This is a genomic window from Streptomyces sp. NPDC020742 (genome assembly GCF_040641675.1).
GTDB lineage: Bacteria > Actinomycetota > Actinomycetes > Streptomycetales > Streptomycetaceae > Streptomyces.
In genome coordinates this window covers 114,173-344,858 of record NZ_JBFAEA010000001.1, presented here as the reverse complement: position 1 = coordinate 344,858, position 230,686 = coordinate 114,173, and the positions used below count along the sequence as shown (strand labels likewise).

General features: G+C 72.2%; 181 protein-coding genes, 5 tRNA genes and 2 pseudogenes (2 of these 188 cut by a window edge). 68 read left to right on the top strand and 120 right to left on the bottom strand.

What is annotated here, in order from left to right; genetic code table 11:
• Positions 1–230, top strand: partial view of a TetR family transcriptional regulator gene (locus tag AB0G84_RS01420; protein ID WP_361313820.1) — the 3' end only. It extends 352 nt beyond the left edge of the window; 230 of the gene's 582 nt are visible here — the last part of the coding sequence; its start codon lies off the left edge, out of view; it ends in the stop codon at positions 228–230.
• Positions 231–275: 45 nt separating this feature from the next.
• On the opposite strand, the gene AB0G84_RS01415 is transcribed toward AB0G84_RS01420, so the two are convergent.
• From AB0G84_RS01415 to AB0G84_RS01390, 6 genes are all read right to left on the bottom strand, one after another.
• Complete coding sequence (locus tag AB0G84_RS01415) at positions 276–1,511, bottom strand: serine hydrolase domain-containing protein (RefSeq protein ID WP_361313817.1); 1,236 nt, start codon at positions 1,509–1,511, stop codon at positions 276–278.
• Between the two features lie 301 nt (positions 1,512–1,812).
• Positions 1,813–2,202, bottom strand: coding sequence for a DUF1048 domain-containing protein (locus AB0G84_RS01410; RefSeq protein ID WP_361313814.1), 390 nt, complete (start codon positions 2,200–2,202; stop codon positions 1,813–1,815).
• A gap of 2 nt (positions 2,203–2,204) precedes the next feature.
• A complete protein-coding gene (locus tag AB0G84_RS01405; protein ID WP_361313812.1) occupies positions 2,205–2,534 on the bottom strand; it encodes a PadR family transcriptional regulator in 330 nt (109 codons plus the stop codon).
• 306 nt (positions 2,535–2,840) lie between these two features.
• Positions 2,841–3,749: a D-alanyl-D-alanine carboxypeptidase gene (locus AB0G84_RS01400; protein WP_361313809.1), complete on the bottom strand. Its 909-nt coding sequence runs from the start codon at positions 3,747–3,749 to the stop codon at positions 2,841–2,843.
• A gap of 213 nt (positions 3,750–3,962) precedes the next feature.
• Positions 3,963–4,601, bottom strand: coding sequence for a response regulator transcription factor (locus AB0G84_RS01395; RefSeq protein WP_361315042.1), 639 nt, complete (start codon positions 4,599–4,601; stop codon positions 3,963–3,965).
• Positions 4,602–4,627: 26 nt separating this feature from the next.
• The gene (locus tag AB0G84_RS01390; RefSeq protein WP_361313807.1) at positions 4,628–5,854 is read right to left on the bottom strand and encodes a sensor histidine kinase; all 1,227 of its coding nucleotides are present in this window, start codon (positions 5,852–5,854) and stop codon (positions 4,628–4,630) included.
• A 175-nt stretch (positions 5,855–6,029) separates the two neighbouring features.
• Here AB0G84_RS01390 and AB0G84_RS01385 point away from each other — a divergent pair, with 175 nt between their 5' ends.
• Positions 6,030–6,494, top strand: coding sequence for a hypothetical protein (locus tag AB0G84_RS01385; RefSeq protein ID WP_361313804.1), 465 nt, complete (start codon positions 6,030–6,032; stop codon positions 6,492–6,494).
• A gap of 516 nt (positions 6,495–7,010) precedes the next feature.
• Here the strand turns inward: AB0G84_RS01385 and AB0G84_RS01380 are convergent.
• Entirely contained in the window at positions 7,011–8,393 is a 1,383-nt protein-coding gene (locus tag AB0G84_RS01380; RefSeq protein ID WP_361313801.1) for a glycine--tRNA ligase, read from the bottom strand.
• 233 nt (positions 8,394–8,626) lie between these two features.
• On the opposite strand from AB0G84_RS01380, the gene AB0G84_RS01375 reads away from it, so the two are divergent.
• From AB0G84_RS01375 to AB0G84_RS01360, 4 genes are all read left to right on the top strand, one after another.
• The gene (locus AB0G84_RS01375) at positions 8,627–9,589 is read left to right on the top strand and encodes a metal ABC transporter substrate-binding protein (RefSeq protein ID WP_361313799.1); all 963 of its coding nucleotides are present in this window, start codon (positions 8,627–8,629) and stop codon (positions 9,587–9,589) included.
• A gap of 41 nt (positions 9,590–9,630) precedes the next feature.
• A complete protein-coding gene (locus tag AB0G84_RS01370; protein WP_361313796.1) occupies positions 9,631–10,410 on the top strand; it encodes a metal ABC transporter ATP-binding protein in 780 nt (259 codons plus the stop codon).
• Between the two features lie 13 nt (positions 10,411–10,423).
• The gene (locus tag AB0G84_RS01365) at positions 10,424–11,329 is read left to right on the top strand and encodes a metal ABC transporter permease (RefSeq protein ID WP_361313794.1); all 906 of its coding nucleotides are present in this window, start codon (positions 10,424–10,426) and stop codon (positions 11,327–11,329) included.
• Between the two features lie 164 nt (positions 11,330–11,493).
• Complete coding sequence (locus AB0G84_RS01360; RefSeq protein ID WP_361313791.1) at positions 11,494–11,925, top strand: transcriptional repressor; 432 nt, start codon at positions 11,494–11,496, stop codon at positions 11,923–11,925.
• Between the two features lie 85 nt (positions 11,926–12,010).
• Here AB0G84_RS01360 and AB0G84_RS01355 read toward each other — a convergent pair whose 3' ends face one another.
• From AB0G84_RS01355 to AB0G84_RS01345, 3 genes are all read right to left on the bottom strand, one after another.
• The gene (locus AB0G84_RS01355) at positions 12,011–12,829 is read right to left on the bottom strand and encodes an isoprenyl transferase (RefSeq protein ID WP_361313789.1); all 819 of its coding nucleotides are present in this window, start codon (positions 12,827–12,829) and stop codon (positions 12,011–12,013) included.
• Positions 12,830–12,911: 82 nt separating this feature from the next.
• Complete coding sequence (gene recO / locus AB0G84_RS01350) at positions 12,912–13,658, bottom strand: DNA repair protein RecO (protein ID WP_361313786.1); 747 nt, start codon at positions 13,656–13,658, stop codon at positions 12,912–12,914.
• Between the two features lie 84 nt (positions 13,659–13,742).
• Entirely contained in the window at positions 13,743–13,958 is a 216-nt protein-coding gene (locus AB0G84_RS01345; RefSeq protein ID WP_361313783.1) for a hypothetical protein, read from the bottom strand.
• 133 nt (positions 13,959–14,091) lie between these two features.
• Here AB0G84_RS01345 and AB0G84_RS01340 point away from each other — a divergent pair, with 133 nt between their 5' ends.
• The 8 genes from AB0G84_RS01340 (at position 14,092) to AB0G84_RS01305 (ending at position 20,827) form a co-directional block, all read left to right on the top strand.
• A complete protein-coding gene (locus AB0G84_RS01340; RefSeq protein WP_361313781.1) occupies positions 14,092–14,925 on the top strand; it encodes a helix-turn-helix transcriptional regulator in 834 nt (277 codons plus the stop codon).
• Entirely contained in the window at positions 14,907–15,197 is a 291-nt protein-coding gene (locus AB0G84_RS01335; RefSeq protein ID WP_361313778.1) for a DUF397 domain-containing protein, read from the top strand. The genes AB0G84_RS01340 and AB0G84_RS01335 overlap by 19 nt, the downstream gene beginning before the upstream one ends.
• A 242-nt stretch (positions 15,198–15,439) precedes the next feature.
• Positions 15,440–16,900 carry an ATP-binding protein gene (locus AB0G84_RS01330; RefSeq protein ID WP_361313775.1) on the top strand — a complete coding sequence of 487 codons (1,461 nt, stop codon included), beginning with the start codon at positions 15,440–15,442 and terminating at the stop codon, positions 16,898–16,900.
• Positions 16,897–17,325, top strand: coding sequence for a roadblock/LC7 domain-containing protein (locus AB0G84_RS01325; RefSeq protein WP_361313772.1), 429 nt, complete (start codon positions 16,897–16,899; stop codon positions 17,323–17,325). The genes AB0G84_RS01330 and AB0G84_RS01325 overlap by 4 nt, the downstream gene beginning before the upstream one ends.
• Positions 17,322–17,684 (top strand): DUF742 domain-containing protein, encoded by a 363-nt coding sequence (locus AB0G84_RS01320; protein WP_361313770.1) that lies wholly within the window; start codon positions 17,322–17,324, stop codon positions 17,682–17,684. The genes AB0G84_RS01325 and AB0G84_RS01320 overlap by 4 nt, the downstream gene beginning before the upstream one ends.
• Positions 17,685–17,709: 25 nt before the next feature.
• Positions 17,710–18,288: an ATP/GTP-binding protein gene (locus tag AB0G84_RS01315; RefSeq protein ID WP_361313767.1), complete on the top strand. Its 579-nt coding sequence runs from the start codon at positions 17,710–17,712 to the stop codon at positions 18,286–18,288.
• On the top strand, positions 18,285–19,676 hold the full coding sequence (locus AB0G84_RS01310; protein ID WP_361313765.1) for a cytochrome P450: 1,392 nt from the start codon (positions 18,285–18,287) through the stop codon (positions 19,674–19,676). The genes AB0G84_RS01315 and AB0G84_RS01310 overlap by 4 nt, the downstream gene beginning before the upstream one ends.
• Complete coding sequence (locus tag AB0G84_RS01305; RefSeq protein WP_361313762.1) at positions 19,592–20,827, top strand: cytochrome P450; 1,236 nt, start codon at positions 19,592–19,594, stop codon at positions 20,825–20,827. The genes AB0G84_RS01310 and AB0G84_RS01305 overlap by 85 nt, the downstream gene beginning before the upstream one ends.
• Before the next feature lie 211 nt (positions 20,828–21,038).
• On the opposite strand, the gene AB0G84_RS01300 is transcribed toward AB0G84_RS01305, so the two are convergent.
• The 3 genes from AB0G84_RS01300 to leuA all read right to left on the bottom strand — a co-directional run bounded on the left by AB0G84_RS01300 (position 21,039) and on the right by leuA (position 24,965).
• Positions 21,039–21,749: a TerB family tellurite resistance protein gene (locus AB0G84_RS01300; protein ID WP_361313759.1), complete on the bottom strand. Its 711-nt coding sequence runs from the start codon at positions 21,747–21,749 to the stop codon at positions 21,039–21,041.
• Positions 21,750–21,961: 212 nt separating this feature from the next.
• A complete protein-coding gene (locus AB0G84_RS01295) occupies positions 21,962–22,996 on the bottom strand; it encodes an SGNH/GDSL hydrolase family protein (protein ID WP_361313757.1) in 1,035 nt (344 codons plus the stop codon).
• Positions 22,997–23,186: 190 nt separating this feature from the next.
• Positions 23,187–24,965, bottom strand: a complete 1,779-nt coding sequence (gene leuA / locus AB0G84_RS01290) for a 2-isopropylmalate synthase (RefSeq protein ID WP_361313755.1) — start codon at positions 24,963–24,965, stop codon at positions 23,187–23,189.
• A gap of 328 nt (positions 24,966–25,293) precedes the next feature.
• Between leuA and AB0G84_RS01285 the strand changes: the two genes are divergently transcribed.
• Positions 25,294–26,385, top strand: coding sequence for a M4 family metallopeptidase (locus AB0G84_RS01285; RefSeq protein ID WP_361313752.1), 1,092 nt, complete (start codon positions 25,294–25,296; stop codon positions 26,383–26,385).
• Positions 26,386–26,535: 150 nt separating this feature from the next.
• Positions 26,536–26,802 (top strand): protealysin inhibitor emfourin, encoded by a 267-nt coding sequence (locus AB0G84_RS01280; RefSeq protein WP_361313750.1) that lies wholly within the window; start codon positions 26,536–26,538, stop codon positions 26,800–26,802.
• Between the two features lie 57 nt (positions 26,803–26,859).
• Here AB0G84_RS01280 and AB0G84_RS01275 read toward each other — a convergent pair whose 3' ends face one another.
• Positions 26,860–27,951: an FAD-dependent monooxygenase gene (locus tag AB0G84_RS01275; RefSeq protein ID WP_361313748.1), complete on the bottom strand. Its 1,092-nt coding sequence runs from the start codon at positions 27,949–27,951 to the stop codon at positions 26,860–26,862.
• A 96-nt stretch (positions 27,952–28,047) separates the two neighbouring features.
• Here AB0G84_RS01275 and AB0G84_RS01270 point away from each other — a divergent pair, with 96 nt between their 5' ends.
• The 3 genes from AB0G84_RS01270 (at position 28,048) to AB0G84_RS01260 (ending at position 31,387) form a co-directional block, all read left to right on the top strand.
• A complete protein-coding gene (locus AB0G84_RS01270; RefSeq protein ID WP_361313746.1) occupies positions 28,048–28,533 on the top strand; it encodes a helix-turn-helix domain-containing protein in 486 nt (161 codons plus the stop codon).
• 215 nt (positions 28,534–28,748) lie between these two features.
• A complete protein-coding gene (locus AB0G84_RS01265) occupies positions 28,749–30,140 on the top strand; it encodes a GH1 family beta-glucosidase (protein WP_361313743.1) in 1,392 nt (463 codons plus the stop codon).
• Positions 30,137–31,387 (top strand): MFS transporter, encoded by a 1,251-nt coding sequence (locus AB0G84_RS01260; protein ID WP_361313741.1) that lies wholly within the window; start codon positions 30,137–30,139, stop codon positions 31,385–31,387. The genes AB0G84_RS01265 and AB0G84_RS01260 overlap by 4 nt, the downstream gene beginning before the upstream one ends.
• A 31-nt stretch (positions 31,388–31,418) precedes the next feature.
• On the opposite strand, the gene era is transcribed toward AB0G84_RS01260, so the two are convergent.
• The 6 genes from era to AB0G84_RS01230 form a co-directional block, all read right to left on the bottom strand.
• Entirely contained in the window at positions 31,419–32,357 is a 939-nt protein-coding gene (era, locus tag AB0G84_RS01255) for a GTPase Era (protein ID WP_361313738.1), read from the bottom strand.
• 94 nt (positions 32,358–32,451) lie between these two features.
• A complete protein-coding gene (locus AB0G84_RS01250; protein ID WP_361313735.1) occupies positions 32,452–32,811 on the bottom strand; it encodes a cytidine deaminase in 360 nt (119 codons plus the stop codon).
• Between the two features lie 382 nt (positions 32,812–33,193).
• On the bottom strand, positions 33,194–34,519 hold the full coding sequence (locus tag AB0G84_RS01245) for a hemolysin family protein (protein WP_361313733.1): 1,326 nt from the start codon (positions 34,517–34,519) through the stop codon (positions 33,194–33,196).
• Positions 34,520–34,531: 12 nt separating this feature from the next.
• On the bottom strand, positions 34,532–35,029 hold the full coding sequence (ybeY, locus tag AB0G84_RS01240; RefSeq protein WP_361313730.1) for an rRNA maturation RNase YbeY: 498 nt from the start codon (positions 35,027–35,029) through the stop codon (positions 34,532–34,534).
• 43 nt (positions 35,030–35,072) lie between these two features.
• Positions 35,073–36,077, bottom strand: a complete 1,005-nt coding sequence (locus AB0G84_RS01235) for a PhoH family protein (protein ID WP_361313727.1) — start codon at positions 36,075–36,077, stop codon at positions 35,073–35,075.
• 186 nt (positions 36,078–36,263) lie between these two features.
• The gene (locus tag AB0G84_RS01230; RefSeq protein ID WP_361313725.1) at positions 36,264–37,409 is read right to left on the bottom strand and encodes a PfkB family carbohydrate kinase; all 1,146 of its coding nucleotides are present in this window, start codon (positions 37,407–37,409) and stop codon (positions 36,264–36,266) included.
• 66 nt (positions 37,410–37,475) lie between these two features.
• Here AB0G84_RS01230 and AB0G84_RS01225 point away from each other — a divergent pair, with 66 nt between their 5' ends.
• Positions 37,476–38,813, top strand: a complete 1,338-nt coding sequence (locus tag AB0G84_RS01225; RefSeq protein WP_361313723.1) for a 6-phospho-beta-glucosidase — start codon at positions 37,476–37,478, stop codon at positions 38,811–38,813.
• A 62-nt stretch (positions 38,814–38,875) separates the two neighbouring features.
• Here the strand turns inward: AB0G84_RS01225 and AB0G84_RS01220 are convergent, their stop codons facing one another.
• Together AB0G84_RS01220 and AB0G84_RS01215 are read right to left on the bottom strand one after the other, a co-directional pair.
• Complete coding sequence (locus AB0G84_RS01220) at positions 38,876–39,505, bottom strand: MBL fold metallo-hydrolase (protein WP_361313720.1); 630 nt, start codon at positions 39,503–39,505, stop codon at positions 38,876–38,878.
• Positions 39,505–40,590: an S-(hydroxymethyl)mycothiol dehydrogenase gene (locus AB0G84_RS01215; protein WP_361313718.1), complete on the bottom strand. Its 1,086-nt coding sequence runs from the start codon at positions 40,588–40,590 to the stop codon at positions 39,505–39,507. The genes AB0G84_RS01220 and AB0G84_RS01215 overlap by 1 nt, the downstream gene beginning before the upstream one ends.
• A gap of 328 nt (positions 40,591–40,918) precedes the next feature.
• Here AB0G84_RS01215 and AB0G84_RS01210 point away from each other — a divergent pair, with 328 nt between their 5' ends.
• Positions 40,919–41,734 carry an HAD family acid phosphatase gene (locus AB0G84_RS01210; RefSeq protein WP_361313715.1) on the top strand — a complete coding sequence of 272 codons (816 nt, stop codon included), beginning with the start codon at positions 40,919–40,921 and terminating at the stop codon, positions 41,732–41,734.
• A 42-nt stretch (positions 41,735–41,776) separates the two neighbouring features.
• On the opposite strand, the gene AB0G84_RS01205 is transcribed toward AB0G84_RS01210, so the two are convergent.
• Both AB0G84_RS01205 and AB0G84_RS01200 read right to left on the bottom strand, forming a co-directional pair.
• The gene (locus AB0G84_RS01205; RefSeq protein ID WP_361313713.1) at positions 41,777–42,682 is read right to left on the bottom strand and encodes a ribonuclease Z; all 906 of its coding nucleotides are present in this window, start codon (positions 42,680–42,682) and stop codon (positions 41,777–41,779) included.
• A gap of 18 nt (positions 42,683–42,700) precedes the next feature.
• Entirely contained in the window at positions 42,701–43,060 is a 360-nt protein-coding gene (locus tag AB0G84_RS01200) for a histidine triad nucleotide-binding protein (RefSeq protein ID WP_361315040.1), read from the bottom strand.
• A 212-nt stretch (positions 43,061–43,272) separates the two neighbouring features.
• Here AB0G84_RS01200 and AB0G84_RS01195 point away from each other — a divergent pair, with 212 nt between their 5' ends.
• Both AB0G84_RS01195 and AB0G84_RS01190 read left to right on the top strand, forming a co-directional pair.
• Positions 43,273–43,704 carry an OsmC family protein gene (locus AB0G84_RS01195; RefSeq protein WP_361313710.1) on the top strand — a complete coding sequence of 144 codons (432 nt, stop codon included), beginning with the start codon at positions 43,273–43,275 and terminating at the stop codon, positions 43,702–43,704.
• Between the two features lie 195 nt (positions 43,705–43,899).
• Complete coding sequence (locus AB0G84_RS01190) at positions 43,900–46,392, top strand: hypothetical protein (protein WP_361313707.1); 2,493 nt, start codon at positions 43,900–43,902, stop codon at positions 46,390–46,392.
• 68 nt (positions 46,393–46,460) lie between these two features.
• Here AB0G84_RS01190 and AB0G84_RS01185 read toward each other — a convergent pair whose 3' ends face one another.
• The 4 genes from AB0G84_RS01185 to hrcA all read right to left on the bottom strand — a co-directional run bounded on the left by AB0G84_RS01185 (position 46,461) and on the right by hrcA (position 50,621).
• Entirely contained in the window at positions 46,461–47,204 is a 744-nt protein-coding gene (locus tag AB0G84_RS01185; RefSeq protein WP_361313705.1) for a 16S rRNA (uracil(1498)-N(3))-methyltransferase, read from the bottom strand.
• Positions 47,201–48,289, bottom strand: coding sequence for a nitronate monooxygenase (locus tag AB0G84_RS01180; RefSeq protein WP_361313702.1), 1,089 nt, complete (start codon positions 48,287–48,289; stop codon positions 47,201–47,203). The genes AB0G84_RS01185 and AB0G84_RS01180 overlap by 4 nt, the downstream gene beginning before the upstream one ends.
• A gap of 178 nt (positions 48,290–48,467) precedes the next feature.
• Complete coding sequence (gene dnaJ, locus AB0G84_RS01175; RefSeq protein WP_361313699.1) at positions 48,468–49,604, bottom strand: molecular chaperone DnaJ; 1,137 nt, start codon at positions 49,602–49,604, stop codon at positions 48,468–48,470.
• The gene (gene hrcA / locus AB0G84_RS01170; protein ID WP_361313696.1) at positions 49,605–50,621 is read right to left on the bottom strand and encodes a heat-inducible transcriptional repressor HrcA; all 1,017 of its coding nucleotides are present in this window, start codon (positions 50,619–50,621) and stop codon (positions 49,605–49,607) included.
• A 194-nt stretch (positions 50,622–50,815) separates the two neighbouring features.
• Here hrcA and AB0G84_RS01165 point away from each other — a divergent pair, with 194 nt between their 5' ends.
• Positions 50,816–51,553: an MBL fold metallo-hydrolase gene (locus AB0G84_RS01165; protein ID WP_361313694.1), complete on the top strand. Its 738-nt coding sequence runs from the start codon at positions 50,816–50,818 to the stop codon at positions 51,551–51,553.
• A gap of 109 nt (positions 51,554–51,662) precedes the next feature.
• Complete coding sequence (locus AB0G84_RS01160) at positions 51,663–52,496, top strand: DUF3097 domain-containing protein (RefSeq protein WP_361313691.1); 834 nt, start codon at positions 51,663–51,665, stop codon at positions 52,494–52,496.
• Between the two features lie 157 nt (positions 52,497–52,653).
• Here AB0G84_RS01160 and hemW read toward each other — a convergent pair whose 3' ends face one another.
• The 4 genes from hemW to lepA form a co-directional block, all read right to left on the bottom strand.
• The gene (hemW, locus tag AB0G84_RS01155) at positions 52,654–53,886 is read right to left on the bottom strand and encodes a radical SAM family heme chaperone HemW (protein WP_361313688.1); all 1,233 of its coding nucleotides are present in this window, start codon (positions 53,884–53,886) and stop codon (positions 52,654–52,656) included.
• A 147-nt stretch (positions 53,887–54,033) separates the two neighbouring features.
• On the bottom strand, positions 54,034–56,076 hold the full coding sequence (locus tag AB0G84_RS01150; RefSeq protein ID WP_361313685.1) for an ATP-binding SpoIIE family protein phosphatase: 2,043 nt from the start codon (positions 56,074–56,076) through the stop codon (positions 54,034–54,036).
• Positions 56,077–56,427: 351 nt separating this feature from the next.
• Positions 56,428–58,317, bottom strand: coding sequence for an AMP-dependent synthetase/ligase (locus tag AB0G84_RS01145; protein ID WP_361313683.1), 1,890 nt, complete (start codon positions 58,315–58,317; stop codon positions 56,428–56,430).
• Between the two features lie 462 nt (positions 58,318–58,779).
• Positions 58,780–60,648, bottom strand: a complete 1,869-nt coding sequence (gene lepA, locus AB0G84_RS01140) for a translation elongation factor 4 (protein ID WP_361313681.1) — start codon at positions 60,646–60,648, stop codon at positions 58,780–58,782.
• 541 nt (positions 60,649–61,189) lie between these two features.
• Between lepA and rpsT the strand changes: the two genes are divergently transcribed.
• Positions 61,190–61,456: a 30S ribosomal protein S20 gene (gene rpsT, locus AB0G84_RS01135; RefSeq protein ID WP_030249540.1), complete on the top strand. Its 267-nt coding sequence runs from the start codon at positions 61,190–61,192 to the stop codon at positions 61,454–61,456.
• A 1,091-nt stretch (positions 61,457–62,547) separates the two neighbouring features.
• A complete protein-coding gene (locus AB0G84_RS01130) occupies positions 62,548–63,198 on the top strand; it encodes a hypothetical protein (RefSeq protein WP_361313679.1) in 651 nt (216 codons plus the stop codon).
• Positions 63,199–63,303: 105 nt separating this feature from the next.
• Here AB0G84_RS01130 and holA read toward each other — a convergent pair whose 3' ends face one another.
• Positions 63,304–64,287: a DNA polymerase III subunit delta gene (holA, locus tag AB0G84_RS01125; RefSeq protein ID WP_361313676.1), complete on the bottom strand. Its 984-nt coding sequence runs from the start codon at positions 64,285–64,287 to the stop codon at positions 63,304–63,306.
• 84 nt (positions 64,288–64,371) lie between these two features.
• On the opposite strand from holA, the gene AB0G84_RS01120 reads away from it, so the two are divergent.
• The gene (locus AB0G84_RS01120) at positions 64,372–64,644 is read left to right on the top strand and encodes a hypothetical protein (protein WP_361313674.1); all 273 of its coding nucleotides are present in this window, start codon (positions 64,372–64,374) and stop codon (positions 64,642–64,644) included.
• Between the two features lie 31 nt (positions 64,645–64,675).
• Here AB0G84_RS01120 and AB0G84_RS01115 read toward each other — a convergent pair whose 3' ends face one another.
• The 9 genes from AB0G84_RS01115 to AB0G84_RS01075 form a co-directional block, all read right to left on the bottom strand.
• Positions 64,676–65,452: an arylamine N-acetyltransferase gene (locus AB0G84_RS01115; protein ID WP_361313671.1), complete on the bottom strand. Its 777-nt coding sequence runs from the start codon at positions 65,450–65,452 to the stop codon at positions 64,676–64,678.
• Positions 65,452–65,937 (bottom strand): Rrf2 family transcriptional regulator, encoded by a 486-nt coding sequence (locus tag AB0G84_RS01110; protein ID WP_361313669.1) that lies wholly within the window; start codon positions 65,935–65,937, stop codon positions 65,452–65,454. The genes AB0G84_RS01115 and AB0G84_RS01110 overlap by 1 nt, the downstream gene beginning before the upstream one ends.
• A gap of 75 nt (positions 65,938–66,012) precedes the next feature.
• Positions 66,013–68,919 (bottom strand): ComEC/Rec2 family competence protein, encoded by a 2,907-nt coding sequence (locus tag AB0G84_RS01105; RefSeq protein WP_361315038.1) that lies wholly within the window; start codon positions 68,917–68,919, stop codon positions 66,013–66,015.
• Positions 68,920–69,419: 500 nt separating this feature from the next.
• Entirely contained in the window at positions 69,420–70,367 is a 948-nt protein-coding gene (locus AB0G84_RS01100; RefSeq protein ID WP_361313667.1) for a ComEA family DNA-binding protein, read from the bottom strand.
• Positions 70,368–70,653: 286 nt separating this feature from the next.
• Complete coding sequence (locus AB0G84_RS01095) at positions 70,654–71,517, bottom strand: DegV family protein (protein ID WP_361313664.1); 864 nt, start codon at positions 71,515–71,517, stop codon at positions 70,654–70,656.
• A gap of 304 nt (positions 71,518–71,821) precedes the next feature.
• The gene (locus AB0G84_RS01090) at positions 71,822–72,628 is read right to left on the bottom strand and encodes a hypothetical protein (RefSeq protein WP_361313661.1); all 807 of its coding nucleotides are present in this window, start codon (positions 72,626–72,628) and stop codon (positions 71,822–71,824) included.
• Positions 72,629–72,881: 253 nt separating this feature from the next.
• Positions 72,882–75,803, bottom strand: a complete 2,922-nt coding sequence (locus AB0G84_RS01085; RefSeq protein ID WP_361313658.1) for a class I tRNA ligase family protein — start codon at positions 75,801–75,803, stop codon at positions 72,882–72,884.
• Between the two features lie 347 nt (positions 75,804–76,150).
• Positions 76,151–78,109 carry a S53 family peptidase gene (locus AB0G84_RS01080; protein ID WP_361313655.1) on the bottom strand — a complete coding sequence of 653 codons (1,959 nt, stop codon included), beginning with the start codon at positions 78,107–78,109 and terminating at the stop codon, positions 76,151–76,153.
• Positions 78,110–78,473: 364 nt separating this feature from the next.
• Positions 78,474–78,546, bottom strand: a tRNA-Ala gene (locus tag AB0G84_RS01075).
• A gap of 196 nt (positions 78,547–78,742) precedes the next feature.
• Here AB0G84_RS01075 and AB0G84_RS01070 point away from each other — a divergent pair.
• Positions 78,743–80,062, top strand: coding sequence for a glycosyltransferase 87 family protein (locus tag AB0G84_RS01070; protein WP_361313652.1), 1,320 nt, complete (start codon positions 78,743–78,745; stop codon positions 80,060–80,062).
• Positions 80,063–80,295: 233 nt separating this feature from the next.
• Here the strand turns inward: AB0G84_RS01070 and AB0G84_RS01065 are convergent, their stop codons facing one another.
• The 9 genes from AB0G84_RS01065 to AB0G84_RS01025 all read right to left on the bottom strand — a co-directional run bounded on the left by AB0G84_RS01065 (position 80,296) and on the right by AB0G84_RS01025 (position 85,696).
• The gene (locus AB0G84_RS01065; RefSeq protein ID WP_030413843.1) at positions 80,296–80,529 is read right to left on the bottom strand and encodes a hypothetical protein; all 234 of its coding nucleotides are present in this window, start codon (positions 80,527–80,529) and stop codon (positions 80,296–80,298) included.
• A gap of 3 nt (positions 80,530–80,532) precedes the next feature.
• Positions 80,533–80,775 carry a hypothetical protein gene (locus tag AB0G84_RS01060; RefSeq protein WP_361313649.1) on the bottom strand — a complete coding sequence of 81 codons (243 nt, stop codon included), beginning with the start codon at positions 80,773–80,775 and terminating at the stop codon, positions 80,533–80,535.
• Positions 80,776–81,219: 444 nt separating this feature from the next.
• A tRNA-Ala gene (locus AB0G84_RS01055) sits at positions 81,220–81,292 on the bottom strand.
• A gap of 113 nt (positions 81,293–81,405) precedes the next feature.
• Entirely contained in the window at positions 81,406–82,059 is a 654-nt protein-coding gene (locus AB0G84_RS01050) for a histidine phosphatase family protein (protein WP_361315036.1), read from the bottom strand.
• Positions 82,056–82,487: a ribosome silencing factor gene (gene rsfS, locus AB0G84_RS01045; protein ID WP_361313647.1), complete on the bottom strand. Its 432-nt coding sequence runs from the start codon at positions 82,485–82,487 to the stop codon at positions 82,056–82,058. Before rsfS ends, AB0G84_RS01050 begins: the two co-directional genes overlap by 4 nt.
• Before the next feature lie 249 nt (positions 82,488–82,736).
• Positions 82,737–84,545, bottom strand: a complete 1,809-nt coding sequence (locus AB0G84_RS01040) for a LytR C-terminal domain-containing protein (protein ID WP_361313644.1) — start codon at positions 84,543–84,545, stop codon at positions 82,737–82,739.
• A 24-nt stretch (positions 84,546–84,569) separates the two neighbouring features.
• Positions 84,570–85,181, bottom strand: a complete 612-nt coding sequence (gene nadD, locus AB0G84_RS01035; RefSeq protein WP_361313642.1) for a nicotinate-nucleotide adenylyltransferase — start codon at positions 85,179–85,181, stop codon at positions 84,570–84,572.
• A 59-nt stretch (positions 85,182–85,240) separates the two neighbouring features.
• Positions 85,241–85,402 carry a hypothetical protein gene (locus AB0G84_RS01030; RefSeq protein WP_361313639.1) on the bottom strand — a complete coding sequence of 54 codons (162 nt, stop codon included), beginning with the start codon at positions 85,400–85,402 and terminating at the stop codon, positions 85,241–85,243.
• Between the two features lie 144 nt (positions 85,403–85,546).
• On the bottom strand, positions 85,547–85,696 hold the full coding sequence (locus tag AB0G84_RS01025; RefSeq protein WP_361313637.1) for a hypothetical protein: 150 nt from the start codon (positions 85,694–85,696) through the stop codon (positions 85,547–85,549).
• Positions 85,697–85,847: 151 nt separating this feature from the next.
• On the opposite strand from AB0G84_RS01025, the gene AB0G84_RS01020 reads away from it, so the two are divergent.
• Positions 85,848–86,939 carry a M48 family metallopeptidase gene (locus tag AB0G84_RS01020; protein ID WP_361313634.1) on the top strand — a complete coding sequence of 364 codons (1,092 nt, stop codon included), beginning with the start codon at positions 85,848–85,850 and terminating at the stop codon, positions 86,937–86,939.
• 33 nt (positions 86,940–86,972) lie between these two features.
• On the opposite strand, the gene AB0G84_RS01015 is transcribed toward AB0G84_RS01020, so the two are convergent.
• The 5 genes from AB0G84_RS01015 to proB all read right to left on the bottom strand — a co-directional run bounded on the left by AB0G84_RS01015 (position 86,973) and on the right by proB (position 92,201).
• On the bottom strand, positions 86,973–88,094 hold the full coding sequence (locus tag AB0G84_RS01015) for a hypothetical protein (RefSeq protein ID WP_361313631.1): 1,122 nt from the start codon (positions 88,092–88,094) through the stop codon (positions 86,973–86,975).
• Positions 88,095–88,201: 107 nt separating this feature from the next.
• On the bottom strand, positions 88,202–88,849 hold the full coding sequence (locus AB0G84_RS01010) for a hypothetical protein (protein WP_361313628.1): 648 nt from the start codon (positions 88,847–88,849) through the stop codon (positions 88,202–88,204).
• Between the two features lie 74 nt (positions 88,850–88,923).
• Positions 88,924–90,192 carry a glutamate-5-semialdehyde dehydrogenase gene (locus tag AB0G84_RS01005; RefSeq protein WP_361313626.1) on the bottom strand — a complete coding sequence of 423 codons (1,269 nt, stop codon included), beginning with the start codon at positions 90,190–90,192 and terminating at the stop codon, positions 88,924–88,926.
• 168 nt (positions 90,193–90,360) lie between these two features.
• Entirely contained in the window at positions 90,361–90,855 is a 495-nt protein-coding gene (locus AB0G84_RS01000; RefSeq protein WP_361313623.1) for a hypothetical protein, read from the bottom strand.
• A gap of 248 nt (positions 90,856–91,103) precedes the next feature.
• Positions 91,104–92,201 (bottom strand): glutamate 5-kinase, encoded by a 1,098-nt coding sequence (gene proB / locus AB0G84_RS00995; RefSeq protein ID WP_361313621.1) that lies wholly within the window; start codon positions 92,199–92,201, stop codon positions 91,104–91,106.
• Between the two features lie 555 nt (positions 92,202–92,756).
• On the opposite strand from proB, the gene AB0G84_RS00990 reads away from it, so the two are divergent.
• Complete coding sequence (locus AB0G84_RS00990; RefSeq protein ID WP_361313618.1) at positions 92,757–94,844, top strand: hypothetical protein; 2,088 nt, start codon at positions 92,757–92,759, stop codon at positions 94,842–94,844.
• Positions 94,845–94,950: 106 nt separating this feature from the next.
• On the opposite strand, the gene obgE is transcribed toward AB0G84_RS00990, so the two are convergent.
• The 8 genes from obgE to AB0G84_RS00950 form a co-directional block, all read right to left on the bottom strand.
• Positions 94,951–96,390 (bottom strand): GTPase ObgE, encoded by a 1,440-nt coding sequence (gene obgE / locus AB0G84_RS00985; protein WP_361313615.1) that lies wholly within the window; start codon positions 96,388–96,390, stop codon positions 94,951–94,953.
• A gap of 178 nt (positions 96,391–96,568) precedes the next feature.
• Positions 96,569–96,826, bottom strand: coding sequence for a 50S ribosomal protein L27 (gene rpmA / locus AB0G84_RS00980; protein WP_361313612.1), 258 nt, complete (start codon positions 96,824–96,826; stop codon positions 96,569–96,571).
• Positions 96,827–96,840: 14 nt separating this feature from the next.
• Positions 96,841–97,161 carry a 50S ribosomal protein L21 gene (gene rplU, locus AB0G84_RS00975; protein ID WP_361313609.1) on the bottom strand — a complete coding sequence of 107 codons (321 nt, stop codon included), beginning with the start codon at positions 97,159–97,161 and terminating at the stop codon, positions 96,841–96,843.
• 244 nt (positions 97,162–97,405) lie between these two features.
• Positions 97,406–101,245, bottom strand: a complete 3,840-nt coding sequence (locus tag AB0G84_RS00970) for an Rne/Rng family ribonuclease (protein ID WP_361313606.1) — start codon at positions 101,243–101,245, stop codon at positions 97,406–97,408.
• Positions 101,246–101,465: 220 nt separating this feature from the next.
• On the bottom strand, positions 101,466–102,266 hold the full coding sequence (locus tag AB0G84_RS00965) for a TIGR03936 family radical SAM-associated protein (protein WP_361313604.1): 801 nt from the start codon (positions 102,264–102,266) through the stop codon (positions 101,466–101,468).
• 291 nt (positions 102,267–102,557) lie between these two features.
• Entirely contained in the window at positions 102,558–103,121 is a 564-nt protein-coding gene (locus AB0G84_RS00960; protein WP_361313601.1) for a GNAT family N-acetyltransferase, read from the bottom strand.
• 80 nt (positions 103,122–103,201) lie between these two features.
• Complete coding sequence (locus tag AB0G84_RS00955; protein ID WP_361313598.1) at positions 103,202–105,127, bottom strand: TIGR03960 family B12-binding radical SAM protein; 1,926 nt, start codon at positions 105,125–105,127, stop codon at positions 103,202–103,204.
• Positions 105,128–105,249: 122 nt separating this feature from the next.
• Complete coding sequence (locus AB0G84_RS00950; protein WP_361313595.1) at positions 105,250–106,893, bottom strand: CYTH and CHAD domain-containing protein; 1,644 nt, start codon at positions 106,891–106,893, stop codon at positions 105,250–105,252.
• A 193-nt stretch (positions 106,894–107,086) separates the two neighbouring features.
• On the opposite strand from AB0G84_RS00950, the gene AB0G84_RS00945 reads away from it, so the two are divergent.
• Positions 107,087–107,572, top strand: coding sequence for an ATP-binding protein (locus AB0G84_RS00945; protein ID WP_361313593.1), 486 nt, complete (start codon positions 107,087–107,089; stop codon positions 107,570–107,572).
• 22 nt (positions 107,573–107,594) lie between these two features.
• Here AB0G84_RS00945 and AB0G84_RS00940 read toward each other — a convergent pair whose 3' ends face one another.
• The 9 genes from AB0G84_RS00940 to AB0G84_RS00900 form a co-directional block, all read right to left on the bottom strand.
• Positions 107,595–108,809, bottom strand: a complete 1,215-nt coding sequence (locus tag AB0G84_RS00940) for an FtsW/RodA/SpoVE family cell cycle protein (RefSeq protein WP_361313591.1) — start codon at positions 108,807–108,809, stop codon at positions 107,595–107,597.
• A complete protein-coding gene (mrdA, locus tag AB0G84_RS00935) occupies positions 108,806–110,950 on the bottom strand; it encodes a penicillin-binding protein 2 (RefSeq protein WP_361313589.1) in 2,145 nt (714 codons plus the stop codon). Before mrdA ends, AB0G84_RS00940 begins: the two co-directional genes overlap by 4 nt.
• Positions 110,947–111,660, bottom strand: coding sequence for a rod shape-determining protein MreD (gene mreD / locus AB0G84_RS00930; RefSeq protein ID WP_361313586.1), 714 nt, complete (start codon positions 111,658–111,660; stop codon positions 110,947–110,949). The genes mrdA and mreD overlap by 4 nt, the downstream gene beginning before the upstream one ends.
• Positions 111,661–111,663: 3 nt before the next feature.
• Positions 111,664–112,596, bottom strand: a complete 933-nt coding sequence (gene mreC / locus AB0G84_RS00925) for a rod shape-determining protein MreC (RefSeq protein ID WP_361313584.1) — start codon at positions 112,594–112,596, stop codon at positions 111,664–111,666.
• A gap of 290 nt (positions 112,597–112,886) precedes the next feature.
• On the bottom strand, positions 112,887–113,906 hold the full coding sequence (locus AB0G84_RS00920) for a rod shape-determining protein (protein ID WP_003985182.1): 1,020 nt from the start codon (positions 113,904–113,906) through the stop codon (positions 112,887–112,889).
• Positions 113,907–114,200: 294 nt separating this feature from the next.
• Positions 114,201–114,614 (bottom strand): nucleoside-diphosphate kinase, encoded by a 414-nt coding sequence (ndk, locus tag AB0G84_RS00915; RefSeq protein ID WP_361313581.1) that lies wholly within the window; start codon positions 114,612–114,614, stop codon positions 114,201–114,203.
• 99 nt (positions 114,615–114,713) lie between these two features.
• Positions 114,714–115,091: a DUF4233 domain-containing protein gene (locus tag AB0G84_RS00910; RefSeq protein ID WP_361313578.1), complete on the bottom strand. Its 378-nt coding sequence runs from the start codon at positions 115,089–115,091 to the stop codon at positions 114,714–114,716.
• A gap of 2 nt (positions 115,092–115,093) precedes the next feature.
• Positions 115,094–116,647: a folylpolyglutamate synthase/dihydrofolate synthase family protein gene (locus AB0G84_RS00905; protein ID WP_361313576.1), complete on the bottom strand. Its 1,554-nt coding sequence runs from the start codon at positions 116,645–116,647 to the stop codon at positions 115,094–115,096.
• A gap of 90 nt (positions 116,648–116,737) precedes the next feature.
• Positions 116,738–118,186: a penicillin-binding transpeptidase domain-containing protein gene (locus AB0G84_RS00900; RefSeq protein ID WP_361313573.1), complete on the bottom strand. Its 1,449-nt coding sequence runs from the start codon at positions 118,184–118,186 to the stop codon at positions 116,738–116,740.
• A gap of 309 nt (positions 118,187–118,495) precedes the next feature.
• Between AB0G84_RS00900 and AB0G84_RS00895 the strand changes: the two genes are divergently transcribed.
• Positions 118,496–119,674 carry a hypothetical protein gene (locus AB0G84_RS00895; protein ID WP_361315033.1) on the top strand — a complete coding sequence of 393 codons (1,179 nt, stop codon included), beginning with the start codon at positions 118,496–118,498 and terminating at the stop codon, positions 119,672–119,674.
• Here AB0G84_RS00895 and AB0G84_RS00890 read toward each other — a convergent pair.
• Entirely contained in the window at positions 119,640–122,261 is a 2,622-nt protein-coding gene (locus tag AB0G84_RS00890) for a valine--tRNA ligase (RefSeq protein WP_361313570.1), read from the bottom strand. The two genes, AB0G84_RS00895 and AB0G84_RS00890, sit on opposite strands and share 35 nt — an antisense overlap.
• Positions 122,262–122,422: 161 nt before the next feature.
• Here AB0G84_RS00890 and AB0G84_RS00885 point away from each other — a divergent pair, with 161 nt between their 5' ends.
• Positions 122,423–123,382, top strand: coding sequence for a hypothetical protein (locus tag AB0G84_RS00885; protein WP_361313567.1), 960 nt, complete (start codon positions 122,423–122,425; stop codon positions 123,380–123,382).
• A 114-nt stretch (positions 123,383–123,496) separates the two neighbouring features.
• Here AB0G84_RS00885 and clpX read toward each other — a convergent pair whose 3' ends face one another.
• From clpX to AB0G84_RS00860, 5 genes are all read right to left on the bottom strand, one after another.
• Positions 123,497–124,780 (bottom strand): ATP-dependent Clp protease ATP-binding subunit ClpX, encoded by a 1,284-nt coding sequence (clpX, locus tag AB0G84_RS00880; protein WP_361313564.1) that lies wholly within the window; start codon positions 124,778–124,780, stop codon positions 123,497–123,499.
• 172 nt (positions 124,781–124,952) lie between these two features.
• Complete coding sequence (locus tag AB0G84_RS00875) at positions 124,953–125,627, bottom strand: ATP-dependent Clp protease proteolytic subunit (RefSeq protein ID WP_361313562.1); 675 nt, start codon at positions 125,625–125,627, stop codon at positions 124,953–124,955.
• A 65-nt stretch (positions 125,628–125,692) separates the two neighbouring features.
• Positions 125,693–126,295, bottom strand: coding sequence for an ATP-dependent Clp protease proteolytic subunit (locus tag AB0G84_RS00870; protein ID WP_361315031.1), 603 nt, complete (start codon positions 126,293–126,295; stop codon positions 125,693–125,695).
• Between the two features lie 293 nt (positions 126,296–126,588).
• Positions 126,589–127,968: a trigger factor gene (gene tig / locus AB0G84_RS00865; RefSeq protein WP_361313560.1), complete on the bottom strand. Its 1,380-nt coding sequence runs from the start codon at positions 127,966–127,968 to the stop codon at positions 126,589–126,591.
• 270 nt (positions 127,969–128,238) lie between these two features.
• Positions 128,239–128,315 (bottom strand) — tRNA-Pro (locus tag AB0G84_RS00860).
• 180 nt (positions 128,316–128,495) lie between these two features.
• Here AB0G84_RS00860 and AB0G84_RS00855 point away from each other — a divergent pair.
• Positions 128,496–128,566 (top strand) — tRNA-Gly (locus AB0G84_RS00855).
• A gap of 232 nt (positions 128,567–128,798) precedes the next feature.
• Positions 128,799–129,170: an arsenate reductase family protein gene (locus AB0G84_RS00850; protein WP_361313557.1), complete on the top strand. Its 372-nt coding sequence runs from the start codon at positions 128,799–128,801 to the stop codon at positions 129,168–129,170.
• Between the two features lie 109 nt (positions 129,171–129,279).
• Here AB0G84_RS00850 and AB0G84_RS00845 read toward each other — a convergent pair whose 3' ends face one another.
• Entirely contained in the window at positions 129,280–129,474 is a 195-nt protein-coding gene (locus AB0G84_RS00845) for a hypothetical protein (protein ID WP_361313555.1), read from the bottom strand.
• Positions 129,475–130,163: 689 nt separating this feature from the next.
• On the opposite strand from AB0G84_RS00845, the gene AB0G84_RS00840 reads away from it, so the two are divergent.
• Positions 130,164–131,333 carry an acyltransferase family protein gene (locus AB0G84_RS00840; protein ID WP_361313553.1) on the top strand — a complete coding sequence of 390 codons (1,170 nt, stop codon included), beginning with the start codon at positions 130,164–130,166 and terminating at the stop codon, positions 131,331–131,333.
• Positions 131,334–131,484: 151 nt separating this feature from the next.
• Here the strand turns inward: AB0G84_RS00840 and AB0G84_RS00835 are convergent, their stop codons facing one another.
• Positions 131,485–132,630: a PP2C family protein-serine/threonine phosphatase gene (locus AB0G84_RS00835; protein ID WP_361313550.1), complete on the bottom strand. Its 1,146-nt coding sequence runs from the start codon at positions 132,628–132,630 to the stop codon at positions 131,485–131,487.
• A gap of 126 nt (positions 132,631–132,756) precedes the next feature.
• Between AB0G84_RS00835 and AB0G84_RS00830 the strand changes: the two genes are divergently transcribed.
• Complete coding sequence (locus AB0G84_RS00830) at positions 132,757–133,986, top strand: GNAT family N-acetyltransferase (RefSeq protein WP_361313547.1); 1,230 nt, start codon at positions 132,757–132,759, stop codon at positions 133,984–133,986.
• Positions 133,987–134,054: 68 nt separating this feature from the next.
• Here the strand turns inward: AB0G84_RS00830 and AB0G84_RS00825 are convergent, their stop codons facing one another.
• Together AB0G84_RS00825 and AB0G84_RS00820 are read right to left on the bottom strand one after the other, a co-directional pair.
• A complete protein-coding gene (locus AB0G84_RS00825) occupies positions 134,055–134,876 on the bottom strand; it encodes a DNA-formamidopyrimidine glycosylase family protein (protein ID WP_361313545.1) in 822 nt (273 codons plus the stop codon).
• Positions 134,877–134,950: 74 nt separating this feature from the next.
• Positions 134,951–135,436 carry a ribose-5-phosphate isomerase gene (locus tag AB0G84_RS00820; protein WP_361313542.1) on the bottom strand — a complete coding sequence of 162 codons (486 nt, stop codon included), beginning with the start codon at positions 135,434–135,436 and terminating at the stop codon, positions 134,951–134,953.
• 212 nt (positions 135,437–135,648) lie between these two features.
• Here AB0G84_RS00820 and AB0G84_RS00815 point away from each other — a divergent pair, with 212 nt between their 5' ends.
• Positions 135,649–137,169 carry an amino acid permease gene (locus AB0G84_RS00815; protein WP_361313540.1) on the top strand — a complete coding sequence of 507 codons (1,521 nt, stop codon included), beginning with the start codon at positions 135,649–135,651 and terminating at the stop codon, positions 137,167–137,169.
• Between the two features lie 76 nt (positions 137,170–137,245).
• On the opposite strand, the gene AB0G84_RS00810 is transcribed toward AB0G84_RS00815, so the two are convergent.
• Complete coding sequence (locus AB0G84_RS00810) at positions 137,246–137,845, bottom strand: biotin transporter BioY (protein WP_361313537.1); 600 nt, start codon at positions 137,843–137,845, stop codon at positions 137,246–137,248.
• A 335-nt stretch (positions 137,846–138,180) separates the two neighbouring features.
• On the opposite strand from AB0G84_RS00810, the gene AB0G84_RS00805 reads away from it, so the two are divergent.
• From AB0G84_RS00805 to AB0G84_RS00795, 3 genes are all read left to right on the top strand, one after another.
• The gene (locus AB0G84_RS00805) at positions 138,181–139,608 is read left to right on the top strand and encodes an amino acid permease (protein ID WP_361313534.1); all 1,428 of its coding nucleotides are present in this window, start codon (positions 138,181–138,183) and stop codon (positions 139,606–139,608) included.
• A 374-nt stretch (positions 139,609–139,982) separates the two neighbouring features.
• Entirely contained in the window at positions 139,983–141,425 is a 1,443-nt protein-coding gene (locus AB0G84_RS00800; RefSeq protein WP_361313531.1) for an amino acid permease, read from the top strand.
• Positions 141,426–141,602: 177 nt separating this feature from the next.
• Positions 141,603–142,244, top strand: coding sequence for a superoxide dismutase (locus AB0G84_RS00795; protein WP_361313528.1), 642 nt, complete (start codon positions 141,603–141,605; stop codon positions 142,242–142,244).
• A 124-nt stretch (positions 142,245–142,368) separates the two neighbouring features.
• Here the strand turns inward: AB0G84_RS00795 and AB0G84_RS00790 are convergent, their stop codons facing one another.
• A complete protein-coding gene (locus tag AB0G84_RS00790) occupies positions 142,369–143,013 on the bottom strand; it encodes a DsbA family protein (RefSeq protein WP_361313525.1) in 645 nt (214 codons plus the stop codon).
• Positions 143,014–143,146: 133 nt separating this feature from the next.
• Here AB0G84_RS00790 and pepN (AB0G84_RS00785) point away from each other — a divergent pair, with 133 nt between their 5' ends.
• Together pepN (AB0G84_RS00785) and AB0G84_RS00780 are read left to right on the top strand one after the other, a co-directional pair.
• Positions 143,147–145,735 (top strand): aminopeptidase N, encoded by a 2,589-nt coding sequence (pepN, locus tag AB0G84_RS00785; protein WP_361313522.1) that lies wholly within the window; start codon positions 143,147–143,149, stop codon positions 145,733–145,735.
• Between the two features lie 122 nt (positions 145,736–145,857).
• Positions 145,858–146,880, top strand: a complete 1,023-nt coding sequence (locus AB0G84_RS00780; RefSeq protein WP_361313519.1) for a hypothetical protein — start codon at positions 145,858–145,860, stop codon at positions 146,878–146,880.
• A 110-nt stretch (positions 146,881–146,990) separates the two neighbouring features.
• Here AB0G84_RS00780 and AB0G84_RS00775 read toward each other — a convergent pair whose 3' ends face one another.
• Together AB0G84_RS00775 and AB0G84_RS00770 are read right to left on the bottom strand one after the other, a co-directional pair.
• On the bottom strand, positions 146,991–147,335 hold the full coding sequence (locus tag AB0G84_RS00775; RefSeq protein WP_361313516.1) for a hypothetical protein: 345 nt from the start codon (positions 147,333–147,335) through the stop codon (positions 146,991–146,993).
• A gap of 46 nt (positions 147,336–147,381) precedes the next feature.
• The gene (locus AB0G84_RS00770; RefSeq protein ID WP_361313514.1) at positions 147,382–149,127 is read right to left on the bottom strand and encodes a TIGR03767 family metallophosphoesterase; all 1,746 of its coding nucleotides are present in this window, start codon (positions 149,125–149,127) and stop codon (positions 147,382–147,384) included.
• A gap of 384 nt (positions 149,128–149,511) precedes the next feature.
• Here AB0G84_RS00770 and AB0G84_RS00765 point away from each other — a divergent pair, with 384 nt between their 5' ends.
• The gene (locus tag AB0G84_RS00765; RefSeq protein WP_361313511.1) at positions 149,512–150,543 is read left to right on the top strand and encodes an aspartate-semialdehyde dehydrogenase; all 1,032 of its coding nucleotides are present in this window, start codon (positions 149,512–149,514) and stop codon (positions 150,541–150,543) included.
• Between the two features lie 224 nt (positions 150,544–150,767).
• Here AB0G84_RS00765 and AB0G84_RS00760 read toward each other — a convergent pair whose 3' ends face one another.
• Positions 150,768–151,307, bottom strand: a complete 540-nt coding sequence (locus AB0G84_RS00760) for a DUF1203 domain-containing protein (RefSeq protein ID WP_361315028.1) — start codon at positions 151,305–151,307, stop codon at positions 150,768–150,770.
• Between the two features lie 198 nt (positions 151,308–151,505).
• On the opposite strand from AB0G84_RS00760, the gene pepN (AB0G84_RS00755) reads away from it, so the two are divergent.
• Entirely contained in the window at positions 151,506–154,079 is a 2,574-nt protein-coding gene (gene pepN, locus AB0G84_RS00755; RefSeq protein WP_361313508.1) for an aminopeptidase N, read from the top strand.
• A 161-nt stretch (positions 154,080–154,240) separates the two neighbouring features.
• Here the strand turns inward: pepN (AB0G84_RS00755) and alc are convergent, their stop codons facing one another.
• The 6 genes from alc to AB0G84_RS00725 all read right to left on the bottom strand — a co-directional run bounded on the left by alc (position 154,241) and on the right by AB0G84_RS00725 (position 160,677).
• Complete coding sequence (alc, locus tag AB0G84_RS00750; protein ID WP_361313506.1) at positions 154,241–155,392, bottom strand: allantoicase; 1,152 nt, start codon at positions 155,390–155,392, stop codon at positions 154,241–154,243.
• Between the two features lie 129 nt (positions 155,393–155,521).
• Positions 155,522–156,496 (bottom strand): LysR family transcriptional regulator, encoded by a 975-nt coding sequence (locus AB0G84_RS00745; RefSeq protein WP_361313503.1) that lies wholly within the window; start codon positions 156,494–156,496, stop codon positions 155,522–155,524.
• 105 nt (positions 156,497–156,601) lie between these two features.
• On the bottom strand, positions 156,602–157,576 hold the full coding sequence (locus tag AB0G84_RS00740) for an acyl-ACP desaturase (RefSeq protein ID WP_361313500.1): 975 nt from the start codon (positions 157,574–157,576) through the stop codon (positions 156,602–156,604).
• A gap of 273 nt (positions 157,577–157,849) precedes the next feature.
• A complete protein-coding gene (locus tag AB0G84_RS00735) occupies positions 157,850–158,098 on the bottom strand; it encodes a hypothetical protein (protein WP_361313497.1) in 249 nt (82 codons plus the stop codon).
• A gap of 125 nt (positions 158,099–158,223) precedes the next feature.
• On the bottom strand, positions 158,224–160,401 hold the full coding sequence (gene malQ, locus AB0G84_RS00730; protein ID WP_361313494.1) for a 4-alpha-glucanotransferase: 2,178 nt from the start codon (positions 160,399–160,401) through the stop codon (positions 158,224–158,226).
• A gap of 6 nt (positions 160,402–160,407) precedes the next feature.
• The gene (locus AB0G84_RS00725) at positions 160,408–160,677 is read right to left on the bottom strand and encodes a hypothetical protein (RefSeq protein ID WP_361313491.1); all 270 of its coding nucleotides are present in this window, start codon (positions 160,675–160,677) and stop codon (positions 160,408–160,410) included.
• A 494-nt stretch (positions 160,678–161,171) separates the two neighbouring features.
• On the opposite strand from AB0G84_RS00725, the gene AB0G84_RS00720 reads away from it, so the two are divergent.
• Complete coding sequence (locus AB0G84_RS00720) at positions 161,172–164,282, top strand: beta-N-acetylglucosaminidase domain-containing protein (RefSeq protein WP_361315026.1); 3,111 nt, start codon at positions 161,172–161,174, stop codon at positions 164,280–164,282.
• A 142-nt stretch (positions 164,283–164,424) separates the two neighbouring features.
• On the opposite strand, the gene AB0G84_RS00715 is transcribed toward AB0G84_RS00720, so the two are convergent.
• A complete protein-coding gene (locus AB0G84_RS00715; protein WP_361313488.1) occupies positions 164,425–164,961 on the bottom strand; it encodes an HNH endonuclease in 537 nt (178 codons plus the stop codon).
• 290 nt (positions 164,962–165,251) lie between these two features.
• Here AB0G84_RS00715 and AB0G84_RS00710 point away from each other — a divergent pair, with 290 nt between their 5' ends.
• Entirely contained in the window at positions 165,252–166,343 is a 1,092-nt protein-coding gene (locus AB0G84_RS00710; protein WP_361313485.1) for a mechanosensitive ion channel family protein, read from the top strand.
• Between the two features lie 271 nt (positions 166,344–166,614).
• Here AB0G84_RS00710 and AB0G84_RS00705 read toward each other — a convergent pair whose 3' ends face one another.
• On the bottom strand, positions 166,615–167,073 hold the full coding sequence (locus AB0G84_RS00705) for an SUKH-3 domain-containing protein (protein ID WP_361313482.1): 459 nt from the start codon (positions 167,071–167,073) through the stop codon (positions 166,615–166,617).
• Between the two features lie 333 nt (positions 167,074–167,406).
• Between AB0G84_RS00705 and AB0G84_RS00700 the strand changes: the two genes are divergently transcribed.
• The 14 genes and pseudogenes from AB0G84_RS00700 (at position 167,407) to AB0G84_RS00635 (ending at position 190,335) form a co-directional block, all read left to right on the top strand.
• Positions 167,407–168,546, top strand: coding sequence for an ROK family transcriptional regulator (locus AB0G84_RS00700; RefSeq protein ID WP_361313479.1), 1,140 nt, complete (start codon positions 167,407–167,409; stop codon positions 168,544–168,546).
• 243 nt (positions 168,547–168,789) lie between these two features.
• Positions 168,790–168,968 (top strand): annotated as a pseudogene (locus AB0G84_RS00695) (carbohydrate ABC transporter permease); the annotation flags it as partial.
• Positions 168,969–168,974: 6 nt separating this feature from the next.
• Positions 168,975–170,267 (top strand): 6-phospho-beta-glucosidase, encoded by a 1,293-nt coding sequence (locus AB0G84_RS00690; protein WP_361313476.1) that lies wholly within the window; start codon positions 168,975–168,977, stop codon positions 170,265–170,267.
• The gene (locus AB0G84_RS00685) at positions 170,258–171,274 is read left to right on the top strand and encodes a BadF/BadG/BcrA/BcrD ATPase family protein (protein WP_361313473.1); all 1,017 of its coding nucleotides are present in this window, start codon (positions 170,258–170,260) and stop codon (positions 171,272–171,274) included. Before AB0G84_RS00690 ends, AB0G84_RS00685 begins: the two co-directional genes overlap by 10 nt.
• Positions 171,275–171,580: 306 nt before the next feature.
• Entirely contained in the window at positions 171,581–172,954 is a 1,374-nt protein-coding gene (locus tag AB0G84_RS00680; protein WP_361313471.1) for a hypothetical protein, read from the top strand.
• Between the two features lie 20 nt (positions 172,955–172,974).
• A complete protein-coding gene (locus AB0G84_RS00675; RefSeq protein ID WP_361313468.1) occupies positions 172,975–174,006 on the top strand; it encodes a glutamate ABC transporter substrate-binding protein in 1,032 nt (343 codons plus the stop codon).
• Positions 174,007–174,190: 184 nt separating this feature from the next.
• Positions 174,191–175,534 carry a hypothetical protein gene (locus AB0G84_RS00670; protein WP_361313466.1) on the top strand — a complete coding sequence of 448 codons (1,344 nt, stop codon included), beginning with the start codon at positions 174,191–174,193 and terminating at the stop codon, positions 175,532–175,534.
• Positions 175,531–178,122 carry a tetratricopeptide repeat protein gene (locus AB0G84_RS00665; protein ID WP_361313463.1) on the top strand — a complete coding sequence of 864 codons (2,592 nt, stop codon included), beginning with the start codon at positions 175,531–175,533 and terminating at the stop codon, positions 178,120–178,122. The genes AB0G84_RS00670 and AB0G84_RS00665 overlap by 4 nt, the downstream gene beginning before the upstream one ends.
• 1 nt (position 178,123) lies before the next feature.
• Positions 178,124–179,770: a PP2C family protein-serine/threonine phosphatase gene (locus AB0G84_RS00660; protein WP_361313460.1), complete on the top strand. Its 1,647-nt coding sequence runs from the start codon at positions 178,124–178,126 to the stop codon at positions 179,768–179,770.
• Between the two features lie 993 nt (positions 179,771–180,763).
• Complete coding sequence (locus tag AB0G84_RS00655; RefSeq protein ID WP_361313457.1) at positions 180,764–182,359, top strand: FHA domain-containing protein; 1,596 nt, start codon at positions 180,764–180,766, stop codon at positions 182,357–182,359.
• Positions 182,360–182,490: 131 nt separating this feature from the next.
• Positions 182,491–182,895: a globin gene (locus AB0G84_RS00650; RefSeq protein WP_361313454.1), complete on the top strand. Its 405-nt coding sequence runs from the start codon at positions 182,491–182,493 to the stop codon at positions 182,893–182,895.
• Positions 182,896–183,087: 192 nt separating this feature from the next.
• Entirely contained in the window at positions 183,088–186,498 is a 3,411-nt protein-coding gene (locus AB0G84_RS00645) for an ABC transporter permease (protein WP_361313452.1), read from the top strand.
• A 31-nt stretch (positions 186,499–186,529) separates the two neighbouring features.
• Positions 186,530–189,262 (top strand): FtsX-like permease family protein, encoded by a 2,733-nt coding sequence (locus AB0G84_RS00640; protein ID WP_361313449.1) that lies wholly within the window; start codon positions 186,530–186,532, stop codon positions 189,260–189,262.
• 38 nt (positions 189,263–189,300) lie between these two features.
• On the top strand, positions 189,301–190,335 hold the full coding sequence (locus tag AB0G84_RS00635) for an ABC transporter ATP-binding protein (protein WP_361313446.1): 1,035 nt from the start codon (positions 189,301–189,303) through the stop codon (positions 190,333–190,335).
• 116 nt (positions 190,336–190,451) lie between these two features.
• Here AB0G84_RS00635 and AB0G84_RS00630 read toward each other — a convergent pair whose 3' ends face one another.
• From AB0G84_RS00630 to AB0G84_RS00600, 7 genes and pseudogenes are all read right to left on the bottom strand, one after another.
• Positions 190,452–191,204: a hypothetical protein gene (locus AB0G84_RS00630; protein ID WP_361313443.1), complete on the bottom strand. Its 753-nt coding sequence runs from the start codon at positions 191,202–191,204 to the stop codon at positions 190,452–190,454.
• Complete coding sequence (locus AB0G84_RS00625; protein WP_361313441.1) at positions 191,201–191,635, bottom strand: thioesterase family protein; 435 nt, start codon at positions 191,633–191,635, stop codon at positions 191,201–191,203. Before AB0G84_RS00625 ends, AB0G84_RS00630 begins: the two co-directional genes overlap by 4 nt.
• A gap of 5 nt (positions 191,636–191,640) precedes the next feature.
• The gene (ettA, locus tag AB0G84_RS00620) at positions 191,641–193,305 is read right to left on the bottom strand and encodes an energy-dependent translational throttle protein EttA (protein ID WP_361313438.1); all 1,665 of its coding nucleotides are present in this window, start codon (positions 193,303–193,305) and stop codon (positions 191,641–191,643) included.
• Positions 193,306–193,668: 363 nt separating this feature from the next.
• Positions 193,669–195,066, bottom strand: a complete 1,398-nt coding sequence (locus AB0G84_RS00615; protein WP_361313435.1) for an LAETG motif-containing sortase-dependent surface protein — start codon at positions 195,064–195,066, stop codon at positions 193,669–193,671.
• 836 nt (positions 195,067–195,902) lie between these two features.
• Positions 195,903–196,274: pseudogene (locus tag AB0G84_RS00610) on the bottom strand (single-stranded DNA-binding protein); the annotation flags it as partial.
• 401 nt (positions 196,275–196,675) lie between these two features.
• Positions 196,676–198,508, bottom strand: coding sequence for a YfjP family GTPase (locus tag AB0G84_RS00605; protein WP_361315024.1), 1,833 nt, complete (start codon positions 198,506–198,508; stop codon positions 196,676–196,678).
• Positions 198,509–199,479: 971 nt separating this feature from the next.
• Complete coding sequence (locus tag AB0G84_RS00600) at positions 199,480–201,324, bottom strand: dynamin family protein (protein ID WP_361313432.1); 1,845 nt, start codon at positions 201,322–201,324, stop codon at positions 199,480–199,482.
• A gap of 302 nt (positions 201,325–201,626) precedes the next feature.
• Here AB0G84_RS00600 and AB0G84_RS00595 point away from each other — a divergent pair.
• Together AB0G84_RS00595 and AB0G84_RS00590 are read left to right on the top strand one after the other, a co-directional pair.
• Positions 201,627–201,699 (top strand) — tRNA-Arg (locus AB0G84_RS00595).
• 684 nt (positions 201,700–202,383) lie between these two features.
• Entirely contained in the window at positions 202,384–203,400 is a 1,017-nt protein-coding gene (locus tag AB0G84_RS00590; RefSeq protein ID WP_361313430.1) for a hypothetical protein, read from the top strand.
• A gap of 362 nt (positions 203,401–203,762) precedes the next feature.
• On the opposite strand, the gene AB0G84_RS00585 is transcribed toward AB0G84_RS00590, so the two are convergent.
• The 5 genes from AB0G84_RS00585 to AB0G84_RS00565 all read right to left on the bottom strand — a co-directional run bounded on the left by AB0G84_RS00585 (position 203,763) and on the right by AB0G84_RS00565 (position 208,719).
• A complete protein-coding gene (locus AB0G84_RS00585; RefSeq protein WP_361313427.1) occupies positions 203,763–204,941 on the bottom strand; it encodes an FAD-dependent oxidoreductase in 1,179 nt (392 codons plus the stop codon).
• Positions 204,938–205,135: a ferredoxin gene (locus AB0G84_RS00580; RefSeq protein WP_361313424.1), complete on the bottom strand. Its 198-nt coding sequence runs from the start codon at positions 205,133–205,135 to the stop codon at positions 204,938–204,940. The genes AB0G84_RS00585 and AB0G84_RS00580 overlap by 4 nt, the downstream gene beginning before the upstream one ends.
• 40 nt (positions 205,136–205,175) lie before the next feature.
• Positions 205,176–206,414 (bottom strand): cytochrome P450, encoded by a 1,239-nt coding sequence (locus AB0G84_RS00575; RefSeq protein WP_361313421.1) that lies wholly within the window; start codon positions 206,412–206,414, stop codon positions 205,176–205,178.
• A gap of 129 nt (positions 206,415–206,543) precedes the next feature.
• Complete coding sequence (locus AB0G84_RS00570) at positions 206,544–207,242, bottom strand: response regulator transcription factor (RefSeq protein WP_361313419.1); 699 nt, start codon at positions 207,240–207,242, stop codon at positions 206,544–206,546.
• 649 nt (positions 207,243–207,891) lie between these two features.
• A complete protein-coding gene (locus tag AB0G84_RS00565; protein WP_361313416.1) occupies positions 207,892–208,719 on the bottom strand; it encodes a hypothetical protein in 828 nt (275 codons plus the stop codon).
• A 332-nt stretch (positions 208,720–209,051) separates the two neighbouring features.
• On the opposite strand from AB0G84_RS00565, the gene tsaD reads away from it, so the two are divergent.
• On the top strand, positions 209,052–210,140 hold the full coding sequence (tsaD, locus tag AB0G84_RS00560; protein WP_361313413.1) for a tRNA (adenosine(37)-N6)-threonylcarbamoyltransferase complex transferase subunit TsaD: 1,089 nt from the start codon (positions 209,052–209,054) through the stop codon (positions 210,138–210,140).
• A 71-nt stretch (positions 210,141–210,211) separates the two neighbouring features.
• Positions 210,212–211,312: a hypothetical protein gene (locus tag AB0G84_RS00555; RefSeq protein WP_361313411.1), complete on the top strand. Its 1,101-nt coding sequence runs from the start codon at positions 210,212–210,214 to the stop codon at positions 211,310–211,312.
• Between the two features lie 60 nt (positions 211,313–211,372).
• Here the strand turns inward: AB0G84_RS00555 and AB0G84_RS00550 are convergent, their stop codons facing one another.
• Positions 211,373–212,632 carry an FAD-dependent monooxygenase gene (locus AB0G84_RS00550; protein WP_361313408.1) on the bottom strand — a complete coding sequence of 420 codons (1,260 nt, stop codon included), beginning with the start codon at positions 212,630–212,632 and terminating at the stop codon, positions 211,373–211,375.
• Positions 212,633–212,739: 107 nt separating this feature from the next.
• Between AB0G84_RS00550 and AB0G84_RS00545 the strand changes: the two genes are divergently transcribed.
• Positions 212,740–213,555 carry a TetR/AcrR family transcriptional regulator gene (locus tag AB0G84_RS00545; protein WP_361313405.1) on the top strand — a complete coding sequence of 272 codons (816 nt, stop codon included), beginning with the start codon at positions 212,740–212,742 and terminating at the stop codon, positions 213,553–213,555.
• Positions 213,556–213,596: 41 nt separating this feature from the next.
• Here the strand turns inward: AB0G84_RS00545 and AB0G84_RS00540 are convergent, their stop codons facing one another.
• From AB0G84_RS00540 to AB0G84_RS00530, 3 genes are all read right to left on the bottom strand, one after another.
• Positions 213,597–214,637, bottom strand: a complete 1,041-nt coding sequence (locus tag AB0G84_RS00540) for an alpha/beta hydrolase (protein ID WP_361313402.1) — start codon at positions 214,635–214,637, stop codon at positions 213,597–213,599.
• 179 nt (positions 214,638–214,816) lie between these two features.
• Positions 214,817–215,896 carry a rod shape-determining protein gene (locus AB0G84_RS00535; protein ID WP_361313399.1) on the bottom strand — a complete coding sequence of 360 codons (1,080 nt, stop codon included), beginning with the start codon at positions 215,894–215,896 and terminating at the stop codon, positions 214,817–214,819.
• A gap of 151 nt (positions 215,897–216,047) precedes the next feature.
• A complete protein-coding gene (locus AB0G84_RS00530; RefSeq protein ID WP_361313396.1) occupies positions 216,048–218,159 on the bottom strand; it encodes an FUSC family protein in 2,112 nt (703 codons plus the stop codon).
• 302 nt (positions 218,160–218,461) lie between these two features.
• On the opposite strand from AB0G84_RS00530, the gene AB0G84_RS00525 reads away from it, so the two are divergent.
• A complete protein-coding gene (locus AB0G84_RS00525) occupies positions 218,462–219,481 on the top strand; it encodes an alpha/beta hydrolase-fold protein (RefSeq protein ID WP_361313393.1) in 1,020 nt (339 codons plus the stop codon).
• A gap of 157 nt (positions 219,482–219,638) precedes the next feature.
• Here AB0G84_RS00525 and AB0G84_RS00520 read toward each other — a convergent pair whose 3' ends face one another.
• The 8 genes from AB0G84_RS00520 to AB0G84_RS00485 form a co-directional block, all read right to left on the bottom strand.
• Positions 219,639–220,499: an ABC transporter permease gene (locus AB0G84_RS00520; protein ID WP_361313390.1), complete on the bottom strand. Its 861-nt coding sequence runs from the start codon at positions 220,497–220,499 to the stop codon at positions 219,639–219,641.
• Positions 220,496–223,225, bottom strand: coding sequence for an alpha/beta fold hydrolase (locus AB0G84_RS00515; protein WP_361313387.1), 2,730 nt, complete (start codon positions 223,223–223,225; stop codon positions 220,496–220,498). The genes AB0G84_RS00520 and AB0G84_RS00515 overlap by 4 nt, the downstream gene beginning before the upstream one ends.
• A 129-nt stretch (positions 223,226–223,354) precedes the next feature.
• Complete coding sequence (locus AB0G84_RS00510) at positions 223,355–223,834, bottom strand: GNAT family N-acetyltransferase (RefSeq protein ID WP_361315021.1); 480 nt, start codon at positions 223,832–223,834, stop codon at positions 223,355–223,357.
• 328 nt (positions 223,835–224,162) lie between these two features.
• On the bottom strand, positions 224,163–225,368 hold the full coding sequence (locus tag AB0G84_RS00505) for a hypothetical protein (protein ID WP_361313384.1): 1,206 nt from the start codon (positions 225,366–225,368) through the stop codon (positions 224,163–224,165).
• Between the two features lie 185 nt (positions 225,369–225,553).
• Entirely contained in the window at positions 225,554–227,047 is a 1,494-nt protein-coding gene (locus tag AB0G84_RS00500) for a CoA-acylating methylmalonate-semialdehyde dehydrogenase (protein WP_361313381.1), read from the bottom strand.
• A 35-nt stretch (positions 227,048–227,082) separates the two neighbouring features.
• Entirely contained in the window at positions 227,083–228,966 is a 1,884-nt protein-coding gene (gene iolD / locus AB0G84_RS00495) for a 3D-(3,5/4)-trihydroxycyclohexane-1,2-dione acylhydrolase (decyclizing) (protein WP_361313378.1), read from the bottom strand.
• On the bottom strand, positions 228,963–229,940 hold the full coding sequence (iolB, locus tag AB0G84_RS00490) for a 5-deoxy-glucuronate isomerase (RefSeq protein WP_361313375.1): 978 nt from the start codon (positions 229,938–229,940) through the stop codon (positions 228,963–228,965). Before iolB ends, iolD begins: the two co-directional genes overlap by 4 nt.
• Before the next feature lie 30 nt (positions 229,941–229,970).
• Positions 229,971–230,686, bottom strand: the 3' portion of a protein-coding gene (locus tag AB0G84_RS00485) for a deoxyribose-phosphate aldolase (protein WP_361313372.1). It continues 172 nt past the right edge of the window; only the last 716 of its 888 coding nucleotides appear in the window; its start codon lies beyond the right edge, outside the window; its stop codon occupies positions 229,971–229,973.

The following is a 230,686-nucleotide window of genomic DNA, read 5'->3' as shown; positions in this document are numbered from 1 at the left end:
CGGTCGACCAACACGTCACCGACCTGGAGGCACAGCTCACCGCCATCATCGAAGTCGGGGTCCAGGAGGGCGCCTTCCACACCCCCTCCCCCGCCACCACCGCCCGCGCCGTCTTCGACGCCACCGGACGGTTCCACGACCCGTGCTACGCGGCGGAGTGGTCCCGCCCTGAGATCGCCGCCGACTTCGACGCCGTGCGTGCCCTGGTCCTGCGCGGCCTGCGGAGCTGAGCCGACGCCGCATCCGGACGGCAGCCACGTCCCCGGGTTGCCAGGTCAGTCGTCGATCGCCTGGTAGAGGGTGGTCCAGAAGTCGTGGATGGCCCGCGCCGAATCCGGAGTGGACATTCCGGTCTGAGTGAGCAGGATGCCGATGAGCTGGTTGTCCGGGTCGGCGTAGGTCGAGGTGCCGGTTCCACCGTCCCAGCCGAACTGGCCGATGGGCGCGAAGTCGCCGCGGTAAGTGCGCACCGCCATCCCGAAGCCCCAGCCCCCGTGCTGCCCCGTGCCGTGTGACAAGTGGACGACGCCGCGGGCCCAGGCCTGCAGGGTGGCTAGCTGCTCGGGCGTGAGGCGGTTGGTGGTCATCAGCTCAACAGCGGGCCGGGACAGGATCCGTTGGGTCCCGTGCATCCCGTGGTTGAGGAGCATCCGGAAGTAGGCGTGAGAGTCGTCGACGGTTGAGTCGAGTCCGCCGCCGCCTGACGGGAACGCCGGAGGCCGGCTGTGGTGTCCCCCTTCGGCCTCGTCCGCCACGATGAACTCTCCGGTCTGCGGATCGGGGGCGTAGAGGGGCGGCAGCCGGTCGATCTTGTTGGCCGGCACATGGAAACCGGTGTCCTTCATGCCCAACGGATCGAGGATGCGTTCGCGCAGGAAGTCCTCGAACGACCGGCCGGTGACCCTGGCGACGAGCACGCCGAGCACATCGTTGCTGACGTTGTACTGCCACCGCTCTCCGGGCTGGTACATCAGCGGGAGGGTGCCCAGGCGACGCATCCACTCATCCGGATCCGGGGCCGGCAACAGCCATTCCTGGCCGTAAACCCCCTGCTCGAAGAACGCGGCCATCATCGGGGAGCCCATCGCCGTCATATCCAGTCCGAGCCCGAACGTGGAGGTGAGCAGGTCCCGTACGGTGATGGGCCGCCGCGCCGGCACAGTGTCGTCCAGCGGGCCGTCGGCCTGCTTCAGCACCCGCCGGTCGGCGAGCTCGGGCAGCCACCGATCTATCGGATCGTCCAGCCGCAGCCGGCACTCATCCAGCAGGACCATCGCCGCCGCCACCGCGACCGGCTTGGTCGTCGAGGCCATCCGGAAGATGGTGTCCCGGCACATCGGAGCGCCACCGTCATGGCGCATCGTGCCGATCGCTTCGACGTGGGTCTCGTCGCCCCGGCTGACCAGGGCGACGAGACCAGGAATCCTCCCGGACTCGACATGCCGTGCCAGCACCCCGCGCAGTCTGCGCAACCCTGCTTCGGAGAAGCCTCTCTTGCCTTCTAACCTCATGAATCCCCCTGCATACAGCGTTCGATACACACAGCGTTCGGTCTTGCGGGACTCGTCCCGGTGTGGCCCTCATGGGCTTTGTATGGGCGGGCTTGACGTGGCCCAATTCGCCGGCCTGAGGGCGCGATCGCTGTACGGTTGATGGCATCCACCAACCGTTCTGATACTGGCTGTCGCCGCCTTGAGGCCGCCGCTGACATGCGGCGAGAGGCAGCCGGCCGGGCATGACCCCGCGGCCGCGTCGTGCAGACGGTCGAGGAGAGTGGTGCTCGCTCCCCGGGCACGACGCGCCGCGCCGCTATCAGACTGCCGTGTCGTCTTTCCCGGTGTTGTTGCTGGCGGCGCGCTCGATGGCGTCGGTCAGCCGCTTCCGTGCACGAGGGGGGACATAGCCACCCTCCGAGTAGTTCTGGACGAACGCCTCGACGAACTCCACCGGGTCCTCCCCGACGACATCGCGGATCGGCGTTGCGTCCACCGCGGCCTGCTCAAACAGGTCGGCGAGGTCTTCGAACATCGACGCACTGCTGTCGCCGTCGGTCGGCACGAAGTGCATCAGGTACCGCTCGATCTCTTCGACCGCCGTGCGGTAGTTCTCGGGAAGCTGACGCGAGCGCGCCTTGTACGCCCGCCAGCGCTTCTTGGGCCCGATCACCTTCGAGATGAAGCCGCTCTTTTCGACATCGGACATGGCTACTCTCCCCCTTCGCGGAGCTGTTCCAGTCGTTCCGTGAGGAAGCTCCACGTCCTCCAGAACTCTTCGAGGTACTCCCGTCCCTGAGCGTTGAGGGAGTGCACCTTGCGCGGCGGCCCCTTCTCGGAGGGGACCTTCTCCACGTCGACGAGGCCGCGCTTCTCGATCCTGAGGAGCAGCGCGTAGATGGTCCCTTCGGCGATGTCGGAGAAGCCCTGCTCCCGCAGCCGTGCCGTGATCTCGTAGCCGTAGGCGGGCCGGCCGGACAGGGACGCGAGGATGATGCCCTCCAGCGTGCCCTTGAGCATCTCCGTCTCCAGCTTGGTCATGGAACACCTCCTTCCTGAGCTATTCAGCGTTACTGACTACCGGTACACCGTAACGCTAACTACCGGTACTTAGCAAGACGGAATAGTGGAAGAGTGAGCCCGCGCCGCAAACGCCCAGTTCAGCAGCCCTCACCGGCGGGACGTGGAGGCGCGGAAGCCGTAGCGGCCCAGCACCTTGGGGGTTCGCGTGCTTGAGCGGGGAGAGCCGGGCGACGTCGTCGTACGCAAAAGCCCGCCCCGGCCGGGTGGTCGGGGCGGGCCTTGGCGGCGGCGGTCCGGGATGGGATCCGGGCCGTGAGCCGGTGGCTACTTCTTGAAGCCGTAGTCCATCAGCTTCTTGGCGTCGGCCGTACGGTCGGCGACCGACGGGGAGGCGAGGACCGCGCCGATGACGGTCTTGCCGTTCCGGGTGGCGGCGAAGACCAGGCAGTACTTGGCCTCGGGGCCGGAGCCGGTCTTCACACCGATGGTGCCCTTGTAGCTACTGAGCAGATTGTTGGTGTTGGTCCACTCCATGTAGCGGTAGCCACCGCTCTTGGTGGCGACCTTCTGCTTGGTCGACTTGGTACCCACGACCGTGCGGAACGTGGAGTACTTCATCGTGTTGCTGGCCAGCTTGGTCAGGTCGCGCGGCGTGGAGTAGTTCCCGCCGTGACCGATGCCGTCGAACGAGTCGAAGTGCGTGTTCTTCAGCCCCAGGCTCTTGGCGGTGGCGTTCATCTTGCCGATGAACGACGCGACCCGAGCGTCCCGGGTGGAGCCGGTGCCGAACTTATCGGCCAGCGCGTAGGCGGCGTCGCAGCCGGACGGCAGCATCAGCCCGTAGAGCAGCTGGCGGACGGTGACCTTGTCGCCGACGATCAGCCGGGCCGACGAGGCCCAGTTGTTGTTGACGATGTAGTCGCTGTACGCCTTCTGCACCGTGACCTTGGAATCAAGGTCGAGGTTCGACTGCCCGAGGACCACCCGGGCAGTCATGATCTTGGTGGTGGAGCCGGTGGAACGGCGAGTGTCCGCCGCCTTGGTGAACAGGGACGTACCCGTGCCGTTGTTCATCACGAAACCGCCCTTGGCGGTGATCGCGGGCGTCGGGAGCGAGGCGGCCTGCGCCGGAGCGGCGAACGCCCCGGCCGTCAGAACGGCCCCAGCGGTGAGGGCGACTGCCGAGCTGCGGCGAATGCCGATGCGGCGAATGCCCTTGATGCGGGTTTTCAAATTGATTACTCCAAATACCCTGCAGTGCGGCCCTTAGGGGAAAGCCGCTCCCTCATGAGACGCCTGAGGATGGCGAATGGATGCACAATCGGCGAGGCAAATTCGTTCGATGTTCCGCGTGCTGCCCTAGCCGAACGGGCTGCGCACCGCGGCGTCGTCGCCGCAGCCGCCCGCGCGCCGTCCCGGTCACCGGCGGATCCGAAACCCGGCCCGTCAGTGCCCCATACCCAGGAAGCGCAGCACCGCCAGCACCCGACGGTGATCGGCGTCCGCCTTCGGCAGGTCGAGCTTGGCGAGGATGTTGTTGATGTGCTTGGCGACCGCGCTCTCGCTCACCACCAGTTGGGCGGCGATGCCTGCGTTGGAGCGCCCCTCGGCCATCAGGGCGAGGACCTCCCGCTCCCGGGCCGTCAGCCGCTCCAGCGGATCGCTCACCCGCCGCACCAACAGCTGCGCGACCACCTGCGGGTCGAGCGCGGTGCCGCCGCCGGCCACCCGCCGCAGCGCCTCGATGAACTCCTCGACGTCCGCCACCCGTTGCTTGAGGAGGTAACCGACACCGCTGGTGTTGGCCGCGAGCAGATCGGCCGCATAGCGCTCCTCGACGTACTGGGAGAGCAGCAGGACGGCGGTGCCGGGCCACTGCTGACGGATCTGCAGGGCGGCGCGCACCCCCTCGTCCGTGAAGCCCGGCGGCATCCGGACGTCCACCACCGCCAGGTCCGGCCGGTGTTCAGCCACCGCGGCCAGCAGCCCCTGGGCGTCCCCGGTCTCGGCCGCCACCTCGAACCCGGCCATCTCCACCAGCTTGACCAGCCCGATCCGCAGCAGTACGGAGTCCTCGGCGATCACGGCACGCGGCACGGCGGGCGCAGATCTCACATCGGGCACGGCAGCTCCACATTCATCACGGTCGGGCCCCCCACAGGGCTGCTCATCCGGAACGTCCCGTCCACGGACCGCACGCGCTGGGCGAGGCCCGTAAGGCCGGTCCCCCGGGACGGGTCGGCGCCGCCCACACCGTCGTCGGCGATCACCACCCGCAGTATCCCGCCGAGCCGGGTGACCGTCACCTCCGCCCGGGTCGCCTCCCGTGCGTGCTTGGCGATGTTCGTCAGCGCCTCGGAGACGACGAAGTAGGCCACCGCCTCCACCGCCGGCGCCACCCGCTGCGGCAGCTCCGGCGGCAGGTCCACCCGCAGCCGTACGGGCAGCGGGGCGCGGGCCGCGAGTCCCGACAGCGCCGCGTCCAGCCCCAGTTCGTCCAGTACGGCCGGGTGCAGCCCGCGCACCAGGCTGTTGAGCTCCTCGATGGCGTCCTTCGCCTCCCGGTGCGCGGTGTCGATCACCTCGCGCGCCTCGGGCGGCAGATCCGTCAGCGTGGCCTTGGCCAGCCCCAGGTTGAGCGCCAGCGACACCAGCCGCTGCTGGGCGCCGTCGTGCAGGTCCCGCTCGATGCGCCGCCGTTCGGCATCCGCGGCATCCACCGCGCCGGCCCGGCTCTCGGTCAGGTCGATCACCCGCCGCGCCAGGTCCTCGCTCGGGTCGGGCCCCAGCAGAGCGGGCCCGAGGTGCGTCTCCAGGCGCACCAGCGCCGCGGCGAGGGAGGGAACCGGGGCGAGCGCGGCGAGTCCGGCGAGGGTGAGGTAGCAGGCCTGGGTGTAGTAGCCGGGATGGCCGACTCGCCATTCCCAGGGACAGGCCCAGATCCACAGGAGCACGGTGCCCGCGGCCAGGCCCGCCAACAGCAGGGAGAGCAGCAGCACTTCGAGGCCGCCGAGCAGTGCACCGATCAGGCAGTGGTAGCGGAACTGCCGCTGCGACCGCCGCCATCCCGGTGCGGGGATGTCGATGCCGAGCAGTTGCCGGAAGCGCCAGCGCTGGGCGGCGGTCAGCGCCGGCAGGGCAAACACCGTGAGCACCAGCGCGAACCCCAGCACCACCGGAGCGCTGCTGTCCCGCCCCGCGATGACCTCCCAGAGCAAGCTGAAGACCATGAACAGCAAGAACCCGACGAGGAGGTGCAGGGGCGCACCCAGGGCGAGGAAGGACGTATCGCGAGGCAGTCTGGCGAGCACGCGCCGGGCCCAGGGCGGAATTTCCATGATCGAACGATAGACAGCGGCGCCATGCGGCGGCCATACAGCCAGTATCCGCACCGGGGTGGTACTGGTGCCACCCCAAGTCGGACAGCGGCGTTACTGACCGTGGGCGGCGGACGGTGGAGTGTTGATCACGAGCCCGACAGTCGGGTTCGGGACGCCGAAAGAGACCTCCGCCATGACCCTCATCGCCTTCAACCACCCTGCTGGCAGCGGGAGTTGCGCCACGCTCGGCGCCCTCCGCGGAGCCCTGCGCCCGGGCCGCGCCCACCGCTGGCAGGGCCGGGTGCTGGCCGGCGCCGGACTCGCCCTGCTCCCCTGGCTCGGCTACCTCGCCGGCACCCTGCCGCCCGCCGGGGCCGCCGCCTGGGTCGTCCTCGACGCCCTGGAGGCCGCGGCACTGCTCACCGCCGGCACCCGCCTGCTCCGGGCCGACCACCGACACCGTGCCCCCGCTGCCGCCGCGGCCGTGCTCTTGCTGGCCGACGCCGCGATCGACCTCACCACCGCCGCGCCCGGTACGGAGCTGGCCACCGCCCTGGCCATGGCCGTGGCGGCGGAACTTCCCCTCGCGGCCCTGTGCACGATCCTCGCGGCCCGCCCGGCGCGGGGCCGGCGGGGAGCACGGGCGGGCGGGGCGTGAGGGCGGGGAGGGAACGCGGGGCTGCCGAACGGGAGGGGACGTGGGCAGGGGGAGCGGGAGGGGAGTGAGGGGCGGCGGAGGGTGCGGGGCGGGCTCAGGGTGCGGCCGAACAGATCCCGTAGGGGATGCATGCGCCCCCTCGGGGCCCACAACGCAGCGGAGCGGGGCGGGTATTCCGGGGTGGAGCGGGGCGGGTATCCGGGGTGGAGCGGGGCGGGTAGTCCCGGCCGGACGGCCGTGGCCCCCACCGAACAGCCGGACAGTCCGACACCACGACAGCTGGCCCAACACCAAGACAGACAGTCCGACACCAAGACACCAAGAAAGCTCCGACACCAAGAAAGCCGTGATGCCGGCCCCCGTCCCCGGAGGCCGGCATCACGGCCGTTCCCTCAGTTGTGCGTGCCGCCTCAGCAGCCCGGGCCACACCGGCAGCCGAGTCGCCTCAGCGGCCCGGACCCCGTCCGCAGCCAGGCCGCCTCAGCAGCCCGGGCCGCGGTCCGCAGCCGCGCCGCTTCAGCAGCCGAGCAGTCGCCCGCCCAGGTACGCCTGGATCTGGTCCAGCGACACCCGCTCCTGCTTCATGGTGTCGCGCTCACGCACGGTCACCGCGTTGTCGTCGAGGGTGTCGAAGTCGACGGTGACGCAGAACGGCGTGCCGATCTCGTCCTGACGGCGGTAGCGGCGGCCGATGGCGCCGGCGTCGTCGAACTCGATGTTCCAGTGCTTGCGCAGGTCGGCCGCGAGGCCCTTGGCCTTCGGGGAGAGCTGCGGGTTGCGGGACAGCGGCAGCACCGCGACCTTGACCGGCGCCAGGCGCGGGTCGAGGCGCATGACCGTGCGCTTCTCCATCTTGCCCTTGGCGTTGGGCGCCTCGTCCTCGATGTAGGCGTCGAGCATGAAGGCGAGCATCGCGCGGTTCACGCCGGCCGCCGGCTCGATGACGTAGGGGGTCCAGCGCTCGCCGGCCTCCTGGTCGAAGTACGACAGGTCCTGGCCGGAGGCCTTGGCGTGCGCCGACAGGTCGTAGTCGGTGCGGTTGGCCACGCCCTCCAGCTCGGAGAACTCGGTGCCGCCGAAGTTAAAGCGGTACTCGATGTCAGCGGTGCGCTTGGAGTAGTGCGAGAGCTTCTCGGCCGGGTGCTCGTACCAGCGGATGTTCTCCTCGCGGATGCCGAGGTCGCGGTACCAGTTCCACCGCTCGGCCATCCAGTACTCCTGCCACTGCTCGTCCTCGCCCGGCTTGACGAAGAACTCCATCTCCATCTGCTCGAACTCGCGGGTGCGGAAGATGAAGTTGCCCGGAGTGATCTCGTTCCGGAAGGACTTGCCCATCTGCGCAATGCCGAACGGGGGCTTCTTGCGCGAGGTCTGCTGGACCTGGGCGAAGTTGGTGAAGATGCCCTGGGCGGTCTCGGGGCGCAGGTAGGCGACCGAGGCGGTGTCCTGGGACGGGCCGAGGTGGGTGGAGAGCAGGCCGGAGAACTGCTTGGGCTCGGTGAAGCCGCCCTTGTTGCCGCAGTGCGGGCAGTTGATGTCCGCCAGGCCGTTCTCGGGGAGCCGGCCGTGCTTGGCCTCGTACGCCTCTTCCAGGTGGTCGGCGCGGAAGCGCTTGTGGCAGGAGGTGCACTCGGTGAGCGGGTCGGTGAAGGTGGCGACGTGGCCGGACGCCTGCCAGACCTCGGGGGCCAGGATCACCGACGAGTCGAGACCGACGACGTCTTCGCGCGAGGTGACCATGGCGCGCCACCACTGACGCTTGATGTTCTCCTTGAGCTCGACGCCCAACGGACCGTAGTCCCAGGCAGCGCGGGAGCCGCCGTAGATCTCACTGCACGGATAGACGAAGCCACGGCGCTTGCTCAGGCTGACGATGGTATCGATCTTGTCGGCGGCCACGGTGCTCTCTTCATTACGACGACGAACGATGGATGGGCAGCGCCCTAGCGCCTCGCTGGGGGGTGGTGGTCGGGAGACGTGTGGGCGAATAGTTCAGGGTAGCGGCGGCCGCACCCCCCGGGCCAAATCGGTTCCGTCACTGTCGGCCCACTCACACCGATCACTGTCGGCCCGCTCACATCCGCACGGAGGTTTATTGACAATCGTTTCCAGCTTTGTTGAAAATGAGTGTCATGAACATACGCCGTCATCTGTCCCTCACGGCCGTCGCCGGAGCCACCGCACTCGGCCTGCTGGGCCTGACCGCCTGCGCCCCCACCGACACCGGCCGCACGGACGACGGCAAGCTGCGGGTGACAGCGTCCTTCTATCCCATGGAATTCCTCGCCGAGCAGATCGGCGGGAAGCACGTCGAGGTGACCGGCCTGACCAAGCCCGGCGCCGAGCCGCACGACCTGGAGCTCACCCCGAGGCAGACCGCCCAGCTGGGCGAGTCCGGCGCCGTCGTCTACCTCAAGGGCCTGCAGCCCGCCGTGGACACCGCCGTCGCGCAGTCCGGCGTCAAGCACATCGTCGACGCCGCCGCCCTGACCCACCTGGAGAAGCACGGCACCGAGGTCGACGGCCACCACCACACCACCGGCGACAACCACAGCCACTCGGACGCCGAGGGCGGCAAGGACCCGCACATCTGGCTCGACCCGGTCCGGTACGCCGAGGTCGCCGAGGGCGTCGGCAAGACCCTCGCCCAGGCCGACCCCGCCCACAAGGCCGACTACCGGAAGAACGCCGACGCCCTGGTGAAGAAGCTGCACGGGCTGGACGAGGAGTTCCGGGCCGGCCTGAAGAACCGGGCCTCGGACACCTTCATCACCACCCATGCCGCCTTCGGCTACCTCGCCGAGCGCTACGGCCTCACCGAGGAGGCCATCAGCGGCCTGGACCCGGAGTCCGAGCCCAGTGCCCACCGCATCAGGGACCTGCACGCCCTCGCTGACGAGCACCACGTCTCCACGATCTTCTTCGAGACCATCGCCAACCCGGCCACCGCCCGGACCCTCGCCGGCGACCTGCACCTGAAGACCGACGTCCTCGACCCGCTCGAAGGGATCACCAACAAGTCCCGCGGCAAGGACTACTTCGGCGTCCAGCGCGCCAACCTCGCCGCGCTGGAGAAGGCGCTCGGCAGCAAGTGAGCACGACCACCCCCTCACCCCGGCCTGTGACGGAGGTCACCATGAACGAGCCGCTCCCCCCGCCGGTCATCGACCTGCGCGGCGCCACCGCGTCCCTGGGCGGCCGCCCGGTGCTGCGCGGCGTCGACCTCACCGTGCGCACCGGCGAAGTGGTCGCCCTGCTGGGCGCCAACGGCTCGGGCAAGTCCACCGCGGTCCGCTCGGTGATCGGCCAGGTCCCGCTCACCGGCGGCGAGCTGGCGCTCTTCGGCACCGATTTCCGCCGCTTCAAGGAGTGGGCCCGGATCGGCTACGTCCCGCAGCGCACCACCGCGGCCGGCGGGGTCCCCGCCACCGTCCGCGAGGTCGTCACCGCCGGCCGGCTGGCCCGTACGAAGCTGGGCGTCCTGCGCAAGGCCGACCGGGCCGCGGTGCACCACGCACTGGAGCTGGTGGGCATGGCCGACCGCGCCAAGGACTCCGTCAACGCACTCTCCGGCGGCCAGCACCAGCGGGTGCTGATAGCCCGGGCCCTCGCGGGCGAACCGGAGTTGCTGATCATGGACGAGCCGATGGCCGGCGTCGACCTGGCCAGCCAGGAGGTGCTCGCCGCCGCCCTGCGCGAACAGGTCGCCCGCGGCAGCACCGTGCTGCTCGTCCTGCACGAACTGGGCCCGCTGGAGCCGCTGATCGACCGCGCGGTGGTACTGCGCGACGGCTGCGTCGTCCACGACGGCCCGCCCCCGCAGGCCGTGGGCCAACACGCCCTGCCCGGCCACGACCACGTCCACCCGCACGCCGACACCGCCGCGGAGCCGCTCCGCACCGGCCTGCTGAGCTAGGGGGCCCGCACTCATGGAGATCCTCAGTTACGCCTTTATGCAGCGGGCGCTGATCGCGGCGCTGCTGGTCGGCGTCATCGCCCCCGCCATCGGCATCTACCTCGTCCAGCGCCGGCAGGCCCTGATGGGCGACGGCATCGGCCATGTCGCGCTCACCGGCGTCGGCCTGGGCTTCCTGCTCAACACCAGCCCCGTCTGGGTCGCCACCGCGGTCGCCATCGCCGGCTCCCTCATCATGGAACTGATCCGCTGGTACGGCCGGACCCGCGGCGACCTCGCGCTGGCGATGCTGTTCTACGGCGGTATGGCCGGCGGCGTGATGCTGATGAGCCTCTCCGACGCCGGCTCCAACGCCAACCTCGGGACGTACCTCTTCGGCTCGATCACCACCGTCTCGCCGCAGGACATGACCACGATCTATGTGCTCGCCGCGCTGGTGTTGGCGATCACCATCGGCCTGCGCCGCCAGCTGTTCGCGGTCTGCCAGGACGAGGAGTTCGCCCGGGTGACCGGGCTGCCGGTCCGCCTGCTCAACCTGCTGATCGCGGTCACCGCCGCGGTCACCGTCACCGTCGCCATGCGCGTGGTGGGCCTGCTGCTGGTCAGCGCCCTGATGGTGATCCCGGTCGCGGCCGCCCAGCAGATCAGCCGCAGCTTCGCGGTCACCTTCACGGTGGCCGTCGCGATCGGCGTCGCGGTCACTCTTACGGGCACCGCCACCTCGTACTACGTGGACGTCCCGTCCGGTGCCACGATCGTGCTCTTCGCCATCGGACTGTTCGTGGTCTTCACCGCGCTCGCCGCGCCGCTGGCGAAAAAGCGCGCGAGGGCTGCCGCACAGGCCGGTGCGGGGTGCACCCTGGAGGTACCCGACCACCGCTCCACCGCGGACGACGTCAGCGTGGCCGGACAGACGTGAGCGTGGCCGGAGCGTGGTGGCCGCGTCGAGGTGGGCGGAGCACGGCGGCGGACGCGTCGGCGGGCCGTCCCCGGCGTAAGCGTCTCCCCCGACGGCCGGCCATCACCTGGCACAATGGCGGGACGTACGCGCAGGGCAAGTCCTGACGTCCTAGGGAGGCAACGGTGGCGACGAGCGCGGGATCTCCGGTACGCGGCCGGTCGACGCGGCAGCGGACCGCGGTGTCCGCCGCACTCGACGAGGTGGACGAGTTCCGCAGCGCGCAGGAGCTGCACGACATGCTCAAGCACCGCGGTGACTCGGTCGGTCTGACCACCGTCTACCGCACGCTGCAGTCGCTCGCCGACGCCGGCGAGGTCGATGTGCTGCGCACCAGCGACGGCGAGGCGGTCTACCGCCGGTGCAGCACCGACGATCACCACCACCACCTGGTGTGCCGGGCCTGCGGCAAGGCCGTCGAGGTGGAGGGCCCCGCAGTGGAGAAGTGGGCCGACCAGATCGCCACCGAGCACGGCTTCCAGGACGTCGCGCACACCATCGAGATCTTCGGGACCTGCGGCGACTGCGCGGCGGCCCGGGCGACGAACGAGAAGTAGGGCGCCGCACCACCGCGCCACGGCAGCGGGCCGCCTCCCGGTTCCGAGGATCGGAAGGCGGCCCGCTGTTGTGCGTACCGAGCCGTCAGACGGCGCTCTGCCCGTCCGCCTCCGGCGCGGCACCGAACCGGCGGTCCCGCTTGGCGTACTCCAGGCACGCGTCCCACAGGTTCCGGCGGTCGAAGTCCGGCCACAGGATGTCCTGGAACACCATCTCGGCGTAGGCGCTCTGCCAGATCAGGTAATTCGAGGTCCGCTGCTCGCCGGACGGCCGCACGAAGAGATCCACATCCGGCATGTCCGGGTAGTACAGGTACTTCGCGACGGTCTTCTCGTTCACCTTCGACGGGTCCAGCTTTCCGGCCCGTACGTCCGCGGCAATGGCCGCCGCCGCGTCCGCGATCTCCGCTCGACCGCCGTAATTCACGCAGAAATACAGCGTCATCGCGTCATTGTTCTTGGTCTGCTCCTGGGCGATCTGGAGCTCCTGGACCACGGACTTCCACAGCTTCGGCATGCGCCCGACCCAGCGGATACGAATGCCCAGGGCATCCATCTCGTCACGGCGCCGCCGGATCACATCCCGATTGAAGTTCATCAGGAACTTGACCTCGTCGGGCGACCGCTTCCAGTTCTCCGTCGAGAAGGCGTAGAGGGAGAGGTTCTTCACGCCCATCTCGATGCAGCCCTTGAGGACGTCCAGGACGACGCCCTCACCGACCTTGTGCCCCTCGGTGCGCGGCAGCCCCCGGTCCTTGGCCCACCGGCCGTTCCCGTCCATCACCACGGCCACATGGTTGGGGACGAGCTCCCCGGGGATCTTCGGCGGCCGGGCGCCGGAAGGGTGCGGCTCGGGCGTGACGTACTCGCGTCGGTTACGGCCCAGGATCCCGCGTCGTGCCATGCGGCCCACTTCTCCTATGTGTCGGCTCGGTCGTTCTTCTGTGTCGCTTCGAGGGGTCTTCGTGTACGTGCGGTGCGCGGCGCTACTGCTCCACGTACCGGAGGGAGCGCAGGCCCCGCTCCAGATGCCAGTGCAGATACGCCGTGACCAGCCCGCTGCCCTCCCGGGCGTGACGGGCCTCGCAGGCGTCCGCGGTCTCCCAGTCGCCGGTCAGCAGCGCGCTGAGCAGCGCGAGCGCCTCTGAGGAGGGTACGACGCTCCCGGGCACCCGGCAGTCGCCGCAGATCACCCCGCCCGACGCGACCGAGAAGAACCGGTTGGGGCCGGGCAGCCCGCAGCGGGCACAACTGTCGAAGCTCGGCGCGTAGCCGTTGACGGCCAGCGAGCGCAGCAGGAACGCGTCGAGGACGAGGTGCGGGGCGTGCTCGCCGCGGGCCAGCGTCCGCAGCCCGCCCACCAGCAGCAGGTACTGCTGCACCGCGGGCTCGCCCTCATGATCGGTGAACCGCTCGGCGGTCTCCAGCATGGCCGTACCGGCGGTGTAGCGGGCGTAGTCGGTGACGATCCCGCCACCGTACGCGGCGATCGTCTCGCTCTGCGTACACAGCGGCAGCCCGCGCCCGACCAGCTCGCTCCCTCGCGCGTAGAACTGCACATCGACGTGCGAGAACGGCTCCAGCCGCGCCCCGAACTTCGACTTGGTCCGCCGTACGCCACGGGCCACCGCCCGCACCCGGCCGTGGCCTCGGGTGAGCAGGGTGATGATCCGGTCCGCCTCACCCAGCTTCTGGGTGCGCAGCACGATGCCGTCGTCGCGGAACAGACTCATGGCGCCATTCTCGCGCATGGGCGGAGCGGCCCGGGCCCGGGTGCGGAGCGCGCCGCCCAGGGCCTCCGGGACGCCCCGCCGCGCTCAGGGCCGCTCGCCCCGGGCGGGCTCGCCCAGCGCGTCGGTCAGCTGCCGGGCGACGTCCATCGAGCACCGGCCCAGGTCGACGAGCGGTGACAGATAGCCGTGCGCGACCGTCACCGGGTCGGGCCGCAGGGACGGCAGCACCACCCCGGCGCGGGCGAGCGCCTCCCGCAATTCCGCCGTCACCGTCTCCACGTCCTTGAACTCCTGCAACATCCGGCTACGCCTTTCACGAGGGGGGTTATTCCGCGAGGGGGTTTCACTGTTCGCATGCAGAGCGTGACGCTCCGGAACTACGCTGCGCAACGGGACGAGCACTACAACCGGCGGGCAGCACAAGGGGTTATCCATGGCCAACGCCTCACGCCAGGCAGCCTGGGAGTACTGGGGCGCGGAGCTCAAGCGCCGCAGGGAGGAAGCGGGCCTGACCCAGGAGGCGCTGGGACGGCTGGTCTTCGTCTCGGGCGGCTACATCGGCCAGTTCGAGCAGGCCATCCGCAAACCACAGCTGGAAGTGGCGATCCGCATCGACGAGGTACTGCAAACCGACGGCTTTTTCGAGCGGACGTGGCGGAAGCTGATCGATGACAAGCGGTATCCGGATTACTTCGCGGCAGCGGCGGATCTGGAGCGGCAGGCAACGAGGATCTCCGACTGTGAGACGCTGATCGTGCCAGGGCTCTTGCAAACTGCGGCATACGCACAGGCACTCCTGCTCGCGGGAAACCCACTCGCCCCGGACGAGTACATCGAGGACAAGGTCCGTGCTCGCCTGGACCGGGCCGTCATTCTCAAGGACGGAACGCGGCCCACGTATTGGGCCGTAATCCATGAGGGACTCCTCCGGGTGCCGGTGGGTAGTCCGGTCGTCATGGCAGAGCAGGTGGAGCACATTGCTCAGCTCACCCGCGAGCGGAAGATCCTGGTACAGGTCGTCCCGTTCGCGGCAGGCGCGTACCCAATCATGGGCAAGATGCTGAAACTCATGGAGTTCGAGGACGCCCCACCAACCGCCTATACAGAAGGCCTGTATTCGGGGACTTTGCTGGACGATCCGGCCGTAGTGAAGCGTGTGCAGCACGACTACGATCTACTCAGGGCCGCCGCACTGTCGCCGGAGGCGTCCCGAGCCCTGATCGAATCGGCGGCGGAGGACTACAAACGATGCGCGAGTTCGATCTGAGCACCGCTAAGTGGCGCAAGAGCAGCTACAGCGACCAAAACGGCGGCGACTGTATCGAGGTCGCCCACGACTTCCCTGGCGCCGCCACCTGGCGTAAGAGCAGCTACAGCGACGGCAACAACGGCAACTGCCTGGAGGTCGCCGACGACCACCCCGGCATCGTCCCTGTCCGCGACAGCAAGAACCCGCTCGGCCCCCCCGTCGTCTTCCCCGCGTCCGCATGGTCCGCTTTTATCGGGGCCGTCAAGAACGCGCGGTTCCGGGACGCCTGACCGGCTTTCACCGAGCAGTCACAACAGGCACACATGGCCCCGCCCTCCTGATCTGGATGACGGGGCCGCATCACGTTAGTGTCCGGTCATCGTGGGCGGAAGACGACCTTCCGAACTTCTCAGTCACCGCCTGGGATCTGGTCCTCACGGCACGTCACCTCACGGGTAGCATCCCCAGTTGTTCGCCAGCACACAGCCGTGATGGCCGGGCCACCCCGTCAGAACCCCAATTGAGGATCTCGATGACATCCATACCGGAGGCGCTGCTGTGGTGCCTCAGCGCAGGTACGGCCGCCGCCGTGGTCCTGGCGGCGCTCTCGATACGGGCGAGCGGACAACGCAAGGCCCTCAGAGCGCGCCTTTCCGCCGCTGAGGAACAGAGCAGCGCCACGCTCCACAGCAATACGGAGCTCTCCGCCCGGCTGCGCGCCACCGAGGCCGAGATCCGGCACCTGTCCGGGACCCGGCTCCCCGACCTGACCATGGCGCTGGCCCACCCGCACGTCCCGGTACGCGGGCTGCTGGACCCCCGGTTCGCCGGGACGGAGACGGAGCAGGCGCTCAACGGCGTACTGGAGCAGGTCAGCGAGGCCATCACCAAGGAGCGCGGCCGGGTCGACGCGGCGGCGCAGTCCACCGTCCGCGGCGCGACCACGACCATCCAGGCGCTGCTCTACCGGCTGCAGTCGTCGCTGCAGGAGATGCAGCACCGCTACGACGACCCCCAGATCGCCCAGGACCTGCTGAACGCGGACTTCCTCAACGAGCAGGCGCTGCGGCGCATCCAGGCCACCGGTGTGGTCTGCGGTGCCTGGCCCGGCCTGACCCGTGAGGACTCCTACCTGGCGGAGCTGGTCGTCGGCGCCACCTCGCGGCTGCACGGGTACGAGCGGGTCCAGGTCAGCAACCAGCTGCGCGACCCGATCGCGGTGGTCGCGCGGGCCGTCGAGCCGATCGCCATCACGGTGACCGAGCTGCTGGCCAACGCGCTGCACCACTCGCACCGGGAGCTTCCGGTCACCGTCACCCTCCAGCAGGGCAACCGAGGCGCCTCGGTCATCATCGACGACTACGGCGTCGGTATGCACGCCGACGAGATCAAGGCCGCGATGGAACTGCTGGCCGGCGAGGGCGACCTGCTGCTGACCCAGCTCGGCGACCCGCCGCGGTCCGGCTTCGCGGCGGCCGGCCAGTTGGTGCGCCAGTACGGCTACGGGGTGCACGTCGAGCCGTCGCCGTACGGCGGGGTGCGCGCGGTGGTGTACATCCCGGGCGACCCCCTGCTCACCATCCTCGACGAGAGCACCCAGCCGATGTCCGTGATGGCTCCGCTGCCGCACCGTTCCGGCATGCCGGACCGTTCGACCTCGGTGCTGCCGACCGGGGCGACGGCCAACCCGCCTGCGGCCGCCCCGACCACACCGGCGGCCCCGGCGGCTCCCGCGGCCCCCGCGCCGCAGTCCGCCGACCCCTACGAGGCCGCGGCACCCGCCGCCCCCGCCGAGGGTGAACTCCCCCGCCGGCGCCGCCGCAAGCCCCTCTCCGAACTTGACGAGAGCGCCCAGCGCTCCGCACCCCAGCCCCCACGCTCCCCGGAAGAGACCGGAACCCGTTGGGCCGCCCTACAGCGCGGCACCGAATCCGGCCGGGCAGCAGCTCAGTCAGAACCCCCTCGCAGTCCCGAAGGGAACGCCCAGTCATGAACAGCCCCACCCGCCGCCGCGTCGCCGAGGACAAGTCCTGGGTGCTGGCGCCTCTTTTGGAGTTGCCGCACGTCGTGCACGCCGCCGTGATCTCCGGTGACGGCTTCATCGAGGGCGCCTCGCCCGGCCTGGAGCGGGACTCCGCCGAGGGCGTCGCGGCGATGATGTCCGCGCTGCAGGGCGCGGGGCGCGCCGTCACCGCGGCGTTCGCCGGGAAGGACGACACCCAGCTGCGGCAGACCGTCATCGAGTCCGACGACGGCTTCGTCTTTGCGATACCGGCCGGCCAGAACACCTGCCTGGCCGTCTTCGCCGACCCGGAGGTGAACATGGGAGTGGTCGCGCACCAGATGCAGATCCAGGTGACAACGCTGGGCAAGAAGGTCATGAACAGCCCGACCCGGGACCTCGGTAACCCGGCATGACCCCGCGCCGGAGCAGCGGACGGCGCCTCGTACCGGCCTATCTTGCGACCGGCGGACGCGCCCAGCCCAGCCGTAACACGTTCGACCGGCTCACCCTGCTGCACAGCGTGGGGATGCCGATCACCAGTGAGGTACGCCCGGAAGAGCAGCGCATCCTTGCGCTGCTCGAACCCGGGGCGCTGTCTCTGGCCGAGGTCGCCGGCCACCTCCACCTTCCCGTCAGCGTGGTGAAGGTGCTGGTGGCGGACCTTGTCGACGCCGGGCGGCTGAACGCCCGTGCCCCCATTCCCGAAGCCGAGCAATTCGACCGACAGATCCTGGAGAGGGTTCTCGATGGACTCCGCTCTCTCAAGTCCTAGCCCCGGCAGCGCGACCGGCGGCAGCATGTACCTCTCGGGCGACCACCAGACGCTGGTCAAACTGCTGGTCGCGGGGCCGTTCGGCGTCGGAAAGACCACGCTCATCCGTGCGCTGTCCGAAACCCCGCCGCTGCACACCGAAGAGGTCATGACCCAGACCGGCGCGGTCGTCGACGACCTCGCCGGGGTCCGGGACAAGACCACCACCACCGTCGCCATCGACTTCGGGCGGCTGACGCTGCCCGGGGACCTGGTGCTCTACCTGTTCGGCACGCCCGGGCAGAAGCGTTTCCGCCCGCTGTGGTCGGACATCGCCCGCGGCGCGCTGGGTGCCCTGGTCCTCGCGGACACCCGCCGGCTGGCGGACTCCTTCGAGGTGATGGACATCATCGAGGAGGCCGGGCTGCGCTACGCGGTGGCGGTCAACACCTTCCCCGACGCGCCCCAGTACGACGTCGACACCCTCCGCGACGCGCTCGATCTGCACCCCGAGACGCCGCTGGTGCTCTGCGACGCACGCGACCGGGAGCAGTCCGTCGACGCGCTGATCGCGCTCGTCGGGCACGTCCTGGCCCACACCCCCGAGGAGAACCCGAACCCGTGACTTCCCCGCACCAGCCGGGAGCCGCACCGCCACCGGGCTGCCCGGCGCACGCCGCCGCACCACCGCACCCGGGCATGGCGCCGTCGGTCCGGCCCGACGCCCAGAGCCCGGTGAAGCTCTACGGACCCGAGTTCGCCGCCGACCCGCGCGGCATCTACGCCCAGCTGCGGCAGTACGGCGCACTGGCCCCGGTGGAGATCGCACCGGAGGTGACCGCGATGCTGGTCACCGACTACCGGGCGGCGCTCGACCTGCTCAACGACGACGCCACCTGGTCGAAGGACTCGCGGGAGTGGATGCAGACCGTCCCCGCGGACTCGCCGGTGATGCCGATGCTGATGTGGCGGCCCAACATCTTCTACGCCGACGGGCCGGCGCACGTCCGCTACCGCGACGTGGTCGTCGACAGCTTCAAGCTGGTCGAACCGCATGAGCTGCGGGCCCGCGTGCACCACGCCGCGGACACCCTGATCCAGCGGTTCGGCGCCCGGGGCGAGGCCGATCTGATCGCCGACTACGCGCGGCTGATCCCGCTGCTGATGTTCAACAACCTCTTCGGGATGCCGGACTCCTACAGCGAGCGGCTGATCTCCGCCCTCAGCGGGATGCTGGAGGGCAACTCCCCCGAGGAGGCCGCGGCCGCCAACGAGGCGTTCACCAGCTACATCATGGAGTTGGTGGGCTCGAAGAAGGCCCAGCGCGGACTGGACCTGACCTCGTGGTTCATGGACCACCCCAATGCGCTGACCGACGAGGAACTGATCCACAACATCGTCCTCACGATGGGCGCCGGCAATGAGCCGCTGGCCAACCTCATCGGCAATGCGCTCTCGCGGATGCTGTCCGACGACCGCTACTACCACACCCTCTCCGGCGGGGCGCTCACCGCGCACGACGCGATCAACGAGGTGCTGTGGAACGACCCGCCGCTGACCAACTACTCCGCCCACTTCCCGGTCCGTGACGTCTTCTTCCACGGCACCTGGGTGCGCAAGGGCCAGCTGGTGATGGTCTCGTACGCGGCCTGCAACAGCCAGTACGACACCGGCTCGCTGCAGACACCGGGTTCGGGCGGCGGCTCGCACCTGGCGTGGGCGGCCGGCCCGCACGCCTGCCCGGTGAAGCGGCACGCACTGCTGATCGCCACCACCGCGATCGAGCGGCTCACCGCCTGGCTCTCCGACATCGAACTCGCGGTGGACGCCTCCGAGTTGCGCTGGCGCCACGGCGCCTTCCACCGGGCGCTGGTCGCCCTCCCGTCCCGCTTCACGCCCATCACTCCCGACCAGGCAGGAGCCACTCCATGGCACAACAGGGACAGCAGCCCTACGTCATCGACCCGGCCGGAAGCGACATCCACGGAGAGGCAGCCCGCCTCCGCGAGCTAGGGCCGGTGGCCCGGATCGAGCTCCCCGGCGGTATCGAGGCCTGGGCGATCACCAGCCACACCCTCCTCAAAGACCTGCTGACCGACGACCGGGTCTCCAAGAACCCCCGGGACCACTGGCCGGCCTGGCAGCGCGAGGAGGTCCGCAGCAGCTGGCTGCAGACGTGGGTCGGCGTCACCAACATGTTCACCGCGTACGGGGCCGATCACCGCCGGCTGCGGAAGCTGATCGCCCCGGCGTTCACCGCCCGGCGCACTGAGGCGATGCTCCCGCGCGTGGAGCAGATCACCCAGGATTTACTGGGCCGGCTGGACCGGCACCCGGCGGGCACCGTCGTCGACCTCCACGCGGAGTTCGCCCATCCGCTGCCGATGCAGGTGATCTGCGAGCTCTTCGGCATCCCCGAGGGTGAGCGGCGCGCCGAACTCGCCCGGCTGATGGAAGCCATCATGGACACCACGGCGACTCCGGAGCAGACCGCGGCCACCGGCGTGGGGGTGCATACGCTGCTGTCCGGCCTGGTCGCCGAGAAGCGGTCGCAGCCCGACGACGACCTCACCAGCCTGCTGGTCTCCGCCCGCGACGACGACGGCGGCCGGATGACCGAAAAGGAGCTGCTGGACACCCTGCTGCTGGTCATCGGCGCCGGCCACGAGACCACCGTCGACCTGATCGGCAATGCGGTGCACGCCCTGCTCACCCACCCCGACCAGCTCAAGCTGGTGCTGTCGGGCCAGGTGCAGTGGAACGACGTGATCGAGGAGACCCTGCGCTGGGCCCCCAGCATCGCCAGCCTTCCGCTGCGCTTCGCCGTGGCGGACATCGAGGTTCCGGGCGGCATCACGATCCGCAAGGGCGAGGCGATCCTGCCCGGGTACGCGGCGGCCGGCCGGGACCCGGGGTTCCACGGTGCCAGCGCCGGGGAGTTCGACGTCCAGCGTGCCACCCAGGAACACCTCGCCTTCGGCTACGGCGTCCACCGCTGCGTCGGTGCGCCGCTGGCCCGGATGGAGGCGGGGATCGCCCTCCCGGCCCTCTTCGCGCGCTTCCCCGACCTCGAACTGGGCGTTGCCGCCGAGGAGTTGGAGCCGTCGAGCGGTTTCATCTCCAGCGGTCTGCGCAGCCTGCCGATCCGCCTGTCACCCCGCTGATCGAGTACGACCGCGCAGCTCCGGCCGGGCCCCGTCACCCTCGGGTGGCGGGGCCCGGTGCGTGTCGAGGCCCGGTGCCTGCCGGGGGCGACCCTCGCGGGCCGCGTCGGGCGGGTGGGCGAGGGAGCGGACGGCGGCCGTGCGTCAGAACGAGGTGCGGGCGCGGCGGCCGTCATACCTCAAGAGGCCAGCGGGCGGCGGCCGTCATGCCTCAGGACGGGGTGCGGGCGGCGGCCAGCAGTCTGCGGGTTTCCCCGGGCCGCAGCATCAGCGCACTGCCGACCGTGGTCAGGACCTCGCGTTCCGCGGGGGTGTAGGCGCCGTCGGCGAGGGCGATCCGTGCGCCCTGGAGGAGCAGCGACTCACGGCCCGCGGGGGCGAGATGGGGGGCGAGCGGCTCCAGCGACTCATGGAGCTCTATGGCCAGCGCGGTGCCGCAGGGGTCGAGCCCCGGGTGACCCCAGTGGCCGCCGCCGAACGCCGCTTCGTACCCGACGGCCGGCCGGCCGGCATCGGCGGCGAGCGCGGCGAGGAGGGTGAGGAGCTGGTCCTCGGAGCAGTCCGGGAAGCCGGCCGCGCGGACCGCGTCGACGGCGGTGTCACGGACGGTGCGCGAGGCCGTACCGCCGGCCGCCAGCAGGGCGAGGGTGACGGTGTGGACGGCGTCCCGGAGCATCGCGGAGAGGCGGACGGTGGTGGGGTGGTCGAGGGCGTCCAGACCGAAGTGGCCCTGACATGCGGAGCATTCCAGGACGGGGCCGGTGATGCCGCGGGAGAGCAGCGGGATGCCGAGGACGGTGAAACGGCGGATGCCGCTGCGGCGGAGGTAGTTGCGGTCGCCACCGCAGTCCGGACAGAAGAACTCGCCGTCGCCGACGGTACGCCAGGACGTGCGCACTCCCATCACACACACCTTGTGCATCGCGTCAGCTCTCCGTAACTCCCCCGCAAGCCCGATAGGCACGGGAGGTACCCCCATGGCCCCGTCGCCCCATTGGGCGTGATGTTAGCCACATCAGTGATGCGGCGTCAGCACCTCGTATCGGACAACCGGCCATACGGTGCGGGGCTCCGCCCTTCCGGGAGGGGGGAGAAGGGCGGAGCCGCCTTGACGCCGGGCCGCAGCGGGCCCGGTCAGCCCTCCGAGGCCAGCGCGCGGGTCACCTGGCGCGCCTGATTGTCCAGGCCACGGGCGTTGGGGTGGACGAAGGTGCAGGCCGCACCGGAGCCCGGGATCTTGCGGCACTGCTCCGACGGCTCGTCCGTCTGGTCGCCGTGCCCGGTGAGGTCGTCCTTGATCCCGTACATCCATGTCACCGCCTTACTCGCGCACACCCCGTGTCCCACGCTGGGGCCGTAGGTGTCGACATAGGCGGCGCCGCGCTCCGCCGCGTGCCGTTCGAGCAGGCGGTTGAGCTGCTGTTCCAGCCCGTCCAGCCAGGGCATGTCGCCCTTCTTGACGCTGCCGAGCTGGTTCCAGTGCAGGAAGCTGCAGCCGGTGCTGTCCGGCACGATGGCCGGATATCCGACGACGGCGACCCGGGCGTGCGGAGCGCGCGCATGGATCACCGCCATCATGTCGCCGAAGTCCTGGTCCAGCTGGTCGAACCGCTCCTGCAGCCAGGCCGCCCCCGCCCCGCCGCCGGTGTAGTACTTCGTACAGGGCGTGCGCTGGAGGGGCTGGCTGAGGCCGAGTTCGATGCACTTCAGCATGATCGGGCCGAAGCCCAGGGAGTTGCCGCCGACGCCGACGGTCACCACATCGGTGTCCCGGGACAGCGCCTCGACCTGCGGCGCCAGATCGGACCAGCCGCCCGGCGGCGGGATCGACGGCGGCCCGTAGATCTTGGAGGCCGGCTGCGGTTGCAGCACCCCGTCGACCACCTCGGCGGCCCCGCAGGTCACGTCCCGCAGCCGGAACCCGAGCTGCTCTGCGACCTGGTGGGGGTAGTTGCGCCAGGAGCGGCCGCAGCCGTCGTGGTCCTCCCAGGGTCGGACGAACACCCCGGCACTGTAGGAGTCGCCGAGCGCGACGTAGTTGGGGCGGTCCTGGGCGACGGCCGGGGCCGGGGCGCCGCCGGCCGGGGCGAGGGCGGAGGCCACCACGGCGAGGGCCGCGGCCCCGGCCAGTGCCAGCCGGGAGAAGGCGGGCATACGGAATCTGCGCATCGGTACGTCCTTGGTGTCCGCGCCGCGGCCTGCCCGACTGGCGCTCATCACCAAACGTACCAATGACATTACTCAGAGTGATGTCCGGGGATTTCAAACCCCACCTTCAGGTGGACGGGGCGCACACCCCCGCGCCCCCGCAGCTCGCCGGGAGCTGCGGGGGCGCGTCGGACGGGCCGGGCCCGCGGGGTCAGCGGGTGGCGCGGTTGACCGCGGAGACGACCGCCTTCAGCGAGGCACGTGTGGTGTTGGGGTCGATGCCGATGCCCCACAGCACCTTGCCGTCGATGGCGCACTCGATGTACGAGGCGGCCTGCGCGGAGGCGCCCTCGCTCATGGTGTGCTCCTGGTAGTCCAGCAGGCGCACGTCCACGCCGACGCCCTGGAGCGCGTCGAAGAACGCGGAGATCGGGCCGTTGCCGGAGCCGGTCAGCACGGTGTCCTGGCCGTCCACCACCGCTTCGACGGTCAGCGCGTCCACCCCGTCGCGGTCCGTCGTGGTCTGGCCGTTCTTGACCTGGATGCGGCCCCAGGGGTTCTCGGGGTTGGGCAGGTACTCGTCCTGGAAGGCGGACCAGATGGCGGCCGGGGTGACTTCGCCGCCCTCGGTGTCGGTCTTCTCCTGGATGATCCGGGAGAACTCGATCTGCATCCGGCGGGGCAGCTCCAGCTTGTGGTCGTTCTTCAGGACGTAGGCGATACCGCCCTTGCCGGACTGGGAGTTGACGCGGATGACGGCCTCGTAGGAGCGGCCGACGTCCTTGGGGTCGATGGGCAGGTACGGCACCGCCCACTCGATCTCGTCGACGGTCTTGCCCTGGGCGGCCGCGTCGGCCTGCATGGCGTCGAAGCCCTTCTTGATGGCGTCCTGGTGGGAGCCGGAGAAGGCGGTGTAGACCAGGTCGCCCGCGTAGGGGTGGCGCGGGTGGACCTCCATCTGGTTGCAGTACTCGCTGGTGCGACGGATCTCGTCGATCTGCGAGAAGTCGATCTGCGGGTCGACGCCCTGGGAGAACAGGTTCATGCCCAGCGTCACCAGGTCGACGTTGCCGGTGCGCTCACCCTGCCCGAACAGGCAGCCCTCGATCCGGTCCGCGCCGGCCATGATCGCCAGTTCGGCGGCGGCGACGGCGGTGCCGCGGTCGTTGTGCGGGTGGACGGACAGGCAGACGTGCTCGCGGCGGGAGAGGTTCCGGCTCATCCACTCGAAGCGGTCCGCGTGCGTCGACGGCGTCGAACGCTCCACCGTGGCGGGCAGGTTGAGGATGATCTCGCGCCCCTCCTCGGGCTGCCAGACGTCCATCACGCCCTCGCAGACCTCCAGCGCGAAGTCCAGCTCGGTGTCGGTGAAGATCTCCGGCGAGTACTGGTAGCCGAAGGTCGTCTCGTCGCCCAGCAGCTTCTCGGCGTACTCCATCACCAGTCGGGTGCCGTCCACCGCGATCTGCTTGACCTGGTCCTTCGAACCGCGGAAGACGACCCGGCGGAAGACCGGGGCGGTGGCGTTGTACAGGTGGACGGTGGCGCGGTGGGCGCCGCGCAGCGATTCGACGGTGCGCTCGATCAGCTCCTCGCGCGCCTGGGTCAACACGGAGATGGTGACGTCCTCGGGGATCGCGCCCTCTTCGATGATGGAGCGGACGAAGGCGAAGTCGGTCTCCCCGGAGGACGGGAACCCGACCTCGATCTCCTTGTAGCCCATGCGTACCAGCAGGTCGAACATCTCGCGCTTGCGGGCCGGCGACATCGGGTCGATCAGCGCCTGGTTGCCGTCGCGCAGGTCGGTGGAGAGCCAGCGGGGGGCGACCGTGATCCGGTTGTCCGGCCAGGTCCGGTCGGGGATGTCGACGGCTTCGTAGCGGCCGTACTTGTGGATCGGCATCCCGGAGGGCCGCTGCGTCTGCGTGGCGTTGGTGACCGGGGTGCGGCGGCCGACGGCGTGGGCGGCGGGGCTCGACGGATTCGTCATGGTGCGTAGGGCTCCTCGTATGTCCGCTGGAGGGGGTCCCCCTGCCCCTGGGGGCTGGGAGGGGCCGACGGGGCGAACGATCGCAGCACCGAACTCCGCGGGGAGGGGGTCGGCCTACGACTACAGGCCCTCACCGCGGCAGCTAAGGAGAAGCAGCCCAAAACGCATGGTGCACAGCACCCTAGCTGAGGTACGGCCCGAGTGGCGGATGCGTATCAGTATGCGGGACCGGGACGGACGTCATGGAGTAAATGCGACGAACCACACATATTCGGGAATCCCGTGCACGCCCAGTGACATGAGAGCTACACAATGCCACCGTTTGTCCATGGACCTCAACGACGCCGGCAAGAAGACCGACGACTCGACCCCTGTCCGCCCCGTCTTCTGCACGATCGTCCCGCCGCACATCCTCGACAACCTCGCCCAGTCGGACGACCCGGACCGGCACGGACCGGCCCGCCGGACCCTGGAGCACGACCACGTACGGCGCACCCGGCGCCGCGAGATCGCCGCCGCGGCCCGCACGCCGGGCGAGCCCGCCGCGGGCGCGGACAAGCCGACCCGCACGATCTACGACGCCCGCCACCAAGAGGACCTGCCCGGCACCAAGGTGCACGAGGAGTCGGACGGTCCGTCCAAGGACGCCTCCGTCAACCGCGCGCACGCCGGCCTCGGCGCCACCTTCGACCTCTACCTCAAGATCTACGGCCGGAAGTCCATCGACGGCGCCGGCCTGCCGCTCGACGCCACCGTCCACTACGGCGAGAAGTACGACAACGCCTTCTGGGACGGCGAGCGGATGGTCTTCGGCGACGGGGACAACGACCTGTTCAAGGACTTCACCATCCCGGTCGACGTCATCGGGCACGAGCTCACCCACGGCGTCACCCAGTACACCGCCAACCTCGACTACCAGGGCCAGTCCGGCGCCCTCAACGAGTCGGTCTCCGACGTCTTCGGCAGCCTGATCAAGCAGTACGCCCTCGGGCAGACCGCCGACCAGGCCGACTGGCTGATCGGCGCCGAACTGCTCGGCCCGAACGTCACCGGCAAGGCCCTGCGCTCCATGAAGGAGCCCGGGTCGGCGTACGACGACGACGTCCTCGGCAAGGACCCGCAGCCGGCCACCATGAAGGGCTACGTCCGCACCACCGACGACAACGGCGGGGTGCACATCAACTCCGGCATCCCCAACCACGCCTTCTACCTGGTCGCCAGCGCCCTCGGTGGCAAGGCCTGGGAGCGCGCCGGGCAGATCTGGTACGACGTGCTGACCGGCGGCGAGCTGGCGCACAACGCCACGTTCGCCGACTTCGCCAAGCTCACGGTCAAGGCCGCCCAGGCCCGCTTCGGCGCCGGCGACGAGCACGAGGCCGTGGTGAAGGCCTGGACCCAGGTCGGCATCGGCGAAAAGTAGTCCGCACGGCCCGGACGGGCGGGGGCGCCCGGCAGGCGCTCCCGCCCCACCCCCGACTACCGTGGCCGTAGGCCCTGTCGGCCCACGGCCCGTCCATAAGGGGCCGCATCCGGGGTAGGAGTCCGTCGCAGGACGTCGGAGGAGCCCGTAATGCGCATTCATGTCCACCGCACCGGCGGCTTCGCGGCCATCGACCGCCGCGCCGAGATCGACACCGCGGGACGCGAGGACTCCGGCGAGTGGCAGTCCCTCGCCGAACGCGCCGTCGCCGCGGCCCACACCGAACCCCCCATAGGAGTCCCGGACGGCTTCAGCTACCAGATCACCGTCGACGGCCGCACCGTCTACTGCTCGGACCCCCGCCTCACGGACGATCAGCGGACGCTGATCACCAAGGTGATGAAGGAAGGGGCGTAGGCCCCGTAGCGTCCGCGCACCGGGCCGGGCCGCCCGTTCACGGGGTCGGCCAACGGTTCACGGGGCCGGCTGCGCGCCGTCCTCGGCGGGCCGGTCCCCGGCGCCGAACAGGGCCGCGGCTTCTCGGCCGAGGGTCTGGTTCCGGGTGACGTACGGCCGGAGCTCGGCCTCGTAGGCGGCGAACGCGGCGGTGTGGTCGCCGCCCGCCGCGGCCAACTGCCGGGCCAGCGACCGCGCGCCGAGCAGTGCCTGTGAGGTGCCCATGCCACTGGTGGGGGCGGCGCCGTACCCCGCGTCCCCGACCAGCGCGATCCGGCCGTGCGACCAGCGGCCGAGGTGGACCTGGCAGGCGGAGGCGAAGTGGAAGTCCGCCGCCCGGGCCATGGCCTCCAGGAGGCGTGGCGCCTGCCAGCCGTGACCGGCGAAGGCGGTCCGCACGGCATCCTGCTGTGCGGCACGGTCGCACCGGTCCAGCGCGGCCGAGGCGGTGGCGAACGACAGGCTGACCGTGAGCCGGTCCGGGTCGCCCGCGCTGAACAGATAGATCGCGGTGTCCCCGGTGCGCTGCAACACCCCGCGGCGGTCGAGACCGAGGTGGTTGGCGGTGGTGAACCCGGCGCCGGACATGCCCAGGTGCCGCACCGCGTCGGCGTGCGGACCGAACGCCAGCCGCCGGACCGTGGAATACACCCCGTCCGCGCCGATCACCAGGTCGAAGTCGCGGGGCGCCGCACGCTCGAAGGTGACCGAGACACCGGAGTCGTGCGGAGTCAGCGTGGCGATGGAGTCGCCGAAGACGTACGCCACCCCGTCCGAGGTGATCCGGTGCAGGATCCGGGTCAGTTCGCGCTTGGGCACCTCCAGTTCGCCGGCGAACGCCGCGGCGGGCAGCTCGCCGGTCACCGCGCCCGCCCCGTCCAGCAGCGTGGTGCCGCGCATCCTGGTGTCGTGGGCGCGTACCTCGTCGAGGATGCCCAGCTCGTCCAGGACCTCGAACGCCGCACCGCGGAAGTCCACCGCGTACCCGCTGTCCCGGAGGGCCGGGGCGCGCTCCACCACGGTCACCTGGTGTCCGTCCCGGTGCAGCAGCTGGGCAAGGGCGGGGCCGGCCACGCTCGCACCGGAGATCAGAACCTTCATCGTCGTCATGGCGGGACGGTAACGAGGGTTTGACCAAATGGTCAATCCGGATGGTCAAACCATGCGGATGAACCGTTTGGTCAACCGCTGGGGTAGGGTGCCGCCATGGGGAATCGTGAGGATCTGCTCGCCGGGGCCCGGCAGTGCCTGATCGAGCGGGGATGGGCCCGTACCACCGTCCGCGACATCGCCGCGGCGGCCGGGGTCAGCCATGCCGCCATCGGCTACCACTTCGGCTCCAGGGACGCCCTGCTCACCCAGGCACTGGTGGCGGCGGTCGACGAACTCGGCGACGAACTCGCCGGCGCCGCTGACGAGGAGCCGGAGCGCCGCTGGCAGGCCCTGATCGACAGCTTCAGCACCCACCGGGCCCTGTGGGTGGCCCAGTTGGAGGCCGCCGTCCAGGCCGAGCGGTCGCCAGAGGTACGGGAGCACCTCGCCAAGGGGCAGCGCGAGGGGCGGGAGGGCCTCGGCGGCTCGGTGCCGCTGGCACTGCTGACCGGCCTGATGCTGCAGTGGCTGGTGGACCCCGAACACGCCCCCTCCGGCGCCGAGGTGGCCGCCGAACTCCGCGCACTCACCGCTCGCTGACCACCGGGCCGTAACGACCACCGGGGCGTGGGCGGCGCGGGACCCAGTGCGGCCGGTGCGGGACCCGGTGCGGCCAGTGCGAGCCCCGGTGCAGCCGGTGCGGGGCCCGGTGCGGACGGGGCCCTGGCCCGGCCGGTGCGGCCCGCGCGTGCGCCCCAACCCCCTTGCGGGGAGGCCCCCTTGACACCGTTACCCCCGGTTACAAGGATCCCGGCATGACTTTGGTGCCGGACCCGCCCGCGTCCCTGCCCCGCTTCCCCCGCGACTTCCTCTGGGGGGTGTCCACGTCCGCCGCGCAGATCGAGGGGGCGGTGGCGGAGGGCGGGCGGGGGCGGTCCTCCTGGGACGTGTTCGCGGCGGAGAGCGGGCGGATCAAGGACGGGTCCGACGCGCGGGTCGCGACCGATCACTACCACCGGTACCCCGAGGACGTGGCGCTGCTCAAGGGGCTCGGGGTGCGGGCGTACCGCTTCTCGGTGGCCTGGCCACGGGTGGTGCCGGACGGCGCCGGGGAGGTCAATGCGGCCGGGCTGGACTTCTACGACCGGCTGGTGGACGCGCTGTTGGCGGCCGGGGTCGAGCCGGTGCCGACGCTGTTCCACTGGGACACCCCGCAGGCCCTGGAGGAGGGCGGCGGCTGGCTCCGGCGGGAGACCGCCGAGGCGTTCGCCGGGTACGCGGACGTGGTGGCGGCCCGGCTCGGGGACCGGGTGGGGCGGTGGATCACCCTCAACGAACCGGCCGAACTGACGTTGCTGGGCTACGGGGTGGGACAGCATGCCCCGGGGCGGCAGCTGCTGTTCGACGCGCTGCCGGCCGCCCACCACCAGCTGCTGGGGCACGGCCTGGCGGTGCAGGCGCTGCGCGCCCGGGGCGCACGCAGCATCGGCATCGCCAATTCGCACGGCCCCACCTGGGCGGCCTCCGGGTCCGAGGCGGACCGAAGCGCCGCGGACCTCTACGACCTGCTGCTCAACCGGCTGTTCGCGGAGCCGCTCCTACTGGGGCGCTACCCCGGGGCGGAGCTGGGGTTCGACGTGGCGGACCTGATGCCGGGCCCGGTGGCCGAGGACCTGAAGGTGATCTCGGGCCCGCTGGACTGGTACGGGATCAACTACTACCAGCCCACGAGGGTGGGGGCGCCGACGGAGTCCGGCGGTGCCGCGCCGGCCGAGTTCGCGGGGATCGCACTACCGCCCGAACTGCCCTTCGCACCCCGGGAGATCGAGGGCTACCCGCGGACGGACTTCGGGTGGCCGGTGGTGCCCGAGGCGCTGACCGAGCTGCTGGTGTCGTTCCGGGAGCGGTACGGCGACCGGCTTCCGCCGCTGGTCATCACCGAGAACGGGTGCTCCTACGAGGGGACCGAGGACGAGGAGCGGATCGCGTTCCTGGACGGGCACCTGCGGGCGCTGCACGCGGCCATGGCGGCCGGGGTGGACGTGCGGGGGTACTTCGTCTGGTCGTTGATGGACAACTTCGAGTGGGCCGAGGGGTACGCCCGCCGGTTCGGGCTGGTGCACATCGACTACGAGACGCTGGCCCGGACGCCGAAGGCCTCGTACCGGTGGTTGCGCGACGTGCTGCGGGAGCAGGAACGGGGATGACCGGGGCGGCGGCTCCGGAGGCGCTCGCCGAGCCGTCACAGGAGGTACGGCGGGGGTGGACCGCCTCGCTGGCGCTGGCGAACGGCGCGGCCTGGGCCGGGTGGTACGGGCCGCTGCAGATCCTGCTGGCCCTGCAGGCGGCGCAGCTGGCGCCGCCCGGCGTGGCCAAGGAGTCGGTGCTGGCGTGGGTGACGGGGCTGGGCGCCGCGGTCTCGATGGTCGTCAGCCCGGTGTTCGGGGCGCTGTCGGACCGTACGACGTCGCGGTTCGGGCGGCGGACGCCGTGGATCGTGGCCGGCGCCGGGGGCGGGGCCGCGGCGCTGGTGCTGCTGGGCGGGGCGCGGAGCGTGCCGGCGATGGCGGTCGGCTGGTGCGGCGTCCAGCTCACGCTGAACGCGGCGTTCGCGGCGCTCACCGCGGCGGTGCCGGACCGGGTGCCGCACCGGCAACGGGGCGCGGTGGGCGGCTGGCTGGGCGCCGCGCAGATCCTGGGCGTGGTGGCCGGGACCGGGCTGGCGACGGCCGGGGCCGGGGTAGCCGGGGGCTATCTGGCCTGCGCCGGCTGTGTGGTGCTGGGCACGCTGCCGTACGTGCTGGGCCACCGGGACCCGGTGCTGCCGGCGGTGCGGCGGCCGGCGCGGGGCGTGGGCGCCGTGCTGCGCGGGCTGTGGATCAGTCCGCGCCGGCACCCCGATCTGGCCTGGGCCTGGCTGACCCGGTTCCTGATCAACCTCGGCAATGCGCTGGCGCTGCTCTACCTGCTCTTCTACCTGCGGGACGGGCTGCACCGGCCGGACCCGGACGGCGGGGTGCTGCTGCTGACCGCGGTCAACGGCGTCACGCTGCTGGGCACGGTCGTGGTGGCTGGGATCTGGTCGGACCGGGCCGGGCGGCGGAAGCCGTTCGTGCTGGCGGCCGGGGTGGTCATGACGGTGGCCACCGGGCTGCTGGCGCTCTGGCAGACCTGGCCGGGCGCCCTGTGTGCCGCGGCGCTGCTCGGCGTCGGCTTCGGCGTCTTCACCTCCGTCGACCTGGCGCTGATGACGGATGTGCTGCCGACCGCCGCCCACCGCGCCAAGGACCTCGGCCTGATCAACATCGCCAATGCGCTGCCGCAGGTGGCTGCCCCGGCACTGGCCGCGCCGCTGGTGCACCAGCTCGGCGGCTACCGGGTGCTGTACGGCGTCGCGGCGGGGATCGGCCTGCTGGGGGCGGTGCTGGTGCTGCGGATCCGCAGCGTGGCGTAGGCCCGGTGGGGCGCGGGCCGCGCCGCCGGGCTCAGAAGCCCAGCTTGCGCAGCTGCTTGGGGTCGCGCTGCCAGTCCTTGGCCACCTTGACGTGCAGATCGAGGAAGACCGGCGTACCGAGCAGCGCCTCGATGTGCTTGCGCGACTTGGTCCCGACCTCCTTCAGGCGCTTGCCCTTCGGGCCGATGATGATGCCCTTCTGGCTGGGGCGCTCGATGTAGACATTGGCGTGGATGTCCAGCAGCGGCTTGTCGGCCGGGCGGTCCGTGCGCGGCAGCATCTCCTCGACGACCACCGCGATCGAGTGCGGCAGCTCGTCGCGTACGCCCTCCAGCGCCGCCTCACGGATCAGCTCGGCGACCATGACCTGCTCGGGCTCGTCGGTGAGGTCGCCCTCCGGGTAGAGCGCGGGGCCCTCCGGGAGGAGCGGCACCAGGAGGTCGGCGAGCAGGGACACCTGGTTGTCGCCGACCGCCGAGACCGGGATGATCTCGGCCCACTCGATGCCCAGCTCCTTGCCCAGCCGGTCGATCGCGATCAACTGGGCGGCCAGCGCCTTGGAGTCGACCAGGTCGGTCTTGGTGACGATGGCGACCTTCGGGGTCTTCTTGATCTCGGCCAGCTCACCGGCGATGTACCGGTCGCCCGGGCCGATCTTCTGGTCGGCGGGCAGGCAGAAGCCGATCACGTCCACCTCGGACCAGGTGGTGCGCACCACGTCGTTGAGCCGCTCGCCGAGCAGGGTGCGCGGCTTGTGCAGGCCCGGGGTGTCAACGAGCACCAGCTGGGCGTCGGCACGGTGCACGATGCCGCGCACCGTGTGACGGGTGGTCTGCGGGCGGTTGGAGGTGATGGCCACCTTCGTGCCGACGAGAGCGTTCGTGAGGGTGGACTTGCCCGCGTTGGGGCGGCCGACGAAGCAGGCGAAGCCGGCGCGGTGCGGGGCGGAGGAGTCTGTGCGAACGCTCATGGCGCCCATTCTCCCCGATCCCGGGCGCCGCTCCGACCACGCCGGGCGGCACCCGCCCCCAGGCCGCCCCGGCCCTGGTCCGCTGCTCTGCGGGCTACGCCTGGCCGGCCGGGACCGTGGTGCGCACGGTGCCGTCGGGACCGGCGACCAGCACCGGCGTCTCCGGGCCACCGAGGTCCCGTACGGCCGCGCGGTCCGCGTCGGCGGCGCGGTCGGCGTCGGTGACCACGGCCGCGGCCTCCAGCGACCGCGCCCCGCTGGCGACGGCCATGGCGACGGCCGTCTGCAGCGCGCTGAGCTGAAGCGACTCCAGGGCGACGGTGCCGGCGACATAGGTGCGGCCGGTCTCGTCGCGGACGGCGGCGCCCTCGGGCACGCCGTTACGGGCCCGCGCCGAACGCGCGAGCGTGACGATCTTGCGGTCTTCGGGGTCCAGCGGTGCGGCTTCGGTCATACGGGCGAGCATATGCGCCGCCCACCGGGCGCCCGTACGGGGATCGCCCGGCCGCCGGGTACGTCCCCCGTCCCCGGCGGCCCTGCCGGTCACCGCCGGCTGCGGGCGCCCCCGCACCTCGCATCGCGTACGAGGAAGAAGATGGCTGCCCCGGTCCCCCGTCGCCGGGGCAGCCTGCGCGGCAAGATTTCTCGGTGGATTTCTCTCACGCAGAGTGGCCGCATTCCGCGACCGCTCGAAGATCCTTCCACGGCGGCCCCGACAGATTCCAGCCCCACCAGAAATGGCTTGCAGAACATTTCTGATGCACTGGAGATAAGGAGCCGGCTATACCGCCGCCGCATTTCGACGAGGCGCGGCGGCGGGGAGGGCGCCTCGGGTATTACCCGGAGAGCTCCCCGGCACCGCCCGGGTCCTCCGAGCGGACCGGCTCGCACAGCACCGTGACGATCTTGTTGCGGCGGCCGGCCGGGGACTCCGCGGTCAGCCGGAGCGCCTTCAGACCGGGGTCGGTGGCGTCGCCCGAGACATCGACCTCGGCGGTCGCCCCGGCGATCGGGACCCGCCCGAGCAGCTTGGCCAGCAGGCCGCCCACCGTTTCGACGTCCTCGTCGTCCAGCTCGGCCAGACCGTACAGCTCGCCGAGATCGCCGATGTCCAGACGGGCGGTGACGCGATAGCGCCCGTCACCCAGATCCTCGACGGGCGGCAATTCACGGTCGTATTCATCGGTGATCTCGCCGACGATCTCCTCGAGGATGTCCTCAATGGTGACAATGCCGGCAGTGCCGCCGTATTCGTCGATCACCACTGCGACATGATTGCGGTCCTGCTGCATTTCCCGCAGCAGATCACCGGCGTTCTTGGTGTCCGGAACGAAGACCGCCGGGCGCATGGCGGTGGAGACCAGCTCGTTCTCGGCGTCGCGGCTGATGTGGACCTTGCGGGCCAGGTCCTTGAGGTAGACCACCCCGACGATGTCGTCCTCGTTCTCGCCGGTCACCGGGATGCGGGAGAACCCGGAGCGCAGCGCCAGGGTCAGCGCCTGCCGGATGGTCTTGAACCGCTCGACGGACACCAGGTCCGTGCGCGGCACCATGACCTCGCGTACGAGGGTGTCGCCGAGCTGGAAGACGGAGTGCACCATCCGGCGCTCCTCGTCCTCGATCAGCGACTCCTTCTCGGCGAGGTCGACCAGCGAGCGCAGCTCGGCCTCGGAGGCGAACGGGCCCTTGCGGAAGCCCTTGCCGGGGGTGAGGGCGTTGCCGATGAGGATCAGCAACTGCGGGATGGGGCCCATGATGCGGGCCAGCGGCAGCAGCACGTAGGCGGCCACGGTGGCGGTGTTGAGCGGGTGCTGGCGGCCGATGGTCCGCGGCGAGACGCCGACGGCGACGTAGGAGACCAGCACCATCACCCCGATGGCGACGGTCAGCGCCTGCCAGGTCTCGTCGAACGACTGCAGCGCGGTGTACGTCACCAGGACGCCGGCGGCCATCTCGCAGCCGACCCGCACCAGCAGCGCCACATTGAGGTAGCGGGTGGGGTCGGCGGCGACCTGGGCGAGCTTGGCGCTGCCGCGCCGGCCGGAGCGGACCGCCTCCTCGGCGCGGAAGCTGGTGGTCCTGGCCAGACCGGCCTCCGCACAGGCGGCGAGCCAGGCGATCACGACGAGCAGGACCGCGACCGCGATCAGCGAAGTGGTCATCGCGGGCGCCCGTCAGGTGACGGTGGGCGCCGGCGAGGGCCCGGTCAGGCCCCGCTCGGCGCGCCAGCCGTCGACGATCGCCGCCTGCAGGCCGAACATCTCGGCCTTCTCGTCCGGCTCCTCGTGGTCGTAGCCGAGGAGGTGGAGCACGCCGTGCACGGTGAGCAGTTGGAGCTCCTCGTCCATGGTGTGGCCGGTCGGCGCCTCCTCACCCTGCTTCTTGGCGACCTCCGGGCACAGCACGATGTCACCGAGGAGCCCCTGCGGGGGCTCCTCGTCGTCCTTGGCCGGCGGACGCAGCTCGTCCATCGGGAAGGACATCACATCGGTCGGGCCCGGCAGGTCCATCCACTGGAGGTGGAGCTGCTCCATGGCCTCGGCGTCCACGACGATCACGGACAGTTCGGAGAGCGGGTGGATGCGCATCCGGGCGACGGCGTAGCGGGCGACGTCCAGGATCGCCTGCTCGTCGACCTCCGTACCGGACTCGTTGTTGACGTCGATGGACATGAGGGGAGTTGCTTCTCGCTTCTTGATCGCGCGGTGCCCCGGCTCACTGGCCGTTGCGGCTGTCGTACTTCTCGTAGGCGTCGACGATACGGCCGACGAGCTTGTGGCGGACCACGTCCTGGCTGGTGAGCAACGAGAAGTGCACATCGTCGACGCCGTCCAGGATCTCCCGGACCTGGCGCAGACCGCTCTTCGTGCCGCCCGGGAGGTCGATCTGGGTGACGTCACCGGTGACGACGACCTTGGAGTCGAACCCGAGGCGGGTGAGGAACATCTTCATCTGCTCGGGGTTCGTGTTCTGCGCCTCGTCGAGGATGATGAACGCGTCATTGAGGGTTCTTCCACGCATGTACGCCAGCGGCGCGACCTCGATCGTGCCCGCGGCCATCAGGCGCGGGATGGAGTCGGGGTCGAGCATGTCGTGCAGGGCGTCGTAGAGCGGGCGCAGGTACGGGTCGATCTTCTCGTAGAGGGTGCCGGGCAGGAAGCCCAGCCGCTCGCCGGCCTCGACCGCGGGGCGGGTCAGGATGATCCGGTTGACCTGCTTGGCCTGGAGCGCCTGCACGGCCTTGGCCATCGCCAGGTACGTCTTGCCGGTGCCGGCCGGGCCGATGCCGAAGACGACGGTGTGCTTGTCGATGGCGTCGACGTAGCGCTTCTGGTTGAGCGTCTTGGGCCGGATCGTGCGCCCGCGGTTGGAGAGGATGTTCTGGGTGAGCACCTCGGCGGGTGTCTCGCTCACCGCTCCGTCGCCGTCCTCCGCCGCGCGCAGCATGGCGATGGAGCGTTCCACTGCGTCCTCCGTCATCGGTTGTCCGGTGCGGAGCACCAGCATCATCTCGTCGAAAAGGCGCTGGATCAGGGCGACCTCATGGGCATCGCCGACAGCGCTGACTTCATTGCCCCGGACGTGGATGTCGGTCGCCGGGAAGGCCTGCTCGATCACACGCAGTAGCGAGTCTCCGGAACCCAGGACCGTGACCATCGGGTGTTTGGCCGGGACGGTGAACTGGGCGCTCGCCTGCGGCTGCATGGGTGTCTGAGTCATAGGGCGGCTCGGTGGCCTGCTCAACCCCATCCTTTGCTCATAAGAGGTGCCCCTCGAAGGTGCCTGCCTGCACGGACTCCTTGCGATACAAGAGTACGACGGGGCACCGACAGGCCCGAGGGCTTTTCCGCCGCCGTCCGGCCGCACGACGGCGGCGTAGGGCGTGGCCCGGCGCCGCGGTCCCGCTCAGGCCGGGCGGCGGAAGCCGATCGTGGGGAGCGCGCGGGCCAGCGGGGCGGGCCGGTAGGCCGCGGGCAGCACCTCGTCCAGGAAGGCGTACTGGCGGCGCAGCGCGTCCGCCGCGCCCGCCTCGCACGCCCTGATCTGCTGCCACCAGCCGGCGATCTCCGCCCAGCCGGGCGCCGCGAGCGAACCGCCGAACTCCTGCACCGACAGCGCCGCGCTCAGCCCGGCGAAGGCCAACCGGTCGGCGAGCGGCCAGCCGGCGAGGGTGCCGGTGACGAACCCGGCGACGAAGACGTCGCCGGCGCCGGTCGGGTCCAGCTCCTCCACCGCGATCGCCGGCACCTCGGCGGTCTCGCCGGTCCGCCCGTCCACCGCGCAGGCGCCCTCCGAGCCGAGCGTGACCACCGCGAGCGGGACCAGGTCGGCGAGCTTGCGGGCGGCCGCGCGCGGGCAGTTGGTGCGGGTGTAGCGCATCGCCTCCTCGGCGTTGGGCAAGAACGCCTCGCAGTGCTCCAGGTCGGCGAGGTCGGCGGGGTCCCAGCGGCCGCTGTCGTCCCAGCCGACGTCCGCGAAGATCCGGCTGCCACGGCCGGCCGCGCAACCCAGCCAGGGCTCCCGCCGGCCCGGTACGAGCGAGGCGACGCAGGCGCGGGACGGCGGCGGGCAGCCCGGTGCGTGCTTGCCGTCGAAGGCGAAGTCGGGCGGCGGCGCCTCGTGACCGTGCGAGACCATGGTGCGCTCGCCCTCGTAGGCCATGGAGACGGTGACCGGCGAGTGCCAGCCGTCGACGGTGCGGGAGAGCGACAGGTCGATGCCCTCGCCCTGTTCGAGCGCCTCCCAGCAGTACTCGCCGTACTTGTCGTCGCCGAAGGCCGCGGCGAGCGAGGTGCGCAGCCCGAGCCGGGCCAGGGCGGTGGCCATGTTGGCGATGCCGCCGGGGCTGGAGCCCATGCCGCGGGCCCAGGATTCGGTGCCGCGGACCGGTGCGGAGTCCAGGCCGGTGAAGATGATGTCCAAGAAGACCGTGCCGGTGAGGTAGACGTCGGTGTGCGGGTCGCCGTCGGCGCGCACCCCGGCCAGCGGGTCGAGGGCCGGTGGCACTTCGGCCGGGCCCGCGGGCGGATCGACCTCACGTCGGCTGTTCACCGTGCACGCCCCTCTCGTATCGGCACGTGCCGCCAGTGTGCCTGATGCTGCGGTACGTTCCGCCCCATGAGGCTCACGATTCTCGGCGGAGGCGGCTTCCGGGTGCCGCTGGTCTACCGCGCGCTGCTGGAGGACCCCACGGAATCCGTCTCCGAGGTGGTGCTGTACGACACCGATCCGCGCCGGGTGGCGGTGATCGCCGAGGTGTTGACGCATCTGGCGCGGGACCACCGGGCGCCGGTGCCGGTCCGGGTCGCCCGCGGGCTGGACGAGGCGGTGGCCGGCGCCGACTTCGTCTTCTCGGCGATACGGGTGGGCGGCACCGCCGGCCGGATCCGCGACGAGCGGATCCCGCTCGCCGAGGGGGTGCTCGGCCAGGAGACGGTCGGCGCGGGCGGGGTCCTCTACGGGCTGCGGACGATCCCGGTGGCGGTGCGCATCGCCGAGCGGGTCGCCGCGCTCGCCCCGGGCGCCTGGGTCATCAACTTCACCAACCCCGCGGGCATGGTCACCGAGGCGATGTCCCGGGTGCTGGGCGACCGCGTCATCGGGATCTGCGACTCCCCGGTGGGGCTGGTGCGCCGGGCGGCGCGGGCGGCCGGCGCGGACCCGGCGGCCTTCGGGGCGGGCCGGGTCGGCTACGACTACGTGGGGCTCAACCACCTCGGCTGGCTGCGGTCGTTGACGGTGGAGGGCGCCGAGGTGCTGCCGCGCCTGCTGGCCGACGACGCCGCGCTGGGCTCGTTCGAGGAGGGCCGGCTGTTCGGCGGGGAGTGGCTGCGCACCCTGGGCGCGCTGCCCAACGAGTACCTGCACTACTACTACTTCCGCCGGGAGACCCTCGGCTCCGTACGGGACACCCCGCAGACCCGCGGGGAGTTCCTCGACCGGCAGCAGGGTGGCTTCTTCGAGCGGGCCGCGGCTGCCGGCGGCTCCGACGCGGCGTACGCGCTGTGGGAGCGGACCCGGATGGAGCGCGAGGAGACGTACCTGGCGCACAGCCGGGAGGCCTCCGGCGGCTGGCAGCGCGACAGCCACGACCTGGAGGGCGGCGGCTACGACCGGGTGGCGCTGGCGCTGATGCACGCCATCGTGGGCGACAGCGGGACCCGGCTGATCCTCAACGTCCGCAACGGGGCGACGGTGCCCCAGCTGGCGCCGGACGCGATCGTGGAGACGGTGTGCGAGGTGACCGCCGCGGGCGCCCACCCGCTGTCCTGCGCGCCGCTGCGCGAGGACCAGTTGGGCCTGATGCTCCAGGTCAAGGCGGTGGAACGGGCGGCGGTGGAGGCCGCGGTGGGCACCGACGACCGGGCCGCGCTGCGGGCGCTGGCGCTGCACCCGCTGGTGGACTCCCCCGCGGTGGCCGCCCGCATCCTGGAGCGGGCGGCCAAGGAGGCGTAGGCCCTGTCGTCACGCTCCCGTCGTTCGCCCGGAGGGCGGGCGCACGACGGCCTCCGGGGCGGTCAGTGCCCCCGCTTGATCCACTCGTCCAGGTGGGGAGCCTCCGCCCCGATCGTCGTGGTGTCGCCGTGCCCGGTGCGCACCACCGTCTCCGGCGGCAGCTCCAGCAGCCGGTCCCGGATCGACGCGACGATGGTCGGGAAGTCCGAGAAGGACCGGCCGGTGGCGCCGGGACCGCCCTGGAAGAGGGTGTCGCCGGTGAACACGGTGCCCAGCTCGGGCGCGTGCAGGCAGACGGCCCCGGGGGCGTGCCCCGGGGTGTGCAGCACGGTCAGGTCGGTGCCGGCGATCGTCAGCACCTGCCCGTCGGCCAGCGCGGCATCCGGGGCGGTGTCCGGGTGGGTCAGCTTCCACAGCGGCAGGTCGTCGGGGTGCAGATGGATCCGTGCGCCGGTGCGGGAGGCCAGCGCCGGGGCGGCGTCGATGTGGTCGTCGTGCGCATGGGTGCAGACGATCGCGCGCAGCGTCCGGCCGCCGAGGGCCGCCAGGATCGCGTCGGCGTCGTGGGCGGCGTCGATGACGATCGCCTCGTCGTCGTCCCCGACGATCCAGACGTTGTTGTCGACCTCCCAGGTGCCGCCGTCGAGGGAGAACGTGCCGGAGGTGACCAGGTGGTCGATGCGGGCCGCCATCAGAGCGTCACCACCGAGCGCAGCACGTCACCGGAGTGCATCCGCTCGAAGGCCTGCTCCACGTCCTCGATGCCGATGGTCTCGGTGACGAACGCGGACAGGTCGATCCGGCCCTGCTGGTGCAGGTCGACCAGCATCGGGAAGTCCCGGGACGGCAGACAGTCGCCGTACCAGGACGACTTGAGGGCGCCGCCGCGGCCGAAGACGTCCAGCAGGGGCAGTTCGAGGGTCATCTCCGGGGTGGGCACGCCCACCAGGACGACGGTTCCCGCCAGGTCGCGGGCGTAGAACGCCTGCCGGTAGGTCTCCGGCCGGCCCACCGCGTCGATGACCACGTCCGCGCCGAAGCCGCCGGTCAGCTCGCGGATCGCCTCGACCGGGTCGACGGTGCGGGAGTTGACGGTGTGGGTGGCGCCCATGCCGCGCGCGGTGGTCAGCTTCCGGTCGTCGATGTCCACCGCGATGATCTTCGCGGCGCCGGCCAGCCGGGCGCCGACCACCGCCGCGTCGCCGACCCCGCCGCAGCCGATCACCGCGACCGAGTCGCCGCGGGTGACCCCGCCGGTGTTGAGGGCGGCGCCGATGCCCGCCATCACCCCGCAGCCCAGCAGGCCGGCCACGGCCGGCGACACCGCGGGGTCGACCTTGGTGCACTGCCCGGCGGCGACCAGCGTCTTGTCGGCGAAGGCGCCGATGCCGAGCGCGGGGCTCAGCTCCGTGCCGTCCTTGAGCGTCATCTTCTGCCGGGCGTTGTGGGTGTCGAAGCAGTACTGGGATCGGCCGCGCAGACAGGCCCGGCACTGGCCGCACACCGCACGCCAGTTGAGGACGACGAAGTCGCCCGGTGCGACGTCCGTGACGCCGTCGCCGACCGACTCCACCACCCCGGCCGCCTCGTGCCCGAGCAGGAACGGGAAGTCGTCGTTGATACCGCCCTGCTTGTAGTGCAGGTCGGTGTGGCACACCCCGCACGCCTGGATCTTCACCACGGCCTCGCCGGGCCCCGGGTCCGGCACCAGGACCGTCTCCAGCCGGACCGGTTCGTTCTTCCCCGGCGCGATCACGCCGCGCACTTCCTGTGCCATCGGAACAGCCCCTTTCACAGATCACGTACGGGACCACTGTGGCGCACCGCCACTGAGCCGTGCCTCACCGTACGCGCGCCGGGCCACCTGGCACAGGACCTCGGCCGGGTCCCCCGCCCCGGTGCCGCAGGGCCCGCTCGCCGCACCTCCGGGGCGGGTGGTGATGGACACCCGGCCCCGGTGCGCCACCGACGCCCACCCTGCACCGCACCGCCCGCCTCCAGCGGTGAGCCTTTGCCAATCGTTGAATCTTCGCGCGTAGAAGGCGCTTTGATGCTCTGTTACACCTACCGGTGAAACTCAGCCACCCCCCTACAAGGAGCCGCGCATGCCGCGCCCCGCCCGCTTCCGCACCGCCCTGTCCCGCCGCGCCCGCCTCGGCGCCGCCACGGTCGCCGCCCTGGTCGCCGGCACCGCCGCCTTCGGCGTCGGCCAGGCCACCGCAGAGCACTCGGTGCCCCGCACCGACAAGGAGATCCCCAACCTCACGCAGGTGCAGGACAAGATCAAGGCGTACTACGGCGACACGGTGACGGCCGACGGCCAGCACTACGCCTCACCGCACAGCAACTACGCCCGCCAGGTCCGCGGGATAGAGACCAAGGCCCGCGACTACCTGGCCAAGGCCCTGGCGCAGCAGACCGGCAGCGGGCGGAAGGCCAAGCCCGCCATCGTGCTCGACATGGACGACACCACGCTGCTCACCTACAACTACGAGCTTCAGGTCGGCTTCCACTTCACCCCCGAGAGCCAGGACAAGTACCTGGAGAGCACCGACATGGACCCGGTGTTCGGGATGAACAAGCTGGTCAACTGGGCGCACAAGAAGGGCGCCGAGGTCTTCTTCCTCACCGGCCGCAAGGAGGCGCAGCGCGACTGGAGCGTGCGCAACCTCAAGAACGTCGGCTACGACGTGGCGCTGGACCGCGGCCACGTCTACCTGAAGAACACCGAGCACCCGCCGCCGTACCTGCCCTGCGGCGCCAAGTGCACCACCATCGAGTACAAGTCGGGCACCCGTAAGCACATCGAGTCCCTCGGCTACCGCATCGTCGCCAACTTCGGGGACCAGTACAGCGATCTGAGCGGCGGCGCGAGCGCCCGCACCTTCAAGATGCCCAACCCGATGTACTACCTGCCCTGACCGGGGCCGCGCCCGGCGGACCGCGGTCCGCCGGGCGTGCGCTCAGCGCCGCTTGGGCACCGGGATGCGCAACAGGTCCTTGGCGATGGTCAGTTCGCCGGTGAAGCCGGCCGCGCGGGCCTGCCGCTCGAACTCCGAGGGGTCGTCGTACCGCTGCGAGAAGTGCGTCAGCACCAGGTGCCGCACCCCTGCCGCGGCGGCCGCCTCCGCGGCCTGCCCCGCCGTCAGGTGGCCGTGGTCGGAAGCCAGCTGGACGTCCTCGTCCAGGAACGTCGACTCGATCACCAGCAGGTCCGCCCCCTCCGCGAGCGCGTGCACCCCCGGGCAGAGCCGGGTGTCCATCACGAACGCGAACCGCTGACCGGGACGGTGCTCGCTCACCTCGTCCAGGGTGACGCCGTTCAGCTCGCCGAGCTTCTGCAGGCGCCCCACGTCGGGACCGGCGATACCGGCCTGTGCCAGCCGCTCCGGCAGCATCCGGCGGGCGTCCGGCTCCACCAGGCGGTAGCCGTAGGACTCCACCGGGTGGGAGAGCTTGCGCGCCTCCAGGACGTACGACGCGGTGCGCTCCAGCTCGCCGTCGACCTCGACCGGGCGCTGGACCATCCGGACGGTCTCCCGGTAGGCGGTGGCGTAGCGCAGCCGCTCGAAGAAGCGCTCCCCGCTGGCCGGGTAGTGCGCGGTGACCGGGTGGGGCACCCGGTCGAGGTTGATCCGCTGGATCACCCCGGCCAGGCCGAGCGAGTGGTCACCGTGGAAGTGCGTGATGCAGATCCGGTTCAGGTCGTGAGCGGCGACCCCGGCGCGCAACATCTGGCGCTGGGTCCCCTCCCCGGGGTCGAAGAGCAGCCCCTGGCCGTCCCAGCGCAGCAGGTAGCCGTTGTGGTTGCGGTGCCGTGTGGGGACCTGGCTCGCGGTCCCCAGGACCACCAATTCACGTACGGACAAGGTGGGTTACCGCTCCCGTCAGCCGGGGGGCCACTGAAGGCCCCGCCCACCGAGCACATGCAGATGGGCGTGGAAGACCGTCTGGCCCGCGCCGGAACCGGTGTTGAACACCACCCGGTAGCCACGGTCCTCGACCTTGTCCTCGGCGGCGACCTCGCGGGACTCCCGCAGTATGTCGGCGATCACCTGCGGCTCGGCGGCCGCCAGGCTCGCCGCGTCCGGGTAGTGCACCTTGGGGATCACCAGGACGTGCGTCGGCGCCTGCGGGTTGATGTCGCGGAAGGCGACGGTGGTCTCGGTCTCCCGGACGATCGTCGCCGGCACCTCCCCCGCCACGATCTTGCAGAACAGGCAGTCGGCCTGCGGTTCTCCCGCCACCGGCGGCTCCTCCCGGTCGTCCGTCGTACGCACGGTGCGCACGGCCTGGGATGCTACCGGGCCGGCCCCGCACCGGCTCCTACCCGCCCGGTCGCCGCCCGGTCGCGCCCCCGCGCCCCGCCTCGCCGCGGCGGGAGCCGGAGGGGCGGGCGGCGACCGGATCACTAAGCTGGTCGGTGATCGCTTTCGCCCACAACCGGGAGTTATGCACCATGGCAACCACGCGCACCGCCAAGACCCACTGGGAAGGCAACCTCCTGGAGGGCAAGGGCACCGTCGCCCTGGAGTCCTCCAAGGTCGGTACGTACGACGTGAACTGGCCCGCCCGCGCGGAGCAGCCGAACGGCACCACCAGCCCCGAGGAGCTGATCGCCGCCGCCCACTCCTCCTGCTACTCCATGGCCTTCTCGCACGGCCTGGCGGGCAAGGGCTACACCGTCGCGGCCCTGGACACCCAGGCCGACGTCACCTTCCAGCCCGGCGAGGGCATCACCGCCATCGCGCTGACCGTGAAGGCCAGCGTCCCCGGCCTGTCCGAGGAGGAGTTCCAGGCCGCGGCCGAGGACGCCAAGAAGAACTGCCCGGTCAGCCAGGCGCTGGCGGGCGTCAAGAACATCACGCTGACGGCCGAGCTGCTGGGCTGATCCGGCGGCCGGCGCGGCCGGCCGCCGCTGTGGTGAACGGCGGGGCGCCGGCCGGTCCTTGGGGCCGGCCGGCGCCCCGCCGCGTTGTCAGTGGGCCGTGCCACGATCTCTTCGTACGAACGGCTCCGGACCGGCGGACACCCGCGTCCGGTGCCCCTGCGGACCGCCGCATGCCCGCTCACGAAGGGATCCCACGTGACCCACAGCTCCCCCACCGCTCTCCGCCTGGCGCTGCGCCTCGCCGACCCGGAGACCGCCGATGCGCTGGCCGAGCGGCTGCGCCCGGAGCTGATGGCCGCGCTGACCGAACGCCTCGGGCTGTCGCAGGAGTCGCTGGCCGGGCTCCTCGGACCCGACGCGGCGGCGCTGCGGGCGGCGATGGCCGAGGAGCCGGAGGCGTTCCTGCTCCGGGCCGCGGCGGCCGGTGACCCGGAGGTCGCCCGCGCCCTGTGGAGCGCCCAGTACCTCCCCTCCGGTCAGCACCGGAAGCGACCGGTGAAGGACATCCCGGGCCTGCTGGACGCCCTGATGGCGGGGGCCGGCGCCGCCGATCCCACCGACCCGCGGTGGGACGAGGAGGGCGGGCTGGTGCCGGTGTTCCAGGAGGAGGCCACACCCGTCGAGGTGGTGGCGGCGCTGACCGGGCCGTTCCCCCAGCTGATCTCCTACGCCCTGGGCCGGCTGGCACCGAACCTCCCGCTGATGGCGGCGCTGGACGCCTGTACCGCCCTGGCCCACCTCGCCGGGGGTGAGGTGTTCCGGGCGTTCGTCCGTGCCGTCGAGGGGGCCACCGACCTCGACCTGGGGCACCCGGAGCTGTTGGACCTGCTGCGGTCCGCCGCGGGCGCCGACGACCCGGCGGCCTTCCTCCGGGAGCACCGGCCGGCCGGCGCCCCGACGGACCCGGCGATGGTGCGCGCCCTGTTGAGGGCCCGTGACGGCTTCGGGCACCAGGAGCGGCCCGAAGCCGTCGACTGGGACCTGGTGCGCCAGGAGCACGCCCGCTACCCCTTCGGGACGGAACCCCGGCCCGCACGCGGCTTCCGTCCCGGCAACCCGCTGTTCACGCTGATCCGGTGGGAGGGCTGCCCCCGCGAGCTGGTCCTGGAGGCCTTCCGCACGGACCCCTCGGCGACGGCACGGAGCGCCGCGGAGCTCCCCTTCGAGACCCTCGTCGGCCCCGAGGCCCGGGCGGGCCGGGTGCCCTTGGAGGAGGTGCTCGGGCGCGGCATCCGTGCGGGCTGGCTGTCCGCGGAGCGGGTCCTGACCGAGGTGACACCGGCCATGGAGGTGCTGCACGCGCTGCCGTACGACCACGAGCCGACCCGGAAGGCCATCGGCGCCCTGCTCGCACCGCTCGGCACCGACCCGGTCAACTGGCTGACGTGTTACGCCCGGCTGGGGCGCGCCCGCGGCACGGTCGCCGAGCTGATCGCCGACGCCGCCGATGCCACGTCCCGGCAGAAGCGCACCACCGCCTGGCCGCGCCGCCTGGAGGCGGTGTTCCCCGCGACGGCTCCGGAGGCGTCCCGGGCGGCGTTCCTCGGCCTGTTCGGATGCGCCTCACAGGAGGCGCAGACCGCCGTCGTACCGCACTTCGACCCGCGGGCCGTGCAGCACCTCCTGGTGTACGGCGACCCGTCCCCGGCCGTCCGGGACGCGCTGACGGCCGCACACGGTGTCGCGGCGCCGGCCTCCCAGGCGGCCTGCCGCTCCCTGTCCCCCGAGCAGCTCCAGCACCTCCTCGACCTCGACGCACCACAGGTGGACGCCGTCCTCTTCCTCCACGGCCACATCGACCAGCGGGAGCGGGAGCGGATGCTGGCCGGGCGGCTGCGCGGCGGCGGCACCCGCCGGGTACCGGACGCACTCCTGCGGACGCTTGACGAGGTCAACCTCGGCCACTACCGCCACTGGTTGGTCGCGGGCCTGGAGTCCGGCGACCTCGGTGTCGCCCGCAAGATCGTGGGACGGCTGAAGCTGCAGACCCCGGCGGCGCGGCTGCGGCTGCTGATCGCCGTGTGGGAGCGCAACGGGCCGGACGGAGTGCGGGAGATCCTGGCGATGGACCGGCTCCCGGTCGCCCTCCGTCGGCAGACCGAGCGGGCCCTGGAAGCCCCCGACGGCCTGGAGCAGCTGCGCGCCCGGCTCGCCGCCGAGGAGGACCCGGCCAAGCTGATCGCGTACCTCACCACGGCACCGTCCTACGCCGCCGACCGGCAGGCGCACAAGCTCGCCGGAGACGGCATCGCCCTGCCCTGGCCCGCGCTGATCGAGGCCCGCCGCGCGGGCGAACTGCCCGGCCGGCTTGCCACGGCGCTCGCGGAGCGCCCGGACTGCCCCCGCGAACTGCTGCTGGAGCTCCTGCCCGACGCCCCCGCGAGCGGCCACGACGACCGCACCTGGGTCCGGTCGGCCCTCCGGCGCGGTGCGCTCACCCCCGAGGACCTGCTGGACCACTGCGGCCCCGCCCGCGAGGCCCTGGGCCGCCTGCTGCGGGCCGTGGAGTCCCCGGACGCGCAGGCGGACCGCCGCGGGATACGCCACCGCGCCGCCGCACTGGCCACCGCGCACCTGGGCACCGACGTGGAGGCCTGGGCACTCTGCCTCCAGCTCCTGCCGACCTTCGCCGGCAGCCTCAGGGAGCTGATGACGACGGCCGGGGCGCTGATGCACCCGGCGGTGTGAACCGGAGGGCCGTACGGGGGGGGACCGGAGCTAGGGCCCAAACCCACGAAGATCCGAAAGAAGCTGACCTAGCTCCAGCGCCCGGTGCGGCCCAGCAGCAGGGCGGTCGCCGCGGTCCCCGCCGTGGAGGTGCGCAGCACGGTCGGGCCCAGCCGGTAAGGCCGGGCGCCGGCCTCGGCGAAGACGGCCAGCTCCTCCGGGGAGACACCGCCCTCGGGGCCGACGACGAGCACGATCCGCCCGGTGGCGGGGAGTTCGGCGGTGGCCAGCGGCGAGCTGCCCTCCTCGTGCAGGACGGCCGCGAAGTCGGCGTCGGCGAGCAGGGCCGCCACCTGGCGGGTCGTGCAGGGGTCGGCGACCTCAGGGAAGGTCAGCCGGCGGGACTGCTTGCCCGCCTCGCGGGCCGTGGCGCGCCACTTGGCCAGCGACTTGGCTGCCCGCTCGCCCTTCCACTGGGTGATACAACGCGCCGCCGACCAGGGCACGATCGCGTCCACGCCGGTCTCGGTCATCGTCTCGACGGCCAGCTCCCCGCGGTCGCCCTTGGGGAGCGCCTGGACGACGGTGAGGGTGGGCTCCGGCCGCTCCTCGGTGCGCACCTCGGCGACGGCCACGGTGAGCCGGTCCTTGCCCTCGACGGCGGCGACCGTCCCGTAGGCCCCGGCGCCCTGACCGTCCGTCAGCACGACCTCCTCGCCGACCCGCAGCCGGCGCACCGACACCGCGTGCCGGCCCTCGGGGCCGTCCAGGGTCAGGGTGCCGCCCGCCCGTACGGGCCCGAGCGCATCGACGAGGAAAACGGGCGCGGTCATACGGCGCCGCCGGCCGTGGGGAGGGTCAACGCGGCGCGCGCCGCTTCCAGTTCGGCCGCCAGGACCTCGACGAGCTGCGCGGCGGGCAGCTCGCGGGCCAGCCGGTGGCCCTGCCCGGCCCAGAGGTTCATCCCCTGCGCGTCGCCCGCCTTGGCCGCGGCCTTGCGGACGGGGGCGGTCAGGTAGTGCACGGCGGGGTAGGCGGCCGGGGCGTACGGGCCGTGCTCGCGCAGGAAGCGGTTCACCAGCCCGCGGGCCGGCCGGCCGGAGAAGGCCCGGGTCAACTCCGTATGTGTGTAGAGGGGGTTGGTGAGCGCCTGCTTGTGGAGCGGATTGGCGCCCGACTCCGGGGTAGCGAGGAAGGCGGTGCCCAGCTGCGCCATCGTCGCCCCGGCGGCCAGCACTGCCGCGATCTGCGCCCCGCGCATCAGCCCGCCCGCGGCGATCACCGGGATCTGGACGGCCTCCCGGACCTGGCCGAGCAGCGCCATCAGCCCCAGCCCCGAACCGGTGCCGTCCGCATGCGGGTCGTCCCGGTGGGTGGCCTGGTGGCCGCCGGCCTCCACGCCCTGCACACACACCGCGTCCGCCCCGGACCACTGCGCGGCCTGTGCCTCGGCGGCGGTGGTGGCGGTGACCACGGTGTACGTCCCGACCTTGGCGAAGGCGTCGAGGACCGCGCGCGAGGGGCAGCCGAAGGTGAACGACACCACCGGCACCGGGTCCTCCCGCAGGATCGCGAGCTTGGCCTCGTAGCCGTCGTCGCTGGGCCCTTCGGTGTCACCGAGTTCGGTCTCGTACCAGGCGGCCTCGCCGGCGAGCTGTTCGCGGTAGACGTCGACGGCGGCGCTGTCGGCCAGCGACGGCTGCGGCATGAAGAGGTTGACGCCGAAGGGCCGGTCGGTCAGCGACCGCAGCTGTTTGATCTCCTGGTACATGCCATCAGCGGTCTTGTAGCCGGCGGCGAGGGATCCGAGACCGCCGGCACCGCAGACGGCGGCGGCCAGCTCCGGGCCGGAACCGCCGCCCGCCATCGGGGCCTGCACGATGGGGTAGCGGCAGAGATCGGTCAGTGCGGTGGGCATGCGCACATCGTGTCACGCTCAGGGCACCACCCCGAACCGGGGCCGGACGCTCTTCCAACCCGCTCCGGCCCGTTGTCCACCGCCCGTTGAACGCGCCCTTCAGGCGCGAGAACAGCCCCCGCTGCCCCGGCTGACGGCGCTTGCCCGGGGGACGCGCCCCCGGGCTCCGGCCGACTATCTACCGCCCGTTGAACGCGTCCTTCAGGCGCGAGAACAGCCCCTGCTGCCCCGGCTGGAACTGGCCCGTGGGGCGCTCCTCGCCACGGAGCTTGGCGAGGCGCCGCAGCAGCTCCTCCTGCTCGGGGTCGAGCTTGGAGGGCGTCTGGACCTCGACGTGGACGATCAGATCGCCACGGCCGTTGCCCCGCAGATGGGTCACACCGCGCTGGTGCAGCGGGATCGACTGGCCGGACTGGGTGCCGGGCCGGACGTCGATCTCCTCCACCCCGTCCAGCGTCTCCAGCGGACACTTGGTGCCCAGCGCCGCCGCCGTCATCGGGATGGTGACCGTGCAGTGCAGATCGTCGCCGCGCCGCTGGAAGACCTGATGCGCCAGCTCGTGGATCTCCACATAGAGGTCACCGGCGGGGCCGCCACCGGGGCCGACCTCGCCCTCACCGGCGAGTTGGATCCGGGTGCCGTTGTCGACACCGGCCGGGATCTTGACGGTCAGCGTGCGGCGGGAGCGGATCCGTCCGTCACCGGCGCACTCGGGGCACGGGGTCGGCACGACCGTACCGAAGCCCTGGCACTGCGGGCAGGGCCGCGAGGTCATGACCTGGCCCAGGAAGGACCGGGTGACCTGGGAGACCTCACCGCGGCCGCGGCACATGTCACAGGTCTGCGCCGAGGTGCCCGGCGCCGCCCCCTCACCGGTGCAGGTCGTGCAGACCACGGCGGTGTCGACCTGGATGTCCTTGGTCGTGCCGAAGGCCGCCTCGCTCAGCTCGACATCGAGCCGGATCATGGCGTCCTGACCGCGGCGGGTCCGCGAGCGCGGCCCGCGCTGGGAGGCGGTGCCGAAGAACGCGTCCATGATGTCGGAGAAGTTGCCGAAGCCCGCGCCGAAGCCGCCCGCGCCCTGGCCGCCGCCGGCCTGCGAGAGCGGGTCGCCGCCGAGGTCGTATACCTGCTTCTTCTGCGGGTCCGACAGGACCTCGTAAGCGGCGTTGATCTCCTTGAACCGCTCCTGGGTCTTCGGATCCGGGTTGACGTCCGGGTGGAGCTCGCGCGCCAGCCGCCGGAACGCCTTCTTGATCTCGTCCTGCGAGGCATCGCGCCGAACGCCCAGGACCGCGTAGTAATCCGTGGCCACTTACGACTCCGCGAGGATCTGTCCGACGTAACGTGCCACTGCGCGTACCGCTCCCATCGTTCCGGGGTAGTCCATGCGGGTCGGTCCGACCACGCCGAGTTTGGCGACTGCCTCGTCGCCCGAACCGTAGCCGACCGTGACGACCGAGGTGGACGTCAGGCCTTCGTGGGCATTCTCATGCCCGATGCGTACGGTCATGCCCGAGTCCTTGGCTTCGCCGAGCAGCTTGAGCATCACCACGTGCTCCTCAAGTGCCTCCAGCACCGGACGGATGGTCAGGGGGAAGTCGTGTCCGAAGCGCGTGAGATTGGCGGTTCCGCCGATCATCAGCCGCTCTTCGGTCTCCTCCACCAAAGTCTCCAGCAACACCGACAGCACTGTCGAGACCGTGCCGCGGTCGTCCTGCTCGAAGGACTCGGGGAGATCCTGCACCAACGGGGGCACATCCGTGAAACGGCGTCCCACCACCCGGCTGTTCAGCCGCGCCCGCAGGTCCGCGAGGGACGTCTCGGCGAACGGTGCCTGGCAGTCGATCAGCCGCTGCTCGACCCGTCCGGTGTCGGTGATCAGCACCAACATCAGCCGGGCCGGGGCCAGCGCCAGCAGTTCGACGTGCCGGACCGTGGACCGCGTCAGGGACGGGTACTGCACGACCGCGACCTGCCGGGTCAGCTGCGCCAGCAGCCGGACCGTGCGCCCCACCACATCGTCGAGGTCGACGGCGCCGTCCAGGAAGTTCTGGATCGCCCGCCGCTCGGGGCTGGACAGCGGCTTGACGCCGGCCAGCTTGTCGACGAAGAGGCGGTAGCCCTTGTCGGTCGGGATCCGCCCAGCACTCGTATGGGGCTGGGCGATGAAGCCCTCGTCCTCCAGGGCCGCCATGTCATTGCGGACCGTGGCCGGGGAGACCCCCAACCGATGGCGCTCGGTGAGCGCCTTGGAGCCGACCGGCTCCTCCGTCCCGACGTAGTCCTGGACGATGGCGCGCAGCACTTCGAGCCTGCGTTCACTGAGCATCCCGCGCACCTCCAGTCCGGTCGTCCGTCATCTCGCTTCTCCTGGCACTCACACGGGCCGAGTGCCAGACCCGGAGCCAGTGTACGGCCGGGTAGCACGGGGACGGCAAGGGCGACCGCGCACAGCACCCGCCGGATGACCGTCTTCGACCGATCTGCCGGGCAACGCTATCGCGAGGGAGCTAGCGTCTCGGTATGCGCACTGCTTGGGAAGAGGCCGGGTGGGAACAGCTCGGCGACGGCGTGGCCAGGCGCCGGATGCCGGGCTGGGACGAGACCGTCGGCGTGATCGCCGGCACCTCCGGCGTCATGATCGTCGACACCGGCGCGAGCCTCCGCGACGGCGCGGATCTGCGCCGGACGGTCCGGGCCGTCCTGGGCCGGGACGTGACGCATGTCGCGCTAACTCACCCGCACTTCGATCATGTGCTGGGTACCGCCGCCTTCGCGGGCGTCGAGGTGTTCGGCGCGACCGGCCTGGGTGAGCTGCTGCGCCGCAGCAAGGACGAGCTGCGGCACGATGCGGTGCGGCACGGCCTCGACCGGGACGCCGCGGCCGAGGCCGCCGATCTGCTGGTCGTCCCGCACCACCACGTGCACGACCAGCTCACCGTCGACCTGGGCGGGCGCCAGGCGCTGCTGGCCAACGTCGGCCCCGGCCACACCGCGCACGACCTGGCGGTCCTGGTGCCCGGCCGGCACGGCGCCCCCGAGATCGTCTTCTGCGGCGACCTGGTCGAGGAGTCCGGGGAGCCGCAGGCGGGCCCGGACGCCCTGCCGCACCGTTGGCCGGCGGCGCTGGACCGGCTGCTGGCCCTCGGCGGCGAGGACGCGGTGTACGTCCCCGGCCACGGCGCCGTGGTGGACGCCCGCTTCGTCCGGGCACAGCGGGACGCGTTGGCCGCCCGCTTCGGCGCCGCTCCCTCCTCCTGACCCGCCGCCCGGCCCTCCCGTCACCGTTGCCCGGCCCTCCCGTCACCGTCGCCCGGCCCTCCCGTCACCGTCGCCTGGCACGTCCGCACCTCGCACAGAACAGGTCCCCATGCACAGCAAGCGCTACAGCGCCGACCTCACCCCGCCCTGGAAGAAGCAGCGCCCCGCCCCGGAGGTGCCGGCCGAGCCCGATCTGGTCGTCGAGGAGGTCACCACGGGGTTCTGCGGCGCGGTGATCCGCTGCGAGAAGACCGCCGAGGGCCCGACGGTGACCCTGGAGGACCGGTTCGGCAAGCACCGCGTCTTCCCCATGACCCCGCGCGGCTTCCTGCTGGAGGGCAAGGTGGTCACCCTGGTCCGCCCGCAGAGCCGGCCGGCGCCGTCCGGGCCGGCCCGGACCGCATCGGGTTCACTCGCCGTCCCCGGCGCCCGCGCCCGGGTCGCACGCGCCGGGCGCATCTACGTGGAGGGCCGGCACGACGCCGAACTGGTCGAGCGGGTCTGGGGCGACGACCTGCGGATCGAGGGGGTCGTCGTGGAGTACCTGGAGGGCATCGACGACCTCCCGGCGATCGTGCGCTCGTTCTCCCCGGGGCCCGACGCCCGGCTGGGCGTGCTCGTCGACCACCTGGTGCCCGGTTCGAAGGAGTCGCGGATCGCGGCCGGGGTGACCGGTGAGCACGTCCGCGTGGTGGGCCACCCGTACATCGATGTGTGGGAGGCGGTGAAGGCGTCGTCGGTGGGGATCCCGGCCTGGCCGGCCGTCCCGCACGGGCAGGACTGGAAGACCGGGGTGTGCCGGGCGCTGGGCTGGCCGGAGCACACCGGCGCGGCGTGGCAGCGGATCCTGTCGTGCGTGCGGTCCTACAAGGACCTGGAGCCGGCGCTGCTGGGGCGGGTGGAGGAGCTGATCGACTTCGTCACGGTCGGCGGGGCGGGGTAACGGCGGATGGGGTGACGGCGGGGGCGGGGTGACGGCGGGGGCGGGGTGACGGCGGGCGGCCCCTCCGGTGGGGTACGGGACGGGTCCGTTCGGGGTGACGGGTCAGCCCGCCGCTCCGGCGCCGTGCGGGCGCGCCCACCGCGGACCGGGCCGCCGGTCAGTCCACCAGGTCCCGCACCACCGCGTCCGCCAGCAGCCGCCCGCGCAGCGTGAGGACCGCGCGGCCCGCGCCGTAGGGGCCGGGCTCCAGCAGCCCGTCGTCCAGGGCGCGGGCGGCGGCCCGGGCGCCCACCGGGGCGAGCAGGTCGAGCGGGCAGCCGTCGGAGAGCCGCAGTTCGAGCAGGATGCGCTCCACCCGCCGGTCCTCGTCCGCCAGGACCTCGCGGCCCGCGCCCGGTGAGCGCCCCTCGCTGAGGGCCTGGGCGTACGCGCCGGGGTGCTTGACGTTCCACCAGCGGACGCCGCCCACGTGGCTGTGGGCGCCGGGGCCGGCGCCCCACCAGTCGGCGCCGGTCCAGTAGAGCTCGTTGTGGCGGCACCGGGCGGCGTCGGTGGTGGCCCAGTTGGAGACCTCGTACCAGGAGAAGCCGGCCGCGGTGAGCCGGTCGTCGGCGATGAGGTACCGGTCGGCGTGCACGTCGTCGTCGGTCATCGGGACCTCGCCGCGGCGGATCCGGCGGGCCAGCTGGGTGCCCTCCTCGACGATCAGGGCGTAGGCGGAGACATGGTCGGGGCCGGCGCCGAGCGCGGCGTCCAGGGAGGCCCGCCAGTCGTCGTCGGTCTCGCCGGGGGTGCCGTAGATCAGGTCGAGGTTGATGTGGTCGAAGCCGGCGGCGCGGGCCTCGGCGACGCAGGCCTCGGGGCGGCCGGGGGTGTGCGTACGGTCCAGGACCTTCAGGACGTGCTGCCGGGCGCTCTGCATGCCGAAGGAGACCCGGTTGTAGCCGGCCGCGCGCAGTTCGGTGAGGTAGCGCGGGTCGACGGACTCGGGGTTGGCCTCGGTGGTGACCTCGGCGTCCGGTGCCAGGCCGAACTCCTCGCGGATCGCCGCCAGCATCCGGCCGAGGTCGGCGGCGGGCAGCAGGGTCGGGGTGCCGCCGCCCACGAAGACGGTCGCCACCGGCCGCGGGTCATCGCCCAGCACCTTGCGGGCCAGCCGGATCTCCTCCACGACGGTGTCGGCGTAGTTGTCGCGGGAGGCCAGGGCGCCGCCGGAGCCGCGCAGCTCGCTCGCGGTGTAGGTGTTGAAGTCGCAGTAGCCGCAGCGGGTGGCGCAGTACGGCACGTGCAGATAGAAGCCGAGCGGCCGGCCGGCGGCGCCCGTCAGCGCACGGCGGGGCAGCGCCCCGTCCTCGGGCATCGGCTCACCATCGGGCAGTGCAGAAGGCATGGGGACCATTGTCCGTCATCCGGCGAGTGCCCCGGCTCCGGCCCGGGGGCGGGCCCCGACGGCGCCGAGCGGCGCTGCTTTCGGATCTTCGTCGACCACCGGATCTCCGTGGGCCACGCGAGCCCACGAAGATCCGAAGGAAGCGCCCTACCCGGGGCCGCCCGCCGCCTGGAGGACCAGCAGCGCCAGGTCGTCGTCCGGCGGGACCGGGCCGAAGGCGTGGACGGTGTTGCGGATGTGGTCCGCGAGGTCGGTGGCGCCCAAACCGGCACCGGCGGCGAGGGTCTTGGCCAGGCCGTCCTCGTCGTCGAAGAGCCGGCGGCCGGACCGGCGCTCGGTGACGCCGTCGGTGACGCACAGCAGCGTCTCGCCGCGGCAGAGGTCGAACGATTCGCTCACGTACGTGGTGTCCTGGACCACCCCGAGCAGCATCTGCGGCGCCGCCACCACCCGGACCGTGCCGTCCGTGCCGAGCAGCAACGGCAGCGGGTGGCCGGCGCTGGCGAGGGTGCAGCGGGCGCCACCGGCGCCGCCGGGGTGCGGGACGATCTCGCCGTAGAGGAGCGAGAGGAAGCGGGCCTGCTCGCCCTCCTCACGGATCTCCACCGGTGCCTCGGCCCCGGCGCCGGCCGCCGCTACCGCCGCCGCGACCGCCGCGACCGAGTCCGCGGCCTCGCGGGCCATGGTCTTGTTGAGCCGGTCGAGCACCTCGCCGACGCCGAAGCCGTCGCGGGCCAGCAGCCGCAGCACCGGCCGGGCCAGCCCGGTGACCGCCGCGGCTTCGGGACCGCTGCCGCAGACATCGCCGAGCGCGAAGCACCACCGGCCGTTCCCGGCGTCGAACAGGTCCCAGAAGTCGCCACCGGCCCAGGCTCCCTCGCGCGGCTCGTAGACCACCGCCGATTCCACCCCGGGCACCTCCGCCCGCCCCCGGGGCAACAGCCTGCGCTGCAGTACCTGGCTGATGCGCTCCTGGCGGCTGTAGGCCCGGGCGGTGGCCACGGCGCGGGCGACCCGACGGCCCAGGTCCTCCAGGAGGCCGACCACCTCGTCGGGGAAGCGCGGCAGCCCGCCCCGGCCGAGCAGCAGCGTGCCGAGGCGGCGGCCGCCGGCGATCAGCGGGCAGGCCAGCGCCGCGCCGCCCGGTTCGTCGCCGTTCGGCGCGTGCGGCCAGGGCCAGGGGACCGCGGTCGGCGCGCCGGCGGGCGGGCTGCTGCCCGGCACCTCCGGCGGCTCCTTCTCCAGTGCCTCCCGCAGGGCGTCGATCCGGCTCTCGTTGGTGTGCCAGACGCCGGCGAGCCGCTGCTCCTCGCCGTTCGCGGCGATGCCCCGGCCGGGCGCCCCGGCATCGCCGTCGTAGAGCCACACCGCACACCAGTCGGCGAGCCGCGGCACGATCAGCTGGGCGGCGAGGGCGGCGACCTGGTCGGCGTCGAGCTGGCCGGAGAGCAGGTCGGAGGCCTCGGCGAGGAAGGAGAGGGCGCCGTTGTCGACCGGGCCGGCGCCGCCGTCCCGGCGGGGGGTGCGGCGCGGCGCCGGGGCGAGGAGCTCGGCGGCCCGCAGCCCGTGTTGTAGCAGCTGACCGTCGTCGGCGGGCTCCGGCTCCGGGCGGGCGCCGGCCCCCGGCGGATCCACGGGCAGCCGGAACCACACGGTCTTCATCGCGCGGCGGTAGGTGATGCCCCAGGCCTCGGCGACCGCGCTGATCAGCTGCAGTCCATGGCCGGCGCCCTCGGCCCCAACAGCCTCGCCCCCGGGCCCGTCGTCGGCGGCGGGCCCCCGGGCGCGGACCGGCTGGGTGGGGTGGCGGTCGGAGACCTCGACCACGACGCCGGGCAGCGGCGCGGGTCCCGGTTCCGCCGGATCCTCCCGCTCCGGTGCGGGGTCCAGCCGGCAGCACAGTTCGACGGTGGTGCCCGCGTGCACCACCGCATTGGTCACCAACTCACTGACCAGCAGCACCGTTTCCTCAGCGAGCCGGTCGGTGAGGCCCTCCGCGCCGGGCAGCCGTCGGGCGGTCCAGTCGGCGAAGGAGTCCCGGACGAACCGCCGGGCGGCCGCCGCGGCCTGCGGATCGCCGGGCAGACCCGCCCGCCGGGCCCGGCCGGCGGCCCCGCCCGCTCCGGTCCCGCACCCCGCCGTGACCTGGTCGTCCCGCGCAGACGACGTGGTCGTCGTAGTCGTCCTCATTGAGCAACTCCCGTGCCCGCTCCGCTACAGCGCCGGATGCGCCAACGACAGAGTGACAGAACGGGCGCACCCATAAGCACTGAGTCACGGAAGTCGGCGGTGATACCCCCCAAGAGGACTGACGCACCGAGGGAGTTGCCCCAGGCACAGCCCGGCGGCCGCCAGACCGGCCCGGGCCCCGGCCCGCCGTACGGAACGGCGTACGAGACGGGTCCCCGCACGGCGTACAGGGCGGGGTCCCGCACGGCGTACGGGGCGCGGGGCCGGCGGCACTACGGGGCGGGCCGGGGCGCGGGCCGCCGCACCGCCCCACAGTCGCCGTACCGCCCTCGTACCTCCGCCGGGCCCGGGCTACGCCTCCCGGGAGCCGGCGTACATCTCCTCCAGCAGGTCCTTGAACGCGCGCTCCACCACCGGGCGCTTGATCTTGAGGCTGGGGGTCACCTCGCCGTGCTCGATGTCCAGGTCACGCGGCAGCAGCCGGAACTTGCGGATCTGCTGCCAGCGCTGCAGCCCCTCGTTGACTCGCTCGACATAGCCGTCGATCAGCTCCCGGACCTGGTCGGTGGCGACGACCTCGGCGTACGTTCTGCCCGCCAGACCGTGCTCCGCAGCCCAGCCCATGATCGTCGGCTCGTCGAGGGCGATCAGCGCGGTGCAGAAGTTCCGGTTGGCGCCGTGCACCAGCACATTGGAGACGAACGGACAGACCGCCTTGAACTGCCCCTCCACCTCGGCCGGGGCGATGTACTTGCCGCCCGAGGTCTTGATCAGGTCCTTCTTGCGGTCGGTGATCCGCAGGTAGCCGTCGGGGGACAGCTCGCCGATGTCGCCGGTGTGGAACCAGCCGTCCTCCTCCAGGACCTCGGCGGTCTTCTCCGGCAGGCCGTGGTAGCCCTGCATGATGCCGGGACCGCGCAGCAGGATCTCGCCGTCCTCGGCGATCCGCACCTCGGTGCCGGGCAGCGGCTTGCCGACAGTGCCGGTGCGGTAGGCCTCGCCGGGGTTGACGAAGCTGGCGGCGCTGGACTCCGTCAGGCCGTAGCCCTCCAGGATGTGGATGCCGGCACCGGAGAAGAAGTAGCCGATCTCCGGGGAGAGCGCGGCCGAGCCGGAGACCGCGGCGCGCAGCCGACCGCCGAAGGCCTCGCGCAGCTTGGCGTACACCAGGGCGTCGGCGACCTTGTGCTTGGCGCCGAGCGCGAACGGCACCGAGGCGTTGCCGGTGCGGCGGAAGTTGTCCTGGGAGACCTTGGCGTACTCGCGGGCCACCCCGGCCGCCCACTGGAAGATCTTGTACTTGGCGCCGCCACCCTCCCGGGCCTTGGCCGCGACACCGTTGTAGACCTTCTCGAAGATCCGCGGCACGGCCGCCATGTACGTGGGCCGGACGACCGGCAGATTCGTGATGATCTTGTCGACCCGGCCGTCGACGGCGATCACCTGGCCGGTGGCGATCTGCCCGGCGGTGAGCACCTTGCCGAAGACGTGCGCCAGCGGCAGCCAGAGGTACTGCACGTCCTCCTGCGTGACCAGCCCCGTCGACTGGATCGCCCGGGCCATGTACGACCAGCAGTCGTGCGGCAGCCGGACGCCCTTGGGACGGCCAGTGGTACCGGAGGTGTAGATCAGCGTCGCCAACTGGTCGGCACGCAGCGCCGCGACCCGCTCCTTGACGCACTCCGGGTGCTGCTCCAGATAGGCGACGCCGCGCTTCTCCAGCTCGGCCAGCGTGAGCACCCACCCCTCGGGGTCGTCGGCCGCGGGCTCGGCACCGGCCTCGTCGATGACCACCACATGCGCCAACTCGGGCAGCTCCGCGCGCCGCTCGCGCGCCTTGGCCAGCTGCCCGGCGTCCTCCGCGATCAGCACCCGGCTGCCGGAGTCGGCGAGGATGTACGCGGTCTCCTCGGCGTTGGTGCTGGGGTAGACCGTGGTGGTGGCGGCGCCGGAGCAGAGCACCCCGAGGTCGGCGAGGATCCACTCGGCGCGGGTGTTGGACGCCAGCGCCACCCGCTCCTCGGGCCGCACGCCCAGCGCGATCAGCCCTGCGGCCACCGCATAGACCCGCTCGGCGGCCTCGGCCCAGCTGAGCGCCTTCCAGTCGTCCGGGCCCTGCCCCGAGGCGGGCGGGACGGGGTAGCGGTACGCCTCGGCCTCGGGCGTGGCCGCGACCCGCTCCAGGAAGAGGTGCGCCACCGAGGGCGGCCGATTTTCGATCAGCGTGTGGGTGTCCGTCACGGCGTCCTCCGGGGCCCGCATCGTTGCGTGGTGACTCGCGAGTAACCTCTCAGCAGTGATCAGACTAGAGCGCGTTGCGCCGACGCGTAAGGGGCTACGGCCGACTGGTTCACGATGTGACCAGTGCGATAGCTGTAGGTAGCACGCGCATCGCCCGATATGCGCGCCGGGCCGATCACCGCCCACCAGACCACAGCGGGCGACGCGGCGCGAGCGACGGCGGAATGGCGCGCTCCGCTTTCCTCCCGATGCGCGGCGGGGGCGTTTCCTCCCGATGCGCGGCAGGCGCGTCTCCTCCGATGCGCGGCAGGTACGCCGGCCGCGCATCGGATCCATGCCCGGGAACGCGACGGGGCGCCGGCCCCACAAGAGGGACCGGCGCCCCGCACCACGAGCGGGCCGCCGTCCGCCGCCGGCGCTCCCGACGGCGGCCCGCCGCCGCTTCTTCTGCTACTGCTTCTGCTACTTCTTCTTGTCGCCGTCGGAGTCCGAGGACAGCACCGCGATGAAGGCCTCCTGCGGGACCTCCACGCTGCCGACCATCTTCATCCGCTTCTTGCCTTCCTTCTGCTTCTCCAGCAGCTTCCGCTTACGGGAGATGTCACCGCCGTAGCACTTGGCGAGGACGTCCTTGCGGATCGCGCGGACCGTCTCACGGGCGATGACCCGGCTGCCGATGGCGGCCTGGATCGGCACCTCGAAGCTCTGCCGCGGGATCAGCTCCCGCAGCTTGGCGACCAGCCGCACACCGTACGCGTACGCCTTGTCCTTGTGGCAGATCGCGGAGAACGCGTCGACCTTGTCCCCGTGCAGCAGGATGTCGACCTTCACCAGGTCGGCGATCTGCTCGCCGGTGGGCTCGTAGTCCAGCGAGGCATAGCCACGGGTCTTGGACTTGAGCTGGTCGAAGAAGTCGAAGACGACCTCGGCGAGCGGCAGGGTGTAGCGGATCTCGACCCGGTCCTCGGAGAGGTAGTCCATGCCCAGCAGGTTGCCGCGGCGGTTCTGGCACAGCTCCATGATCGCGCCGATGAACTCGCTGGGCGCCAGGATCGTGGCGCGCACGACCGGCTCGTGCACCTTGTCGATCTTGCCGGTGGGGAACTCGCTCGGGTTGGTGACCTCGTGCTCGGCGCCGTCCTCCATCTCCACGCGGTAGACCACGTTGGGCGCGGTGGCGATGAGGTCGAGCCCGAACTCGCGCTCCAGGCGCTCGCGGATGACCTCCAGGTGCAGCAGACCCAGGAAGCCGACGCGGAAGCCGAAGCCGAGGGCCGCCGAGGTCTCCGGCTCGTAGACCAGCGCGGCGTCGTTGAGCTGGAGCTTGTCGAGCGCGTCACGCAGTTCCGGGTAGTCCGAGCCGTCCAGCGGGTACAGGCCCGAGAACACCATCGGCTTGGGGTCCTTGTAGCCGCCGAGCGGCTCCTCCGCCCCCTTGTTGAGCTGGGTGATGGTGTCGCCCACCTTGGACTGGCGGACGTCCTTCACACCGGTGATGAGGTAGCCGACCTCGCCGACGGAGAGGCCGTCGGCCGGCTTCATCTCCGGGGAGTTCGTGCCGATCTCCAGCAGCTCGTGCGCGGCGCCGGTGGACATCATCTTGATCCGCTCGCGCTTGCCGAGCGTGCCGTCGACGACCTTCACGTACGTCACGACGCCGCGGTACGCGTCGTAGACCGAGTCGAAGATCATCGCGCGGGCGGGTGCGTCCTTGACGCCCACCGGGGCGGGCACCTCGCGGACGACCTTGTCCAGCAGCTCCGGCACGCCGACGCCGGTCTTGGCGGAGACCTTCAGCACGTCCTCGGGCTCGCAGCCGACCAGGTTGGCCAGCTCCGCGGCGAACTTCTCGGGCTGCGCGGCCGGCAGGTCGATCTTGTTGAGGACGGGGATGATCGTGAGGTCGTGCTCCATCGCCAGGTAGAGGTTGGCGAGGGTCTGGGCCTCGATGCCCTGGGCGGCGTCGACGAGCAGGATGCAGCCCTCGCACGCGGCCAGGGAGCGCGACACCTCGTAGGTGAAGTCGACGTGGCCCGGCGTGTCGATCATGTTGAGGATGTGGGTGGTGCCACTGGCCTCTTCGCCCTCGGAGGGGCTCCAGGGCAGCCGGACCGCCTGGGACTTGATCGTGATGCCGCGCTCGCGCTCGATGTCCATGCGGTCGAGGTACTGCGCGCGCATCTGCCGCTGGTCGACGACACCGGTGAGCTGGAGCATCCGGTCGGCGAGCGTCGACTTGCCGTGGTCGATGTGCGCGATGATGCAGAAGTTACGGAGGAGGGCCGGGTCGGTACGGCTCGGCTCCGGCACGTTCGTAGGGGTCGCGGGCACGCAGGGTCCATTCAGTGAACGCGGGTAGGCGGGACTCGGGTATGTGACGTCTTCCCATGGTCCCATGAGCGGCGGGGTCGGTCGGGTGTGGGCGGCCCTGACCCGCCTGCGACGGGGCTGCGGGGGCGGGTCCGGACGGGGCGGGGTGGGGTCGGGGCGAGGCCTGAAGAGGGCTGGCCGACTCTGACGGGCTCCAGCGGGCGCTTCCGTTGGCCGCTTCCGATGACCGCTTCCGATGACCGCTTCCGTTGTCCGCTTCCGTTGTCCGCTTCCGTTGGCTGCCCGGGTCGACTCCGACCGGCTGCGGTGGCGGCTTCCGTTGACCGCTTCCGTTGGCTGCCCAGGCCGACTCTGAGCGGCTCCGTTGGCGGCTTCCGTTGACCGCCCTGGCCAGCCTGCCAGCCCTGACCGGCTCCGTTGGCGGGTTCCGGCCCGGTTTGGGAGGCCGTAGACCCTGCTGGTAGCCTGGTCCACTGCGCTTCGTGCCCTCTCTCGTGCGCGGCGCAACTCGAAACTCCAACGAACCTGAAAAGGCTCTTTCGTGGCGAACATCAAGTCCCAGATGAAGCGGATCAAGACCAACGAGAAGGCTCGTCAGCGCAACAAGGCTGTCAAGTCCACTCTGAAGACCGCGATCCGTCGCACCCGCGAGGCCGTGGAGGCCGGTGACCTGCAGAAGGCCACCACCGCCCAGGCCGAGGCTGCCAAGAAGCTCGACAAGGCCGTCAGCAAGGGTGTCATCCACAAGAACGCCGCCGCCAACAAGAAGTCGGCGCTGGCGAAGAAGGTCGCGTCCCTCAAGGGCTGAACCTTCCCCCTGGAGCAGATCGCGGTTCCCTCGGGACAGTGATCCTCCGCCCGCAGCATCCGCTGCATCCGTAGACCTCGGACTCTGCGGAAACCGGCAGGCCTCCTGCCACATCTGGCAGTGACACTGCCGAACCCCCGCCGACGGGGACCCAGCGGCCCCTCTCACCGCTCCCTGGTTCGGTGCACCACCGCGCTGCACACGGCCTGCGTTCGCCACGCGGGTGCGGCGCACCCGGCTCACCCGGCGGTCACCACCGCCGACGAAGCCGTCCTCAACGGATACCGAAGGCCCCGCCTCACCGCCCTTTCCCCGGGCGCGAGGCGGGGCCTTCTGTGCTGCGCGCACCATCGGGCGGGGCCGCCGGTACCCGATCCGGTTCACGAGATCCGGATCTAGGCGAACCGTTGCTGCGCGTTCCGCCTCTGCGCGATCGAGGCTGCGTGATCGGGTTCCGCGTGATCAGGCTCCGCGTGATCGGGTTCCGCGTGATCAGGCTCCGCGTGATCGGGTTCCGCGTGGTCGGGTTCTGCGCGACCGAGTTCCGCGCGACTGGTCTCTACGCGATCCGACAGGCGCCGCACCACTAGCGCCGGAGCCTCCCCCGCTGCTCGCCCGAGGGTGCACGACTGCTCGCCCGGGGGTGCACGACGGGGTCCGATCTCGGTCGGTTCCGCTACGCTTCGCCCATGTCCATCCCGGGGGAACCAAACCGGCACAATCCCTACACTCAGCCGCAGCCGAACCCGTACGGCCAGGCGCCCGCACCGCACCACCCGGTGCCCGGTCAGCACAGTCCCGCGCCCGGTCAGCAGAGCCCGTACCCCCCGCAGCCCCCGCCGCAGGCACCGGGCGGCGGCTACGGCTACCCGGCGCAGGTTGGCGGGCCCGATGGAGGTCCCGTAGGAGCGACCGGCATTCCCACCGCACCCGGAATCCCCGCCCCCACCGGCACACCCGGTTTTCCCGTGGCTCCTGGTGTTCCAGGTGCTCCGGGTGCTCCCGGCCTTCCGGTCCTTCCCCCCGCTCCCGGTGCCACCGGTGGCTCGGGCCGGGGCACATCCGGATGGCTCTGGGCACTCGGCGGAGTGGTGGGCGCCTCCGCGGTCTGGGCCTCCCTGCTCTTCGCCACCGGTGGCTTCTCCTCGGAGCCGAGCCCGGACCTCGCGGGCTACGCCTACACCGACAACCTCTGCGCGGCGACCTCGATGACGCCGTTCGAGAACGCCCACTACAAGACCAAGGACAGCACCAGCACATCCTCGAAGGACGCCAACCCGCAGCACAGCAGCGCCCGCCAGAACGCGCTGGACAACATGTGGTGCAACGTCACCCTGCAACGGGAGAACGCCAGCAGCTCCGACTACTCCTCAACCTGGCTCTACAACGCCGTCTCGCTGCACAAGAAGACCGACCCGGCCCCGGAGTTCGCGGACAGCTACCGCTCGTACGAGAAGCAGGACACCTCCGTCGGCTACAAGGTCGAACCGGTATCGGGCATCGGCGACGAGGCCTACCTCGTGACCCGCAACGACCAGAGCAGCAGCGGCAGTAGCAGCAGTAGCAGCTCGTATGTGATCCTCGGCGTCCGCGACGGCTGGGTGACGTATCAGTCGACGTGGTCGAGCTACACCTCCAGCAGCAGCACCAGCACGCCACCGACCTCCTCCGAGGTGGCAACGATGCTGAAGACCAGTGCGGCCGAAACCCTGAAGCAACTGCGGAGTTCCGGGTCACGGTAAGGCGCTGGCCGGCGGAGGCGAGGCGTGGCCGGTCGCGGTCAGCCGTGGTCACGCCGGGCGCGCTGTGGCCGTGCCGGGCGGCTGCGCGGACCGCCCTTCGCCGCCTCACCGCGAGCGCGCCGCCCGGGCAATGATGACCACGGCCTTCTCCAGGGCGTACTCCGGATCGTCGCCGCCGCCCTTCACCCCCGCATCGGCCGCCGCCACCGCGCGCAGTGCCGTGGCCACACCGTCCGCCGACCAGCCGCGCATCTGCTGTCGCACCCGGTCGATCTTCCACGGCGGCATGCCCAGGTCGCGGGCGAGGTCTCCGGGGCGGGCGCCGCGCGGGGCGGAGGCCAGCTTGCCGATGGCCCGGACGCCCTGGGCGAGCGCGCTGGTGATCATGACCGGGGCCACGCCGGTGGCGATCGCCCAGCGCAGCGCCTCCAGCGCCTCCGCGGCCCGGCCCTCCACCGCACGGTCCGCAACGGTGAAGCTCGACGCCTCGGCCCGGCCCGTGTAGTAGCGCGCGACCACGGCCTCGTCGATGGTGCCCTCGACATCCGCGGCCAGCTGCGAACAGGCCGATGCCAGCTCCCGCAGATCGCTGCCGATCGCATCGACCAGCGCCTGGCAGGCCTCCGGAGTAGCGGACCGCCCGGCCGTGCGGAACTCACCCCGTACGAAGGCCAGCCGGTCGGCCGGCTTGGTCATCTTGGGGCAGGCCACTTCCCTCGCCCCGGCCTTGCGCGCGGCGTCCAGCAGGCCCTTCCCCTTGGCGCCACCGGCGTGCAACAGCACGAGGGTGATCTCCTCGGCGGGCGAACCGAGGTACGCCTTGACGTCCTTGATGGTGTCGGCGGACAGGTCCTGGGCGGCTCGCACCACCACGACCTTGCGCTCGGCGAAGAGCGAGGGGCTGGTCAGCTCGGCGAGGGTGCCGGGCTGCAGCTGGTCCGGGGTGAGGTCGCGTACATCGGTGTCCGCGTCCGCCTCGCGGGCGGCTGCCACCACCTGCTGCACCGCACGGTCCAGCAGCAGGTCTTCCTGGCCCACCGCGATCGTGACGGGGGCGAGCGGGTCGTCGTTTGCTGTCTTCCTGGCCATCGCGCTCCAGCATCCCACGCCCCACCGACAACGCCGCCCGCCCCGCACACCAGAGGCTCCGCCGCCCTACCGGACAATGGCCGGGTGAACGACGACAACACCCCCCAGCTCCACCGCCCCGTGCGCCACGTCCTCGTGCTTCCCGACCGGGATGCGGCCGAGGAGGTGGCCGAGGCGCTGACCGACCGGTTCGGCGTCGCCGAAGAACCCCAGCTCGTACGGGACGCCCTGGCCGGCGAGGACGACGCCGAGGACGCCCAGTGGCTGGTGGTGGTCGAAGACCCGGACGCCCGCCACGACCCGGCCCGGCTCGACGACCTCGCGGCGGAGCACGAGGGCTGGCGCGAGGCCGAGTAACGGGGAGAGCGGCGTGGTGCCCTGAAGGCGGCTACGTCCGGTCAGCCACCACCGGTTCCCGCTCCAGCACGATCCCGAAGTGCTCCCGATAGGCGGCGAGGACCTCCTCCGCCCCCACCTGGTGCTCCTCTCGCGCCCCGCCCGCCCCTGTGGTCACGAGCGTACGGCCGGAGAGCGTGATCCGGCCCGTCTCCGTGAGCCGTGAACACACCAGGGACCGGGTGAAGTGCGACGCGGGCGAGGTCCGGTGCCACCAGCAGCCGACCTCGAACTCCTCGTAGGCACGCGGCCGTTGCTCGATGCGGTACTGCGGCTTGCCGTCCCTGAGCACATCCAGGTCCCCCTCGGCCGTCTCCTCGATCCGAAAGACGCCGCCGGGATCCTGCTGGTCGGCACGGCTGTCCCAGCGCAGCGGGAAGTGGCTGTGCCTGCCGAATCCGACATCCGCCAGCCAGGGCCCGCTCGGCGTCCCCACGCGCAGCGCGAGGTGGTCGTACGGAATGCCGAGTCCGCCGTCACCGAAGACACGGGCGGCCATCAGCTCGACGTCGTAGCCGAGGGAGCGCAGCAGCATGGCGAAGGCCCCGTTGAGTTCGTAGCAGAAGCCGCCACGCCGGGCGCCGACGATCTTGTCCAGCAGCGGCTGCTCCGCGAGCACGATCTCCTCGCCGAGGTGGATGGCGAGGTTCTCGAAGGGGACCGTGCGCAGGTGGCCGAGGTGCAGCGAGTGCAACGCCTCGGCGTCGGGGTGCGCGGGCCGGCGGGCGCCGATGCGGTCCAGGTAGGCGTCGACGGCGGTGTCGTCCATCAGGTGCGTGTCCTCTCCGAAGCGAACCAGCGGCGGGTGCGTTCCGCCGCCGAAGCAGGGGTACCGGCAAGTACCTCCGCAAGCGTGTGCGCCGCCAGCTCACGCCGCCAGGCCAGCTCCGCCTTGCGCATCGCCGTGGAGATCCCGCAGGGCCGCCCGAACTCCCGGCCGGACGCCTCCGCACCGGCGCCCTTCTGACGGATCTCGGTACAGCGGAAGGCCTCTTCGGTGCCTTCGATCGCGGCGACCACATCCATCAGCGTGATCCGCTCCGGCGGCCGGGCCAGCCGGAAGCCGCCCCGGGCCCCGGGCGTCGAACTCAGAATCCCGGCCCTGACCAGCGCCTGCAGCCGCTTGTTCAGATAGGCCGCCGGCAGTTCGAACGAAGCCGCCAGTCGAGCCGTCGACACCGGCCCTTCCTCCTCCAGCCAGGCCAGCGTCACACAACAGTGCAGGCCCCACTCGACGCCTTCACTCATCCTCATAATCTGGAGTCTACAAATCCTGATTCCTCTCCGCCCCGCCTTTCCGGCCGGTCAGGCGGGGCCTGGTCCTGCCCATCAGCCGCCCGGCCCTGCCCCGTCCCGCCAGCTCTCCGGCTTCGCCTGTCGGCCCGTCCGGTCGGTCGTACGGCCCCTGCATCGGCGGCGACCGGTGCACGGTCCAGCGCGGGTCCGGGGGCCACCGGGGCGGCGACGATCCCCGGCCCAGGCTCTGCGGCCGTCGGTGGTCGCGGTCAGCCCGGACGGGGTGCCCAGCACCGCGATCGACCCATCGGTGTCGGTCCGCAGCACCCGGGCACCCTGGGCACGCAACGCCCCGATGGTCCGGGGCGCCGGATGGCCGTACGGATTCCCCGCACCGCAGGAGATCAGCGCCAGGCGCGGCGCCAGCCGTTGCAGCAGCGGCGGGTCCTGATAGGCGGAGCCATGATGCGCCACCTTCAGGACGTCGACCGGGCCCAGCTCCGGATGCGCCGCCAACAACGCCTGCTGAGCGGGCGGTTCGAGGTCACCGAGCAGCAGCAGGCGCAGCCCGCCCGCGCGGATGAGCAGGGTGACGCTGGCGTCGTTCGGGCCATCGAGGGCACCGGAGCCCCCACCGTCCCCGAGCGCCCCGGGTAGGCCACGGACTCCGGGTGCGCCAGGTGCTCCGGGCGCACCCGGAGCGCTGGGCACGTCGGGAACGCCGGGCGCACCCGGCACGCCGGGTCCGGGTCCGGGTGCTGTCGGCGGTGTGGGCGGCCAGAGCACGTCCCAGGTGAGGGGGCCCAGCCGGCGGCGTTCCCCCGGTGCGGCGGGGATGACGGGGATGTGCGCTGCCGCAGCCGTACGGTGCACGAACCGGGCCTGTCCCGGAGGGTCTTGGAGGGTGGTGGTTTCGATGGCGCCGACCGACCGGCCACGGAGCACGCCGGGAAGTCCGTCCACATGGTCGGCGTGGAAGTGGGTGAGGACGAGCAACGGCACACGACGGATCCCGAGTTCGGTCAGGCAACGGTCGATGAGCCGGGGCTCGGGACCGGTGTCCACCACGAGCGCCGTACCGTCCCCGGCCGCCAGCACCAGGCCGTCGCCCTGGCCCACATCGCAGACCACGGCCCGCCATCCGACCGGTGGCCATCCGGTGAGCACACGGGTGAACGGTGCCGGCCGGCATACCGCCAGGACCACCGCCAGCACACAGACCCCACACAGCCAGGGCCGCCGCAGCACCCGGCGGCCGACCGGCACCAGCGCACCCACGACGGCCGCCAGCAGCAGCCCGCCCCACCAGCCACCCGGCCAGTCGAACTCCGCTCCCGGTAGCGATGCCCCCCAACGGGCGACACCGGCGATCCACTCGGTGGGCCAGCCGGCGCACCACGCCACTGCCCGGGCGACCGGCATCGCGAACGGGGCGATGGCAAGCACGGCGAAGCCGAGGACGGTTGCGGGAGCCACCGCCAGTTCGGCCAGCAGGTTGCAGGGCACCGCGACCAGGCCCACGCGGGCGGCGAGCACCGCGACGACGGGCGCACAGACCGCCTGGGCGGCGGCTGCGGCGGCCATCACCTCGGCGAGCCGGGGCGGCACCCGGCGCCGTTGGAGCGCCGCACTCCAGCGCGGTGCGAGCAGCAGCAAGGCACCGGTCGCCAGGACGGAGAGCAGAAAGCCGAAACTCCGGGCGAGCCAGGGGTCGTAGAGGACCAGCAGCAGCACGGCGGCAGCCAGGGCCGGCAGCAGGGAGCGGCGGCGTCCGCTACCGATCGCCAGCAGGGTGATCAAACCGCAGGCGGCGGCCCGCAGCACGCTGGGGTCCGGTCGGCAAACGACCACGAAGGCGAGCGCCAGCGCCCCGCCGACGACGGCCGTACCACGGAGCGAGAGTCCCAGGCGAGGGGCCAGCCCGCGCCGCTCGGCGCGCGTCGCGAGGTGCGGCGGGCCGATCAACAGGGCGAGCACGATCGTCAGATTGCTCCCGGAGACGGCGAGCAGATGCGTCAGATCGGTGGCCCGGAAGGCGTCGTCCAGATCCGGTGGCACCCGCGAGGTGTCCCCCACGACGAGCCCTGGCAACAGTGCACGGGCGTCGGGGCGCAGCCAGTCCGTCGCCTCGCGGAGCCCCGCGCGCAGGCTCCCCGCCAGCCGCTGGAGTGCGGTAGGAGGGCGCACCACGGCCGGCGGGCCGTCGGCGGTGACCCGCAGGACCGCAGCGGCCCGTTCCTCCGACGACAGCGGCGGCACCGCGCGGGCCGTGATCCGGATACGGGTCGTGGGCAGCAGCCCGCGCCATGCCGACGACGCGCGGGCGCTGTCCTCCGCCCGGCGTCCCGCCTCCCGCTGGTGCGGGGCCTCGGCCGACGGCGGTGGCGCGGCCGTCGGGAACGGCTGCTGACTGCCGTCCAGAGACGGATGACGAGCCGCCGTCAGGGGAGTCAGCCGGGTGGCCATCTGGGACGGCTGCCCAGCGGCCTTCAGCGGCACCCGCCGGACGGCCATCTGGGACGACTGCCCAGCCGCGTTCAGCGGCACCCGCCGGACGGCCATCTGAGACGAGTGCCCAGCAGCCTTCAGGGACACCTGTCGGACGGCCTTTGGAGGGCCCCGCAGGGCTGAGGTCCCGGGCCCGTCACCGGCACCACCCGGCCGTACGACGACCAGGACCGGGGTACGGACGGCCGTCACCGCACCGCCCGGCGCGGTGATGCGGACGGCATCGGCGGTGAACACCAAGGCCGGCGGGGGCCGTTGGGACCCGCGGACCCGAGGCCGGGTCAGCCGGGGATCACCGGTCACCTCCAGCTCGACCGTGACCCGGGCATACCGCTCCGCCAGGGCTGGCAGCGGCCCACGCCGAACATCCGCGGCATGCAGTGCAGCAGACGCGGCACCCGCGGCGGCGCACAGCAGCACGGCAGCCAGCGCGACCAACGCCCCTGCGGACCACCCCCGTCCAGCGCCGGGCCGACGCCCCCGCGCCCCCATCCCACGCCAGCCGCCCTTCGCCGCCGGATCGCCCTCGCCCCCCGGACCAGCCTCAGCCCCCGGACCGGCCTCAGGCCGCGTTTCCCCCTCCGGCTCCAGCTCCGGCTCCAGCTCCGACTCCGTCTCCCTGTCCTCCTCCTCGTCCGCCTCCTGGCCCGGGCTCCGCTCCCCCTCCCACCTCTGCTCCTGATCTCCCGCCCGCACCCGCCCCCGCTGCTGCTCCCCCTCCCCCTCCCGCTCCTGCTCCTGCTCCTGCTCCTGCTCCTGCTCCTGCCTGCGCCGTACGGCCACCGCCCCCCGTAGCGCAACTGCTGCCAGCACAACGGCCACCCCGCAGACCACCGCCACCCCGACCCCAGGCGCACCCAGCGCGACGGCTGCGGCGGCCCAGGCCGCCAACGCAGGCACGACCAGGCGCAGGTCGACCGGCCCGTCCTGCCGCGGATCCGAGGCACCGTGGGAGGACAGCGCCGAGGCGTGCACCGCGGTACGAGCGCCGGTCATGGCACCACCAGAGTGCGGAGGTCGGCGAAGCGCCGCTCACCGATGCCGTTCACCTGCCGCAACTGATCCACGGAGGTGAATCCGCCGTGCTGGGTACGGAATTCGACGATGTGGCGCGCCAGGACCGGCCCTACACCGGGCAGGGCGTCGAGCTGCTGCTCACTGGCCGTGCTGAGGCTCACCGGCCCGCTCGCCCCGCCACCCGCTCCCGTTGCCCCACCGGGTGACCCGCCGCCGACCGCTGAGCCGGCTCCGGTGCCTCCCCCGGACCCGACTCCGACACCGGCCCCGTTCCCGGTCCCACCGCCGGCGCCCGAACCCACAACGATCTGCTCACCATCGGTCAGCAACCGTGCCCGGTTCAGCCCCTGGGTGCTCGCTCCGCGCAGCACACCGCCCGCGGCCCGCAGCGCATCGATCACCCGGGAGCCCGGCGGCATCCGATGAATCCCCGGGCGCCGAACCTTTCCGGCGACATCGACGACCACTTGGCGCCCACCCGCTCCCGGCGGTCCGCCCGCCGTCGCCGCAGCGGACGAGGAGGAAGGTGGCACCACCGAGCGGGCTCCCCCGCCCTGCGCGGCTCCGTGGCCATGCTCGGCCCGGGCCCCTTCGGCCACGGGGACGCGCACCTCCTCGGGGCGCCCGGTCCAGAAGTGCTGTACGGCGAGCCCCACGGCGACCACGAGCACCAGGGCCAGAGCGGCCAGCGCTCTGGGGTCGGTGCCGCACCGTAACTGGACCCAGAGCGGGAGCCGTTCACGTACCGCGAGCCATGCCCGTTCCCTGCGGCGCGGGACCGGCGGGTCGTGCCCGGGAGGCGGTGGGCCGGCCACCACCGCTGCCTCCGTGTCACCGAAGATCGCCGCGGCGCGGGCCCGTACGCGCTCACGCTCGACATCCCCGTCCCGGGTACGGGCGCCCGGCGGGTCAGCGGCACCCAACGGGCCCGCGGCCTCCAGCGGAACGGCAGCGCCCGGCAGGGCAACGTCCGAACCAGATCGAGAGACGGGGGAAAGGCGAGAGTGCGGGACGGCGTGAGGGGCACCGTCAGGGATGGCGTGAGGAGCGGACGGAGATGCAGGTCGGGAGGCTTTGGCGCCGCGAGAAGAGTTCATACGGCCGACGCTAAGGACTTCGCTCGGATCTCGCCGAGATGCCTCATATCCCGTGGATAGCCCCCGAGTTGTGGATAACTCCGTCACCCACAGGTGTCACTTGCAGCTCTGCTCACCGCGGCGACACCACGACCCCCAGCAGTCCCGGACCCGTGTGCGCGCCGATCACCGCACCGACCTCGCTGACATGCAGCTCGCGCAGTCCGGCCACCCGCTCCCGGAGCCGCTGCGCCAGCGCGTCCGCGCGCTCCGCCGCAGCCAGATGATGGACCGCGATGTCGACCTCGCCCTTGCCCTGGCCCTGGCCCTCACCCGCCCGCTCCGCGGCGATCTCCTCGAGCCGTGCGATGGCCTTGGACGCCGTACGGACCTTCTCCAGCAGTTCGATCCGCCCGTCGGCCAGCTGAAGGATCGGCTTGACCGCCAGGGCAGAGCCGAACAGGGCCTGGGCCGCGCCGATCCGGCCGCCGCGCCGCAGGTAGTCAAGGCTGTCGACGTAGAAGTAGGCGGAGGTGCCCGCGGCGCGCTGCTGCGCAGCGGCGACCGCCTCGTCCGCACCCCCGCCGGCCTCCGCCGTCTCCGCGGCCGCGAGGGCGCAGAACCCGAGGGCCATCGCGACCATGCCGGTGTCCACGACCTGCACCGGTACCGGTGCCTCCTTGGCCGCCATCACGGCCGCGTCGTAGGTGCCGGAGAACACCGAGGAGAGGTGGAGCGAGACGATCGCCTCCGCGCCGGCCGCCGCCACCTTGCGGTAGGTCTCCGCGAACATGCCGGGACTGGGCCGGCTGGTCGTCACGGGACTACGCTTCTGGAGCGCCTGTGCCAGGGATCTCGCAGAGATCTCGGTGCCCTCTTCCAGGGCCCGGTCCCCCAGGACTACGGTCAGCGGCACGGCCGTGATGTGATGGCGCTCGATCGCCGCCCGCGGCAGGTAGGCCGTGGAATCGGTGACGATCGCGACATGGCGGGACATGACTTGGAGATTATCCGGGGATCAGCACGCCGCACAGTGCGGGCCTCTCCCCAAGATCTTCCAGGTTTCCCCAAGGCTGTGCCAAGAGCCCCCGGACGGCGCGGTCACCGCTTATGACCGTCACAGAGATCCCAACGGTCACGGCACCAGTCACGGCAATGGTCACTGCGGTGATCACTACGGCCACTGCTCAGCGCTCCAGGCTGCCCCTCAGCCTGCCGCCGCTTCTCCCGGGGCCCCGCCCCGCCCCCTCCCCACCTCCCCAAATTCACGGCGCCATTCGCCGCCCCGCTCGCGCCCCTACTCAGCCGTGCTGCCGCCTCGGCGCGCCACCGTGTCGCTCCGGCTCCCCCGCCGTCTCCTCCTGCGGCGTCTTGTGCCACGGGTACGACCGCTGGGTGCGCGGGTCACGGGCGGTGAGGGCCTGCGGCGCTTCCGGGGCGGCGGCCGGAGCCCCCGCGTGGCCGGGGTCGGACGAGGCCGCATCCGCAGCCGCGCGGTCGGCGGCGGCCGCGCGGTGCCCGTCGTCCACCGCGGGTCCGGTCTGTGGGGCCGCGGCCTCCGGGACGTCGGTCCAGTGCCGCAGCGCGCCCGCCTCCACATCGATCTGGTCGCTGAGCGCCGCGAGGTCGTCGTCCGCGAACCTGCGGGCACGGTCGCGGGCGGCCCAGCGCAGCGACTCCGCGGAGTGGGTGATCCGCTCCGTGCGCTCCCTGAGCTCCGGGAGGCGGGCGACGATGGTCGCCCGGTCGGGCTCGCGCTCCAGCCGCTTGAGCTCGTCGTCCAGCTCGTGGCCATGGGCGCTCAGCCGCTCGAACAGGCCGATCGCCTCGCTGAGGGAGGCGTCCTCCGGGGAGCCGCCGTACAGCGCGTCCTGGGTGGCCCGCATGGACGTACGGAGCGAGAGCCGGAGCTGGGCGAGTTCACCGACGACGCCGGGCTGGGCGTACTGCCGGGCCCGCAGAGAGGTGTCCTCCACCGTCCGCCGGGCCTGGGCCACGGTGCGGTCCACCCCGCGCTTGGCGGCCTGAACGGCCTTGACCGCCACGAACACCCCGGCCAGCACGAACAGCACGAACAGCAGTCCGACGACGGCGACGGCGGCTTCCATGGCTCTCCCCAGATGTGTCGGCGGCGCCGGGTGTTTCGCCTGCGCCGTGTCTCTCCACCTCTCTCCACGGTAAACGGCGCGGGCAGGTTGCGGGTTCCTGACGAACCCCCAACCTGCCCGTAGGGGACTTCCCCCATGACGTGGAGAACCCCGGATCATCGCTGGTCCGAGAGCCGATCCGGCCACCGACAAAGCCGGCAGAGGTCGGCAGAGACCGTCAGATGCCGACAGCCGCCAGCCGCCAGCCGAAAACCTATGCCGGCACGATGTTCACCAGCTTCGGCGCCCGGACGATCACCTTCCGGATGCCTGCGCCGTTCAGCGCCGCGACCACCGCCGGCTCGGCCAGCGCCGCCGCCTCCAGGTCCGCGTCCGAGATCGACGGGGCGACCTCCAGGCGGGCCTTGACCTTGCCCTTGATCTGGACGACGCAGGTCACCGTCTCGTCCACGACGTACGCCGGATCGGCGACCGGGAAGTCGGCGTGCACCACGGACTCGCTGTGGCCCAGCTTGCGCCACAGCTCCTCGGCGATGTGCGGGGCCAGCGGGGCGATCAGCAGGACCAGCTGTTCGGCGACCGTCCGCGAAACCGGGCCGCCCGCCTTGGTCAGGTGGTTGTTCAGCTCGGTGACCTTGGCGATGGCGGTGTTGAAGCGCAGGTTCGCCATGTCCTGGGTGACACCGTCGATGGCCTTGTGCAGGGCGCGCAGGGTGGCCTCGTCCGGCTCGGCGTCGACCACGGTGGCCGCACCGCTCGCCTCGTCCACCACATTGCGCCACAGACGCTGCAGCAGGCGGTACTGGCCGACGACGGCGCGGGTGTCCCACGGGCGCGACACGTCCAGCGGGCCCATCGCCATCTCGTACAGGCGCAGGGTGTCCGCGCCGTACTCGGCGCAGATCTCGTCCGGGGTGACCGCGTTCTTCAGGGACTTGCCCATCTTGCCCAGCAGCCGGGAGACCTTGCCGCCCTCGTAGTAGAAGACGCCGCCGTCGTGCTCCTGGACCTCCGCCGCCGGGACGGCGATGCCGCGGGCGTCCCGGTAGACGTACGCCTGGATCATGCCCTGGTTGTACAGCTTGTGGAACGGCTCGACGGACGAGACGTGCCCCAGGTCGTGCAGCACCTTGGACCAGAAACGGGCGTACAGCAGGTGCAGTACGGCGTGCTCGGCGCCGCCGACGTACAGGTCGACGCCGCCGTGCGGCTGGCCGTCGCGCGGGCCCATCCAGTACTGCTCGACGGCCGGGTCGACCAGTGCGTCGTCGTTGTTCGGGTCCAGGTAGCGCAGCTCGTACCAGCACGAACCGGCCCAGTTGGGCATGGTGTTGGTCTCACGGCGGTAGCGCTTGGGGCCGTCGCCCAGGTCCAGCTCGACGTTGACCCAGTCCTCGTTGCGGGACAGCGGGGTCTCCGGCTGGGTGTCGGCGTCGTCGGGGTCGAAGGTGCGGGGGGAGTAGTCCTCGACCTCGGGCAGTTCCAGGGGCAGCATCGACTCGGGCAGGGCGTGCGCCACCCCGTCCTCGTCGTAGACGATCGGGAACGGCTCGCCCCAGTAGCGCTGACGGCTGAACAGCCAGTCGCGCAGCCGGAAGTTGACGGTCCCCTCGCCGATGCCGCGGTCGGCCAGCCATGCGGTGATCTTCACCTTGGCGTCGGTGACGTTCAGGCCGTCCAGCGAGATGGTCTCCGCGGCCGAGTTGACGATCTTCGCGTCGTAGGAGGCGAAGGCGTCGTCCCAGGTGGCGGGCTCGGTGCCGCGGTCGTCCGAGGGCTCGACGACACAGCGCATCGGCAGCTCGAAGGCGCGGGCGAAGGCGAAGTCACGGGTGTCGTGCGCCGGCACGGCCATGATCGCGCCGGTGCCGTAGCCCATCAGGACGTAGTCCGCGATGAAGACCGGGACCTGCTCGCCACTGACCGGGTTGGTGGCGTGGACGCCGGTGAAGACGCCGGTCTTGTCCTTGGCCTCGGCCTGCCGCTCGACGTCCGACTTGGCCGCGGCCTGCTTGCGGTAGGCGGCGACGGCCTCTGCCGGGGTGGCGTGGCCACCGGTCCACACGTCGTGGGTGCCCGCGGGCCAGGCGTCGGGCACGATGGAGCCGGTGCCGTCCTCGGAGCCGGCGATCAGCGGGTGCTCGGGTGCCAGCACCATGTAGGTGGCGCCGAACAGGGTGTCCTGGCGGGTGGTGAAGACGGTGATCTTCTCGGAGTCGCCGACGGGGAAGCCGACCCGGGCGCCCTCGGAGCGGCCGATCCAGTTGCGCTGCTGCAGCTTGATGGCCTCCGGCCAGTCCAGCCCGTCCAGGTCCCTCAGCAGCCGCTCGGCGTAGGCGGTGATGCGCATGTTCCACTGGCGCAGCTTCGCCTTGAAAACGGGGTAGTTGCCGCGCTCGGAGCGACCCTCGGCGGTGACCTCCTCGTTGGCCAGCACCGTGCCCAGACCGGGGCACCAGTTGACCGGTGCGTCCGAGGCGTACGCCAGGCGGTACTCACCCAGGACGTTGGCGCGCTCGATGGCGCTCAGCTCGTGCCAGGGGCGGCCGTCGGGGGTCGGGCGGGCGCCGGCCTCGAACTGGGCGACCAGGGTGTCGATCGGGCGGGCCGCGTCCGCCTCCGGGTCGTACCAGGAGTTGAAGACCTGCAGGAAGATCCACTGGGTCCACTTGTAGTACGCCGGGTCGATGGTCTCGACCGAACGGCGCTGGTCGTGGCCCAGGCCCAGGCGGCGCAGCTGGCGCCGCATGTTGACGATGTTGGCCTCGGTGGAGACCCGCGGGTGGGTGCCGGTCTGGACGGCGTACTGCTCGGCGGGCAGACCGAAGGCGTCGAAGCCCAGGGTGTGCAGGACGTTGTGGCCCGTCATGCGGTGGTAGCGGGCGTAGACGTCGGTGGCGATGAAGCCCAGCGGGTGACCGACGTGCAGGCCGGCACCGGACGGGTAGGGGAACATGTCCATGATGAACTTCTTGGGGCGGGCCACCCCCGCCGGGTCGCCGGCCAGGTCGCCGGCCGGGTTCGGGGCCTGGTAGGTCCCGTTCTCCTCCCAGAAGTCCTGCCAGCGTGCCTCGATGTCGGCGGCCAGCGCCGCCGTGTAGCGGTGCGGCGCTGCCACCTCGGCGGGGGCACCTCCCGCGCTTGCGCCAGCGGGGGAGTTGGTCGTCTCGCTCATCCTCAAAGCTCCATCGATCGTCTCTGCCTGCGGAAACGCGCCTGGTTCCCGGCACACCGGAAACAAAAAGACCCCTCGCACAGGAGGGGACGCCGCGCCGATTCCGACGGATCTGTCATCCGTCGGCACTGATCAGCGCGGCCCGCTAAGCAGAAGGCGTACGGCACGCATGGCGCCAGGGTACCGCAGGGCACTCGGGGCCCGCGCTGAGGTTTACCCCCATACGGGCCCCACCCGGTGTCCCGCCCCGCTACCGCTGCCCCCTGTCACGGACGGCACGGAGCCGGGTACCGCACCCTTGCTCAACGGTGCGGCACCCCTGGGTCAGGAGGGGTGCCGCACCCGGCTCAGGGGCGGTAGGAGCTGACGTATCCGGCGCCCGGCGTGCCCACGCCGGTGACCTCGTCATAGCCGACGGTCGCGCGCAGGGAGCTGTCCTTGCCCAGGCTGCGCAGCGAGGTCGTGGTGCCCTTGCTGTCGTCGGCGCCGTTGACGTAGTCCACGCGGACGACGGCCAGGTCACGGCCGGCACCCAGCGGGTGGTCGGTGACGTCGTGGTAGGCGGAGGTGCCGTAGCGCTGGTAGATGCCGGGGTTGGCGAAGCCGATGGCGACGCCGTGCCGGGCCTGCTGGGCCAGTGCCTGGACGCCCGCGATCACGGGCGCGGCCAGGGAGGTGCCGCCGATGCGGTACTCGTCGTAGCCGAGCTTCCCGCCGGCCAGCGTCTGGGTCTGGCCGACCAGGAAGCCGGTGTTGGGGTCGGCGACCGCCGAGATGTCCGGAACGGTGCGCATGGCGCCCTTCAGGGCGATGCCGGAGAGCCCGTCCGGGACGACTCCGCGCTGGTAGTAGGGCTGCGGCACGGTCTTGCTGACCCCGCCGCCGGCGCCGCCGTTGAAGGCACCGGGGAAGCCGTCCCAGCTGTCTCCGCTCTTGGACAGGACCGCCTTCTGGGTGCCCCAGCCGGTCTCCCACTGGTAGGCGTCGTGCTTGCCGACGGCCAGGGAGGTGCCGCCGACCGCAGTCACCCATGCGGAGTTCGCCGGGGTGCCCACCTGCTTGGTGCCGGTCTTGGCGGCCTCGTCACCGTCGTCGCCGGAGGAGAAGTAGAAGCCGATGCCCTGGACGGCGCCCTGCTGGAAGATCTGGTCGTAGGCGGCCGCGACCTCGGGGGTCTCGTTGGCCTCGACGTCGCCCCAGGAGTTGGAGACGATGTCCGCGAGGTGCCCGTCGACGACCTTGCCGAGGGAGTCCAGCAGGTCGTCGTCCATGCAGGAGGCGCCGCCGACGTAGACGACGTTGGCGTCCGGGGCGACCGCGTGCACGGCCTCCACGTCGAGGGTCTCCTCGCCGTACCAGCCGGCCGCGCCGCACTCCTCGATGTGGTTGTAGTCCTTGGGCAGCACCTGGGAGAGCTGGCCCTTGCGGTAGCGGGGGTCGCCGTTGCGGGCGGCGTAGGTGTCCGCGTCCTTGGCGATGGTCGGCGAGGCGAAGGCGTCGGTGATCGCGACGGTGACGCCCTTGCCGGTCCACTTCTTCGCCCCGTAGGCGGCCCGCAGCTGCTGGCCCGTGTAGCCCTTGATCGCGTACGGCGCCTTGCTCCCGTAGGCCGACGGCAGCTTCTTGTCGGTCCGCGAGCCGTAGTACGAGGAGAACGGTCCGGAGTTGCGGAAGACGCCCTCCGGGGGCGGCAGTTCGGTGGAGTGGTGCTGGGCGAGCTTGGGCGCGTTGTCCAGGCCGGTGACCGCCAGCACCGCGCCGGACAGGGCGGCGGGCGCGGAGGCGGTGCTGGACGGGGCGTGGTAAGTGTGCCCGCCCTTGCGGTAGTTGTGCAGGTCGGTGGCGAAGGCACGCTCAGCGGCGGCCGCGTCGCCCTGGACCGTGAGGTAGCGGTGGGTACTGCCGGTGACCGTCAGGCCGGACTTCTTCAGCCAGTCGGTCACCTTGGCTATCTGGTCCCGCGTGGCGCCGTAACGGGCCCGCACCTGGGCGGGGCTCAGGTACTTCCCGTACGAGGCGGAGTGCGGGTCCGACACCGCGCGGGCGTAGTCGGCGAGGCCCTTGGCATCCCGCCCGGCCAGGTAGACGCGGGCGGTGACCGGCGTACCGGCGGCGGTGGCGCCCCGGTCGGCCTGCCGGGTGGCCCACAGGGGCTTGGTGCCCTGCAGCGCGTGCCGGCCGCCGTCGTGGCCCGCGGCGTCGGCGGCGGGCGCCCCGAGTACGAACGCGCCGGCGACCAGCGGCAGCGTCGCTGCCCAGGCCATGCCGGCGCGCAGACGCGGCGTTCTGGTACGGCTCGATCTCATATAACCCCCTGCTGTGGCGATGCGGTGCGCTGCGGGGTGACGCGGTACACGGGCGCGCCGGTGCGCGGCACCGCACGAGCGGTCGGTGCGATGGATGTGACTCACGCGAATCGCCACTCTCTCGGTGAACTGTTCATGTCAGGGGCATGCGATCACCAAGAAGAGACCAAGGAACGGCAAGGACTGGTCAGAAAGGGGCACTCAGCGGACGGTCAACTCGCCATAACGGACAGCCCGCTGACCAGATATCAGCGCAACCCCGGAGCAACCGCCCGCTGCATCCAGCCACGCCAGACCAGGGCACTGCTCCTCCCCACGCACAGCAGAGCAGGCCGTCCGCAATGGACGGCCTGCTCTGCTCTTGTGGAGCTAAGGAGAATTGAACTCCTGACCTCCTGCATGCCATGCAGGCGCTCTACCAACTGAGCTATAGCCCCAGGTCTTGTTTTTCCGCCCGGTTCCCCGCTGCGGCATCGCCTACATTACACGGACCTCCCCGGCTTCTGCCAAATCGCTTCTCCCAGGGCCCTCCGGCAGGGGGTGCGCGCTCCTCGCTTACCCCGGGGCCCCGGGAACGGGTGCGCGGTACTGTCGGCAGCACGTGCCCGATTCGTCCAGGGGGAGCCGTACGACGTGACCGCGCTGGAGCTGGAGCAGTCCACCGAACCGGGCGGCCCGCACCCCGTCGGGAGCCGTTTTCGAAGATGCGGCCGGCGCCCGACCCTCGTGGCCGCGCTGGCCTGCCTGGTCTCCTTCGCCGCCTTCTGGACCGCGCAGCGCCTCGCCCACGTCACGATGATCGACCTCATGGTCTACCGCGCCGAGGGCCTCACCGTCCGCACCGGCGGGTCCCTCTACGACATGGTGGCGACCTCGGCGCACCTGCCCAACACCTACCCGCCCTTCGCGGCACTGCTGTTCACCCCGCTCACCCTGCTCGGCGTCCCGGCCATGCGCACCCTGGCCACCGCCGGCAACCTCCTGCTGCTGGTCGCCGTCGTCCACCTCTCGCTACGGCTCGCCGGCCGGCCCCGGAGCCTCCCGCCGGCCGCCGCCACCCTCGCGGTCTCCGCGCTGCTGGTGTGGTGCGAGCCGGTGTGGACGACGCTGCGCTACGGACAGATCAACCTCCTGCTGGCCGCCCTGGTCCTGTGGGACCTGACCCGCAAGGACACCCACCGGTCCGCGGGCATGGGCATCGGGCTCGCGGCCGGCCTCAAGCTGACGCCGGCGCTGTTCGCCGTCTTCCTCGCGCTGGCCGGCGCCGTCCGGGCCGGTCAGCTGCTTCGCTCCGGCGCCGGACCGCGGGCCGCCTGGAACCCCTGGCTACGGCAGGCCGTGGTGGCCACCGCCACCTTCCTGGCCACCGCGCTGCTCGCCGCGCTCGCCCTGCCCCGCGACTCACACCGCTTCTGGACCGAGATCGTCTTCGCCGCCGACCGGGTCGGCGAGGTGGAGATCACTGCGAACCAGTCGCTGCGCGGCGTCCTCGCCCGGCTCCTGCACACCCACGACCCGGGCGCCGCCTGGGTCGTCCTCGCCGGCCTGACCGCGGCTGCCGGGCTGGCACTGGCCGCCGGATCACTGCTGCGCGGGCGGCGCGCCTGGGCCACCGCCTGCTGCGCGGCCACCGCGCTCCTGGTCAGCCCGATCTCCTGGTCGCACCACTGGGTGTGGTGCGTCCCGATGCTGATCCTGCTCGGCTCCGAGGCGCTGGACCGCACCGGGACCGGCGCCCGCCGCTGGTGGTGCGCGGCCGTCTCAGGGGGCCTCCTCTTCTGCTCGTTCGCGCTGTGGTGGGTGCCGCACCGCTGGCACCAGCACGAGGAACTGCACCAGAACGGCGTCCAGATGCTGCTCTCCGCCGTCTACCCGATCGCCGGACTGGCCGTTCTGACCCTGGCCGGGACGATGTTGTGGCGCCGGAACCGCACGGCCATGCCCGGGGATTGAACGGCCGCCGGCTCACTGCCCGTCCAACGCCCGGCAGCTGCGGGGCAGTTCCGGCCGCCCGAAAGCGCACGGAAGTGTCCGGAGTTGCACGACGCGGCACGCACGGTTTCGGAACGGGCGCCAGGAGGCGGGCGCCGGGCCCGGGTTGGCGAGCCGGGCCCCGGTTAGCGAGGTCCGGACGCCGGTTGGTGACGGCCGGGAGGCGGTTGGTGGCAGCCGGGAGGCGGTTGCGCTCAGGCCGTCGCGAACGAATAGAACCGCTTCAGCGTGCAGTGTTCGTCCAGCAGCCGCCCGTAGATCGGCTCCCCGTCGAGCTCCCGGTAGGTCTCGATGGGGTCGCCTTTTATGACCAGGGCGCGAGCGCACTCCTCGCACCAGTACTGGTAATCGGTGTTGACCGGCTCCATGTCGCGGACAATCGGCGTACCGCTGCCGCACCAGTCACACTTCCTGCTGTGGGCGCCCATCCATCAGCTCCAACTGTGGCCGCAGGCCGTACAGACGAAGGAAATCCCGCCGTTGTCGCCGAGCATCTGCGCCACATGGGACGAACCGCACGAGGGGCACTGCAGGGCCGAGCCGGCTCTTCGGCCGCCTCCGGCCGGAGGGGTGTGCGCGGGGCGGGTGAAGCGGACACCGTCCGGCAGCCGGTCATCAAGCTGCGCCTCGACCGCTTCGAGCAGGTCACGGACGTCAAGGATGCTCGTGGGCATCGCGATCTTCTCCTCCCCTGCCGGCGCCGTCCGATTCTGCCACGGACCGCCCACCAGGTCAGGTCCGCCGTGCGCCGCCCCGGGCCGCCGCCCACCGGAAGTTGAGGCGGTACGCAGGGACGGCGACACCCCTGGGGAGACGCTGCCACACGGAGCGCCGCACGGACGACCGCGCGGGGCGTGCGGCGGGCGCCCAGGAGAGCCGATGCGTTCCACCGGGCTTCACCGGGCACCGTCCGCCCGGAGCCCGGAGCCCGCAGCCCGCACCGAGCGTGTCCCGCACCACCGGGGAGGCCGCCCGGCCACCCGGCCACTCAGCCACCCGGCGCAGGTGTGAGACGTCGCACACAGCGGGGCGTGCACGCCGCGCCTCGACGCACCAGCCGGACAGGGCCCGTAACGCAGAGATCCCGCCTCCTGAGGGAGACGGGATCTTCCGGGTTGTGGAGCTAAGGAGAATTGAACTCCTGACCTCCTGCATGCCATGCAGGCGCTCTACCAACTGAGCTATAGCCCCGGGTCTTGTTCCGCTCCCCCGGGTTTCCCCGGCGGCGCCGCGAACAAGAAGAACTTTAGCCTGCGACCTGCCCAGATGTGAAATCCGGGTCCGCCGGGCCACCCTGCGGCGGCTCAGTCGTCGTCGCCGAGCACCGGCTCCGGCAACGTGCCGGCGTTGTGCTCCAACAGCCGCCAGCCGCGCGCGCCCTCGCCCAGCACGGACCAGCAGCAGTTCGACAGGCCGCCCAGGCCCTCCCAGTGGTGGGCCTCCAGCCCGAGCAGCCGCCCGATGGTGGTGCGGATCGTGCCGCCGTGACTGACGACGACCAAGGTGCCGTCCTCGGGGAGCTTCTCGGCGTGGTTGAGGACGACGGGCGCGGCCCGGTCGGCCACCTCGGTCTCCAGCTCGCCGCCGCCGCGGCGCACCGGCTCACCGCGCTTCCAGGCGGTGTACTCCTCGCCGTGACGCGCGAGGATCTCCTCGTGCGTCAGACCCTGCCAGGAGCCCGCGTAGGTCTCCCGCAGGGCCGCGTCCCGGGTGATGTCCAGACGGGTCAGGGCGGCCAGCTCACGCGCTGTGTCCGAGGCCCGCTGGAGGTCGGAGGAGATGATCGCGTCCGGCTGCAGGGCCGCCAGCAACCGGGCGGCGCGCCGCGCCTGGGCGACGCCCGCCTCGGTCAGGGCGATGTCCGTCGATCCCTGGAACCGGCGCTCCAGATTCCAGGCCGTCTGGCCGTGCCGCCACAGGACGACACGGCGGCCCTGGGCCCGCTTGCCGCCGCTCAGAGCAGCTCTCCGTCCTGCGGGCCCGACGCCTCGGCGTGCGCGGCGGCCTTGCCGCGGGTGGCCTTGGCGTCCTCGGGGAGGTCGATCTCGGGGCAGTCCTTCCACAGCCGCTCGAGCGCGTAGAACACGCGCTCCTCGCTGTGCTGGACGTGCACGACGACGTCGACGTAGTCCAGCAGCACCCAGCGGGCCTCGCGGTCGCCCTCACGGCGGACCGGCTTGGCGCCGAGGTCCTTGTTGAGCCGCTCCTCGATCTCGTCGACGATCGACTTGACCTGGCGGTCGCTGGGCGCCGACGCCAGCAGGAAGGCATCGGTGATCGAAAGGACGTCACTGACGTCGTACGCGATGATGTCGTGCGCGAGCTTGTCGGCCGCGGCCTGGGCGGCGGCGTTGATGAGCTCGATGGAACGGTCCGTGGCGGTCACAAGCGGCTTTCCGGGTCGAGGGCAGCCTCTCCGGCCGCGTCGGGGCAGATCGTCCGCGACGTCCCGCGGCACGCGCCGCGGTCCCCATGGCCAACCGGATCAGCGGTCAGGTACCCCTCAAGGGTCTCACGGACCACAGACACTCCCGTCAGGGTTTTCGAACGCCCCGGTCACATGCGGCGTCCGCGCAGGTCAGGGCCGTAACGGGAGCGGCCCGGCCCGTCACGAGGGCCGGGCCGCTCCCGCCGGTCAGCCCTTGAAGTCCTGCCCCAGGACGACGGTGAGGTCGGCGTTCTCCGCACCCTTGCCCTGCCGGACCGCGCCCGCCGGCAGGCCCAGCGTCTTGGCGACCTCGGCGGCCTTCGCCTTCTGGGCGGCGTCCGCGTAGGTGACCTGCGAGGTGGCCCGGGCCACGCCCTCGGGACCGGCGTCGACGAAGCTGTAGCCGCCGTTGAGCAGAGCGACCTGCGCCTTTCCGGTGGCGGCCTTGTTGCCGCTGGCGTTGCGGACCGCGACCCGGGCGGTCGCGTCGGGGGCGGTCTTCTTGACGGTGCCGCCGAGCACGTCCTTGACCACGCTCGACGCGGTGGACTGGCTGAGCGTGCCGTTGGTCTGCACGGGCAGCAGCGTCGTGGTGTACGCGCCGGTCTTGGCTAGCTCCGCGCGCTGCGCCAGCGAGCTGCCCAGCTGCCCCTCGGTGAGCGGCGGGTCCAGCACCTGGAGCAGCGCCTTGACGGTGGCGGTGGCGCCGTCGGCATCGCTGGAGACCTTCTTCAGGGTCGCCTGCATGACCTGCCCGAACCGCTGCAGCTGCCGCACCTGGGTCTCGCCCGGCGCCTGGTAGGTGGCGTAGGCGACGGCCGCCTGGCCGCCCATGTCCTGGGCGCGGCCCTGCTTGACCACCGGGGAGTCGCCCTTCTTCGCACCGGGCACGGTGGCGTTGGTGTCGAGGGTGATCCCGCCGACGGTCTCGACGAGGTTCTCCAGGTACGGGGTGTCCAGCCGCCAGGTGGCCTTCAGGTCGGCGCCCAGAAGGCTGTTGAGGGAGTCCCGGGTCGGCTCGGCACCGTCGTCCTTCACCGACTTGCCGAGCGTCGTGGACGAGCCGTCGTCCTTGGGGACGACGAGGCTGTTGGGCAGCAGGACGGTGGTGCCCTTGTGGGTGGTCTCGTTGTCCACCAGCAGCGCCGTGGAGCTGTTGCCGGACTTGGTGTCGCGCAGGTGCACGACGAGGACGTCGCGCTTCTCGCCGCCGGCCACCGCCCCCTTGGCGGCGCCCGGCCCCTCCAGGCCCGGCAGCTTGCCCGCCCACCACAGATAGCCGACACCGCCGGCCACCAGGAGGGCCAGCACGACCGAGAGCGCCACGATCCGGCTGCGGCCGCGCCGCTTGGCCTCCTCGCGCCGCTCGGTGCGGCTCTCGGTGAACTTCAGCCAGTCGATGACGTCTTCGGAGTCCTCGTCCGGCTCCTCGATGAAGGAGAACTGCTCGGTGCCGTACTCCTCGTCGGCCGCCCCCGAAGGTCCGCCCGCGGCCTCCGGCTCGGTGCCACCCTCCGCCGGGGCCCGGCGCCGGCCCGCCGGACGCGGCGGCTCCTCGGCTGCGGGCTGCTCGTACGGCGGCTGCTGGGCCTGTTGCGGGATCCACTCCTGCTGCTGGGGCTGGGCCGGTTGCTGCGGGTGTCCGCCGTAGGGGTCGTACTGCTGCGGATAGCCGGGGTCGGTCTGCACCTGCTGGCCGCCGTACCCCTCGTAGCCGTACCCGGGCCCGCCGGAGCCGCCCTGCCGGTCCGCGTAGAACTGCGGGTCCTGGTGGCCCTGCTGCCCGCCGTACGGGTCGTAGCCCGGGTAGCCGGCGGGGTCGGCAGGCGCGGGAGCAGTCTGCTGCCCGTAGGGGTCGTAGTGCTGCTGATAGGCCTGCTGTTGCGGGGTGGCGTCGTGGTAGACCGGCCGCCCGTAGGCGTCGTAGGTGTAGCCCGGCTGACCCTGTTGGCCGTGGGCATATGGGTCATGGGCGTATGGGTCCTGCGGCCCGTACGGATCCTGTCGGTCGCTCACCGGTGCCCCTTTCCGTCAGCCCCGTCAGCGGTCGTTGCGGTACAGCTGTTTTTTGTCGATGTAGCGCACCACACCGTCCGGCACCAGGTACCAGACCGGATCCCCCTGGGCGACGCGCGCCCGGCAGTCGGTCGAGGAGATGGCCAGCGCCGGCACCTCGACCAAAGAGACCGCTCCTTCGGGCAGCCCGGGGTCCGCGAGGACGTGTCCGGGCCTGGTCACCCCGATGAAGTGGGCAAGTGAGACCAGCTCCGCGGCATCGTGCCAGGTCAGAATCTGACTGAGCGCGTCGGCGCCGGTGATGAAGAACAGATCCGCGTCACGGTGCTCGGTACGCAGATCACGCAGCGTGTCTATGGTGTACGTCTTGCCGCCGCGGTCGATGTCGATCCGGCTGACGGAGAACTGCGGGTTCGATGCGGTGGCGATGACCGTCATCAGATACCGGTCCTCGGCGGGGGACACCGTCTTGTGGCTCTTCTGCCACGGCTGTCCCGTCGGCACGAAGATGACCTCGTCGAGGTGGAACTGGCTGGCCACCTCGCTGGCGGCGACCAGGTGTCCGTGATGGATCGGGTCGAACGTGCCGCCCATCACTCCGAGTCGCCGCTTCACGGGCCCTGTGTGCTCTCCCATGCGTGCAGACCCTACTGGGCGGCGCGCGATGCCGGGGGCCGGGTACCGGGTGCCGGAGCTCAGCGGTCCCGGTTGAAGCGGGTGGTGATCCACAGCAGCAGGAGCAGGATGAACAGGGCGCCACCGCCGGTCACGTACGGGCTGAGGCTGGCGTGACCACCCTCGTGTCCGGGTTCGGCGGCGAGGGAAACCAGGGACTGTGCGGTGGTGTGCAGGCTCATCGTCGGCAGGACCAATCCGGGCTGGGGTCGGGCAGAGACTTCCACCACATCGTATGCGGCGGCCCACCGCGGGCTCACGGCGACTCCGCCCGGAGGTGTCCGAAGGCCGTGCGGCCGGGGCCGTCCGGCGGCCCCGATCGGGCGTCAGTCCTGGCCGTAGCCGCGCAGCAGGAACCAGGCGAGGAGGGCGGCGCCCAGGACACCGCCGATGATGACGGCGCGCAGGATCCACCCGGGCCCGGTGTCGCGGGCGGTCTCCTGGGCGGCGGCGAGCAGCATGCTCGGGTGCGGCATGACGGTGCGCTCCCTTGGGTACGGCCCGTGCCTTCCGGTACGGGCCTGGCCGGTGACTGGTGCGATCGCCAGCGTACGCCCGAGCATCCAATCCACTGTCAGCGGCGTCCTCTAGGCTGAACCACACGCAGTCGAATAGGGGGAGGCCCCAATGACGGAGAGCCCAGGCGGCGCGAATGTACCGAGCCGGGACCGGCGGCGATTCCCCGGAATCTCCTCGCGGTCGTACGAGCATCCGGCTGACCGCTCGGCGCTGGTGGCACTGCGCAAGCTGAGCGGCTTCGACACCGTCTTCAAGACGCTCAGCGGTCTGCTGCCGGAGCGCAGCCTCCGGCTGCTGTTCCTGTCGGATTCGGTGCGCGTCGGCGACCAGCAGTTCACGCACCTCAACGACATGCTGCGGGACGCCTGCTACATCCTGGACCTGGAGAAGGTCCCGCCGATGTACGTCAATCAGGACCCGCAGCCCAACGCCATGTGCATCGGTCTGGACGAGCCGATCATCGTCGTGACGACCGGCCTGGTCGAGCTGCTCGACGAGGAGGAGATGCGGGCGGTCATCGGCCACGAGGTCGGCCATGCGCTGTCCGGGCACGCCGTCTACCGCACGATCCTGCTGTTCCTGACGAACCTGGCGATGAAGGTCGCCTGGATCCCGCTGGGCAACGTCGCGATCATGGCGATCGTGACCGCACTGCGCGAGTGGTTCCGCAAGTCGGAGCTGTCGGCGGACCGCGCCGGGCTGCTGGTCGGGCAGGACCTGCAGGCCTCGATGCGCGGTCTGATGAAGCTGGCGGGCGGCAACCACCTGCACGAGATGAACGTGGACGCCTTCCTCAAGCAGGCGGACGAGTACGAGTCCGGCGGCGACCTGCGCGACTCCGTGCTGAAGATCCTCAACCTGCTGCCGCGCAGCCACCCGTTCACCACCGTGCGGGCGGCCGAGCTGAAGAAGTGGGCGGCCAGCCGCGACTACCAGCGGATCATGGACGGCCACTACGCGCGCCGGGACGAGGACAAGGACGCCTCGGTGTCCGACTCCTTCCGTGACTCCGCCGCGCACTACGCCGATTCGGTGCGCAACAGCAAGGACCCCCTGATGGGCCTGGTGCGCGATATCGCGGGCGGTGCGGGCGACCTGGGCGGCAAGCTGCGGGACACGGTCTTCCGCGGCGGTCCGCGCGACGGCTCCGGCGGCGCCAACGGCTCCGGTGACCGTCCGGGCGGCCCGGACGCCTCCTGAAGGTCCACGGCGCTGCCCGCCGCGGCCCGGCGGCTAACGGATCGGGTGGCTGGGCCTGGGCTGGGCGGAGGGCGCCAGCTCACCGCAGAGCGAGGGGCTGATCCGGTCCCTGGCGTAGGGGTCGGTGCCCGCAGGGTGGTCCTGGCCGGCGTGCTGTCCCGCGAACAGCGGGCGCAGCGCGTCGGCCGGCTGCGAGGAGCAGGCCAGCGGCCCGGCCTGGGTGCTGCTCTGCAGCACCTCCAGACGGTGGTCGGCGAGGTCGTCCCGGCCGATCCGGAAGTGCATCTCACGCCGCACGGTCACCAGCGAGGCGGCTTTCGGGGTGGCCTTGCCGGTGTGCGCCTCGGTGCCCTTGTGTGCGCCGGGGGCGGGCCGCACCGCGTAGACGAAGGTGTAGTCGGCGGTGACGTCGATAGCGTCCGGGGTCAGCTCCGACGCCGAGAGGGTGCCGTTGACGCGGACGTTCCGGTCCGCGAGCCGGGTCTGCCGGGGGTCGAAACGGACCAGCCAACCGGTCGCCGCATAGCGGCCGTTGCCGTCCGGGTGCGCCATGCTGCGGTCGAACTGGTCGAGTTGGCCGGTGTCCAGCAGCAGCCGCACGGGCCGGACGGATCCGCCGGTCAGGGTGGCCGGGTCGACCGAGGAGCGGACGAGGTAGTCCTTGGCGATGGTCAGGGCGGAGACCAGCTGGCCGTCGGAGAAGTGCTCGGTGCGGCTGACCGTGGGCAGATTGACGCCCGCCGCGCCGATCCGGTAGTCGGCCGCCGGGCTGTGGGCGAAGAGGTCCTCGGGCGTCGCTCCCGGTACGGTCCCGGTCGGCGCGAGCGGCACCACCGAGGACCGCAGCGGCTGTGCCTGCACCGGCTCCGGGGTCTTGTACGGGTGCCGTACGCCCATGTAGACGGCGGTGCCGAAGGCGAGCACGATCAGCAGCACCAGCAGGACGGCCTGCCGCGAACCGCCCAGCCGTTTCCAGATGTGCCGCGTCTTCACGGCCGGCGAGTGGTGCTCACCGAGCCGTTCGTCGGCCGAGAACTCCTGAAGGCGTGCAGCGCGCACGAACGATTCGTCGAAGACGACGGATCGGTACTCGTCCTCACCGCCTCCCTGGGCGCCATAGGGCGTCCCTTCGGGAGGGTCACCAGCCCCGGTCATACAACAAGAGTAGGTCTGACAGGGCGAAGGTAAACGCCGGGGCACCAGGCAACTTCAGCACGGGATTCCGTTTCGGATAACCGATTTGCGGGCAGCGGAAAACGCCGTCACTGAGGCCTGGGCACCGCCGAGATCGACGGGCGCGCCGGCTCGGCGGAAGGCATCGTCGGCAGCCCCGGACGCGCCGTGCGCACACCGTCCGTACCGTCCGTGGTCGGGGCGTCCACCCCGCTGGACGTCGGGGCCGGGGCCGGGCTCTGGTTACGCCCCGAGGCACCGCGGTAGACGGCGCTGAAGGCCAGCGCGATCAGCCCGACCCCCATCACCACGGCCAGCACCCAGGCGACCGGGCGGTGCCAGCGGGTGCTGCTCCGGTAGGGGCGCAGCGACCCGCCTTCGGGCCCGTAGGGGCCGTAGCCGTCGTCGTACTCGCCGTCGTCGTACGCGCCGTACGGGTCGTAGTCGTCAGCCCCCGGGGCGCGCCCACGGCGGCGCCCGTGCGTGAGGCCGTCGGGGTCGTCGCCGTCGGGGCCGAATCCCGGCCCCGAGCGGGCCGCCTCGGCCTCGGCGCGCGCCTCGGCGGCGGCCAGCATCCGCTCGACCGCCGAGGGCTCATGAATCCGCGCGGACCTGACGAATTCCTCGTCGAAGACCACGGAGGCGAATTCGTCGTCCGCTTTTCCGTGGCTCCCGTGGTGGTGCTCGTCGGGCTCTTCGCCGTCCGGGAACGGCGTGCCCCCCACGTCGTCCGGCACCCGTCCAGGTTAGCCCCGGCCCGTCACTTTGGGCAGAGAGATTCCACAGAGAGAACAACAATCCCCGGCGGGTTTCAGCGGGTGTGGCCGTCGCCGGTGACGATGTACTTGGTGGAGGTGAGTTCCGGCAGGCCCATGGGGCCGCGGGCGTGCAGCTTCTGCGTCGAGATGCCGATCTCCGCGCCGAACCCGAACTGACCGCCGTCGGTGAAACGGGTCGAGGCATTGACCGCCACGGTGGTCGAATCGACCAATTGGGTGAACCTGCGGGCGGCGGCCTGCGAGCCGGTGACGATGGCTTCGGTGTGGCCGGAGGTCCAGCGGCGGATGTGCGCCACCGCCGCGTCCAGGTCGGGCACCACGGCGGCCGCGAGGTCGTACGAGAGGTACTCGGTCGCCCAGTCCTCGTCGGTGGCCGGGGCCACCAGCCCCGGGCCGGCCTGCTGCCAGGCGGCGTCGCCGTGCACGACCACACCGGCCTGGGTCAGCGCCTCCAGCGCGCGCGGCAGGAACTTCTCGGCGATCCCGGCGTGCACCAGCACGGTCTCCGCGGCGTTGCAGACGCTGGGCCGCTGCGCCTTGGAGTTGATCAGGATGTCGATCGCCATGTCGAGGTCGGCCGCCTCGTCGATGTAGACGTGGCAGTTGCCGGTGCCGGTCTCGATCACCGGGACCGTGGACTCCTCGACCACCGTGCGGATCAGCGAGGCACCGCCGCGCGGGATCAGCACATCGACCAGGCCGCGGGCCCGCATCAACTCCCGCACCGAGTCGCGGCTCTCCCCTGGCACCAGCTGCACCGCGTCGGCGGGCAGTCCGGCGCTGCGCACCGCGTCGCGCAGCACCTCCACCAGGGCGCTGTTGGAGGCGTACGCGGAGGACGAGCCGCGCAGCAGCACCGCGTTGCCGGACTTCAGGCACAGGGCCGCGGCGTCCACCGTCACATTCGGGCGGGCCTCGTAGATGATCCCGATCACGCCGAGCGGGACCCGGACCTGGCGCAGGTCCAGGCCGTTGGGCAGGGTCGAGCCGCGCACCACCTCGCCCACCGGGTCGGGCAGCGCCACGACCTGGCGGACGTCAGCGGCGATCGCCTCGATCCGCTCCGGGGTGAGGGTGAGCCGGTCCACGATCGACTCGGCGGTGCCGGCCTCCCGGGCCTTGGCGATGTCCCGGGCGTTGGCGGTGACGATCGTGTCGGTCCGCTCCACCAGGGCGTCGGCGATGGCGAGCAGCGCGGCATCGCGGGCCGTCCGCGGCAGCGGCGCCAGGACGGCGGCCGCCTCCCGCGCACGGCGGGCGGTGTCGAGGACGGGCGAGGTCTGGGATGCGCTGCTGCTCATGGCCGCAGCCTATCGGGCAGGCAGGTCACGGCCAGCGGGTATCTCACTGCGCGGGACACCGGTGCCCGACGGGCGGCCCGGGCGCGCACGCTCCCGGCGCCCCGGCGGCCCCTGCCACGCCTGTCGCGCCTGTCGCGCCTGTCGCGCCTGTCGCGCCTGTCGCGACGGTCAGAAGGGATGGACGCCCACCGGCGCGGCCGGCGGAGGGCCGTAGCCCTCGGCCACCCGCTGGTGGTAGGTGTCGCGGTCGATGACCTCCAGGCCGACGATCTCCCACGGCGGCAGCTTGGCCGTCGAACGGTGCTCGCCCCACAGCCGCAGCGCGACCGCCGCGGCGTCGTGCAGGTCCCGCGCCTCCTCCCAGTAGCGGATCTCGGCGTGATCGTTGGCGTAGCGGCTGGTCAGCAGGAAGGGATGGTCGTGGGCGAGCTGTTCCAGCGCGCGCCGGACCTCCTTGAGCGGCGCCTCGGTGCCCGAGACGCTGAGGGTGATGTGCCACAGCCGCGACACCTCCCGGTGCTCGCGGTCCGGGGCGGGTGCCGCGCTCAGGCGTTCCGCGCGCTCACCGCCCTCCGGCGGGCCGTCGCCCCGGCCGGTGCCGACGCTGGTCAGTGCCCGTTCCGCCGTCCCTCGGGGCAGCGCCCCTGGGCGCCCTCGTCTCACCGGCGGCCTCCTGTGATGCGCGTCGCTCCGCCTCGGGGTGCGGAGCCGATTGGTGCGGTCGTACTGCGGCGGGTGCGCGTGCGCGCTGCGGGCGCCGCTCCCCGACGGCGCCCCCGCAACAAAGTTGACCAGCCCGCGGCCCGTTGCGGGGGCGTTTTCACCAAGGTCCCCCGGGAAAGGCGGGTCCGTGCACGCTGCGCCGGACGGCGTGCGCAGCCGGTGACCGTCAGCGGACGGACCGGTGGCTATCAGTGGTGCAGGAGCACCAGATCGTCACGGTGCACGACCTCGCGCTCGTACGCCGGACCGAGCTCGCGGGCAAGGTCCCGGGTCGAACGCCCCATCAATCGGGGGATTTCCCGGGCGTCGAAGTTGACCAGGCCACGGGCCACCGCACGACCCTCGCCGTTCCGCAGCTCCACCGGGTCGCCGGCGGAGAACTCCCCCTCCACGGACGCGATGCCGGCCGGCAGCAGCGAGGAGTGCCGCTCGACCACCGCCCGCACCGCACCGTCGTCCAGGACGAGCGCGCCGCGCGGTGTGGAGGCGTGCGCCAGCCACAGCAGCCGGTCGGCGGAGCGCCGGCCGGTGCGCAGGAAGTGGGTGCCCGTCGGGCCGCCGGCCAGCGCCTCCGCGGCGTGCACCGCGGAGGTCAGCACCACCGGGATGCCGGCCGCGGCCGCGATCCGGGCCGCCTCGACCTTGGTGACCATCCCGCCGGTGCCGACGCCGGCCCGGCCGGCGCTGCCGATGGACACGCCCTCCAGGTCCTCGGGCCCGCGGACCTCGGCTATCCGGGACGTGCCGGGAGTGGCCGGGTCGCCGTCGTAGAGGCCGTCCACGTCGGAGAGCAGGATCAGCAGGTCGGCCCGGACCAGGTGGGCGACCAGCGCGGCCAGCCGGTCGTTGTCGCCGAAGCGGATCTCGTCGGTGGCAACGGTGTCGTTCTCGTTGACGATCGGTACGGCGCCCATGGCCAGCAGCTGGTCCAGGGTCCGGTAGGCGTTGCGGTAGTGGGCTCGGCGGCTGGTGTCGTCCGAGGTCAGCAGGATCTGGCCGACCCGGCGGCCGTAGCGGGCGAAGGACGCGGTGTAACGGGCGACCAGCAGGCCCTGGCCGACGCTGGCGGCCGCCTGCTGACGGGCCAGGTCGCGCGGCCGCTTCTCCAGGCCCAGGGGCGCCAGCCCCGCCGCGATGGCGCCCGAGGAGACCAGCACGATCTCCTTGTCCTGGTGCTTGGCCAGCACGTCCACCAGCGCGTCCACGCGGTCGGCGTCCAGCCCCCCGGCGGCCGTGGTCAGCGACGACGAGCCGACCTTCACCACGATCCGTCGGGCGTGAGCCACTTCCTGCCTTGCGCCTGCCACCCTGCGTACCCCTGTGTTTCCGATCCGCGGCCGTACGGGTTCCCGGTTCGTCCCCGCACCACGTCCTACGGGCGCAATCTACGGCAGTGCGGCGGGTCGATGCGTACCGATATCGTCTGGCGGACGCCCCGCGAGACGGCCACGGCGGGCCCGGCACTACTCCCGCGTGGTGAATCACACGCGGAATCGCGCGGCGCAGCCGGCGGATATCGTGGCCCCGCGGAAAACTCGTGTGGCCCTTCCCACTCCGATCGCGTCAAACGATCGCGTCAAAGGCCTCTCGGATCCCACGGGAATCCCACGCGGAGCGCGTGGGGGAATTCCATAAGACGGATGCCAGGCCCGAGGGGTTGCGTTCGATTGATCCGCTTTCGCGGTGATGAGAGCCACAGCAGATTGTCACCAAGGCCAACAAGGTCATACGGTCGGGTGTCCATCGGTCCCGTTTCGCCGCCCCGGCGGTGTCGCAGCGCGGGACCTGGCCGCCCCCCTCGGCCTCCCCCTGACCTTTCTTGCTGCCAGGAGCCCTCCCCCGTGCCTTCCGCCGGAATCGTTCCCCGCCGAGCCGTACAGCTCGCGGCGCTATTCGCGATGATGGTCGCCTTCACCGCCCAGCTGGTCGGTGCGCTGCTGCCCGTCATCCCGCTGTTCATCGCCGCATCCGTGGTCAACCTGGGCCTCGATCTGATCCTCCAGCACAAGCAGCCCGGCCTGCTTGCAGTGCTGGGCCGGATCCGGTTCGACGTCACGGTGCGCCAGTTGCTGCGCGACATGCTGATACTGGTCGGCCTGCTGCACATCGACGGCATCAACCCGCTCGAGGAGCAGGCGCCGCTGACCATCACCCTGCTGCTCTTCTACGGCACCCACTTCGTGTGCCAGGCGGTGGCGGTGCTGGTGCGCCGGACCCGCAGCCTGCCGTTCGTCACCCGCAACATCGACGCCAGTTCGCTGCGGCTGTGCGACGCCCCGCCGCGGATCCTCTCCCGCCAGACGGGCCGGCGGCTGCTGCGTTTCTCCGTGCCCACCACGGCCGGCATGATGCTCACCGCCATCACCACGGACGCGTACTGGGGCGGCGTCGGCCTGGCCGTCTCCCTGGCGCTGTCCGCCGGCGGCACCCTCTACCTGGGCACCTGGCTGCTGCCCAAGAAGCGGGTGGCCGCGGAGAAGCAGGCGCTGGAGTGGCTGGACAACTGGCTGGCCGAGTACCGGCCGACGGTCGGCATGTACTTCTCCGGCGGTTCCTCCTCCGCCTACCAGGCCAACATGTGGCTGGGCACCCTGGCCGCCCTGGACGGCAACCCGATCATCGTGCTGCGCGAGCGCTTCATGGTGCAGAAGATCGAGGCCACGGACGTGCCGATCGTGTGCATCCCCAAGGTCGCCAACCTGATGCGCCTGGAGCACTCCACCCTCAAGGTGCTGCTGCACCCGGCGAACTCCGGCAAGACCTCGCAGATCCTGCGCATCCCCTCCATCAAGCACGCCTTCATCAACCACGGTGAGAGCGACAAGCTGTCCTCGTGCAACCCGTACGCCAAGGCGTACGACGAGGTGTGGGTTGCGGGCCCGGCGGCCCGTGACCGCTACCAGCTCGCCGACATCGGCGTCGAGGACAAGGACGTCGTCGAGGTGGGCCGCCCCCAGCTGGCCCCGATCCGGCCCTACGCGGGCCCGCCGGCCGGCCAGTTCACCACCGTGCTGTACGCCCCCACTTGGGAGGGCTGGGACGGCAACCCGGGCAACACCTCGGTGATCCTGGCCGGTGAGAACATCGTCCGCGAGCTGCTCGCCGACGACCACGTCCGGCTGCTGTACAAGCCGCACCCGATGACCGGTTCGGTCGACCCGCGGGCGGGCGCCGCCAACACCCGCATCCAGGCGATGATCGCGGAGGCCAACACCCGGCGCAGCGGTGCGCGTCCCGGTGCCGAGGCGGCTGCCGAACTGGCCCGCCGCACCGAGGAGCTGAGCGCGCTGACCACCTCCGCGTTCCGCAAGAGCGCGGACGAGCTGGAGCGGATGCGGCTGCAGGGCACTCCCGACGAGGGCCGCGCGGCCGCCGTCGACGCGGCCAACACCGCCTGGGAAGAGGCGTACTGGGCCTCCTTCCCCGAGTGGGAGCACCAGATCATCACCACCGCCCGCCCCGGCATCTTCGGCTGCTTCAACCAGGCGGACGTACTGATCAGCGATGTCTCCAGTGTGGTCTCCGACTACCTCACCAGCGAGAAGCCGTACGCGGTCGCCAACACCTCGGGGATGACCGAGGACGACTTCCGCGCCAACTTCCCGACCGTGCGGGCGGCGACCATCCTCACGCCCGGCGCCACGGAGGTGGCCGGTCTGCTGGACGCGGTCCGCAACCCGGAGCAGGACACCCTGGTCGCCGAGCGGGTCGAGCTCAAGGAGCACCTGCTGGGCCCGTCGGACCCGCCCTCGTCGGTGCGCTTCAACCAGGCGTCGCTGAACCTGTGCGCCAAGGCCGACGAACGCCGCGTCCGGATGGAGAACCGGCTGTCCGGTATCCCGGGACAGCGCTCGCAGGAGGACGTGGACGCCTCCGAGAGCGCCGAACGCAACGACAACGGCGCCTCGGACGCCACGGCGGCCGTCTAGCCCGCAGCGGGGCGGCCACGGCCGCGCACCGATCCAGGTACGGGGAAGGCCCCCGGGAGATCGCTCTCCCGGGGGCCTTCCCCGTTCACGGTCACCGGCCGCGCGCTCAGCCCAGCGGATCGAAGCCGCGGTACTCGGCCTCGGCCTCGTCCCGCTCGGCGTCCCGGTCGCGGCGGCGCTGTGCGGCCGGCCGCGGGGCCTCGAGGCGGTGGTCCTCACCGCGCCGGCCGAGCATCTCGGCGCCGGCCGACATCGAAGGCTCCCAGTCGAAGACGACCGCGTTGTCCTCGGAGCCGATCGCCACCCCGTCCTGGGCCCGGGCGCCCGCCTTGAGCAGCGCGTCCTCGACGCCGAGGCGGTTGAGCCGGTCGGCGAGGTAGCCCACCGCCTCGTCGTTGTTGAAGTCGGTCTGGCGCACCCAGCGTTCGGGCTTCTCGCCCCGTACGCGGAAGAAGCCCTCGCCCTCCTGGGTGACGGTGAACCCGGCGTCGTCCACGGCCTTGGGCCGGATCACGATCCGGGTGGCCTCCTGGACCGGCTTGGCGGCGCGGGCCGTGGCGACGATGTCGGCCAGGGCGTACGACAGCTCCTTGAGGCCCAGGTGGGCGACGGCCGAGACCTCGAAGACGCGGTAGCCCCGCTCCTCCAGGTCGGGCCGGATCATCTCGGCGAGGTCCTGGCCGTCGGGGATGTCGACCTTGTTGAGCACGACCACCCGCGGCCGGTCCTCCAGGCCGCCGTACTGCGCCAGCTCCTCCTCGATGATGTCGAGGTCGGAGACCGGGTCGCGGTGCGATTCCAGGGTGGCGGTGTCCAGGACGTGGACGAGGACCTCGCAGCGCTCGACGTGCCGCAGGAACTCCAGGCCCAGGCCCTTGCCCTGGCTGGCGCCCGGGATCAGGCCCGGCACGTCCGCGATGGTGTAGACCGTCGAACCGGCCGTCACCACGCCGAGGTTGGGCACCAGCGTCGTGAAGGGGTAGTCGGCGATCTTCGGCTTGGCGGCGGAGAGCACCGAGATCAGCGAGGACTTGCCCGCGCTCGGGTAGCCGACCAGCGCCACATCCGCGACGGTCTTCAGCTCCAGCACGATGTCCCGGGCCTCGCCCGGCTCGCCGAGCAGCGCGAAACCGGGGGCCTTGCGGCGGGCGGAGGCCAGCGCGGCGTTGCCCAGACCGCCGCGGCCGCCCTGGCCCGCGACGAAGGTGGTGCCCTGGCCGACCAGGTCGGCCAGGACCTCGCCGTTCTTGTCCAGCACCACCGTGCCGTCCGGCACCGGCAGGACCAGGTCCTTGCCGTTCTTGCCCTCGCGGTTGTCGCCGGCGCCGGGCTGGCCGTTGGTGGCCTTGCGGTGCGGGTGGTGGTGGTAGTCGAGCAGGGTGGTGACGTCCCGGTCGACGACCAGGATCACATCGCCGCCACGGCCGCCGTTGCCGCCGTCCGGTCCGCCGAGCGGCTTGAACTTCTCCCGGTGTACGGAGGCACAGCCGTGGCCTCCGCTACCCGCGGCGACATGGAGCTCGACGCGGTCCACGAAGGTGGTCATGGTGGGGTGCCTCCTGATGAGCGGGGTGGTCTGCGCGTACCGCGTGCGGTGCGGAGCACGCGGCGGGTACTGCGAAGCTGTCTCAAGTCGTAACACGCCAAGGGCGGACCAGCCTTCCCGCTCGCGCGAGAGAAGGCGGTCCGCCCCTGGTGTGGTGCTGTGCTACGTCCGGCCGGAATTACTGAGCGGCCGGGACGATGTTCACGACCTTGCGGCCACGGTGGGTGCCGAACTGCACCGCACCGGACTGCAGGGCGAACAGGGTGTCGTCGCCGCCGCGGCCGACGCCCGTGCCCGGGTGGAAGTGGGTGCCACGCTGGCGGACCAGGATCTCACCGGCGAGGACGGCCTGACCGCCGAAGCGCTTCACGCCGAGCCGCTGAGCATTGGAGTCGCGACCGTTCCGAGTGGACGATGCGCCCTTCTTGTGTGCCATGTCTCCTCAGTCCCTTACTTCGCCGGAGCGTCGATGCCGGTGATCTTCAGCGCCGTGTGGAGCTGGCGGTGGCCGATCCGCTTCTTGTAACCGGTCTTGTTCTTGTACTTCTGGATCCGGATCTTGTCGCCCTTGTGGTGGTCCACAACCTCGCCCTGGACCTTCACGCCGGCCAGGACCCACGGGTCGCTGGTGACCGAGTCGCCGTCGACGACCAGCAGCGTGGAGAGCTCGACGGTGTCGCCGACCTTGCTGGTGGAAATGCGGTCAATCTCGATGACGTCGCCCACAGAAACCTTCTGCTGGCGTCCGCCGGTGCGCACGATCGCGTACACGCGGAACTCTCTTTCGCTAGAAACGGGTCCTCTGATGCCAGCCGCTCTCACGGGCTCGAAACGTCCCGTGGAATCCGATCGGACGAGCGGCCTCCCTCGGCGGACCGAGAGGTCTTTGCTCAGAAGTGTGGTGTCTTAAGAAGTCTTAGACACCGACGGTCAAGGGTACGGGGCCTTGACCAGGGGGTCAAACCGGCCCCGGACCGGTGACGGTCCGGGGCGCGGCTCCCTTGCTCAGTGGTGCTCAGTCCTCCGCGGAGGCCGACACCGAGGCGACCGGGGTCTGCTCGGCGGCAGCGGTCTTCTTGGCCGCCGCCTTCTTCGTCGTCTTCTTCGCGGTGGTCTTCTTCGCCGTGGCCTTCTTGGCGGTGGTGGTCTTCTTCGCCGCCGCCTTCTTGGCCGTGGTCTTCTTCGCGGCCGCCTTCTTGGCGGTGGTCTTCTTGGCCGCCGCCTTCTTCGCGGTCTTCTTCGCCGCGGGTGCCGCCTCGGTGTCCTCGCCGGACTCCACGGCCGGCTCCTGGACCGGCTCGGCCACCGGCTCCGCCACCGGCGACGCGATGACGACCGTCGCGGCAGCGTCGTCGGCCACCTCGGGAGAGCCCGCCGGGGCGGACACCTTCCGGGTCACCCGACGGCGCGGACGGGCCGGTGCGGGCTCCGCGGCCGGTGCCTCGGCGGCCGGCTCGGCGACCGGCTCCGGCTCGGCAGCGGCGGGCGCCGGCTCGGCCGGCAGCACGATCGCGGCGGCCTCCTCGGCGGCGGCCTTGGGCGTGCCCGCCGGGGCGGACACCTTCCGGCTCGCCCGGCGGCGGCCCCGGCCACGGCTGGCGGCAGCCGCCTCGGCCTCGGCCGGGCTGCCGAACCACTCGTCGGCCTCGGCCACTGCCGGCTGCAGCTCCGCCTCGGTCACCGGGGCGGGCTCCAGCTCGGGGGCGGCGCCGTCCGGCAGCGGCTCGGCCGCCTCCGCCTCGTGGACGTGCGGCTCGGCCTTCTCGGCCTTGCCCTTCTTCTTGCGCTTGCCGCCGCCACCGCCGCCGACCGCCGTGGGCTGGTCCATGTGGACGATCACGCCGCGGCCGTTGCAGTGCACACACGACTCGGAGAAGGACTCCAGCAGGCCCTGGCCGACCCGCTTACGGGTCATCTGGACCAGGCCGAGCGAGGTGACCTCGGCAACCTGGTGCTTCGTACGGTCCCGGCCCAGGCACTCCAGCAGACGCCGCAGCACCAGGTCCCGGTTGGACTCCAGCACCATGTCGATGAAGTCGATCACGATGATGCCGCCGAGGTCGCGCAGCCGCAGCTGACGCACGATCTCCTCGGCCGCCTCCAGGTTGTTCCTGGTGACCGTCTCCTCCAGGTTGCCGCCCTGGCCGGTGAACTTGCCGGTGTTGACGTCGACCACGACCATCGCCTCGGTCCGGTCGATCACCAGCGAGCCGCCGCTGGGCAGCCAGACCTTGCGGTCCAGCGCCTTCATCAGCTGCTCGTCGATGCGGTACGTCGCGAAGACGTCGACGTCCGAGGTCCACTTCTGGAGCCGGTCGACGAGGTCCGGCGCGACGTGCGAGACATAGCCGTGGATGGTCTGCCAGGCGTCGTCACCGCTGACGATGACCTTGGAGAAGTCCTCGTTGAAGATGTCGCGCACGACCCGGACGGTCATGTCCGGCTCGCCGTACAGCAGGGTCGGGGCGCTGGTGGAGGAGGACTTCGCCTTCTTCTGGATCTCCTCCCACTGCGCCTGCAGCCGCTGGACGTCGCGCGCCAGCTCGTCCTCGCTCGCACCCTCCGCGGCGGTACGGACGATGACGCCCGCGTCCTCGGGGACGATCTTCTTGAGGATCTGCTTCAGGCGGGCCCGCTCGGTGTCGGGCAGCTTGCGGCTAATACCGGTCATCGAGCCCTCGGGCACGTACACCAGGTAGCGGCCGGGCAGCGAGACCTGGCTGGTCAGACGGGCGCCCTTGTGGCCGATCGGGTCCTTGGTGACCTGCACCAGCACCGACTGGCCGGACTTCAGCGCGGTCTCGATCCGGCGCGGGCCGTTGGCCATGCCCAGCGCCTCGAAGTTGACCTCGCCGGCGTACAGCACGGCGTTGCGGCCCTTGCCGATGTCGACGAAGGCGGCCTCCATCGACGGCAGGACGTTCTGCACCTTGCCGAGGTAGACATTGCCGACGTACGAAGTGGCCTGCTCCTTGTTGACGAAGTGCTCCACGAGCACGTTGTCCTCAAGGACGCCGATCTGGGTGCGCTCGCCGCTCTGGCGGACGACCATCACCCGCTCGACGGCCTCCCGGCGCGCCAGGAACTCCGCCTCGGTGATGATCGGCACCCGGCGGCGGCCCTGCTCGCGGCCCTCACGGCGGCGCTGCTTCTTGGCCTCCAGACGCGTCGAGCCCTTGATCGACTGCACCTCGTCGGAACCGGTGCCCTCGTCCTTCTTACGGGGCTCGCGGACCTTGACGACCGTGCGCTCGGGGTCGTCGGACTGGCCACCCTCCACATCGGCGCCGTCCCCGCTGCGACGGCGGCGACGACGGCGACGACGGCTGCTGCTGGTGCCGCCGCCGGCCTGCTCCTCGGCGTCCTCGTGGGCGCCCTCCGGCTCCTCGGCGGCGTGCTCCTCGCCCTCCTCGGCCTCCGCCTCACCGGCGGACTCCTCGGCGGGACGGGACTCGGCGGCCTGCTCGTCCGCGCCCTCGGCAGCCTCACCGCGACGGCGGCGACGGCCACCCCGACGGCGACGGCGCGAGGGACGCTCGGCGGACTCATCCTCGCCGTGACCGGCCTCGCCCTGCTCAGTCTCCGGCTCGGCGGCCTCCGCGGCCTCCGGCTCCTCAGTGACGGCGGGGGCCTGCTCGGGCTCGGCGGAGACCGCGCGGCGACGGCGGCGGCGGGAACCGCCGGCCGGCTGCTCCTCCTCGACCTGCTCGGCCGCGGCGGCCTCCTCCTGGCGGGCCGCGGCATGGGCGGCGGCCGCGGTCTCCGGCGTCTGGAACATCGGCTCGGTGAACACCGGGGCCTGGAAGACCGCGGTCGGCGGGCGCTGGGCCCGGCGACGGCCGCGCGCCGGCGCCTCCTGGGCGGGCTCCTCCTCGGCACGGGCCTGCTCACGGCGGGGCTTCTCGGCCTGCGGCGCCTCGGCGGCCGGCTCCGCGGCACGCTCGGTGCGGCGGCGCGCCCGGCGGCGCGGCGTCTCGGCCGGCTCGCTCGCGGGGGCGGCCTCGGCCGCGGCCGTCTCCGTCTCCTCGGCCTCCTCGGCCTCCTCAACCGCCTCCTCGGCGGCCTGCGGCGGCCCGGCGGGGGCGGTGGCCTTACGGGTGGCACGGCGCCGCGTACGGGCCGGCTTGGCCTCCTCCACGGCGGCCGGAGCGGACTCCTCCGCGGCGGCCGGAGCGGACTCCTCCGCGACCGGGGCGACGGTCGCGGCGGGGGTCTCGTCGGCGGTGCTCACCTGCGGGGCGCCGGCCGGCGCGGTGGCCTTACGGGTGGCACGACGCCGCGTACGGGCCGGCTTGGCCTCCTCCACGGCGGCCGGAGCGGACTCCACCGCAGGGGCGGGCGCCTCGGCAGCGGCCGGCGCCTCGGCGGCCGGCTGCTCCTGCGCAGTCTCGGTCTGCGGGGCGCCGGCGGGCGCGGACGCCGTGCGGGTCGCCCGGCGGCGGGTGCGGCGCGGTGCCGCCTCCACGGCCTCGGGGACCTCAGCGGCAGCGGCGGGTGCCTCGGCAGCGGCCGGGGCCTCGGCCGGCTCCTGTACGGCGGGCTGCGGAGCGTCGGCCGGGGAGGTGACCCGACGGGTCGCGCGGCGGCGGGTGCGGGCCGGCTTGGCCTCTTCCCCGGTGGTGACCGACGTGGCGGCGGGCTCCTCGGCGGGTGCCGGGTCGGCCGCGGCCGGAGCGGCAGTCGGGGTGGTCACCTCGGCCGCGCCGGCGGCACCGGCAGCGGTCGGCGGACCCGCCGGCCGGGACGCCGCACGACGGCGGCGGCGCGGCGGCAGGGTGTCGCTGGGTGAGTGGTTCTCCTCGATTCCACGGTCCTGGGACGGCGTGGATTCAGTGGGCTCAATGGGCTCGAGCATGCGGGCGGTTCTCCCGTCACGCTCCCGGGCGCCGCGCCTGATTCCGGCCGCGGTCCGCGTGTTGAGCGCGGGCCCGCAGTCCGGGGCGGGGGCGCCACACGGGAGCTGTCGTCTCGCTCGCCGGGCCCCGTAGGGCGGGGACCGGCGAAAGTCTCCTGGTCAGTGCGTCTGCCGGACCGGGGTGGCTCCCTGGTTGATCGGCGACGCGACGACGGCGGTCCTACGCAGTACCTTCCCCGGCGGTCGGGGCGCCCCCACTCGGCGCCGTCGCGGCACTCAGCCCGGCGGCCGTGGGTGGGGCGGCCGTGGCAGCGTCGCGGTCGGGCGCAAGCGGGTCGGTCACCGCGCCGGTCTCCTCATCGAGCAGCCCCTGCGCCAGCCTGGTCACCGCAGCGGGGACCGGCGGCGCCAGGTCGGCCGTAGCTCGGAGGCCGGACAGGACGTCGTCGGGTCGAACGGCGGGTGTCGCATGCCGAACAACCAGCCGCAGTATCGCACAGGCATCGCCGCCAGGCCTATCGCCCTCGCTACCCGCTGCCTCGAGATGGGCCACCGCGGCCCGGGCGTCGAAGGTGCGCATGCCGTTCTTGGTGCGCCGCTCGACCAGCACTTCGTCGGCGGCGAGGAACGTCTCGACGGCGTGCCGGGCCGTCTCGGGGGCCACCCCGTCGAGCCGGATCGCCCACACCGAGGCCTGCAGCCGGTCGGCCAGGCCGCTGGTGTGCGCCTCGACCGCGTCGGTCACATCGAGCCCGGTCGGCAGTGAAACGTCGAGCAGCTCGCGCAGCTGGTCCGGGTCCCGGCGCTCGGTGAGCTGGATCTCCAGATACTCGGCCTCGCTTCCCGTACCGGTCGGGGCGGCGTTGGCGTACGACACCTTGGGGTGCGGGGTGAAGCCCGCGGAATAGGCCATGGGGACCTCCGCGCGGCGCAGCGCCCGCTCGAAAGCGCGCTGGAAGTCGCGGTGGCTGGTGAACCGGAGGCGGCCGCGCTTGGTGTAGCGCAGTCGGATGCGCTGCACCGCCGGTGCGGGCGGCGGGCCTTCGGGCTGTCGCTTGCCCAGTGTCGTTCAGTCCTTCGTGAGTGCGGTCGTACTGCTACCTAGAGTACGTGCCGCGCGGGCCGCTGGTTCCCGCCGGGCGGCAGAGCTCCGGTCCGCGGGCCCGGTGTGGGCGCGGAGAACGGGGCGCGCCGGATCTCCCTGCGGGTCCCCCACGCGGCCCTACGGGCGCTCCGCACGGCCCGTCGCACCGGTCCGGTCCCCGCGGACGACCGCCGTCAGCCGGGCGCCCGGCACCCGCCCCGCCGCCCCTCAGCCGTCGTCGTCGGCGGCGGCCCGCCCGTCGTCGTGGATCCAGAAGCGCAGCTTCTCTGCCCGCTGGTCCTCGAAGACCCCGCCGCAGGCCTCGATGACCCGTCGCGAGCCCGTGTTGGTGTGATCGCAGGTCACCAGCACCGGGTCGAGCCCCAATTCCCGGTGGGCGTACGGGAGGGCGGCGCGCAGCATGCCGGTGGCGTGGCCGCGGCGGCGGGCGGAGGGACGTACGGCGTAGCCTATGTGGCCGCCGTAATCGAGGAGGGTGCCGGTCAGCCGGTGCCGCAGGGCGATCCGCCCCAGGTAGGTGTCGTCGTTCACCCACCACAGGGTGGTCACCGGCACCGTGCCGTCGGCGCGTTCGTCGTACGACGTGCCGCCGATCATGTCGACGTAGGCGGCGAAGCCCTCGGCGGACGGCCAGCGGGTGCGCCACCCCCGCAGTTCCTTGGCCAGGTTGGAGTGCACCGACCGGTCGGCGCCCTCGGCGCGGAACTCGTCCATCGCGGCGAGGAAGGAGGCCTGCACCGCGACGGTGGGGGCGATGAGTTGGGGGGACATCGCCTCATTGTGCGCGGGCGTGGCACGGCCCGGCGCCGCGGGGTGCGCGGTCGCCGGGCCGAAGGCGCGGGCGGGGCGGGCTACTTGACGACGGTCAGCGGCAGCAGCTTCTTGCCCGTGGGGCCGATCTGGATCTGGGTGTCCATCTGCGGGCAGACGCCGCAGTCGAAGCACGGGGTCCAGCGGCAGTCCTCGACCTCGGTCTCGTCGAGGGCGTCCTGCCAGTCCTCCCAGAGCCAGTCCTTGTCCAGACCGGAGTCGAGGTGGTCCCAGGGCAGGACCTCCTCGTACTCCCGCTCGCGGGTGGTGTACCAGGCGACGTCCACACCGAAGTCCGGGAGTGCCTTCTCCGCGGCCCGCATCCAGCGGTCGTAGGAGAAGTGCTCACGCCAGCCGTCGAAGCGGCCGCCGTCCTCGTACACGGCGCGGATGACCGAGCCGATGCGGCGGTCACCGCGCGAGAGCAGGCCCTCGACGATGCCGGGCTTGCCGTCGTGGTAGCGGAAGCCGATGGAGCGGCCGTACTTCTTATCGCCGCGGATCTTGTCGCGGAGCTTCTCCAGACGGGCGTCGGTCTCCTCGGCGGACAGCTGCGGCGCCCACTGGAAGGGGGTGTGTGGCTTGGGGACGAAGCCGCCGATGGAGACCGTGCAGCGGATGTCGTTCTGTCCGGAGACCTTGCGGCCCTCGGCGATGACGTTGACCGCCATGTCGCCGATCTGGAGCACGTCCTCGTCGGTCTCGGTCGGCAGGCCGCACATGAAGTAGAGCTTCACCTGCCGCCAGCCGTTGCCGTAGGCCGTGGAGACGGTCCGGATCAGGTCCTCTTCGGAGACCATCTTGTTGATGACCTTGCGGATGCGCTCCGAGCCGCCCTCGGGGGCGAAGGTCAGACCCGAGCGACGGCCGTTGCGCGTCAGCTCGTTGGCGAGATCGATGTTGAAGGCGTCGACCCGGGTCGACGGCAGCGACAGACCGATCTTGTCTTCCTCGTACCGGTCGGCGAGCCCCTTCGCGATGTCGCCGATCTCGGTGTGGTCCGCGGAGGACAGCGACAGCAGGCCGACCTCCTCGAATCCCGTGGCCTTCAGACCCTTGTCCACCATGTCGCCGATGCCGGTGATGCTTCGCTCCCGTACGGGGCGCGTGATCATGCCGGCCTGGCAGAAACGGCAGCCGCGGGTGCAGCCACGGAAGATCTCGACCGACATCCGCTCGTGGACGGTCTCGGCCAGGGGGACGAGCGGCTGCTTGGGGTAGGGCCACTCGTCCAGGTCCATGACGGTGTGCTTGGACACCCGCCACGGGACGCCGGAGCGGTTCGGCACGACGCGGGAGATCCGGCCGTCGGCCAGGTACTCGACGTCGTAGAACTTGGGGACGTAGACGCTGCCGGTCTTCGCGAGGCGGAAGAGGAGCTCGTCGCGTCCGCCCGGGCGGCCCTCGTTCTTCCAGGTGCGGATGATCTCGGTGATCTCCAGCACCGCCTGCTCGCCGTCGCCGACCACCGCGCAGTCCAGGAAGTCCGCGATCGGCTCGGGGTTGAAGGCCGCATGGCCGCCCGCGAGGATCAGCGGGTGGTCCTCGGTACGGTCCTTGGCCTCCAGCGGGATGCCGGCGAGGTCCAGCGCGGTGAGCAGGTTGGTGTAACCGAGCTCGGTGGAGAAGGAGACGCCGAGCACGTCGAAGGCGCTGACCGGGCGGTGCCCGTCGACGGTGAACTGCGGGACGCCGTGCTCCCGCATCAGCGCTTCGAGGTCCGGCCAGACGCTGTAGGTGCGCTCGGCGAGCACGCCCTGCTGCTCGTTGAGGACCTCGTAGAGGATCATGACGCCCTGGTTGGGCAGACCGACCTCGTAGGCGTCCGGGTACATAAGCGACCAGCGGACGTCGCACTCGTCCCACGGCTTCACTGTGGAGTTCAGCTCGCCACCGACGTACTGGATGGGCTTCTGCACGTGCGGGAGGAGGGCCTCCAGGCGCGGGAAGACCGACTCGACAGGCATCGTGGTGATCTTTCATGAGCGGGCAGGGGTGACCCTCAAGCCTAACGTGCCCGGCGACCCGGCCGTGCCGCCTCAGTGCGGCGCAGGTCAGGGGCGTTCCGTGCACATCGGGTGAGCGGGGCTCACGGTCGCAGCGCGGCCCTCAGCCCGGGCCGGGCCGCCTTCCGCCACACTTCCGGCAGCTGCCGCTCGCGGTCCGCCGCGAGGGCCTCCTCGCGGCCGTAGAGCAGGCCGAAGGTGAAGCCCCCCTCGCCGGCCTGCTGGGCCTGGGTCGCCAGTTCGCGCAGGGCGCCGCGGGCGACCACGCTGTCCTGGTGGTCACCGAGCAGCTGCTGCACCCGCTTGGTGCGCTTGGCGAACTTCCGCGCCGGACGCCCCAGGCCCGGCACCGCCGCCTCCGCCGCGTACCGGGTGCGCTTGGCGGCCTTGCGGGCGCCGTGCAGCGCCTCGTCCCGCCCCTGCCCGGCCGGAGCGTCCAGCGCGGCCTGCATCCGGCGGGCCAGCCGCCGGTGGTCCTTCAGCACGGCGCGGGCGAGCACCTCGGGCGCGGGCCGGGCGGCGGCGGCACGCAGCGGCGGCTCCGCCGCCAGGGCGTGCAGGGTTTCCAGGAGGGCGAGGTAGCGGTCGCCGTCGAGCACGGCGAGCAGCCGGCCGCGCGAGCCGGTCCGGCGCCGCTGGGACCAGGTGCGCAGTCGGGCCGCCACCGGGCCGAGCCGGAGCGTGACGGGCACCCCGGCCAGCGCTTGCTGGAACCGCTCGGTGAGCACCTCACGATCCCGATCCACCCCCAACTCCGCCGCGATCCACTGGAGTTCGAGGCCGATCGGCGCAGTGGCGGCACGGTCGAGGACCGCGGTGTACGAACGGAAGGCGCTGCGCAGGCGGCGGGTGGCGACCCGCATCTGGTGCACCGAGTCGGGCAGGTCCCGGCGCACCGCGGGATCGAGCTCGACGATCACGCGGACCTGCTCACGGACGTAGCGCAGCACGACGTCGCCCGCGGTGCGGTCGGCCTTGCCGCCACCGCCCTGCCCGCCCGGGCCCTTGCCCCCCTTGCCCCCCTTGCCGGACCTGCCGCGCTTGCCGGCCCCCTTGCCGCCGGTCGGCGCGGCCCCGGCCGGCGCCGGCCCGGTCTCCGCCAGCGCCCGCGCCAGCTTCGACGGCGATGCCGCGGGGCGGGCGCCGGCCGCGGTCAGCGCCCGGCCGACCTCGTCCAGCAGTGCGGGGTCCCCGCCCTCACCGGTCAGCTCCACCTCGATCTCGCGCCACCGAGCCTCCGCGGCGCGCCCCACAGCGCCCTTACCGGGCGCCGTGGCCTTGCCGGACGCCGCGGCCCGCGCGGCGCCGACCTCGTCCACCGCCACCTCGGCGAGCGCCACCCCCGCGGCGTCCCGCAGCACCCGGACCGTGCGCCGGGTACGCAGCCGTACGAGGGGGACCAGCTCCTGCCGCAGCACCCGTGACCGGACGAGCGCGGTGAGCTCCGCGGGCGGCGCGTCGGACAGCGGGGCCCGTACCTCGTCGCGCACGCCCGGCGCCACGGGCAGCTTCAGGTGCCAGCCAGCGTCCCGACCGCCGGTGCGCCGCCGCAGGGTGATGCCGTCGGCGGCCAGGCGCTGGTCGGCGGTGTCGTAGTAGAGGGCGTCCAGGGCCTCGACGCCGCCCTCCTCCACGGTGGCGACCCGGTCGACGCAGACCAGGTCGGGCAGCCGCGTGTCGTCGTCGGCCTCGTACTTCCGCTCGATCTCCCGCACGGTGTCCGCCATGCATCGAATCTAGCCACCGGCCCGGGCGACGACCACCCGCGTGCAGCGCCCTCCTATGCGCCCGGCGGAATCCGGAAGAGCGGGTGGCCACCGCCACCACCCGTGAGTTACGGTGTGTTACTACATACACACACAGAGTGGTCACCGTTCGCCCGGCCCGGCGCCCGCTCGCCCCTCGGGGAGGGAGACATCCGTGCACCCGCAGAAGCAGCACCCCGCATCCGTCGCCCACGCGCCCATCTGCGTCTCGGCAGGCGCCCGCCCGTTCCTGCTGGCGGCGCCGAGCAGACCCACCACCCCGAAGGTCGCCCGCGACTTCGTACGGGCCGTGCTGCGGCACACCGACCTCGCCCCGCTGACGGACACCGCGGTCCTGCTCACCTCGGAGGCGGTCACCAGCGCCCATCTGCGGACCCCCCGCTGTGCCGAGATCCTGCTGCGGCTGCTCACGGCACCGCACGGGCTGCGGATCAGCGTGCACGACGAGGCGCCGGTCCGCCTTCCGGCACAGGCCGGCCCGCCTCCGGGCGACCCGCTGGACGCGCCGGTGGCCGGTGAGCCGGAGACCGATCACGGTCTGCTGCTCACCGGCCACCTCGCCGATGACTGGGGCACCACGCCCTTCGCCGGGGTGCCGCGGTCCACCTCCCTGTGGTTCGAACTCCACACCGGGCGCTGACCGGCACTCAGCGTGCCGACCGTCAGCGGGAGGCCGACAGGGGACGCCCGACGCGGATCGACTGGAGCAGCCCTATGGCGATCCAGACCGCGAACATCGAGGTGCCGCCGTAGGAGACGAACGGCAGCGGCAGGCCGGTCACCGGCATGATGCCGAGCGTCATGCCGATGTTCTCGAAGGCCTGGAAGGCGAACCACGCGATGATGCCGGCGGCCACGATCGTGCCGTAGAGCTCGGTGGACTCACGGGCGATCCGGCAGGCACGCCACAGCACGATGCCGAGCAGCAGGATGATCAGGCCCGCGCCCAGGAAGCCCAGCTCCTCACCGGCGACGGTGAAGATGAAGTCGGTCTGCTGCTCGGGGACGAACTGCCCGGTGGTCTGGCTGCCGTGGAAGAGGCCGGAGCCGGTCAGTCCGCCGCCACCGATCGCGATCCGGGCCTGGTTGGTGTTGTAGCCGACACCGGCCGGGTCGAGGCTGGGGTTGGCGAACGCGGCGAAGCGGGCGATCTGGTAGGCGTCGAGCAGCCCGAGCTGCCAGATCGCGACGCAGCCGACGACGCCGGCGCCGCCCAGGCCGAGGATCCACCGGTTGGAGGCGCCCGAGGCCAGCAGGACGCCGAGGATGACGGCGCCCAGCACCATGACCGAGCCGAGGTCCGGCATCAGCAGGATGATCCCCACCGGGACGGCGGCCAGCCCCAGGGCCTGGACGACGGTCCGGTGGTCGGGGTGCGGGCGGTCGCCGGCATCGACCCGGGACGCCAGGATCATCGCCATCCCCAGCGAGATGGTGATCTTCGCGAACTCGGCGGGCTGCAGCGAGAAGCCGCCGGGGATCGCCAGCCAGGACCGCGAGCCGTTGATGGTGGCGCCCAGCGGGGTCAGCACCAGCAGCGCGAGCACGACGGACAAGGCGTACAGGACCGGGATCGCCCCGCGCAGGGTGCGGTGGCCCAGCCAGATCGTGCCCCCGGCGAGCGCCAGGCCGATGCCGAGGTTGAGCAGGTGGTGCAGGAAGAAGTAGTACTCGTCGCCCTTGTTGAGCTCGGTGCGGTTGCGGGTGGCGGAGAAGACCAGCAGCGAGCCCATGAGCGACAGCAGCAGGCAGGACAGCAGCAGTATCCAGTCCAGCTTGCGCACCACCGAGTCGCGCGCGGTCAGCTTGCCCCAGGTGCCGAGCTCGGGGGTGTAGCGCCGGACGGAGAACGCCCGGGAGGTACGGCTGGTCGTCACTGTGGGCTCCCCGAGGGTGACGGCGACGGCAGGACGTACGGCTTGATGGGCTGGGCCTCGATCGTGCCGTCACCCTCGATCTTGGGGAGCGCCCCCTGCGGCTTGGGGAGCAGGGCGGCCTTCTGGTTGATGCCGCCCTTGGCGTCGATGCCGTAGAGGGCGTTGTAGATGTTGCGCACGGCCGGACCGGAGGCGCCCGAACCCGTACCACCCTGGGAGATCGTCATGACGATCGTGAAGTCCTTGGTGTACGTCGCGAACCACGAGGTGGTCTGCTTGCCGTAGACCTCGGCGGTACCGGTCTTGGCGTGCATCGGGATCTTGTCCTGCGGCCAGCCCTGGAACCGCCAGGCGGCGGTACCGCGGGTGGCGACACCGGCCAGCGCGGAGTCGATCTGCTGGAGGGTGTGCGGGCTGTCCGGCAGCTTGCCGTGCGCCCTGGGCTTGATCATCTGGACGTGCTTGCCGTCGGGGCTGACGACCGCCTTGCCGACGGTGGGGTCGTGGAGCGTGCCGCCGTTGGCGAGCGCGGCGTAGATGGTCGCCATCTGGATCGGGGTCACCAGGGTGTCCCCCTGACCGATGGCGTAGTTGATCGAGTCGTAGGCGTGCAGCTTCATGCCTTCGAGGCAGCCCTCTCGGGCGAGCTTGGTGCCGAAGTCCTTCTTCTTGGGCCAGGACTTGGCCTGCTTGCACCAGCCGGCCTTGTTGGCCATCCAGAAGTCGTGCTTCCACTTGCGGTCCGGGACCCGGCCCTTGACCTCGTTGGGGAGGTCGATGCCGGTCTCCTTGCCGAGGCCGAACTGGTGGGCGGTCTTGTAGAACCAGTCGTGCGCGCCCTTCTTGGGCTTGTCGCCGCCGTCCTTGCGCCACTCGTCGTGCGAGAGCCGGTAGAAGACGGTGTCGCAGGAGACCTCCAGCGCCCGGCCCAGGCTGATGTCGCCGTGGCCCTCGCCCTCGAAGTTCCGGAAGACCTGGCCGCCGATGCTGTACGAGCTGGTGCAGGGGTAGTGGCCGTTGAAGTCGTAGCCCGCGTTGACCGCGGCCGTGGTCGAGATGACCTTGAAGATCGAGCCGGGCGCCGCCTGGCCCTGGATGGCGCGGTTCAACAGCGGGTAGTTGGAGTCCTTGCCGGTGAGGCGGGCGTAGTCCTTGCCGGAGATGCCGCCGACCCAGGCGTTGGGGTCATAGCTGGGGTTGGAGGCCATCGCCACCACCCGGCCGGTCTTGGCCTCCATCACGACCACGGCACCCGAGTCGGCCTTGTAGTTGGTGCCGGTGTTCTTGTCGTGGACCTTACGGGCGTCCTTCATGGCCTGGTCCAGCTGCTTCTCCGCTATGGCCTGCACGCGGGCGTCGATGCTGGTGATCACGCTCGAACCGGCCTGACCCTTGTCGTTCTTGGCCTGCCCGATGACCCGGCCGAGGTTGTCCACCTCGTAGCGGGTGACGGCGGCCTTGCCGCGCAGGTAGTTGTCGTACTGGCGCTCCAGGCCGGACCGGCCGATCTGGTCCGAACGCAGCAGGGGCGAGCGGGTGTTCTTGGCCTTGTTGATCTCCTCGTCGGTGACCGGGGAGAGGTAGCCGAGGACCTGGGCGGTGTTGGCGTTGCCGGGGGCGGCGTAGCGGCGCACGGCGGTGGGCTCGGCGCTGATGCCGGGGAAGTCCTCGGAGCGCTCGCGGATCTGCAGGGCCTGCTGGGTGGTGGCCTCGTCGGTGATCGGGATCGGCTGGTACGGCGAGCCGTTCCAGCACGGCTGCGGCGTCTTGGCGTCGCACAGCCGCACCTTGTTGCGGATCTCCTTCTCCGGCATGCCGAGCACCTTGGCGAGCCGGCCGAGCACGGCCTTGCCGTCGTCCTTCATCTTCAGCAGGTCGGTACGGCTGGCGGAGACCACCAGGCGGGTCTGGTTGTCGGCCAGCGGCACCCCGCGCGCGTCGAGGATCGAACCGCGGGTGGCGGGGTCGACGACCTGCTGGACGTGGTTGCTGCGGGCTTCGTTCGCGTACTCCTGCCCGTTGCGGATCTGCAGGTACCACAGCCGGCCCCCGAGGGTCAGCAGCAGCGAGAAGACCAGGATCTGGATCGCGATGAGCCGGACCGTGACACGGGAGGTCCGGCTCTCCGGAAGGTTGCTCACAGCCGCTTGACCCCCTTGATGCGCCCCACCTTGTCGCGGGCCGACTTGCCGAGCAGACCGCCGCGCTGGCTGCCGATCCGCACCCCGGTACGCACGGACTTCATGGCGCCGCGGCTGGCCTTGAGACCGGTGCCGGTGGAGAGCCAGCCGTACGCGGCGTCACGGCTGCCCCCCGAACCCTTGGGACTGGTGCCGTCGCCGACCAGCTCGTGCTCCGTTCTGCGCGCCAGCGCCATCACCAGCGGGACGGTGAAGGGCGCCAGCAGTAGGTCGTAGAGGGTGGCGCTGAGCAGTAGTCCGACCAGGCCGACGTGCCGGGCGGCGGTGTCGCCCACCAGCGAGCCGACGCCGGCGTACATCAGCGTCGAGCCGATGGCGGCGCCGATGACGACCACCAGCGGCACCGTCGCCGAACGGTGCTGGCCGGACTCCGGCTTGGTCAGGCCCGCGGCGTAGCCGATGATGCAGAGCACCAGCGCATAGCGGCCGATGGCGTGGTCGGAGGGCGGGGCGACGTCGGCCAGCAGCCCGGCGAAGAAGCCGATGAGCGCGCCGGCGACATGGCCGTAGACCAGCGCGAGCCCGAGGACGACCAGCAGCAGCAGGTCCGGTACGGCGCCGGGCAGTTGGAGGCGCCCGAGGATGCTGACCTGGATGACGAGGGCGACAACCACCAGCGGGGCGGAGAGCAGGATCCGGTTGATGCGCATCGGTCAGCTCCTGGGGGAGGCGCTCGCGGAGGGGGTGGCCGTGACGGTGACCGTCGGCGTCGGCTTGGGCTTGGCGGGGGCCGGCGGCAAGACGGTGTCGCGCGGGTCCTGACGCGGCGGTTGGACCACGACGCCAACAATGTCCAGTTGGGAGAACGAGACGAACGGCCGGACCTGGAGGGTGCGGGTCAGATCGCCGTTGGACGGCTCGACCCGGACCACCCGGCCGACCGGCACGCCGGGCACGAACGGCTTGTCCTTGCTGGAGCCGAAGGTGACCAGCCGGTCGCCCTTCTTCACCGTGGCCCGGCCGTTGAGGAGCTGGACGCGCAGCGAACGGACGCCCTGCCCGTTGGCGAAGCCGATCTCGTTGGTCTTCTCCATCCGGGTGCCGACGGTGAAGTCGGGGTCGGCGGCCAGCAACACCGTGGAGGTGTCGGTGCCGACCGTGGTGACCCGGCCGACCAGCCCGTCGCCGTTGAGCACGGTCATGTCGCGGGCGATGCCGTCGCGGCTGCCGGCGTCGATGGTGATGGTCCAGGAGAAGCCTTGGGCCGAGCCGATGGCGATGACCTGGGCACCCTTGATGGCGTACTGGCCGGTGCCCGCGGTCTTGAGGATCTTGTCGAGCTCACGGGCGCGGCTGCGATTGCGGTCGGCGGAGCCGAGCTTGGCCTTGAGCGCCTCGTTCTGGTGCTCCAGCGCGGCGATCCGGCTGTGCCGGCGGCCAGAGTCCCGTACGGCGCCGACGGCGTTGCCGACCGGGTCGACCACGCGGGCGACACCGCTCTCGACCGGGCCGAAGGCGGAGGCGGCGACTTGCCGGACACCATCCAGCGGGGACTGTTCACCGCCGCGGATATCGACCGTGATCAGCGCGAACGCGATCGCGACCAGCAGCACCAGCAGCAGCCGGCTCTCTCGTGTGTCCCTCACGTGCGGCGGCCGTGTCCTTCCTCGTAGGACCGGCCGGCTGCGGGCCCCGCCGGTCTCGTTCGGGAGTTGAGCGTTGTGCCTTGCTGTGACGGTGCCGCTCGGTGAAATGCCGGCGCACCGTGTCTGTTGGGAAGTGGTGCCTGTATATCAACGATCCACATCAACGATCCGTATCGAGGGATGCGTCCCCGCGATCCGAATCGGTGCCCCGGGCGGATCGGCTGCCTCCGCCATGGTGCCCGACCGCCGCGGACGCCGCATGACGGCCGCGGCGGTCGGAGTGGCTCGTGTTACCTGCGCGGCTGGGAGTCGAGGACCTGCTGGAGCGCCTCGAACTCCTCGACGCACTTGCCGGAACCGAGCGCGACGGAGTCGAGCGGGTCCTCGGCGATGTGGATCGGCATGCCGGTCTCACGGCGCAGCCGCTCGTCGAGGCCGCGGAGCAGGGCGCCGCCTCCGGTGAGCACGATGCCGCGGTCCATGACGTCACCGGACAGCTCCGGCGGGCACTTGTCGAGGGTCGTCTTGACCGCGTCGACGATGGAGTTGACCGGTTCCTCGATGGCCTTGCGCACCTCGGCGGCCGAGATGACGACGGTCTTGGGCAGACCCGAGACCAGGTCGCGGCCGCGGATCTCGGTGTGCTCGTCCTGCTCGAGGTCGTAGGCCGAACCGATGGTGATCTTGATGCTCTCGGCGGTGCGCTCGCCCAGCAGAAGGCTGTACTCCTTCTTGATGTGCTGGATGATCGCGTTGTCGAGTTCGTCGCCGGCCACCCGGATGGACTGGGCCGTGACGATGCCGCCGAGCGAGATGACGGCGACCTCGGTCGTCCCGCCGCCGATGTCCACGACCATGTTGCCGGTGGCCTCGTGGACCGGCAGACCCGAGCCGATCGCGGCGGCCATCGGCTCCTCGATGATGTGCACCTGGCGGGCGCCGGCCTGGGTCGAGGCCTCGATGACCGCACGGCGCTCAACTCCGGTGATACCGGAGGGAACGCACACCACGACCCGCGGCCGCGCCAGGTAACGCCGCTTGTGGATCTTGAGGATGAAGTAGCGGAGCATCCGCTCGGTGATCTCGAAGTCGGCGATCACGCCGTCCTTCAGGGGCCGTACGGCAACGATGTTGCCGGGCGTGCGCCCGATCATCTTCTTCGCCTCAGCACCCACCGCGAGGATGCCGCCGGTGTTGGTGTTGATGGCCACGACCGACGGTTCGTTCAGAACGATTCCCCGGCCCCTGACGTACACCAGCGTGTTGGCGGTCCCGAGGTCGACAGCCATGTCACGGCCGATGAACGACATGTTGTTCCCCATGAGGATACGTCTGGCCTTCCCAACTGGAGCGAATGCTTACTGGAGGTCGGCAGGAGGTGATGCGCTGTGAGGCGCGGAAGCCTCCATCGTAGTTCGTAGTGCGCCCACTCGAACACGTCGGGAGGCTGTTCCGCCATTGTCAGCCGTACACGCACCCGCCCCCCTTAATGGTGACGTCGTGTCGCGGTGATGCGTTCCCCCGATCGAGTCGCATACACCAAAGGGCGACCGATGATTTTCTCGGTCGCCCCTGGTCACGAGGGGTGTACAGCTGACGAAGAGTCAGGAAATGCCGGGAAAGAAAATCTTGATCTCGCGCTCGGCGGACTCTTCGGAATCCGACGCATGGATCAGATTCTCCCGGGTGATCGTTCCGAAGTCCCCACGAATGGACCCACTTGGCGCGGCAATCGGGTCAGTCGGACCGGCGAGTACCCGCACGCCTTCGATCACCCGCTCGCCCTCGACGACCATCGAGACGACCGGTCCGGACGACATGAACGCGACCAGGGGCTCGTAGAACGGCTTGCCGACGTGCTCGGCGTAGTGCTGCTCCAGAATGGCCCGGTCCAGGGTGCGCAGCTCCAGCGCGCTGATCGTCCAACCGGCCTTCTTCTCGATCCGGCCGATGATCTCGCCGATCAGACCGCGCTGGACGGCGTCGGGCTTGAGGAGGACGAGGGTGCGCTGGCTCACGAAGGGACTCCCTGATATAGGCAAAGGTCAGCGGGTGCACTGAGGCTACAGGGCGCACCCGGCGGCCCGGCCGCGCCCCCGACCCTCTCCCGCCCGGCGTCAGCCCGCCGTGGACGCCCCGGCCCCGGCCTCCGCACCGGCCTCGGCGGCCTGGGCCGCCCAACGGGCCTTCGCCGCGTCGACCTTGCGGCCGAAGTGCACCGACGCCCACCACAGGGCGGCGAACACCACCCCGAGGAAGAACATCGTCGGGACCACGAACCCGCTGGCGATCAGCGCGATCTGCAGCGCCCAGCCGAGCTGGACCCCACCGGGACGGCCGAGCATCCCGCACAGCAGCACGCTGAGCAGCATCGCGATCCCGCTGACCGTCCAGATCGTGACCGTCGACAGCTCGGTCATCTGCATGGCGACCAGCCCGGCGAAGCCGATCACGAAGAACTCGCCTATCAGAGTGCTGGCACACAGCGTGCGCACGGTCAGCCCCTTCCCAGCAGCAGTCGGGCCTCGCCGACGGTGATCACCGAACCGGTCACCAGCACACCCGCGCCGGAGAACTCGCCCTCTTCTTCCGCGAGGGTGATCGCCGCTTCCAGCGCGTCGTCGAGCCGGGGCTCGACCTGGACCCGCTCGGCGCCGAAGACCTCCACGGCGACCGCGGCCAGGTCGTCCGGATCCATCGCACGATGGCTGGAATTACGCGTCACCACGACCTCGGCGAAGATCGGCTCGAACGCCTCCAGGAATCCCCGGACGTCCTTGTCGTCGCTGGCACCGACGACACCCACCAGCCGGCTGAACCCGAACGCCTCGGTGACCGCCTCGGCCGCCGCCCGCGCCCCCGCGGGGTTGTGCGCCGCGTCCAGCACCACCGTCGGGCTGCGTCGGACGACCTCCATCCGGCCCGGCGACGCCACCGCGGCGAACGCGGAACGGACGGTGTCGATGTCGAGCGTCCGGGCGTGGTCCGAACCGACGCCGAAGAACGCCTCGACCGCGGCGAGCGCCACCGCGGCGTTGTGCGCCTGATGGGCGCCGTACAGCGGAAGGAAGATCTCGGGGTACTCGCCGCCCAGCCCGCGCAGCGTCAGCATCTGCCCGCCGACCGCGACCTCACGGGAGAGCACCCCGAACTCCATGCCCTCGCGGGCGACCGTGGCATCGACCTCGACCGCGCGCTTGAGCATCACCGACGCCGCGTCCACCGGCTGCTGGGCCAGCACGACCGTGGCGTCCTTCTTGATGATCCCGGACTTCTCGCCGGCGATCTCCTCGGGCGTCTCCCCCAGCCGGTCGGTGTGGTCCAGCGAGATCGGGGTGACCACCGCGACATCGCCGTCGATCACATTGGTCGCGTCCCAGGTGCCGCCCATGCCGACCTCGACGACCGCGACGTCCACCGGCGCGTCCGCGAAGGCGGCGAACGCCATCGCGGTGAGCACCTCGAAGAACGACAGCCGGTACTCCTGCTGGCCGTCGACCATCTCCACGTACGGGGCGATGTCCCGGTACGTCTCGATGAAGCGCTCGGCGGAGATCGGGCTGCCGTCCAGGCTGATCCGCTCGGTGACGGACTGGACGTGCGGGCTGGTGTAGCGGCCGGTACGCAGGTCGAAGGCGCCCAGCAGGGCCTCGATCATGCGGGCGGTGCTGGTCTTGCCGTTGGTGCCGGTGATGTGGAGGGACGGGTACGCCCGCTGGGGGGAGCCGAGGATGTCCAGCAGCGCGGCGATGCGCTGCACCGACGGGTCGAGCTTGGTCTCGCCCCAGCGGCCGGCCAGCTCGTCCTCCACGGCGCGCAGCGCGCGGTCGACCTCCGGGTCGGCGGGCCGGGCGGGGATCGGGTCCCCTTGCGGCGGCCCGGCCTGGGCGCGCAGCGTCCGGCTGCCGGCCTCGATCACCGCGAGGTCGGGGGTTGAGGTCTCCCCTGCTTGAGCGGATTCGAGAGCTTGGGGAAGGTCGGTCTCGGCCTCGACCAGCTCATCGAAGGCGTCGGTCGGGTCGGGGTCGTCGTTTCGGGGGCGCTCGCTCACGACGACAAGTCTACGAGGCACCACCGACAGCGGTGCGCCGTCCCACCCGGCCCCGTCGACCCGCCGCGTCCGCCCCCGGCGAACCGCTCGTCACCCCACCGCCGCCTTCATCATCGCCCGGGCCACCGGGGCCGCCAGCCCGCCGCCGGAGACCTCGCTGCGGGCCGCGTGGCCGTCCTCGACCATAACGGCGACCGCCACCTGGTGCCCGCTGCCGTCCTGGGCGTAGGAGACGAACCAGGCGTAGGGGGTACCGCTGTTGTCGACGCCGTGCTGGGCGGTACCGGTCTTGCCGCCGACGGTCAGTCCGTCGATCTTCGCGTTGGATCCGGTGCCCTGGTTGACGACCGTCTGCATGGCCGACCGTAGCTGCGCGGCGTGGTCCGCCGAGAGGGCCCTGCCGTAGGTCTTCGGGGCGTTCTGCTGGACGGTGCTGCCGCCGCCGTCGGTCAGCTTGTCGACCAGCTGCGGGGTCTTCAGCTCGCCCCCGTGGGCGATCGCCGAGACGACCATCGCCATCTGCAGCGGCGTCGCGGTGTCGTCGAACTGGCCGATCCCGGACAGCGCGGTCTGCGCCTGGTCCATGTCCGTGGGGTAGACGCTCTTGCCGGCCCGGACCGGGGTGTCCACCTTGTCGTCGTTGAAGCCGAACTTCTCGGCCTGTGCCTTCACCTTGTCCTTGCCCAGGTCCACGGCCATCTTCGCGAAGACGGTGTTGCAGGAGTACTGGAGCGCGGTGCGGATGGTCGCGTTCCGGCAGGGCGCGGAGGCGTTCTCGTTCTTCAGCGTGGTGCGGGTGTGCGGCAGGGTGTACGGATCGGGGCTGTCGGTGCGCTCGTCCACCGACCCGTACAGGCCGTTCTCCAGCGCGGCCGCGGCCACCACCAGCTTGAAGGTGGAGCCGGGCGGCAGCGGCTGCCGCAGGGCCCGGTTGACCTCCGGGTGATCCGGGTCACCGGACAGCTTCTGCCAGGCCTTCTGGTCGGCCGAGGAGGAGCCGGCGAACTTCCCCGGGTCGTACGACGGGGTGCTGACCATGCCGAGGATCCGCCCGGTGGCCGGGTCCAGCGCCACCGCGGCGCCCTTTTTGTCGCCCAGCGCCCGGTAGCCGGCCTGCTGCACCTTGGCGTCGATGGTGGTGGCCACGTCCCCGCCCTTGGCGCGCGTCCTGGTCAGCGCGTCGACGGGGCTCTGCAGCCGGCTGTCGGAGCCGTTCAGCAGGTCGCCGTAGAGGCTCTCCAGCTGGTTGCTGCCGAAGATCTGCGAGCTGAAGCCGGTGACCGGTGCGTACAGCGGGCCGTCCTTGTACGTCCGCTTGTACTTCAGGGTGGAGGAGGTGGCGGCCGAGCCGGTGACCGGCTCCCCGTCGACGAGGATGTTGCCCAGCGGTGCCCGGTAGGCGCCGATCGTGGTCCGCGGGTTGTGCCGGTCCTCCTTGAGGGCGCTGGCCTTCGCGCCCTGTATCCAGGTGGCCCAGCCCATCAGCGCCAGTATCAGGGCCAGGCAGAATACCGAGACCCGTCGCAGGGGCTTGTTCATGGGGCGCGGCTCCTCCGTGCGGGACGGGTGGTACGACTGGAAGGCCGGTGGTGCGGGTCTCCCACGCTCCGGCATTCCGGCATTTCCGGTCCAACGGTGCACCGGCTTCATGAGAGGGCGATGAGAACCGGCTGAAACCCCCGAATCCGCCGGCCGGGGACAACGCGCGGCCGGATTCCCCCCTCTTTCACGGCGGGCTGTGCACCCCGGGGCAGCCACCAGCGGCGGCGGAGCGCGGTACCCACCGCCCCGCGGGACAGCGGACGGGAAGGCAGGAGCTGAGGGACAGTGCCGGCAATCAGTCAACGGATGCACCTGGTGCTGCTCACCGCCTGGACCGTGCTCTGGTTCGTCCTCGTCGAGCCGCACGGCGGCTTCTCCTGGCACTACCTGCGCGCCGGCGGCGAGCTGATCTACCAGGGCGACGCCGGTGACGGCACCGGCGGCCTCAACCTCTACGCGCACCACCCCGAGCTCCAGATGGGCCCGCTCAGCTTCCTGACCGCGGGCCTGTTCAACCCCTTCGCCGAGGCCACCGGCCAGTTCCTCGCCGCGGCCCTGATGTCGCTGCTCGGCCTGGTCATCCTGGTCCTGGCGGGCCGCAGCGCCGCCCACTACTTCCTGGGCACCGGCACCAACCACCAGCGGCTGCGGCAGCGCGTCCTGATCGCCGGGCTGGCCTTCATCCCCATGTGGATCGAGGTCGCGGTCCGCTTCGGGCACCTCGACGACGTCCTGGCGCTGTTCTTCACCGCGCTCGCGGTACGCGCCGTCACCCGCGGCAACGCCGTCCACACTGGCGCCTTCCTGGCCCTGGCGATGGACTCCAAGCCCACCGCGCTGGCCTTCCTCCCGCTGCTGCTCGCGCTCCCCCGGGAGCGCTGGCTGCGCGCCGGTCTGTGGTGCGCGGGCCTGGTGGCCGTCGCCTGGCTGCCGTTCTTCCTCGGTGACCCGCAGTCCTTCGCCGCCGCCAAGTTCACCATCCCCAACCACCCGGCGTCCGCGCTGCGCTGGCTGGGCGTGGGCGATCCCGAGACCCCCGGCTGGGACCGCCCCGCGCAAGCCGCCCTGGGCCTGGCGCTGGGGTCCGTGGCCGTGTGGCGGGGCCGCTGGGCGGCGGTGGTCCTGCTGGGCGCCAACGCCCGGATCGTCCTGGACCCCAGCGTCTACACGTACTACACCGCGTCCGTGCTGCTCGGCACCCTGCTCTGGGACGTGATCGGGCAGCGCCGGCTGGTGCCCTGGTGGAGCTGGCTGGCCCTGCTGATCCTCTACGGCAGCATCTTCGCCGTCCCCGACGACTCCGCCCGCGGCCTGATCCGGCTGGCCTTCGTCGCGGTCTCCACGGCGTACGTCCTGCTGTGGCCGGTGCGCGAACGGGGAGAGCGGGGACGGCGCAGGCCCCCCGCCCGTACGGACGAGGGGCCTGCGGGGTCGTTCGGCGCCGCCGGGACTACGCCGAGGGCAGAGCCGCCAGCTGCGCGGTGATCCGGACGATGTCCGCCTCCGCGGCCTCCAGCCGGCCGCGGATCTTGTCCACGACCTTCTCCGGCGCCTTGGCGAGGAACGCCTCGTTGCCGAGCTTGGCGGTGGCCTGCGCCTTCTCCTTCTCCGCGGCGGCCAGGTCCTTGGTCAGCCGCTTCCGCTCGGCCTCCACATCGATCGCACCGGACAGGTCCAGCGCGACCGTGGCGCCCGCGACCGGCAGCGAGGCGGTGGCGCTGAAGCCCTCACCGGCCGGCTGCAGCCGCAGCAGCGAGCGCATCGCGGCCTCGTGGGCCGCCAGCGCCGTACCGGACAGGTCCAGCTGCGCGGGGACCTTCTGGCCCGGCTGCAGCCCCTGGTCCGAGCGGAACCGACGGACCTCGGTGACGACCTGCTGGACGGACTCGATCTCCCGCTCGGCGGCGGCGTCCCGGAAGCCGGAGTCCTTCGGCCAGTCGGCGATCACGACGGACTCCCCGCCGGTCAGCGCCGTCCACAGGGTCTCCGTGACGAACGGCACGACCGGGTGCAGCAGTCGCAGCGTGACGTCCAGGACCTCACCCAGCACCCGGCGGGAGGCGTCGGCGGCCGGGCCGCCCGCCATGAAGGTGGCCTTGGACAGCTCGACGTACCAGTCGAAGACCTCGTCCCAGGCGAAGTGGAAGAGGGTGTCCGACAGCTTGGCGAACTGGTAGTCGTCGTAGTACGCGTCGACCTCGGCGACGACCGAGTTCAGCCGGGACAGGATCCACCGGTCGGTCGCCGACAGCGCTTCCGCGGGCGGCAGGTCGCCCTCCACCGTCGCGCCGTTCATCAGCGCGAACCGTGTGGCGTTCCAGATCTTGTTGGCGAAGTTCCGGGACCCCTGGACCCAGTCCTCACCGATCGGGACGTCGACACCGGGGTTGGCGCCGCGGGCGAGGGTGAACCGGACGGCGTCCGAGCCGTACGCGTCCATCCAGTCCAGCGGATTGACCGCGTTCCCGAACGACTTGGACATCTTCTTGCCGAACTGGTCACGGACCATGCCGTGCAGCGCGATGGTGTGGAACGGCGGGGTGCCGTCCATCGCGTAGAGCCCGAACATCATCATCCGGGCGACCCAGAAGAAGAGGATGTCGTAGCCGGTGACCAGGACGGAGTTCGGGTAGAACTTCTCGACGCTCGGCGTCTGCTCGGGCCAGCCCAGCGTGGAGAACGGCCACAGGCCGGACGAGAACCAGGTGTCCAGGACGTCGGTGTCCTGGTGCCAGCCCGCACCGCTCGGCGGCTCCTCGTCCGGTCCGACGCAGACGACCTCGCCGTTCGGCCCGTACCAGACCGGAATCCGGTGGCCCCACCACAACTGCCGCGAAATGCACCAGTCGTGGAGGTTGTCCACCCAGCCGAAGTAGCGCGACTCCATCTCCTTGGGGTGGATCGCGACCTTGCCGTCACGGACCGCGTCACCGGCGGCCTGCGCCAGCGGGCCGACCTTGACCCACCACTGCATCGACAGCCGCGGCTCGATGGTGGTCTTGCAGCGCGAGCAGTGTCCGACGGAGTGGGTGTACGGACGCTTCTCGGCGACGATCCGGCCCTCGGCGCGCAGCGCGCCGACGATCGCCGACCGGGCCTCGAAGCGGTCCAGGCCCTGGAACGGGCCGTGCGCGGTGATGACGCCCCGCTCGTCGAGGACGGCGAGGTTGGCCAGGTCGTGCCGCCGGCCGATCTCGAAGTCGTTCGGGTCGTGGGCCGGCGTGACCTTCACCGCACCCGTGCCGAACTCCGGGTCGACGTGCTCGTCGGCGACGACCGGGATGCGCCGACCGGTCAGCGGCAACTCGATCTCGGTGCCGACGAGATGGGCGTACCGCTCGTCCTCCGGGTGGACGGCGACGGCGGTGTCGCCGAGCATCGTCTCGGCGCGGGTGGTGGCGACGACGATCGACGCGTCGCCCTCTCCGTACCGGATCGAGACCAGCTCGCCGTCGTCGTCCTGGTACTCCACCTCGATGTCCGAGATGGCGGTCAGGCAGCGCGGGCACCAGTTGATGATCCGCTCGGCCCGGTAGATCAGCTCGTCGTCGTAGAGCCGCTTGAAGATCGTCTGGACGGCCCGGGAGAGGCCCTCGTCCATGGTGAAGCGCTCGCGGGACCAGGCGACGCCGTCGCCCAGGCGCCGCATCTGGCCCGAGATCTGGCCGCCGGACTCGTTCTTCCAGCGCCAGACGCGCTCGACGAACGCCTCGCGTCCCAGGTCGTGCCGGGAGACGCCCTCCTTGGCGAGCTCGCGCTCGACGACGTTCTGGGTCGCGATACCGGCGTGGTCCATGCCCGGCTGCCAGAGCGTCTCGTAGCCCTGCATCCGCTTACGGCGCGTGAGGGCGTCGATCAGGGTGTGCTCGAAGGCGTGCCCCAGGTGCAGGCTGCCGGTGACGTTCGGCGGCGGGATGACGATGGTGTAGGGCGGCTTGTCGCTCTTCTCGTCCGCCTCGAAGTAACCCCGCTCTACCCAGCGCTCGTACAGCGGCCCCTCTACATCGGCCGGCGTGTACTGAGTCGGCAGTTCGGGGGCGCTGTGGTTGCTCTGCTGAGTGTTCTCGGTCACGACGCACAGTGTACGGGCGCCCATGTAGCAGCTTCGAATCGGTTTCGCCCCCGGGGCACCGGTTGTCAGCGACGTCATACAGGATGTCGCCAGCGCCCTAAACGCAGAACTCCACACGCAGAACTTCAACTGTCTTCAGTTGTCACGAGGGGAACCGCTCCATGAGCTACAACCAGCCGCCTCCCGGCCCGTACGGGCAGCAGCCGCAGCAGCCCGGCCCGTACGGCCAGCCGCAGCAGCCGCCGGCCCCGCAGCCCGGTTACGGCTACCCGCAGCAGGGCGGCCAGGTGCCTGGGCAGGGCTACGGCTACCCCCAGCAGGGCGGTCAGGCGCCCCCGCAGGGCTACGGCTACCCCCAGCAGGGCGGCCAGCCCCCGCAGCAGGGCTACGGCCAGCAGGCGCCCTACGGCGGCCAGCAGACCCCCTACGGCGTCATCCCCCAGGGCGCCCCGGAGGGCGGCGGCAACGGCAAGAAGATCGGCCTGATCGTCGGAGCGGTCGTGGTCGTCGCGGCGATCGGCGTCGGCGCGTACTTCGCCTTCGGCTCGGGCAGCCAGGTGAAGCCGTACACCATCTCGCTGCCGGACAAGCTGCTGAACGGGCAGTTCTCCAAGGCCGAGGGCTCCGGCAACTCCGGTTCCGAGGACTTCACCAACGACAAGGAAGCCAAGGCGATGGGCATCACCAACGCCCGGGGCGTCAGCGCTTCCTACAAGGGTGACGGCGGGCTGCAGTTGAACACCGGTGGCGTCTACGGGACCGTGGGCGACCCCGAGGGCACGGTGAACCAGATGTTCGCCAAGATGGACGAGAGCCAGAAGAAGTCCCTGGGGCAGGACGCCAAGTTGGAGGACGTCACCCCGACGACCGAGTACTCCCCGGAGGAGTTCGACGGCTCGGTGATGAAGTGCCGCACCCAGAAGGTCACGATGTCGCGGGGCGGGGTGACGGCGAACATCACCCTCTCCACCTGCGTCTGGGGTGACAACAGCGCCATCGGCTTCGCCCAGATGCTGGCCGCCCCCTCCGCCGCGGGTCCGGCCACCGCCACCACCCCCGGCGCCGAGGAGCTCTCCGGCAAGACCGCCACGATCCGCAACGAGGTCCGCAAGGAGAAGTAGCGGCGGGCCCCGTGCGCCGTCTGTGGGGGACGGCGCACCGGACGCCGTCGTCACGTCAGGAGCCGCCCGGCAGCACCTCGGCTGCCGGGCGGCTCCCTGTCGTCTGCGGCGCGGTTAGGCGCTCTTCTCCTGCGGCTCCCCCGACTCGCCGCGGTTGCGCGGGACCAGAGTGGGGTTCACGTTCGAGTGAACGACGTCCGCGGTGATGACGACGCGGGCGACGTCCTTGCGGGACGGGATCTCGTACATCACCGCCTGGAGGACCTCCTCCATGATGGCGCGCAGGCCACGGGCGCCGGTGCCGCGGAGGATGGCCTGGTCGGCGATGGCCTCCAGGGCGGGGCGGTCGAAGTCCAGCTCCACGCCGTCGAGTTCGAAGAGCCGCTTGTACTGCTTGACCAGGGCGTTGCGCGGCTCGACCAGGATCTGCAGCAGCGCCTCGCGGTCGAGGTTGTGGACCGAGGTGAGGACGGGGAGGCGGCCGATGAACTCCGGGATCATCCCGAACTTCACCAGGTCCTCCGGCATGACGTCCTGGAGCTGGTCCTTGGACTCGATCTCGCGCTTGGAGCGGATCGTGGCGCCGAAGCCGATGCCCTTGGCACCGGACCGGGCCTCGATGATCTTCTCCAGACCGGCGAACGCGCCGCCGACGATGAACAGGACGTTCGTCGTGTCGATCTGGATGAACTCCTGGTGCGGGTGCTTGCGGCCGCCCTGCGGCGGCACGGAGGCGGTGGTGCCCTCCAGGATCTTCAGCAGGGCCTGCTGGACACCCTCGCCGGAGACGTCCCGCGTGATCGACGGGTTTTCGCTCTTCCGGGCGACCTTGTCGATCTCGTCGATGTAGATGATGCCGGTCTCGGCCTTCTTGATGTCGAAGTCCGCGGCCTGGATCAGCTTGAGCAGGATGTTCTCGACGTCCTCGCCGACGTAGCCGGCCTCGGTCAGCGCCGTGGCGTCGGCGAACGCGAAGGGGACGTTCAGCATCCGGGCGAGGGTCTGGGCCAGCAGCGTCTTGCCGGAGCCCGTGGGGCCGAGCAGCAGGATGTTGGACTTGGCCAGCTCGATGCCGTCATCGCCGCGGCCGGGGCCGTTCTCGCCCGCCTGCACCCGCTTGTAGTGGTTGTAGACGGCCACCGAGAGGGCCTTCTTGGCGGGCTCCTGGCCCACGACGTAGCCGTTGAGGAACTCGTAGATCTCCCGCGGCTTGGGGAGTTCCTCCCACCGCACCTCGGAGGTCTCGGCGAGCTCCTCCTCGATGATCTCGTTGCAGAGGTCGATGCACTCGTCGCAGATGTACACACCAGGTCCCGCGATGAGCTTCTTCACCTGCTTCTGGCTCTTTCCGCAGAACGAGCACTTGAGCAGGTCGCCGCCGTCACCGATGCGTGCCACGAGGTGCTTCCCCTTCGCCTGGGATCCGCATTGCTCCACGGACCCGGGTACTTGCCTATCGACGGTACCTTGCCGGGCCCCCCGTTCGGGCCCCCCTTGGACCGACTCGGTTCACTCGGTCCCGGCCCGGTCCAAGGGGGCAACGCTCCGGCTCAATTCGCGCAGATCGCGATCAGACGGAGACGGACGTCTTCCGCGTCGAAACGATCTGGTCGACCAGACCGTACGCCAGGGACTCCTCGGCGGTCAGAATCTTGTCACGCTCGATGTCATCACGGATCTTCTCGATCGGCGTGGAGGAGTGCTTGGCGAGCAGGTCCTCCAGCTGCGAACGCATCCGCAGGATCTCGTTGGCGGCGATCTCCAGGTCGGACACCTGACCACGGCCGGTCTCGCTGTACGGCTGGTGGATCAGCACCCGGGCGTTCGGCAGCGCCATCCGCTTGCCGGGGGTGCCGGCGGCGAGCAGCACGGCCGCGGCGGAGGCCGCCTGGCCCATGCAGACGGTCTGGATGTCCGGCTTCACGAACTGCATCGTGTCGTAGATGGCCGTGAGCGCCGTGAAGGAGCCGCCGGGGCTGTTGATGTAGATCGAGATGTCGCGGTCCGGGTCCATCGACTCCAGGCACAGCAGCTGCGCCATGACGTCGTTGGCCGAGGCGTCGTCGATCTGCACCCCGAGGAAGATCACACGCTCCTCGAACAGCTTGGCGTACGGGTCGTACTCCCGCACGCCCTGCGAGGTGCGCTCGACGAAGCGCGGGACGATGTAGCGGGACTCGGCGTGCGGGCCGGAGTACTCGGACTCGGGCCGCTGGTAGAGGCCGCTGCCGGGGAAGTTGTTCATCGTGGTGTTCACCGTCCTGGTGGCGATCGAGTGGGCTGGGGTGGCTGGGGCGAGTGCTACGGGGCTCAGGCCCCGGTGCCGCCCCCGCCCGGAACGCCGGCCGCGGAGGTCATCACGTCGTCGATCAGGCCGTACTCCTTGGCCTCGTCCGCGGAGAACCAGCGGTCGCGGTCCGAGTCCTGGGTGATCCGCTCGACGGTCTGGCCGGTGTGGAAGGCGGTCAGCTCCGCCATCCGCTTCTTGGTGTGCAGCAGCCGCTCGGCGTGGATCTTGATGTCCGACGCGGAACCGGCCAGGCCCGCGGAGGGCTGGTGGATCAGGATCTCGGCGTTGGGCAGCGCGAACCGCTTGCCCGGGGTGCCGGCGCTCAGCAGGAACTGACCCATCGAGGCGGCCAGGCCCATCGCGATCGTCACCACGTCGTTCTTGATGTACTGCATGGTGTCGTAGATCGCCAAGCCGGCCGAGATCGAACCGCCCGGGGAGTTGATGTAGAGGAAGATGTCCTTGTCCGGGTCCGCGGCGAGGAGAAGCAGCTGCGCGGTGATCTTGTTGGCGATGTCGTCGTCGACCGGCTGGCCGAGGAAGATGATCCGCTCGCCGAGCAGCCGGTTGTAGACCTGGTCGCCGAGGCCACCGATGGTCGGCTCAGCGGCGGCGGAAGGCATCGGGATCGTCACGTGTCCACCTGCTCGTTGTCGGACGGCCACAGCCGTCTCAGCGTCGTCTTCTGGGGCGCGGGGATCAGGCGCCGCATGTCGCCCGGCGCGATGTCAGGACTCCCCTGCCCTCGTATCTACGGACCCTAACGCGCAGGTCGGACAACGCCATCCCGCATTGTCAACTGTTCGCTGTGAGCGCAGGCTCACCGGTCCGTCACGGCACACGGGCCCGAACACGCGGACGTGCGTGTTCGGGCCCGTGATCGGTCCTTCAGCGGAGCCGTGAGGCAGCCGGGGCTTTAGCCCTCGGCCTTCTCCTCGGTGCCCTCGGCCTCGGCGACGACGGTCTCGGCCACCTCGGCCTCGTCCTCGTCCGCCATGTCGATGACCTCGCCGGTGGTGTCCTTGACCGTGGCGGCCTCGACGACGACCGCGAGGGCCTTGCCGCGGGCGACCTCACCGACGAGCATCGGCACCTGGCCGCCCTCGACGACCGCCTGGGCGAACTGGTCGGGGGACATACCGGAGGACTGGGCGCGGCGCATGAGGTGCTCGGTGAGCTCCTCCTGGCTGACGTTCAGCTTCTCCTTGTTGACCAGCTCGTCGAGGATGAACTGGGTCTTGATGCCCTTCTCGGCCTGCTCCTTGGTCTCGGCGTCGAACTCTTCCTCGGTCTTGCCCTGGATCTCCAGGTACTTCGCGAGGTCGAGGCCCATCTGGCCGAGCTGGTGGTGCTCCAGGTTGTGCTTGCGGGTCTGGATCTCGTCCGCGAGCAGCTTCTCCGGCATCGGCACCTCGACCAGCTTCAGCAGCTCGTCCAGGACCTTCTCCTGAGCCTGGGTGGCCTGGTCGTACTGCTTCATCTGCTCCAGGCGCTTGCGGCTGTCCGCCTTGAGCTCGTCGAGGGTGTCGAACTCGCTGGCCAGCTGCGCGAAGTCGTCGTCCAGCGCGGGCAGTTCGCGGGCCTTGACCTCGGTGACCTCGACCTTGACCTCGGCCTCCTTGCCCTGGGCGGAGCCGCCCTTGAGCTCGGAGGTGAAGGTGGCGCTGCCGCCGGCCTCCAGGCCCTTGACCGCGTCGTCGATGCCGTCCAGCAGCTCACCGGAGCCGACCGTGTACGTGACACCCTCGGCGACGCCGTCCTCCAGGACCTCGCCGTCGACCTTGGCCTCCAGGTTGACCGTCAGCACGTCGCCGTCCTGCGCGGCGCGCTCCACCGGGGAGGTGGAGGCGAAGCGCTCACGCAGCTGCTCGACGGACTTGTCGACGTCCTCGTCCGACACCTCGACGGCGTCGACCTCGACCTCGATGCCGGAGTAGTCCGGGATCTCCAGGGCGGGGCGGATGTCCACCTCGGCGGTGAAGGCCAGCAGCTCGCCGTCCTTCAGCTCGGTGATGTCGACCTCGGGCTGGCCGAGGACGTTCAGCTCACCCTCGTTGACCGCCTCGGTGTAGAACTTCGGGAGCGCGTCGTTGACGGCCTCCTCCAGCACGGCGCCACGGCCGAACCGCTGGTCGATGACCCGGGCAGGGATCTTGCCCTTGCGGAAGCCCTTCACCGAGACCTGCTGGTTGATCTTCTTGTACGCCGCGTCGAGGCTGGGCTTGAGCTCCTCGAAGGGCACCTCGACAGTGAGCCGAACCCGAGTCGGGTTCAGGGTCTCCACGGCGCTCTTCACGGTTCGGTCTCCTTGGGGCTGACTTCTGGGGTTCTGCTTGAGATCTACCAGGTACCCGGCTGATCCGGGCCCGGATGATCGCGCCCGGCAGCAGATGCACAGACACACGGGCACGCAGTTTGCATAGTAACCGCAAGGAGGATGACGCCCACAACGCGATCTTGCCCGACCCGGCACACCCTGCCGGTCCTGCGGGTGGCCTGAGCGGCGAGAAGGGCGCTCGGCGGACGAAGAGGGTGCCCGGCTGCCTGACGCCGGGCGGAAAACTGCTGGTCGGGGTGGCCGGATTCGAACCGACGACCTTCCGCTCCCAAAGCGGACGCGCTACCAAGCTGCGCCACACCCCGTCGGTGCGACACAGAGGGTACATGCCCGCGGACGGAACGGCTGCCAGATATCGGGTGCCTGGTGGGCGCGGTGGGCCGGGAGGGGCCGCGCCCGCGCCACGTGCCGGAAGGGGTGTGCGGCGCACCGCCGCGACCCGCTAGGATGCACTGCGTGCCGCGGTCCTGCGACCAGCGGCGCTCGCGGGCGTAGCTCAATGGTAGAGCCCTAGTCTTCCAAACTAGCTACGCGGGTTCGATTCCCGTCGCCCGCTCTCGCAAGAACACCCCAGGCCGGATGACCTGGGGTTTTCTGCTTTTCGGGAGGCGGTTCAGGGGTGCGATGGGGCTGCCGCTGACGAGCCCGGTGGGGCCACCGCGGCGCGGTGGCGGTACGGCTTCGCGACCCTCCCGTGGACGGGCTCCGCGTAACGCTCCGCCCGGCCGCTCCTCCGCTCCCCGCCCGCCCTCTTCGCTGACCGCCCGCACATCAATAAGGTGGTCGGCATGGAGATCTGGCTCAATCCCGCGTGTTCCAAGTGTCGTTCCGCCGTCGGCATCCTCGACGAGGAGGGCGCCGCGTACACGGTGCGCAAGTACCTGGAGGACCCGCCGAGCGCCGAGGAGCTGCGTGCGGTGCTGGCACGGCTGGGCCTGGAGCCCTGGGACATCACCCGGACCCAGGAGGCCGCGGCGAAGGAGCTGGGGCTCAAGGACTGGGAGCGCACCGACGCCACACGGGAGCAGTGGATCGCGGCGCTGGCGGCGCACCCCAAGCTGATCCAGCGGCCGATCATCACCGCGGACGATGGATCGGCGCTGGTCGGGCGCACCGAAGAGGCGGTACGCGAGGCGATGGCACGGACCGGGGGCGAGTAACCGCGGACGGCGGGAGCGGGTGCGGCCGGACGCGCGGCAGAGTCCGGCCGAGGGCCGGCGGACCACCTGGCACGTGAAGCGATCGGCGGCCGGGAGGCCGCCCGGTCACCTAGAACGTGATGTGGTTGATGGTGTCCGCCAGGGAGTTCAGGAATCTGTTGATCGACGGCGCCATACCGGTGGAGGCGAGGAAGAAGCCGAACAGTATGGCGACCAGCGCCGGGCCCGCCTTCAGGGACTTCCCCCTGATCAGCACGATCATGATGATCCCCAACAGCAGCACTACTGACAGCGAAAGAGCCACAACTGATCACACCCTTGGTCGGAACGCCTCACCGGCCCGGGGGCATGCTGCACACACCCCCCGGGACCCATCGTGCCACCAACTCCATGCCCACTGCAGGCCGGTGACGAATCATCGGCCAAGGGTTTGCCCGATTCCGACCTGCGGTGGCCGCGGGGCGACGGGAGCGTGACGGCTGGGGAAAGCGCGGGCGGGCCGGAGGGGCGACCGCGGGGGTGGCGTTGACGCGGGGGAGGGGACCTGCGGACAGGGTGCGGGACCGGGCCGGGCCGGTCCGAACTGGGCCGGGCCGGCGGGAATTCACTCACCCGGCCCTCTTCCGGTAATTCAGGCCGAACACTCTGATCATTTTCCCCGCCTCACGGCCGGCCCATCCCGACCGGAAATTCACTTATTCGTGGCGTCCATCACGGCCGAGCCCGGCTTTACCCGGCATTGCGGAGCGGGGCAGAAGTGACCGACGCCACGGGAGCATAGTGCGGTAGAAGCGGACATTCCTCCTGCGTCGTTCGCAGGGGAAATCACCCATTTTGGGGGTATGAAGTGCGGCAAACAGGACATCTGTCGGGCGATTAAGTCGAGCCGATTGCAGGATTTATATACGCACTATCCGTTGCCCGACCTGCGCACATAACGAAAGGCGCAGTTGCGGTTTTACGCATTCGTCGAGCGCCGCTATCGTGCGTCCAATGTTCCCCGCTGCCCCCACACCTCGACCTGAACTCCCCCCTGCCCGGGAGGCGGCGGGTTCGCACCGGACGGAGCCCGCGGCGCAGCCACCCGCCACGACCGAGGGTGCCGCGGCGTCCCCGCCCAAGGCCGGTGGCCGCAATGCGTTCTTCGACAACGCGAAGTATCTGGCCATCGTGCTGGTGGCGATGGGGCACTCGTGGGAGCCGCTGACCGACGGCAGCCGCGCCGCCGAGGCGCTCTACATGACCGTCTACACCTTCCACATGCCGGCGTTCATCATCATCTCCGGCTACTTCTCCCGCAGCTTCGACATGCGCAAGGACCGGCTGCAGCGGCTGGTCACCGGAGTCGTCGTCCCGTACGTCCTCTTCGAGACCGCGTATGCGTTCTTCAAGCGCTGGGCGGACGACGACCCCGGCCACCCGATCAGCCTGCTCGACCCCTGGTTCCTCACCTGGTTCCTGATCGCGCTGTTCATCTGGCGGCTGACCACCCCGCTGTGGAAGGTGGTCCGCTGGCCGATCCCGCTGGCCGTGGCAATCGCCGTACTGGCCTCCGTCTCTCCGGACATCGGTGACGACCTGGACCTCCAGCGGGTGCTGCAGTTCCTGCCGTTCTTCGTGCTGGGACTGTCGCTGCGGCCCGAGCACTTCGCGAGGGTGCAGCGGCGGGCGGTGCGGATCGCCTCGGTGCCGATCTTCGCCTGCGCGCTGGTGATGGCGTACTGGGCGGCACCCCGGATGACCTCGGCGTGGTTCTACCACCGGGACAGCGCCCAGGAGTTGGGCACCACCTGGTGGATCGGCGCGATGATGACGCTGGCCCTGCTGGGTTGCTCGATCGTGCTGGTGGCCTGCTTCTACTCCTGGGTGCCGACCCGGCGGACGTGGTTCACCACGCTGGGCGCCGGCACGCTCTACGGCTACCTGCTGCACGGCTTCCTGGCGAAGGGCTCGCGCTTCTGGGGCTGGTTCGACGACTACGCCTGGCTGCACACACCGCTCGGCGAGATCACCGTCACCCTGCTCGCGGCGGTCATCGTCACCGCGCTGTGCACCCCGCCGGTCCGTAAGGTCTTCCGGTTCGCGATGGAGCCCACGATGTCCTGGGCCTTCCGCAAGGACCCGGCCGAGACCGCCCGGGGACGCGAGCACGCCACGGCCTGACCGGGACCCGCGCCTGCTGCCCGTCCCGGACGGCGCCGCTCCGTGCGGCGGTTCTCACTCATTCGACTGATCTCCGTGCCGGGCGGGCGCACGGCCCCCGTCAACGGCGCTCGTGCCGCGACGCCCTGGCTCAGGGCCGTCCCGCAGTCCCTCAGGCGTCGCGGCAGATCAGCAGCAGGGCGCGGTCGTCGTTGACGTCCTTGGCGACGGCCTCGATCAGGTGCCAGGCGGCGCCGGCGAAGCCGCTGGCGACATAGCGGTCGGCCTCACCGGTGAGCCGGTCGATGCCCTCGGCGATATCGCGATCGGCCGCCTCGACCAGGCCGTCGGTGAAGAGCATCAGCACATCGCCGGGGCGCAGCCTGCCCTTGACGGGGTCGAACTGGGCGCCGTCGTAGACGCCGAGCAGCGGCCCCTCCCCCGGCTTCTCCTCCCAGCGGCCGGTGCCGGCGCTGAGCTGGAGGGCCGGCAGGTGGCCGGCGGAGAGGAGTTCGTAGTCGCCGGATTCCAGGTCCAGGACGAGGTGGACGGAGGTGGCGAAGCCCTCGTCCCAGTCCTGGCGCAGGAGGTAGCCGTTGGCGGCGGGGAGGAAGCCGTGCGGCGGGAGGGAGCCCAGCAGACCGCCGAAGGCACCTGAGAGCAGCAGGGCGCGGGAGGCGGCGTCCATGCCCTTGCCGGAGACGTCGGTGAGGACGACTTCGAGGATGTTGCCGCCGTGGGTGCGGGAGGCGACGACGAAGTCCCCGGAGAAGGACTGACCGCCGGCCGGGCGCAGCGCCATTTCGTGGTGCCAGCCGGCCGGCAGGCTGGGCAGCGTGCTCTGGACGCGGATGCGTTCGCGCAGGTCGAAGAGCATGGTGCCGCCGCGCCGCCAGGGCACTCCGACCCGGCTGCGGAACTGGGCGATGAGCAGGCCGAAGAAGCCGACGGCGGCGACGACCAGGACGGTGCCCGGGGTGATCCGGTCGGGCCCCTCGTCGTACGGGCCGAAGAGCGCGGACTCCACGACCAGGGCGGTGGCGGAGGCGCTGTAGAGGATCAGGAGGTTGGCGGGGCGGAGCAGCAGTCCGCCGGCGATCACGGGGAGGACCAGGGCGGTGGGGGCGATCCATTCGGGGCGCCAGAGGGTGCCGGCGGCGATGGCGGGGATGGCGATCAGCAGGACGGCGAGCGCGAACCGGTCGGAGCCCTCGCCGCGGAAGTAGTCGACCCCGGCCTTGCGCACACCGACGCGGGCCCGGTGCAGGCCTTTGTGCACCCGGGCCGTCAGGGGTTCCGTACCCGGGCCGCTCGTCATCGCTCTGGGACCTTATCCACCCGTTCGGCGGCGCGTCGATTCGCCGCACGAAGCCCCGGCCAATTGCCGGGAAACCCCGTTCGAAATGCGGTCGCGCGGCCGGAGGGCGGCTGCTAGGGATGGGGTATGACGACCGAGTTACGGGTGTTGCGGGAAGCGGAGTGGCAGACCTGGTCCGACCGGCTGGACCTGGCCTTCGGCGGGCTGCCCCAGGCCACCGAGAAGCTCGCCGTCCGGCGTGGCCTCACCGAGTTCGACCGTTGTCTCGGGGTGTGGGACGGGGCGGAGTGCGTGGGGACGGCGGGGGCGCTCTCGTTCGGGCTGACCGTGCCGGGCGGGGCCGAGGTGCCGATGGCCGGCGTCACGATGGTCAGTGTGCAGCCGACGCACCGCAGGCGGGGGCTGCTGCGGTCGATGATGCGACGTCAGCTGGCGGACGTGCGGGAGCGCGGGGAGGCGCTGGCGGGGCTGACCGCCTCGGAGCCGGCGATCTACGGGCGGTTCGGCTACGGCGTGGCGACGCAGGAGTTGCAGCTGACGGTGGACACGGTGCGGCTGGCGCCCCCGGAGCTGCCGGGGGTGGACGGGGTGCGGCTGCGGCTGGTGGATCCGGTGGCCGCGCTGGCGGACTGTGAGCGGGTCTATGCGCGGCTGGTGCCGGGCCGACCGGGGATGCTGGCCCGGCTGCCGGGCTGGGAGCGGGTCGGGGTGCTCGACGTACCGGCGCACCGGGAGGGTGCCGGGGTGCTCCAGTGCGTGGTGGCCGAGGTGGACGGCGAAGTGCGGGGGTATGCGCGGTTCGCGGTCAGGCCGGACCGCGATGCGGCCGGCTCGTGCGGGACGGTGCAGGTCCGGCGGATCGAGGCGCTGGATCCGGTGGTGTACACCGCGCTGTGGCGGTTTCTGTTCGGGATCGATCTGACGTCGTCGGTGTCGGTGACCGGCAGGCCGGTGGACGATCCGCTGCTGCATCTGGTGGGGGACATCCGGCGGTGCCGGGCCGGGATGCGGGAGGCGCTGTTCGTGCGGCCGGTGGAGGTGGGGGCGGCGCTGGCGGCGCGGACGTACCGGACGCCGGTGGAGGTGGTGCTGGAGGTCTCGGACGCCTTCTGCCCGTGGAACGAGGGGCGGTGGCGGCTGTCCGGCGACGACCGCGGGGCGCACTGTGAGCGGACCGGCGACCGGGCCGATCTGGCGCTGTCCGTCAGGGAGTTGGGGTCGGCCTATCTGGGCGGGTGCACGCTGTCGGCACTGGCGGCGGCGGGCCGGGTGCGGGAGCTGCGGCCGGGGGCGCTGGCGGCGGCCTCGCTGGCCTTCGGGTCCGATGTGGCGCCGTGGCTGCCGCACTGGTTCTGAGCGGCCGGGGGCGCGGGGCACGCGGCACGGGGGCCGCGCGCCGCAGGGCGTGGGGGGCCGGGCCGGGGTCAGCGGGGGCCGGCGGCCGGCTGGCAGGCGGGGCACCAGAAGAGGTTGCGGGCGGCCAGGCCGGCGGTGCGGACCTCGGCGCCGCAGATGTGGCAGGCCTGCTGGGCGCGGCGGTAGACGTAGACCTCGCCGCCGTGGTCGTCGACCCGGGGCGGGCGGCCCATGGCCTCGGGCAGGTGCTCGGGCCGTACGGTGTCGATGCGGTTGTGGCGGACGCCCTCGGCCATCAGGAACACCAGGTCGTCCCAGAGGGCGTCCCACTGGGCGCGGGTGAGGCTGCGGCCGGGCAGGTAAGGGTCGATGCCGTGGCGGAAGAGGACCTCGGCGCGGTAGACGTTGCCGACGCCGGCGATGATCTTCTGGTCGAGGAGCAGGGCCGCGATGGTCGTCCGGCTGCGGGAGATCCGCTGCCAGGCGCGGGTTCCGTCATCCTCGGGGCGCAGCGGGTCGGGGCCGAGCCGGTCGTGTATCGCCTGCTTCTCGGCGTCGGTGAGCAGCCCGCAGGCGGTGGGGCCGCGGAGGTCGGCGTAGGCGTCGGGGGTGGCCAGGCGCAGCCGGACGGTGTCGGTGGGCGGCGGGGCGGTGCCCGCGCCGAAGCCGAGCTTGCCGAAGAGGCCGAGGTGGACGTGGACCCAGCGGTCCGGGCCGAAGCCGAGGAAGAGGTGCTTGCCGTGGGCCTCGGCGGCGGTCATGACCTGGGCGTCGATCAGCTCCGCACCGGCGGCGAACTTGCCCTGCGGGCTGGTGGCCCGGACCCGTCGGCCCGCGAAGCGGGAGCGGTGGTCCTGGGCGAGCCGGTGGATCGTGTGCCCCTCGGGCATGGGTGGTGTCCTCCCGTGGGCGCGCCCGCCCACCCCGGTGGCCGGGGAGGACGGGCGGCGGTGGTGTGTGCGGGTCAGCCCTGCGGGTGGTGGGCCGGGAGGGGCGGGAGGTCGCCGGTGGTCTCGTAGTCCGAGAGCATCTCGATGCGGCGGGTGTGCCGCTCCTCGCCGGAGTAGGGGGTGGCGAGGAAGACCTCGATGAACCGGGTCGCCTCGTCCTGGGTGTGCATCCGGCCGCCGACGGAGATGACGTTGGCGTTGTTGTGCTCGCGGCCGAGCTTGGCGGTCTCCTCGCTCCAGGCCAGCGCGGCTCGGACGCCCTTGACCTTGTTGGCGGCGATCTGCTCGCCGTTGCCGGAGCCGCCGATCACGATGCCGAGGCCGTCCGGGTCTGCGGCGGTGCGCTCCGCGGCGCGCAGGCAGAACGGGGGGTAGTCGTCCTGGGCGTCGTAGATGTGGGGGCCGCAGTCGACGGGGTCGTGGCCATGGGCCTTGAGCCACTCGACGAGGTGGTTCTTGAGTTCAAAACCGGCATGGTCGGAGCCGAGGTACACGCGCATGCGATGAGTGTGACACGCGAGGCACCGGGTAGGCGCCGCCGGGTCTTCCCGCGCTTCCCGGAGGGAAGGGCGGCTCCGCCTTCCGTACGTATGTGAGGCAGGTAACTTCCCGGTGTTTCACACAACAATCCGGCGCTAGACCTTCCAAACAACGGGTGAACGAAGATCTAATGCGGAGGTTCCCATCCCCCGAACCACTAAGGACGGTGCACATGGGCGCGCACCTTCCCCCGCGCTCCGAACGAGCAGGGGGCACCCCCACCGCCGCAACGGTCCCCGCCGCCGGCGATCCCGGCCACGGACCCGCCCACGGGCAGTCACCGGACGGACTCAAGGCCGGGCTGAAGAACCGCCATCTGTCGATGATCGCCATCGGCGGGGTCATCGGGGCCGGCCTGTTCGTCGGCTCCGGCGCCGGGATCGCGGCCGCCGGCCCGGGCATCCTGCTCTCGTACGCCCTGACCGGCCTGCTGGTCGTGCTGGTGATGCGGATGCTCGGGGAGATGGCCGCGGCCTCGCCCGCCTCGGGGTCGTTCTCGGCCTATGCGGACCGGGCGCTGGGCCGCTGGGCGGGCTTCACCATCGGCTGGCTGTACTGGTTCTTCTGGTCGGTGGTGCTGGCGGTCGAGGCGACCGCCGCGGGGGCGATCCTCACCGGCTGGGTGCCGGCCGTCCCACAGTGGGCCTGGGCGCTGCTGGTGATGATCGTGCTGACCGGCACGAACCTGGTCTCGGTCGGCTCGTTCGGCGAGTTCGAGTTCTGGTTCGCCGGGATCAAGGTCGTGGCGATCGTGGTGTTCATCGTGGTCGGCGCGCTGGCGATCTTCGGGCTGCCGCCGGGCGACCACGCCGCGGGGCTGGCCAACCTGACCGGGCACGGCGGGTTCCTGCCGCACGGTCCCGGCGCGATCCTCTCCGGCATGCTGCTGGTGGTCTTCTCCTTCATGGGCAGCGAGATCGTCACGCTGGCGGCCGGCGAGTCGCCCAACCCGGTGCAGGCCGTGCGCAAGGCCGTCAACAGCGTGATCTGGCGGATCGCGCTGTTCTACATCGGCTCGATCGCGGTGATCGTGACGCTGCTGCCGTGGAACGACCCGGCGGTGCTCAAGAGCCCGTACGTGGCGGTGCTGGAGTCGCTGGACATCCCGTACGCGGGCACCGTGATGGACGTCGTGGTGCTGACCGCGGTGCTGTCCTGTCTGAACTCCGGGCTGTACACCGCCTCCCGGATGGCGTTCTCGCTCGGTCAGCGGGGCGATGCGCCGAAGTCGTTCGCCACCGTCAACAAGGGCGGGGTGCCGGCGGTGGCGATCGGGGCGTCGGTGGCCTTCGGCTTCATCGCGACGATCTTCAGCTACACGTCGAAGGACACCATCTTCCAGTTCCTGCTGAACTCCTCGGGCGCGGTGGCGCTGTTCGTCTGGCTGGTCATCTGCTTCTCGCAGCTGCGGATGCGCCGGACGCTGGAGCGGGAGACGCCGGAGCGGCTGACGGTGCGGATGTGGCTGTACCCGTGGCTGACGTACGCCACGATCGCGCTGATCGTCTTCGTGGTGGGCTACATGTTCTACAGCCCGGACGGCCGGGAGCAGATGGTGCTGTCGGTGGTCGCGGCCGTGGTGGTGCTGGCGGTCGGGCTGGTGCTGGAGCGGCGCCGGCCGCGGGAGAAGTCGGCCGTCGCCGGCGCGGGCACCGCGGAGGCCGTCGCGGCCGGGACCGCGGACAAGCCGTAGCGGACGGACGCGTAACGGGCCGGGCCCCGCACCCCCTTGTCGAGGGGTGCGGGGCCCGGCCCGTTACTCCGTGGTCTCAGCCGCGGCGGCCGGCCAGCTTCCAGGCGGTGGGCAGCGCGCCCATCGCCAGCGCGGCCTTGAGGGCGTCGCCGACCAGGAAGGGGACCATGCCCACGGCAACGGCCTGCCCCAGGGACATCCCGCCGCTCAGCGCCAGGTAGGGGACGCCGACGCCGTAGATCACGGCGGTGCCGGCGGCCATGGTGGCGGCGGTGCGCAGCACTCCGCGGTCACCGCCGCGGCGGGCGAGCGCGCCCACCAGGCCGGAGGCGAGCAGCATGCCGACGATGTAGCCGAAGGTGACACCGCCGGTGCCGGAGGCGCCGCCGGCGAACCACGGCATCCCGGCCATGCCCGCCAGGGCGTAGAGCGCGAGCGAGAGCAGTCCGCGGCCGGTGCCGAGCGAGGCGCCGACCAGGAGGGCGGCGAAGGTCTGACCGGTGACCGGGACCGGGGAGCCGGGGACCGGGACAGCCATCTGGGCCGCGATGCCGGTGAGCGCGGCGCCGCCGACCACCAGCGCGGCGTCGCGGACGCGGGCGCGGGTGGCGGTCGAGGCGGTCGGCAGCAGGTCGGCCAGGACCGTACCGGTGGGGGTGACAGCGGCAGTGCTCATCGGAACTCCGCGAGGTGTGAGAAGGGTCGGGACGGGTCGGGACGCGATGACGTTAGTCCAGGGAGCCCGAGACGATCATCGTGTGGCGGTGACAAAGCCGCACCCGCCGCCTTGGAGAGTTCCGAACATCGCGCCGAATGCCAGGCGTTGACGGGGTGAGCGGCGTCTTCGCAGGTCACGTGATGCTCATCACGGCCGGGGCCACTCCAAGACGTCGGTTTTGTGGTAGCGCGCACGGTGCGGTGACACTGGGTCCCGCCCCGCGGCGACCTGTGGAGTTCCCCCAAACTCCCTGCGGTCCCGCCCGCCCCTCCCCTGGTGAGAGTCACACACCCATGCACGACATATCGACCACTGCCGAACGGCCCCCGCTCGGCGAGGGCTCCGGCGAGAAGGAGCCGCTGTCCGGTGGGCTCAAGCAGCGCCATCTGACCATGCTGGGCCTGGGCGGGGTGATCGGCGCGGGCCTGTTCGTGGGGTCCGGCGCGGGGATCTCGGTGGCCGGTCCCGGCATCGTGCTGTCGTATCTGATCGCGGGCGCGCTGGCGATGCTGATCATGCGGATGCTCGGCGAGATGTCCGCGGCGATGCCGGCCTCCGGCGCGTTCTCGGTGCATGCGGAGCGGGCGCTGGGCCGCTGGGCCGGGTTCAGCGTCGGCTGGCTGTACTGGTTCCTGCTGGTGGTGGTGCTGGCCGTGGAGGCCACCGGCGCGGCGCAGATCGCGTCCGGCTGGGTGCCCGCGGTGCCGCAGTGGGGCTGGGTGCTGCTCTTCATGACCGTGTTCACGGTGGCCAACCTGGCGGCGGTGAAGAACTTCGGCGAGTTCGAGTTCTGGTTCGCCACGCTGAAGGTCACCGCGATCGTGCTGTTCCTGGCGCTGAGCGTGCTGGCGATCTGCGGAGTGCTGCCGGACACCGCGCCGGTCGGGCTGACCAACCTCACCGGGCACGGCGGGTTCCTCCCGCACGGCTGGGCCGGGGTGGTCTCCGGTGTGCTGGCCGTGGTGTTCGCCTTCGGCGGCCTGGAGGTCGTCACCATCGCGGCGGCCGAGTCGGACGACCCGGCGCGCGCGGTGGGTCGGGCGGTGCGCAGCGCGGTGTGGCGGATCCTGTTCTTCTACGTCGGCTCGATGCTGGTGATCGTGGCGCTGCTGCCGTGGAATGCGCTGCGGCCGGGGCAGAGCCCGTACGTGGCGGTGCTGGACAGCATCGGGGTGCCGGGTGCCGGGCAGATCATGAACATCGTGGTGTTCGTGGCGCTGCTGTCGGCGCTCAACGCCAATCTCTACGGCTCGTCGCGGATGGTCTTCTCGCTGGCCGAGCGGGGCGAGGCGCCGCGGGCGCTGTTGCGGGTGTCGGACGGCGGGGTGCCGCGCCGGGCGGTGCTGGCCTCGGTGGCGTTCGGCTTCGTCTCGGTGCTGCTGAATCTGAAGTGGCCGGATTCGGTCTTCCTCTACATGCTCAATGCGGTCGGCGCGGTGCTGCTGTTCGTCTGGGGCCTGATCGCGGTGTCCCAGCTGCGGCTGCGACCGCGCATCGAGCGCGAGGCGCCCGCGAAGCTGGTGCTGCGGATGTGGGCGTTCCCCTATCTGACCTGGGCCGCGCTGGTGGCGATGGCCGCGGTGATCGTGCTGATGCTGACCGATGACGGGGCCCGCCCCCAGCTGCTGTGGTCGGCCGGGGCGACCGGCGCGGTGCTGCTGGTGGCCGGCGTACGGGAGTTGCGGGCCCGCCGGGGCCGGACGGCCGACGCGGCGGGCTGAGCCGCCCGCCGGCGGGCCGGACCGGATCCCGTGGTCCCGCAACCACGTCGCAGGCCGGCCGATCCGCCGGCGGACGGGCCACCCCGGAGAGACGGACGTCACACCGCGTCGTAATCGACGATGATTCAGGCACGCTCGGTGACGATCGCGTCTGAATACCGAACATCTGCTGCACGACTGTTGCCCTGAGCGGACACCCACACCGACACTGGGCCAGCTTTGCCGAGGACCCCGGAGTTGCGCCGTCGGCAGCCCAGCGCAACCCGAGGCCCCGGCAGGGGTCCGGGGGGCTGGTGGCACCGCCGCACCGGTCGCGGTTCCGGGAGAACGCAGTAACGCCTTGCTCCGCTCTCACCTACTGGGACAGGTACGACATGAATCGGACACCCTCGTCCGCCGCAGCCGCGCACGAGCAGACCAGCGCGCTGCACGGCGCCGGCCCCGATAGTGGCCCCTCGCTGTCCAACGGCCTCAAGCAGCGCCATCTGTCGATGATCGCGCTGGGCGGGGTGATCGGCGCGGGCCTGTTCGTGGGCTCGCGGGAGGGCATCGCCGCGGCCGGCCCGTCGATCGTGCTGGCCTACGCCGTCTCCGGCGCGCTGGTCATGCTGATCATGCGGATGCTCGGCGAGATGGCCGCGGCCAACCCGGCCTCCGGCTCCTTCTCCGTGCACGCCGAGCGCTCCATCGGCTCCTGGGCCGGTTTCACCGTGGGCTGGATGTTCACCGCGCTGCTGTGTGTGGCGGTAGCCGCCGAGGCGCTGGGTGCCGCGGATGTGATGCACCAGTGGTTCCCGGGCACCGAGCCCTGGATGTGGGTGCTGCTGTTCATGGTGGTCTTCACCGGCACGAACCTGACCGCGGTCTCCAACTTCGGTGAGTTCGAGTTCTGGTTCGCCGCCCTGAAGGTCGCGGCGATCGGCATCTTCCTGGTCCTGGGCGTGCTGGCCATCCTCGGCGTGCTCCCCGGCACCTCCGCGCCCGGCACCTCACACCTCACCGGCGACGGCGGGTTCCTGCCCAAGGGCGTGGACGGCCTGATGGTCGGTCTGCTGGCGTCGGTGTTCGCGTACGGCGGTCTGGAGACGGTGACCATCGCGGCCGCCGAGTCGAAGGACCCGGTGCGCGGGGTGGCGAGCGCGGTGCGCACCGCGATGTGGCGGATCGCCCTGTTCTACGTCGGCTCGATGGCCGTGATCGTCACCGTGATCCCCTGGAGCGCCCCGTCGATCGCCAAGTCCGGCCCGTACGTGGCGGTGCTCGACTACCTGAAGATCCCGGCGGCCGGCCAGATCATGAACGTGGTCATCCTGGTGGCGCTGCTCTCCGCGGTGAACGCCAACATCTACGGCGCCTCGCGGATGGCGTACTCGCTGATCTCCCGCGGCCAGGGACCGGCCTTCCTGGGCAAGGTCAGCGGCGGCGTGCCGCGCCGGGCGGTGCTGATGTGCGCGGCCTTCGGCTTCGTGGCGGTGCTGCTCAGCTTCTGGTGGCCCGACACGCTCTTCCAGTGGCTGCTGAACATGGTCGGCGCGGCCGTCCTGGTGGTGTGGGGGTTCATCGCGGTGGCCCAGCTGCGGATGCGGCGCCAGCTGGAGCGTACGGCTCCGGAGAAGCTCGTGGTGAAGATGTGGGCCTTCCCGGTACTGACCGTGGTGGCGCTGATCGGCATCGTCGGGGTGCTGCTGCTGATGCTGCGGGACGAGAACCAGCGCATCCAGCTGCTGTTCACCGGCGGGTTCGGGGTGGTGCTGGCCGTGATCGGGCTGGCGCGGCAGCGGATGCTGGGCAAGGGCGCCGGGACGCCCGGGCAGTAGCGCCCACCTGACCTCTCCGTAAGGCGGGGCGGGACCTCCTTCCGAGGTCCCGCCCCGCCTTACGTCTTTGGGACCAGGCTCCAGCCCATAACCGGCCGATGATCCCTGCTGCTGGTAGCGTGCTCTTGCACATCGATTGCAATTACTGCGAATGCGCAGCTTGGAGGCGGGATCGGCATGGCGACCTACACACTTCCGGAACTCCCCTACGACTACTCGGCGCTGGCCCCGGTCATCAGCCCCGAGATCATCGAGCTGCACCACGACAAGCACCACGCGGCCTATGTGAAGGGCGCGAACGACACCCTGGAGCAGCTCGCCGAGGCCCGTGACAAGGACCAGTGGGGCAGCATCAACGGCCTGGAGAAGAACCTCGCGTTCCACCTCTCCGGCCACATCCTGCACAGCATCTACTGGCACAACATGACCGGCGACGGCGGCGGTGAGCCGCTGGAGAAGGACGGGGTGGGCGAGCTGGCCGATGCCCTCGCCGAGTCCTTCGGCTCCTTCCAGAAGTTCAAGGCCCAGCTGACGAAGGCGTCGGCCACCACCCAGGGCTCCGGCTGGGGCGTGCTGGCCTACGAGCCCGTCACCGGCCGGCTGATCGTCGAGCAGATCTACGACCACCAGGGCAACGTCGGCCAGGGCTCGGTGCCGATCCTGGTCTTCGACGCCTGGGAGCACGCCTTCTACCTGCAGTACAAGAACCAGAAGGTGGACTTCATCGAGGCCATGTGGAAGGTCGTCAACTGGCAGGACGTGGCCAAGCGGTACACGGCCGCCAAGGAGCGCGCCAACAACCTGCTGCTGGCCCCGTAACACCGCCGCAGACGTCCTGCCTCGTGATCGTCTTCTCACCCTTCACCGGGCAGGCGGAAGAAAGGAGCGCCCCCGCACGTCCGATACGTGCGGGGGCGCTCCCATGGGTGCCGGACGGCCGGGCTCAGTCGAAGAGCGGGCCCTGCGTCCGGGTCCGCTTGATCTCGTAGAAGCCGGGGATGGACGCCACCATCAGCGTGCCGTCCCAGAGCTTGGCGGCCTCCTCGCCCTTGGGGGCGGGGGTGACGACCGGGCCGAAGAAGGCGATCTGGTCGCCGTCGGAGCCGGGGACCGCGATGACCGGGGTGCCGACCTCCTGGCCGACCAGGTCGATGCCCTCCTTGTGGGAGGCGCGCAGCTCGGCGTCGTAGGTGTCCTTGTCGGCGTACTCGATCAGCTCGGCGGGCAGGCCCGCGTCGCTGAGCGCGGCGGCGATGCTCTCGGGGTTCACGCCGAGGCCCTCGTTGTGGATACGGGTGCCGAGCGCGGTGTAGAGCCTGCCGACAACCTCGTCGCCGTGCAGCTGCTGGGCGGCGATCACCACCCGGACCGGGCCCCAGGCCTTGCCGCCGGGGCGCATGTTCTCGCGGTACTGCTCCGGCAGCTGGTCGAGCTTGTCCTCGTTGAGGACCGCCAGGCTCATCACATGCCAGCGCACCTCTACCGGGCGCACCTTCTCCACCTCCAGCATCCAGCGGGAGGTCATCCAGGCCCAGGGGCACAGGGGGTCGAACCAGAAGTCTGCCGGGGTCTTCGCGGTCTCGGGCACGGTTGCTGTCTCCTCATGAGAGCGGTGCTGCGTCGGTTCTCGGACGTGGTGGGACGTAAAAGGTTCAACAGCCGGCGGGCGTGCCATGATTCCCCGTGTTCGATATCCGAGGCGAGGACGAGGGAGTCACGTGGTGCCAGGTGAGAATCTGTCCCGGGACGAGGCACGTCAGCGGGGCCGGCTGCTGAACGTCGAGGCCTACGACGTGGCGCTCGATGTCCGCTCAGCGGTCGCGCAGGGGTCGGAAGCGGCCACCTTCCGGTCGCGTACGGCCATCCGTTTCCGCTGCACGGAGCCCGGTGCCTCGACCTTCGCGGACCTCCTGGCGCCCGAGGTCACCTCCGTCACGCTCAACGGCCGGGAGCTGGATCCCGCCGTGGTCTTCGACGGCACCCGGATCGCGCTGGACGGCCTGGCCGCCGAGAACACCCTGGTCGTCGACGCGCAGTGCGCCTACAGCCGTACCGGCGAGGGCCTGCACCGCTTCGTGGACCCCGAGGACGGCGAGGTCTACCTCTACACGCAGTACGAGCCGGCCGACGCCCGGCGGGTCTTCGCGAACTTCGAACAGCCCGACCTCAAGGCCCCGTTCACCTTCGAGGTGACCGCGCCCGAGGGCTGGGTGGTGCTCAGCAACGGCGCCGGGGAGGGCGCGGACGAGCAGGGCCGGCACCGGTTCGCGACGACGCAGCCGATCTCCACGTACATCACCGCCGTGGTCGCCGGCCCGTACCACTACGTCTCCGACCGCTACCACCGCACTTTCGAGGACGGCACCGAGCTGGAGGTCCCGCTGGGCGCGCTGTGCCGCAAGGGGCTGGCCAAGCACTTCGACGCGGACGACGTCTTCACCGTCACCAAGCAGGGCCTGGACTTCTTCCACGACCACTTCGACTTCCCCTACCCCTTCGGGAAGTACGACACCGCCTTCGTGCCGGAGTACAACCTCGGGGCGATGGAGAACCCGGGCTGTGTCACCTTCCGCGAGGAGTTCATCTTCCGCGGCAAGGTCACCGAAGCGTCCTACGAGCGCCGGGCCAACGTCATCCTGCACGAGATGGCGCACATGTGGTTCGGCGACCTGGTGACCATGCAGTGGTGGGACGACCTGTGGCTGAAGGAGTCCTACGCGGACTTCATGGGCGCCTTCGCACAGGTGGAGGCGACCCGGTTCAGCAACGGCTGGATCACCTTCGCAGGCCGCCGCAAGGCCTGGGCCTACCGCGCCGACCAGCTGCCCTCCACCCACCCGGTCACCGCCGACATCCGGGACCTGGAGGACGCCAAGCTCAACTTCGACGGCATCACCTACGCCAAGGGCGCCGCGGTGCTCAAGCAGCTGGTGGCGTACGTGGGACAGGAGGCGTTCCTGGAGGGCGCCCGGCGCTACTTCAAGCGGCACGCCTACGGCAACACCCGGCTCACGGACCTGCTGGCGGTGCTGGAGGAGACCTCCGGGCGGGACCTGGCGGCCTGGTCGCGGTCCTGGCTGGAGACGGCCGGGGTCAACTCCCTGACCCCGCAGGCCACCTACGACGCCCAGGACCGGATCACCGAGCTGAGCATCCTCCAGGAGGCCGCGCCCGAGCACCCCGAGCTGCGGCCGCACCGGGTCGCGGTGGGGCTCTACCGGCGTGAGAACGCGGACGAGGCGCTGGTGCGCTACGCCCGCGCCGAGGTGGACGTGGCGGGGCCGCGGACGGTGGTGCCGGAGCTGGCCGGTCGGGAGCGGCCGGAGCTGATCCTGGTCAACGACGATGACCTGACGTACTGCAAGGTCCGGTTCGACGAGGGGTCGCTGGCCACCCTGCGGGCCCGGCTGGGCGACCTGACCGACCCGATGGCGCGGGCGCTGTGCTGGGCCGCGCTGTGGGGGCTGACCCGCGACGGGCTGATGCCGGCCCGGGACTACCTCGACCTGGTGCGGCGGTTCGCCGGCCACGAGACCGACATCGGCGTCCTGCAGTCGCTGCACGGCCAGGCACAGACGGCCCTGGAGTTCTACTCCGCGCCGGACCGCCAGGAGCTCGCCGCCCGCGAACTGGCCGAGGGCGCCCGGCACGAGCTGCGGCTGGCCGCGCCCGGCAGCGGCCACCAGCTCACCTGGGCCCGGCACTTCGCCGCGATCGCCGCCACCCCGGCCGATCTGCAGCTGCTGGGGGGCCTGCTGGACGGCACCGCGAAGATCGACGGCCTGGAGGTGGACCAGGAGCTGCGCTGGGCGCTGCTGGAGCCGCTGGTCGCACACGGCGCCGCCGGCGAGGCGGCGGTGGACGAGGAGCTGGCCCGCGACGACACCGCCTCCGGCAAGCGCTACCAGGTGCGCTGTCTGGCGGCCCGGCCCTCGGCCGAGGTCAAGGAGCGGGCCTGGGCCGATGTGGTCGAGTCCGACGCGCTCTCCAACGCCCTGGTGGAGGCGACGATCGCCGGGTTCGCGCAGACCGGGCAGCGGGAGCTGCTGGCGCCGTTCGCCCCGCGCTACTTCGCGGCGATCGAGCGGGTGTGGCAGGAGCGGTCGATCGAGATCGCGATGTCGGTGGTGCGCGGGCTGTTCCCCGCGTGGCTAGTGGAGCAGTCCACGCTGGACGCCACGGACGCCTGGCTGGCCGAGCACCCGCAGGCGGCGCCCGCGCTGCGCCGGCTGGTGCTGGAAGAGCGGGACGACCTCGCCCGCGCACTGCGGGCACAGGCTTGTGACGCGGGGGCCGGTGCGCGGCCGTAACCCCTGCGCGACCAGCCCTTTCGGCAGTCGAACGCCCGTACTTTAGCCCAGAATTGTCCGGGTTGCGGTACGGGCGTGTAACAGCGGTTAGGGGGCGGAGTGGGCGCGGGAATCGCCACGGCATGAACCACGACACCCCGCTCTCCCCGCTCCCCCTCCACCACCTCTCCGGCCTGCGCAGCCGCGTTTTGACGACGCGTCAGCTGCGAGAGCACGGCGTCCCGGCCGCGGAGCTCACCGAACGCTGCCGCCCCGGCGGCTGCTGGCAACAGGTGCTGCCCGGCGTCTATCTGCTCCACCCCGGGGCGCCCACCAGCGAGGAGCGGCTGCATGCGGTGCTGCTGTACGCCGCCCACCGGGGCACGACCGTGCCGCAGCAGACCGGCCCGTCCGGCGAGCCCCCGGCCGCCATGATCACCGGTCTGGCGGCGCTCGCCCTGCACGGCTTCACCGAGGCGCCGCCGCTGCTCGGCCTGGCCCGCATCGAGGTGCTGGTCGCCCGCACCCGGCGGCTGCGCTCGACGGGCTTCGCGCAGATCGTCCGGGCGGTGGACCTACCGGCACCGCAGGAGATCACCGGGGTGCTGACCGCGCCGGTCCCGCGCGCGCTGGCGGACGCGGTCGCCGGGCTCACCGACGCCTCGGCGGTGCGCCGGCTGCTGACCGAGGCGGTGCGCGGCGGGCACTGCGAGGCGGCCGCGGCGGTACGGGAGCTGAGCCGGGCCCGGCTGCTGACCCGGCCGCACGTGGTGGACGCGGTCGACACCCTGCTCGCCGAGGGCCGGGCGCTGGCCGAGCAGCGGCTGTACGCGGTGGTGCGCGGGCACGGACTGCCCGAACCGCTGTGGAACGTCGACCTGCGGCTGCCGGGCGGGCCGCAGCTGGGCGGGGTGGACGCCTTCTGGCCGGAGCACGGGGTGGCCCTGGAGATCGACACCCGCGCGCCGCGCCCCGAGGAGGACCCGCTGCACTCGGCCTTCGACCACAAGCGGGAGCACCTGGAGCGGCTGGGCATCACCGTGGTCCGCTGCCTGCCCCGCACCCTGCGCGAGGCCCCCGAACAGCAGGCCGCGGTGGTCCGCACCGCCCTGATGGCAGCACCGGACCGGGAGCCGAGCGCATATGTGGTGGTGCTGCCGCGCTAGTGCGGCCGGTGCGGGTGCCGGGCGCGGAAGAAGTGACGAGGTCGCGGCCCCTTGCGCGGTGGCCTCGTCGTGCACCTCCCTGCCGGGCCACGTCGCCTAAACACGGCCGCCTAGACACAGCTGATCGGCCCGCCCGGCGCCGGCCGGTAGAGGTACCAGACCACGAAGAGCTGGCGGGCCAGCAGCGGGACGTCCAGCGTGAGGGCGGCCAGCGCCAGCCTTCCCTGCCAGCCCTGGCCCACCCAGGTGCCGTGCCGCCGAGCCACCCGGACGTGCCACCAGAACACCGCGAGCGTGAGAACCCCGCAGGCCAGCGAGCCGTAGGCGCTCAGGTAGACCTGCCAGGTCAGCGGCAGGTCCCCGCAGTGCGCCCACTCCGCGGCGGTGTGCGCGTCGTCGGCCTTCCCGTACGCCGCGAGACCGCACAGGCCGAGCAACGCGAACAGCTTTATCACCTCAGCCCCTGGCCCTTCGCGGCCCGGCGTCGCCCCGCCCGGTGGGTCAGTGCCGCTTGAGGAGGAGTTCGACGTTGCGGTCCCGGGCGGTGCCGGCCAGGTCCGTGCGGGCCTCGGGGGCGTTGTAGGAGAGCTCGCGGTAGAGGGCGGCCAGTCCGGTCTGGGAGAGGTCGGTGAAGTCCGTGCGGTGCGGGGCGGCCGACTCGACCAGGGTCGTGATCAGGGACAGCGTGCCGTCGTGGTTGTCCACCAGCTCGATGACCCGGGCCAGCTGCGGGAAGTCGATGTGCGAGGCGGTGGAGACCTCCCAGAAGCTGCCGTGCGGGGTGATGTCGTTCTTGTGGCTGTGGCCGTTGATCCAGCCGACGACGCTGGGGTGGGCGGACAGCAGCTCGACCAGCTCCGGACCGCCGTGCCGCTTCTCGTGCGGGTGGGCCGGGTCGGGGTTGGTGTTGTTCATGGTCTTGCTGGTGTGGTGGCTGAAGACCAGCACATGCGCCTTCTCGCCCTTCTCGTTCGCCTTCAGCGTCCGCTCCAGCCAGCGCAGCTGGGCCTCGCCGACGGAGCCGGTGTAGTGGCCGCCGGGGTCGGTGGTGTCCAGGCTGATGCCCAGCACGTCGTCGGAGATCCGGAAGGTGTAGTAGAGGCGGTTCTCCGCGAGGTTCGCCGCGGTGTAGCCGTGGCCGTGCGGGCCGGGGCCGGTGTGCGCCGGGTCGAGGTGGGCGCGCAGGTACTCGGCGCGGGTGAAGGGGGCCCGGCGCTCGTCCGGGGTGACCCGCCTGGCCTGCTTGGCGTGGCTCTTCAGCAGCCGCTTGAAGTCCGCGCCCTTGGGGTCGAGGCCGTCCTTGACCGCCTTCCAGACCTTCGCGGCCTCGGCGGCCGGCAGGGTCTCCAGCTTGTGCCCGCCGGTGGCGATCTCGGTGAAGTACGGGTCGCCGGGGGCGTAGCAGCCGCCGGGCAGCGAGTCGTGGTTGCCGACCGTGGAGTACCAGGGCAGGTGCAGCCCCGGGCTGTGGACGGTGCGGATCGCCGCCTCCAGGAAGCCGTGCAGCTGCGGGAAGCCGCGCTTCTTGTCGGCGTCGCGCAGGGCACTGTCCGGTTGCCAGTACAGGTTCAGCCCGCTGTCCTGGACGCCCTCGTAGCGGCGCGGGTCGCCGGAGTTGGGGGTGATCCGGCCGCCGCTCATCGCGGTGAGGAACCACTCCAGCTCCAGCTTGGAGTTGTTGTCGGTGTTGTCGCCGGTGGTCATCACGAAGGACAGCGGGGCGCCGGTGGCGGGCCCTCCGGGGAGCGCGTTGACCCGCTCGATCAGCGAGACCACGCCGGCGACCGACAGGGCCTCCTGGGGCCGCCAGGCGCTCGCGGTCTCGGCGCGCAGGTACTCGTACCGCAGCGGGCTCTGCACATCGACCAGGTGCAGGTCGGTGAACTGCACGAACGACGCCAGCGCGGTGCGCCGCCGCTCCCGCCCGCCGTGCGCGGCGGCCAGCTCGGCGCGGACCACCCGGTCCCAGGCCGGGCCGTCGGCGAGCCGCCGGTAGCCCGCGCTGCCGCGCGGGGTGGAGACGCTGCCGAGGGTGGTGCCCTTGGTGTACGGCACCCGGGGCACCGCGGGGGCGTCGACGGACACCGGGGCGGCCGGGGCCGGACCGGGGGCGACGGTGGCCGCCTCGGCCGGCCGGCCCGGGCCGACGCCGAAGGCGAGCCCGAGCCCGGTGGCGGCGCCGACGGCACCGGTGGCGGTGAGGAACGTACGGCGGTCGAGAGGGGCGGCGGACCGGATACGGGACATACGCGAGGCTCCCCGAGTGCGAACACGACGGCGTCCGGGCAGCACAACTGCCCTGTCACCAGCGATGGTTGGCACCGGGAGTGACCTGTGCGTGAACTCCGCCGCAACGCCGGGAACCCATCACCGCACAGGGATCTGCCGGTTACCGGGCGGTCACCGAACCCTGCCCGGGGGTGCGACCCACCGTCACCGCGCGTTCACCCCTCGGGGTACCCGGAACACCACACGTAAGAGGAGCATCACCCTCCGCATCCGTCGCGGCGTGCGTCCCTCCACAGAATGGAATGGATTGGACAAGGCGACGGGTGTCACACACATGATGGAGGGACTACTGAGCAGGTGTTCTGAGCAGACACCCATGTCAGGCCAGAAAGAAGGAGTCCCATGAGGGTCGGAATCGTCGGAGCCACCGGACAGGTCGGCGGCGTGGTGCGGGGCATCCTCGCCGAGCGGAACTTCCCGGTCGAGCAGCTGCGGCTGTTCGCTTCGGCCCGGTCCGCCGGACGGACGCTGCCGTGGCAGGACACCGAGATCACCGTCGAGGACGCGGCCACCGCCGACTACTCCGGCCTGGACATCGTGATCTTCTCGGCCGGCGGCGCGACCTCCAAGGCGCTGGCGGAGAAGGTCGCCGCCGCGGGCCCCGTGGTGATCGACAACTCCTCGGCCTGGCGCCGCGACCCCCAGGTCCCGCTGGTCGTCTCCGAGGTCAACCCGTCGGCGATCACCGACCGCCCCAAGGGCATCATCGCCAACCCGAACTGCACGACCATGGCCGCCATGCCGGTGCTGCGCCCGCTGCACGACGAGGCCGGCCTGGTCTCGCTGGTCGTCGCCACCTACCAGGCGGTCTCCGGCAGCGGTCTGGCCGGTGTGGAGGAGCTGGACGGCCAGGTCCGCAAGGCCGTCGAGCAGGACGCCACCAAGCTGACGCACGACGGCGCGGCCGTGGAGTTCCCCGAGCCGGACAAGTACGTCCGCCCGATCGCCTTCAACGTGCTGCCGATGGCCGGCTCGATCGTCGACGACGGCCTGGGCGAGACCGACGAGGAGCAGAAGCTCCGCCACGAGAGCCGCAAGATCCTGGAGATCCCGGAGCTGAAGGTGTCCGGCACCTGCGTCCGCGTCCCGGTCTTCACCGGCCACTCGCTCCAGGTCAACGCCCGCTTCGCGCGTCCGATCAGCCCCGCCCGGGCGCAGGAGCTGCTGGCCGGCGCCCCCGGCGTCACCCTCTCCGAGGTCCCCACCCCGCTCCAGGCCGCCGGCCAGGACGCCTCCTTCGTGGGCCGCATCCGCAACGACGAGACCGTCGAGAACGGCCTGTCGCTGTTCCTGTCCAACGACAACCTCCGCAAGGGCGCGGCGCTGAACGCCGTGCAGATCGCGGAGCTGGTCGCGGCGGAGCTGCGCGGCTGACCGCCCCGCGGCACCACGACGGGTGCCCGCACGGAGTCCTCACCCTCCGCGCGGGCACCCGTCCGTTTCCGGCGCCCCGAGCCGGCCGGTCCCCCGCACCAGCCGGCCTGTACGCCCGTCGCCCCTGGAGATGTTCCGTCCCTCCGGAGCCGGCCGGTCCCCTGAAGCCGGTCAGGGCCCGGAAACCGGCCGGTCCCCGGAAGCCGGTCAGCCCTCGGAGCCGGTCAGTCCCCCCGGACCTCGAAGTGGAAGCAGCCGTACTCCACGGCCCGGATGTGCACCAGCTTCACCCGCGGGTCGCTGAACGCCTCGTCCAGGGCCGCGTCGAAGGCCTCCCCGGCGCTTTCCGGGGCCTCGGGGACCTCGAAGAGCCGCCCGCCGATGATCTGCCCGTCGGCGTTGTAGCGCCGCAGCATCCGCAGCGCCCCCGGCCCGGCGAAGGGGTACCCCTCGGCCCCGTCCGGCCCCCCGCACTCCTCGGCGTGGACGAACACCGGTCCCTGCTCGTCGTAGGCCCCCGGCCGCGCCCCGGTCTCCGCCGCCCAGCGCCGCAACGGCGCGTACGAGACCAGCGCCACCCGCTCACCAGGGCGGATGTCCCGCAGGCAGCAGCGCAGCAGGCTGCCGACGCAGTCCATCGGCACCCCGTCCTCGCGCGCGGTGTACGGCTCGATGGGGCGGCCGGCGTCGTCGGTGTCGCGCAGCTCCTTCAGGGCGGCCGGCGGGATGGCCAGGGGGCGGTGTGTCGGGCTGTAGGTCGTCATCGTCATGGTCCCAGCCTCGGCCGCGGGGCGCCGCGGTGCTGGCGGTAAACGGACGTTGCGGTCCACGAGTGGTGAGCCGGCCTCCCGTCCGCAGAGCGGACACCGATCTCCGCCCTCCGGGCATCCCCCTCCCCCAAGGCCGCGTGGAAGGATGGCCGAAGAGCCAAATGCGTTGATCCATGTGAAGGAGATGAACGGGTGCCTGGCACGAATCTGACCCGCGAAGAGGCGCAGCAGCGGGCGCGGCTGCTGACCGTGGACGCGTACGAGATCGATCTCGACCTCTCCGGCGCCCAGGAGGGAGGCACGTACCGGTCCGCGACCACGGTGCGCTTCGAATCCGCCGAGGCGGGTGACTCCTTCATCGATCTGGTGGCGCCGGCCGTGCACGAGGTCGTCCTCAACGGCGCGGCACTGGACCCGGCGGAGGTGTTCCAGGACTCGCGGATCGCGCTGCCCGGGCTGGTGGCCGGCCGCAATGAGCTGACGGTCGTCGCGGACTGCGCGTACACCAACACCGGCGAGGGGCTGCACCGGTTCGTGGACCCGGTGGACCAGCAGGCCTACCTCTACACGCAGTTCGAGGTACCGGACGCCCGGCGGGTGTTCGCCTCGTTCGAGCAGCCGGACCTGAAGGCGACGTTCCAGTTCACCGTGAAGGCCCCCGAGGGCTGGACCGTGATCTCCAACTCCCCGACGCCCGAGCCGGCCGGCACCATCTGGCGGTTCGAGCCCACCCCGCGGATCTCAACGTACGTCACCGCGCTGATCGTGGGCCCGTACCACAGCGTGCACAGCACCTACGAGAAGGACGGGCGGACGGTGCCGCTGGGCATCTACTGCCGTCCCTCGCTGGCCGAGCACCTGGACGCCGAGGAGATCTTCGAGGTCACCCGGCAGGGCTTCGACTGGTTCCAGGAGAAGTTCGACTACGCCTACCCCTTCGCCAAGTACGACCAGCTGTTCGTGCCGGAGTTCAACGCCGGCGCGATGGAGAACGCCGGCGCGGTGACCATCCGCGACCAGTACGTGTTCCGGTCGAAGGTGACCGACGCGGCGTACGAGGTGCGGGCGGAGACGATCCTGCACGAGCTGGCGCACATGTGGTTCGGCGACCTGGTCACCATGGAGTGGTGGAACGACCTGTGGCTGAACGAGTCGTTCGCCACCTACACCTCGATCGCCTGCCAGGCCTACGCCCCGGGCTCGAAGTGGCCGCACTCGTGGACCACGTTCGCCAACTCCATGAAGACCTGGGCCTACCGGCAGGACCAGCTGCCGTCCACCCACCCGATCATGGCTGAGATCCGCGATCTCGACGACGTACTGGTGAACTTCGACGGCATCACGTACGCCAAGGGCGCCAGCGTGCTCAAGCAGCTGGTCGCGTACGTGGGCATGGAGGAGTTCTTCACCGGCGTCCAGGCCTACTTCAAGCGGCACGCCTACGGGAACACCCAGCTGAGCGACCTGCTGGGTGCGCTGGAGGAGACCTCCGGCCGTGACCTGTCGACCTGGTCGAAGAAGTGGCTGCAGACCGCTGGGATCAACATCCTGCGGCCGGAGATCGAGGTGGACGCGGAGGGCGTGATCACCTCGTTCGCGGTCCGGCAGGAGGCCCCGGCGCTGCCGGCCGGCGCCCAGGGCGAGCCGGTGCTGCGGCCGCACCGCATCGCCATCGGCGCCTACGACCTCCAGGACGGCAAGCTGGTCCGCACCGAGCGGTACGAGCTGGACGTGGACGAGGAACTGACCGCGGTACCGCAGCTGGCGGGCAAGCCGCGGCCGGCCGTCATCCTGCTCAACGACGACGACCTGTCGTACGCCAAGGTCCGCCTGGACGAGGAGTCGCTGAAGGTCGTCACCGAGCACCTCGGGGACTTCACCGCGTCGCTGCCGCGCGCGCTGTCGTGGGCGTCGGCCTGGGACATGACCCGGGACGGCGAACTGGCCACCCGGGACTACCTGTCGCTGGTCCTGTCGGGCATCGGCAAGGAGTCCGACATCGGCGTGGTGCAGTCGCTGCACCGCCAGGTGAAGGTGGCGCTGGACCTGTACGCGGCACCGGAGTGGCGCGAGACGGGGCTGTCCACCTGGACCGAGGCGACGCTGTCGCACCTGCGGGACGCCGAGCCGGGCAGCGACCACCAGCTGGCGTGGGCCCGGGCGTTCGCCGCCGCGGCCCGCACCGGCGACCAGCTGGACCTGCTGCAGGGCCTGCTGGACGGCACTCAGGAGATCCCCGGCCTGGCCGTCGACACCGAGCTGCGCTGGTCGCTGGTGCAGCGGCTGGCCGCCACCGGACGGGCCGACGAGAAGGCCATCGCGGCAGAGCTGGAGCGGGACCGGACGTCCGCGGGCGAGCGGCACGCCGCGACGGCTCGCGCGGCACGGCCGACCACCGAGGCGAAGACCGAGGCCTGGGCGTCGGTCGTGGAGTCCGACCAGCTCCCCAACGCCGTGCAGGAGGCCGTCATCGGCGGCTTCGTACAGACCGACCAGCGGGAGCTGCTGGCGCCGTACACCGCGAAGTACTTCGACGCGGTGAAGGCCATCTGGGACTCCCGTAGCCACGAGATGGCCCAGCAGATCGCGGTCGGCCTCTACCCGGCGCTGCAGGTGGCCCAGGAGACGCTGGACGCTACGGACGCCTGGCTGGCCGCGGCCGCGCCGAGCGCGGCGCTGCGCCGGCTGGTCACGGAGTCCCGGGCCGGCATCGAGCGGGCGCTGAAGGCCCAGGCGGCGGACGCCGCGGCCGGCGCGGCACAGTAGCCGCACACCGGTAACGCCCCTCAGACGGGCGCCCGTTGCACCACGGCGAGGGAAACGCCGGGTGTACGGGCGCCCGTTGCGCTGTCGGACGGGGAAACGCCCGGTGAGCGGGAGCCGTTGCGCTACCTGGCGGGCCCGGTGGCCGCAGGGCGGGGGACGGCTCAGCCGCTGAGCTCGTCGAAGCGGCGGACGAGGGCGGCCCGGCCGGTCTCGGTGAGGTCGCCGTGCAGCCGCATCCGGGCGAGCCCGCCGTCGGGGAAGACGTCCAGCCGCACATGGGTGGCGGTGACCCGGCGCGGCAGCACGAAGCGGTGCGGGGTGTCGGGCTGCAGCTTGGTGCGCGGCAGGATCTCGAACCACGCCGACGCGTCCGCGGGGTCGGCGGACTCCGCGTCGCAGCCGTACAGCGCCGCCCAGCCCGCGGAGTTGCCCTTGAGGTAGGCGGTGTCGATCTCCACCGCGCGGATCTCGCCCTGTGCGGCGAGGCGGAAGCGCACCCAGTCGTGGGTGCCCTTCACCCGGCGCCGGCGGTTCTCCCAGCCGTCGTCCATCTTGCGGGACAGGTCGGGCTGGATGATCTGGGTGGGCGAGGAGTAGAAGCGGTCGGAGGCGTCCTCGACGGTGCCGCCGTGCAGCACCGAGGCCAGGTCGACGGTGCCGAGCGCATCGAGCCACTCCGGGTCCGGCACCACGTCGCCGTGGACCCGGAGGCGGGCTATCCCACCGTCGGGGTGCTGCTTGAGGCGGAGGTGGGTGAACCGGCGCTCGGCGGTGACCTCGAAGCCGTTGGCGGCGTGGCCGCGGACGGGCGTGCGCGGCACCAGCTCCTCCCAGGTCACGTCGTCGGCGAGGAGGTCATCGGGGCCCGGGCTGCCGGGCAGCGCGGTCGCCTCGACAGTGACCTGCTGCGGGTAGTTGCCGCGGAAATGGGCGGTGTCGACGACGATGCCGCGGATCACGCCGGGGGCGGCGAGGCGGATCAGCGCCCAGTCGTGCTCGTCGTCGGTCGGGAAGGGGTGGTCCCCGTCGGCGCCGCGGCGGCGCCGGGTCTCCCAGCCGTCCATGATCTTGCCCTTGTGGCCGAAGCGCTCGGGGTCGAAGACCGCCGGCCCCGGCGTCAGCAGGTTCTCCCGCTCGGCGAAGAACTCGTCGTTCGCGGCGAGCACCCCGGCGCCGAAGCGGCGGTCGGCGAGGTCGACGAGCGAGGTGAAGGGGAAGTCCCCGCCGCGGTAGTCGGCGTAGGGGTCCCCGCCCGCGTACGGACGGGCGTCGTTGGCGTGCGGGTCGGTGGAGTCGGCGGCTGGGGTGGCCATCTCTGCCCTTCGACGGTTCGGGTGGTGTGGACGCCTCCACCGTCGCAGCGGACCACACCACAGGTCCATCGAAAGTTCTTGGACTTTATGTTCAGCAGAACTGAATGGTCGCCGCCCGCCCGACCCCCGTCACCCGGTGGTGTCCGGGCCGGGCTGTGGGGGTGCGTCCGCCCGCGCCTGGGCCGCCGCCGCGTGCCGGAGCGCGGCCAGCACCCGGGACCGCCCCGGCGCCCCCTCGGAGCCGCGCCGTACGGCGGCCACCACATGGCGGCGCGGCTGGTCGGCGTGCAGCACCCGCACCGCCACCGCGTCGCCGCCCCGCGCCCGCCCGAGCACCCCGATACCGCCCGCCCGGGCCATCCGGGGCACCAGTGCCACCCCCATCCCGGCCGCCACCATCGCCCAGATCGCGCTCCAGTCGGCAGCGGCGTGCGCCTGCTCGGGCACGAAGCCGGCGCTCTCACAGGCGGCGGTGGTGATCTGTGACCAGGGTCCGCTGCTGCCGAAGATCCAGGGCTCGCCCGCCAGGTCGGCCAGCCGCAGCCCGGGCTCGGCGGCCAGCGGATGGCCGGCCGGCAGCGCCACGTCCAGCGGATCGGCGAGCAGCGAGACCCGGCTGAACCGGGGGTCGCGGGGCGTGGGGGCGTGTGCCGCCAGCGACAGCGCCAGATCGACGCTGCCCTCCGCCAGCAGTTCGTACGCGGCCTCCGCCTCCGCCTCGCGGACGGCGACCGAGAGGCCCGGATGGCTGCCGCGCAGCTCCTGGACGGCGGGCACCACCAGCGCGGGGATCGCGGTGGAGAACGCGCCGACCCGGACCTCGCCGACCTCCCCCTGGAGGTAGCCGAGCAGCTCCGCGTCCGCCCGTTCCAGCTGGGCGAAGACCGCATCGGCGTGCCGCAGCACCAGCTGCGCGGCGTCGGTCAGCCGCACCCGGCGGCCGTGCGCCTCCAGGAGCGTCACCCCCAGCGCCCTGGCCAGCCCGGTCAGCTGCTGGGAGACCGCCGAGGGCGTCATGTGCAGCGCCTCGGCGGTCGCGGTGACCGTGCCCAGCTCCTTCAGGGTGCGCAGGATCCGCAGCTTCTTGATGTCCCAGTCGGCCATGCCGGCAGCGTACGCAGCCGGCGCCGGCCGCCCGGGCCGCACACGGCGCCGCACCGGCCGGGACGGTGCGCCCGGCGGTGCGGCGGCCGCGCCGTTCGAGGACCGTCAGCGGCGGGCCTGGCGGCGGGCGAGGATGGCCGCCTGCCGCTCGTCGAACTTGCGGGCCTGGCTGTCCAGGCCGCTCATGTAGAGCCCGAGCTCCTCCTGCGCCGCCAGGCCGGACGGCCCCAGGCCGCCGATCTCCAGCACCTTGAGGAAGCGCAGCACCGGCTGCAGCACGTCGTCGTGGTGGATGCGGAGGTTGTAGATCCCGCCGAGCGCCATCCGGGCGGCGGCCCGCTCGAAGCCGGGCATGCCGTGGCCGGGCATCCGGAAGTTGGTGACCACGTCGCGGACCGCGCCCATGGTCTGGTCCGGGGCCAGCTCGAAGGCCGCGGAGAGGAGGTTGCGGTAGAAGAGCATGTGGAGGTTCTCGTCCGCCGCGATCCGGGCCAGCATCCGGTCGCAGACCGGGTCGCCCGAGTGGTGGCCGGTGTTGCGGTGCGAGATCCGGGTGGCGAGCTCCTGGAAGGCGACGTACGCCACCGAGTGCAGCATGCTGTGCCCGTTGTCGGACTCGAAGCCCTCCGACATGTGGGCCATGCGGAACCGCTCCAGCTCGTCGGGGTCGACGGCGCGGCTGGTGAGCAGGTAGTCGCGCATCACGATGCCGTGCCGGCCCTCCTCCGCGGTCCAGCGGTGGACCCAGGTGCCCCAGGCCCCGTCCCGCCCGAAGAGGGACGCTATTTCGTGGTGGTAGCTGGGGAGGTTGTCCTCGGTGAGGAGGTTGACCACCAGGGAGACCCGGGCGATGTCGCTGACCTTGGACTGCTCGGGGGCCCAGGCGTCGCCGTCGAGGGCGCCGGGGAAGTTCCGCCCGTCGCTCCACGGCACGTACTCGTGGGGCATCCACTCCTTGGCGACCTTCAGGTGCCGGTTGAGTTCCTTCTCAACGACCTCTTCGAGGGCGTGGAGCAGCTGGGCGTCGCTCCAGGCGGTCTGGCCGCGCTCTCCGGTGCGGTGGGCGGGGGCGATGGTCACGGGGGAACTCCTGGGGGACGATGACCTACGGACCCGTAGGTTTGACCTACGGCTCCGTAGGTTACGTCATCGTAGGTTAGGGCCGGTTAAACGCTCCGCCCCCTCAAACCAGCCGAAAATCGCGCGATAGCGACCTCGCAACCCCTTTTTCATCTGCGGAAATAGCCGGGTACGACAAAGGGCGCCCCTCGGTCTTGTCACCGAGGGGCGCCCTTGTGGCGGTTCTGGTTGCCCGGTTGACGGGCGGCCCGGCCGGCGGCCGGGCTGGGGGACTCAGCCCTGAGACTCGCCCTGCTTGCGGGACTTGTCGGTCATGATGACCAGTCCGGCGATGACCAGGAAGAGCACGATGGGGGCGACGACATAGAGGCCGAGCGTCTCGATCACGCTCAGACCCGGACCCGGGTCGTCACCATCGTCGCGGGTGAGCGCAAACGCGGGGGACGACATCAGCAGCATCAGCGCGGTGCCGGCGGTGATGGTTCCGGCGCGCAGGACATTCTTATTGACCTTGTTGCTCACGAAGTCAACGTATCGGACGCCCCCTCGCCCCGCGCGCCCGGGGTGGTGCATCGGCCGCCGACCCCGCTGCGGTGCGGGCGACCGTGGTGCGGCACGTCGTGACGGGACGGCTCGCGCCCCGGCTTTCAGCCGGCCCCGAGGGACAGCTCGCGCATCAGCGCGTGCAGGCGGGGCGAGGCGGCCAGCTCCTCAAGGGTCTGCGGGCGCCCGTCGGGGCCGGCGATCGGAAGCCGCCAGTTGGGGTACTCCTCCCAGGTCCCGGGGAGGTTCTGCGGGCGGCGGTCCCCCACCGCGTCGGGCAGCCAGACGCCGACCAACCGCGCCGGGGTGCGCAGCAGGAAGCGGTGCACCGCCCGGACCGCCGCCTCCTCATCGCCCGCGCCCTCCGGCAGCAGCCCGCGCCGGGTCAACTCCCGCAGCCATTCGGCGAGTTCGTAGCGGGCGCGGGACCGCTCGCGCTCCGGCGAGCCGTCGAGCAACCCGAGCCGCTCGCGCAGTGCGACGTCCTCGCCGGTCAGCCGGGCGGCGGTGGACGGCAGATCGTGGGTGGTGACGGTGGCCAGGCAGGCGCTGCGCCACTCGTCGGGGGCGAGGATCCGGGCCCGCCCGGGGGCCTCACCATCGGCCGGGACACCGGGTGCGGCGCCGTCGGCCGGGACACCGAGTGCGGCGCCGTCGGCCGGGGCCGGCCCGTCCGCCTCCCCCGCCCCGTTGCCGTAGTCCCGCTCGAACCACAGCACCGAGGTGCCCAGCACCCCCCGCGCGGCGAGCGCCTCACGCATCCCGGGCTCCACGGTGCCCAGGTCCTCACCGATCACCGCGGCGCCGGCACGGTGCGCCTCCAGGGCGAGCACCGAGAGCATCGCCTCACCGTCGTAGCGGACGTAGGCGCCCTCGGTCGGCGGCCGGCCCTCGGGGACCCACCACAGCCGGAACAGGCCCATCGCATGGTCGATGCGCAGCGCGCCGGCGTGCCGCAGCAGGCCGCGCAGCAGCTCCCGGTACGGGGCGTAGCCCGCGGCGGCCAGCGCGTCCGGGCGCCACGGCGGCAGGCCCCAGTCCTGCCCCCGGGCGTTGAAGACGTCCGGCGGGGCGCCGATGGACATCCCGGCGGCGAAGGCGCCCTGCTGCGCCCAGGTGTCGGCGCCCGAGGGGTGCACCCCCACGGCGAGGTCATGCACCAGCCCGACGGCCATCCCGGCTTCCCGGGCGGTGTGCTGCGCGGCGGCCAGCTGCTGGTCGGTGAGCCAGGCGAGCCGGCAGTGGAAGTCGATCCGGTCCATCAGCCGGGCTCGCTGCCGGGCGGTGTCGGCGGACCGGGGATCGCGCAGCGCCTCGGGCCAGCGGCGCCAGTCGGGGCCGTGCCGCTCGGCGAGGGCGCACCAGGTGGCGTGGTCCTCCAGAGCTTGGCCGTGCTCGGCGAGGAAGTCGCAGTACGCGGCCCGGCGGCCGGGGCCGAGCGGGACTGCCACCAGCAGCTCCAGGGCCTCCCGCTTCAGGGCCCAGACCGCGTCCCGGTCGATCAGGGCGCCCGCTTCGAGCACTCCGGCGCGCAGGGCGTGGGCGCGGGCGGCCAGCTCGTCGGCGCGCTCCCGGTCGGCACCGGTCAGCCGGGTGTACTCGGGGATCAGCTCGATCCGCAGGTGGACCGGGTCGGGGAAGCGGCGTGAGGAGGGGCGGTAGGGGGAGGGGTCGGTGGGCGGGCCGGGGACGGCCGCGTGCAGCGGGTTGAGCTGGATGAAGCCGGTGCCCAGGGCGCGTCCGGCCCAGGCGGCGAGGTCGGCGAGGTCCCCGAGGTCGCCCATGCCCCAGGACTGCCGGGACAGCAGGGAGTACAGCTGCACCAGGAAGCCGTGGCTGCGGCCGGGCGGTGCGGGCACCCGGTCGGGCGCGACGATCAGCCGGGCGTGGGCGGCGCGGCCGTCGGGGGTCAGCGCGGACAGGGTGTGGATGCCCAGGGGTAACCGGGCGAGCGCCGCGGCGCTCGCCCCCGCCGGACCGGCGGGGATCTCGTCGGTCCGTCCGTCCTCGGTCTCCACCCGCAGGACGGTGCCCGCGGGGAGCCCGTCGAGGCCGGGCGGCCGGCTCGCGCGGGCGACGACGGTGGGCGGCAGCAAGGGGCGGCCGGGACCGTCGTCGTGAGCGGCCAGGGCGGCGCGTACGGCGTCCGGGGTCGAGGCGTCGACGCCCAGCGCGGCGAGCACGGCAACGACGGTGTCATCGGTGATGTGGACACTTCTGCCCGGTGCCGGCTCGTACGAAGTGGCGATGCCGTGCAACCGGGCGAGCCGCGCACGCCCCATGGGCCGTCAGACCTCCATGGACTCCGTCCCCAGGCCGGCGGCTGTGGGCTCGCTGGTCAGCGGCAGCTCGGCGGCGATCGGGACCTCGCTGGTCAGCGGGGCGGCGTCGGCGAGCGGGGGCTCGCTGGTCAGGGGCGGCTCGACGAAGCAGAAGGAGCCGGAGCCGTCGAGGCCGGAATCGGGGTCGGACACCCCGTCGAACAGATCACTCTCCACCGTCGCACCTCCCGGTTTGGAGGACAGAGCGTCGAGGAGCAGCTGAGCGGATGCGGCCACGAAGGCCTCCCGTTCATCGGCAATGGGACAACGGGGGCCCTACCCGCTCGAAGCAATCGCAGACGTGTCTCCTCGCGAAACGTGACCCACCTCACATTATCCCCGACGCAGGCGATTTCACTGCTCGGGACACCACAGGGCGCGAAGATCGCGGCGGAGCAGGGCCGCGCGGCGGAAGTTCTGCGGCACCGCACCCCTCGGCCGGACCACCCCGGGCACCGGCAACAACCCGCACATATCCGGCCCTCCGGGCCCCCACTCTCGCCCGGTTGACACCCTCACCGCCACAATGGTGGGCTCACCGCCCAGGAGCTGTCCGAGGGGACATCGGCGGGGAACAGGGGAAAAAGGGGTTGCCGGCGCAGAGCCGGCGAGCAGCGGGATGGGGACGAGGAGCAGCCGTGCGAGGCCGGGGCGTGTGGGGCGTCACAAGAGTCGGTAGGAACGGCAGGACAGGGGCGGGCACCCGTGCCCGGGTTGCGGGCACCACCGCGCTGGCCGCCGCGGTCATTGGAAGCCTGCTGGGCGGGGCGCCCGGCGCCCAGGCGGCGCCCGCCGACCCCGCCATCGGCAGCCCCGACCGCCCGGACCGGCCGGACCGGGTCGACAGCGGCCGGGTACCCGCCGTCTGGCCGCGCCCCCAGTCACTGCGGGAGCTCGGCGACGCCGTCCCGCTGGAGCACGGGGCGACCCTGGTCGCGGCGCCCGGCACCGACCCCTACGCACTGGACGTGCTGCGCGGCCTGCTCCGCGACGCCGGGGTGCGCACCGTCCGGGAGCAGGCCCCCGGCGACCGGCCGCCCCGGACCGGCCCGGTGATCCTGGTCGGCGGCGAGCCGGCCGAGGACGCCCTGCGGGCGCTGGGCGCCCCGGGCCGCGGCGACCTGCCCACCGGCGGCTACCGGCTGGCCGTGGGCCGGGCCGACGGGCGGGACACCGTCGCCCTGTCCGGCGTCGGCCCGGACGGCCTCTTCCACGCCGCGCAGACCCTGCGGCAGCTGGTCACCGACGCCCCGGGCGGCGGCCGGCAACTGGCGTCGGTCACCGTGCGGGACTGGCCCGGCACGGCCGTGCGCGGCACCACTGAGGGCTTCTTCGGCCAGCCCTGGACCCGCGCCCAGCGCCTGGCCCAGCTCGACTTCATGGGCCGCACCAAGCAGAACCGCTACCTCTACGCCCCCGGCGACGACCCCTACCGCCAGGCCCGGTGGCGCGACCCCTACCCGGCCGAGCAGCGCGCCGACTTCCGGGCGCTGGCCGAGCGGGCCCGCGCCAACCACGTCACGCTCGGCTGGGCGCTCGCCCCCGGGCAGGCGATGTGCTTCTCGTCCCAGGACGACCTGCGGGCGCTGCGGCGCAAGGTGGACGCGATGTGGGCGCTGGGCGTGCGCTCCTTCCAGCTGCAGTTCCAGGACGTCAGCTACGACGAGTGGCACTGCGGCGACGACGAGGACACCTTCGGCACCGGTCCGGAGGCCGCCGCCAAGGCGCAGGCCCGGGTCGCCAACGCGCTCGCCGAGCACCTCCGCGAGCGGCATCCGGAGGCCGGGCCGCTGTCGCTGATGCCGACCGAGTACTACCAGGACGGCTCGACCGCGTACCGCCGTGCGCTCGCCGATGCGCTGGGGGACCGGGTCGAGGTGGCCTGGACGGGCGTGGGGGTGGTGCCGCGCACCATCACCGGCTCCGAACTCGCCACCGCCCGCCAGGCGTTCGGCCACCCGCTGGTGACCATGGACAACTACCCGGTCAACGACTACGCCCAGGACCGGATCTTCCTTGGCCCCTACCGCGGCCGGGAGCCGGCCGTCGCCACTGGGTCGGCGGCGCTGCTCGCCAACGCCATGGAGCAGCCGCTCGCCTCCCGCATCCCGCTGTTCACCGCCGCCGACTACGCCTGGAACCCGCGCGACTACCGCCCGGCGGAGTCCTGGAGCGCGGCGATCGACGACCTGGCGGGCGGTGACCCCGGCTCCCGCGCCGCGCTCCGCGCGCTCGCCGGCAACGCCTCCTCCTCGCTGCTCAACCGCCGGGAATCGGGCTATCTGCAGCCGCTGATCGAGCGCTTCTGGCAGACCCGCGAGGCGGCGGTCAACGGCGGCCGGCCGGGCCGGGACGAGGACTACGCCAAGGCCGCCCGGGCGCTGCGCGCCGCCTTCCACACCATGAGCACCGCTCCCGACGGCCTCGGAACCGAGCTGTCCGCCGAAATCCGGCCCTGGGCCGAGCAGCTGGCCCGCTACGGCCGGGCCGGCGAGCAGGCCGTGGACACGCTGATGGCCCAGGCGAAGGACGACGGGGACGCCGCCTGGACGGCCCAGCGGGCGGTGCAGCGGCTGCGCAAGGAGATCGGGCGGAGCCCGGCGACGGTCGGCCGCGGGGTGCTGACCCCGTTCCTGGACCGGGCGATGACCGAGGCCGACGCCTGGACCGGCGCCCGGGGCGGCAGCCCGCGGCCCGGCGGGGACGCCGCCCGGGCCGCGATCACCGTCCCCTTCGAGCGGGCCCGCCCGCTGGCCGCGGTCACCGCGCTGACCGACCCAGGGCCGTCCGCGGGTGCGGTCTCCCTGGAGGCGCACGTCCCCGGCGAGGGCTGGCGGCGCCTCGACCAGCTCTCCCCGACCGGCTGGACGGAGGCCGCAACGCCCCGGCTGCGCGCCGATGCGGTCCGGCTGACCTGGGCGGACGGGGTGGACGCGCCGTCCGTCCACGCCCTGACGCCGTGGTTCGCGGACACCCCGGCGGCCGGTCTGGAGCTCTCCCGCACGGAGTCCGACGCACAGACCGGCGGCAGTGCCTCGGTCGACGCCCGGATCTTCTCCCGCCGCCCGGGCGACGTCCGCGAGCGGCTCACCGTCAAGGCGCCCAAGGGCTTCACCGTGCACGCCCCCAAGGTGGTCACCGCCCCGCGCGGCGGCACCGCGATGGTCCCGCTCACCGTGGACGTCCCCGAGAACGCCGCCTCCGGCAGCTATCGGATCCCAGTGTCCCTCGGCGACGAGACGCACACCCTGACCGTGCGGGTCTATCCGCGCACCGGCGGCAAGGACCTGGCGCACGGCACCGTGGCCACCTCCTCCGGGGACGAGACCGCCGATTTCCCGGCCTCCGCGGCCACCGACGGCGACCCGGGGACCCGCTGGTCCTCCCCCGCCGACGACCACGCCTGGCTGCAGTTCGCGCTGGCCCACCCGACCCACCTCGGCCGGCTGGTCCTGACCTGGCAGGACGCCTACGCGGCCGGCTACCGCATCGAGGTCTCCCCGGACGGCCGCAGCTGGCGCACGGCCGCCACGGTGCGGAACGGCAAGGGCGGCCGCGAGTCGATCAGGATGGACGCCCCGGACGTCCGCTTCGTCCGCATCCAGGGTGAGAAGCGGGCGACGCGGTTCGGGTACTCGCTCTGGTCGGTCGAGGCGTACGCGGTCGACGACGGTGGACAGGCGGCCGACGGTCGCGGGAACGGGACGGGCAACGGGCACGGGAACGGAGCTGACGACCGCGGGCAGGGGGCCGATGGTCGCGGGAAGGGCGCCGATGACCGTGGGCAGGGGGCCGGCGGGCAGGGAACGGGGTCCCAGGGCAGCGGCCAGGGCCTTCCGTAGTCCGTCGAAGGCCCTCGGTGTGGGCTCCCGGCCGTGCGCAGCGGTGAGCGGCAGGAGGTGACGACGGGCCGTCCGCCGTCACCTCCTGCCGCTCCGGGCCCGGACCGGCCCGGAACCGCAGATACGAAAAAGCCCGGACCGTCTACGCCGATACGGCGTCGATCCGGGCCAGGGCGTCATCCGCGCCGTACGGCTGCAAGTACGGCAGCCAGCGCGGATCCCGATGGCCCGTGCCGATGATCCGCCAGGCCAGACCTGACGGCGGTGCGGGTTGATGGCGCAGCCGCCAGCCGATCTCGGCGACATGACGGTCCGCTTTGATGTGGTTGCAGCGCCGGCACGCGGCGACGACGTTCTCCCAGGTGTGCTGACCTCCACGGCTGCGCGGGATGACGTGGTCGACGCTGGTTGCGACGCCACCGCAGTACATACAGCGCCCGCCGTCACGGGCGAACAGTGCCCGGCGGGTCAGTGGCACGGGGCCGCGAAAGGGCACCCGCACGAACCGCTTCAAGCGGACCACGCTCGGAGCAGGGACGACACGGGTTGCGCTGTGCATCAGGGCGCCGGATTCCTCAAGGCTGACGGCCTTCTCATTGAGGACGAGGATGAGCGCGCGGCGGAGCGGTACGACGCCGAGCGGCTCGTACGACGCGTTGAGGACCAGGACATGCGGCACGGGTGCCTCCTTGTACGCCGGCGGCGCGTGGCTCGCGCCGGGACGATCTCCCCACAGTGTCCCCCGGTGCCTGGTCGGAGCGCCACCATGACCGAGTAACGGGCCGGAGGTGTTTTCCACCACACCCCCGCACCTCCCGCCGGATACGGCTCATTCCGGCCGTCAGCGGACCTCCCGCCTCGAACATGGGCACGACCCGTTCCTGTTGCCCCGTTAGTGTGGTTGGTCTGCCCGGTCGCCGGGGGTCCCACTCGGGTCCGGGTCTGCTGTCCCACACGGAAGGTTCGACTGTGTACTGGTCCGCTTCGCCGGTCGCTGCCGCGCCCCTGAGCGCCACCGCGCCCAGTTCAACCGGCTCGACCTCGCTCGACGACGCCACGGAGAAGGCCACCAACGCCGCCGGCTGGGTTCAGGAGAACTGGGGGACGTGGCTCACGTCCGGCCTGCAGATCTTGCTGATCATCGTGATCGCGGTGGTGCTGCGCCATGTGATCCGGCGCACCATCACCAAGCTCATCGACCGGATGAACCGCACCGCGGCCGCCGCCCAGGGCACCGCGCTGGGCGGTCTGCTGGTCAACGCCGAGCGCCGCCGGCAGCGCTCGGAGGCCATCGGCTCGGTGCTGCGCAGCGTCGCCTCGTTCGTGATCATGGGCACCGCGGCGCTGACCGTCCTCTCGGTCCTCCAGATCAACCTGGCCCCGCTGCTGGCGAGCGCCGGTGTCGCCGGTGTCGCGATCGGCTTCGGCGCCCGCAACCTGGTCACCGACTTCCTCTCCGGCGTCTTCATGATCCTGGAGGACCAGTACGGCGTCGGCGACGAGATCGACGCGGGCGTGGCCACCGGTACGGTCATCGAGGTCGGCCTGCGCGTCACCAAGCTGCGCGGCCCCAACGGCGCGATCTGGTACATCCGCAACGGCGAGGTCAAGCGGATCGGCAACCTCAGCCAGGGCTGGTCCACCGCCGTCGTCGATGTGGTCCTCGCCGCCGACCAGGACCTGGAGCGGGCCCGCGACACCATCACCGCCGCCGGCAAGGAGATGTCCAAGGCCGAGCCGTGGAACGAGCAGTTGTGGGAGCCGGTGGAGGTCCTCGGCCTCAGCGAGGTCCACTTGGACACCGTCACCATCAGCGTCGCGGCCAAGACCATGCCCGGCAAGGCGCTCGGCGTCGAGCGCGAGATGCGTTGGCGGATCAAGCGTGCCCTGGACGCCGCCGGTGTCCACCTGGCCCCGCGTCCCCTCCCGGAGGACGAGGAAGAGCGCCCGTCCCCGGCCGACCCCAGCGCCGCTGTGGCGGCTCCCTCGGCCCTCAACAACCCGACGTCCCCCCAGTCCCTGGCCGCGGAGCCGCTGGCGGCGCCGAAGCTGGGCAAGTAGCCGCTTCCCCGGACCCGCCGCGGCGCCGCCCCGGAGCCTGGCAGGCGGGAGAGCAGGGCAAGGTAGAGGAAGAGAGCCCGTGGTGACAGGGGGCGGATGCGAGAGTCCTCGCGTCCGCCCCCTGTCGTTGCTCAGGTGTCGTTGCTCAGGTCGTGCCGGCGAGGCGCCGGCAGCCCGCACCCCGCGCTTCGGGAGGTGGCGGAACCCGGGCCGATTCGAGAACCCGTGGCCGGTCAGGAGAGGCCGAGCCCTCAGACGCTTCGCAAATCGCTCAGACGCTGCGCAGATCGCCCCTCACCCAATTGCGGAAGAACTCATATGCGCCTTTGCCGAGCGAGAAGCTCCCCGCATGATGGAGGCAATAGAAGCCGCCGTCCTCAGCCACCAGCATGATTCCGCCATCGGGCAGGTCGTATCCCACCCGGAACAGCCGCCGGTTCAACTCCTCCGACAATTCCGCGATCTCGCCGAAATCGCCTTCGTAGCCGCCGGTGGGGTTGATGACCAGCCGGCTTTCGGAATCAGTCGGGTGCGCCAAGGTCAGCAGGCCGAAGGAGGCGAGGAAGCTCTCCGCCGTCTCGAAGGGGGTGACCGGGAATCCCTCTCCCACCGAATCCTCCACCGCCGCCGAGATGAACTCCGCACACCGCTCCCCCACTTGCCTCTCCGGACTCCAGCCGTTTTCGGTCAGCCATTGCAGAATCTCTTCCCGCGACATTTCCGCAAGCACGAAACCCCAGATCCCTCAGCGGTGGACGGATACACCCGGCGCCGGCAGCCTATGCCCCCACTTCTGGCGCGCAAGGAGATCGGCGGCCCCGGGGTGCGCGACTCGCCGTGTGCGGGCCATTGACGCGGCCCGCGGGGCGGCCTACGTTCCTTTGCGCCGATTGGAAAGTTTGTTAACAGATGCTGGTGGTCGTGGCCTGCCGCCGGTGAACGGGGTGAGGGCATGGCCGGTGGGCGGGGACCGCAGGGAACGCGGGGGACGCGGGGGACGCCGGGGACACCAGGGACACCGGGGACGCCGGGGACGCCGGGGACGCCGAGAGTGTTGCGGGCCATGAACGACCGGGCCGCACTCGATCTTCTGGTGTCGCGCGGCCCGCTGACCCGCACCCGGGTCGGGGAGCTGACCGGGCTGTCCAAGCCGACCGCCTCGCAGCTGCTGGCCCGGCTGGAGGCCGCCGGACTGGTGCGCACGACCGGCAGCGTGACCGGGCGGCCGGGGCCCAGTGCGCGGCTGTACGAGATCAACCCGGAGGCGGCGCAGGTCGCGGCGCTGGCCGTGGACCAGGGGGGCGTCACCGCCGCGGTCGCCGACATCACCGGGCAGGTGCTCGGGGAGGAGCGGGTCGACACCGGTGCGGTGGCCGAGGACCTGCCGGACCGGATGGCCGAAGCGGTCGCCCGGGCCGTCGACGGGGCGCTGGCCAAGGGCAGGGTGCGGCGCGAGCAGCTGCACGGCATGGTGATCGGCACGCCCGGTGCGCTGGACCCGCAGACCGGCCGGCTGCGCTACGCCCCGCATCTGCCCGGCTGGCACGCGCGGGCGCTGCAACAGGAGCTGGCCCAGGTGCTCGGCACCCCGGTCACCATCGAGAACGATGTAAACCTGGCGGCGGTCGCCGAGCGGTACGACGGGGCCGCGCAGGGCGTCGACGACTTCGTGCTCGTGTGGGTGGACGAGGGCGTAGGCGCCGCGATCGTGCTCGGCGGGCAGCTCCGGCGCGGGGCCACCGGCGGCGCGGGCGAGATCGGCTATATGCCGCTGCCCGGCGCCCCGCTGGCGCGCGGCGGCGACCGCAGCGCCGCGCGCCCGGACGCCGGCGGCGGCTTCCAGCGGCTGGTCGGTTCCCCGAGCGTCATCGAACTGGCCCGGCAGTACGGGGCCACCAAGGCGCACACGGTCGAGGCGGCGCTGGCGCGTGACGACGTACGGGAGGAGGTCGCGCGGCGGCTGGCGACCGGGCTGGCCGCCGTGGTCGCGGTCGTCGATCCGCGGCTGGTGGTGCTCTCCGGCAAGGTGCCGCAGGCCGGCGGGGAGGCGCTGCGCGCCCTGGTCGAGGCGGAGTTCACCGGGCTCGCCCTGCCCCGGCCCGAACTGCGCCTCAGCGAAATCGTCGGCGACCCCGTCCTCACCGGCGCACTGCGAACGGCCCTGGCGGACGCCCGCCATGCGGTGTTCGACACCTCGGGCTGACCCGCGCGCTCCCGTTGTCCCCTTCCCGTCGAAAAGGGGGCCCATCGAGAAGGAGCCCTGCCAAGGGAGACCGTCGAAAAGGGGACCCGCCGAAAGGGGGCCCGTCGAGAAGGAGAGCCCGCCGTGTCGATGTCGCGCCCGCCCATCCGGATGTCCGCGGTACTGGCAGCGGCTGCCGCGTTAGCGCCGGCCAGGTGCGCCTGGCCGCCTTCTCCCACGGGCCGGGGTCCTGTGTCCTACGCGCCGGGGTCCCGTCTCCTACGGGCTGGAGTCCGGCAAGAGCGCCCCATAGCGCCGACCGGAACCCCCGGAACCTCACCACGGCGACCGCGCTGCTGGTCACGGCGCCGGTCGTCCCCGTCTTCTGCCGCGCTCAGAAGGCCTTCGTCGAAGGCCTCACCCGCACCGGAGGAAAGGGCTGATTGCGTATGCTGCCGTCCGCTGAAGGACGCCGCGCGCTCCCGCGCACCAAGCTCGCCGTGGTCGGCGGCGGCTCCACCTACACCCCCGAACTCATCGACGGCTTCGCGCGGTTGCGTGACGTCCTGCCGCTCGCTGAACTGGTCCTGATCGACCCGGCCCGGGACCGGCTGGAACGGGTGGGCGGCCTGGCCCGGCGGATCTTCGCCCGGCAGGGCCACCCGGGCACGATCTCCTGGACCGACGACCTCGACGCCGGGACCGACGGCGCCGACGCCGTGCTGCTGCAACTGCGCGTCGGCGGCCAGGCCGCCCGCAACCAGGACGAGACCTGGCCGCTGGAGTGCGGCTGCGTCGGTCAGGAGACCACCGGCGCCGGCGGCCTCGCCAAGGCGCTGCGCACCGTCCCCGTCGTCCTGGACATCGCCGAGCGGGTACGCCGCCGCAACCCCGGAGCCTGGATCGTCGACTTCACCAACCCCGTCGGCATCGTCACCCGCGCCCTGCTGACCCACGGTCACCGGGCCGTCGGACTGTGCAATGTGGCGATCGGCCTCCAGCGCAAGTTCGCCGGGCTGCTCGGCGTCACCCCGGACCAGGTCGAACTCGAGCACATCGGCCTCAACCACCTCACCTGGGAGCGGTCCGTACGCATCGGCGGGGAGGACGTCCTCCCCCGGCTCCTCGCCGACCACGGCGACACCCTCGCCGCCGATCTGCGGCTGCCCCGTACGGTCCTGGACCGCCTGGGCACCGTCCCGTCGTACTACCTGCGCTACTTCTACCAACATGACGCGGTGGTGGAGGAGTTGCGCGGCAGGCAGTCCCGGGCCGCCGAGGTCGCGGCCATCGAGCGCCGGCTCCTCACCCTCTACGCGGACCCCGCCCTCGACGAGAAGCCGGAGCTGCTGTCCCGGCGCGGCGGCGCCTACTACTCCGAAGCGGCCGTGGCGCTGACCTCCTCCCTGCTGGGTGACACCGGTGACGTCCAGGTCGTCAATGCCTTCAACGACGGGACCCTGCCCTTTCTGCCCGATGACGCGGTGATCGAGGTGCCGGCGAGGGTGGGCTCCTCCGGCCCCTCCCCCCTCCCCACCCGCCCCCTCGAACCGCTGTACACCGGCCTGATCTCCCATGTCACCGCCTATGAGCAACTGGCCCTGGAGGCGGCGCTCAAGGGCGGCCGGGACCGGGTGTTCACCGCCCTCCTCGCGCACCCCCTCATCGGGCAGACCGACGCCGCGGACCGGCTCACCGACCGGCTGATCGCACACAACCGGGAGCACCTCACATGGGCCTGACCGGTACCTCGCTCGCCGTCGACGCCGGCAACAGCAAGACCGATGTGGCGCTCGTGGCCGCCGACGGCAGACTGCTCGGCGCCGCGCGCGGCGGTGGCTTCCGGCCGCCGGTGGTCGGCACCGCCCGCGCGGTCGACGTGCTGGCCCCGCTGGTGGAATCCGCCCTTGCCCAGGCCTGGCCGACCGGCGACGGCCCGGCCCGCGGCGGACCGACCGGCAGCGGCCCGGTCGACCACCTCTCCGCCTTCCTCGCCAACGCCGACCTCCCCGTCGAGGAGACCGTCCTCACCCATGAGATCGCCGGCCGCGGCTGGGCCCGCACGGTCTCCGTACGCAATGACGCCTTCGCCCTGCTGCGGGCCGGACTGCCGGACGACGCGCCCCCGGTGGGTGTCGCCGTGGTGTGCGGGGCCGGCATCAACTGCGTCGGGCTCGGGCACGACGGCGGCACCGCCCGCTTCCCCGCCCTCGGCCGGCTCTCTGGCGACTGGGGCGGCGGCACCCAGCTCGCCGAGGAGGCGCTATGGGCCGCGGCCCGTGCCGAGGACGGCCGAGGCGACCCGACCGAACTGGCCCGCGCCCTCCCCGCCCACTTCGGCCTCACCACCGTGCTGGAGCTGATCGAGGCACTCCACCTGCACCACATCGCCGACCACCGTCGTCATGAACTCGCCCCCGTCCTCTTCGCCGTCGCGGCCTCCGGCGACCCGGTGGCACGCGCCCTCGTCGCCCGCCAGGCCGAGGAGATCGCCCTGCTGGCCGCCGTCGCCCTGCGGCGCCTCGGCCTCCTCGCCGAACCCGCGCCCGTGGTCCTCGGCGGCGGTGTCCTGGCGGCCCGTCACCCCCTCCTGTACGACCGCGTCGGCCAACTGCTCTCCGAACACGCCCCCGCGGCGGTCCCCCAGGTAGTCACCGCCCCTCCGGTACTGGGGGCCGCCCTGGACACCCTGGACCGCGCGAGGGCCAACGCCGCGGCCTACGCACGGCTCAGGGAGGCATGGACGTAGCAGAGGGAGAGCGGAGGGAAGCGCCGAAGGTCACGGCGATCATGCTGGGGGGCTACGAGGCCCTGCCGGCCCCCTGGCCTGCCGACACTGCCGAGCCCGGCGGGCGGGTTCGTGGCGGCGCACGCCGGCGCCGGGTGGCGGCCGTTGGGTCGTGATCCGAACAAGATCGGCGAAGTGCGGTGTGCCCGCGAGGAACGGCGGACATACTGCTGCCCATGCACCGGTCCCTGTCGTAAGCGCCCCACGGGCGCCGCGCGCGGGGCCGGGATCCGCGGTCAGCGACGAGGGGGAGGTTCCGTGGCGTCCATGCCGACCAGCAGCGTGGCACCGCCCTCCCCGGGGCGCCGGCCGGCCTGGGCCGAGGGCCTGGAGGAGCTGCGTGCCGCGGCGACCACCGAGCCCGGCCGGCTGCGGGTGATCGGCGCGGTGCTCGCCTTGCTGGTGGTGGTGTTCGGCGCGACCACCGCCTGGCAGGTCGCGGACCGGACGGCGGCCGCGGACGACGTGGTGGAGCGCAGCCAGCCCCTGACCGCGGACGCGGCGAGCATCTACCGGTCCCTGGCCGACGCGGACACCACGGCCGCCGGAGGCTTCCTGGCCGGCGTCGAGGGCAGCGCGGCGACCAGGAAGCGCTATGACGCCGACATCGCCACGGCGGCGGGGCTGCTGGCCAAGGCGTCCCGGAGCAGTCAGGGTGCGGACGGCGCGGACGAGCAGATCGCCCGGCTCAACCGGCTGCTACCGCGCTATACGGGCCTGGTGGAGACCGCGCGGGCGAACAACCGCCAGGGGCTGCCCCTGGGGGGCGCGTATCTGCGGTATGCCAACGCGCAGATGCGGACGGAACTCCTCCCGGCCGCCCGGGCGTTGTACGACGCGGAGACGGAACGGCTGGCGGCGGACTACGACGAGGCGAAGGCCTGGCCCTGGTGGGCGCTGGCGGCCGGGGTGGCGGCGGTCGGTGCGCTGGGCTGGGCGCAGCGGCGCCACTACCGGCGGACGAACCGGGTGTTCAACCGGGGACTGCTGACGGCGACGGCCGCTACGGTGGCGGTGTTGGTGTGGCTGGTGGCCGGACATGCGGTGGCGCGCGCGGGACTGACGGACTCGTACGAGCACGGCGCCCGGTCGCTGCGGGTGCTCAACGAGGCGCGGATCGATGCCCTACAGGCCCGTGGGGACGAGAATCTGACGCTGGTGGCCCGCGGTGCGGTGCTCACGGGCGACCAGCAGGACTTCTACGAGGCCGGCTTCCGGGCCCGGATGAAGGATCTGGCCGGTCCGGGTGATCATGGTGCGGCGGCGGTGCGGAGCAGGTTGGGGGCGGCGCTGGGGCTGGCGGACGACGCCGCGGGGCGGGACCCGGTGCGCGAGGCGCTGACGTACGTACGACAGTGGCAGGCGCGGCACGCTCAGGCGCGGGCGTCGGACGAAAAGGGCGATTACGACTGGGCGTTGGCGAAGGTGATCGGTGCGGAGGGCTCCACGGGCGCGTCGTTCGACCGGGTGGCGGCGGGGTTGCAGAAGGCACTGGTGCATGAACAGGCGGAGTTCCGGTCGGCGGCGGACGGCGGCCGCGGGGCGCTGGCCGGGCTGCCGGTCGGGGCCGGGGTGCTGGCCGCACTGGCGGCGGTGGGTGCGGTGCTGGGGATCGGGCGCAGGCTGGCGGAGTACCGGTGAGGGGGCCCGGTGAGGGGGACATGAGCGTGCGCGGGCGAGGGCTGCGGAATCTGCGGGCCGTTCTGGCGCCGGTCGCGGCGGGGATGGCGGTGATGGCGGCGGCAGCGGCGGTGCTGGTGCCGGCGCTGGGGAGCCGGCACGGGGCGGCCGGGGCGGACGGGAGGTCCGACGGCGGGCGGTTGCCGGCGACGCACCGTGCGTACCCTCCGGGGACGGCTCCGGGTGAGCCGGCGGTGGCGCCGTGCACCCAGCGGACCGCGGCGGAGAGCCTGCGGCCGTCGTCCGCGACGGGACCGTCGGTGGCGCGGATCAAGGAGCGGGGACAGCTGATCGTCGGGGTCGACCAGAACACTTACCGGTGGGGGTACCGCGACCCGGCGACCGGCAGGTTGGAGGGCTTCGACATCGACCTGGCGTGGGCGATCGCACGGGACATCCTGGGGCCGGACGCCAAGGTCGTCTTCAAGGCGGTGCCGACCAACCAGCGGATACCGGCGCTGCGGAAGCGCAGCGTCGACATGGTGGTGCGGACGATGACCATCAACTGCACCCGCAAACAACAGGTGGCGTTCTCGACGTCGTACTTCCAGGCGGGCCAGCAGGTACTGGCCCCGAAGGCGTCGGCGGTCCGGGGGTTCGACGACTCGCTGCGCGGCAAGCGGGTGTGCACGGCGGCGGGTTCGACGGGCGAGTCGGTGCTGGCGGAGCGGCGGCACGGCGCGAAGGTGCTGACGGTGCCCAACCAACTCGACTGTCTGGTGCGGCTACAGCTGGGCCAGGCGGACGCGGTGGTCACCGACAACGCGCTGGCTGCGGCGCAGGCGGCGCAGGACCCGACGGTGAAGCTGAAGGGCGCGCCGTTCACCGACGAGGCGTACGGCGTGGCGATGAACAAGGGCGACACGGACCTGGTGCGCCGGGTCAACAAGGTCCTGGACGACTACCGGGGCGGCGGGGACGCCAACAGCCCCTGGATGCGGGCGTACCGCACCTGGTTGCAGGCCGATATGCCGGGGATTTCCGGGCCGCCGTCGCCCGAGTACAGCGACTGACCCCGCGAAGGGGGCGGAGTGCGGACGATCCGCCCCAAGGAGCGGTGTACCGGCCGATCACCGCACGGAGCGGCCCGATTCCGTTCACTATGGAGGAGAAGGAGGAAGCGGAGGGAGCCGAAGCCGCAGCAGCCAACCGGTCGCGCAACCGCCGTGCACCGTACGCGTAGGGGAGAGGTGAGCGATGGGGGTCCCAGGACCCTTCCCCGGTTCTCCGGGGAGGCCCGATGGCCCGGTGCTGGGCCAGGAGGAGGTGGACCGCGCCCTGGCGCGGCTCGGCGCCGAGTACGAGGCGATCGAGACCTCACTGCTGGCGCTGCAGGACCATGCCGGGCGCCGGCTTCTGGAGGGCGCTGAGCTGGCGGGCACCACCAAGGAGCGCTGGACCGCCACCGAGCGGACCATCACCGTCCTGTGGTCGCTGTTCGACGCCTGTACGGCGACGCTCCGTTCGGCGCGGGACGTACGGGCGCGACGGCGCTGGCCGTCCCCGGAGGACCTGGCGGAGCTGACCGGGCTGCTGCGGGACGGGGTGGCGGTGCCGGGTGCTGCCCCGGAGGACGCCGGGGAGGACGGCGGGGAGGACGGCGCACAGACCGGCGCCGCCCCGGAGGGCGGGCGGTACACCCTGGAGGAGCTCGTCGAGCGGATCAACGGGCTGTACGCCCGTTCGCTGGATGTGATCGTCGCGGCCGATGCGGTCTGGTCGGCGCTGCCGGCCCGTATAGACCTGCTCTCCGCCGAGTTGCAGCGCACCCGGTCGCTGGCGCACTCGGTGGGGGTGCGCCCGGGCGAGCACCCGGCGGGCGACGACCTGGAGCGGATCACCGAGGAGCTGGTGCGGCTGCGGGCTCAGGTGATCGCCGATCCGCTGGCGTTCTGGGTGTCGTCGTCGACGGGGAGTTCGGCGCCCGGCGGGGGCCGCCCGGACACCGGCCGCTACGACCGTGCGGCGCGTGCGCTGGAGGAGATCCGGCGGGAGGTGGCCGCGGTGCTGGACGTCCGGCAGGACGCGGAGCAGCGGCTGATGCAGCTGCGCGATGTGCTCTCCCGCGCCGACCGGACGCTGACCGAGGCGCGGCAGGCGCGCGGTGAGGTGCTGGCGAAGATCGCCGCGTCGGAGGTGCCGGCCGTCAGTGGTCCGTCGACCGCGCTGCACGAGCAGTTGGCGACGGCCGCGGAGTACCGCAGGCGGGCGCAGTGGCACCGGCTCTCCCCGCTGCTGGACAGCCTGGAGGAGCGGGCGGAGGACGAACTCCAGCGGGCCCGTGAGTCGTTGACGGCGGTCACCGCGCCGCTCGCGGTGCGCGCCGAGCTGCGCGGCCGGCTGGACGCCTACCGGGCGAAGGCGGCGCGGCACGCGGTGGCGGACGATCCGCTGCTGGTGGAGCGGTACGACGCGGCCCGCCGGATGCTGTGGAGCGCGCCGTGTGACCTGCGGGCGGCCGAGCACGCGGTGTGGCGTTATCAGCAGGCGGCGGCGGAGGCGTTGGCTCCGCAACAGCTGGAGGGCAGGGGGGAACGGTGACGCAGCGGACCGAGGAGCGCTGCCAGCGACGGGACTGCACGGGCCGCTACGAGGATGCCGGCGGCGGCGAGCGGTACTGCGACCGGTGCGGGCTGGCGCCGGTGGTGTCCCCGGACGGGCTGCTGTCCTCGCCGCCCACGGGCCTGACGGGCCGTGCGCTCGCGGGCCGGCTGTCGGACCGTGAGGCGGCCGGGGCGCTGCTGACGGTCCCCTCCCCCGCCCCGGCTCCCGCGCCCGGCTCCGCGCCCGGCTCCGCGCCGGCGTCCCGGCGCTCCGCACCGTCCCGACGCTCGGTGTCGGGGCGGCTGACCGGTGGTGCGCCGACCCGCGGCGCGGCGGTGGTGTCGGTGCGCAGCACGGGCGGCGGCGCGCCCTCCGTCCCGTCCCGTGGGCGGCTGGGCGCGGGCCTGGTGACGGTGCCGCAGGTGTCGCGGCCGGACCCGCGGGCGGCGGTGCTGGAGCATCCGGAGGTGCCCGAGCGCAAGCGGTTCTGCAGCCGGGCGGACTGCGGCGCCCCGGTAGGGCGGTCCCGCGAGGGCACACCGGGCCGCACCGAGGGGTTCTGCACGACGTGCGGCCATCCGTACAGCTTCGTGCCCAAGCTGCGGCCCGGGGAGACGGTCCACGACCAGTACGAGGTCGTGGGCTGTCTGGCCCACGGCGGGCTCGGCTGGATCTATCTGGCGACCGACCGCGCGGTCTCCGACCGGTGGGTGGTCCTCAAGGGGCTGCTGGACACCGGTGACGAGGAGGCGCTGGCGGTAGCGATGTCCGAGCGGCGCTTCCTCGCCGAGATCGAGCACGCCAACATCGTGCGGATCTACAACTTCGTGGAGCACCTCGACCAGGTGACGGGCAGCCTCGACGGGTACATCGTCATGGAGTACGTCGGCGGCACCTCGCTCAAGGACATCGCCAACGGGCGGCGCACCCCCCGCGGCAGGCGCGACCCGCTGCCGGTCGAGCAGGCCTGTGCGTACGGCATCGAGGCGCTGGAGGCGCTCGGCCATCTGCACGACCGCGGCTTCCTGTACTGCGACTTCAAGGTCGACAACGCCATCCAGCAGCAGGACCGGCTCAAGCTGATCGACATGGGCGCGGTGCGGCGGATGGACGACCAGGTGAGCCCGATCTACGGCACGATCGGCTACCAGGCGCCCGAGATCGCCGAGCTGGGCCCCTCGGTGGCCTCGGACCTGTACACGGTCGCCCGCACCCTCGCCGTGCTCACCTTCGACTTCCAGGGCTACACCAACGTCTTCGCCGACTCGCTGCCCGACCCGGACCACATCGAGGTGTTCCGCACCTACGAGTCGTTCTACCGGCTGCTGGTGCGCGCCACCGACCCCGACCCGGAGCGCCGGTTCGGGTCGGCGGAGGAGATGGCCGAGCAGCTGACGGGCGTGCTGCGGGAGGTGGTGGCGCTCGGCTCGGGCGAGCCGCGGCCGGCGCTGTCCACGCTGTTCGGGCCCGAGCTGCGGGCGGTGGACACCGAGGTGATGCCTCCTGCGGAAGGCGACGGTTCCCTGCTGGGGGCGCGCGGCGGGGCCCCGACCCGTGCCGCGGGGCCGGGCCGTCCCGTGCTGCGTCCCCTCGACGTCGCCGCCGCCGCCCTGGCGCTGCCGGTGCCCCGGGTCGACCCGCGCGACCCCAATGCCGGGCTGCTCGCCGGGCTGTTGACCGCCTCCCCCACCGAGCTGCTGGGTGCCCTGCGCTCGGCCCCCGCCGACTCCCCGGAGGTCCGGCTGCGGGAGGTGCGCGCCCATCTGGAGGGCGGCGACGGGACCGCGGCACAGGCGGTACTGGAGGCGATCGCCGCCGACCCCGGGGAGCCCGCGCAGACCTGGGCCGGCACGACGGCGGGCGGTAAGGACCCCTGGGAGCAGGACGCCGACTGGCGGGTGGTGTGGCACCGCGGGCTGGTGGCGCTGGCCAGCGGGGACCGGGAGGGCGCCGCGCTGGCCTTCGACGCGGTCTACGACGCGTTCCCCGGCGAGCCGGCACCGAAGCTGGCCCTGGGCATCTGCGCGGAGCTGCTGGGGCAGTTGGACAATGCGGTGGAGTACTACCGCCTGGTGTGGGTGGTGGACCGCGGCTTCGTCAGCGCGGCGTTCGGGCTGGCCCGGGTGCGGCTGGCGACCGGCGACCGGGCGGGTGCGGTGGCGGCACTGGAGTCCGTACCGGAGTCGTCCATCCACTACACGGCGGCGCGGATGGCGGCGGTCCGCGCCCGGCTGCGGCAGCGCCCGCCGGGCGATCCGCTGCTGGCGGATCTGCGGGCGGCCGCCCAACAGGTCGAGGCCCTCGCGGACTTCGGTCTGGACGCCGAACGACGGGAACAACTCGCCACCGAGGTACTGGGCACCGCCCTGGACTGGGTACTCTCCGGGGGCCACGGTGCCGGCCCGGACGACGAAGGGGCCCTGGACGGGCGGTCGGAGCTGCTCGGCAGCCGACTGACCGAGCGGGGTCTGCGGCTGGGCCTGGAGCGGTCGTACCGCCTACTGGCGCGGCTGGCGCAGCGTGGTGAGAAGAGGATCGAGCTGGTGGAGCGGGCCAACCGCTTCCGCCCCAGGACGTGGGTGTGAGATGGGTGTGACGGGGCCGTCGTCGTGTGCGGCGTGCGGTGAACCGCTCGGTGCGGGGGACAGGTTCTGCGGCCGGTGTGGCGCCGCGCTGACGGCACCGGCCGGACCGCCGGCCTACGGGGTGCCGCCGGGGTACGGGGTACCGCCGGGGTACGGGGTACCGCCCGTTCCTCCGGTGCCGCCCGGGTTCGGGGCGCGCGGCGTTCCGCCCATGCCGCCCATGCCGCCGGGGCCACCGCCTGCGCCGGCCGCGCCATCGGGACCGGCTGCGTCACCGGAGCCAGCCGCGCCATCGGGACTTACACCGGAGCCAGCTGCGGCGCCGGGACCGGCCGTGGCACCAGAGCCTGCCGTGGCACCGGAGCCTGCGGCCGTGCCCGCCCGGCCCGCCGCGTCGGCTGGGTCGGGAGGGTCTGCCGGGTCGGGCGCGCCTGCCGGGTCGGGCGCGTCTGCTGGGGCTTCGGCGCCCTCTGGACCGACCGCGGCCGCGGCGGCGTCCGACGGGCCCACCGACCCGCCTCCACCGGACCCCACCACCCGCCTTCCCTACGGGGACGACGGCGCGGCGCCCGCGCCGGCGGCCGACCCCCGCGTCGCCGGGTACGAGGCGGTCGCCGATGCGGCCGCCGCGGCGGGAACCGGTGCGGCAGGGACCAGTGCGGCGGGAACCGGTGCGGCAGGGACCGGCGCCCCGCTCGCGGAGGGCGGCCCGTCGGGCGCCCCCGCTGAGGGGACCCGCCGCTGCACCGCCTGCCCGTCCGGGGCCGTGGACGCCGATGGCCGCTGCGGGCAGTGCGGCCGGCTCCAGCCGCCCGAACGCGACCACATGGAGCACGCGTTGGGCGGCGTCGCCGCGGTCAGCGACCGGGGCCACCGCCACCACCGCAACGAGGACTTCTTCGCCCTGCGGTCCGCCGCGCTGCCGGACGGCGGCCCGGCGGTGATCGCGGTGGTCTGCGACGGGGTCTCCTCGGCGACCCGCCCGGACGAGGCGTCCACGGCGGCGTCGGAGGCCGCCGGCGAGGCGCTGGCGGCCTCCCTGCCGACCGGTGTGCACCCCCAACAGGCCATGCACGACGCGGTGCTGGCGGCCTCCGCAGCGGTGGACGCACTGGCCGCCGACCCCGCCATGGCGCACGACGAACACCGTCAGCAGAACGCCCCGGCCTGCACGTTCGTCGGCGCTGTGGTCGGCGGCGGACTGCTGACCGTCGGCTGGGTCGGTGACAGCCGCGCCTACTGGATCCCCGACGACCGGACGGCGCCGCCCGTCCGGCTCACCGAGGACGACTCCTGGGCCGCCCAGATGATCGCCAACAACCTGATGTCCGAGGCCGAGGCGAACGCCGACGAGCGCGCCCACGCCATCACGGGCTGGCTCGGCGCCGACGCCTACGAGGTGGAGCCGCACACCACGACGTTCAAACCGGACGGCCCCGGTGTCGTGGTGGTGTGCACGGACGGGCTGTGGAACTACGCCGAGTCCGCGGAGCAGATGGCCGCGGTACTCCCGCACGACGCCCCCGCCCGGCCGCTGGACGCCGCCCGGACGCTGGTCACCCACGCCCTCGACGGCGGCGGGCACGACAACGTCACCGTGGCGGTGGTGCGGTTCCCGGACCCGAAGGGACCGACGGGCCCGGCCTGACGGGCGGGCCCGGCCTGACGGGCGGATCCGGCCCCACGGGCGGGTCCAGCCCGACGGGCGGCACCAGCCCCACGGGCGACGCGGGCGGTGTCGGACTCGGTGCCGGTGTCCGGTTTCGGTGTCCGGTTCCGGTGTCGGTGCCCCACGGGTTCCGGTGCCGGTTCCGGTGCCGGTACCTGTATCGGTGTCGATGTCGATGTCCGTGTCCATGTCGGTGTCGGTGCCCATGTCGGTGTCGGTGCCCGTACCGGTACGGCAACGCGCGGAGCGGGGGCCTTTTCCGCCAACGGGCGCGCCGCCCATGTGGGATTGATCATTCCTGGGCCGGACCGGCGCCCCTCGCCGGCCCGGTGGCGGGCGCCGCCGCCTCGCATACCGACCGTCCGGGCGGCCGGCGCCGGCGTCCCAACCCCCGGCAATCCGCAGGTCGGACACCACACTGCACCCTTAAAAGCAGCACAAGTCGGGCCAACAGCAGGGTGATTCCGGTAAGTCCGGAGATATCGGCGCCACCCCCGCGAAACCGGACTGTCCGGTACCGATTGCGAACGGCGCGAGGCAGGGGGCGGTGGCGAATCTCCTTGCGAAGGTGGTGGGCGTCGCCGTAGCCGCGACCGGTACTGTGCGACTGCGGGCGACGGCCGCCGAGGCGCTACGGGACGACTCCCGGGACGTGCGCACCGGCACCCGTTCGCCCCGCGCAGCAGCCATAAAGAACCGCAATCAGCACCGACACGATCAGTACCGAGCAGCGCCCGAAAGAAACGGTACGGAGGGGGAAGAACCGACATGCCTACCTGCCCGAGCGGCCACCAGTCGGTGGCCGAAGACTGGTGCGAGGTGTGCGGCCAGCGGATGGCGGGTGCTGTCCCCCCGCCACCCTCTCTGCCTGCCGGCTTCCTGAACGCCCCGCCCGGCCAGCCGACCGGAGCGCCCACGCCGCCTCCGGGCCAGCCCGGTCCCCCTCCGGGCCAGCCCGGTCCGCCGCCCGGTATGCCCGGACCCGGTGGCCCCGGCCCCGGACCCGACCAGGGCGGATACGGCTTCCCACCCCCCAGCCCCGAGGGCCCCGGCCCCGGTCCCGGTCCCGGCACCCAGGGTGACCAGGGCGGCTACGGTTTCCCGCATCCCGCACCCGGCCCCGGCGGCCCCGACTTCGGCGGCCCCGGCCCCAGCCAGCCGCAGGGCATGCCGCCCGGTGGCCCCGGCACCCAGGGCGGCCAGGGCGGCTACGGCTTCCCGCCCCCCGCACCCGGCCCCGGCGGCCCCGACTTCGGCGGCCCCGGCCCCAGCCCCGAAGGCCCCGGCACCCACGGTGGCCAGGGTGGCTACGGCTTCCCGCCGCCCGCACCCGGCCCCGGACCCGGCGGCCCCGGCCCCGGCCCCGGCCCCGTTCAGCCGCAGGGCATGCCGCCCGGCATGCCCGGCCCCGACTCCTCCCCGCAGCCCGAGCTGTGCCCGCAGTGCGGTACGCAGCGGGCGGCCATGGCGCCGTTCTGCGAGACGTGCCAGTACAGCTTCCTCACCAACTCCCCGATGTCCTACGCCCCGGCGCCCGGCCAGCAGCCCGGCCCGCCGCCCGGCATGCCCGGCCCCGGCGGCCCCGACTTCGGTGGCCCCGGCACCCAAGGCGGCCAGGGCGGATACGGCTTCCCGCCCCCCGCACCCGGCCCCGAGGGCCCCGGCCCCCAGGGTGACCAGGGCGGATACGGCTTCCCGCCCCCCGCACCCGGCCCCGGCCAGCCGCCCGGCATGCCGCCCGGTGGCCCCGGCCAGCCCGGCCAGCCCGGCCCCGGCGGCTTCCCCGGTGGCTTCCCCGGCGAGCCCGGACCGCCGCCCGGCATGCCCGGACCCGGCCCGGTCGGCCAGCCCGGACCGCCGCCGCAGCAGCAGGCGGACGACTGGCCGCTGAGCCCTCCCGGGGGCCAGCCCGGACCGTCGCCGATGGCGCCCCCGCCCCTGGGAGCCCAGGCGGGACCCCCGCCGATGGCGCCCGCGCCGCCCGGCCCCGGCCCGCAGGCCCCGTTCGAGCAGCAGCAGCCGCCCGCGCCGTTCCCGCCGCAGCAGCCGGGACCGTACGAGCAGCAGCAGCCGCAGGGCCCGGGTCCGGACCAGCAGTGGAACGGCGGCGGCACCGGCCAGGGTCCCGCGGCGCCGCCGCAGGGTCCGGCGCCGGTCGTCGGCACCGGCTGGGTGGTGGCCATCGCGCCCGACCGCGAGTACTTCATGGCGATGATGGGCCGCAGTGGCCCGGAGGCGGCGGGGCTCAACCTGCCCGCCTACTCTCCCGAGCAGGTGAGGCCGCTCGCCAACGGGCAGCTCGCGATCGGCCGGCGCCGCAACAGCACGGGCGAGTCCCCGGACATCGACCTGGGCAGCACGCCGGAGGACCCCGGCGTCTCGCACCAGCACGCACTGCTCGTCCAACAGCAGGACGGCAGCTGGGCGGTGGTGGACCAGAACTCCACCAACGGCACCACGATCAACCTCGCCGAGGACCCGATCCAGCCCTATGTGCCGGTGCCGCTCCATGAGGGCGACCGGGTGCACGTCGGCGCCTGGACGACGCTGACGATCCGCCGGGGCTGACCCCGGACCGCAGCCCGGACACAGCGGGGCGTGACCAACTGGTCACGCCCCGCTGTGCCGTTCCCGAGCGGCACCGGGGCGACCGTCCTACGACCGGAGTCCTGGTCCGGAGCGTCTGCCACCATGGACGGGTGAACGAGATTCCGCACGGCACGGTTCAGGAGCAGACCTTCTACGAGCAGGTCGGCGGCGAGGAGACCTTCCGCCGCCTGGTGCACCGCTTCTACCAGGGCGTCGCCGAGGACCCGCTGCTGCGGCCGATGTACCCGGAGGAGGACCTGGGCCCGGCCGAGGACCGGCTGGCGCTCTTCCTCATGCAGTACTGGGGCGGCCCGCGCACGTACAGCGAGGGCCGCGGGCACCCCCGGCTGCGGATGCGGCACGCCCCGTTCACCGTCGACCGGGCCGCACACGACGCCTGGCTGCGGCACATGCGGGACGCGGTGGACTCCCTCGGCCTCTCCGAGGAGCACACCACGCAGCTGTGGGACTACCTCACCTATGCGGCCGCGTCGATGGTCAACTCCCTGGACTGAGTCCCGGGCGGGGCCACACGGAGCGCACACCGGGATCGGGGCTGAGAAACCCGTCACACCATCCGACTCCGGCGCCACTCCGGTCCATCCCGTCACGATCCGGTCAAGGTGACCTGCAAACCGCTTACCGGACGCCTCCGCCTCTGACAGCATCGTTCCGTCTGAGTGGTGCTGAGCGCGGCAGGGGGGACCGTGACCGGCTTCATCGTCTTACGGGTACGGGCACACCGGCTACTGCTGGCCGCCGCACTGCTCTCGGTGCTGCTGACCACCACGGTGCTGACCACGCTGGCGGCCTTCTCCGGCGCGGTCGGCGACGCCGGGCTGCGGGCGGCGCTGCGGAACCGGTCCGCGGCGGCAGCGGCGCTCCAGGTGACGGCCCCCCTGCCCGCGGACGGGCGGGACGCCGGTGACCGCGCGGTCGCCAAGGGAGCCCAACGGGCCTTCGACGGGCTGCCGTTCACGGTGCACACCCTGACCCGCTCCGGTCCGTACGCCCTCCCCCGCGCCCTCCGGCCGCCCGGTGCGCGGGGCGGCGAGCCGGACCTCACCCACCTCGCGGCCCTGGACCGCTCCCGCCTCACCCTGGTCGGCGGGCACTGGCCGGGGCGCGTCCGGCGCGGGCCGCTGCCGGTCGCCCTCCCGGAGGCCGCCGCCGCCCGACTGAAGATCACGCCGGGCCGCCGGCTCACCCTCGACAGCCGGCTGTCCGGCCCCGCCCGCCTGACCGTCGAGGTCACCGGCGTCTACCGGCCCGCGGACCGCACCGACCCGTACTGGAAGCTCGACGAGCTCGGCGGGCGCGGGGTGCGCACCCTGGGCTTCACCACGTACGGGCCGCTGCTCACCGACCCGACGGCGTTCCGCGGCGGCCCGCTGGTGCAGGACTCGGTCGGCTGGCTCGCCACCGCCGACTTCCGCACCCTGACCGCCGACCGGCTGGAGGCGCTGGGCGCCGCCGCCGGCCGCGCCCCCAAGGCGCTGATGGCCGACCCGGCGTTCGCCGGCCACGCCACCGCCGGCACCGAACTGCCCGAGGCGCTGGGCGCGTTACGGCAGGCGCTGCTGGTGAACCGGTCGACGATCCTGATCGTCGCCCTCCAGCTGCTGCTGCTCGCCGGCTATGCGCTGCTGCTGGTCGCACGGATGCTGAGCACCGAACGGGCCGGTGAGACCGCGCTGTTGCGGGCCCGCGGCGGGTCGCGGCGGCGGATCGCCGGGCTGGCGCTCACCGAGTCGCTGTTGCTGGCGGCGCCGGCCGCGGTGGGCGCCCCGCTGCTGACCGGCCCGCTGATGCACCTGCTGGCCGGCAGTGGCGCCCTGGCCCGGATCGGGCTGCCGCTGGACACCCGGCTGACCGGCACGACCTGGCTGACCGGCGTCGCGGTGGCACTGGGCTGCGCGCTCGCGGTGGCCGCGCCGGCGCTGCTGCGGACCGGTACGGACGCGCAGCAGCGGCGGCGGGCGCGGGCGCTGCCCGGCGTGCTGCGGGCCGGCGCGGACCTCGGGCTACTGGTGATCGCCGCGGTCGCCTACGGGCAGCTCCAGGGGCAGACCGCGGACGGCGCCGGCGGGGTGCTGACCGGTGACGCCCACGGCCGGCTCGGCATCGACCCGGTGCTGGTGGCCGCCCCGGCGCTGGCGCTGCTGGCCGGCACGGTGCTGACGCTGCGGCTGCTGCCGCTCGCCGCCCGGATCGCCGAGCGCGCGGCGGCCCGCGGCCGGGGCCTGGCCATGGCGCTGGCCGGCTGGCAGATCAGCCGCCGCTCTTCCCCGAGCTCTCAACTCCGTTCGAGCAGAGGAGACGCCAACCGCGGCGCCGGCCCCGTACTGCTGCTGGTGCTGGCCACCGCGCTGGGCATGCTGGCGATCGGCCAGCGCGCCTCCTGGGACCGCTCCCAGGACGACCAGGCCGACTTCCGGGCCGGCGTGCCGGTGCGCGTATTAGCCAGCAGGACACCGCAGTTGGGGCAGGGCGGCGGTTATGCGGCGGTGCCCGGCGTGGCCGCTGCGCTGCCCGCCGGGCAGGCCGTACTGGACCTGCCGGACGGCACGGCCTCCTCGCTGCTGGCCCTGGACGCCCGGCGCTCGGCCGGGGCGCTGCTGCTCCGCGGCGACCTGGTGGGCGGCGGCGCCGAGGGCCCACCCGGAGAGGCGGCGGACGCGGTGCTGCGCGCGGTGGCGCCGCCCGCCGGCGCCCCGGGGACGCCGGCGGGCAGCGGGACGCCCGGGGTCGGCATCCCGTCCGGTACCGCCCGGTTACGCCTCACCGCCACCGTGCGCTCCCTGCGGACCCTGCCCGCCCCGGTGGCCGGGGCGCGGGACACCGGGCCGGTGCCCGCCACCCTCTCCGTGGTCGTCACCGACGGCTTCGGCGTCCCCTACACCCTGCCGCTCGGGCCGCTCGCCGCCGACGGCCGGCGGCACACGCTGGAGGCCGACCTCGCGGCGGCGGCCGGCGCGCCGACCGGTCGCCCGGCCGGGCCGCTGCGACTGACCGGGCTGGTCGCGGACATGGACCAGCCGCCGGTCCCACACCGGCAGCGGCTGACCGTCTCCGCCGCGCAGGCCGTCGGCGCCGACGGCACCCCCCGGACCCTGACCGCACCGGCCGGCCTCGGCTGGCGGCCGGAGATCAGCGAGAGGAGCAGCGGGGTGGGCGGGCGGTCCGGTCCCCGGGCGGACCGGACCGAGGTGCCCGAGGGCGGTCTGCTGTCCCAGACGTACGACACCGGCGCCCAGGCCGAGGAGCAGTGGGGCGCGGCGGCGACCGGGGTACGGATCAGCGCCGCGCACCCGAAGCGGCCGGCGCTCGCCGCCGTGGCCACCGAGGCGTTCCTGCACGACCGCGGCTCCACGGTGGGCGCGGTGCTCGACCTGCCGGTCAACGGGCAGTCCCTGCCGGTGCGGATCGTCCGGGCGGTGCGGGCGCTGCCGGGCCCGGCGGACGACGCCGGGCCGTCCTCGGCCGGTCTGCTGGTCGACTTCGGGGCCGTCAACGAGGCACTGGCGGACCGCGGCGCCGCGCCGCTGACCGCCACCGAGTGGTGGCTGCGCCCCGCGCCGGGTGCGACGGCGAAGGTCGTCACCGCGCTGCGCGCCCGCCCGGACACCGACCCCGGACAGGTCCTGGTCCGCGACGAGATCGCCCGGCAGCTGCACGACGATCCGCTGGGCCTCGGCCCGCGGAGCGCGCTGACCGCGGCGGCGGTGGTCGCGGTGGCGCTGGCGGCGGTGGGCTTCGCGGTGAGCGCCGCCGGTTCGGTCCGCGAACGGACCCGGGAGTTCGCGGTGTTGCGGGCCCTGGGGGCGCCCCGTCCGCAGCTGGCCCGGATGATCGCCGCCGAGCAGGGGGTGTTGATCGCGCTGGCGCTGGGCGTCGGTGTGGCCCTGGGGGCGGTGCTGACCCGGGCGGTGGTCCCGCTGGTCGTGCTGACCGCTGCGGCGGGCCGCCCGGTGCCGCCGGTCCTGGTGGAGCTGCCGCCCGGCCAGGTGGTGGCGCTGCTGGCGGCGGTTGCGGCGGTCCCGCTGCTGGTCGTGCTGGGCACCGGGCTGCGCCGTGGCGACCCGGTGCGGGCGCTGCGCGGCCAAGGAGTGCTGTGACGATGACCGAGCTGCTGGTAGGCGGGGGCCGATGAGCGCGCTCACCTGGACGGAACTGCTGCGCATCCGGCTGCGGACGGGGCGCGGGGCGGCGCTGGCGCTGGGCGCGCTGGTGCTGGTCACCGCGTTCCTCGCGGCGGCCTTCCCACGGGGCGTGGAGGCGTACGAGACGCGCGGGGTGCGCCATGCGCTGGGTTCGGCGCCGCCCGAGCAGCAGACGCTGGAGGTCTCCATCGCCCGGGCGGACCTGCCCGGTGCCGGTGTCCGGGCCGCCTACGGGGCGGCCGAGCTCACCCGCCAGGACCGGGCGCTGCGGGAGCGGTTCGACGCGCCGCTGCGGATCGCGGAGGGCGGGACCCAGTACGGCGTGCGCACCACCGCCCCGCTCACCGCGTACGACCCCGGGCTGCCCAGGCCCGACGGCCCCGGCCCCGGCCTGTCGCTGTACGCGGTGTCCGGGCTCGCCCGGCACGCCACGGTTACCGAGGGGCGGCTGCCGCGGGGCGCCGCCCCCGGGGAGCGCACCCTGGAGGCGGCGGTGACCGTGGCCGCCGCCCGCACCCTGCACCTCCGCGTCGGCGGCACCCTGCACCCGGAGGGCCTGACGGTACGGATCTGCGGGCTGCTCACCCCGCGCGACCCGGACGGCGTGTACTGGGCGGTGGACCCGGTGCTGACCGCCGCCCGGCTGACCAGCACCGGGGAGCAGCCACCGAGGCGGTTCTGGCGGGCGGCTCTGCTGCTGTCCCCGCAGGACGGGCCGGCGCTGCTGCCCACCGGAGGGAAGCCGGAGAAGTTCTGGCGCTACCCGGTCGACGCGAGCCGGCTGACCGCGGGGCAGGCCCCGCTGCTGCGGGACCGGCTGAGCTCCCTCCAACACGGCGCGGGCCTGGCCCGGTTGCGCACCGTCGCGGGCGGCGGCGCCCTCGCCGACAGCGCGGTGGACGGCCTGCTGGACGGCTTCGGGCGGATGCGGACGGCGATCGCCCCGGTGGTCGCGGTGGCCGCGTTCGGCATCGGCACCGTCGCCGGCGTGGTCCTGCTGCTGTCCGGTGCGCTGGCGGCGGCCCGACGGGCCCCGGAGCTGGCACTACTGCGGGCCCGCGGGGCGTCGCTGGCCGGGCTGACCGGGCAACTGGCCGCGGAGACCGCGGTGGTGGCGCTGCCCGCGGCCGCGGCCGGCGGCGGGCTGGCGCTGCTGGTCACGCCCGGCGAGCAGGCACTGCCGTCGCTGCTGGCGGCGGCCGGCACCGGGCTGCTGGGCACCCTCGCCCTGCCGCTGCGGGCCGCCGTCGCCCACCGCCGCCCCCGCCCCGCGGTACGCGCCGACCTGACCGCCGCCCGCCCCTCTCGGCGCCGTACGGTCGCCGAACTGACCGTGCTGGTCCTGGCGGCCGGTGCGGTGGTCGCGCTGCGCCGTCGCGGAACAGCCACCGGCGGCGGGGTGGACGCGCTGGTCAGCGCCGCCCCGGTGCTGATCGGGGTGATCGCGGCGATCGCCCTGATGCGGCTCTACCCACTCCCGCTGCGGCTGGCGGCCCGGCCCGCCGCCCGGTCCTCCGGGCTGACCGGCTTCCTCGCACTGGCGCGCGCCGGCCGCGCCCCGGCCACCGCCGGGCTGCCGCTGCTGGCGCTGTTGGTGGCGCTCACCACGGCGTCCTTCGGCGGCTCGGTGCTCGCCGGTATCGACTCCGCCCGGGACCACGCGGCGCTGACCGCGGTCGGCGCGGACGCCCGGATCTCCGCCGACCGGCCGCTGCCCGAGAAGCTCCGGCGGGCCGTGGCGGCGGTGCGCGGCGTCGACGGGGCGGTGCCGCTGCGCCTCAGCGTCCAGGCGGCGGACGACGGTGGCCCGCCGCTCTATCTGGTGATCGCGGACGCCGAGGCGTACTCCCGGCTGGCCCGCGCCACCGGTCTGGGCGCCTTCTCCGCCGCCGAACTGGCCGATCCCGGCGGCGACCGGCCGCTGCCCGCGCTGGTCTCACCCCGCTACCTGACCCGCTTCGGGCGGGCCCCGCAGGCCCTGCAGCCGGAGTTCGGCCAGCTGGTCGTGCGTCCGGTCGCGGTGCGCGCCGACACCCCCGCCCAGCCCGGGGGCGACTTCGTACTGGTCAACGCGCGGAGCGTGGCCCGGCGGTACCCGGACACCTATGCCGACCCCGCCAACGGGCCCAGCGTCCTGCTGCTGTCCGGCCACGCGCTGGACACCGGGGCGCTGCGCACCGCCGTCCGGGCGCACTCCCCGGCCGCGGCACCCGCCCGGCTGACCCTGCGGTCCGCCGAACGCGCGGCCCTCGCCGACCCGCCCCTCCAGCAGGGCGCCGAGCGCCTCTACACGGCCGCCGTGGCGGCCGGCACCGGCTTCGCGCTGCTGGCCCTGCTGCTGTCGCTGCTGCAGACCGCCCCGCAGCGCCGCCAACTCCTCACCATGCTCCGCACCATGGGGCTGCCCCCGGGGCAGGGGCGGCGGCTGATGGTGCTGGAGGCGCTGCCGCAGGCGCTGCTGGCGGCCGGCGGCGGGGTGCTGGTCGGGGCCGCCGCGATCAGGCTGCTGAGCCCGGGGACGGACCTCACCCCGCTCGCGCTGCCCGGCGGCCGGGGCGGCGGCACGGCGGACACCGTACGGCTGGGGGCCGATCCGATGTCGCTGCTGGCGCCGTCGGCGGGCGTGGTCGTCCTGGCCCTGGCGGTGGTGGCGGCCCATGCCTGGCTGAGTGAACGGCGCCGCGAAGGCACCGAGTTGCGAGGGGGAGAGCGCCCATGACCACCGGGAAGGTACCCATGACCGGCGGGAGAGAGCCCATGACCGACGCCCCCTCGCCCACCGCGGCCGGCCGCCCGCCCGGCACCCCACCGCCGGCGAGCCTGGACGAGCTGGAGCGGCGCGCGGCGTCCCGGCGCGGGCAGCCCGCCTACGGGCACGACGCGCTGATCGCCTGCGACCGCCTGGTGCGGGTCTTCTCCACCGACGGGGTCGAGGTGCAGGCCCTCCAGGGGCTCGATCTGCTGGTCGCGGAGGGCGAGTTGATGGCGCTGGTGGGGGCGTCCGGGAGCGGCAAGTCCACCCTGATGAACATCCTCGCCGGACTGGACGTGCCGACCGCCGGCGCCGCCCGGGTCGCCGGCCGTGACCTGTTGGCGATGGACGCCCGGGCCCGGCTCGCCTACCGGCGCGAGGTCGTGGGGTTCGTCTGGCAGCAGACCGCGCGCAACCTCCTGCCGTACCTGACCGCCCAGCAGAACGTGATGCTGCCGATGCAGCTGCGCGGCGGCCGGCGCCGGGCGGCCCGGGCGGAGGCGGCCGAGCAACTGCTGTCGATGCTCGCCCTCGACCACTGCCGGGACCGCCGTCCGCACCAGCTCTCCGGCGGCGAACAGCAGCGCACCGCCATCGCGGTGGCGCTGGCCAACACCCCATCGGTGCTGCTGGCCGACGAGCCGACCGGTGAGCTGGACTCGGGGACCGCCGAGCAGGTCTTCACCGCGTTCCGCACCGCCAACGAGGAGCTGGGCACCACGATCGTGATCGTCACCCATGACCAGGCGGTGGCGAGCGAGGTGCGGCGCACCGTCGCGATCCGGGACGGGCGCACCTCGTCGGAGGTGCTGCGACGCACCGAACGGGACGCCGCCACCGGCCAGGAGTCCCTGGTCGCCCGCGAGTACGCGATGCTCGACCGGGCCGGCCGGCTCCAGCTCCCGGCCGACTACACCAGCAGCCTGGGCATGGCGCACCGGGTCCTGCTGGAGCTGGAGAGCGACCACATCGGGGTGTGGCCGGACGACGCGACGCGCGGCGCGACACCGGAGGGCGATCAGCCGGAGGAGGACCGGTAGCCGTCGGAACGGCGTGCCGAACGGCGCGCCAGCGCCCGTCGGAGCCGGAGCGCCCGGCGCGCCCGTCAGACCGGCGTGACGCTCAGACCGACGTGACCGTCAGCCCGGCGTGACGTTCAGACCGGCGTGACCGTCAGCCCCGACAGTCCCGTGAGCCCGGCCGGTCCCCCGCTGCGGACGGCGATCGACCCGTACGGGGTGCTCAGCCGCAGCCAGCCGCCCGCGGACAGCAGGCTCAGCTGCTGGGGCTGCGGCTGGGGCCGGTCCGTCGGAACGGGCGTACCGGGTGCGGCGGTTCGGGCCCCGGCGAGCCTCCCGGCCCGCGCAGGACGGAGGAAGCCCAGCGCCTGGGCGGCGTGCGCGGCGCGCAGCGGGAGGTGGGTGTCGCCGAGGGTGCGCGACCAGATCTCCCGGCCGATGCGGTCCCGCTCGGCGCGGGTGCGGTGCTGGGGCGGCAGCGCCTCGTCCCGGGCGCGGAACTCGGCGACCGCGGCGGCCACCGCGCGCACCAGCGCCTCGGGCGCCGGCAGGCCGGGCATCCGCTGCCAGCCGCCGCGCGGCGGCAGCACACCGGTCCACGGCGGGCCGGTGACCGCGGCGGGCACCGTCAGCGTCCCCGCCGGCTCCTCGATCCCTTCGAGGAGATCACCGGCCGAGACGGTGATGTCCAGCGGCTCGCCGGTGTCCTCGGCGAGCCGTGCCGTGCGGATCGCCAGCACCTCGAAGGACGGCGGGCGGCCGAAGACGGCGAGTACCCCGCCGCCGGCCTGGAGCCGCACCGCGGCGGCCCGGTCGTAGTGGATCAGCCGGGCGAGGAAGGCGGCGAGGTCCGCCGCCTCCCCCGCGTCGGCCAGGTGCAGCGCCGTCATACCGCGGAGCGTCCTCCCTGGTGCGCGGCGTCGTCCAGATACTCCTTGAGGATCGCCTTCTCCTCCGCGGTCAGGCGGCGCGGGCGCTCCTCGGTGAAGTTGTACGGCACGACGACGGTCGAGGCCCGCAGGTAGAGGGTGTCCTCGTCCTTGACCTCGTAGGCGACCGTCATCGACGCCGCGCTGACCTTCGTCACCCACAACTCGACGGTGACCGGCTCGGGCCGGTGCACCAACGGCCGCACATAGTCGATCTCGTGCCGGGCGACGACCGAGCCGCCCGTGAACGACGGGCTGCCGTCCCCCGGCGCCAGCCGGCGCATGAAGTCGATCCGCGCCTCTTCGAGGTAGCGGACGAACACCGCGTTGTTGACGTGGCCGAACGCGTCCATGTCCGACCAGCGCAGGGGGCAGGAGTAGAGATGACGCACGCCGGTCAGCCCCGGGTGAGCTTCTTGTACGTGGCGCGGTGCGGACGGGCTGCGTCCGGGCCGAGCCGCTCGATCTTGTTCTTCTCGTAGGACTCGAAGTTGCCCTCGAACCAGAACCACTTGGAGTCGCCCTCGTACGCCAGGATGTGGGTGGCGACGCGGTCGAGGAACCAGCGGTCGTGGGAGACGACCACGGCGCAGCCCGGGAACTCCAGCAGCGCGTTCTCCAGCGACGACAGGGTCTCGACGTCGAGGTCGTTGGTCGGCTCGTCGAGGAGCAGGAGGTTGCCGCCCTGCTTGAGGGTGAGCGCGAGGTTGAGGCGGTTGCGCTCACCACCCGAGAGCACACCGGCCGGCTTCTGCTGGTCGGGGCCCTTGAAGCCGAAGGCGCTCACGTAGGCGCGCGAGGGCATCTCGACCTGGCCGACGTTGATGTAGTCCAGCTCGTCCGAGACCACAGCCCACAGGGTCTTCTTGGGGTCGATGTTCGCCCGGCCCTGGTCGACGTAGGAGATCTTGACGGTCTCGCCGACCTTGATGTCGCCGGAGTCCGGGGTCTCCAGGCCCTGGATCATCTTGAACAGCGTGGTCTTGCCGGCGCCGTTCGGGCCGATGACACCGACGATGCCGTTGCGCGGCAGGGTGAAGCTCAGGTCCTCGATCAGGACCTTCTCGCCGAAGGCCTTGTTGAGCTTGTCCACCTCGACGACGACGTTGCCCAGGCGCGGGCCCGGCGGGATCTGGATCTCCTCGAAGTCCAGCTTCCGCATCTTGTCCGCCTCGGCGGCCATCTCTTCGTAACGGGTCAGGCGGGCCTTGGACTTGGCCTGGCGGCCCTTGGCGTTGGAGCGGACCCACTCCAGCTCTTCCTTCAGACGCTTGGCACGCTTGGCGTCCTTCTGGCCCTCGACCTTCAGGCGGGTGGCCTTCTTGTCGAGGTAGGTGGAGTAGTTGCCCTCGTACGGGTGGGCGCGGCCACGGTCGAGCTCGAGGATCCACTGGGCGACGTTGTCGAGGAAGTACCGGTCGTGGGTGACGGCGACGACGGTGCCGGGGTACTTCGCGAGGTGCTGCTCCAGCCACTGCACGGACTCGGCGTCCAGGTGGTTGGTGGGCTCGTCGAGGAGCAGCAGGTCGGGGGCCTCCAGCAGCAGCTTGCACAGCGCCACGCGGCGGCGCTCACCACCGGAGAGGTTGGTGACCGCCCAGTCACCGGGCGGGCAGCCCAGCGCGTCCATGGCCTGCTCCAGCTGGGTGTCCAGGTCCCACGCGTTGGCGTGGTCCAGGTCCTCCTGGAGCTTGCCCATCTCCTCCATGAGCTCGTCGGAGTAGTCGGTGGCCATCAGCTCGGCGACTTCGTTGAAGCGCCGGAGCTTGCCCATGATCTCCTTGGCGCCGTCCTGGACGTTCTCCAGCACCGTCTTGGACTCGTCCAGCGGCGGCTCCTGCAGGAGCATGCCGACGCTGTAGCCGGGCGACAGGAAGGCATCGCCGTTCGACGGCTGCTCAAGACCGGCCATGATCTTCAGCACCGTGGACTTACCGGCACCGTTGGGACCCACGACACCGATCTTTGCGCCCGGCAGGAAGTTCAGCGTCACGTCATCGAGGATGACCTTGTCGCCGTGCGCCTTGCGCGCCTTGCGCATCGTGTAGATGTACTCAGCCAAGAGAAACCGTCCGGCAGATTGGATCGATCAGGGTCTGTGCGGCACCGCCCGGGGCCACAGTGCGCCGAGGCCGAGGGAGGGCAGATACACCCCATCTTGCCGTACGTCCATCGCCGGAAGGAAACGGGTGCCGAGGGGCAGACAGCAGTCGGCCCCGAAGCGTCACAACGCTCCGGGGCCACGGGGTGTTCCCGCGGCGGCCGCCCGGTCGTCTTCCGGATGCGGGCGGTCGCCGCTTGTCACTACGGGGTGTTACTGCGGTGTTACCACCGCGCCACCGGTGTCACTGGTACCAGCGGTGGCACGGCGGGGTGACGGGCCTACCACCCGCCCGGACCACCGTCCGGGCGGGCCCTGCCGTCCTTACGCCTGGGTGCCGGTCTTCTTCTTACGGAGGAAGAACACCGCGGCGCCGCCGACCACGACCAGGACGACCGCGACGCCCGCGATCACCGGGGTGGCGCTGCTGGAACCGGTCTCGGCCAGGTCGGTGCCGTGGCCGCCGCCGGTGCTGCTGCCGCCGACCGACGCCGGGCTGGGCTTCGAGGAGGGCTTGCCGCCGCCGCTGCCCGCGGTCTTGCAGTCCAGGACGCCGGTGAAGGTCTTCTTGAAGCCGCCCGCACCGGTGATGGTGATGTCGTACGGCTGGTCCTCGCCCACCGGAACGGTCACGGTCTGCGACTTGCCGGGTGCGACGTCGTAGTCCTTGCCGGACAGCTTGAAGCGGAACGCCTCATCGCCCTTGTTGGTGGCGGTGACGTCCACGCCGCCCTTGGCGCAGTTCTTCTCGGCGGTGATCGCCGGGATGGCGCCCTGCTTCTTCCAGGAGACCGTGGCGGCCGCGGAGACCGTGGACTCGCTGGAGCCGGCCAGGATCTGGGTCTGGCTCTTGGCGTGCTCACCGATGCCGGTGAAGGCGCGGCCGACCGGGACCTTGGTCGCGGCCTGGGCGGTCAGCGAGGTGGTGCCGTCCGCGGCGCCCTTGGGCACGTCGAAGAACAGCTGGGTGCCGTCGGCGGCGCTGGTGACCGCCTTGCCGTCCTTGCCGACGACCTTCACACCGGCCGGCACATTGGCGGCCGGGGAGATCGTCACGCTGTCGGCGTTGGTGTGCACGGTGACCGGGCCGAGCTTGCTGCCGGACTTGCCGGAGACCGCCGGCGGGTCCAGCGTCAGGGAGGCCTTGGGCTCCTCGACGCTCTGCGCGCTCTTCTCCAGGTACTCGGCGAGCTTCTCAGCCGCCGGGTCGACCGCGTCCACCTTGACGTGGTCGGAGAAGCGCCAGATCGCGACCTGGGTACCGGCCGCGGCGGTCTTCTCGGTGAGGTTCCCGGCACCGGCCTTGGAGGCCAGCTGGGCCAGGTCGTTCACCTGCGGGTAGGAGTTCTGCAGGATCCAGCGGATCTTGCCGGCGTCCGCGTTGTTGTGCAGCGACGAGGCGCTCCAGGGCACTTCCTGGTACTTGGCCTGCTGCTGCGTCGGGTTGTGGATGTCGATGCAGTACGTCTGGAGCGTGCCGCCGTTGTCCACCGACATCTCGAAGAGGCCGGCGCCGACGCGCTGGTCCCCGCCGTCGCTGTGCACGACCGCCTGGTCGAAGGTCTTCAGCCCGCCGAGCGTGGCTGTGGCACCCCCCTGAGACGGGGTCGTGTCATCCGCCGCGGCAGTCCCCGCGGTGGCTATCGCGCCCGCCGCGACCAGGCCCGAGGCCACAACCGCGGCGGCAAGGCGGGCTGCGCCCCGCCTCTTTATCGAAAGCATGAATTTCCCCTCTGGGCGAGGCGGTCGCGTGGGGAAGGTGCCTCGCCGAAAGATCCCAAGACTCAACAGCCGAACGTCAGCCCCCGTGGGCCCCCGTGAGTACTCGTCGGATCCTAAGGAGCAGGCGCACCAGGGTCCCCGGTAATGCCCTCCGATAAGCGATCCGAATCGCAATCGTTACCGTTGCACACCACCCTGACCTGCCATTATCGATAAATCCCCGATCACTTTGGGCCCCTTGATGCCCTCAGGGGCGAATTGCCCGGTGGCAAGGGCGCATCCTGCACAAACGGCGCCGAGGATTCCAGTTCGTTTGCGCCCCGTGACCCGGTGCGGACGGACCGCTTCCGCGACGGCAACCGCGCAGCCGTTCCCCCCTCCACACCCCTCTCCGCCCCCACCGCCACCGCCCGCACCCGCCCAGAACCTCTGTCCCGCCGCCCCACGGTGCTTACCTCCGACTTCACAACTGGCCCTGCCTCCCTTCCCGTTCCCCTTCCCGTTCCCCTGCCCCTTTCCGTTCCCGCTCCCGTTCCTACTCCTGCTTCCCTTCCTGTTCCTGCTCCCGTTCCCATGCTTGTCACTGCGCTTGTCCGCGTACTTGTCGCTGTGCTTGTTGCTGTGCTTGTCGCTGCGCTTGTTGCCGTGCTTGTCCCACCGCTCGGCTCCGTGGTCGCCCCAGGCTCGGAATCCGCGCCCGCCCCCGGATCTCTCCCCGGCTCCGCATCCACGCCTGCCCCCGAGTTGACCCCCGGCTCCGCACCCACGCCTGCCCCCGAGTTGCCCCCCGGCTCCGCATCCGTCTCCCGGCCGAAGTGCGCCGCCATCCGCGCCGCCCGAACCACCCGGCGGAACGCCGCCGTACCGCGCGAGAGATCGTGCCCGATCGCCACCGCATCGACCTCGGCGGAGAACCAGCGCTGCCCACCACGCTCGGGGGGCTGCTCCCCTTCCCGCAGCCGTAGCCGCCCCTGCACCACAAGCGGTTCCCCCACCGCCACCGACGCGGCGACGTTGTCCGCGAGTCCACGCCACGACCGCACCGTGTAGAAGCTCGTCTCCCCGTCCGTCCAGCGCTCCTGCGCCTTGTCCCACCGCCGGGACGTCGCCGCCAGCCGGAACCTCGCCACCGTCACCCCCGCGGCCGTCTGCCGGTGCTCCACCGCCGTCGCGGCATTCCCCACCAACGTCACCATCGTGTCGTTCACCGCACACGCCTCCCCCGTCTGCTGTGCGCTCGCCCTTCGCTCGCGCTGCGTTGACCTCATGCTGTACGGATCCGGCGCGGTCCGCGGCGGCCTGTGGACCGACGACCGACTGTGGACAACTCGGCCACTCGAAAGGGTCAACTCGACTGCCCGCAAGGGGCCACACAGCCTCCCAGGGGAGGCACTCAACAGCCGTCACCACCTCACGCGGGACACCGATGCCACCGGCGCGACGACTGATACGACGTCAGGCACCGGCCCTCACAGACCGCATGTCCCATGCGCCGGCCTCAGTCCGGACGCCTCAATCCGCATACGGACACGCATCCGCAATTCGCAATTCGGAATTCGCAGCCCGCAGTCCGCATTCCGCGAAGCCGGCGGCATCGACACCCCCGGCGTCACACGCCGGACGCCACCGCGTACTGCTCCCGCACCTCGCGATAGCGCAACAGCTCCGCGGCGACCGGCTCCAGCACCCGGGCCCGCCCACAGCCCGCCGCCGCCCCCCGCAGCCTCCGCTCGGCCTCCTGCCCGTACCTCTTGGCCGGGCCGCGCGCCACCACCCGGCACATCCACGACAGCGCCGGGCCGCCCACCGAGCCGACGATCGCCGGAAGCAGCCCGGAGATCCAGGCGGTGGCATCGCCCACCCCAGTGACGGCCGCCAACAGCCACAGCATCCCGACGACTTGGAGGGTGGACAGCAGGCCCTGCAGCGCGGCGGCCACCGTCCACCACCGAGGCTTCACCGCCGGCCCGCCCTTGAGCGACTCCTCGGAATCGGCCGCCACCTTGTCCAGCGCCTCCGGCAGACCCTGCGCGCCCCGCTCGGCCGCCTCCCGGACCGCCTGTGCCCACGGCGCCGGCAGCCCGTGCGCGGCCTCGCCGGCCACGGCCCGTACGGCCTGTTCCACCGCCGGCCGGGCCGCCGCCCGCCCGTCCGCCCCGGCATCGGCTGCCCCGGAGAGCCCGAGCGGTCCCGATACTCCGGCCGTCCGAACCGCCCCGGACGGACCTGACGACCTGGTCGACCGGGTCGACCTGCTGACGGCCGCGTGCCCGGTACCCGTCGCCCCGGCCTGTCCCGCGTTCGTCGCCCCGGCCCGCCCCGCGTTCGTCGCCCCGATCCGCCCCGCATCCGTCGCTCCGGCGGCTCCCCGGGCGGCCCCGACTCCCCGCCGTCCCGTACGCCGCCGCCCCCGCATCCGTGCCCACGGGGAGCCACACGCCCGCTCCGCGTACCAGAGCCAGTCGCGCTCCGCCGCGCGCCCGATGGCCACCGCACCGACCGCGTCGGCCAGCCGGGCATCGAACTCCTCACGTGCCCGTTCCGTCAGCCCGACTTGGCTCCGGGCCACATACACCGACCGCAACCGCTCGGCCGCCGCATCCACATCGGCCGCCAGCCGCCGGTCCGCCGCCCCCCGTTCCGCGACGAACTGGCCCAGCGCCTCCCGCAGTTCCGGCACGCCCTTGCCGGTCGCGGCGGACAGCGCCAGCACCGCCGCCCCGGGCTCCCCGTGCTCGCCGAGCGCCAGCCCGTCCTCGTCCAGCAGCCGGCGCAGGTCGTCCACCACCTGGTCCGCGGCGTCCCCGGGCAGCCGGTCCACCTGGTTGAGGACGACGAACATGACCTCCGCGTAGCCCGCCAGCGGCCGCAGATACCGCTCGTGCAGCACCGCATCCGCGTACTTCTCCGGGTCCACCACCCAGATCACCGCGTCCACCAGCTCCAGCATCCGATCCACCTGCGCACGGTGCTCGGTGGCCGAGGAGTCATGGTCGGGCAGGTCGATCAGGATGAGACCGCGTAGCTCGGAGCCGCCGTCGGCAGGTGCATGGCGACGGTGCGCAGGCACGCCCAGCCGATGCAACAGCCCCTCGGCACCCGGCCGACCACCGGGCCACACACACGCCACCGGCTCGGCGGTCGTCGGCCGCCGCGGCCCGACCTGCGAACGGTTCGCCCCGGCCAACGCATTGAACAAGGAGGACTTGCCGCTTCCGGTGGCCCCCGCGATCGCCACCACGGTGTGCTCACCGGACAGCCGGTACCGCTCGTCGGCCACCTCCAGCACCCGCCCGGCCGCCTCCAGCGTCCGCCCGTCGAGCCGGGACCGCGACAGCGCGATCAGTTCCCGCAGTGCCTCCAGCCGGCCCCGCAGCCTTCCTCCGGCGGCGCGCCGCCCTCCATCGGGCACCCACCGGTACCCCTCCCCGCCCGCGAGCACCGCGTCCGCCGGCAGCCGGGGCTGGATCAGCGCCTCAACGTCGCCGGACGACCCGCCGGGCACGCCGGGCACGCCGGGCACGCCGGGCACGCCGGGCACGCCGGGCACGCCGGGCACGCCGGGCACGCCGTAACCATCGGACACGCCGGACGCGCCGGCCCCGTCCGGCACGCCGACCCCGTCGCACGATCCGCCGGCCCCTTCGCGCCCCCCGTAGGCCCCGTTGCCCGGTCCGTCGACCCTGTTGCGCGATCCATAGACCCCGTCGCGCGCTCCGTCGCGCACTTCGTCGGCCGATCCCCCGTACGCCCCCGCGGAGCACGCCGTACGCGCCCCGGGCGGCGAAGCGCCAGGCGAGCCGCCTCGGGACGCGCCGGGCGGCTCCGTAGGCGATGCGCCATGCCAGCCGGCGAGGGGCGCGTCGTGCGCCGTGCCGTACGGCGTACCAGGTGATCCGCCATGAGAAGCGGCTGGGGAGGCGGCGCACAACGCCGAGCGTGGCGCGGCCGGCAACGCCGGTGGTGTGGTGTGCGACACGGCGCGGGACGCTGCGCATGTCTCGTCACCCGCTTCCTCACGCTCCGCCACGACATCCGTGACCCCCGTGGCACCCGTGGCACCCACGGCACCCACGGCACCCGTGGCCCGCCCGGACATCGCCGCGGACGGCTCTTTCGCCCTCTCCCCTTTACTCTCCCTCCGCACGTCCTCTCCCGTGGAGCCCGCATACCGCACCCTGCGCGCGATCAGCCCGTCATCCCACGTCCCGACCGCGCCACTCCCGGTTCCGCGCTCCCCTCCCGGCCCTTCTCCGGGTCCTCCTGCCGGCCCTTCTCCGAGCCCGCCTGCCGGCTCCCCTCTCGACTCTCCTGCCGCGGGAGCCACCCGCTCCACTCCCACCTCCCGCTCCCCCGTCCCCGCATCCGCTCCCCCCTCCGGGCCCTCGCCGGCCCCGATCACTGTGCTGCCGCTCACCCCGACACCTCCTCCTTGGCCAACTCCCGCTCGATCCCCGCCCCGTGCTCCGCCCGCGTCCCTGGCATCGGCCCGGCCGCCACCGGGGGCGTCGCCCGCCCCTCCCACGTCTTCTGTTCCGCCTTCCGCTCCCGCTGCATGACCGACAGCGCGGCGATCAGCTCCGCCTGCTGTTCCGGTGGAACGGTCAGCTCGTCCAAGGGCGCCAGCCGGCGGTCGCGCTCGGTGTCCAACGCCCGCTCCAGACAGGTGGTCAACAGCCGGGCGCCCCGGTCGCAGAGCCGCAGCGCGGTCTGCGCGCCCAGGAGGTCGGCGAGGTTCTCGCCCGCCGTACGGGCACGCCGTCCGCCGAGCAGTGCGGTGGCCAGGAGCGCAGCGGACTCCTCCGGTTCCACCGAGCCCACCCGCTCCCCGGCCTGCCCGGCCCGCGCCTCCCGGGTCTCCTCCTCGGCCAGCTCCTCCAGGCAGCGCCGCCAACGCCGCACGATCACGCCCAGCCGCTCACCGGCGTCCGCCGCCCCCGCGGCCGCCGTCAGGGACACCTCCGCCGCCGCGGGATCCCGCCGCCAGGCCTCCGCGGCCCGCTCGTCGGCCTCCGCCACGGCGCAGGCCAGCAACGAGGTGAGCCCGTCCGTCAACGCGTCGAGCAGTTCGTCGCTGCGACCGCCGAACCCGTGGCCGCGCCAGTGGGCGCGGGCGTCCCCGGACAGCACCTCGCCGGCCGCGACCTCCTGCCGCACCCGCTCCGCGGCGCGCTCGTACGCCTCCTCGACCCGCCCGGCCAGCCGCAGAGCCGCGGCGTGCTGGGCGGCGGCGGCCCCGGCCAGCGCCGGGAGCCGGCTGCGCAGCGAGGCGATCACACCGGCCGCCGTGCGCTCCGCGGCGGCGGCGCGGGCAGCCGAGTCCTTGGCGTGCCGCTCCAGCCAGTCCCGCAGCGCGGCAACGGCCGTGGCGGGCAGCAGCCCGCTGCCGCCGCCGGCGGACTCGGGCAACTCGGGAATGGTGAACCGCGGGACGTGGCCGAGTCCGGCCCGCTGCAGCAGCTCGGCGTACCGCCCGGAGATATCGGTGGCGATCTGGTGCGGCACCCGGTCCAGCACGGTCACCAGCGTGACGTCGTACTCCTTGGCCGTCCGCAGCAGATGCCAGGGCACCGCGTCCGCGTACCGGGCGGCCGTGGTGACCAGCACCCACACGTCCGCCGCGCAGATCAGCTCGGCCGCCAGCTCCCGGTTGCGCGCGACCAGGGAATCGATGTCCGGCGCATCCAGCAGCGCCACCCCGCTGGGCAGGGCCGCATCGGCCTCGATCCGCACCGTACGCGCCGCGGACCCGCCGCCGGCACGCCGGGAAGCCGCCCGGCCACCGCCGTACGTGCCGTACCCGCCCGCCGCGGAACCACCGCCGGCCGTCGGACAGTCCCGCTCCTCCTCGGCCTCCGCCGCTCCCCCGTCGTCCTGCTCGGGGACCCACACCCGGGTGAGGTGCGGCAGCACCCGTGGCCCGGAGAACCAGTGGACGTCCTCGGGATGGCAGACCAGCACCGGGGTGCGCGTCGTCGGCCGGAGCACCCCGGCCTCCGAGACGCGCCGCCCGACCAGCGAGTTGACCAGGGTGGACTTGCCCGCCCCGGTGGATCCGCCGATGACGGCCAACAGCGGGGCCTGGGGGGACCGGAGGCGGGGAATCACATAGTCGTCGAGCTGGGCGAGCAGCTCGTCCCGGTTGCGCCGGGCCCGGGCAGCGCCCCGTAGTGGCAGCGGAAAGCGTGCGGCATCGACACGGTTGCGCAGAACGGACAGTGCGTCGATCAGCCGGGGTCGTACGTCCAAGGTCGCCACATGTGAAGAATGCCCAATTTCGTTAGCTTTTTGAAGCGTATAGCCCTTCGTGCGCGCCGCAAGAACCCCCACAGAACGGGACGAGTGACCCATGAGACGATTGCGACAAGCGGGACGCAGGCATAACGAGTGCACAACACCCGAGGCCCAGGGCGCCAAAAGCGATGCAGGATTCGTACCTGCCTGCGATTATCGGGACCGCTTCACCGAACCTCCACAACGTGCCACGGAGGTGAAGCAACCGGGACGAGGCACCCGGACCTCTATCCTTGACCGCGGTCCGTGATCCACGTCCACACCCGGCCCCCGTAGCTCAGTGGATAGAGCAGGTGCCTTCTAAGCACTTGGCCGCAGGTTCGAGTCCTGCCGGGGGCGCTTTCTTCTCCTGTTTCGCAGCCCTCCCTCGCGGAGGGCTTTTTTGCAGGTCAGGGGCGGTTTAGCGAGTCCGGGTCGGCGTGGGCCGCGCCGGGAACGGACGGCGGGATCGCGCGGGTCAGTGGCTTCAATGCCTGGCTAACCGCCGTGAACACAGCCCGCTCGGGGCACGGAGCGGTCCCACCGCCCAGCGGACGGGACGTGAACGGCGGCAGATCGATTCCGCTGGTGGCACCGCCCGCGGTCAACCAGGTCCCATCGTCCACGACGTGAGCGTCGATGACCTTGCCCCCTAGGTGGCCAGCTCGGCCTTGGATCAGAAGATCGGTGTCGGTGGGCTCCCATGCGGCCGACACCGTGACGTCGGTGCCGAAGGAACGTGTCACTCGCCAGGATCCGATGGCCGCACCGGTGTCGTTCGCACCTGGCCGCCCGCACGCTCAGCGTGCCCGAGAACGTCACGCGGCCCGATGAAGTCCTGCTCCTCCACCCCGTCGTACACGAGGATCTGAACGCGTAGATGAGCGCTCCGCTTGCCTCTCCACTGTCGCAGTTGCCCCCCCGTCGGCTGGGGAGGAGGGCAAGGGCCCAGGCTGCTCGACCGGCCATCTCGGCGGAATTGGGAGCGGCAATTCATTCGAAGCCCTAGCCTTACGGGCGGAACGCCGAACCGAGGGGGGCAAAATGCAACCGACCGAAGAACCGATGGAGCCAGGCTGGGGTCACCTCAAGGCCGGTCTCACATTCGATGATCTGCGAGAAGCGGTTGAGAAGTCGGGGTATCCGCTACAGAGCACCACCTTCGAACTACTGGAGCAAGACTTTAGGCTACAGCAGGAATGGGGCTTTAGGGATCGAATTTCAGGAGACATGCGTTCGATCGACCTGCTTGCCACCCGAGAGCTAGGGCACCTTGCTTCAGCAGATTCCCGGATTCGACCTTCACTGGCAGTGTTAATCGAATGCAAGCAGTCAGAATTGCCCTACGTATTCTTCTCCCCCAGTGCAGGCCCGTGGCGGCTGGACTTGCCGACAGTGTGTGGCCTCAAGGTGGACGCGGTAGTGGCCGAGACGAATGACAACCCCTCGACGTGGCAATTCAGCCCTATGGATGCGCTCGACCTCACGCGTCACCCCTTCCATCAGGTCGAGGGATTCTCGATCGTCAGCAAGTGCGCCAGAAAAGGACCTCGGCTGGAACTTTCCGGCACCGATGCCTATAACGGCATGGTGATGCCATTGGTTAGTGCCGCAACTCACTTCATAGAGGCATCGAGACCCCCAAGGACTGCTCATTGGTTTGACGCCTATCTGGTCTGCGCAGTGGCGATTGTGGATGCCCCGATGATTGTTGCCAAAAATGGAGATTTCGGCATGAGTCTTGAGGCGAGGCCGTGGTGCAGGCTGTTTCGGCATGAACCTAAGGAGCTCGGTGAGTTCATGGGCGAAGAGGGAAGGTACCTCGCAGTGGATGTAGTCCACAAGGACTTCATGGTCGAATACTTCGATGACCATCTCCTTCCCTTTGCGCGCGAATTTTCCAAAGGGGCCCTGAAGAATGACATCGTTCTCGCCACAGGGGAGGCCTTCATTGAAAAATCGGTGTTCAACCCCTCTTGTGATCTTCGGGATCAGTTCCAGCCCCGGGAGAGGCGCCCAGCGACTTCATCCGAGGATTCGAATGAATCAGGCGCTGGCTGAACTCTCGCTAGGTCTGTGCCGGTAGGCCCATGTCGGCTCCTGTCAGGCATCAGCCCTGTGTCGAACCTTGCCTGACCGGTGTGATCTGCGTGCCGACGTCTCTCCCATATTGTCGCTGTGACCTGCGCAAACCACCCGGACTACCGCTGAGCACGAGTGCCGGGGCCGTCCGATCGCAAGACGGGCTGCAACCTCCCGAGGTGTTGCAGCCCGTCAGCGAAGTCGCCGCCGGGCTCGTCGGATGCAGTAGCCATGCCCTGGGCTGGTCAGCGGCCCGCGCGACGGCCGCGGATCATTCCCCGAGCTGGGTGAGATCAGGGGCGACGGCAGCCACGATCGCGGCTGTCGTCACCTGCGCGGGTTCATAGGCCTGTCCCGGCGTTGTGCAGGGCCTCGCGCCAGGTGGTGCGCTGCGCGACGGCCTGCCGCCAGGGACGGATCGCCTTGGGCGGCATGCCGACCGCAAGGATTCCGCTCAAGCGGTCCCCGGCGCGGTAGGCGACCATGAACCGGCGCTTGTCCAACTCCCCGTCCACGACAACGACGTCGTCGTGGTCCCGCAGGTGGCCGTACGCCTGGATCTTCGTGTCGTACTGGTCGGACCAGAAGTACGGCACCGGCGCGAAGGGCTTGCGCGCGTCCGGGCGGAGGAGATTACGGGCAGCGGCCCTGCCCTGCTCGGCAGCGTTGGTGCGGTGCTCCACGCGCATCGCCACGCCGAACAGCGGGTTGTGCCAGCGGGCGACGTCCCCGGCGCCGTACACCCCAGGGGCGGCGGCGCTGTACTCGTCGCACATCAGGCCGTCGCCCAGGTCAAGGCCGCTGCCCTCCAGCCATGCTGTGTTCGGCCGGGAGCCGACGGCTACCAGGACCGCGTCGGCCTCGACCATGCCGCCGCCGGCGAGCCGTACTCCACCGTCGGTCACCTCGGTTGCGACGACCCCGGTGCGTAGATCCACTCCGTGCTCCAGGTGGACGCCTGACAGCACGCGGCCGGCCTCCTCGCCGACCGCATGGGCCAGCGGTACGGCGGCCGGTTCGAGGAGGGTGACCTCGGTGCCGAGGCCCCGGGCCACCGCGGCGGCCTCCGCCCCCAGGAATCCGGCGCCGACCACGGCCAGCCGCCGCCCGGGCCCCAGCCTGTCCCGCAGCCGCAGCGCGTCGTCCAGGGTGCGCAGCACATGGGCGCCGTCTCCGGGCAGATGGCGCGGACGCACCCCGGTGGCCACGATCAGACCGTCGTACGTCACCCGCGACCCGTCGGCCATCAGCACGCTCCGTGCGTCGGGATCGAGGCCGCTTGCCGCGACGCCGAGGCGCAGGTCGAGGCCGAGCGCCGCCAGATCGGCCTCCGGACGCAGTGCCAGCCGGCCGGGCTGCCACCGTCCGGCGAGAAGCTGCTTGGACAGCGGGGGCCGGTCGTAGGGCAGGTGCGGCTCGTCGCCGACGAGTGTGATCGTGCCGCCGTAACCCTCCTGCCGCAGCGTCTCGGCCGCCGCGAGCCCGGCGGCCGAGGCACCGACGATCAGGACCCGACTCATCCCTCGACCAGCCGGATGGCCGCTGCGGGGCATACGGCCGCCGACTCCCGTACGGCGTCCTGCAGTTCCACGCCGGGCCGGTTCTGGAGCAGCACGGCGATGCCGTCAGCCTCCCGCTGGTCGAATACTTCGGGGGCGATCATGACGCACTGTCCCGAGGCGACGCACTTGGGCTCGTCGATCTCTATACGCATGGTGAGGTCCAATCTCTCAGGGGCGGTACCGGGTGGGGGCTTACCAGCTCACGGGCAGTGCGGAGACGCCGTAGGCCAGGCTGTTCTTGAAGGTGATCTGGTCGAGGGTGGTGGCCAGGCGCAGGGTGGGGATGCGGCGGTAGAGCGTGCCGTAGACGACCTGGAGTTCGACGCGGGCCAGCGGCTGGCCCAGACACTGGTGGCTGCCGAAGCCGAACGCCTGGTGCCGGCGGGGGTTGCGGTGCAGATCCAGCCGCTCGGGCTCGGGGAAGACTTCCGGGTCCCAGTTGGCGGCGGGCTGGGGCAGGATGACGCCCTCTCCGGCGCGGATGGTCTCGCCGCCGATCTCGATGTCCGCCAGGGCGACCCGCCGCAGTCCACTGTGGGCGATGGTCAGGTAGCGCAGCAGTTCCTCCACCGCGCTCGCCACGACGCTCGGGTCGTCCGTCGCACGCAGGACGGCGAGCTGCTCGGGGTGCTCCAGGAGCGCCAGCGTCCCGAGGGCGATCATGTTCGCGGTGGTCTCGTGCCCGGCGAGGAGCAGGCCGGTGCCCATCGCGGCGGCTTCGTGGTGGGTCATCTCACCGGTTTCGACCCAGGCCGCCAGCTCGGACAGGGTGTCGTCGGCGGGGTTCGCGGCTTTGGCGGTGAGCAGGTTGCCCAGATAGCCAATCAGCGTGTCCCGCGCCGCCCGGACCTCCTCCGCCGAGGCGTCCGTCCTGAGCATGGTGCTGCTGTTGTCCTGGAAGAACTCGTGGTCCTCGTACGGCACCCCCAGGAGCTCGCAGATCACCAGCGACGGCACCGGCAGCGCGAGCGCCGTGACGAGGTCGGCCGGCGTCGGTCCCGCCAGCATCTGGTCGATCAGTTGATCGGTGATCCGCTGGATCGCAGGCCGCATGGCCTCGACCCGCCTGACGGCGAACGGGCCGGTGACCATGCGGCGGATCCGGGAGTGCTCGGGCCCGTCGAGGGCGGTGATAGACGGTTCGCTGGTTTTGCGGAACGCGGCCTGAGCCGCATTGCTGTGCGGGTACCCGGGCAGCCGCTGGTCGGAAGTGATGCGGGGGTCGGCGAGCAGGGCGCGCTGGTCAGCGTGGCGGCTGACGATCCATGGAGTGCTGCCGTCCCAGATGCGCACTCGGGTGACCGGCCGTTCCTTCTGGAGGTTCTGATACAGCGCCGGCGGGGCGAACGGGCAACCAGCCGCCCTGGACAGCGAGAAGTCGGGGATGCGCTGGGCCTCGTCAGCGGAGATGCCTGCCGATGTGTCAGCCATGTCTCTCCTGGTGGGGATGGGGCTTCGTCTGATGGACGCGTCCACGGAACCAGGCCGAACTGACGCCTCCCTGCCCATGACCAGACAGAAAGCTGACGTGACGGAGGTCACGGCGGATCGGGCCTGCCGTTATGCTCCGGGCCGATGGCCGAGCCAGTAGCCGAAGCCCCGGTGGGTGTGGATCAGCCTCGGCTGCTCCTGGTCCACCTTCTGCCTCAGCCGCGAGACGAGCTTCTCGATCGCACTGTCGGCACGGGCCTCACCCCAGACGTGCCGCCAGATCTGCGCCTTGGACAAGACCTGCTCGGCATTGACCAGGAAGTGGTGCAGCAGCCGGTACTCGGCGGGGGTGAGATCGAGGCGCCGCCGGCCGCGCCATGCCAGGCACTTGTCGGCGTCCAGCACCAGGTCGCCATAGCGGGGCGCCGCCTTCCGCTGTGCCGGTCCCCCACCCTGGAGCAGAGTCTGCGTCCTGGCGAGGAACTCCACGACACGGAACGGCTTGGTGACATAGTCGCTCACACCCGGATTGAGCCTGGACACCAGGAGCGCCAGGGTCTCGGAGTCGGCCAGGACGAGCACCCGCGGAGGGTCGGTGGGCAGGCGGCGAAGCGCGGCGCCCAGGCCGTGCACGTCCGACAGCGCCGCGTCCACGACGATCAGATGAGGGAGCCGGTCCGCAGAGAGCCGGGCCAGCACCTCGTTCACTTCCCTGCCGGTGCCAGCCGTTGCCACCTGGTAGCCGGCCAGTTCGAGGGTGGTCGCCAGCAGGTCGACGAGCGTGGGATCACCAGAGGCGACCAGGATCCGTTGCCCCTGTCCACGCACGGCAGACGGATTCTCCTGGGGCTTTCGGTACATGGCAGACCATTTCCTGTTGGGCTCATGTCTGGCTTGGCGACGCTGGTCGCGACGGCCGGCAGCCACGGCCGCTGTCCGGACGTCACCTGGTTCTGGGTCTCCCACGGCCGTGCGGCGCGGGTGCGGACCTTGCCCAGCCAGCCCAGTTCACCATCGCTCCGGCGTCTGGGCCCGTCGGGTACCACACGGCTTCGCGTCCGGTTCGGTGCGCTCACTCAGCGCGGAGAACGGGACACGCAGGCCGGACAGCTCCCGGCACAGTCGAGCACGTTGATCCTCTTCTCGGGCGTCAGCCAGCCGAGGTGAGCAAGCCGCGCAAAGAACTCCCGGTCGTCGCGGGCGAGTTCGGGCAACGGCGTCACGCAGCGGTTCAGGGCCGGGCGGCACGGCGGCCACGTCGGCGATCACACAGACATGGCGGACTGCGCCGTCCTGCGCATCCGGCGCCTTGGTGACGGCCCCGGCCCCAGCGAACCGCAAAAGCGCGGAGTAGAGGGAGTTGTTCGACGGGGAGTGCCCGGTGGGCTCCTCCACGCGCCTGCGCCGCTCGTAACCGTGCACCGGTCCCTTGGCCGAGCTGGCAAGCAGTGTCACCTCGATCCGCACAACGGTCACATTAACGTAGGTTTTGGTAACCGCCCTTGCGCTTCCATCGCGGGCGGAGCCCTCTTCCTGTGAGTCCTCCTGCGAGTCCTGGGCTTGGGGACTGGCATGTTCCATGAGCCAACTGCACGGCGTCACGCGGGAGAACGCGGCGAGCGGCCGGAACACCGCGCTGTGACTGCTGGACACCCCGAAGACCCGTGGCATCCGGGCACCGGCCCGGCCCGACCCAGCCCAGACCAGCCCAGCCAGCGAAGAGCGGGCGGGCGTCAGTGGTGGGTGTTGAGGAAGCCGATGGTGACGGCGCCCCACCAGCACAGCTGGGAGAGGGTGGCGGTGACCGCGCCCCATGCCAGGAGGCGGGTGGCAGTGCGGGGGCCGAGTGGCGGGTCAGGCGGTGGGTGAGGACCCGGGCCTGGAGGCCGTTGAGGGTGAGCAGCAGGACCAGGGCCAGCTTGGTGCGGGTGAGGGAGGAATCCAGGTCGGGGTGGAGGACGGCGCCGGTGACGACCAGGCCTGCCAGGCCCGCCCAGACCGGGGCGTGGAGACGGCCGGCGGTGGTGAGCGCCTCGGCGAGGGAGCATCTGCTCGTGAGCCAGAGGAGGGCGTAGTAGTCGACCACCAAGACCGCGCCGAAGCCGAGCACCATCGAGGCCAGGTGGAGGAACAGGGCGGTGGCGTGCAGGGCGGGGTCGGGGTGCAGATGGGCGGAGATCCACAGGGCCGACGCGAGCGCGGCGCCGGCCAGGAGGGCGGCGGCGCCGACGGTCCACCACGAGCCGTGCGGCCGCAACGGGGAGGCCGGGCCCGCGGTGGCGGTGGGCGCGGACGGCGAGGACATGTCGAGCTCCTGGTGCATCTGAAGTGGCGCAAAGGCAAGGCTTACCTAAGTGAGCGTGGTGTGGTCAATGCGTGTGGGGCGGTTTGAGGGGGGTCGGGCCGAAGCGTGCCCTCGCCGATACGCCGTCGAGATCTGACGGAGGATCGGGGCAGGGCGAGGGGTGGGGTGAGGGGTGGGGTGAGGGGTGGGGTGGGGTGAGGCGAGAGGAGTGGGAGTGGGATGGGGGGCGCGGAGGGGTGCGGGAGGGCTTATTGCCACTGAGTTGCAGTTACAGTGATTTGGCAATTGGCAATAGGGATATGCGGGGTTGCGGGGAAGGGAGTGGGGCGGCGATGGGTGGGACTCCCGTGGTGCTGGGGATCGAGTCGTCCTGTGACGAGACCGGTGCCGGGCTGGTGCGGGGCGGGCAGCTGCTGGGGCATGCGGTGGCGTCGAGCATGGAGGAGCACGCGCGGTTCGGTGGGGTGGTTCCGGAGATCGCGGCCCGTGCCCATGTGCATGCGTTCCAGCCGGTGGTGGAGCGGGCGCTGAGCGAGGCGGGGCTGGGGATGTCCGACATCGGGGCGGTCGCGGTGACGACCGGGCCGGGCCTGTCGGGTGCGCTCCAGGTGGGGCTGGCCGGGGCGAAGGGGTTGGCGTATGCGCTGGGTGTGCCGTTGTACGGCGTGCACCATCTGGCCGGCCATGTCGCGGCGGACACCCTGGCGCACGGTCCACTGCCCGATCCGTGTGTGGTGCTGATCGTCTCGGGTGGGCACACATCGCTGCTGCTGGTGCGGGATCTGGCCCGCGATCCGCTCGTGCATCTCGGTGACACGCTGGACGATGCCGCGGGTGAATGCTTCGACAAGGTCGCGCGGGTCTTCGGGCTGCCCTACCCGGGCGGCCCGGCCGTCGACCGGGCCGCGCGCGCGGGGGATCCGCGCGCCGTCCCCTTTCCCCGCCCGCTCACCGGGCCGCGGGACGATCCGTACGGGTTCTCCTTCTCGGGGCTGAAGACGGCCGCGGCGCGGTGGGCGGAGCGGCACCGCGGTGCGGAGCTTCCGGTGGCGAACGGGGCGGCCTCGCTACAGGAGGCGGTGGCCGACGTGCTGACCCGTAAGGCGGTCGCCGCCTGTACCGCGCACGGTGTCGGGACCCTTGTGGTGGTGGGCGGAGTGGCCGCCAACTCCCGGGTGCGGAGCCTGGCGGAGGAGCGGTGCGCGGCGGCGGGCATCGCGCTGCGGGTGCCGCCGCTGCGGCTGTGCACGGACAACGGCGCGATGGTCGCCGCCATCGGGGACCTGCTGGTGCGGGCGGGGGCCGGGCCGGCGCCGCTGGACGTCTCCATTGACCCGTCGGCGCCTCTGGAGTACGCGGCGCTGCATCCGGTGGCCCGGGGCATCGACCGAGGGGCGCCGGGCGTCCCGGGAATGCGGTAATGCTGCTCCGATCAGAGCACTCTGTCCGTTTCGCCCCGCTGCGCCGGTGAGGTGGCGTCGATAGTGACCCCATGAAGGGTTTTGTGGCGCGGTACCGCTCCAAGCAGGGAGAGCGCGGCCCCTGGGAACTTCGGGAAGGCATCCGTTCACGCGCCCGTGAGCTGCGGGCGCTGCTGCTGGACCGCATCAGCCGGCACGAGGCGGACTCCCGGATCAAGAATCTGGTGCAGGAGGCCCTGGACGAACTGGGAAAGGCCGAGGACGCGCTCAATCACCGTGCGCACTCCCGGTACAAGCAGGCCTCGCATCTGGCGGTCGGTCAGATTCATGCGGACACCGCGCACAATCTGCTGCTGCGGCTGTCGGGGCCGAGCGAGGTGATTCCGATGATGCCGGGGTTGCTGGCCATCGTGCAGGCACACCTCGCCTCCAGTGACCCGCGGCGGGTCGGCGTGGAGCGGATCGACCACTGGGTCCGGCAGAAGGGCACCCTCACCGAGGAGGACCTGGAGCTGATCCTCGATGCGGTGGGGGTCGCCCGTCAGGCGAGCATCCGGGAAACCCTGCGGGTGCGCAGCTTTGTGAACATCGTCGGGTGGGTGACGGGCTTTCTGGCCGCGGGGGCGGTGTTGCTGGCCGTGCTCGCCGGCGTCAGCGATGACACCCTGCCGCTGTGTTTCACCCCCGGAAACGGTGTGGGAAATGCGGGGTATTCGGTGGTCTGTCCCATCAAGACGGATGTGAAGCCGCAGTTCTCCAATCCGGATAAGAACGTGGCAGCGACGACCACGCCGCTGGACTACACCCTGGTGGAGATCGTGGGACTGGTGTCCGCCGCCATCGCCGCCGCGACCACGCTGCGGCGGATCAGGGGGACGGCAACCCCCTACAACGTGCCGGTCGTGCTCGCGGTGCTCAAGCTTCCGACCGGGGCGCTGACGGCCGTGCTCGGACTACTGCTGATGCGCGGGGGCTTCGTTCCCGGGCTCTCCGCCCTGGACTCGTCCGCCCAGATCATCGCCTGGGCGATCGTGTTCGGTTACGCCCAGCAGCTCTTCACCCGGCTCGTCGACAGCCAGGCGCAGTCCGTGCTGAACGCCGTGGGAGGGGCGAACCAGACCGGCCCCTCCGCCCCGCCGGCGACCCTGTCGTCACGGGCCGCCGGACAGTGACGGCGTGAAGGCGCGGAGGCCTGACGGCGCGGAGGCCTGACGGCGTGACGGCGGATGCCCTTACCGCTGGCCGACGGGAACGGCGTAGTCGTCCAGGGTGAGCGCGGCGGAGACGTCCTGGCCCTGTTGCAGCATGGCACGGACGGCGGCCGGGTCGTTCAGGACGGCGTTGCGGGCCGCTATCGCCGGTGCGGTGAGCGGGGCGAGGAACTCGCCCGCGCCGCGCCCGCCTTGCTGGCACTGGGTGACGTAGGGGCGGAGGGCGCGCTCGTAACGGGCGAAGGCGGTGCGGTGGTCGCCGCCGGCCAGGGCCAGTTCGCCCGCGAGCACATAGGCGCCGATGACCGCCGAACCGGTGCCCATACCGCCCAGTGTGGCACCGTACGCGGCGTCGCCGAGGAGGACCGTGCGGCCGACGGACCAGCGCGGGACGTCGACCCGACTGATGGCGTCGAAGTAGAGGTCGTCGGCCTCCTCCAGGGTGGCGAGGAGCTCGGGGGTGCGCCAGCCGGCCCCTTCGTACGCCCGGGCGATGACCCTCTTCTGGGAGCCGACGTCCCGGCGGTCGTAAGCGAGTTCCTCGGCGGAGGCGAAGACGCAGAAGGCCTCCCCGCCATACCCCGGCTCCGTGGCGCGGCGGTGGACCCGGCCGACGGTGGCCAGCCGGCCCGGCTCGCCGTAGCCGACGGAGCGGGCGGCGAGGTCACCGGCGGACGCGGGCAGGTCCCAGCCCGCGACGTAGTAGCCGAGGTGGCTGACGAAGCCGGACTCCGGGCCGAAGGCCAGCCGCCGGACCGTGGAGTGCAGGCCGTCCGCCCCGACGACCAGGTCGAAGGTGCGCGGTGCGCTCCGCTCGAAGGTCACCCGCACTCCGTCGGCGGTCTCGGTGAGGGAGGTGAGGGAATCGCCGAAGAGGTAGGTCGGCGCGGGCCCGTCCCCGGCCGGGTCCCGGCTGTGGTCGTACAGCACCCGGGAGAGGTCGGAGCGGAGGATCTCCAGCTCACCGGCGGCGAACTCGGGCGGCATGGCAGCCAGGTCGCGCCCCTCGGCGTCGATGAAGGTCAGGGCCGTGCCAGTGTCCGTGGCGTGGGCCTGGACGGCGTCCAGTACGCCCATCCGTTCCAGGACCGCCAGCTGCACGGCGCCGCGGAAGTCGACCGCAAAGCCGCCACCGCGCAGGCCCGGTGCCAGCTCGACCACCGTGACCCGGTGGCCGTGGCGGCGGAGCCAGTACGCCAGCGCCGGGCCGGCCACGCTCGCACCGGAGATGAGGATGTCGTAAGTCTGCCCCTGGGCCTGGTCATTCTGATCGCGCGTCATCGCACGCCCCCCTGTCATTGCATCGCACTGCGAAGTGAACGGACGAGAGAAACTGTATCCGACGGACACTGTTTTGTGTACCCCGGACACAGTTTTAGGATGCGGGCATGGCGGGAGACGGCGGAGCGCAGAGTGTTTTCGGGGACCAGGCGGCCAGCGTCGCACTGCTGTGGGGCGGGCGCGAGCGCCCCAGCCGCGGCCCCAGGCCGGCGCTGAGCCTGGAGCGGATCACGCGGACGGCCATCGCCCTCGCCGATGCCGGCGGCCTGGAGGCGGTCTCCATGCAACGGGTCGCGGCGGAGCTGGACTTCACCAAGATGTCGCTCTACCGGTATGTGCCGGGCAAGAACGAGCTGGTGGCGCTGATGATCGACGCGGCGATGGGCGAGCCGCCGGCGCCGCCGCCCTCCCCCGCCCCGGGCCGGCGCGGCACCGGCGAGGACAGCACCGGCGAGGACAGCACCGGCCCGGGCGCCACCGGCGCCTGGCGGACCGCGCTGCGCGCCTGGGCCACCGCGCTCGCGGAGGTGTACGCGCGGCACCCCTGGCTGCTGGCCACGGTCACCGGCCCCCGGGTCATGGGACCCCATGAACTCGGCTGGACCGAGCGGGCGGTGGCCGCCCTCGCGGACACCGGCCTGAGCGGCGCCGAACAGCTCGACGCCGTCGTCGTGGTGAGTGGCCACATCCGGGCCATCGCCCAGGTCTCGGCCTCGACGGGGCTGCACGGCGCGCGGGCGAAGCGGCCCGAGGAGGCCATGAGCGCGGCACTGAACGCACTGCTCGCCGGCCGCGACGACCGCTTCCCGGCCCTCGCCGCGGCCGTCGCGGCCGGTACGGCCGACCCCGCCTCCCGCGACCAGGCCGGCCAGTTCGGTCTGGAGCGGATCCTGGACGGCCTGGAGGCCTATATGAAGGGGTGAGCCGTATATGAAGGGGTGAGCCGTACCGGGGCGGCCCGGATTCAGGCCGGCAGCGACCGCAGCCAGTCGAGCAGCAGGGCGTTGACCTCCGCGGGGCGTTCTTGCTGCACCCAGTGGCCGCAGCCGTCGAGGAGGTGCGCCCCGGACAGCGCGGGGAGCGTGACAGGGAAGGTCTTGATGGCGTCGGCCAACCACTGGGTGGGGCCGTCGAACTCCCCGCCGATGAAGAGCGCCGGCTGGGTGAGCGGGGCGCCGTGCCACGCGGCGAGGTCCTCCCAGTCCCGGTCGACGTTGCGGTAGCGGTTGAGGCCGCCGGTCAGGCCGGTCCGCTCGAACTCGCCCGCGTAGAAGTCCAAATCGGCCGCGGTGAGCCAGCCGGCGAGGGCGGGATCGGGGAAGCGGTCGGAGAGCCGGCCGCCCGGGGGGATCGAGAACAGCGGCGACATGCCGCCGCCGGCGGACGGCCCGGCCTCGCCCGAGAGACCGGCGTACAGCCCCGCCAGCCAGCCGCGGACGTCGGGCTCGATCTCCGCCTCGGCCCGGCCCGGCTCCTGGAAGTAGGAGACGTAGAACTCCTCTTCGCCGCCGAGCCTGCGGAAGGCGTCGGTGGGCCGGACCGCGCCGCGGGGGCTGTAGGGGACGCTCAGCAGCGCCACGGCGGTGAACAGGTCGGGCCGCAGCAGCGCCGTGTTCGCGGCGATCGGCGCGCCCCAGTCGTGGCCCACGATGATCGCGCTCTCCTCGCCGAGGGCGCGCAACACCCCGACGTTGTCGCCGACATGGGCGAGCATCCGGTAGGCCGCGATCTCCTGGGGCGCGAAGGAGCGCCCGTAGCCGCGTACGTCGATGGCGACCGCCCGGTAGCCGGCGGCGGCGAGCGCGGGCAGTTGGTGGCGCCAGGAGTACCAGGACTCGGGGAAGCCGTGCACCATCAGGACGAGCGGGCCGGTGCCCTGCTCGACCAGGTGGATCCGGCCACCAGGGACCTCCACCGTGCGGTGGACCGCATCCGGCAGCGGGCCGGCACGGTGCGGGTCCGGGCCGGACGGGGCGGGCGTCGGCTGGGTGGTGGGCTGCGACATGCGTCCTCCTCGGGGAGCGCCAGGGAACTACCGGCCGGTACGGCGGCACCCCGATCATGGGCGGGCCGGCGGCGTCCGCGCGAGGATTTTTGCCGGACCGGCAACCACCCGGAGCCCCGGACCGGCAGCCCCGGCGCCCCGGACCGGCATCCGCCCGGCGCACCCGGGCGAGCCGCGCCCTACAGTCGGACGGCCCTCCTGGGCCGTTCCTTCGCCCCCGTCAACAGCCCGTGCAGCGCGGCGAATTCATCGACGCACTTGGCGGTGCCGTTGACCACGCAATCCAGCGGTTCGTCGGCGACCATCACCGGCACGCCCATCTCCTGGCGCAGCCGCTGGTCCAGACCGCGCAGCAGCGCCCCGCCGCCGGTGAGGGCGATACCGCGCTCGATGATGTCGCCGGAGAGCTCCGGGGGGCAGGCGTCGAGGGTCTGGTGAACGGCGCGGACGATCGCCTCGACCGGTTCGGTGAGCGCCTCGCGGACCTCCTCCTCGGTGATCTCCTGGAGCCGCGGCAGACCGCTGAGGTGGTCCCGGCCGCGGATGAGGTGGGAGGTGGCGCGCTCCGGCTCGCCGTCCTCGTCGACGTCGACCGGGGTCCAGACGGCCGACCCGAGAGCGATCTTGAGGTCCTCGGCGGTGCGCTCCCCGATGGCCAGCGCGTGCTTCTTCTTGACGTAGGTGGTGATGGCGGCGTCCAGGGCGTCGCCGGCGACCCGTACGGACTGGGAGGTGACCAGGCCGCCCATGGAGACCACGGCGACCTCGGTGGTACCGCCGCCGATGTCCACCACCATGCAGCCGACCGGCTCGTCCACCGGGAGGCCTGCGCCGATCGCGGCGGCCATCGGCTCCTCTATCAGGTGCACCTCGCGGGCGCCGGCGCCCTTGGCGGAGTCGACGACCGCGCGCCGCTCGACGCCGGTGATGCCGGAGGGGACGCAGATGACCACCCGCGGCCGGGAGAAGCGGCGGCCGGGGAGGGCCTTCTTCATCAGGGCGCGCAGCATCTGCTCGGCGGCGTCGAAGTCGGCGATCACCCCTTCCTTGAGGGGGCGCATCGCGGTGATCCCGGACGGCGTGCGGCCGATGGTGCGCTTGGCCTCCAGCCCCACGGCGATGACGTCACCGGAAGCGTTGACGGCGACGACGGACGGCTCGTTCAGCACCACGCCCTTACCGCGGGCGTACACCAGGGTGTTGGCGGTGCCGAGGTCGATGCCTATGTCGTACGTACCGGACGATGTGCTGGACGCCATGGGGAGTTCGTGTGCTCTCTCGACGGGGGCGGGGGACGGGGTGCGGTGAGGGGGACTTTCCATGCCGGCCGGATTGCGGAGTCCCGAGGCCTTTGCACAGCAGACAACCCCATTGACCACCAATGGGGTTCATTGCGGGCAATTACTAAGACTACTGGGGGCGGTGGTTGGTTCCCTGCTCCGCCCGGTCACCTCTCACCCCCTCCTGGGACAGCGCCTCGGCCAGCTCGTCGAGGGCGTCCAACAACAGCTCGCCGGCGCGCAGCGGCACGCCCTCGCTCCCCGCTTCGACATCCCACCTCTCCCATACGGCTCGCAGGTCGCTCCAGTTCATCTCCCTACCCTCCCGCACCGCCGGTACCGCCGGTTCCAGGGAACGGTGCAGGGCGCCGGCGAACGCGGCGGCGCCCGGGGCCGGTTCGGCGTCCCTGTCGGGGAGGTGCGCCTCCATGATCATCGTTACCCGGCCCATGGTGGCGAGCGCGGCGCTGGCGGCCTTCGCCGCGGTGAGCGAGAGCCCGCGGTGGCGCACCGGCTCCTTCTCGGCCCGTGCCTCGCTCTCCTCCCAGGCGGCGCGGGCGGCCCTGGAGTCCAGCAGGGCTTCGCGGACCTGACGGGGGCGGCGGCCGGCGGGCCGCGCATAGCCGTCCAGTACGGCCCGTGCGTAGCGCCCGTTGGCCTGAAGCCACTCGGCGAGCCGCTCACGCAGCCGGGGCGTCTCCCAGGCCGGGAACAGCGCGTACGACAGCATCGCGAGCAACCCGCCGAGGAGGGTGAGCACGATGCGCTCCTCGACGGTCTGCTGCCAGCCGGCGCCGGCGATGCCGAGCAGGAAGACGACATAGCCGGCCACGCACGCCGAGCTCACCGAGAACCCGGTGCGCATCAGCAGGTACATCAGCCAGACGCAGACGACGGCCAACGTGGCACTGAGGTACGCGCCCGGGTGGGCCAGGGCCATCAGCGCACCGCCGAGGGCGACGCCGACCAGGGTGCCGCTGAAGCGGGCGACCCCCCGAGCGTAGGTCTGCGCGAAGTCGGGGCGCATCACCATGACGGAGGCGAGCGGCGCCCAGTAGCCGTGGCCGAACGGCAGCGCGACGCCCAGCAGATAGCCGGCGCAGACGACCGCGGCGACCCGCAGGGCGTGCCGGAGGATGTGCGAGGACCACCGGGCCTCGCGGTGCAGGGAGCGCAGCGCGACCGGCACCAGCCGGGGGACGCTGGGGCGCAGCAGGTGGCCGCGCTCGGCCTCGGTGGTGGGGCGGGTGGCCTGCACCGGCTCGTCGGTGAGCTCGACCGCGTCGACGAGCAGGGAGATCAGCCGGTAGGCGGCGCGGCGGGCGGGCCCCTTCAGCATCGGGCCGGTCGCCGGGACTTCGAGGGTGGCCATCGCCTCCGGGGGCAGCCGTACCGGACGGCCGTACCGGACGGCGTGCGCGACGGCGTCCAGGATGGTGGCCGCGGCGCCCAGAAGCTCACGGGCACGGTCGCGTTCGGCCCCCTCCAGGGGCGCGCCGACGACCGGGTCGGCGAGCGAGGCGAGCACCGGCCGGACCCGTTCGGCCAGGCCGCGGGGCCCGTGCAGTTGGACGGGGCGGCGCCGGGCCTGGCGCGGCGTCACCGTGGAGGCGAGCCGGGCGTGCATCAGGGGCGCGGGGTCGAAGGCGGCGACCGGGTCGTGGCGCAACCGGCGGGCGTAGTCGGCCTCGGCGGCCAGGGCGTCGGCGAGCGCATCGCGCTGGATGCCCCAGGGCCGGACCGGGAAGACCAGGATGAGCACGGCCTGGACGACCCCGCCGAAGAAGATCAGGGCGGCGTGTTCCAGGGCGCCCGGTACGGACGTCGGCAGGGTGACAGTGACCAGCATGATCGCCACGGTCTGGGTGCCGATCAGTCCGGACACCGGGCCGATCGCCCAGGCCATACCGGCCAGGAACGTCCAGCCGGCGAGCAGCAGGACGAAGGCCACGACATGGGCGACGGCCAGGTAGCCCAGGAAGGTGGAGAGGGCCAACGCGGCGCCGACGGCCACCGCGAGGACGGGCCGCGGCCGCATGCTGCGCTGGAAGGTGACGATGCCGGCGGCGAACGCGCCGAAGGCGGAGGAGACCGCGAGGGTGGCCCCGCCGCGCCACAGGCACAGGCCGATCACCAGGGCCACACCGGCGGCGCCGCGGACGGCGATCAGCGGGGTCAGCTTGGCCCGCTCGATCGTCAGCCCGGAGCGGGCGGCTTCCTTCAGCGCGCGCGACCAGGTCATAGCGAGAGGATACGGGCCGAACCGGACGGTTACGGCGTGACCGGGACGCCGTGCGCCTCCCCTTCGCACGCCCCCGTGCGCGCCCCCTCACACCGGGAAAATCCTGGTAAACCCGGCTTCCGCCGCACGTAAAACGTCCCAGGTCAACAAGGGGACGCCCGGATTCCGGGCCGCCGTGCGAGCAAGCCGACACCCCGGACGGGAAACCAGGGCCCGCCTCCTCCCCCTCTTGCTGGTCGGCCAGGACAGTTCCTGGCCTGCCGGGAGTCCGCTCCCGGCGCAGCCGGCAAGGAGAAGGCCCCGTGCGCACAGCCCTGTTCCGTCCGGTGATCGCCTTGATCACCCTCACCGTCCTCGTCACCACGGCCGGCTGCGGCACCGGCGCCTCCCAGGCCTCCCCCGTACGGTTCGGCGGCCCCAAGACGAGCGCCGCGCTGCACGCCACCCCGCCGGGGAAGCGGTCGCTGGTGCAGTGGCCCACCCGGCCGATCAGCTTCACCGAGGAGAGCCGGGTCGGCGGGGCCGGCCGGAACACCCCGATCGGCGTGACCACCCTGCACGGCCCGAAGTCCGGCTTCACCGGGAAGGTGTGGGTGTGGGCGCCGCCGGAGTACTACGACAAGCGCAACGCGAACAAGGGCTTCCCGGTGATGGAGGCGCTGCCCGGCGCCTACGGCTACCCCGTCAACTACTGGATCGGCTCCGACCTCAAGCTGGAGGAGAACCTCGCCCAGTGGTCCAAGAACGGCACCAGCCTGCCGTTCATCGTCGTGATGCCGGTGCTCAACCCCAATGACAAGCAGTACTACGACGGCAGCGACATACCCGGGCAGCCGAAGATCGGCACCTGGCTCAGCAAGGACGTGCCCGACCTCGTCCGGCAGAACTTCCGCACCCTCAAGACCCGCGACGCCTGGGCGATCATGGGCTCGTCCTCGGGCGGGTTCGCCGCGTTGAAGAACGTCCTGCAGAACCCGCACACCTTCAAGATGGCCATCCCCAACGGCCCGGACATCGTGCCCGACTCGCCGCTGTGGAACGGCCACGCCAAGGAGGAGCGGGAGAACAACCCGGAGGTGCTGGCCCGCCGGCTGATCGCCCGCGGCGGACCGGAGGTCTACCTCGCCTTCCAGGACGGCTCCCAGGAGAACACCGTGCTGCCGAAGGTCCGGAAGTTCATCGCCCAGTACGGGCACGGGCCGGTGCACACCCGGCTGCAGGTCGTGCCCGGCGGTACGCACAGCGCGGAGACCTATGTGAAGGGCCTGGGCGAGGGCACCATGCGCTGGGTCAGCGCCCATATGCAGGGGCCGACCGCCTGACCACCGTGCCCCGGACCGGCCGCGTCACCACGGCGGCTGGCCCGGGGCACCGTCGTGGTCGGGGCACCGTCGCGACCGGGGCACCGTCGCGACCGGGGCACCGTCGTGACCGAGGCACCGTCGTGACCGAGGCCCAGCACGGTGCCCGCCGGGCCCGTCAGGACACCACGTCCTTGCGCGCGAACCCCCGGAACGCCAGCGCGGTCAGCACCAGTGCGTACGACACCGACACCGCCGCCCCCTGGACCATCCCCGCCCACTCCATCCGCGGTTGCAGGGCATCCACCCAGGCGTACTGCCAGTGGGCGGGCAGCACGTCCCGCCAGCCGCCGAGCGCGGTGACCTGGTCGAGCACATTGCCGACGATGGTCAGCCCGACCGCGCCGCCGACCGCGCCCAGCGGCGCGTCGGTCACCGTCGACAGCCAGAACGCCAGCGCCGCGGTGACCAGTTGGCTGACGAACAGGTAGCCGACCACCACCGCCAGCCGCGGCACCGCCGCCCCCGCCGGCAGCGCGCCCCCGGTGGGCAGTTGCAGCGGCCCCCAGCCGTACGCGGCCACGCCGACGGCCAGCGCAACCAGCGGCAGCAGCAGCATCGCGGCGGCGCTGAAGAGCAGCGCGACGGTCAGCTTGCTCACCAGCAGCCGGGCCCGCGGCACCGGGGCGGCCAGCAGATAGCGCAGCGAGGACCAGCTCGCCTCCGAGGCGACGGTGTCCCCGCAGAACAGCGCTACCGGCACCACCAGCAGGAAGCCCGCCGACACGAACAGCGCGGTGGCGGCGAAGTTGGCGCCGGAGGCGGTGGCGGCGTCCATCAGGGTGATCCGGCCGGAGCCGCGGCGGCCCGGATCACCGCCGACCGCGAACGCCACCACCAGCACGAACGGCAGCAGCGTCAGGGTGCCGGCGACGACCAGGGTGCGGCGGCGGCGCAGCTGGCGCCGGGCCTCCACCCGCAGGGGCAGGGTGCGGCGCGGACGGTAGCCGGGGGCCCGCGCGGGTGCGGCGGCGCTCATCCTGCGTCACCTCCGATCAGGGTGAGGAAGGCATCCTCCAGCCGGCGGTGCGGACCGATGCGGTCCACTTCGATCCCCAACCGGAGGAGCTCGGTGAGAAGTTGGGTGGTCGAGACGCCGTCCGGCCGCACCAGCAGGCCGTCCTCGGCGCGTACCGCCGAAGCCACGCCCGGCAGCGCGGCCACCTTCTCCACCACGGCGTCGCCGACCGGCGTGGCGACCCCGACCAGCAGGGTGCCGCCGGAGCCGGTGATCTCCGCGACCGGCCCGGACCGCACCAGCCGCCCGCGGTCCATGACCACCAGGTGCGTACAGCTCTGCTCGACCTCGGAGAGCAGATGGCTGGAGACGATGACGGTGCGCCCGGCGGCCGCGTAACGGATCATGACGTCCCGCATCTGGCGGATCTGCGGCGGGTCCAGGCCGTTGGTCGGCTCGTCGAGGATCAGCAGGTCCGGCAGGCCCAGCATGGCCTGGGCGATCGCCAGCCGCTGGCGCATGCCCTGCGAGTAGGTGCGCACCGGGCGCTCCAGGGCGTCGCCCAGCCCGGCGATCTCCAGCGCCTCGTCCAGGTGCGCGTCCTCGGGCGGCCGGCCGGTCGCCTGCCAGTACAGGTCGAGGTTGGCCCGGCCGGACAGGTGCGGCAGGAAGCCGGCGCCCTCGACGAAGGCGCCGACCCGCGACAGCACCGCGGCCCCCGGCCGCACCGCCCGCCCGAAGATCCTCATCTCGCCCTCGTCCGGGGTGATCAGCCCCATCAGCATCCGCAGCGTGGTGGTCTTGCCCGCCCCGTTGGGCCCGAGCAGGCCGAGCACCTGCCCCCGCTCCACCCGGAACGACACCTCGCGGACGGCGTACCGGTCCGCGGCTCCGGCGTACCGCTTGCTCAACCCGTCGATCTGCAAGGGGACTTCGGCCAGCTCCGGATCGGGGGCCGGCACCGCCGACCTCCGGCGGGCGGTGAGCAGCAGCAGCGCGGCGACCACCAGGGCGGCCGCCGGCAGCGCCCAGGTCCAGGCCGGCAGCGGGGCCGCGGCGCCGCGCACCTCGGGCGCGGTGGGCACGTCGAGGACCCCGCCGCCCTTCAGGGACACGGTGTAGGTGGTGGGCGCGGCCGGTGTGGCGTAACCGAGGTCGGTGGCGGAGAGCACCAGCCGCAGCCGGTGCCCGGCCGCGACGTCGTGGTCGACCGCCGGCAGTTGCAGGGTGACCGTCCGGCCGGCGCGGGCCCCCGCCACCCGGTACGGCGTGACCAGCTGGGCGGGCAGCACCTGGCGGCGGCCGTCCGGGGCGACGTCGTAGAGCTTGGCGAAGAACACCGCGTCCGGAGCGCCGGACCGGATCCGCACGGTGGCGGTGGGGCTGCCGGTGAGGTGGACGGAGGTGGGCAGCGGCGCCGACTCGAAACGGGCGTACTGGCCGGGGAAGTCCAGCGACAGGCCGCCGCTGCCGAGCGCGGAGAGGTTGCCGAGCGCGCCGACACCGGGCACCGCGGAGATCGCCGGCGGGCCCCCGCCGGCCGGGTTGCGGAAGGTCTGCGGCGGACCGGCCAGCCGGACCCGGCGCGGAGCGTGGTGCAGCCCCGGGTAGCGGTCCCCGGTGGCTCCGCCCAGCCGCACCGCGCCGTCGGTGGAGTCCACTCCCCCGGTGCGGCTGACCCGGAAGGCGGGCCCGGTGCCGGCGCCCGCGTCGCCCTTCAGGTAGTGGTCGAACCACGCCCGGGTACGGGCCTTCAGGCGGGCCGTCTCCCGGTCCCCGCCGTCGTGCCCGCCGGCGATCCAGTCCACCGCGACCGGCGCCCCGTTGCGCCGGACGGCCCGCTGCACGGCGTCGGCCTGGTCGAGGGGGAACAGCGAGTCGGTCTGGCCCTGCATGATCAGCGTCGGCACCGTGATGCGGGAACCGACGGCCACCGGGCTGCGGGCGGTGAGCAGGCGTCGGGCCGCCTCGTCCGGCCGGCCGCTGACCGCCACCCGCTCGTACATCCGGCACAGCGCGGGCTCGAACGTCCCGCAACCGCCGGACGCTTCGGGCGGGGTACGGGGCGCGCCCGTGGGAGCGCCGGCCGAGCCGGTGGTGAAGAAGATCCCCGCCCACAGCTTCTTGAACACCCCGTGCGGGAAGAGGGCGTCGGCGAGGTTCCAGTACGTGATCTGCGGGGCGATGGCGTCGACCCGCCGGTCATGACCGGCCGCCAGCAGCGCGAGGGCACCGCCGTAGGAGGCGCCGGCCACCCCCACCCGGGGGTCGCCGGCCCGGTCGAGCCGCACCTCGGGGCGCCGGGCGAGCCAGTCGATCAGCCGACGGACGTCGGCGACCTCACCGTCGGGGTCGTTGAGCCCGATCCGCCCGGTGGACCGGCCGAACCCGCGCGCCGACCAGGTCAGTACGGCGTACCCGGCGCGCGCCAGCTCCTCGGCCTGGCCGCGCAGATCGGACTTGCTGCCGCCGAAGCCGTGCGCGAGCAGCACCGCGGGCCGCCGCCCGCCGGCGCCCCGCGCGGTGAAGAAGGACGTGTCGATCCGCACGTCCTTCCTGCTGCCGGGCGCCTCCGGCATGCTCAGCACCCGGTCCTCGCGGTGCACGGCGGGCGCCGTGTCCGAAGCGCCGGCCGCCCAGGTGCCGCCCCCGATCAGCACGCCCAGCGCACCCACCGCGGCGTACCACCGCCGGCCGCGCAGCCTGCCGCGCACACCCGCGCGCCGTCCGAGACCTCGCAGATCCATACCGCGCATCCTAGGTACGGCCCGCGGCGGGCGGCCCGTACCTGGGACCGAACCCACCGGCCTCCACCGGGAGTAGGGCCCGCCGGCCGCGTACCGCATCCGCGGTAGGCGGGCGGCGGGCCAGCGTCGCTACGGCGCCGTCCCGGCCGCCCGCAGCCGGAAGCGCGCGACCTCTTCGTCGCCGCTCCAGCGCTCCAGCCCGGCCTTGGCCAGCACCCGGCAGGAGGCGGGGTTCGACAGCTCCACCTCCGCGTACACCGTGTGCACCCCCGGCGCGGTGAGCGCGAACTCGGCCAGGGCGCGGGCGGCTTCGGGGGCGTAGCCACGGCCCCGGCGGGACGGGACGACGCCGTAGCCGAACTCCACGGCCCCGTCGACCGGCGGCCAGAACAGCCCGATCGCGCCGACCACCAGGCCGCTAGCCCGCTCGACGATCAGGCGCTGCCCGTAGGTGCCCCGGGCGTTGGGGTTGCCGTCGATGAAGCCGGCGATGACCCGGTCGCCGTCGACGGGGAAGTCCGCGGCCCAGTGTGGCTGCCGTACGCCCCCGGTGACGGCGGCGATCTCGGCGTCGCTCCACGGGCGCAGCACCAGCCGCGCGGTGGGCAGGTCCGTGCCGCGGACGGAGGACCCGGGGGCCGGCGAAGGGGAATCCGGGAAAGGGCCGTGCGGGGAAGAACCGTGCGGGGAAAGGGAAGAAGACACGTCTCACTCCTGGTCGTTCACGACGACCGGGCAGCGCTGCGCCCGATGCCCGGGCCCCGAGGGGCTGGCTCAGGCGGCGGCCCGGTCAAGGGCATGCCGATGACGTGGCCGGCGGGCCATAGGCCATCAACCTCCCTCTCCCCAGCAGTGAGCGTGCGCGGAGTGCCACGCACCGCCGCAGCGTACCCACCGCGCGGCGGCGCGGCACCCCGGTTTTCTGACGGGCTGCGGGTCAGTACTGCGGTGGCCCGAAACCGCCCGGTCCCGGCGCGGGCGGCGGACCCGGCGGCACCGGAGGAGCGCCCGGAGGCGGCACTGGAGGGGCGCCCGGGGGCGGCATCGGAGGGCCGCTGACCGGCGGCACCGGGCCGGCCGGAGGCTGCCAGCCGCCCGCCGGCGGACCCTGCAAGCCCATCGGCGGCCCCACCGGCAGCCCCTGCGGTCCGGGCGGCGGGACGAAGCCGGGCACGGCGAACTGCGGTGCCTGCGCCGGCGGATGCCAGGCCGGGGCGACCGGCTCCCCGCGGGCCATCAGGGCGAGCAGCACCGGCGAGCCCACCACGTCCAACAGCAGCAGGAGGTCGCTAAGGAGGGTCATGCCCGGCATGGTCCCGCTCAGCTCGAACAGGTCACCGCTGAAGGCCGCCGCGCCCGCGCCGATCAGCGCACCGGGCAGGGACAGCCCCGCCAGCCCGATGGCCAGGCCGCGGGCCGCATTGCCCCGCATCAGGCTGCTGAGCGCGGCCACCGCCGTCAGCACCAGGAAGACCAGCAGCGACCAGCCGGGGGCCAGGGACAGCAGCGAGCTGAGCAGGCCCCGGCCGAGGTAGTACATGTCCAGGGTTCTGGTGCCGCCTTCCACCATCACGTCGAGCTGCAGGCCGACGTTGGCGAGGGCCTGCACACCGAGCAGCAGCCCGGCCACCACACCGGCCGTACGCCCCGGACGCGCCGGCGGGGCGCTGGGGGTGCTGCGCGGCCAGGAGCGCATCCCGGCGAGCAGCAGCACCCCGGTTGCCAGCGCCACCAGGAACAGCAGTCCGCTGCTGATGAAGACACCGTCGAAGGTGGGGGCGTCCGTCTCCGCGTGCAGGAACCACTTGTCGTCGCTGGTGTGGGTGCCAACGCTGACGAGCGCCTGCAGGGCCATGGCGAAGGTGAAGGTGGTGGCCACGGCCAGCAGCCCGCCGGCCACCCGCCGCCCGGCGAACGCCGCGACGGCCGCGCCCAACTGCAGCAGGGCGAGACCGAGATGGAACGTGGTGGTGACCTGGTTGGTGCCGCCGGGCCGCTGGCCGGTCCATGACTCCCAGAGGCCGTCGAGGCCGAACTCGCTCAGATCGACGACGATCCAGTACGCCGTGAACAGGAAGAACAGCAGGCACAGGGCCCCGCCGGTGATACGGGCGCCCTTGGCGAGCGCCCTCGGTTGCTGCATGTCATCCCCCGTTGTGTCGTTGTGCGGCGAGGGAGCACGGTAGCAACGCCCCGCGCCCCGGTCTCCCCCAGGACCCGAGGTGCCTCCCGGCCCCGGCCCCACGCACCGTCGCGCAGCGCGCACCCGACGCACCGGGCCCCCGCCGGAAAGATCCGGCGGGGGCCCGGTGCAGCGGTTCGAGTCCGTCAGTGGTTGCTGGGGAAGCCCAGGTTGATGCCGCCGTCGGACGGGTCGGGCCAGCGGGTGGTGACGACCTTGCCGCGGGTGTAGAAGTGCACCCCGTCGTTGCCGTAGATGTGGTGGTCGCCGAAGAGCGAGTCCTTCCAGCCGCCGAAGGAGTGGTAGCCGACCGGCACCGGGATCGGCACGTTCACGCCGACCATGCCCGCCTCGACCTCCAGCTGGAAGCGGCGGGCCGCCCCGCCGTCCCGGGTGAAGATCGCGGTGCCGTTGCCCCACGGCGAGTTGTTCATCAGCGCGATCGCCTCGTCGTAGGTGTCCACCCGGACGACCGACAGCACCGGGCCGAAGATCTCTTCACGGTAGGCGTCCATCTCCGGCGTGACGTGGTCCAGCAGCGAGATGCCGAGCCAGTGGCCGTCCTCGTACCCCTCGACGGTGTAGCCGGTGCCGTCGAGGACGACCTCGGCGCCCTGCGCCGCGGCACCGGTCACGTACGAGGCGACCTTGTCGCGGTGCACCTTGGTGATCAGCGGGCCCATCTCGGAGGCCGGGTCGTCGCCGGGGCCGATCCGCAGCTTGTCGGCCCGCTCCTTGATCTTGCCGATCAGCGGGTCGGCGGTCTCCCCGACGGCCACCACGACGGAGATCGCCATGCAGCGCTCGCCCGCCGAGCCGTACGCCGCGTTGATCGCGGAGTCCGCCGCCAGGTCCAGGTCCGCGTCCGGCAGCACCAGCATGTGGTTCTTGGCGCCGCCCAGCGCCTGGACGCGCTTGCCGTTGGCGGTGCCGGTGGTGTGGATGTACCGGGCGATGGGGGTGGAGCCCACGAAGGACACCGCGGCCACGTCCGGGTGCTCCAGCAGCGCGTCCACCGCCACCTTGTCACCGTTGACGATGTTCAGCACGCCGTCCGGCAGCCCCGCCTCGGCGGCCAGCTCGGCGAGCCGGAACGCGGCGCTGGGCACCTTCTCGCTGGGCTTGAGGACGAAGGTGTTGCCGCAGGCGATGGCCAGCGGGAACATCCACATCGGCACCATCGCCGGGAAGTTGAACGGCGTGATCCCGGCGACCACACCGACCGCCTGGCGGATCGACGCCACATCGACCCGGCTGGAGACCTGGGTGGACAGCTCCCCCTTGAGCTTCTCGGGGATGCTGCAGGCCAGCTCGACGATCTCCAGACCGCGCGCCACCTCGCCCAGCGCGTCGGAGTGCACCTTGCCGTGCTCGGCGGTGATCAGCCGGGCCAGCTCCTCGCGGTGCGCGTCGATCAGCTCGCGGTACTTGAACAGCACCGACGTGCGCTTGGCCAGGGAGCTCACCGACCACGAGGCGAAGGCTTCCTTGGCGGTGCGGACGGCCGCATCGACCTCCTCGACCGAGGCGAAGGCGACCTGCTTCTCCTGGGCGCCGGTGGCCGGGTTGTAGACCGGCCCGACGTTGCCGGAGGCGCCCTCGACGGGCTTGCCGCCGATCCAGTGGCTGATGGTCTTCATGCGGGGGCCTTTCTGGGCTGACGACTTCGAACGGGTCACAGGTGGCGACGGCGCCCGGCGGCGTGCCGGTCGTACGCCTGACGTGCGGCGACCGCCGCCGGCCGGGTCGCGGTCTCGGCAACGGGAACATCCCACCAGGCCTGGGCCTCCGGCGCGCCCGGCACAGTGTCAGCCGTTTCGGTCTCGACGTAGACACATGTGGGCCGGTTCGCGCCACGCGCCTTCGCCAGCGCCGCCCGCAGCTCACCGACCGTCCCGGCCCGGATCACCTCCATGCCGAGCGAGGCGGCGTTGGCGGCCAGGTCCACCGGCAGCGGCTCCCCCGTATAGGTGCCGTCACCGGCCCGGAAGCGGTACGCCGTCCCGAACCGCTCACCGCCGGTCTGTGCGGACAGGCCGCCGATGGAGGCGTAGCCGTGGTTCTGGAAGAGCACGAGGTTGATGGCGATGCCCTCCTGGACCGCGGTCACGATTTCGGTGGGGTTCATCAGATACGTACCGTCACCGACCAGCGCCCACACCGGCCGGTCCGGTGCCGCCATCCGGACCCCGATCGCGGCCGGGATCTCGTAGCCCATGCAGGAGTAGCCGTACTCCAGGTGGTACTGCCGGCGGGACCGGGCCCGCCACAGCTTGTGCAGGTCACCGGGGAGCGAGCCGGCGGCGTTGACGATCACGTCGGTGTCGTCGACGAGCGCGTCCAGCGCACCGAGCACCTGGGTCTGGGACGGCCGTGCCGTCTCGTCCTGTGCCGCGTACGCGGCGTCCACCCGCCGCTCCCACTCCTCCTTCGCCGCCCGGTAGCCGGCCTCGTACGCGGCGTCCACCCGGTGGCCGGCGAGCGCATCGGTGAGCGCCTCCAGGCCGGCCCGGGCATCGGCGACCAGCGCGGTCGCGCCCATCTTGTGGGAGTCGAAGGAGGCGATGTTGAGATTGACGAACCGCACGCCGGGCGCCTCGAAGAGCGTCGACGAGGCGGTGGTGAAGTCCGTGTAACGGGTGCCTACCCCGAGGACCAGGTCCGCCTCGCGGGCCAGCGCATCGGCGGTGGCGGTCCCGGTGTGCCCGATCCCGCCGACGTCCGCGGGATGGTCGTGGCGCAGCGACCCCTTCCCGGCCTGAGTGGAGGCGACCGGCACGCCGGTGGCCTCGGCGAACGCCCGCAGCGCGTCCTCCGCCTCGGAGTGGTGCACCCCGCCACCGGCGATCAGCAGCGGCCGGCGGGCAGTGCGCAGGGCGTGCACCGCGTCCGCCAGCGCGCCGGGCTCGGGCGCCGGCCGCGGCACCCGCCACACCCGGTCGGCGAAGAACTCCTCCGGCCAGTCGTACGCCTCGGCCTGTACGTCCTGCGGCAGCGCCAGGGTGACCGCGCCGGTGTCCACCGGGTCGGCGAGCACCCGCATCGCCTGCAGCGCGGCCGGGATCAGGGCCTCGGGGCGGGTGACCCGGTCGAAGTAGCGGGACACCGGGCGCAGCGCGTCATTGACCGACACGTCCCCGGCGGACGGCACCTCCAGCTGCTGGAGGACCGGGTCCGCGGCCCGGGTGGCGAAGACGTCGCCGGGCAGCAGCAGCACCGGCAGCCGGTTGACGGTGGCCAGCGCCGCGCCGGTGACGAGGTTGGTGGCGCCCGGGCCGATGGAGGTGGTCACCGCGTGGGCGGAGAGCCGGTCGCACTGCCGGGCGTAGCCGACCGCGGCGTGCACCATCGCCTGTTCGTTACGGCCCTGGAGGTACGGCATCGCCGCGCCGGACTCCAGCAGCGCCTGGCCGATGCCGGCGACATTGCCGTGGCCGAAGATGCCCCAGCAGGCGTTGATCAGCCGGTGCTGCCGGCCGTCCCGCTCGGTGTACTGGTGGGCGAGGAACTCGACCAGGGCCTGTGCGACGGTCAGGCGGCGTGTCGTCGGGGCGTTCATCGGGCGTCTCCTGCGGGCGCGTCGGGGAGTGCGGCGGTGTCGGGGGCGCCGGGGGCGTCGGCCCCGGGTGCTGCGGGCGCCTCGTAGAGCGGGAGGCGGGGGTCGACGGGCTGCTCGGGCCAGGTGCCGCGGATCCAGCCGTGGTCGGGGTGGTCGCAGATCAGCCACTCGCGGGTGGCACCGGGACCGGCCATCACATTGAGGTAGTACAGGGTGTGGCCGGGCGCGGCGATCGAGGGGCCGTGCCAGCCGTCCGGGATCAGCACCGCGTCACCGCTGCGAACCTCGGCGAGCACCTCGGTGCCGCGGCCGTGCCCGGACGGTGTGACCCGCTGGTAGCCGACGCCGTCCGTGCCGTGCGCGGAGGCGACCTCGAAGTAGTAGATCTCCTCCAGCTCGGACTCCTCGCCGGGGCGGCACTCGTCGTGCTTGTGCGGCGGGTACGAGGACCAGTTCCCGCCCGGGGTGAGCACCTCCACCGCGATCAGCCGGTCGCAGGCGAAGCCGTATGCGGGGTCGGCGCCGGCGGGGGGCGCCGCGGCGAAGTTGTTCACCTGGCGGGAGCAGGTGCCGGTACCGCGCAGCTCCACGGGGACGCCGGAGGCCGGACCGTAGCGGGCCGGCAGCCGGCGCTCACAGCGCGCCCCGGTCAGCGCGAACCGGCCGCCCGCCCCGCTGGAGAGCTGTACGTGCGCGTCCCGCGGGACGTAGGCGAAGTCCGTGACCCCGCTGAACACGCTGTCCCGCCCGGCCAGTTCGAAGACCTCCCCGCCGTCGGTCAGCACCGTGCACCCGCCGGACAGCGGCAGCACGATCCACTCGCTGTCGCCGGTGGCGAACCCGTGCCGGCCCCCGGGCGGCAGCTGGAGCACACGCAGCGAGGAGTACCCCCAGCCGGCCCGCTCCGGGTCGATGTCCACTGCGTACGCGCCCTCGGCCGCGGAACCGGCCGTCAGGTGGAATTCAGTACCCATAAGTCGAGTCTCCTGCGGAAGTCGCGGTGTTCACAGCAGGCCTACGGCGGTGTCCACGGCCGCCGCGACGTCCCCGTCGGCCGGGTAGAGCAGGGAACGGCCGACCACCAGGCCCTGCACGGTCGGCAGCCGCAGCGCCTTGCGCCACTTCTCGTAGGCGGCTTCCTGGTCCGCAACGGTGCCGCCGACGGCGCCGCCGAGCAGCACCGTCGGCAGCGTGGAGGTCTCACAGACCCGGGCCATCGCCTCGGGGTCGTCGGTGACCGGCAGCTTGAGCCAGGTGTAGGCGGAGGTGCCGCCGAGGCCGGAGGCGATGGCCACGGAGCGGATCACCGCCTCGGGGCTGAGGTCGTTGCGCACCGCGCCGTCCACCCGGGAGGACAGGAACGGCTCGACGAAGACCGGCAGGTGCCGCTCGGCCATCGCGTCGATGGCGCGGGCGGTGGTCTCCAGGGTGGTCAGCGAGCCGGGGTCGTCGTAGTCGATCCTCAGCAGCAGCTTGCCCGCGTCGAACCGGAGCCGGACCAGGTCCTCCGGCCGGTGCCCGGTGAACCGGTCGTCCATCTCGAACGAGGCCCCTGCGATGCCGCCCCGGTTCATCGACCCCATGACGACCTTGCCCTCGAGGGCGCCGAGCAGCAGCAGGTCCTCCAGGATGTCGGCGGTGGCCAGCACGCCGTCCACACCGGGCCGGGACAGCGCCAGCACCAGGCGTTCGAGCAGGTCCAGGCGGTTGGCCATGGCCA

Coding starts and splice junctions, on each gene's coding strand:
- AB0G84_RS01415 (WP_361313817.1), bottom strand. CDS start 1,511: ATGAGGTTAGAAGGCAAGAGAGGCTTCTCCGAAGCAGGGTTGCGCAGA.
- AB0G84_RS01410 (WP_361313814.1), bottom strand. CDS start 2,202: ATGTCCGATGTCGAAAAGAGCGGCTTCATCTCGAAGGTGATCGGGCCC.
- AB0G84_RS01405 (WP_361313812.1), bottom strand. CDS start 2,534: ATGACCAAGCTGGAGACGGAGATGCTCAAGGGCACGCTGGAGGGCATC.
- AB0G84_RS01390 (WP_361313807.1), bottom strand. CDS start 5,854: ATGGAAATTCCGCCCTGGGCCCGGCGCGTGCTCGCCAGACTGCCTCGC.
- AB0G84_RS01385 (WP_361313804.1), top strand. CDS start 6,030: ATGACCCTCATCGCCTTCAACCACCCTGCTGGCAGCGGGAGTTGCGCC.
- AB0G84_RS01375 (WP_361313799.1), top strand. CDS start 8,627: ATGAACATACGCCGTCATCTGTCCCTCACGGCCGTCGCCGGAGCCACC.
- AB0G84_RS01370 (WP_361313796.1), top strand. CDS start 9,631: ATGAACGAGCCGCTCCCCCCGCCGGTCATCGACCTGCGCGGCGCCACC.
- AB0G84_RS01365 (WP_361313794.1), top strand. CDS start 10,424: ATGGAGATCCTCAGTTACGCCTTTATGCAGCGGGCGCTGATCGCGGCG.
- AB0G84_RS01355 (WP_361313789.1), bottom strand. CDS start 12,829: ATGGCACGACGCGGGATCCTGGGCCGTAACCGACGCGAGTACGTCACG.
- recO (WP_361313786.1), bottom strand. CDS start 13,658: ATGAGTCTGTTCCGCGACGACGGCATCGTGCTGCGCACCCAGAAGCTG.
- AB0G84_RS01345 (WP_361313783.1), bottom strand. CDS start 13,958: ATGTTGCAGGAGTTCAAGGACGTGGAGACGGTGACGGCGGAATTGCGG.
- AB0G84_RS01340 (WP_361313781.1), top strand. CDS start 14,092: ATGGCCAACGCCTCACGCCAGGCAGCCTGGGAGTACTGGGGCGCGGAG.
- AB0G84_RS01335 (WP_361313778.1), top strand. CDS start 14,907: ATGCGCGAGTTCGATCTGAGCACCGCTAAGTGGCGCAAGAGCAGCTAC.
- AB0G84_RS01330 (WP_361313775.1), top strand. CDS start 15,440: ATGACATCCATACCGGAGGCGCTGCTGTGGTGCCTCAGCGCAGGTACG.
- AB0G84_RS01325 (WP_361313772.1), top strand. CDS start 16,897: ATGAACAGCCCCACCCGCCGCCGCGTCGCCGAGGACAAGTCCTGGGTG.
- AB0G84_RS01320 (WP_361313770.1), top strand. CDS start 17,322: ATGACCCCGCGCCGGAGCAGCGGACGGCGCCTCGTACCGGCCTATCTT.
- AB0G84_RS01315 (WP_361313767.1), top strand. CDS start 17,710: ATGTACCTCTCGGGCGACCACCAGACGCTGGTCAAACTGCTGGTCGCG.
- AB0G84_RS01305 (WP_361313762.1), top strand. CDS start 19,592: ATGGCACAACAGGGACAGCAGCCCTACGTCATCGACCCGGCCGGAAGC.
- AB0G84_RS01300 (WP_361313759.1), bottom strand. CDS start 21,749: ATGCACAAGGTGTGTGTGATGGGAGTGCGCACGTCCTGGCGTACCGTC.
- AB0G84_RS01295 (WP_361313757.1), bottom strand. CDS start 22,996: ATGCGCAGATTCCGTATGCCCGCCTTCTCCCGGCTGGCACTGGCCGGG.
- leuA (WP_361313755.1), bottom strand. CDS start 24,965: ATGACGAATCCGTCGAGCCCCGCCGCCCACGCCGTCGGCCGCCGCACC.
- AB0G84_RS01285 (WP_361313752.1), top strand. CDS start 25,294: ATGGACCTCAACGACGCCGGCAAGAAGACCGACGACTCGACCCCTGTC.
- AB0G84_RS01280 (WP_361313750.1), top strand. CDS start 26,536: ATGCGCATTCATGTCCACCGCACCGGCGGCTTCGCGGCCATCGACCGC.
- AB0G84_RS01275 (WP_361313748.1), bottom strand. CDS start 27,951: ATGACGACGATGAAGGTTCTGATCTCCGGTGCGAGCGTGGCCGGCCCC.
- AB0G84_RS01270 (WP_361313746.1), top strand. CDS start 28,048: ATGGGGAATCGTGAGGATCTGCTCGCCGGGGCCCGGCAGTGCCTGATC.
- AB0G84_RS01265 (WP_361313743.1), top strand. CDS start 28,749: ATGACTTTGGTGCCGGACCCGCCCGCGTCCCTGCCCCGCTTCCCCCGC.
- AB0G84_RS01260 (WP_361313741.1), top strand. CDS start 30,137: ATGACCGGGGCGGCGGCTCCGGAGGCGCTCGCCGAGCCGTCACAGGAG.
- era (WP_361313738.1), bottom strand. CDS start 32,357: ATGAGCGTTCGCACAGACTCCTCCGCCCCGCACCGCGCCGGCTTCGCC.
- AB0G84_RS01250 (WP_361313735.1), bottom strand. CDS start 32,811: ATGACCGAAGCCGCACCGCTGGACCCCGAAGACCGCAAGATCGTCACG.
- AB0G84_RS01245 (WP_361313733.1), bottom strand. CDS start 34,519: ATGACCACTTCGCTGATCGCGGTCGCGGTCCTGCTCGTCGTGATCGCC.
- ybeY (WP_361313730.1), bottom strand. CDS start 35,029: ATGTCCATCGACGTCAACAACGAGTCCGGTACGGAGGTCGACGAGCAG.
- AB0G84_RS01235 (WP_361313727.1), bottom strand. CDS start 36,077: ATGACTCAGACACCCATGCAGCCGCAGGCGAGCGCCCAGTTCACCGTC.
- AB0G84_RS01225 (WP_361313723.1), top strand. CDS start 37,476: ATGAGGCTCACGATTCTCGGCGGAGGCGGCTTCCGGGTGCCGCTGGTC.
- AB0G84_RS01220 (WP_361313720.1), bottom strand. CDS start 39,505: ATGGCGGCCCGCATCGACCACCTGGTCACCTCCGGCACGTTCTCCCTC.
- AB0G84_RS01215 (WP_361313718.1), bottom strand. CDS start 40,590: ATGGCACAGGAAGTGCGCGGCGTGATCGCGCCGGGGAAGAACGAACCG.
- AB0G84_RS01210 (WP_361313715.1), top strand. CDS start 40,919: ATGCCGCGCCCCGCCCGCTTCCGCACCGCCCTGTCCCGCCGCGCCCGC.
- AB0G84_RS01195 (WP_361313710.1), top strand. CDS start 43,273: ATGGCAACCACGCGCACCGCCAAGACCCACTGGGAAGGCAACCTCCTG.
- AB0G84_RS01185 (WP_361313705.1), bottom strand. CDS start 47,204: ATGACCGCGCCCGTTTTCCTCGTCGATGCGCTCGGGCCCGTACGGGCG.
- AB0G84_RS01180 (WP_361313702.1), bottom strand. CDS start 48,289: ATGCCCACCGCACTGACCGATCTCTGCCGCTACCCCATCGTGCAGGCC.
- hrcA (WP_361313696.1), bottom strand. CDS start 50,621: ATGCTCAGTGAACGCAGGCTCGAAGTGCTGCGCGCCATCGTCCAGGAC.
- AB0G84_RS01165 (WP_361313694.1), top strand. CDS start 50,816: ATGCGCACTGCTTGGGAAGAGGCCGGGTGGGAACAGCTCGGCGACGGC.
- AB0G84_RS01160 (WP_361313691.1), top strand. CDS start 51,663: ATGCACAGCAAGCGCTACAGCGCCGACCTCACCCCGCCCTGGAAGAAG.
- hemW (WP_361313688.1), bottom strand. CDS start 53,886: ATGCCTTCTGCACTGCCCGATGGTGAGCCGATGCCCGAGGACGGGGCG.
- AB0G84_RS01150 (WP_361313685.1), bottom strand. CDS start 56,076: ATGAGGACGACTACGACGACCACGTCGTCTGCGCGGGACGACCAGGTC.
- holA (WP_361313676.1), bottom strand. CDS start 64,287: ATGGCCAGGAAGACAGCAAACGACGACCCGCTCGCCCCCGTCACGATC.
- AB0G84_RS01115 (WP_361313671.1), bottom strand. CDS start 65,452: ATGGACGACACCGCCGTCGACGCCTACCTGGACCGCATCGGCGCCCGC.
- AB0G84_RS01110 (WP_361313669.1), bottom strand. CDS start 65,937: ATGAGGATGAGTGAAGGCGTCGAGTGGGGCCTGCACTGTTGTGTGACG.
- AB0G84_RS01105 (WP_361315038.1), bottom strand. CDS start 68,919: ATGGGGGCGCGGGGGCGTCGGCCCGGCGCTGGACGGGGGTGGTCCGCA.
- AB0G84_RS01095 (WP_361313664.1), bottom strand. CDS start 71,517: ATGTCCCGCCATGTCGCGATCGTCACCGATTCCACGGCCTACCTGCCG.
- AB0G84_RS01090 (WP_361313661.1), bottom strand. CDS start 72,628: ATGGAAGCCGCCGTCGCCGTCGTCGGACTGCTGTTCGTGCTGTTCGTG.
- AB0G84_RS01085 (WP_361313658.1), bottom strand. CDS start 75,803: ATGAGCGAGACGACCAACTCCCCCGCTGGCGCAAGCGCGGGAGGTGCC.
- AB0G84_RS01080 (WP_361313655.1), bottom strand. CDS start 78,109: ATGAGATCGAGCCGTACCAGAACGCCGCGTCTGCGCGCCGGCATGGCC.
- AB0G84_RS01065 (WP_030413843.1), bottom strand. CDS start 80,529: ATGGGCGCCCACAGCAGGAAGTGTGACTGGTGCGGCAGCGGTACGCCG.
- AB0G84_RS01060 (WP_361313649.1), bottom strand. CDS start 80,775: ATGCCCACGAGCATCCTTGACGTCCGTGACCTGCTCGAAGCGGTCGAG.
- nadD (WP_361313642.1), bottom strand. CDS start 85,181: ATGGGAGAGCACACAGGGCCCGTGAAGCGGCGACTCGGAGTGATGGGC.
- AB0G84_RS01030 (WP_361313639.1), bottom strand. CDS start 85,402: ATGAGCCTGCACACCACCGCACAGTCCCTGGTTTCCCTCGCCGCCGAA.
- AB0G84_RS01025 (WP_361313637.1), bottom strand. CDS start 85,696: ATGCCGCACCCGAGCATGCTGCTCGCCGCCGCCCAGGAGACCGCCCGC.
- AB0G84_RS01020 (WP_361313634.1), top strand. CDS start 85,848: ATGACGGAGAGCCCAGGCGGCGCGAATGTACCGAGCCGGGACCGGCGG.
- AB0G84_RS01015 (WP_361313631.1), bottom strand. CDS start 88,094: ATGACCGGGGCTGGTGACCCTCCCGAAGGGACGCCCTATGGCGCCCAG.
- AB0G84_RS01005 (WP_361313626.1), bottom strand. CDS start 90,192: ATGAGCAGCAGCGCATCCCAGACCTCGCCCGTCCTCGACACCGCCCGC.
- obgE (WP_361313615.1), bottom strand. CDS start 96,390: ATGACCACCTTCGTGGACCGCGTCGAGCTCCATGTCGCCGCGGGTAGC.
- rpmA (WP_361313612.1), bottom strand. CDS start 96,826: ATGGCACACAAGAAGGGCGCATCGTCCACTCGGAACGGTCGCGACTCC.
- AB0G84_RS00970 (WP_361313606.1), bottom strand. CDS start 101,245: ATGCTCGAGCCCATTGAGCCCACTGAATCCACGCCGTCCCAGGACCGT.
- AB0G84_RS00960 (WP_361313601.1), bottom strand. CDS start 103,121: ATGTCCCCCCAACTCATCGCCCCCACCGTCGCGGTGCAGGCCTCCTTC.
- AB0G84_RS00955 (WP_361313598.1), bottom strand. CDS start 105,127: ATGCCTGTCGAGTCGGTCTTCCCGCGCCTGGAGGCCCTCCTCCCGCAC.
- AB0G84_RS00950 (WP_361313595.1), bottom strand. CDS start 106,893: ATGGCGGACACCGTGCGGGAGATCGAGCGGAAGTACGAGGCCGACGAC.
- mreD (WP_361313586.1), bottom strand. CDS start 111,660: ATGCGCATCAACCGGATCCTGCTCTCCGCCCCGCTGGTGGTTGTCGCC.
- AB0G84_RS00920 (WP_003985182.1), bottom strand. CDS start 113,906: ATGTCGTTCATCGGCCGTGACATGGCTGTCGACCTCGGGACCGCCAAC.
- AB0G84_RS00900 (WP_361313573.1), bottom strand. CDS start 118,186: ATGAACAAGCCCCTGCGACGGGTCTCGGTATTCTGCCTGGCCCTGATA.
- AB0G84_RS00895 (WP_361315033.1), top strand. CDS start 118,496: ATGCACCTGGTGCTGCTCACCGCCTGGACCGTGCTCTGGTTCGTCCTC.
- AB0G84_RS00885 (WP_361313567.1), top strand. CDS start 122,423: ATGAGCTACAACCAGCCGCCTCCCGGCCCGTACGGGCAGCAGCCGCAG.
- AB0G84_RS00875 (WP_361313562.1), bottom strand. CDS start 125,627: ATGAACAACTTCCCCGGCAGCGGCCTCTACCAGCGGCCCGAGTCCGAG.
- AB0G84_RS00870 (WP_361315031.1), bottom strand. CDS start 126,295: ATGCCTTCCGCCGCCGCTGAGCCGACCATCGGTGGCCTCGGCGACCAG.
- AB0G84_RS00850 (WP_361313557.1), top strand. CDS start 128,799: ATGGAGATCTGGCTCAATCCCGCGTGTTCCAAGTGTCGTTCCGCCGTC.
- AB0G84_RS00840 (WP_361313553.1), top strand. CDS start 130,164: ATGTTCCCCGCTGCCCCCACACCTCGACCTGAACTCCCCCCTGCCCGG.
- AB0G84_RS00835 (WP_361313550.1), bottom strand. CDS start 132,630: ATGACGAGCGGCCCGGGTACGGAACCCCTGACGGCCCGGGTGCACAAA.
- AB0G84_RS00830 (WP_361313547.1), top strand. CDS start 132,757: ATGACGACCGAGTTACGGGTGTTGCGGGAAGCGGAGTGGCAGACCTGG.
- AB0G84_RS00825 (WP_361313545.1), bottom strand. CDS start 134,876: ATGCCCGAGGGGCACACGATCCACCGGCTCGCCCAGGACCACCGCTCC.
- AB0G84_RS00820 (WP_361313542.1), bottom strand. CDS start 135,436: ATGCGCGTGTACCTCGGCTCCGACCATGCCGGTTTTGAACTCAAGAAC.
- AB0G84_RS00815 (WP_361313540.1), top strand. CDS start 135,649: ATGGGCGCGCACCTTCCCCCGCGCTCCGAACGAGCAGGGGGCACCCCC.
- AB0G84_RS00810 (WP_361313537.1), bottom strand. CDS start 137,845: ATGAGCACTGCCGCTGTCACCCCCACCGGTACGGTCCTGGCCGACCTG.
- AB0G84_RS00805 (WP_361313534.1), top strand. CDS start 138,181: ATGCACGACATATCGACCACTGCCGAACGGCCCCCGCTCGGCGAGGGC.
- AB0G84_RS00800 (WP_361313531.1), top strand. CDS start 139,983: ATGAATCGGACACCCTCGTCCGCCGCAGCCGCGCACGAGCAGACCAGC.
- AB0G84_RS00795 (WP_361313528.1), top strand. CDS start 141,603: ATGGCGACCTACACACTTCCGGAACTCCCCTACGACTACTCGGCGCTG.
- AB0G84_RS00780 (WP_361313519.1), top strand. CDS start 145,858: ATGAACCACGACACCCCGCTCTCCCCGCTCCCCCTCCACCACCTCTCC.
- AB0G84_RS00770 (WP_361313514.1), bottom strand. CDS start 149,127: ATGTCCCGTATCCGGTCCGCCGCCCCTCTCGACCGCCGTACGTTCCTC.
- AB0G84_RS00765 (WP_361313511.1), top strand. CDS start 149,512: ATGAGGGTCGGAATCGTCGGAGCCACCGGACAGGTCGGCGGCGTGGTG.
- AB0G84_RS00760 (WP_361315028.1), bottom strand. CDS start 151,307: ATGACGACCTACAGCCCGACACACCGCCCCCTGGCCATCCCGCCGGCC.
- alc (WP_361313506.1), bottom strand. CDS start 155,392: ATGGCCACCCCAGCCGCCGACTCCACCGACCCGCACGCCAACGACGCC.
- AB0G84_RS00745 (WP_361313503.1), bottom strand. CDS start 156,496: ATGGCCGACTGGGACATCAAGAAGCTGCGGATCCTGCGCACCCTGAAG.
- malQ (WP_361313494.1), bottom strand. CDS start 160,401: ATGGGGCGTGCGCGGCTCGCCCGGTTGCACGGCATCGCCACTTCGTAC.
- AB0G84_RS00700 (WP_361313479.1), top strand. CDS start 167,407: ATGAACGACCGGGCCGCACTCGATCTTCTGGTGTCGCGCGGCCCGCTG.
- AB0G84_RS00690 (WP_361313476.1), top strand. CDS start 168,975: ATGCTGCCGTCCGCTGAAGGACGCCGCGCGCTCCCGCGCACCAAGCTC.
- AB0G84_RS00685 (WP_361313473.1), top strand. CDS start 170,258: ATGGGCCTGACCGGTACCTCGCTCGCCGTCGACGCCGGCAACAGCAAG.
- AB0G84_RS00680 (WP_361313471.1), top strand. CDS start 171,581: ATGCCGACCAGCAGCGTGGCACCGCCCTCCCCGGGGCGCCGGCCGGCC.
- AB0G84_RS00675 (WP_361313468.1), top strand. CDS start 172,975: ATGAGCGTGCGCGGGCGAGGGCTGCGGAATCTGCGGGCCGTTCTGGCG.
- AB0G84_RS00670 (WP_361313466.1), top strand. CDS start 174,191: ATGGGGGTCCCAGGACCCTTCCCCGGTTCTCCGGGGAGGCCCGATGGC.
- AB0G84_RS00660 (WP_361313460.1), top strand. CDS start 178,124: ATGGGTGTGACGGGGCCGTCGTCGTGTGCGGCGTGCGGTGAACCGCTC.
- AB0G84_RS00655 (WP_361313457.1), top strand. CDS start 180,764: ATGCCCGGACCCGGTGGCCCCGGCCCCGGACCCGACCAGGGCGGATAC.
- AB0G84_RS00640 (WP_361313449.1), top strand. CDS start 186,530: ATGAGCGCGCTCACCTGGACGGAACTGCTGCGCATCCGGCTGCGGACG.
- AB0G84_RS00635 (WP_361313446.1), top strand. CDS start 189,301: ATGACCGACGCCCCCTCGCCCACCGCGGCCGGCCGCCCGCCCGGCACC.
- AB0G84_RS00630 (WP_361313443.1), bottom strand. CDS start 191,204: ATGACGGCGCTGCACCTGGCCGACGCGGGGGAGGCGGCGGACCTCGCC.
- AB0G84_RS00615 (WP_361313435.1), bottom strand. CDS start 195,066: ATGCTTTCGATAAAGAGGCGGGGCGCAGCCCGCCTTGCCGCCGCGGTT.
- AB0G84_RS00590 (WP_361313430.1), top strand. CDS start 202,384: ATGCAACCGACCGAAGAACCGATGGAGCCAGGCTGGGGTCACCTCAAG.
- AB0G84_RS00585 (WP_361313427.1), bottom strand. CDS start 204,941: ATGAGTCGGGTCCTGATCGTCGGTGCCTCGGCCGCCGGGCTCGCGGCG.
- AB0G84_RS00580 (WP_361313424.1), bottom strand. CDS start 205,135: ATGCGTATAGAGATCGACGAGCCCAAGTGCGTCGCCTCGGGACAGTGC.
- AB0G84_RS00575 (WP_361313421.1), bottom strand. CDS start 206,414: ATGGCTGACACATCGGCAGGCATCTCCGCTGACGAGGCCCAGCGCATC.
- AB0G84_RS00565 (WP_361313416.1), bottom strand. CDS start 208,719: ATGTCCTCGCCGTCCGCGCCCACCGCCACCGCGGGCCCGGCCTCCCCG.
- tsaD (WP_361313413.1), top strand. CDS start 209,052: ATGGGTGGGACTCCCGTGGTGCTGGGGATCGAGTCGTCCTGTGACGAG.
- AB0G84_RS00555 (WP_361313411.1), top strand. CDS start 210,212: ATGAAGGGTTTTGTGGCGCGGTACCGCTCCAAGCAGGGAGAGCGCGGC.
- AB0G84_RS00550 (WP_361313408.1), bottom strand. CDS start 212,632: ATGACGCGCGATCAGAATGACCAGGCCCAGGGGCAGACTTACGACATC.
- AB0G84_RS00545 (WP_361313405.1), top strand. CDS start 212,740: ATGGCGGGAGACGGCGGAGCGCAGAGTGTTTTCGGGGACCAGGCGGCC.
- AB0G84_RS00540 (WP_361313402.1), bottom strand. CDS start 214,637: ATGTCGCAGCCCACCACCCAGCCGACGCCCGCCCCGTCCGGCCCGGAC.
- AB0G84_RS00535 (WP_361313399.1), bottom strand. CDS start 215,896: ATGGCGTCCAGCACATCGTCCGGTACGTACGACATAGGCATCGACCTC.
- AB0G84_RS00530 (WP_361313396.1), bottom strand. CDS start 218,159: ATGACCTGGTCGCGCGCGCTGAAGGAAGCCGCCCGCTCCGGGCTGACG.
- AB0G84_RS00520 (WP_361313390.1), bottom strand. CDS start 220,499: ATGAGCGCCGCCGCACCCGCGCGGGCCCCCGGCTACCGTCCGCGCCGC.
- AB0G84_RS00515 (WP_361313387.1), bottom strand. CDS start 223,225: ATGGATCTGCGAGGTCTCGGACGGCGCGCGGGTGTGCGCGGCAGGCTG.
- AB0G84_RS00505 (WP_361313384.1), bottom strand. CDS start 225,368: ATGCAGCAACCGAGGGCGCTCGCCAAGGGCGCCCGTATCACCGGCGGG.
- AB0G84_RS00500 (WP_361313381.1), bottom strand. CDS start 227,047: ATGAAGACCATCAGCCACTGGATCGGCGGCAAGCCCGTCGAGGGCGCC.
- iolD (WP_361313378.1), bottom strand. CDS start 228,966: ATGAACGCCCCGACGACACGCCGCCTGACCGTCGCACAGGCCCTGGTC.
- iolB (WP_361313375.1), bottom strand. CDS start 229,940: ATGGGTACTGAATTCCACCTGACGGCCGGTTCCGCGGCCGAGGGCGCG.